Origin of the sequence: Caballeronia sp. LZ001, from assembly GCF_031450875.1 — a bacterium.
Classification (GTDB): domain Bacteria; phylum Pseudomonadota; class Gammaproteobacteria; order Burkholderiales; family Burkholderiaceae; genus Caballeronia.
The window spans coordinates 1-230,686 of record NZ_JARTVX010000005.1 but is presented as its reverse complement, the minus strand read 5'-3'; the positions used below and the strand labels follow the sequence as shown (position 1 = coordinate 230,686).

Annotated in this window: 198 protein-coding genes, 5 pseudogenes and 1 riboswitch; of the genes and pseudogenes, 85 read left to right on the top strand and 118 right to left on the bottom strand. The window is 61.6% G+C overall.

Translation table 11 applies throughout. The features are described from left to right. Positions 1-127: 127 nt before the first annotated feature. Positions 128-874 carry a glucose 1-dehydrogenase gene (locus P9292_RS37570; RefSeq protein WP_244831103.1) on the top strand — a complete coding sequence of 249 codons (747 nt, stop codon included), beginning with the start codon at positions 128-130 and terminating at the stop codon, positions 872-874. 48 nt (positions 875-922) lie between these two features. On the opposite strand, the gene P9292_RS37565 is transcribed toward P9292_RS37570, so the two are convergent. Next, the gene (locus tag P9292_RS37565) at positions 923-2,494 is read right to left on the bottom strand and encodes an amino acid carrier protein (RefSeq protein WP_309964592.1); all 1,572 of its coding nucleotides are present in this window, start codon (positions 2,492-2,494) and stop codon (positions 923-925) included. Positions 2,495-2,784: 290 nt separating this feature from the next. On the opposite strand from P9292_RS37565, the gene P9292_RS37560 reads away from it, so the two are divergent. From P9292_RS37560 to P9292_RS37540, 5 genes are read left to right on the top strand one after another with little or no spacing between them, the layout of a single operon-like run. Further along, positions 2,785-3,594, top strand: a complete 810-nt coding sequence (locus P9292_RS37560; protein WP_309964590.1) for a class II aldolase/adducin family protein — start codon at positions 2,785-2,787, stop codon at positions 3,592-3,594. Between the two features lie 31 nt (positions 3,595-3,625). Continuing rightward, positions 3,626-4,630, top strand: coding sequence for an aliphatic sulfonate ABC transporter substrate-binding protein (locus tag P9292_RS37555; RefSeq protein ID WP_309964588.1), 1,005 nt, complete (start codon positions 3,626-3,628; stop codon positions 4,628-4,630). Between the two features lie 23 nt (positions 4,631-4,653). Beyond that, complete coding sequence (locus P9292_RS37550; protein ID WP_309964586.1) at positions 4,654-5,469, top strand: ABC transporter permease; 816 nt, start codon at positions 4,654-4,656, stop codon at positions 5,467-5,469. 3 nt (positions 5,470-5,472) lie between these two features. Next, positions 5,473-6,189 carry an ABC transporter ATP-binding protein gene (locus P9292_RS37545; RefSeq protein WP_309964584.1) on the top strand — a complete coding sequence of 239 codons (717 nt, stop codon included), beginning with the start codon at positions 5,473-5,475 and terminating at the stop codon, positions 6,187-6,189. A gap of 39 nt (positions 6,190-6,228) precedes the next feature. Further along, entirely contained in the window at positions 6,229-7,425 is a 1,197-nt protein-coding gene (locus P9292_RS37540) for an acyl-CoA dehydrogenase (protein WP_309964583.1), read from the top strand. 23 nt (positions 7,426-7,448) lie between these two features. Here P9292_RS37540 and P9292_RS37535 read toward each other — a convergent pair whose 3' ends face one another. Genes P9292_RS37535 through P9292_RS37505 form a run of 7 tightly spaced genes read right to left on the bottom strand, consistent with a single transcriptional unit; the run spans position 7,449 to position 15,311 of the window. Further along, positions 7,449-8,747, bottom strand: coding sequence for an NtaA/DmoA family FMN-dependent monooxygenase (locus P9292_RS37535; protein WP_309964581.1), 1,299 nt, complete (start codon positions 8,745-8,747; stop codon positions 7,449-7,451). A 15-nt stretch (positions 8,748-8,762) separates the two neighbouring features. After that, positions 8,763-9,992: an acyl-CoA dehydrogenase family protein gene (locus tag P9292_RS37530; protein WP_244831095.1), complete on the bottom strand. Its 1,230-nt coding sequence runs from the start codon at positions 9,990-9,992 to the stop codon at positions 8,763-8,765. After that, a complete protein-coding gene (locus tag P9292_RS37525; protein WP_309964579.1) occupies positions 9,989-11,371 on the bottom strand; it encodes an LLM class flavin-dependent oxidoreductase in 1,383 nt (460 codons plus the stop codon). Before P9292_RS37525 ends, P9292_RS37530 begins: the two co-directional genes overlap by 4 nt. Next, a complete protein-coding gene (locus P9292_RS37520; protein WP_244831093.1) occupies positions 11,368-12,447 on the bottom strand; it encodes an ABC transporter substrate-binding protein in 1,080 nt (359 codons plus the stop codon). Before P9292_RS37520 ends, P9292_RS37525 begins: the two co-directional genes overlap by 4 nt. A 31-nt stretch (positions 12,448-12,478) precedes the next feature. Continuing rightward, entirely contained in the window at positions 12,479-13,333 is an 855-nt protein-coding gene (locus P9292_RS37515; protein ID WP_309964577.1) for an ABC transporter permease, read from the bottom strand. Then, positions 13,330-14,235, bottom strand: coding sequence for an ABC transporter permease (locus P9292_RS37510; RefSeq protein WP_309964576.1), 906 nt, complete (start codon positions 14,233-14,235; stop codon positions 13,330-13,332). The genes P9292_RS37515 and P9292_RS37510 overlap by 4 nt, the downstream gene beginning before the upstream one ends. Beyond that, the gene (locus P9292_RS37505; protein WP_309964574.1) at positions 14,232-15,311 is read right to left on the bottom strand and encodes an ABC transporter ATP-binding protein; all 1,080 of its coding nucleotides are present in this window, start codon (positions 15,309-15,311) and stop codon (positions 14,232-14,234) included. The genes P9292_RS37510 and P9292_RS37505 overlap by 4 nt, the downstream gene beginning before the upstream one ends. A gap of 225 nt (positions 15,312-15,536) precedes the next feature. On the opposite strand from P9292_RS37505, the gene P9292_RS37500 reads away from it, so the two are divergent. Beyond that, positions 15,537-16,418: a prolyl oligopeptidase family serine peptidase gene (locus P9292_RS37500; protein ID WP_309964572.1), complete on the top strand. Its 882-nt coding sequence runs from the start codon at positions 15,537-15,539 to the stop codon at positions 16,416-16,418. A 1-nt stretch (position 16,419) separates the two neighbouring features. On the opposite strand, the pseudogene P9292_RS37495 reads toward P9292_RS37500, so the two are convergent. Continuing rightward, a pseudogene (locus P9292_RS37495) lies at positions 16,420-17,109 on the bottom strand (GNAT family N-acetyltransferase); the annotation flags it as partial. A gap of 149 nt (positions 17,110-17,258) precedes the next feature. On the opposite strand from P9292_RS37495, the gene P9292_RS37490 reads away from it, so the two are divergent. The 3 genes from P9292_RS37490 (at position 17,259) to P9292_RS37480 (ending at position 18,574) form a co-directional block, all read left to right on the top strand. Beyond that, complete coding sequence (locus P9292_RS37490; protein ID WP_244831087.1) at positions 17,259-17,438, top strand: CsbD family protein; 180 nt, start codon at positions 17,259-17,261, stop codon at positions 17,436-17,438. 155 nt (positions 17,439-17,593) lie between these two features. Further along, on the top strand, positions 17,594-18,061 hold the full coding sequence (locus tag P9292_RS37485; RefSeq protein ID WP_309964570.1) for a zinc-finger-containing protein: 468 nt from the start codon (positions 17,594-17,596) through the stop codon (positions 18,059-18,061). A 42-nt stretch (positions 18,062-18,103) separates the two neighbouring features. Then, the gene (locus tag P9292_RS37480) at positions 18,104-18,574 is read left to right on the top strand and encodes a hypothetical protein (protein WP_244831085.1); all 471 of its coding nucleotides are present in this window, start codon (positions 18,104-18,106) and stop codon (positions 18,572-18,574) included. A 2-nt stretch (positions 18,575-18,576) separates the two neighbouring features. Here P9292_RS37480 and P9292_RS37475 read toward each other — a convergent pair whose 3' ends face one another. From P9292_RS37475 to P9292_RS37455, 5 genes are all read right to left on the bottom strand, one after another. Continuing rightward, positions 18,577-19,824 (bottom strand): enolase C-terminal domain-like protein, encoded by a 1,248-nt coding sequence (locus tag P9292_RS37475; protein ID WP_250467795.1) that lies wholly within the window; start codon positions 19,822-19,824, stop codon positions 18,577-18,579. Positions 19,825-19,828: 4 nt separating this feature from the next. After that, a complete protein-coding gene (locus P9292_RS37470) occupies positions 19,829-21,136 on the bottom strand; it encodes an MFS transporter (protein ID WP_244831083.1) in 1,308 nt (435 codons plus the stop codon). A gap of 27 nt (positions 21,137-21,163) precedes the next feature. Then, positions 21,164-21,931: an SDR family oxidoreductase gene (locus P9292_RS37465; protein ID WP_250527122.1), complete on the bottom strand. Its 768-nt coding sequence runs from the start codon at positions 21,929-21,931 to the stop codon at positions 21,164-21,166. A 37-nt stretch (positions 21,932-21,968) separates the two neighbouring features. Continuing rightward, on the bottom strand, positions 21,969-22,688 hold the full coding sequence (locus P9292_RS37460) for a FadR/GntR family transcriptional regulator (protein ID WP_244831081.1): 720 nt from the start codon (positions 22,686-22,688) through the stop codon (positions 21,969-21,971). Between the two features lie 879 nt (positions 22,689-23,567). Further along, positions 23,568-24,077 (bottom strand): hypothetical protein, encoded by a 510-nt coding sequence (locus P9292_RS37455; RefSeq protein ID WP_309964568.1) that lies wholly within the window; start codon positions 24,075-24,077, stop codon positions 23,568-23,570. Positions 24,078-24,081: 4 nt separating this feature from the next. Here P9292_RS37455 and P9292_RS37450 point away from each other — a divergent pair, with 4 nt between their 5' ends. Then, a complete protein-coding gene (locus P9292_RS37450; protein WP_309964566.1) occupies positions 24,082-25,008 on the top strand; it encodes a lipopolysaccharide biosynthesis protein in 927 nt (308 codons plus the stop codon). A gap of 15 nt (positions 25,009-25,023) precedes the next feature. Here the strand turns inward: P9292_RS37450 and P9292_RS37445 are convergent, their stop codons facing one another. From P9292_RS37445 to P9292_RS37400, 10 genes are all read right to left on the bottom strand, one after another. Then, positions 25,024-25,788, bottom strand: a complete 765-nt coding sequence (locus P9292_RS37445; RefSeq protein ID WP_309964564.1) for an SDR family oxidoreductase — start codon at positions 25,786-25,788, stop codon at positions 25,024-25,026. A 17-nt stretch (positions 25,789-25,805) separates the two neighbouring features. After that, complete coding sequence (locus P9292_RS37440; RefSeq protein ID WP_244831078.1) at positions 25,806-26,447, bottom strand: ANTAR domain-containing response regulator; 642 nt, start codon at positions 26,445-26,447, stop codon at positions 25,806-25,808. Position 26,448: 1 nt separating this feature from the next. After that, positions 26,449-27,603 (bottom strand): transporter substrate-binding domain-containing protein, encoded by a 1,155-nt coding sequence (locus tag P9292_RS37435; RefSeq protein WP_250527119.1) that lies wholly within the window; start codon positions 27,601-27,603, stop codon positions 26,449-26,451. 74 nt (positions 27,604-27,677) lie between these two features. After that, positions 27,678-28,664, bottom strand: coding sequence for an acetamidase/formamidase family protein (locus tag P9292_RS37430; protein ID WP_309964562.1), 987 nt, complete (start codon positions 28,662-28,664; stop codon positions 27,678-27,680). A 13-nt stretch (positions 28,665-28,677) separates the two neighbouring features. Then, positions 28,678-29,385, bottom strand: coding sequence for an ABC transporter ATP-binding protein (locus P9292_RS37425; RefSeq protein WP_244831075.1), 708 nt, complete (start codon positions 29,383-29,385; stop codon positions 28,678-28,680). Beyond that, the gene (locus P9292_RS37420; RefSeq protein ID WP_250493837.1) at positions 29,382-30,092 is read right to left on the bottom strand and encodes an ABC transporter ATP-binding protein; all 711 of its coding nucleotides are present in this window, start codon (positions 30,090-30,092) and stop codon (positions 29,382-29,384) included. The genes P9292_RS37425 and P9292_RS37420 overlap by 4 nt, the downstream gene beginning before the upstream one ends. Beyond that, entirely contained in the window at positions 30,089-31,069 is a 981-nt protein-coding gene (locus P9292_RS37415) for a branched-chain amino acid ABC transporter permease (RefSeq protein WP_309965394.1), read from the bottom strand. The genes P9292_RS37420 and P9292_RS37415 overlap by 4 nt, the downstream gene beginning before the upstream one ends. 66 nt (positions 31,070-31,135) lie before the next feature. Next, positions 31,136-32,005: an ABC transporter permease subunit gene (locus P9292_RS37410; protein ID WP_309964559.1), complete on the bottom strand. Its 870-nt coding sequence runs from the start codon at positions 32,003-32,005 to the stop codon at positions 31,136-31,138. Positions 32,006-32,068: 63 nt separating this feature from the next. Further along, positions 32,069-33,301, bottom strand: coding sequence for an urea ABC transporter substrate-binding protein (locus P9292_RS37405; RefSeq protein ID WP_309964557.1), 1,233 nt, complete (start codon positions 33,299-33,301; stop codon positions 32,069-32,071). A gap of 182 nt (positions 33,302-33,483) precedes the next feature. Next, positions 33,484-35,226 (bottom strand): IlvD/Edd family dehydratase, encoded by a 1,743-nt coding sequence (locus P9292_RS37400; RefSeq protein WP_309964555.1) that lies wholly within the window; start codon positions 35,224-35,226, stop codon positions 33,484-33,486. A 320-nt stretch (positions 35,227-35,546) separates the two neighbouring features. Between P9292_RS37400 and P9292_RS37395 the strand changes: the two genes are divergently transcribed. The 4 genes and pseudogenes from P9292_RS37395 (at position 35,547) to P9292_RS37380 (ending at position 39,247) form a co-directional block, all read left to right on the top strand. After that, positions 35,547-36,653: a sugar ABC transporter substrate-binding protein gene (locus P9292_RS37395; protein WP_244831070.1), complete on the top strand. Its 1,107-nt coding sequence runs from the start codon at positions 35,547-35,549 to the stop codon at positions 36,651-36,653. Then, positions 36,653-37,666 (top strand): ABC transporter permease, encoded by a 1,014-nt coding sequence (locus tag P9292_RS37390; RefSeq protein ID WP_244831930.1) that lies wholly within the window; start codon positions 36,653-36,655, stop codon positions 37,664-37,666. The genes P9292_RS37395 and P9292_RS37390 overlap by 1 nt, the downstream gene beginning before the upstream one ends. Then, a complete protein-coding gene (locus P9292_RS37385) occupies positions 37,663-38,451 on the top strand; it encodes an ATP-binding cassette domain-containing protein (protein ID WP_244831069.1) in 789 nt (262 codons plus the stop codon). Before P9292_RS37390 ends, P9292_RS37385 begins: the two co-directional genes overlap by 4 nt. A 51-nt stretch (positions 38,452-38,502) precedes the next feature. Beyond that, positions 38,503-39,247 (top strand): annotated as a pseudogene (locus tag P9292_RS37380) (FadR/GntR family transcriptional regulator). On the opposite strand, the gene P9292_RS37375 reads toward P9292_RS37380, so the two are convergent. From P9292_RS37375 to P9292_RS37350, 6 genes and pseudogenes are all read right to left on the bottom strand, one after another. After that, positions 39,244-39,564, bottom strand: a complete 321-nt coding sequence (locus tag P9292_RS37375) for a DUF1330 domain-containing protein (RefSeq protein ID WP_244831067.1) — start codon at positions 39,562-39,564, stop codon at positions 39,244-39,246. The pseudogene P9292_RS37380 and the gene P9292_RS37375 sit on opposite strands and share 4 nt — an antisense overlap. 90 nt (positions 39,565-39,654) lie before the next feature. Further along, positions 39,655-40,457 (bottom strand): annotated as a pseudogene (locus P9292_RS37370) (family 1 encapsulin nanocompartment shell protein). A 1-nt stretch (position 40,458) separates the two neighbouring features. Further along, entirely contained in the window at positions 40,459-41,508 is a 1,050-nt protein-coding gene (locus P9292_RS37365) for a Dyp-type peroxidase (protein ID WP_309964553.1), read from the bottom strand. Positions 41,509-41,556: 48 nt separating this feature from the next. Beyond that, positions 41,557-41,880, bottom strand: a complete 324-nt coding sequence (locus tag P9292_RS37360) for a DUF6566 family protein (protein WP_250467782.1) — start codon at positions 41,878-41,880, stop codon at positions 41,557-41,559. Positions 41,881-42,452: 572 nt separating this feature from the next. Continuing rightward, positions 42,453-44,084: an NYN domain-containing protein gene (locus P9292_RS37355; protein WP_309964551.1), complete on the bottom strand. Its 1,632-nt coding sequence runs from the start codon at positions 44,082-44,084 to the stop codon at positions 42,453-42,455. Between the two features lie 45 nt (positions 44,085-44,129). Beyond that, entirely contained in the window at positions 44,130-45,539 is a 1,410-nt protein-coding gene (locus P9292_RS37350) for a replication initiation protein (RefSeq protein WP_250467778.1), read from the bottom strand. A gap of 635 nt (positions 45,540-46,174) precedes the next feature. Here P9292_RS37350 and P9292_RS37345 point away from each other — a divergent pair. Next, complete coding sequence (locus P9292_RS37345) at positions 46,175-47,386, top strand: ParA family protein (protein ID WP_244831060.1); 1,212 nt, start codon at positions 46,175-46,177, stop codon at positions 47,384-47,386. Further along, a complete protein-coding gene (locus P9292_RS37340) occupies positions 47,383-48,360 on the top strand; it encodes a ParB/RepB/Spo0J family partition protein (protein WP_309964550.1) in 978 nt (325 codons plus the stop codon). Before P9292_RS37345 ends, P9292_RS37340 begins: the two co-directional genes overlap by 4 nt. Positions 48,361-51,712: 3,352 nt before the next feature. Here P9292_RS37340 and P9292_RS37335 read toward each other — a convergent pair. The 3 genes from P9292_RS37335 to P9292_RS37325 form a co-directional block, all read right to left on the bottom strand. Next, the gene (locus tag P9292_RS37335) at positions 51,713-52,435 is read right to left on the bottom strand and encodes an OmpW/AlkL family protein (RefSeq protein ID WP_409014804.1); all 723 of its coding nucleotides are present in this window, start codon (positions 52,433-52,435) and stop codon (positions 51,713-51,715) included. Between the two features lie 102 nt (positions 52,436-52,537). Next, positions 52,538-53,272 carry a TenA family transcriptional regulator gene (locus P9292_RS37330; protein WP_250493829.1) on the bottom strand — a complete coding sequence of 245 codons (735 nt, stop codon included), beginning with the start codon at positions 53,270-53,272 and terminating at the stop codon, positions 52,538-52,540. 8 nt (positions 53,273-53,280) lie between these two features. Further along, positions 53,281-55,635: an EAL domain-containing protein gene (locus P9292_RS37325; RefSeq protein WP_309964546.1), complete on the bottom strand. Its 2,355-nt coding sequence runs from the start codon at positions 55,633-55,635 to the stop codon at positions 53,281-53,283. 524 nt (positions 55,636-56,159) lie between these two features. Between P9292_RS37325 and P9292_RS37320 the strand changes: the two genes are divergently transcribed. The 4 genes from P9292_RS37320 to P9292_RS37305 all read left to right on the top strand — a co-directional run bounded on the left by P9292_RS37320 (position 56,160) and on the right by P9292_RS37305 (position 63,417). Then, positions 56,160-56,996: an H-NS family nucleoid-associated regulatory protein gene (locus tag P9292_RS37320; RefSeq protein ID WP_309964543.1), complete on the top strand. Its 837-nt coding sequence runs from the start codon at positions 56,160-56,162 to the stop codon at positions 56,994-56,996. A gap of 169 nt (positions 56,997-57,165) precedes the next feature. Beyond that, positions 57,166-58,440 carry an extracellular solute-binding protein gene (locus tag P9292_RS37315; RefSeq protein WP_309964541.1) on the top strand — a complete coding sequence of 425 codons (1,275 nt, stop codon included), beginning with the start codon at positions 57,166-57,168 and terminating at the stop codon, positions 58,438-58,440. Beyond that, positions 58,437-61,355, top strand: a complete 2,919-nt coding sequence (locus tag P9292_RS37310) for an EAL domain-containing protein (RefSeq protein ID WP_309964540.1) — start codon at positions 58,437-58,439, stop codon at positions 61,353-61,355. The genes P9292_RS37315 and P9292_RS37310 overlap by 4 nt, the downstream gene beginning before the upstream one ends. A 226-nt stretch (positions 61,356-61,581) precedes the next feature. After that, a complete protein-coding gene (locus P9292_RS37305; protein ID WP_244831925.1) occupies positions 61,582-63,417 on the top strand; it encodes a diguanylate cyclase domain-containing protein in 1,836 nt (611 codons plus the stop codon). 4 nt (positions 63,418-63,421) lie between these two features. On the opposite strand, the gene P9292_RS37300 is transcribed toward P9292_RS37305, so the two are convergent. The 11 genes from P9292_RS37300 to P9292_RS37250 form a co-directional block, all read right to left on the bottom strand. Further along, positions 63,422-64,171, bottom strand: coding sequence for a lipopolysaccharide assembly protein LapB (locus P9292_RS37300; protein ID WP_244831924.1), 750 nt, complete (start codon positions 64,169-64,171; stop codon positions 63,422-63,424). 29 nt (positions 64,172-64,200) lie between these two features. After that, a complete protein-coding gene (locus P9292_RS37295) occupies positions 64,201-65,175 on the bottom strand; it encodes a type II secretion system F family protein (protein ID WP_244831923.1) in 975 nt (324 codons plus the stop codon). Positions 65,176-65,183: 8 nt separating this feature from the next. Next, positions 65,184-66,170 carry a type II secretion system F family protein gene (locus P9292_RS37290; RefSeq protein WP_250511400.1) on the bottom strand — a complete coding sequence of 329 codons (987 nt, stop codon included), beginning with the start codon at positions 66,168-66,170 and terminating at the stop codon, positions 65,184-65,186. After that, complete coding sequence (locus P9292_RS37285) at positions 66,163-67,545, bottom strand: CpaF family protein (protein ID WP_309964536.1); 1,383 nt, start codon at positions 67,543-67,545, stop codon at positions 66,163-66,165. Before P9292_RS37285 ends, P9292_RS37290 begins: the two co-directional genes overlap by 8 nt. A gap of 3 nt (positions 67,546-67,548) precedes the next feature. Beyond that, positions 67,549-68,841 carry a fimbrial protein gene (locus tag P9292_RS37280; protein WP_309964534.1) on the bottom strand — a complete coding sequence of 431 codons (1,293 nt, stop codon included), beginning with the start codon at positions 68,839-68,841 and terminating at the stop codon, positions 67,549-67,551. Next, positions 68,838-70,250 (bottom strand): type II and III secretion system protein family protein, encoded by a 1,413-nt coding sequence (locus P9292_RS37275; RefSeq protein WP_309964532.1) that lies wholly within the window; start codon positions 70,248-70,250, stop codon positions 68,838-68,840. Before P9292_RS37275 ends, P9292_RS37280 begins: the two co-directional genes overlap by 4 nt. Before the next feature lie 15 nt (positions 70,251-70,265). Further along, positions 70,266-71,228 (bottom strand): Flp pilus assembly protein CpaB, encoded by a 963-nt coding sequence (gene cpaB / locus P9292_RS37270; RefSeq protein WP_309964530.1) that lies wholly within the window; start codon positions 71,226-71,228, stop codon positions 70,266-70,268. Positions 71,229-71,257: 29 nt separating this feature from the next. Beyond that, positions 71,258-71,764: a pilus assembly protein gene (locus tag P9292_RS37265; RefSeq protein WP_309846418.1), complete on the bottom strand. Its 507-nt coding sequence runs from the start codon at positions 71,762-71,764 to the stop codon at positions 71,258-71,260. A gap of 109 nt (positions 71,765-71,873) precedes the next feature. Continuing rightward, on the bottom strand, positions 71,874-73,589 hold the full coding sequence (locus P9292_RS37260) for a ShlB/FhaC/HecB family hemolysin secretion/activation protein (RefSeq protein ID WP_409015561.1): 1,716 nt from the start codon (positions 73,587-73,589) through the stop codon (positions 71,874-71,876). Positions 73,590-73,700: 111 nt separating this feature from the next. Continuing rightward, complete coding sequence (locus P9292_RS37255; protein ID WP_309964525.1) at positions 73,701-75,182, bottom strand: collagen-like triple helix repeat-containing protein; 1,482 nt, start codon at positions 75,180-75,182, stop codon at positions 73,701-73,703. Positions 75,183-75,437: 255 nt separating this feature from the next. Further along, the gene (locus tag P9292_RS37250; protein ID WP_244831914.1) at positions 75,438-75,611 is read right to left on the bottom strand and encodes a Flp family type IVb pilin; all 174 of its coding nucleotides are present in this window, start codon (positions 75,609-75,611) and stop codon (positions 75,438-75,440) included. A 457-nt stretch (positions 75,612-76,068) separates the two neighbouring features. On the opposite strand from P9292_RS37250, the gene P9292_RS37245 reads away from it, so the two are divergent. Further along, the gene (locus tag P9292_RS37245; protein WP_309964524.1) at positions 76,069-76,341 is read left to right on the top strand and encodes a DUF3613 domain-containing protein; all 273 of its coding nucleotides are present in this window, start codon (positions 76,069-76,071) and stop codon (positions 76,339-76,341) included. Positions 76,342-76,344: 3 nt separating this feature from the next. Here P9292_RS37245 and P9292_RS37240 read toward each other — a convergent pair whose 3' ends face one another. After that, positions 76,345-76,794 carry a response regulator gene (locus P9292_RS37240; protein ID WP_250494053.1) on the bottom strand — a complete coding sequence of 150 codons (450 nt, stop codon included), beginning with the start codon at positions 76,792-76,794 and terminating at the stop codon, positions 76,345-76,347. Between the two features lie 293 nt (positions 76,795-77,087). Between P9292_RS37240 and P9292_RS37235 the strand changes: the two genes are divergently transcribed. Beyond that, on the top strand, positions 77,088-77,522 hold the full coding sequence (locus P9292_RS37235; protein WP_250493819.1) for an NUDIX domain-containing protein: 435 nt from the start codon (positions 77,088-77,090) through the stop codon (positions 77,520-77,522). A 28-nt stretch (positions 77,523-77,550) separates the two neighbouring features. Here P9292_RS37235 and P9292_RS37230 read toward each other — a convergent pair whose 3' ends face one another. Beyond that, positions 77,551-78,642 carry a lipopolysaccharide biosynthesis protein gene (locus tag P9292_RS37230; RefSeq protein WP_244831910.1) on the bottom strand — a complete coding sequence of 364 codons (1,092 nt, stop codon included), beginning with the start codon at positions 78,640-78,642 and terminating at the stop codon, positions 77,551-77,553. Between the two features lie 744 nt (positions 78,643-79,386). Between P9292_RS37230 and P9292_RS37225 the strand changes: the two genes are divergently transcribed. The 4 genes from P9292_RS37225 (at position 79,387) to P9292_RS37210 (ending at position 83,190) form a co-directional block, all read left to right on the top strand. Next, positions 79,387-79,671: a hypothetical protein gene (locus P9292_RS37225; protein WP_250467763.1), complete on the top strand. Its 285-nt coding sequence runs from the start codon at positions 79,387-79,389 to the stop codon at positions 79,669-79,671. Between the two features lie 27 nt (positions 79,672-79,698). Continuing rightward, a complete protein-coding gene (locus tag P9292_RS37220; protein ID WP_309964522.1) occupies positions 79,699-81,810 on the top strand; it encodes a phosphocholine-specific phospholipase C in 2,112 nt (703 codons plus the stop codon). Between the two features lie 88 nt (positions 81,811-81,898). After that, a complete protein-coding gene (locus tag P9292_RS37215) occupies positions 81,899-82,711 on the top strand; it encodes an AraC family transcriptional regulator (RefSeq protein WP_309964520.1) in 813 nt (270 codons plus the stop codon). 77 nt (positions 82,712-82,788) lie between these two features. After that, positions 82,789-83,190, top strand: a complete 402-nt coding sequence (locus P9292_RS37210; protein ID WP_244831906.1) for a cupin domain-containing protein — start codon at positions 82,789-82,791, stop codon at positions 83,188-83,190. A 12-nt stretch (positions 83,191-83,202) separates the two neighbouring features. Here the strand turns inward: P9292_RS37210 and P9292_RS37205 are convergent, their stop codons facing one another. After that, positions 83,203-83,856: a hypothetical protein gene (locus P9292_RS37205; protein ID WP_244831905.1), complete on the bottom strand. Its 654-nt coding sequence runs from the start codon at positions 83,854-83,856 to the stop codon at positions 83,203-83,205. 155 nt (positions 83,857-84,011) lie between these two features. Next, a complete protein-coding gene (locus tag P9292_RS37200) occupies positions 84,012-86,336 on the bottom strand; it encodes a transglycosylase domain-containing protein (protein ID WP_309964518.1) in 2,325 nt (774 codons plus the stop codon). Positions 86,337-86,437: 101 nt separating this feature from the next. On the opposite strand from P9292_RS37200, the gene P9292_RS37195 reads away from it, so the two are divergent. The 3 genes from P9292_RS37195 (at position 86,438) to P9292_RS37185 (ending at position 88,817) form a co-directional block, all read left to right on the top strand. Then, positions 86,438-86,896, top strand: coding sequence for a cupin domain-containing protein (locus tag P9292_RS37195; RefSeq protein WP_244831903.1), 459 nt, complete (start codon positions 86,438-86,440; stop codon positions 86,894-86,896). Positions 86,897-86,979: 83 nt separating this feature from the next. Then, positions 86,980-88,095, top strand: a complete 1,116-nt coding sequence (locus tag P9292_RS37190) for a nucleoside hydrolase (RefSeq protein WP_250527096.1) — start codon at positions 86,980-86,982, stop codon at positions 88,093-88,095. Positions 88,096-88,271: 176 nt separating this feature from the next. Then, positions 88,272-88,817, top strand: coding sequence for a DUF2628 domain-containing protein (locus tag P9292_RS37185; protein WP_309964513.1), 546 nt, complete (start codon positions 88,272-88,274; stop codon positions 88,815-88,817). Between the two features lie 68 nt (positions 88,818-88,885). On the opposite strand, the gene P9292_RS37180 is transcribed toward P9292_RS37185, so the two are convergent. The 5 genes from P9292_RS37180 to P9292_RS37160 all read right to left on the bottom strand — a co-directional run bounded on the left by P9292_RS37180 (position 88,886) and on the right by P9292_RS37160 (position 92,217). Then, positions 88,886-89,206 carry a pyrimidine/purine nucleoside phosphorylase gene (locus P9292_RS37180; RefSeq protein WP_250467757.1) on the bottom strand — a complete coding sequence of 107 codons (321 nt, stop codon included), beginning with the start codon at positions 89,204-89,206 and terminating at the stop codon, positions 88,886-88,888. 61 nt (positions 89,207-89,267) lie between these two features. Then, positions 89,268-89,807, bottom strand: coding sequence for a cytochrome b (locus P9292_RS37175; protein WP_309846388.1), 540 nt, complete (start codon positions 89,805-89,807; stop codon positions 89,268-89,270). After that, positions 89,804-90,856, bottom strand: a complete 1,053-nt coding sequence (locus tag P9292_RS37170) for a catalase family peroxidase (RefSeq protein ID WP_250467756.1) — start codon at positions 90,854-90,856, stop codon at positions 89,804-89,806. Before P9292_RS37170 ends, P9292_RS37175 begins: the two co-directional genes overlap by 4 nt. A 158-nt stretch (positions 90,857-91,014) precedes the next feature. Next, complete coding sequence (locus P9292_RS37165; RefSeq protein ID WP_309964511.1) at positions 91,015-91,794, bottom strand: alpha/beta hydrolase; 780 nt, start codon at positions 91,792-91,794, stop codon at positions 91,015-91,017. A 75-nt stretch (positions 91,795-91,869) separates the two neighbouring features. Beyond that, complete coding sequence (locus P9292_RS37160; RefSeq protein ID WP_244831897.1) at positions 91,870-92,217, bottom strand: DUF4148 domain-containing protein; 348 nt, start codon at positions 92,215-92,217, stop codon at positions 91,870-91,872. Between the two features lie 465 nt (positions 92,218-92,682). On the opposite strand from P9292_RS37160, the gene P9292_RS37155 reads away from it, so the two are divergent. From P9292_RS37155 to P9292_RS37130, 6 genes are all read left to right on the top strand, one after another. Further along, positions 92,683-93,069: a response regulator transcription factor gene (locus tag P9292_RS37155; protein WP_244831896.1), complete on the top strand. Its 387-nt coding sequence runs from the start codon at positions 92,683-92,685 to the stop codon at positions 93,067-93,069. Positions 93,070-93,194: 125 nt separating this feature from the next. After that, positions 93,195-95,024: a PAS domain S-box protein gene (locus tag P9292_RS37150; protein ID WP_309964509.1), complete on the top strand. Its 1,830-nt coding sequence runs from the start codon at positions 93,195-93,197 to the stop codon at positions 95,022-95,024. Beyond that, the gene (locus P9292_RS37145) at positions 95,008-95,682 is read left to right on the top strand and encodes a response regulator (protein ID WP_309964508.1); all 675 of its coding nucleotides are present in this window, start codon (positions 95,008-95,010) and stop codon (positions 95,680-95,682) included. The genes P9292_RS37150 and P9292_RS37145 overlap by 17 nt, the downstream gene beginning before the upstream one ends. Before the next feature lie 163 nt (positions 95,683-95,845). Next, positions 95,846-96,064, top strand: a complete 219-nt coding sequence (locus tag P9292_RS37140) for a hypothetical protein (RefSeq protein ID WP_309964506.1) — start codon at positions 95,846-95,848, stop codon at positions 96,062-96,064. An 84-nt stretch (positions 96,065-96,148) separates the two neighbouring features. Further along, entirely contained in the window at positions 96,149-96,541 is a 393-nt protein-coding gene (locus P9292_RS37135) for a DUF3331 domain-containing protein (protein ID WP_250493806.1), read from the top strand. Positions 96,542-97,286: 745 nt separating this feature from the next. Beyond that, positions 97,287-98,027, top strand: a complete 741-nt coding sequence (locus P9292_RS37130) for a Crp/Fnr family transcriptional regulator (protein ID WP_309846373.1) — start codon at positions 97,287-97,289, stop codon at positions 98,025-98,027. An 18-nt stretch (positions 98,028-98,045) separates the two neighbouring features. Here the strand turns inward: P9292_RS37130 and P9292_RS37125 are convergent, their stop codons facing one another. Further along, entirely contained in the window at positions 98,046-99,107 is a 1,062-nt protein-coding gene (locus P9292_RS37125) for an Ldh family oxidoreductase (RefSeq protein WP_309846371.1), read from the bottom strand. Between the two features lie 363 nt (positions 99,108-99,470). On the opposite strand from P9292_RS37125, the gene P9292_RS37120 reads away from it, so the two are divergent. The 10 genes from P9292_RS37120 (at position 99,471) to P9292_RS37075 (ending at position 110,766) form a co-directional block, all read left to right on the top strand. Continuing rightward, positions 99,471-100,565 carry a sugar ABC transporter substrate-binding protein gene (locus P9292_RS37120; RefSeq protein WP_244831890.1) on the top strand — a complete coding sequence of 365 codons (1,095 nt, stop codon included), beginning with the start codon at positions 99,471-99,473 and terminating at the stop codon, positions 100,563-100,565. A 72-nt stretch (positions 100,566-100,637) separates the two neighbouring features. Next, positions 100,638-102,212 (top strand): sugar ABC transporter ATP-binding protein, encoded by a 1,575-nt coding sequence (locus P9292_RS37115; RefSeq protein ID WP_244831889.1) that lies wholly within the window; start codon positions 100,638-100,640, stop codon positions 102,210-102,212. An 11-nt stretch (positions 102,213-102,223) separates the two neighbouring features. After that, positions 102,224-103,243: an ABC transporter permease gene (locus tag P9292_RS37110; RefSeq protein WP_250468124.1), complete on the top strand. Its 1,020-nt coding sequence runs from the start codon at positions 102,224-102,226 to the stop codon at positions 103,241-103,243. A 22-nt stretch (positions 103,244-103,265) separates the two neighbouring features. Then, on the top strand, positions 103,266-104,717 hold the full coding sequence (locus P9292_RS37105; protein ID WP_309964503.1) for an aldehyde dehydrogenase family protein: 1,452 nt from the start codon (positions 103,266-103,268) through the stop codon (positions 104,715-104,717). Positions 104,718-104,730: 13 nt separating this feature from the next. Further along, a complete protein-coding gene (gene xylB / locus P9292_RS37100; RefSeq protein WP_250468126.1) occupies positions 104,731-106,260 on the top strand; it encodes a xylulokinase in 1,530 nt (509 codons plus the stop codon). Beyond that, positions 106,257-106,958: an HAD-IA family hydrolase gene (locus P9292_RS37095; RefSeq protein WP_250468127.1), complete on the top strand. Its 702-nt coding sequence runs from the start codon at positions 106,257-106,259 to the stop codon at positions 106,956-106,958. Before xylB ends, P9292_RS37095 begins: the two co-directional genes overlap by 4 nt. After that, positions 106,958-107,803, top strand: a complete 846-nt coding sequence (locus P9292_RS37090; protein ID WP_244831884.1) for a MurR/RpiR family transcriptional regulator — start codon at positions 106,958-106,960, stop codon at positions 107,801-107,803. The genes P9292_RS37095 and P9292_RS37090 overlap by 1 nt, the downstream gene beginning before the upstream one ends. Positions 107,804-107,823: 20 nt before the next feature. Continuing rightward, on the top strand, positions 107,824-108,588 hold the full coding sequence (gene rpiA, locus P9292_RS37085) for a ribose-5-phosphate isomerase RpiA (RefSeq protein WP_244831883.1): 765 nt from the start codon (positions 107,824-107,826) through the stop codon (positions 108,586-108,588). Further along, positions 108,585-109,346, top strand: a complete 762-nt coding sequence (locus P9292_RS37080; RefSeq protein WP_250468129.1) for an SDR family NAD(P)-dependent oxidoreductase — start codon at positions 108,585-108,587, stop codon at positions 109,344-109,346. The genes rpiA and P9292_RS37080 overlap by 4 nt, the downstream gene beginning before the upstream one ends. A 31-nt stretch (positions 109,347-109,377) precedes the next feature. Then, positions 109,378-110,766 (top strand): FAD-binding oxidoreductase, encoded by a 1,389-nt coding sequence (locus tag P9292_RS37075; protein ID WP_250468130.1) that lies wholly within the window; start codon positions 109,378-109,380, stop codon positions 110,764-110,766. A gap of 404 nt (positions 110,767-111,170) precedes the next feature. Here the strand turns inward: P9292_RS37075 and P9292_RS37070 are convergent, their stop codons facing one another. Continuing rightward, entirely contained in the window at positions 111,171-111,431 is a 261-nt protein-coding gene (locus P9292_RS37070; protein WP_309964500.1) for a PAAR domain-containing protein, read from the bottom strand. A gap of 7 nt (positions 111,432-111,438) precedes the next feature. Beyond that, positions 111,439-111,708, bottom strand: coding sequence for a hypothetical protein (locus P9292_RS37065; protein ID WP_309964498.1), 270 nt, complete (start codon positions 111,706-111,708; stop codon positions 111,439-111,441). Between P9292_RS37065 and P9292_RS43385 the strand changes: the two genes are divergently transcribed. Then, a complete protein-coding gene (locus P9292_RS43385) occupies positions 111,655-111,771 on the top strand; it encodes a SymE family type I addiction module toxin (RefSeq protein WP_409015560.1) in 117 nt (38 codons plus the stop codon). The genes P9292_RS37065 and P9292_RS43385 overlap by 54 nt on opposite strands. A gap of 190 nt (positions 111,772-111,961) precedes the next feature. On the opposite strand, the gene P9292_RS37060 is transcribed toward P9292_RS43385, so the two are convergent. Continuing rightward, a complete protein-coding gene (locus P9292_RS37060) occupies positions 111,962-114,271 on the bottom strand; it encodes a type VI secretion system tip protein VgrG (RefSeq protein ID WP_309964496.1) in 2,310 nt (769 codons plus the stop codon). Positions 114,272-114,846: 575 nt separating this feature from the next. Between P9292_RS37060 and P9292_RS37055 the strand changes: the two genes are divergently transcribed. Further along, entirely contained in the window at positions 114,847-116,838 is a 1,992-nt protein-coding gene (locus P9292_RS37055; RefSeq protein WP_409015558.1) for a hypothetical protein, read from the top strand. 50 nt (positions 116,839-116,888) lie between these two features. Here the strand turns inward: P9292_RS37055 and P9292_RS37050 are convergent, their stop codons facing one another. The 17 genes from P9292_RS37050 to P9292_RS36970 form a co-directional block, all read right to left on the bottom strand. Further along, positions 116,889-118,001: a serine hydrolase gene (locus tag P9292_RS37050; protein WP_309846353.1), complete on the bottom strand. Its 1,113-nt coding sequence runs from the start codon at positions 117,999-118,001 to the stop codon at positions 116,889-116,891. Positions 118,002-118,042: 41 nt separating this feature from the next. Further along, complete coding sequence (locus tag P9292_RS37045; RefSeq protein WP_250511750.1) at positions 118,043-118,435, bottom strand: DUF4150 domain-containing protein; 393 nt, start codon at positions 118,433-118,435, stop codon at positions 118,043-118,045. A gap of 56 nt (positions 118,436-118,491) precedes the next feature. Next, positions 118,492-119,193 (bottom strand): DUF3540 domain-containing protein, encoded by a 702-nt coding sequence (locus P9292_RS37040; protein ID WP_250469931.1) that lies wholly within the window; start codon positions 119,191-119,193, stop codon positions 118,492-118,494. A gap of 23 nt (positions 119,194-119,216) precedes the next feature. Beyond that, positions 119,217-120,257 (bottom strand): pentapeptide repeat-containing protein, encoded by a 1,041-nt coding sequence (locus P9292_RS37035; protein ID WP_250469932.1) that lies wholly within the window; start codon positions 120,255-120,257, stop codon positions 119,217-119,219. Further along, positions 120,254-122,971, bottom strand: a complete 2,718-nt coding sequence (locus P9292_RS37030; RefSeq protein WP_309964490.1) for a DUF2169 domain-containing protein — start codon at positions 122,969-122,971, stop codon at positions 120,254-120,256. Before P9292_RS37030 ends, P9292_RS37035 begins: the two co-directional genes overlap by 4 nt. Beyond that, positions 122,968-124,026, bottom strand: coding sequence for a hypothetical protein (locus P9292_RS37025; protein WP_309964488.1), 1,059 nt, complete (start codon positions 124,024-124,026; stop codon positions 122,968-122,970). The genes P9292_RS37030 and P9292_RS37025 overlap by 4 nt, the downstream gene beginning before the upstream one ends. A gap of 78 nt (positions 124,027-124,104) precedes the next feature. Then, positions 124,105-125,682, bottom strand: coding sequence for a type VI secretion system Vgr family protein (locus P9292_RS37020; RefSeq protein WP_250511754.1), 1,578 nt, complete (start codon positions 125,680-125,682; stop codon positions 124,105-124,107). A 64-nt stretch (positions 125,683-125,746) separates the two neighbouring features. Further along, positions 125,747-126,235, bottom strand: coding sequence for an Hcp family type VI secretion system effector (locus P9292_RS37015; protein WP_244831870.1), 489 nt, complete (start codon positions 126,233-126,235; stop codon positions 125,747-125,749). Positions 126,236-126,394: 159 nt separating this feature from the next. Further along, complete coding sequence (locus tag P9292_RS37010; protein WP_250470199.1) at positions 126,395-127,174, bottom strand: toll/interleukin-1 receptor domain-containing protein; 780 nt, start codon at positions 127,172-127,174, stop codon at positions 126,395-126,397. Next, entirely contained in the window at positions 127,171-129,855 is a 2,685-nt protein-coding gene (tssH, locus tag P9292_RS37005; protein WP_309964486.1) for a type VI secretion system ATPase TssH, read from the bottom strand. Before tssH ends, P9292_RS37010 begins: the two co-directional genes overlap by 4 nt. A 37-nt stretch (positions 129,856-129,892) precedes the next feature. Continuing rightward, positions 129,893-130,918: a type VI secretion system baseplate subunit TssG gene (tssG, locus tag P9292_RS37000; protein WP_309964484.1), complete on the bottom strand. Its 1,026-nt coding sequence runs from the start codon at positions 130,916-130,918 to the stop codon at positions 129,893-129,895. Beyond that, a complete protein-coding gene (gene tssF, locus P9292_RS36995; RefSeq protein WP_244831866.1) occupies positions 130,882-132,627 on the bottom strand; it encodes a type VI secretion system baseplate subunit TssF in 1,746 nt (581 codons plus the stop codon). The genes tssG and tssF overlap by 37 nt, the downstream gene beginning before the upstream one ends. Before the next feature lie 30 nt (positions 132,628-132,657). Then, positions 132,658-133,071 (bottom strand): type VI secretion system baseplate subunit TssE, encoded by a 414-nt coding sequence (gene tssE, locus P9292_RS36990; protein ID WP_244831865.1) that lies wholly within the window; start codon positions 133,069-133,071, stop codon positions 132,658-132,660. Between the two features lie 63 nt (positions 133,072-133,134). Beyond that, positions 133,135-133,623 carry an Hcp family type VI secretion system effector gene (locus tag P9292_RS36985; protein WP_244831864.1) on the bottom strand — a complete coding sequence of 163 codons (489 nt, stop codon included), beginning with the start codon at positions 133,621-133,623 and terminating at the stop codon, positions 133,135-133,137. A gap of 217 nt (positions 133,624-133,840) precedes the next feature. Further along, positions 133,841-135,346, bottom strand: coding sequence for a type VI secretion system contractile sheath large subunit (gene tssC / locus P9292_RS36980; RefSeq protein ID WP_370652288.1), 1,506 nt, complete (start codon positions 135,344-135,346; stop codon positions 133,841-133,843). A gap of 21 nt (positions 135,347-135,367) precedes the next feature. Then, positions 135,368-135,862: a type VI secretion system contractile sheath small subunit gene (gene tssB, locus P9292_RS36975; RefSeq protein WP_244831862.1), complete on the bottom strand. Its 495-nt coding sequence runs from the start codon at positions 135,860-135,862 to the stop codon at positions 135,368-135,370. Between the two features lie 470 nt (positions 135,863-136,332). Further along, entirely contained in the window at positions 136,333-136,821 is a 489-nt protein-coding gene (locus P9292_RS36970) for an Hcp family type VI secretion system effector (RefSeq protein WP_244831861.1), read from the bottom strand. 294 nt (positions 136,822-137,115) lie between these two features. On the opposite strand from P9292_RS36970, the gene P9292_RS36965 reads away from it, so the two are divergent. Genes P9292_RS36965 through tssA form a run of 3 tightly spaced genes read left to right on the top strand, consistent with a single transcriptional unit; the run spans position 137,116 to position 141,773 of the window. After that, positions 137,116-139,407 (top strand): ATP-binding protein, encoded by a 2,292-nt coding sequence (locus P9292_RS36965; RefSeq protein ID WP_309964481.1) that lies wholly within the window; start codon positions 137,116-137,118, stop codon positions 139,405-139,407. A gap of 4 nt (positions 139,408-139,411) precedes the next feature. After that, on the top strand, positions 139,412-140,152 hold the full coding sequence (locus P9292_RS36960; protein WP_244831859.1) for a response regulator transcription factor: 741 nt from the start codon (positions 139,412-139,414) through the stop codon (positions 140,150-140,152). A gap of 43 nt (positions 140,153-140,195) precedes the next feature. Continuing rightward, positions 140,196-141,773 carry a type VI secretion system protein TssA gene (gene tssA / locus P9292_RS36955; RefSeq protein ID WP_309964479.1) on the top strand — a complete coding sequence of 526 codons (1,578 nt, stop codon included), beginning with the start codon at positions 140,196-140,198 and terminating at the stop codon, positions 141,771-141,773. A gap of 355 nt (positions 141,774-142,128) precedes the next feature. Here the strand turns inward: tssA and P9292_RS36950 are convergent, their stop codons facing one another. The 6 genes from P9292_RS36950 to P9292_RS36925 all read right to left on the bottom strand — a co-directional run bounded on the left by P9292_RS36950 (position 142,129) and on the right by P9292_RS36925 (position 150,186). Then, positions 142,129-142,299, bottom strand: a complete 171-nt coding sequence (locus P9292_RS36950) for a hypothetical protein (protein ID WP_309964477.1) — start codon at positions 142,297-142,299, stop codon at positions 142,129-142,131. Between the two features lie 681 nt (positions 142,300-142,980). Continuing rightward, entirely contained in the window at positions 142,981-144,873 is a 1,893-nt protein-coding gene (locus P9292_RS36945; protein WP_309964475.1) for a hypothetical protein, read from the bottom strand. Next, the gene (locus P9292_RS36940; protein ID WP_309964473.1) at positions 144,852-147,038 is read right to left on the bottom strand and encodes a type VI secretion protein IcmF/TssM N-terminal domain-containing protein; all 2,187 of its coding nucleotides are present in this window, start codon (positions 147,036-147,038) and stop codon (positions 144,852-144,854) included. Before P9292_RS36940 ends, P9292_RS36945 begins: the two co-directional genes overlap by 22 nt. After that, the gene (locus P9292_RS36935) at positions 147,035-148,003 is read right to left on the bottom strand and encodes a DotU family type IV/VI secretion system protein (RefSeq protein ID WP_309964471.1); all 969 of its coding nucleotides are present in this window, start codon (positions 148,001-148,003) and stop codon (positions 147,035-147,037) included. The genes P9292_RS36940 and P9292_RS36935 overlap by 4 nt, the downstream gene beginning before the upstream one ends. Before the next feature lies 1 nt (position 148,004). After that, positions 148,005-149,390, bottom strand: coding sequence for a type VI secretion system baseplate subunit TssK (gene tssK / locus P9292_RS36930; RefSeq protein ID WP_309964468.1), 1,386 nt, complete (start codon positions 149,388-149,390; stop codon positions 148,005-148,007). 10 nt (positions 149,391-149,400) lie between these two features. Beyond that, positions 149,401-150,186 carry a type VI secretion lipoprotein TssJ gene (locus tag P9292_RS36925; protein ID WP_250511763.1) on the bottom strand — a complete coding sequence of 262 codons (786 nt, stop codon included), beginning with the start codon at positions 150,184-150,186 and terminating at the stop codon, positions 149,401-149,403. Positions 150,187-150,346: 160 nt separating this feature from the next. Here P9292_RS36925 and P9292_RS36920 point away from each other — a divergent pair, with 160 nt between their 5' ends. Beyond that, positions 150,347-151,057 carry a hypothetical protein gene (locus P9292_RS36920; protein ID WP_244831853.1) on the top strand — a complete coding sequence of 237 codons (711 nt, stop codon included), beginning with the start codon at positions 150,347-150,349 and terminating at the stop codon, positions 151,055-151,057. Positions 151,058-151,335: 278 nt separating this feature from the next. Then, positions 151,336-151,518 carry a hypothetical protein gene (locus P9292_RS36915; RefSeq protein ID WP_244831852.1) on the top strand — a complete coding sequence of 61 codons (183 nt, stop codon included), beginning with the start codon at positions 151,336-151,338 and terminating at the stop codon, positions 151,516-151,518. Positions 151,519-151,748: 230 nt separating this feature from the next. Here the strand turns inward: P9292_RS36915 and P9292_RS36910 are convergent, their stop codons facing one another. From P9292_RS36910 to P9292_RS36865, 10 genes are all read right to left on the bottom strand, one after another. Beyond that, positions 151,749-152,252 (bottom strand): 6,7-dimethyl-8-ribityllumazine synthase, encoded by a 504-nt coding sequence (locus tag P9292_RS36910; RefSeq protein WP_250468067.1) that lies wholly within the window; start codon positions 152,250-152,252, stop codon positions 151,749-151,751. A 100-nt stretch (positions 152,253-152,352) separates the two neighbouring features. Continuing rightward, positions 152,353-152,521, bottom strand: a riboswitch (FMN riboswitch). Positions 152,522-152,631: 110 nt separating this feature from the next. Continuing rightward, on the bottom strand, positions 152,632-152,985 hold the full coding sequence (locus tag P9292_RS36905; RefSeq protein ID WP_250468066.1) for a RidA family protein: 354 nt from the start codon (positions 152,983-152,985) through the stop codon (positions 152,632-152,634). A 59-nt stretch (positions 152,986-153,044) separates the two neighbouring features. Next, on the bottom strand, positions 153,045-154,220 hold the full coding sequence (locus P9292_RS36900) for an FAD-binding oxidoreductase (RefSeq protein WP_250495319.1): 1,176 nt from the start codon (positions 154,218-154,220) through the stop codon (positions 153,045-153,047). Then, positions 154,213-155,619, bottom strand: coding sequence for an FAD-dependent oxidoreductase (locus P9292_RS36895; protein ID WP_309964464.1), 1,407 nt, complete (start codon positions 155,617-155,619; stop codon positions 154,213-154,215). Before P9292_RS36895 ends, P9292_RS36900 begins: the two co-directional genes overlap by 8 nt. Further along, positions 155,609-155,971, bottom strand: coding sequence for a (2Fe-2S)-binding protein (locus P9292_RS36890; RefSeq protein WP_309964462.1), 363 nt, complete (start codon positions 155,969-155,971; stop codon positions 155,609-155,611). The genes P9292_RS36895 and P9292_RS36890 overlap by 11 nt, the downstream gene beginning before the upstream one ends. A gap of 7 nt (positions 155,972-155,978) precedes the next feature. Beyond that, positions 155,979-157,121 carry an FAD-binding oxidoreductase gene (locus P9292_RS36885; RefSeq protein WP_244831845.1) on the bottom strand — a complete coding sequence of 381 codons (1,143 nt, stop codon included), beginning with the start codon at positions 157,119-157,121 and terminating at the stop codon, positions 155,979-155,981. Continuing rightward, on the bottom strand, positions 157,118-157,915 hold the full coding sequence (locus P9292_RS36880; protein ID WP_250468062.1) for an ABC transporter permease: 798 nt from the start codon (positions 157,913-157,915) through the stop codon (positions 157,118-157,120). Before P9292_RS36880 ends, P9292_RS36885 begins: the two co-directional genes overlap by 4 nt. Positions 157,916-157,929: 14 nt before the next feature. Continuing rightward, positions 157,930-158,802: an ABC transporter permease gene (locus tag P9292_RS36875; protein ID WP_244831844.1), complete on the bottom strand. Its 873-nt coding sequence runs from the start codon at positions 158,800-158,802 to the stop codon at positions 157,930-157,932. After that, complete coding sequence (locus P9292_RS36870; protein ID WP_244831843.1) at positions 158,789-159,868, bottom strand: ABC transporter ATP-binding protein; 1,080 nt, start codon at positions 159,866-159,868, stop codon at positions 158,789-158,791. The genes P9292_RS36875 and P9292_RS36870 overlap by 14 nt, the downstream gene beginning before the upstream one ends. Positions 159,869-159,898: 30 nt before the next feature. Beyond that, positions 159,899-160,954, bottom strand: a complete 1,056-nt coding sequence (locus P9292_RS36865; RefSeq protein WP_244831842.1) for an ABC transporter substrate-binding protein — start codon at positions 160,952-160,954, stop codon at positions 159,899-159,901. Positions 160,955-161,111: 157 nt separating this feature from the next. Here P9292_RS36865 and P9292_RS36860 point away from each other — a divergent pair, with 157 nt between their 5' ends. Beyond that, positions 161,112-162,029 carry a LysR substrate-binding domain-containing protein gene (locus P9292_RS36860; RefSeq protein WP_309964459.1) on the top strand — a complete coding sequence of 306 codons (918 nt, stop codon included), beginning with the start codon at positions 161,112-161,114 and terminating at the stop codon, positions 162,027-162,029. 103 nt (positions 162,030-162,132) lie between these two features. Here the strand turns inward: P9292_RS36860 and P9292_RS36855 are convergent, their stop codons facing one another. The 6 genes from P9292_RS36855 to P9292_RS36830 all read right to left on the bottom strand — a co-directional run bounded on the left by P9292_RS36855 (position 162,133) and on the right by P9292_RS36830 (position 169,385). Further along, positions 162,133-162,540 (bottom strand): hypothetical protein, encoded by a 408-nt coding sequence (locus P9292_RS36855; RefSeq protein WP_309964458.1) that lies wholly within the window; start codon positions 162,538-162,540, stop codon positions 162,133-162,135. After that, complete coding sequence (locus tag P9292_RS36850) at positions 162,540-164,504, bottom strand: RICIN domain-containing protein (RefSeq protein WP_309964456.1); 1,965 nt, start codon at positions 164,502-164,504, stop codon at positions 162,540-162,542. Before P9292_RS36850 ends, P9292_RS36855 begins: the two co-directional genes overlap by 1 nt. 30 nt (positions 164,505-164,534) lie before the next feature. Then, entirely contained in the window at positions 164,535-165,164 is a 630-nt protein-coding gene (locus P9292_RS36845; protein ID WP_250511770.1) for an SCO family protein, read from the bottom strand. Between the two features lie 438 nt (positions 165,165-165,602). Continuing rightward, complete coding sequence (locus P9292_RS36840; RefSeq protein WP_309964452.1) at positions 165,603-166,658, bottom strand: serine hydrolase; 1,056 nt, start codon at positions 166,656-166,658, stop codon at positions 165,603-165,605. A gap of 23 nt (positions 166,659-166,681) precedes the next feature. Next, positions 166,682-167,974 carry an MFS transporter gene (locus tag P9292_RS36835; protein ID WP_309964450.1) on the bottom strand — a complete coding sequence of 431 codons (1,293 nt, stop codon included), beginning with the start codon at positions 167,972-167,974 and terminating at the stop codon, positions 166,682-166,684. Continuing rightward, the gene (locus tag P9292_RS36830; protein WP_309964448.1) at positions 167,964-169,385 is read right to left on the bottom strand and encodes a M20 family metallopeptidase; all 1,422 of its coding nucleotides are present in this window, start codon (positions 169,383-169,385) and stop codon (positions 167,964-167,966) included. The genes P9292_RS36835 and P9292_RS36830 overlap by 11 nt, the downstream gene beginning before the upstream one ends. Before the next feature lie 128 nt (positions 169,386-169,513). Between P9292_RS36830 and P9292_RS36825 the strand changes: the two genes are divergently transcribed. Further along, a complete protein-coding gene (locus tag P9292_RS36825; protein WP_250468054.1) occupies positions 169,514-170,419 on the top strand; it encodes a LysR family transcriptional regulator in 906 nt (301 codons plus the stop codon). Positions 170,420-170,442: 23 nt separating this feature from the next. Here P9292_RS36825 and P9292_RS36820 read toward each other — a convergent pair whose 3' ends face one another. Then, a complete protein-coding gene (locus tag P9292_RS36820) occupies positions 170,443-172,803 on the bottom strand; it encodes an acetamidase/formamidase family protein (protein ID WP_309964445.1) in 2,361 nt (786 codons plus the stop codon). Positions 172,804-173,104: 301 nt separating this feature from the next. Here P9292_RS36820 and P9292_RS36815 point away from each other — a divergent pair, with 301 nt between their 5' ends. The 13 genes and pseudogenes from P9292_RS36815 (at position 173,105) to P9292_RS36755 (ending at position 186,211) form a co-directional block, all read left to right on the top strand. Then, complete coding sequence (locus P9292_RS36815) at positions 173,105-173,986, top strand: ABC transporter substrate-binding protein (RefSeq protein WP_244831832.1); 882 nt, start codon at positions 173,105-173,107, stop codon at positions 173,984-173,986. 19 nt (positions 173,987-174,005) lie between these two features. Then, positions 174,006-175,581 (top strand): annotated as a pseudogene (locus P9292_RS36810) (amino acid ABC transporter permease/ATP-binding protein). Positions 175,582-175,605: 24 nt separating this feature from the next. Continuing rightward, on the top strand, positions 175,606-176,856 hold the full coding sequence (locus tag P9292_RS36805) for an acetamidase/formamidase family protein (protein ID WP_309964440.1): 1,251 nt from the start codon (positions 175,606-175,608) through the stop codon (positions 176,854-176,856). Between the two features lie 152 nt (positions 176,857-177,008). Beyond that, a complete protein-coding gene (locus tag P9292_RS36800; protein ID WP_309964438.1) occupies positions 177,009-178,040 on the top strand; it encodes an alpha/beta hydrolase in 1,032 nt (343 codons plus the stop codon). Positions 178,041-178,479: 439 nt separating this feature from the next. Continuing rightward, positions 178,480-179,046 (top strand): hypothetical protein, encoded by a 567-nt coding sequence (locus tag P9292_RS36795; protein WP_309964436.1) that lies wholly within the window; start codon positions 178,480-178,482, stop codon positions 179,044-179,046. Positions 179,047-179,137: 91 nt separating this feature from the next. Continuing rightward, complete coding sequence (locus P9292_RS36790) at positions 179,138-179,974, top strand: DUF3304 domain-containing protein (protein WP_309964434.1); 837 nt, start codon at positions 179,138-179,140, stop codon at positions 179,972-179,974. A 109-nt stretch (positions 179,975-180,083) separates the two neighbouring features. After that, the gene (locus P9292_RS36785; protein ID WP_309964431.1) at positions 180,084-180,905 is read left to right on the top strand and encodes a DUF3304 domain-containing protein; all 822 of its coding nucleotides are present in this window, start codon (positions 180,084-180,086) and stop codon (positions 180,903-180,905) included. Between the two features lie 109 nt (positions 180,906-181,014). After that, positions 181,015-181,821: a DUF3304 domain-containing protein gene (locus P9292_RS36780; protein ID WP_309964429.1), complete on the top strand. Its 807-nt coding sequence runs from the start codon at positions 181,015-181,017 to the stop codon at positions 181,819-181,821. After that, on the top strand, positions 181,814-183,736 hold the full coding sequence (locus tag P9292_RS36775; protein ID WP_309964427.1) for a hypothetical protein: 1,923 nt from the start codon (positions 181,814-181,816) through the stop codon (positions 183,734-183,736). The genes P9292_RS36780 and P9292_RS36775 overlap by 8 nt, the downstream gene beginning before the upstream one ends. Next, the gene (locus tag P9292_RS36770) at positions 183,648-184,091 is read left to right on the top strand and encodes a hypothetical protein (protein ID WP_309964425.1); all 444 of its coding nucleotides are present in this window, start codon (positions 183,648-183,650) and stop codon (positions 184,089-184,091) included. The genes P9292_RS36775 and P9292_RS36770 overlap by 89 nt, the downstream gene beginning before the upstream one ends. A gap of 44 nt (positions 184,092-184,135) precedes the next feature. Next, positions 184,136-184,366: a hypothetical protein gene (locus tag P9292_RS36765; RefSeq protein WP_309964423.1), complete on the top strand. Its 231-nt coding sequence runs from the start codon at positions 184,136-184,138 to the stop codon at positions 184,364-184,366. A gap of 108 nt (positions 184,367-184,474) precedes the next feature. Further along, positions 184,475-185,296, top strand: coding sequence for a DUF3304 domain-containing protein (locus P9292_RS36760; RefSeq protein ID WP_309964421.1), 822 nt, complete (start codon positions 184,475-184,477; stop codon positions 185,294-185,296). 126 nt (positions 185,297-185,422) lie between these two features. Beyond that, positions 185,423-186,211 carry a DUF3304 domain-containing protein gene (locus tag P9292_RS36755; RefSeq protein ID WP_309964419.1) on the top strand — a complete coding sequence of 263 codons (789 nt, stop codon included), beginning with the start codon at positions 185,423-185,425 and terminating at the stop codon, positions 186,209-186,211. Here the strand turns inward: P9292_RS36755 and P9292_RS36750 are convergent. Beyond that, positions 186,177-186,572: a hypothetical protein gene (locus tag P9292_RS36750; RefSeq protein WP_309964417.1), complete on the bottom strand. Its 396-nt coding sequence runs from the start codon at positions 186,570-186,572 to the stop codon at positions 186,177-186,179. The two genes, P9292_RS36755 and P9292_RS36750, sit on opposite strands and share 35 nt — an antisense overlap. Here P9292_RS36750 and P9292_RS36745 point away from each other — a divergent pair. From P9292_RS36745 to P9292_RS36730, 4 genes are all read left to right on the top strand, one after another. Further along, the gene (locus P9292_RS36745) at positions 186,558-188,483 is read left to right on the top strand and encodes a hypothetical protein (protein WP_309964414.1); all 1,926 of its coding nucleotides are present in this window, start codon (positions 186,558-186,560) and stop codon (positions 188,481-188,483) included. The two genes, P9292_RS36750 and P9292_RS36745, sit on opposite strands and share 15 nt — an antisense overlap. A gap of 67 nt (positions 188,484-188,550) precedes the next feature. After that, positions 188,551-188,808: a PAAR domain-containing protein gene (locus P9292_RS36740; RefSeq protein WP_284503508.1), complete on the top strand. Its 258-nt coding sequence runs from the start codon at positions 188,551-188,553 to the stop codon at positions 188,806-188,808. Between the two features lie 2 nt (positions 188,809-188,810). After that, complete coding sequence (locus tag P9292_RS36735; RefSeq protein ID WP_309964413.1) at positions 188,811-190,082, top strand: hypothetical protein; 1,272 nt, start codon at positions 188,811-188,813, stop codon at positions 190,080-190,082. Then, complete coding sequence (locus P9292_RS36730; protein WP_309964411.1) at positions 190,079-193,558, top strand: ImcF-related family protein; 3,480 nt, start codon at positions 190,079-190,081, stop codon at positions 193,556-193,558. The genes P9292_RS36735 and P9292_RS36730 overlap by 4 nt, the downstream gene beginning before the upstream one ends. A gap of 64 nt (positions 193,559-193,622) precedes the next feature. On the opposite strand, the gene P9292_RS36725 is transcribed toward P9292_RS36730, so the two are convergent. The 3 genes from P9292_RS36725 to P9292_RS36715 form a co-directional block, all read right to left on the bottom strand. Continuing rightward, on the bottom strand, positions 193,623-194,075 hold the full coding sequence (locus P9292_RS36725; protein ID WP_309846269.1) for a DUF4174 domain-containing protein: 453 nt from the start codon (positions 194,073-194,075) through the stop codon (positions 193,623-193,625). Positions 194,076-194,169: 94 nt separating this feature from the next. Beyond that, positions 194,170-195,042 carry a glutathione-dependent disulfide-bond oxidoreductase gene (gene yghU / locus P9292_RS36720; RefSeq protein ID WP_309964409.1) on the bottom strand — a complete coding sequence of 291 codons (873 nt, stop codon included), beginning with the start codon at positions 195,040-195,042 and terminating at the stop codon, positions 194,170-194,172. A 90-nt stretch (positions 195,043-195,132) separates the two neighbouring features. Beyond that, positions 195,133-195,642, bottom strand: coding sequence for a DUF6622 family protein (locus tag P9292_RS36715; protein ID WP_250527465.1), 510 nt, complete (start codon positions 195,640-195,642; stop codon positions 195,133-195,135). A gap of 150 nt (positions 195,643-195,792) precedes the next feature. Here P9292_RS36715 and P9292_RS36710 point away from each other — a divergent pair, with 150 nt between their 5' ends. The 4 genes from P9292_RS36710 (at position 195,793) to P9292_RS36695 (ending at position 200,442) form a co-directional block, all read left to right on the top strand. Beyond that, entirely contained in the window at positions 195,793-197,502 is a 1,710-nt protein-coding gene (locus P9292_RS36710) for a dihydroxyacetone kinase family protein (RefSeq protein WP_309964407.1), read from the top strand. Between the two features lie 220 nt (positions 197,503-197,722). Beyond that, positions 197,723-198,481 carry a flagellar brake protein gene (locus P9292_RS36705; protein WP_309964405.1) on the top strand — a complete coding sequence of 253 codons (759 nt, stop codon included), beginning with the start codon at positions 197,723-197,725 and terminating at the stop codon, positions 198,479-198,481. Between the two features lie 202 nt (positions 198,482-198,683). Beyond that, positions 198,684-199,127 (top strand): DUF2231 domain-containing protein, encoded by a 444-nt coding sequence (locus tag P9292_RS36700; protein WP_244831820.1) that lies wholly within the window; start codon positions 198,684-198,686, stop codon positions 199,125-199,127. Next, the gene (locus tag P9292_RS36695) at positions 199,123-200,442 is read left to right on the top strand and encodes a sorbosone dehydrogenase family protein (RefSeq protein ID WP_250469890.1); all 1,320 of its coding nucleotides are present in this window, start codon (positions 199,123-199,125) and stop codon (positions 200,440-200,442) included. The genes P9292_RS36700 and P9292_RS36695 overlap by 5 nt, the downstream gene beginning before the upstream one ends. Here the strand turns inward: P9292_RS36695 and P9292_RS36690 are convergent. Both P9292_RS36690 and P9292_RS43380 read right to left on the bottom strand, forming a co-directional pair. Further along, entirely contained in the window at positions 200,439-201,767 is a 1,329-nt protein-coding gene (locus P9292_RS36690) for a type II toxin-antitoxin system HipA family toxin (RefSeq protein ID WP_309964403.1), read from the bottom strand. The genes P9292_RS36695 and P9292_RS36690 overlap by 4 nt on opposite strands. Positions 201,768-201,888: 121 nt before the next feature. Next, a pseudogene (locus P9292_RS43380) lies at positions 201,889-202,078 on the bottom strand (helix-turn-helix transcriptional regulator); the annotation flags it as partial. 232 nt (positions 202,079-202,310) lie between these two features. On the opposite strand from P9292_RS43380, the gene P9292_RS36680 reads away from it, so the two are divergent. Further along, complete coding sequence (locus P9292_RS36680) at positions 202,311-203,273, top strand: bile acid:sodium symporter family protein (protein WP_309964400.1); 963 nt, start codon at positions 202,311-202,313, stop codon at positions 203,271-203,273. Positions 203,274-203,305: 32 nt separating this feature from the next. Here the strand turns inward: P9292_RS36680 and P9292_RS36675 are convergent, their stop codons facing one another. Continuing rightward, positions 203,306-204,238, bottom strand: a complete 933-nt coding sequence (locus P9292_RS36675; protein ID WP_309964398.1) for a DMT family transporter — start codon at positions 204,236-204,238, stop codon at positions 203,306-203,308. 253 nt (positions 204,239-204,491) lie between these two features. On the opposite strand from P9292_RS36675, the gene P9292_RS36670 reads away from it, so the two are divergent. Then, positions 204,492-205,646, top strand: coding sequence for an alpha/beta hydrolase (locus tag P9292_RS36670; RefSeq protein WP_309964396.1), 1,155 nt, complete (start codon positions 204,492-204,494; stop codon positions 205,644-205,646). Between the two features lie 75 nt (positions 205,647-205,721). Here the strand turns inward: P9292_RS36670 and P9292_RS36665 are convergent, their stop codons facing one another. Then, positions 205,722-206,963 carry an MFS transporter gene (locus P9292_RS36665; protein WP_250469873.1) on the bottom strand — a complete coding sequence of 414 codons (1,242 nt, stop codon included), beginning with the start codon at positions 206,961-206,963 and terminating at the stop codon, positions 205,722-205,724. Between the two features lie 214 nt (positions 206,964-207,177). Between P9292_RS36665 and P9292_RS36660 the strand changes: the two genes are divergently transcribed. Continuing rightward, positions 207,178-208,890, top strand: coding sequence for an ABC transporter ATP-binding protein (locus P9292_RS36660; RefSeq protein WP_309965391.1), 1,713 nt, complete (start codon positions 207,178-207,180; stop codon positions 208,888-208,890). A gap of 12 nt (positions 208,891-208,902) precedes the next feature. On the opposite strand, the gene P9292_RS36655 is transcribed toward P9292_RS36660, so the two are convergent. From P9292_RS36655 to P9292_RS36645, 3 genes are read right to left on the bottom strand one after another with little or no spacing between them, the layout of a single operon-like run. Then, positions 208,903-209,766, bottom strand: coding sequence for an ABC transporter permease (locus P9292_RS36655; protein WP_309964394.1), 864 nt, complete (start codon positions 209,764-209,766; stop codon positions 208,903-208,905). Between the two features lie 10 nt (positions 209,767-209,776). Further along, positions 209,777-210,781: an ABC transporter permease gene (locus P9292_RS36650; RefSeq protein ID WP_309964392.1), complete on the bottom strand. Its 1,005-nt coding sequence runs from the start codon at positions 210,779-210,781 to the stop codon at positions 209,777-209,779. Further along, entirely contained in the window at positions 210,774-212,396 is a 1,623-nt protein-coding gene (locus P9292_RS36645; protein ID WP_244831810.1) for an ABC transporter substrate-binding protein, read from the bottom strand. The genes P9292_RS36650 and P9292_RS36645 overlap by 8 nt, the downstream gene beginning before the upstream one ends. Positions 212,397-212,658: 262 nt before the next feature. On the opposite strand from P9292_RS36645, the gene P9292_RS36640 reads away from it, so the two are divergent. Both P9292_RS36640 and P9292_RS36635 read left to right on the top strand, forming a co-directional pair. Continuing rightward, on the top strand, positions 212,659-213,255 hold the full coding sequence (locus P9292_RS36640; protein ID WP_250469869.1) for a carboxymuconolactone decarboxylase family protein: 597 nt from the start codon (positions 212,659-212,661) through the stop codon (positions 213,253-213,255). A 183-nt stretch (positions 213,256-213,438) separates the two neighbouring features. After that, a complete protein-coding gene (locus tag P9292_RS36635; RefSeq protein WP_309964390.1) occupies positions 213,439-214,758 on the top strand; it encodes a chloride channel protein in 1,320 nt (439 codons plus the stop codon). 57 nt (positions 214,759-214,815) lie between these two features. Here the strand turns inward: P9292_RS36635 and ilvD are convergent, their stop codons facing one another. The 4 genes from ilvD to P9292_RS36615 form a co-directional block, all read right to left on the bottom strand. After that, positions 214,816-216,675: a dihydroxy-acid dehydratase gene (ilvD, locus tag P9292_RS36630; protein ID WP_309964388.1), complete on the bottom strand. Its 1,860-nt coding sequence runs from the start codon at positions 216,673-216,675 to the stop codon at positions 214,816-214,818. 152 nt (positions 216,676-216,827) lie between these two features. Beyond that, positions 216,828-217,241 carry a hypothetical protein gene (locus P9292_RS36625; RefSeq protein WP_309964386.1) on the bottom strand — a complete coding sequence of 138 codons (414 nt, stop codon included), beginning with the start codon at positions 217,239-217,241 and terminating at the stop codon, positions 216,828-216,830. Positions 217,242-217,252: 11 nt separating this feature from the next. Continuing rightward, positions 217,253-217,525, bottom strand: coding sequence for an RNA chaperone Hfq (gene hfq / locus P9292_RS36620; protein ID WP_244831805.1), 273 nt, complete (start codon positions 217,523-217,525; stop codon positions 217,253-217,255). 84 nt (positions 217,526-217,609) lie between these two features. After that, a complete protein-coding gene (locus P9292_RS36615; RefSeq protein WP_309964384.1) occupies positions 217,610-219,787 on the bottom strand; it encodes a response regulator in 2,178 nt (725 codons plus the stop codon). A 286-nt stretch (positions 219,788-220,073) separates the two neighbouring features. On the opposite strand from P9292_RS36615, the gene P9292_RS36610 reads away from it, so the two are divergent. After that, a complete protein-coding gene (locus P9292_RS36610) occupies positions 220,074-220,715 on the top strand; it encodes a DUF429 domain-containing protein (RefSeq protein WP_309964382.1) in 642 nt (213 codons plus the stop codon). On the opposite strand, the gene P9292_RS36605 is transcribed toward P9292_RS36610, so the two are convergent. Together P9292_RS36605 and P9292_RS36600 are read right to left on the bottom strand one after the other, a co-directional pair. Next, positions 220,712-221,863, bottom strand: a complete 1,152-nt coding sequence (locus P9292_RS36605) for a Gfo/Idh/MocA family protein (protein ID WP_250469863.1) — start codon at positions 221,861-221,863, stop codon at positions 220,712-220,714. The two genes, P9292_RS36610 and P9292_RS36605, sit on opposite strands and share 4 nt — an antisense overlap. 20 nt (positions 221,864-221,883) lie before the next feature. Next, positions 221,884-223,062 (bottom strand): phytanoyl-CoA dioxygenase family protein, encoded by a 1,179-nt coding sequence (locus P9292_RS36600; RefSeq protein WP_309964380.1) that lies wholly within the window; start codon positions 223,060-223,062, stop codon positions 221,884-221,886. A 99-nt stretch (positions 223,063-223,161) separates the two neighbouring features. On the opposite strand from P9292_RS36600, the gene P9292_RS36595 reads away from it, so the two are divergent. Continuing rightward, positions 223,162-224,229 carry a LacI family DNA-binding transcriptional regulator gene (locus tag P9292_RS36595; protein ID WP_250494911.1) on the top strand — a complete coding sequence of 356 codons (1,068 nt, stop codon included), beginning with the start codon at positions 223,162-223,164 and terminating at the stop codon, positions 224,227-224,229. On the opposite strand, the gene P9292_RS36590 is transcribed toward P9292_RS36595, so the two are convergent. After that, positions 224,219-225,091: a cytochrome c oxidase assembly protein gene (locus P9292_RS36590; protein ID WP_309964377.1), complete on the bottom strand. Its 873-nt coding sequence runs from the start codon at positions 225,089-225,091 to the stop codon at positions 224,219-224,221. The two genes, P9292_RS36595 and P9292_RS36590, sit on opposite strands and share 11 nt — an antisense overlap. A 314-nt stretch (positions 225,092-225,405) precedes the next feature. On the opposite strand from P9292_RS36590, the gene P9292_RS36585 reads away from it, so the two are divergent. Further along, a complete protein-coding gene (locus P9292_RS36585) occupies positions 225,406-227,376 on the top strand; it encodes a PAS domain-containing protein (protein ID WP_309964374.1) in 1,971 nt (656 codons plus the stop codon). Between the two features lie 25 nt (positions 227,377-227,401). Here P9292_RS36585 and P9292_RS36580 read toward each other — a convergent pair whose 3' ends face one another. Together P9292_RS36580 and P9292_RS36575 are read right to left on the bottom strand one after the other, a co-directional pair. Next, the gene (locus P9292_RS36580; RefSeq protein ID WP_309964372.1) at positions 227,402-227,527 is read right to left on the bottom strand and encodes a hypothetical protein; all 126 of its coding nucleotides are present in this window, start codon (positions 227,525-227,527) and stop codon (positions 227,402-227,404) included. A gap of 89 nt (positions 227,528-227,616) precedes the next feature. Beyond that, positions 227,617-228,591: a ferritin-like domain-containing protein gene (locus P9292_RS36575; RefSeq protein ID WP_244831796.1), complete on the bottom strand. Its 975-nt coding sequence runs from the start codon at positions 228,589-228,591 to the stop codon at positions 227,617-227,619. Between the two features lie 442 nt (positions 228,592-229,033). On the opposite strand from P9292_RS36575, the gene P9292_RS36570 reads away from it, so the two are divergent. Further along, complete coding sequence (locus P9292_RS36570) at positions 229,034-229,855, top strand: alpha/beta hydrolase (RefSeq protein WP_309964370.1); 822 nt, start codon at positions 229,034-229,036, stop codon at positions 229,853-229,855. Positions 229,856-229,869: 14 nt separating this feature from the next. Here P9292_RS36570 and P9292_RS36565 read toward each other — a convergent pair. Beyond that, the coding region (locus tag P9292_RS36565) for a PepSY domain-containing protein (protein ID WP_309964368.1) at positions 229,870-230,686 on the bottom strand (817 nt) is incomplete at its 5' end.

Here is a 230,686-nt window from a genome sequence, read left to right as displayed (position 1 = left end):
TCAATTCGTCATATCGGGCTATTTCAAGATGCCGCTCACGGATACATTGCTTCTCAACGCAAGCCGGCCTGAACCTGATTCAACGCCGACTTAACTTTCAGCGAATCATCGATAAAGGAAGACAGACATGGGCAAGCTCACCGGCAAGGTTGCAGTCGTAACGGGTGCATCGAAGGGAATTGGCGCGGCAATCGCAAAGGCGCTCGCGGCAGAAGGCGCTTCCGTGGTCGTGAATTACGCAAGCAGCAAGGCGGGCGCGGATGAAGTGGTCGCGGCCATCACCGCGGCAAACGGCAAGGCGACCGCAGTGGGCGGCGATGTGTCGAAGTCGGCGGATGCGCAAGGAATCGTCAATGCCGCCGTCGAAACCTACGGACGGCTGGATATTCTCGTGAACAACTCGGGCGTGTACGAGTTCGCACCGGTCGAGGAAATCACCGAGGAGCATTACCATAAGCAGTTCAACGTGAACGTGCTCGGTGTGCTGCTGACGACCAAGTTCGCTGCGGCGCACCTCGGCGAAGGTGGAAGCATCATCAACGTGAGTTCGGTCGTGTCGCGGATCACGCCGCCGCAAAGCGCGGTTTATAGCGGCACGAAAGGCGCGGTCGATGCCATCACCGGTTCCCTCGCCCGTGAACTCGGCCCGAAGAAGATCCGCGTGAACTCCATCAACCCCGGCATGATCGTGACAGAAGGCACGCAGAGCAACGGCATCATCGGCTCCGACTTCGAGACTCAGATCGTCGCTCAAACGCCGCTTGGCCGCGTTGGCCGCCCGGACGATATCGCGACGATCGCGGTATTCCTGGCCTCGGATGATTCGAAGTGGATCACCGGCGAGCAACTGATCGCCAGCGGCGGTATGCGCTAAGTTGAGCGGTAACGGGTCCTCGCGAGAGGACCTTCGATCACGCCGCCGTTAGCGGGTTGTCTGCCGCGGCGGCGTGGCGCTTTTCCGATCGTCCAGCCAATATTCTGTCTTCACGCCGATGTTCGCCGAGACGAACCTTCCGCCGCTTCCCTTCCGATAATCCGCCAGCGCGCGATACACGAGCCTTTGCCCGGCCAGCACGATCGGAACGTTGAGCAGCACCATGACGATATTCATCAGGTCCGACAACGCCCACAGGTTTGGCAATTCGAGACCCGCGAGCACCGTCAACGCGCCGAACGGCACGAACACGAGCGAGCCGACGACTCTTATCCCCACGATGAACGCGCGCCCACGCGAGATGAAATTCGCGGAAATCTCCGCGAACGAGATCATGCCGAGCAACGTGGTGAACGCGAAAAGGCCGTAGCACAGACACATCACGATGCGGATCACGTGGCCCACCGACTCAGGCACCAGCGCCTGCACGGAAGCCAGATAAACCGTGATCTTCGATGCCCTCACCGATTCCCACGCCTGACCATCGACCGTGCCGGTCCACACGTGCGCCATCACGACGATGAAGCCCGTCATCGTGCAGATGACCATGGTGTCGAAGAACACGCCCAGGCTTTGCACGAAACCCTGTTCGCACGGGTGATCGTTATCGGCAATGGCGGCCGCCATCGTAATGGTGCCCTGTCCTGCTTCGTTCGACATCAGCCCGCGCTTCACGCCCTGCGCGAGCGCCGTGCCAATAGCGCCGCCGAACAATGCATGCGGCGCGAACGCCCCGACCACCACTTCGCGAAAGAAGTACGGAATGAGCGGCAGATTAATGAGGATGATGACGAGCGACATCAGGCAGAAGAGCGCGGCCTTGATCGGCACGAGTACATCGGTATAAGCCGTGACTCGCCGAATGCCGCCCATGATGATGAACGAACACGCGACAATCAATCCGCCCGCAATGAAGTAATACACCGCCGATTGCCGCGCGAGATGCGTGCCGGCGACGGTATCGGCAATGGTGCCTATCGCGGTGAACACGTTGAACGTTTGCGGCGGCACGTTGAAAAGCGCATAGACGATAAACACGAGCGACAGAAACGTGCCGACAATTCGCCGGTCGCCGAGAATGCGGCGTCCATAAAACGGCAAGCCGCCGACGAACTCGTTCTGCTTTCTCTCCTTGAAGAGTTGCGCCAGTGTGGATTCCATGAAAGCGGTCGCCATGCCGAAGAACGCCGCGACCCACATCCAGAATAATGCGCCAGGTCCGCCGACGGAAATCGCGCCCGTGATGCCGACAATATTTCCCGGTCCCGCACGCATCGCGAGTCCCAGCATGAACGATGCAAGCGCGCTTACGCCCGTGCTCGATGTCTGCCGGCGCAACATGATACGCACGATCTTGCGCATGTTCATGGTCTGGACAAAGCGCGTGCGAATGGAGAAGTAAATGCCGACGCCAACCAGCAGCAGTATTGCGAAGGGGAACTGTCCGAGAACCGGAATCTGTGAATAAGCTTTGAAGTTGGTGGGAAAGTCCCAGAGAAAATCGGAAATGGGCGCGATGAATGCGAAGAACGCATTCACGGATTGGAAAAGATTTTCCACGCAGGCTTATCCTTTGTTGCTGCGACCTGTCCTTTAGGACGGTCGAATTGCAAAAATCTGGCTGATTGCGAGAGCATTGATGCGACCGGCTACGGGCGCGGGCGCTCATTATACTGTCACGCCGCGTCTCAAATAGTCCTGCATTCACGCGCGATTATTTACAAAGCTGTCCCCATCGCATAACTAATCAAGCCGCGCGCTCAATAGCGAATCACCTTTCGATGTTTGTTCGCGCACCTGCATGCCAGCAGAATGCCCTTCTCCATCGAATGCAAGGAAAGGTGACTGCAATGGCCGAAGCGGACAGCGCGACGCTCGTGGATATCGCGGAAATCGCGGAAATCGAACGATTCGAACAGACAGGACGCATCGATCTTGCGGCCGCGCATCGCGCAGCGGTCATGCACGATCTGCACGAAGGCATCGCCAATCACTTTTCGCTGTCGCTGCCCGATCCGCGCGGGCGCTTTCTCGTCGCGCCATTCGGTTTGCATTGGTCCGAAGTCAAGGCCAGCGATTTCCTCACGCTCGATTACGACGCCAACCGCATTGCCGGAGAAGGCGTGGTGGAGCAATCGGCGCTATGCATTCACCTGCCGATCCATCAGGCAGATCCAGTTCGTCATGCCGCCGTGCTGCATACGCATATGCCCTACACGACCGCGCTCACGCGTCTTGCGGATCAGCGGCTGTTGCCTATCGGCCAGGCGGAATTGCTGCTGCTCAAGCACATTGCCTACGACGACGAATACACCGGGCTAGCCTACGACATCGAGGAAGGGCGGCGTCTTGCCGACCGTCTCGGCGACAAGAGCATCTTGTTCCTGGCGAATCATGGCGTGATCGTCACGGGGCGCAGCGTGTCGCAGGCGTATGACCGTCTTTATCTGCTCGAACGCGCGGCGCGCTTTCAGGTGCTCGCGTATTCAACCGGCAAACCGCTGCGGCTTTTATCGCAAGAGCAGCAGGACAAGGTGCATCGCCAATACACGGAAGCGGCAAAGGAAGGCGCGGCTTGGTCCGGCAAGCCCTACCACGTGCTGCATTTCGAAGCGCTCAAGCGTCTGCTCGATCAGCGCAATCCCGGTTACGCCCTCTGACTTCCCGCCACTCTTCTGCCGACATACCCACGTGACCGACCAATCGACCAACACCGTTCTATCCGACGACACTCCCGGCTCTTCGACTCGCCGCAAGCTGATTCTCGGCGGCCTCGCCACGGCGGCGGGCTTCATGATAGGCACGTCCGCGCGCGCGGCTCCGGTGCTGCGCGTGGGCGACATGAATTCCATCGGCTGGAAAGCCTTCCTCGAAGCCTCCGGCGAAGCGAAGAATCTGCCGTACGAAATCGAGTGGAGCAAGTTTCCCGCAGGCCAGCCGGAATTGCAGGCCTTCAACGCCGAAGCACTCGATGTCGGTCAGACCGGCGACAGCGTGTTCCTCTTTGCATATGCGGCGGGTTGCCCAGCGCGCGCGGTCAGCGCGATTACCTTCGCGCCGAGCTTCATTCCGCTGCTCGCGCAACGCGACTCGGGCATCCGCAAGGTCGCGGACCTGAAGGGCAAGAAACTCGCGGTCAATGCAGGCGGCGGGCCGCAACTGATGGCTTACGGTCTTATCGAAAAGGCGGGGTTGAAGCGGGAAGACGTGAACCTCGTGTTCCTCGATCCCGGTGCCGCGAAGCCCGCATTTGCCGCCGGCGCTGTCGATGCGTGGCTCACCTGGGCGCCATATTCGACGCTTGCGATCCAGCAGAACGGCGCGTATCCCATCGCCGATCTGCGCGACGTCGACTATCTCTATAGCGGCAACAACTTTCTGCTCGTGCATGAGAAAGCGGCGCGCGACAAGCGCGATGCGATCCGCGATTTCCTCGCTCGCAGCGAGCGCGCGCAACGTTGGGCGCTCGCCAATGTCGATGCGGCCGCCGCCGCGCTCGTGAAGGACACGCACCTCGATCCCGCCACCGCGAAGTCCTTGCTCGCCGAGTACAAGCCGACGCCCGCGCCGCTCGATTCCAACGTGCGCAACGCGCTTCAGCACGCCGCTGACGGTTTCTATCGCTACGGCATGATCAAGCAGTCGATCGGCAACGTGAGCACGGCCTTCGACGGCCAGCTCGCGACGCGGGCATGAACACTTTCCGGAGGAGTCGTCTCATGTCGCATCCAACACTTGCCGTCGAAGGCCAAGCCGCGCCCGCGCCGCGACGCGCCGCCGTATTGCGCTGGCGGCGGCTAGTCGTGCCGGTGGCGTTGTTGTCGGCATGGCAACTGGCGTCGTCAACCGGGTTCGTCAACGAACGGCGCTTCTCGTCGCCCGCGCAGATTGCCACGACGCTCTGGGAACTCGCAGCCAGCGGCGAACTCGGCACGCATCTACTTGCGTCGCTGGCGCGTGCGGGAAGCGGGCTTGCCATCGGCCTCACGCTCGGTGTCGCGCTTGCGCTCGTTAGCGGTCTCTCGCGCCGTGGCGAGGATTCCGTCGATGCCCTTTTGCAAATGACGCGCACCTTGCCGCATCTGGCGCTCGTGCCGCTGTTCATCCTGTGGTTCGGTATCGGCGAGACACCGAAGATCGCGCTCGTCGCGCTGGGCTGTCTGATACCGGTCTACCTCAATCTGTTCGCGGGTATCCGCAGCGTCGATGCCAAGATCGTCGAGATGGCGAGCACGCTCGGCCTCACACGTGCCGAGCAGATTCGCCATATCGTGCTGCCGGGCGCATTGCCTTCGTTTCTCGTCGGCTCGCGCTATTCGCTGAGCATTGCGTGGCTCTCGCTCGTGGTGGGCGAGCAGATCAACGCGTCGAGCGGGATCGGCTATCTCGCGATCACGGCGCAGAACTACATGCGCACCGACATCATCATGGCGTGTCTCCTGATCTATGCACTGCTCGGACTCGTCACCGATGCCCTCGTGCGCGGCGCCGAAAAACGTCTGCTTGCATGGCGGCCATCCACGATCAAGGACTGAGCGATGACCACACGCGATCCCATCATCCGTATCCGGCAACTGACGCGGCGCTTCGGCGCGCACACCGTACTCGATCGGCTCGATCTCGACATCGAACGCGGCTCTTTCGTGGCGTTGCTCGGCCGTTCGGGTTCGGGGAAGTCCACCTTGTTGCGCACGCTGTCGGGCCTCGATGAAGCACCCGCCGGCACGGTCGACGTGCCGGACAAGCGCGCGGTCGCGTTTCAGGAGCCGCGTCTCGTACCGTGGAAAACCGTCGAGGAAAATCTTGCGCTCGGTTTGCGCAAGCCCGACGCGCGCGCCGTGATCGCCGCGGCACTCAACGAAGTGGGCGTCGGGCATCGGCTGCATGCATGGCCGCTGACGCTGTCGGGCGGCGAAGCGCAACGCGTGGCGCTCGCGCGTGCGTTGGTCCGCGATCCGAAAGTCTGGCTACTCGACGAACCGTTCGCCGCGCTCGATGCCCTCACGCGCATCCAGATGCAGCGGCTCATTGCGCACGTGTGGAAAGCGCATGAGGCGACGGTGCTGCTCGTCACGCATGACGTCGATGAAGCGCTGCTGCTCGCCGACCGCGTGCTCGTTCTGGAGCATGGCCGCATTGGCAGCGATATCGACATCGCGTTGCCGCGCCCGCGCGTGTCCACCGATCCCGCGTTTGCGGCGCTACGCGACCGCTTGCTCGCGACGCTCGGCGTGCCCGCCGAAGCGCACGCGTAATCCGACATCTTTCCCTCTCATCGTTCAAGGAAGATCAACGTGACCAACACCGCACCATCTGCACTCGATGTCCGCGACTTGCGCGCGCTTTTGCCCTGGGTCGCCGATCAGGAAGCGCAACCCGGCCGCGACACGGCCGCCTTCAAGGCCACGATGCAGCGCCTTAAAAACGCGCGCATCGGCGCATTGCGTTTGCCGCGCGAACGTGGCGGCGCCGCGTTGACGCTCACGCAGTTATTCGACTTCGTGATCGATCTTGCAGCAGCCGATCCGAATGTCGCGCACGCGTTCCGCAACCATCTGAATCTGGTGGAGAGCCTGCTGATCGACCATAAACGCCTCCCCGCATTCGATACCTATCTCGACCGCGTCGCGCGTGGCGAGACTTATGGCGCATCGGCGACGGAACTCGGCAAGCGCAACGTAGGCAACTTCGATTACGACACAGCGGTCACGTCCGGCCCTGACGGCCTGCGTCTGAACGGCAAGAAGTTCTACAGCACGGGCAACCTGTATGCGGACCACATCTACGTCTTTGCAGTCGATGAGGCCGGCAAGCAGATCAAGGTCGTCGTGCCCGCCACGCGCGAAGGCGTGGATATAGCGGACGATTGGGACGGCTTCGGTCAGCAGTTCACGGCAAGCGGCTCGACCAACTACACGAACGTGAAGGTGTTGCCCGACGAGATCGTCGATAACAGCCGCGTCACCGCGCTGCCGTATGTCGCGACCTTCGCGCAGTTGTATCTCTCGGCGGTGGTGGCGGGCATTTTGCAGCGCGTTGTTTCCGATGCCGCGCACTTGCTGAAGTCGCGCGAACGCAATTTCTATCACGGCGTCGATGAAGTACCCGCCAACGACCCGCTTCTGCAAGCAGTGCTCGGCCGCATCGAAAGCGTGGCGCATCTGGCGCGTGTGAGTGTGCTTGAAGCGGCGCAATGGCTCGAACGCGGCTTCGACAGCGCCGCATCGGGCGATGTCTCCTCGCATGCGTTCGAGCGCGCCGCCAACAGCACGGCGAAGTCGAAAGTGGTGATCGACGAACTCGCCTTGCGCGCAGCGGGAGAACTGTTCGAACTCGGTGGCGCTTCGAGCACGCGCGTGAGCCAGCGGCTCGACCGGCATTGGCGCGCGTTGCGTACGGTGACGGCGCACAATCCGCTCATCTTCAAGGCGCTTGCAATCGGCAGGCAGGCGGCGCATGGCACGCCGCTGCCCAATCTCTCCTACTTCTGAATCATGCTCGCGTGCCGTGCAAGTCAACCCGCCTTCACGCGTTCGCGCAACGTCGCATGTTCATACGACGCGGGCCGCAAGCCGCGTCGCCGCAATTCGGGGACCACGAGATCGACGAACTCGTCCATGCAGGCAGGCAACGCGTGCGTGATGCAGATAAAGCCATCGCCGCCGCCTTCATCGAGCAAGGTCTGCAACTGATCCGCGACTTCCGACGCCGTACCCACGACATGCGGTCCCTGTCCCGCAGCGAAATGACGCGCGATCTCGCCGAGCGGCGTATGCGGCGCGAAGTCTTCGGTGATGGTGGAAAGATGCCCGCGAATGCCGCTCGTTTCGCCGATATCGGGAAACGGCGCGTTGGCGTCGAAGCGCGAGAGGTCGGTGTTGAGAAACGCGGACAACATGGTGAGGCCCGCTTCGACCGTCACGTTGTCGCGAATGGCCTTCTGCTTCTGCAAGGCTTCTTCGCGAGTCTGCCCGACGATAGGCACAATACCCCACAGAATGCGCACATCGCCCGCGCTACGTCCGGCTTTCGAGGCTTCGCCCTGCACCTTGTCGACGAACTCGCGCATGCCGCGCGCCGAATGCCGCAAGCCGAACACGAGTTCCGCATGCCGTCCCGCGAATGCCGCGCCCGCGCTCGATGAACCCGCCTGCGCAATCAACGGCCTGCCCTGCGGCGAGCGCGGCACCGTGAAGCGCCCCTGGCTCGCGAAGAAGTCGCCGTGAAAGTCGATCTTCGCGACTTTCGATGGATCGGCGAACACGCCCGAAGCGCGGTCCGCGACGATCGCATCCGGCTCCCAGCTATCCCATAGCGTCTGGCACAGCTTGAGATACTCCTCCGCGCGCCGATACCGCGTGTCGTGTTCATCGAGCTTCTGCCCGAACTGACGTGCCTCCGGTTCGCCCGCCGTGGTCACGAGATTCCAGCCCACGCGCCCTTCGGTCAGATGATCGAGCGTTGCGAACTGCCGCGCGACCCAGTACGGCGGCAGAAACGCGGTACTCAGCGTCGTGATGATGCCAATCGACTGCGTCACACGCGCCATGATCGGAATGAGCGGCAGCGGGTCATGTCGCGGACATTGCACGGCCCAGCGCAAGGTGTCGTCACTGTCGCCGCGATACGTCTCGTAGATCGAATACGAATCCGACAAGAAGATGGTGTCGATGCCGCCGCGCTCCGCCGTGCGCGCAACGTGCTCCCAATACGCCGGACGGTCGTAGCGCAAGCCCTGGAACGAGCGCGGCAGACGCCATTGCCCGACCGTGTGCGGCGAAGCCGAATGCGACAGAAAGAATGCAAGCAGCACGATACGTGTCCTTGTTTAGCGCGTGGAAACGTTCGGACGCTCGACGCCGAGCACGTGTCGCGCAACCACGCCTTTTTGCTTGTCGACCGAATCGTGCAGCGTCAGCGTGCGCGCGTTGCGCCAATGCCTGTCCGCCGCGACGCGCCTCGTAGCCGAACGCGCGCCGCCGATCTGAAAGAGCCGCGAACCCGCTTCAATGGAACTGCCGCTCGCATGCACCTTCGCCTGATAAACGGCGACCAGCACCTCGGCAATATCCGCTTCGCCGCGCGTGAAGGCGTCCATCGAACGGGCTGCTTCGTTGATCAGCGCGCGGCTCGCACTCAGCGCGATGCGGATATCGGCGACATGCGCCTGAATTGCGGGCTCCTCGGCGGCGCGTGCGTAACCGTTGGTCGGCTTCTGCACGTGATTCACGAAGTGCAGGGTATCGTCGAGCGCCGCTTCGCCGATGCCCGCGAGAATCGCCGCAAAGCCGAGTTGATAGAGCGGCGCGAAGATAGCCGCAGCAGGCACGCTGGCCGGATTGCCCGCAACCCAGCGGCCATCGATCACGCTTTCGTTCACGACGAGCCGACCGCTCGATGTCGCCCGCTGACCGATGCCGTCCCACGTATCGAGCACGTTCACCGCTTCGTGACTGCGCGGCAGCAGCACGAGAACGGACTCGGGCGGACGGCCTTCGTCATCGGTCACGGTCGCGCACTGGAAGAGCGCATAAGTGCAGCCGACCGAGCCTGTCGCGAAGGCTTTTTCCGCCTTGACGCGCCAGCGGCCGTCGTCGAGACGCTCGGCATACGACTTGAGGTTCGTGCGCTTGTTGTCGTACGTGAAGCGCTCGTCAGGTTCGGCGGCGGTGAAGCAGAAGGTCGCGCCATCGTCGCGCACGGCGGCGGCGAGTTCATCCACAAGTGCGGAATCGGCCAGCAATTCCAGCGTGAAAAGCGCGCCTGTCTGCACCGTATAGAGCTGCGCGGTGTTGCTGCAGGCGCGCGCGATCGATGTCACCGCATCGAAGAAATGCGTGAAGCTTGTGCCGCGTCCGAAGCCCGCTCCGCCGCGTTCCAGCGACAGACCGGCTGCGAGCAGACCCGCATCGTGCAAGGTGCGGATGTTGTCGTAGGGAAACGTCGCGGCTTCGTCGGTTTGCGCACTGCGTTGCTTGAGCACCGGCGTGGCTTCGGCAAGTCCACGATGCAGGCGCGCGATGGCATCGGAGAAAATGGTTCGATCGATCTGGTTCATGTCGGCTGTCTCAAAAGGTCGCGATATTGCGCGCCCGGATGCGTCGCTCGCAGATGAGGTCCGCGCCCGGCAAAGAGCTTCTCGCGCAGCGTGCCCTCGGCATACTCGGTGCGATAACGCCCGCGATTCTGCAGTTCCGGCACGACGAGATCCACGAACGCATGCAGGCTTTCGGGCATCACGAGACGCCGCAGATTGAAGCCATCGACGCCGGTTTCATCAATCCATGCAATCAACTGATCCGCCACCTCGCGCGGATCGCCGACGATGAACGGCCCGCGTCCGCCGATCTGATCGAAGCGGCTCATGTCGCGCGGCGTGATGGGCCGGCCTGCACGCTTCGTGAGATTCTCGACGGTCGACTGCAGCGCGTTGCTCTTCACATAGCGAATCGGTTCGTCCAGATCCAGTTCCGCGAAGTCGATGCCGGTCCAGCCCGACACCAGCGCAAGTTGTCCCAACGTATCGACGTATTTGGCATACTCGGCCTGCAATTCGCGCGCTTCCTTCGACGTGCGCGCAACCACGACGGTCGCGCCGAGATAGAGCAGCACATCGTCGGCAGCGCGGCCTGCATCGACTGCATGCTGGCGGATGTCGCGCGCCGCCGCCGCGACGATGGCAGGCGTCTGTCCTTCGAGAAACACGCATTCCGCATGCTTGCCCGCGAACGCCTTGCCGCGTCCCGACGCACCGGCCTGATACAACACCGGCGTGCGCTGCGGCGAAGGCTCGGTGAGATTGAAGCCATCGACACGGTAATACGGGCCTTCATGCTTCACGCGCCGCACGCGCGACGGGTCGGTATAAGGATGTCCCGCACGCTTGTCGCGCACCGCCGCGCCTTCGGCCCAGCTTCCTTCCCACAGCTTGTAGACGGCTTCGAGGAAGTCCTCGCCGGCCGCGTATCGCTCGTCGTGCTCGCGCGCTTTCGCGAGACCCATGCCACGCGCCGCGCTTTCCAGATAACCCGTCACGACGTTCCAGCCCGCACGGCCGCTCGTCAGATGATCGAGCGTGGAAAAGCGCCGCGCGAACTGATACGGATGCTCGTAGGTAAGGTTCGCCGTCACGCCGAAGCCGATGTGCTTCGTCGCATAAGCCATGGCGGGCACGGTCAGCAACGGATCGTGCGAAGGCGCTTGCGCAGCCGCGAAGAGCGTGGCGTCGGTGCCGCCGCCGTAGACATCGTAGATGCCGAAGACATCGGCGAGAAACACGCCGTCGAAGAGACCGCGCTCGGCCGTCTGCGCGAGTTCGACCCAGTAGCCGAGCGTGTTGTGTTCGAGCGAGCGGTCGCGAGGATGCCGCCAGAAGCCCGCCCACGAGTGCGCGGGTGCGTTCATGTGGAACGCGTTGAAGTGGATGTGCTGGGTCATTTTCTGGAGACGATGGTCCGGTTCCACGAGTCCTGCGCGCGATCGAACGCGCCCCAGAACTTGTTCCAGTCCGGGTGATAGAGCGCCTGGGCTTGCTCCGGCTTGTAGATGAGCTTGGCCGCGAGTTGCGGGTCGGCTTCGATCACGGGCGCAAGCAGGCGGTTGGTCGGGCCGTAGTAGAAGTCCGTTGCGTTGCCGAGCTGATAAAGCGCGCCGTAGATCTCGTTCAGGAACTGCGCCGCGAGTTCGGGATGCGGCGTGCCCTTGACGATATCCGCCGTCGATGCGAACGCAATGGAGCCTTCCTTCGGACGCACCGCGCGCGCGGGCTTGTAGGCATCCTGAAGCGCGTAGGCACGGCCATCGGCGATGACGGTAAGCCAGATATCGCCGGACTTGATGAGTTGCTCCGCCTGTTGCGAGGTCTGCCAGAACGTGCGCGCATTGACCTTCGCAATCTCCGCAACGGCCTTGTCGAGATTGCCTTCATCGCCGCCATTCAGACGCGACGTTTCGATCAGCAGCGCGCGGCCCGCGCCATTGGCGAGATCGGGCAACGCAACGTGACCCGCGAGCTTCGGGTTCCACAAGTCCTTCCACGATGACGGCGCGGGAATGCCTGCTTGCTGAAACTTGTCCGCGTTGTAGACGAAGATCGCCGAGACGAAATCGAAGTCAGGCGCATAGCCCTGCGCGTTCTTCGCGAGATCTAGCGCGAAATTCACGTTCGGCACTTTCGCCGGATCGAGCTTTTGCAGCACGCCTGCCTTGATGGCTTGCGCGCGCACGTCGCCGTCGAGCAGCACGACGTCATAGGGCACGTTGCGCCCGTTCGCGGCGACGAGCTTGGCGACGTGATCGATCGACGCGCCATCGATGAATTGCACCTTTACGCCCGTTTTATTGGTGAAGATGTCGCCCGCGTATTTGATCTGCGTCTGCGTGGATTTGCCGCCCCACGACGACACGCGCAGCACGATGTCTTTGGGGTCTGCGCTCTGCGCATGCGCGAGCCCGGCAACGAGGGATGCGGTCAGTGCGAAGAGCCCGAGCGCGAGCCTGGCGATAACTTTCAAGAATGGCCTCGTGAGGAAAGAAGGAGAAAGCTCAACGCCGCGAAAAGAGACGTTCGAGACGGAAGAAACGATTGAGCAGCAACGCGAGCGCGGCCCAGAACGCAACGATCAGCGTCGACATCGCGGTGACCGCGTTATCGAACTCCACTTCCATCGCGTTGAAGAGCTTGACGGGCAAGGTCGGACGGCTCGGGTCGCCCATGAACCATGCGACCACCACGTCGTCGAACGAAAGCACGAAGGCGAACAGCATTCCCGCGATCACGCCGGGCAAAACGAGTGGCACGGTCACGCGCCAAAACACTTGCCAAGGCGTGGCGCCAAGGTTCTGCGCGGCTTCGTCGAGCGCGTTGTCGTAGTGCGCGAAGCTCGCGACCACCGAGCGCACGACGAGCGGCAAGGTGAACACGGCCTGCATCAGCACGATGGCCGCGCTCGTTCCGTTGAGTCCGATGTCGTGCCAGTCGGCGGCGAGCATGAAGAACTTGAAGCCCGCCACCGCAATGACGATAGTCGGCACGCCCAGCGGCGCAACGCATAGCGCATTCACGATGCCGCGCCCCGCATAACGTCCGCGCACGATCGACAACGAAAGCGGCACACCGACGAGCGTGGCGAGCGCGGTCGTCGCCGTGCCCAGCGCGACGCTGTAGCGAAGCGCGGCGTAATAGTCCGGCGAGATCGAGCGATACCAGTGGAGCGTCCAGTCGCTCGGCGGAAACGCGAGCGCGCCGCTCTTCGAAAACGAAGCACTGACGATGCCGATAAACGGCAGCAGCAAAAACACGGGCACCGCGAAGGTCGCGATACGCAGCAGCCATTTCAACGCGCTCGATGCGGCATCGCGATGCCACACGACGGCCGACGTACTCGCTTGGGTACTCATGTCCGCGCTCCGCTCATGCGCACGGCAAGCAGCATCGATGCGAGCGCGGCGATCATCGTCAGGATGGCCGCGGTCGAGCCGACCGTGTAGTTCAGCACGCCGTGCATCTGCTGATCGATGTAGAGCGCCATGAACATCACCCGATGCCCGCCGAGAATGCCCGGCGTGACGAGCGCGCTGATCGCGGCCATGAAGACCATCGACGCGCCCGCCGCCAGTCCCGGCCGGCACAGCGGCAAGACCACGCGCACGAACGCCAGAAAAGGCGTCGCGCCGAGATTGATGGCGGCTTCCTCGAGCGCGGGATCGATCTTGCGGATGGCGCTCGTCAGCATCAGCACCATGAAGGGAAACTCCACGTGCACCATGCCGATGAGCGCGCCGGTGTAGTTGAAGATCCACTGCACGGGTTCCTTCACCACACCGGAACCCAGCAAGAGCGTATTGAGCATGCCGTGTTCGGTAAGCACCGGAATCCAGCCGAGATTGCGGATCACGGCGCTGATGAGCAACGGCAACACCGTCACGAACAAAAGCGGCGTGCGCCAGCGCGAACGCGTGCGCGCAAGGTAATAGCTGAACGGAAAGCCAAACACCGCGCAGATGATCGCCGTCAATGCGCCGAAGACGAGCGTGTCGAGCAGGATCTGGAGGTAGTACGCATCGGAGAGAAAGCGCGCGTAGTTGGAAAGCGTCCATGTGTCGTCGACACGGCCCATCGAGCCGCCGCCGTGCAGCGACAAGATCAGCAGATAGCCAATAGGCGCGACGAAGAACACGCCAAGAAACGCCAGTCCCGGCAAGGCGAGCGCGCCGTAGGCGGCGCCCCTGCGCTTCGCCGCCGAAAGCGGCGCAGGCGTCGCGGCGAGATCGCCACCTGTCAGCAAGGCATCGTTACTCATGTGGCGGCCTCGTCGCGCAAGAGGACGGCATCGCCGTGGTCCCAGCCGAGCGTGACGGTATCGCCAGCGGCGGGTGCCGCGCGGCCCGACGTGCGCACGATGAGCGGCTCGCTTGCCTGCGTGCGGACTTCGAGATACCAGCCGTCGCCTGCATACGTGGCGAGTTCCACGCGGCCCTGCACGCGGTTCGGCAAACCCGTGCCGATTTGAATGCGCTCCGGCCGCAACGCGAGCAACAGCGGTTCGCCGGGCGCGGGCGCTGCGTCGCCGGCGAGATCGACATCGAATGGTTCGGCCGTCTGGCGGCTTTGCACGCGCAAGCGGCCGTCGGTGCCGAGCGCTCCCGCCGTCACCGTGACGAGATTGATCTTGCCGATGAAACTCGCGACGTATCGATCCACCGGCCGGTCGTACAGTTCCTGCGGCGAGCCGATCTGACTGATACCGCCCTGCCGCATCACGACGATGCGATCCGAAAGACTCAGCGCCTCGCTCTGATCGTGCGTGACGAAGATGGTCGTGATGCCCACTTCGCGCTGAATGCGCTTGATCTCCGCCTGCAATTCCTCGCGCAGTTTCTGATCGAGCGCGCCGAGCGGTTCGTCGAGCAACAGCACGCGCGGATTGATGACGAGCGCTCGTGCCAGCGCGACACGCTGCTTCTGCCCGCCCGATAGCTGGTCCGGGTAACGATCCGCATAACCTGAAAGGCGCACGCGGTCGAGCGCTTCGGTGGCGCGCCGTTTGATCTCCTTGCCCGGCAGCTTGCGCACGCGTAGACCGAAGGCGAGATTCTGCGCGACCGTCAGATGCGGAAACAGCGCGTACTGTTGAAACACCATGCCCGTATTGCGCCGATGAGCCGGAACCTGCGTCACATCCTCGCCGCCGATATGGACCGAGCCCGCATCCGGCGTGACGAAGCCCGCGACCATGCGGAGACACGTCGTCTTGCCGCATCCGCTCGGGCCGAGCAAGGTGAGGAATTCGCCGTCGCGCACGGAAAGCGAGACCGCATCGACGACCGGTGCGCCGTCGTAGCGCTTGATGACGCTATGCAATTGAACCGTTGCCATGGACGCTCTGAGATGCAGCGCGTGGCCGCGCCGGTTGAATGGAACGAGCACTGGAGAGACGCGTCGTCGCAGAACAAAAAGAATAAGAGCCCGCATGCCGAGGCCAAACCAATTTTCCTGGCTTAGAAAAGTGGCGGCGCGGTGATAAACGAATGCACCGATGGGTGATTAACTAAGGAGACGATCTGATACATTGCGCATCACCCAGACGCTCGAACTCCGCTCATGCGCCTTTCAGCCCTTGTGTTTGCCGCGCTTGCCGCCGTCTCTGTCGCGCGCGCGGACGAACCCGAAAGCCTCGCCGCCGATTTGCATGAAACCGTCGTGCAGGTTCCGATGATCGAGAAAGGCTTGTTCGGCGACTCGCGCCGTGAGCTGGTCGCGACGCTCTATCAGCCGGATGGCGCGGGGCCGTTTCCGCTCATCGTGCTGAGTCACGGCAGTCCGCCCGATCCGCTCAATCGCGTGAAGACCGGGCGTTATCGGCTGATTCCGCAGATTCGTACTTTCGTGGAAATGGGTTTCGCCGTGATCGTGCCGATTCGCCGAGGCTATGGCGCGACGGGCGGCACGTATGCCGAGAGCACCGGCAAGTGCGCCACTGCCGACTACGAAGCATCCGGCAATGCAGCCGCACAGGACATTCTCGCGACCATCGCGTATGCGAAGACCCAGCCGCAAGTGGACGGCAACCGGATCGTGCTGGCGGGGCAATCTGCGGGCGGGTTTTCTTCGCTGGCGGCGGCGAGCTTCGATCCGCCCGGCGTGATAGCGGTGCTCAACTTCTCGGGCGGACGCGGCGGCGATCCGGCAAGGCATCCAACCGTGCCGTGCGCCCCGGACAACATGCTGAGAGCGATCACGCACTTCGCGGGCACCGTGCGCGTGCCGGTGCTTTGGCACTATGTCGAGAACGATCAGTACTTCGGCCCGGACTACACGCGAAGCTGGTTCAACGCATTCCAGCAAGCAGGCGGCAAAGGTCAGTTCGTGATGGAGCCGCCCTACGGTGAAAACGGTCACGGAATGTTCGCGTCCCGCGCGGCCATTCCGATCTGGCTGCCTTACGTGCGCAATTTTCTCGCGCCTGTCATTCAGATGCGTTGACTCTCAAGCCCGCAAGCGATGCGCGTTGCTTGCCGTCGGCGTCGAAGTTGTCGTCGGCGAGCCAGCGTTCGTATGCGGCGCGCACCGTGGGCCAGTCTTTATCGATGATCGAATACCACGCGGTATCGCGGTTACGCCCCTTGTACACGATAGCTTGCCTGAAGATGCCTTCGAACTCGAAGCCTAATCGCAGCGCCGTCTTGCGCGATGGCGCGTTCAGGCTGTCGCATTTCCATTCGTAGCGCCGGTATTGCAGGGCTTCGAACACGTAGCGCATCAGCAGATACTGCGCTTCGGTCGAGATGCGCGTTTGCTTGAGCAGCGGCGAAAACGTCACGCTGCCCACTTCGATCACGCCATGAACCGGCTCGATGCGCATCAGCGCGAACGTCCCGACTGCCTTGCCGCTGGATTTATCGATGACGGCGTAGTGCATCGGATCGGCCGATGCCGCCGCTTGTGTCAAATACGTGCGGAACGCCGCAAACTCCTTGAACGGACCGGTGAACAGATAGGTCCAGTCGCTCGGCTCGCTGTACGCGTGGAAAAGATCCTGCGCATGTGCGTCGACATCGAGCGGCACGATCTTGCAGTGCGTGCCTTCGATGACGATTCGCGCGGGGCGCTCGCGCGTTTTCCAGTCGGTCACGGCATCGCCGATAGCTTGTTGGTACTCGTTGGTTCTTGCCATACGCCGGAAGTCTCCTCTTTCAGTTGAATTTGCAATGTAGTTTGGCACGAACGAAAAACGACCGATCGTTCGCAGGGCAGGCCCGTGTTTTGCGATAAGGATATTCGTGGAGGCAAACCGTCCCACGCAACCATTCAAGGAGGTTCACCATGAACAAGGATCAAGTTAAGGGTACCGCCGAAAAGGTGAAGGGCAAGGCGAATGAGGCGGTCGGCAAGATGACTGGCGACACCGCCCAGCAAGTGAAGGGTCAGGTCCAGCAAGGCGCCGGCGAAGCTCGCAAGCAATACGGCGACGTCAAGGAAGAAGTGAAGAAGGACCAGCGCTAAGTCGCTAAATGCCTCCAGGAGTGAGCCTTGAGCCGCTCCCTGCAAGTCGAGGTTTGATGCCGGCACGAGAGCTTCGCGCTCACTTGCCGGCATCGTTTCATTTCGCAGTTTGCGTTTGCTATATTGGCCGCTTCCGTCCCTCGACTTATTCAACAATGCGAGTCGGCCGCCCGGTCAAACCTCTGCCTCATCCCAATTGCGACTATTGCGGCGCGCCCGCGACGCTTGTTCGCTCGGACGATGAAATCTACCCGTATCGCGACGATCACGGCCCGCTCTGGGTCTGTGCGCCTTGTCAGGCGTGGATCGGTGTTTTCCCGCGCAGCACGCGCCAGGTTCCGCTCGGGCGTCTGGCCGATACCGCTTTACGCGATCTGAAGACAAAACTACACGCTGCCCTCGAACCGCTCGCCCAGGCAAAAGTGCGCCGCGACGCGTGCAATATTTTCGAAGCCCGCGCAAAGGGCCTGAAGTGGCTCGCGCAGCAAATCGGCGCCGATACGGTAAAACCGTCCATCCACTCGCTGGACGCGGCGCAGTGCGAGCGCGCCATTGCGATCCTCGAAGAATTTGCACGCACACGCCAAAACAACCCTTCAGAAAACGCGTGGGACGAACGTTAACGAGAGAAGTCAACCACGACGGCGCTTCTTTCGCTTATACGCATGTCACGCACCCTTCCTTTTCAGCGTTCGCCGCAGGCTTCGCGCGCGCGGCTGTCCAAAGCGCAACTGCTGCCGATTCCTCGCGCGGTAGCCAACGAACTCGCGTTGCAAGTCCATCTGTCATTGCAAGCGCTGCGTGCCGGCGCCACCGACATCGCACCCGCCCAGCAGATCACCGAAGCGATGCTGCTCGCGCGCTTCCTGTCCGAAGCGGGTCACGGCGACTTCTCCCACGACGCGCTGATGGCCGCGGACCGCATCATGGCCGAAGTATTCGATGGCGGCCGCGAATCCGGCACGTGGACCCTTGCGCCGGAAGCATTCGAGCAGATCGCGGCAATCGTCTCCTTGTACGATCATCAGTTGCAGCGCGCCACGCTCGCCGCCCTGACGACGGCAAGCGAGCGCCTCGACCGCTTCAAGGCCGGCGAAGCGTATCAACCGATGCAGCAACGCCGCGCCTTGAGTTAGCTTCAAGGCGTTTGCAGGCCGCCGTCCATGAGGCGCGTTTGCGTCCATACGGTAACGTCGGCCTCGCAGGGATATTTCGCGGCTTCCTTCTCGTCGATATCGACGCCCAAGCCTGGCTTGTCGTTCGCATGAACGTAGCCGTCGCGAAACTCCGGCAGGCCGGGGAACACATCGAGCAAGGCGGCACGCGGCCCTTTCAGATTCTGGATCACGAAGTTGGGCGGCTCCGTGCCCGACCATTCCTGCACGCCAAAATTACGCGACGCCAGATCGATATGAATATTCGCCGCATGCGCGAGCGGCGACATATCGCCTGGACCGTGCCATGCCGTGCGCACGCCGAACTGCTCCGCGAAAATCTGCAGCTTGCGTCCCGCCGTGATGCCGCCTATCTGACTCAGATGCACGCGCACGAAATCGATCAACCGTTCAGTGATCAGAAAACGCCATTCATAAGGGTTGTTGAACAACTCGCCTTGCGCGAGCGGCGTCGTGGTCTTCGCGCGTAGTTGGCGCATCCATTCGCCTTCTTCCAGCGCGATCGCATCTTCGAGAAAGAAAAGTTCATACGGTTCCAGCTCGCGTGCGAAGCGAATTGCTTCCACTGGCTTCAGGCGCTCGTGCACGTCGTGGCACAGCGCGACATCGAAACCGATCTTGCTGCGAATTCCATCGAAAAGCTTCAGCGTATCGCGAATATATTTGCGGCTGTCGAGATAGATGCCATCGGGCGCGCCGCGCGGTGCGCTCTGCGGTGCCTTGCCAAAACCACCACCGCCATAACCACCGCTTTGACAGCGAATATGCGTGATGCCCTGCTCGCGATATCGCTGAATGTTCTCGCAGAGTTCGTTGAGATCGCGACCATCCGCATGACGATAGATCGGCACGCCTTCGCGCACCTTGCCACCGAAAAGCTGATAGAGCGGCATGTTCGCGAGCTTGCCCTTGATGTCCCACAAGGCCATGTCGATGCCGGAGATCGCGTTGTTCTCTATCGGCCCGTTACGCCAGTAAGCGTTTTGATGCATGAGCTGCCATTGCTCTTCGATAGCTTGCGCATCGCGCCCGATGAGCAGCGGCCGCAAGTATTCTTCGATCAGACATTTGACCGCGAGATGCCGGTAGGCGAAGGTCGCGCAGCCGAGCCCATGGAGACCGTCCTGATTCGTCTCGACCTTCACGACGAGCAGATTGATGCCTTCCGGCGCGGTCAGTATGACTTTGACATCGGTGATGAGGATGGCCATGACGTTACTTCGCAAGAACGGAAGGCGTGGACTTGCCCGCGCCTCCCTTGGGCGTGGAACGTTCACCGGTGGTGGCGGGCACGAGCATCATCAGCACGACCGAAGCGAAGAGCGCCGCAGCCATGAACACATACGATGCGGACGGACTGCCCGTCGCGCCATTCAGATAGCCGACGACCCACGAACCGCAGAACGCGCCGAGTGCGCCGCATGCATTGATGAGTCCGATCGCCCCGCCAAGCACGTTGCTCGGAATGAGTTCCGGCACGAGCGCGAAGAACGGTCCGTAGGGCGCGTACATGGTGCCGCCCGCGATCACGAGCAAGCCGAACGAGAGCCAGAAGTTGGAGCTGCCGACGAGATAGGAGCCGACGAACGCGATCGTTCCGATAAGCAGCAGCGGCCACACGAAGAGCTTGCGATTACGCGTCTTGTCGGAGAGCCACGATGCCAGCAGCATCAGGATGATGGCCGCGAGATAAGGCACCGCCGCGAGCCAGCCGACCGACACGATGTCGATGGTCGAAGCCGCCTTCAGAATGGACGGCAGCCACATGATGAAGCCGTACACGCCGATACTCCACAGCGCATGGATGGCGCAGCACTTGAGCACGATGGACGACCGAAACGCCGACTTGTAATCGCGCACGGGTGCGATGTGCGCCTGTTCCGAGACGAGACGCGCTTGCAGTTCGGCTTTCTCGGCGTCGCTCATCCAGGTGACTTCGGAGGGACGGTCCTTCACCGTGAACCACCACACCACGGCCCATGCAATAGCCGGCACGCCTTCGATGATGAACATCTCGCGCCAGCCGAAGCTCTTCACGAGATAGCCCGAAACCACCGACATCCACAGCACCGTCACGGGGTTGCCGAGAATGAGGAACGTGTTTGCGCGCGAGCGTTCGGTGCGCGTGAACCAGCGGCTGATGTACATGAGCATGGAAGGCATCACCGCCGCCTCGACGATGCCGAGCACGAAGCGCAGCACCATCAGCATCGGGATATTGCTCACCATGCCCGTCAACGCGGCGCACACGCCCCAGAGCACGAGGCTGATGAAGATGAGTTTCTTGACGCTGTTCTTTTGCGCGTAGATCGCGCCGGGCACTTGAAACAAGCAGTATCCAAGAAAGAACAGCGAGCCGATGAGCGACGACGTCGCATGCGTGATGCCGAGATCGCGGTCGATGCCCGCCGCAGCCGCGAAGCCGTAATTCGCACGATCCAAATACGCAAGACTGTATGTGATGAAGATGATGGGCATGAGATACCACCATCTTTGCGGTGCCACCGTTTTGACGCTATCCATGTTGTCTCCAAGATTCATGGTGATACTTCAAAGCACGGCGAGCCAACCGCCATCGACATAAATGATCTGGCCGTTCACATAGCTCGATGCAGGCGACGCGAGATATACCGCCGTGCCGACGAGTTCCTCGGGCTTGCCCCAGCGTTGCGACGGATTGCTCGCCTTGACCCATGCGTCGAACTGCACGTTATCGACGAGCGCCTGATTCATGTCGGTGAGGATGTAGCCAGGGCCGATGGCGTTCGCCTGAATATCGAACGCGGCCCATTCGGCGCTCATGGCGCGCGTGAGCATCTTCACCCCGCCCTTGGCCGCCGTATAAGGCGCGACGGTGGCGCGCGCGCCTTCGCTCGTCAGCGACCCGATGTTGATGACCTTGCCACCCTTGCCGCGCGCGATCATGCGCCGCGCCGCTTCCTTCGCGACGATGAACGCGCTCGTGAGATTGGTGTCGATCACGCGTTGCCAGTCCGCGAGCGCGAGTTCGACGAGCGGCTTGCGAAACTGGATGCCCGCGTTATTCACGAGGATATCGACCTCGACGCCTTCGGCGTCCCACGCCTCGAAGGCGGCGGCGACCGCGGTTTCGTCGGTGACATCGAATGCACGGCCTTGCGCCGTGGCGCCCCGTTCGCGCAGACGGCGCACGGCTTCATCGACGGTATCGGCCTGCGTGCCGTTCACGATGATGCCCGCGCCCGCTTGCGCCAGGCCTTCCGCCAGCGCAAAGCCGATGCCGCGCGCCGATCCCGTTACGAGCGCGGTGCGGCCGCTCAAGTCGAACAACTGTGTCATGCGTAAGTCCTCGGTTGAATCGTTTCGCGTTGCAGGTTCAAAGCGGCTTGTCGTTGAGCGTGCGCGTCATCGCGGCGCGATCGTCGAAGTCCTTCTCCGCCCGCTCGATGAGCGTAAGCACCGCGCGCTCGGCGGCGGCGGTATCGCCCTGTTCGATTGCGACGCAGAGCGCTTCGTGCATCGGCAACGAACGCGCGGGACCGCCCGCGATCTCCGAGCTCAGTTCGAAACTCGTGCGCAGGATGGCCGACAGCGCGTTCTGCATCTGCTGGATGAACTGGTTATGGCAAGCGGTGAGAATCGCGCCGTGAAAAGCAAGGTCGGCGGGAACGTATTCGCCCTGGCCCGCGACAGCCCGCTCCATTGCCTTGAATGCGCGTCGAATGTCCTTGCGGTCCTGCGCGGTCGCCCGTTTCGCGGCGAGCTTCGCGGCATTCGGTTCAATGATGAGCCGCAACTCCATCAGGTCCTGAATGAGCGCGTCGTCGATTGCGCCTGCGCGTGCGCGCCACGTGATGACGTCGGGATCGAAAAGCTGCCACTGCGCGCGCGGCAGCACGATGGTGCCGTGGCGGCGGCGCACCTGAAGCATGCCCTTCGCCGACAACGACTTCATCGTCTCGCGGATAGTGATGCGGCTCACCTGCATCTGCTCCGCGAGTTCGGTCTCGGCAGGCAGGATGTCGCCGGGCGCGAATTTGCCGGAGCAAATCTGTTCGCCCATCTCGTTGAGCACTTGACTATGCAAAGTCGGCATTTTTATGTCTCTAGATCATACGTATGATTTGGAAGGTATCAATCAAATGGCCGTCAGAACAATGCGGGTTGTCCCTAGGATGGCGCCAGCGAAGGCCGGGGCGCCAGGATTCGGCGGTTAGTTGCGCGGCGTCGATCAGACGGCCGTATCTCGCTGGACTTGAGTGCCGCATATGCGCCGAACAGAAAGTCGAAAAGGCATCACCTTCACCGATTGAAAAGTGAGCACGCGCATTAAACTTTGTTCCGTGGTGCTGATCAACGCACCGCACGAAAGCGGACCCAGCGAGTGCTGAACACACGGCCTCACCTACCTACCTTGACCGAAGCGCAGCTAAGCCAAGGTTCGCTTGAAGCAGTTGCAAACAGAAGTTGTCTGAAACCAACGCGTCATCTTTATCGCAACAAAGCGCAGCACGTTTTCCCGCTGTAGCCGTAATGCAGGCCTGAGCGCAATGGTCAGGAAGTGAGCAATGAGCAAGTGCAACGACGAAACCCCGTTCGGCCGATGGCCCAGCGGGGTTTGGTTTTTTTGGACTTTGAAACCGGCGTGATGGACTTCGTTGTCATCGTTCCCTGAATGCCTAAAGTTCGCCACTGCCGCGCCGATAACGTACTTGTTGCAGCAATGCTTATAGGACGATCGGTCGTTCTTGCAACATCGGTTCAAGCGACTTTTAAAGCTTTTCTCAAACGCGAGCTTCGAGGCAAACGATTGTCCGACGCTCGCCGCCCAGGGCCGCGCGTCGTTGAAGACGCAGGCTGACGTGATACCGCTTTAGTGGTCCAGCACCGATCTTCGTGTCGGACGGCTTCGCTCGTCCTCGATTTGCGTTTATACGGATGACTAACTTCCGTTGCGTCTGGTCCGTGCGGATGATCACGCCTTCTTTAAGGGATTCTGTATCGTTATGACGACCGCGCCTCTTTTCTCTGCAACCCGTTTTACCGCGCCAAGCGCGATCAAGCTTGCAGCAGCGCTCGCCGCGAGCCTCGTTCTCGCGGCATGTGGCGGCGGCGGTGGCGGAGGCGATGCAAAGGAAGCGTCGAGCACCTCGGCGGCAGGCACTAACTCGTCCGGCTCCGCAGCGACGACTACAACCACGACCACGACCCAAAGCGGCGCTGCATCGGCTTCGGCCGCGACCACCACGACGACGACGGCATCCACGAGCGACACGACGTCGTCCGCGCATACGGTCAGCGGCAGCAACTCGACCAGCAGCAACGACACGACCGTCATCGCGCCCACGGCGCCCGCAGCGCCCGTAACGCCTATAACGCCTATAACGCCTATAACGCCCGTAACGCCCATTGTCCCGCCCGCTGCAAACAACCCTCCGGCGTCATCAGGCTCCCCCGCTTCCGGCACGATCGTCACGCCCGTCACACCCGTGACCGTGCACTCGATCTTCTATGGCGCGAACGGCCACAACAACGAAGGCGGCGCCTACGACATATCGAGCCCCGCGCTGCAACTCTCGCAGTTGCAGGATCTAGGCGTGAAGATGTATCGCAACGAAGTGTTCAGCGCGTATGGTGCGACCAAGCTCGCCGGCATCGCAACGACGATGGCCGCAGGCGGCGTGACCGTTTACCCCGTCATGCTGATGGACCTGAACTACAGCAGCGAAGCCGATGCCTATAACGCGGCCTTCACGCTCGGTCAGCAGACGGCGACCGCATATCGCTATCCGTACTATGAAGTCAGCAACGAGCTCGAAGCGCTATGCCTCACCGGGAACGTGGACGGCATCTATCCGCAGCACTACGACAACGCGAAGTTTCAGATTGCACGCGGCGTGATCCGCGGCATGATCGCGGGCGTGAAGTCCGTCGATACGGCGGGCAAGATCGTCATGGGCGGCGGCGCGTGGATGCACTACGGCTTCGATCAGATGCTCGCCAACGGCACGCAACCCGACGGCACCACGAATCACCCCATCGTGAGCTGGGACATTACCGCATGGCACTGGTATTCGGATCAGGGCGACATCGTGAACGCTTGCGGCGGCACCGGATGCCACAACGTGCTCGCGGCGCTCGCGCAGTTCAATAAGCCCATCTGGATCAACGAATTCGGTGTGCGCCCGAGCTATGGCACGGACACGCAAACCGCGAACTATCTGGTCGGCAACCTGATGATGGCGGAGTTCGTGCTGCTCGCGAGGCAATACAACATCCAGTCCATCCAGACTTACGAGCTGTATGACGACCCGGTGGGCGGCGAAGGTCCCTACGGCCTGATGCAGAACGACGGCAGGACCATCAAGCCGAAGTACACGGCGTTCAAGAACTTCGTCGCCGCGAACCCAATGTAAGGGCCGCTGTGCCGCTCAAAGCTGCACGCCGCGAGTGAGCGCGCCATCGACGACGAAGTTGGCGCCGCTCACGAAACTCGCCGCCGGACTCGCGATGAATGCAACGGCGTTCGCGATCTCCTGCGGCTTTGCCATACGTCCTGTCGGGTTCAACGCGAGCGCCTTGGCGAAGAGCTCGGGATCGTTATGCTCGATCCAGTCCCACACGCCGCCTTCGAAGTACACATTGCCGGGCGACACCGTGTTCGCGCGAATGCCCTTCGCGGCAAGCTGATTCGCAAGCCCCTGCATGTAGTGAACGAGCGCCGCCTTGAAAACACCATACGGTCCCGCCGCGAAATCGATCTCGCGTCCCGACACGCTGGAAATGGCCACGATAGACGCAGCCGCGCTCTTTTCGAGGTAGGGCATGGCGGAATCGACGAGATGAACCGTCCCGAGCAAGTCGGTCTCGAACTCCTTGCGCCACGATTCGATGTCGTTGCCGATGGCGAGCGCGCTCACATTGGCGACGATGATATCGATACCGCCCCAGTCCTCTCCAACGCTTTGCACCCAGGTCTCGAGCGCCGCGCCGTCGGCGACATCGACGGCTGCGCCCAGCGAACGCGCGCCGCTCAGTTCCGCGAGCGCATCCGCCGTGCTTGCCACGCTTGCCGCATCGCGCGCACAGATGGCGACATCCGCGCCCTCCTTCGCCAGCGTCTGTGCAATGGCCAGGCCAATGCCCTTGGTCCCGCCCGTGACGATCGCTTTCAATCCCTTGAGTTGCAAGTCCATGTCCGTGGCTCCTGTGCCTAACTTTCCTCTCCGGGCGCGGCGCAGCGTTTGAGCTGCAGCACTTCGCCCGCTTGAATGACCGAGTGACAGATATCGTCGATAGTCACGCGCTTTTCCATCGCCTGCGCCCTGAGCATGTCGTAAGCCTGACTCTCGCTGATCTGATGCATGAGCATGAGGATGCTCTTCGCCTCGCTTAAATGCCGACTGTCGAGCAGCTTCTGTTCGAGCTTCGCAATACGCTGCGTATGTTGACGCGCGCGTCGTGCGTGATAGAGCGCCATGACGATGGCCGACAACAAGCCTGACGCGCGTATGGGCGTGGTGATGATGCCGTCCGATCCCATCTTGATGGCCTGATCGATAAACGTCGGGTTCTCGTAGCCGATGACGCAGATGAGCGGCGGCGCGTCGGGACCGAGCCATTCGTCCTGCGGCGCGCGTTCGTCGGGTCGCAACGCGCGAAACACGAGATCCACGTGATCGGGCAGCACATCCGTGGGCGGCCATACGCGTTCGACCTCGAAGCCAATGCGTCGCAAATGGCTCGTCAACGTGAGGCCGTCGTCATCGTCCGGATGCACGACGATCACGCGCGGACTGCGCTCCAGAATGGAGCCAGTCAAACTGCGCTGTCCTCTGTCGCCTCGCGTGCTCACGTCAGTAGTCCCGCAAGCTCAGCTTGGTCACCCAATCGCCAAGCGTCTGATGCGTCATATAAGGATCGGGCGCGACCGCGATCTTCGACTCGCGCAACACGCTGAAGTGACCGTCTTCATTCGCGCGGCCAATACGCGGATACAACGCCATATGATGATTCACCGGGTCGATACGCACGCGTCCCTGCGGTGCCGCATACTCCGCGCCGAGCAGATGCGGCATGATCGTGCCGATCTCGTCCGAGCCCGCGCGCGCGCAGGCTTCGGCGAACATGTGCATTTGATAGTACGCAGCCTCCCAGTTCATGTCGGTGGGTGTATCGGCGCCAAAGCGCGTCTGATGATGACGCACGGCGGCGTGATTCTCCGGCGTATCGATGCTTTGAAAATAAGGCGCGGCCGTGTAGTGTCCTTGTGCGATTCCTCGTTCCATTGCATGAATCTCGGTCTCGGACGTGTTGAGGCTGGCAATGGGCATCACCGCGGGATCGAGGCCGGCGCGCGCATAGGCTTCGTAGAGATACGGCACCGTGGCGCCGATCAGCGTGCAAAAAATCCAGTCGGGCGATTTGCGTTTGATGTCCGCGATGACTTCGGCGAACGGCTCGCGCGATACATCGAGCGGAAGATAACGTTCACCGAGAATCGCGCCTTCCGGATGCTGCAACAGCAACTCCTGCATCGTGCGGTTGCACTCATACGGATAGACATAGCGCGAGCCGACCATATACACACGCGCACCGAACGTCTCCGTCATGAAGTCGGCCAACTGCACGCCATTTTGATTCGGCGATGCCCCGCTATAAATGATGTTGTCCGAATACTCGAAGCCTTCATACTGCTGCGAATAAATGAGCAGACGATTGTGCTTCTCGACCACCGGCAACATGGCCTTGCGGCTCGTGGACGTATAACCGCCGAAGATCACGTTCACGCCGTCTTTCATGATGAGCCGTTCCGCCCGCTCTCTGAATGCCGCCGGGTCGGACGCGGGATCGTAATGAACCGCCACGAGTTCGCGCCCGCCAATGCCACCGCACGCGTTGATCTCGGCCATTGCAAGCGCGGCCCCGCGCCATTGCGAACGTTCGAGCAGTGCAGTCGCGCCGCTCGTGGAAGAAAGCAGGCCCACTTTGATGGGATCGGACAAAGCCATAGCGTGACACGCTCACCGGAAATGTACGGACGCGCAACGCGTGAACTCGAGCGTCGCACGCCTTTATTTGAGTGTTATTTCAGGTAGCGCTTCGCGACCATGGCGCCCACCGTGTATTTCGGATCGACGAAGTTGCCGAGCCGAACCTTGCCTACCTGACTCAGCATCATATATGCATCCCACTTGTCGAAACCATATTCGGCGGCCATCCACAACACGAGCTCACGGTACGCAATGCGTGTGGCGTCTTCCAACGGACGCGCACTACCGATACTCATCAGCGCGTCTTCGTTTTCGAGTCGCGGCCAATCGATCTTCCAGCCCTTAATGAGATCGACGCGCACCGTCGTCGTGCTTTGATACTCCACCGCCGTGCCGCACACTTCGCCATCGCCCTGGCAGGCGTGTGCATCGCCGATAAAAAGCCGTCCGCCTGGCGAGCGCACCGGCAAGTAGGTGATGCTGCCTGGCCCCATGTCGGGCACATCCATGTTGCCGCCGTGCGAATCCGGCGTGAGCGAGTTGATGGAGTCGATCTCCGGCGAAAGACTCAAGGTGCCGATATGCGGCTTGTACGGCAACGTATTGCGCTTGCTCCAATAGACGTTCTCTTCGTCGATCTTGATCTTGCGCACGATCTCGGGCAGCGGCTCGTTGAGAAGCGCCGTGTAGTCCGTGCCCGTGAGGCCGCCGAAGTTGGGGATCATGCAGCAGAAGCCGTGCGGGTCGTCACCGCGCGGCGACATCTTTTCGATGTACACGGCCACCACGTCGCCCTTCTCCGCGCCTTCTATCATGACGGGTCCGTTCTGCGGATTGAGAAACGGCACAGTCAGCAGTTCGGATGGCTTGTCGGTCTCTTCCTTGATCTTGCCTTCGAAGGCATCGCGCGTTTCAACCACGATACGGTCGCCCGGTTTCACATGCAGCACCGGTTGCGAATAAGGACCGATGGTGTAGTGGAACGTCTGCTGCAACTCTTCCGTGAGATGGTGCTCAACCGGCTCGCGGCTCGCGCCGACGCCACGTTTCATCATGATCGAATCTTCAAGCCATTTCATGTCCGATGCTCCTTCACAGTGCCAGATACTGGCGAATCAGTTGTTCGTCTCCGAGTTGCGCCGGGCTCAGGGTATCGACTATGCGGCCCTTGTCCATCACGCAGCAGCGCGACGCAATGCGCTCTACCATGCCCATGTCCTGCTCGACCAGCAATACGCCGATACGCGCCTCCCGCGCAATCCGTTGAATGGTGTCGCCGATGAGCGTGACGATCGACGGTTGAATGCCCTCGGACGGCTCATCGAGCAACAACACCTTGGGCGCGCTGATCAACGCGCGCGCAATCGCCAGTTGCTGTTGTTCGCCGCCGCTCATGGTGCCCGCCTTTTGCCGGTAACGCGCCTTGAGAATCGGAAAGTACTCGACGACTTTCGCCTTCATCTCGGCAGCCTGCGCGCGATTGGCCTGTGCACCGACCTGCAGATTCTCGGCCACGGTCAACATGCCGAATATCTCGCGCCCTTGCGGCACATAACCGATGCCTTGCTGCGCTCGCACGTAAGGCTTCGCATGCCCGAGCTCGACGCCATCGAGCGCAATGCTTCCCGCGCTCAACGGCACGAGTCCGATCAACGCGCGCATCAACGTGGTCTTGCCCACGCCGTTGCGGCCGATCATTGCGAGCACTTCGCCGCGTTCTATGCCGAAGGACACGCTATTCAACACGCGTCCGCCGCCATAGCCGCCTTCCACGCCCGATACCTCGAAGAAGGCGCTCATTGCTTCTTCCCCAGATAAACCTCGGCAACATCGTCGCGCGCGAGGATTTCATCGAGCGGACCATCGGCGAGAAGGCGTCCGCCGTGCAGCACGCTCACGCGCGTTGCGATCTGCTTCACGAAGGTCATGTCGTGTTCGACGACCATCATCGTGAGACCATCGTCGCGTAGTTGCTTGATGAGTTCGCCCGTCGCGTGCGTCTCTTCCACCGACATGCCGGCCACGGGTTCATCGAGAAAGAGTAGCTTCGGGCGCAGCGATACGGCCATCGCTATTTCAAGCCATTGCTTCTTGCCGTGCGAAAGATTGCGCGCCGGTACATGCTCTTCCTGCGCGAGCAAGAAGCGCTGCAAGAGTTCGTCGATGCTCTCGGGCCTGTCATCTTTCGCGCGATGCAGCGACAGTTGCAGATGCTGGCGCACGGTGAGGTCCGGGAACACGCCGGGTATCTGAAACTTGATGCTCATGCCCATGCGTATGCGCTCATGCGGCAACACATGGTTCATGTCGCGGCCGAGAAAATACACGCTGCCGTCCGATGGTTTATGTTCACCGGTAATGAGCTTGAAGAACGTGCTCTTGCCCGCGCCATTGGGACCGATCACGCAACGTATCTCGCCCGCGTCGATCTGAAAGTCGATACCGTTGATCACATGCGCGCCGCCGAAGTGCTTCTTGAGCGCGCGCGTTTCGAGTAAGGCCGTCAAGATTTGCTCTCCTTGTGGGCATTGATTGCGCCATGCGAATGCGTCCGGTCGCGTTCGAAGAGTCGTCGCAGCAACTTCGCCGACGATGGCAGCAAGCCCTCGGGCGCCGCGAGCACGACGATCAGCAGGATCGCACCCATCAGAATGAGCGCGTACTGGCTGCCGTACACCGCGAGGTTCTGCGAGAGCCACACGAGGAATGCAGTGCCGATGATCGCGCCGCCGATGCTCTGCCTGCCCGCGGTTGCCACCCAGATGACGGGCATCGCGGCTGCGGTGAGTCCCATCGTCGATGGCGTGATATAGGACCCCCAGATCGTATAGAGCGCACCGGACAGGCCGCCGAGCGTGGAGCCGAATACGAAGATCATCCACTGATGCCGGCGGATATCCACGCCCAGCATTTCCGCGCGCTGCGGGTTCTCGCGGATCGCGACGAGCGTGAGTCCGAAGGTGCCGTCGAGCAGGCGTTTAGCGATCGCATACACGATCAGCAGCAATACCAGCACGAGGTAATAGAAGCTCGCGTTCTCCAGCGTGAGCGTGCCGCCGGGCCACGGAATGGTGAGCTGCGGCATGCCGCCCATGCCGTTGTAGCCGTTGAGCGGCGCCTGTCCGATGGTCCATTGCGGCCCCGCCGTCTGCGCCATGAACGTTTCGAGCACGAGCGTGACCGACAAGGTCACGATGCCGATGAACACACCCTTGATGCGCCCGTAGAAGATCATGTAGCCGATCAACGCGGCCACCACGACGCTCACCAGCAAGCCGACGATCACGCCGAGCCACGACTGATACCAGTAGTCGCCGAAGTTGAGCGTAAAAACGCCATACGTATAGCCCGAAAGCCCGAAGAACGCGGTCTGTCCGAACGAGAGAATGCCGCCGTGGCCCCACATCGCCGCAAGTCCGACCGCGCTGAAAGCCCACACGAGACAGTAGGCGAGATTACCGCTTGCGGTGGCGTCGATCACCATCGGCAAGCAAAATGCGACGAGCCACGGCAGACACTTCAATGCGATTGATTTGTTCACACGAGGCTCCTAACGCAAGCGGGTGAACAGATTGCCGAGGCCTTGCGGCATCAGCCGAATGACGACGATCACCGTCACCAGCAAGCCGATCTGCCCGAACAACTGACCATACGATGCAGTGAGCGCCGTCTGTATCACCGCGAGCACGGCAGCGGCAGGCGTGGTGCCCGCAATGACGTTGGCGCCGCCGACCACCACCGAGACGAACGCTTGCACGATGAAGTTGCTGCCCATCGTGGGCACGGCGGTCATGGTCGGTGCATAGAGCGCGCCAGTCAGCCCCGCGAGCCCCGCGCCGAGCGCGAAGGTCAGCGTGTAGAGCCGGTCCGTGCGCAAGCCGAGACATTGCGCGATGTTCGCGTTCTGTATGGTGGCCCGTGCGCAGACGCCATAGTTGGTCTTGAAGAACAGGAGGTACAACGCGAACAGAATCACGAGCGCGATCACCGGCAGGACGGCGCGATACACCGAGAACGAGTATTCGCCGACATAGAACGATCCGAATGGCGTGCCGATGCCTTCTATCGACGGCCCGGCGACCAGCAGCATGGTCTGTTGCACGATAAGGCTGACGGCCCACGTCGCGACCACCGAATCGAAGAGACGGTCGTAGAGATGACGTATCACCAGACGTTCTATGACGACGCCCGCTATCGCAGCGGCGATCGCGCCGAGCAGCATCGCGAGCGGTAAGGGCACGCCGCGCTTCGCCGCGATGATCGTCACATACGCGCCGCACATGATGAATTCGCCATGCGCAAGGTTGATCACGCCCATCATGCCGAAGATCACGGCAAGACCGAGCGCTGCGAGCACGAGATAAGCGAAGCTGTCGCCGAATTGATAAACGAGCGAATAAAGTACGGACACCGTGGCCATGAATGCGTCACCCAGGTTGCTGGCGCGTTTCGCTCGTGACGAGCGGCGCGCCGTTTCCTCAACTTACGACTTCTTCGGCAGATTCGTCGGCGTGTACTGACGATGGTCCGGCTTGTTCGGCAGATCGCAGCCGACTTTGCCGAGCCAGTAAGGCTGCACGTCGTCCCATACTTTCGGAATATCGACCGAGTGATCGTCCTTCACATGCACGAGGTAGATCGTGTGGCTCACGTGGTGGCTCTTCGGATCGATACACACCTTGCCCTGCGCGCCTTCCGTGCAGATGCCGCTTTCCAGCGCCTTTTGCACCGCCGCCTGATCAGTGGTCTTGGCCTTTTCAGCCGCCGCCTTGTACAGATAGATGGCGTCGTAAGCGTTGGCCGCTTCCTGGTTGATATACGGCTCGTTCGGGAACTTGGCGTGGAAGCGCTTCTTGAAGTCGTTGCTCGCGGGGGTATCGACTTCCTCGACATAATTCGCCGTCACGTACATGTCCTTGAGCGCGGGCGGTTTGAAGCGCTTGTGCTCATAGGCCTGGCCCACGTTGACCGAACTCGCCATCGGCAAGTTCAGATGCGCGGACGCTTGCTGCTCGTAATAAGAAGCCTGATTGGCGCCCACCAGCAAGGTCACGACGAAGTCGGGCTTGGCCTTCTGAATGTTCTGAATGGTCTGGCCGAACTGCGAAACAGAAAGCGGAATGAATTCCTCGCCGACCATCGTGCCGCCATTTTCCTTGACGATATTGCGCACCCATTCCGCCGAGATCTGGCCGAAGTTATAGTCGGCCGCGATGGTGTACACCTTCTTGCCGAACTTCTGCATCATCCACGGCAGCAAGGTCGAGAACTGCTGTTCGGGCACGGCGCCCGTGACGAATGTGGTGCTGTCGCAGACGCCGCCTTCGTACTGGTTATCGTAGAAATAAAGTTGCTTGGCGCGGTCCATGATCGGACGAATGGCCTCGCGCGACGCGCTGGAGAACGCGCCGAAAATCACGTCGGGTTTGTCGGTCTGAACGAGCCGCCGGGCAAGCTCCTGGAACTTCGTATTGTCGGACTGCGTGTCATACTCGATCAACGTGATGGGGCGCCCGAGAATGCCGCCCTTTGCGTTGATTTCATCGACGGCGAGTTGCGTCGCGTGGATCTTCGGGATGGTCGCAAGCGCGAAGTTGCCCGAAGCATCTTCGAGCAAGCCGATTTTCACGGGGTCCGCCGCGCTGGCAGCAAGCGACGAGAGACTAAGTCCTGCAAGCAGGGCCAGACGCATCCAGCCAGACGGCTTTGGCAACATTGAGGTTCTCCAGGAAAACAGACAAAAAAAAGCCCCCTGACGAACGCACGGTTCGTCAGGGGGCTTCTACGCCGGGTCCTCAGGCGGACATCGTTGTCGGGCCGTAAGGAATGGAGTCGATACTAGTGCGCCGAAATTCGCGTTGTCAACGAGAAATCAAAATAGTTCGGTGCGCTTCGTGTCTAGTGCGAGTGACGCGGCACCTCCGCGCCCCGGCAGCCCACGAGAAAGTCGAAGTCACAGCCTTCGTCGGCTTGCAGCACATGATCGACATAGAGCTTGCGATAACCGCTCTGGTCCGCGGGCGTCTCGGTCTTCGCCGCCTTCCATGCTGCGAGCCGAGTGTTGATCTCCGCTTCGTCGATATCGATACGCAGCACGCCCTGCATGGCATCGAGCTCGATCCAGTCCCCGTTGCGCACGATAGCCAGCGGACCGCCCGCGCGCGCTTCCGGCGCAACGTGCAGCACGACGGTGCCATAAGCGGTGCCGCTCATGCGAGCATCGGATACGCGCACCATGTCGGTCACGCCTTGCGCGAGAATCTTGGGCGGCAAACCCATGTTGCCGACTTCAGCCATGCCCGGATAACCCTTCGGTCCACAGTTCTTCATCACGAGCACGGAGTCTTTCGTGACCTCGAGTTCGGGATCGGCAATTCTCTGCTTGTAGTCGTCGAAGTTTTCGAACACGACCGCGCGCCCGCGATGCTTGAGTAACGACGCCGTCGCCGCCGACGGCTTCAGCACCGCGCCATTCGGCGCGAGATTGCCGCGCAGCACGCACAGGCCGCCGTCTACCACGAGCGGTTTGTCGAGCGGCCGGATGACTTCGTCGTTATAGAGCGGCGCTTCCTTGCAGTTCTCCCAGATCGTGTGGCCATTCGCGGTGAGCGCGTTTGGATGCGGCAGCAAATTCGCTTCGCCAAGGCGCCGCAGCACCGCAGGCAAGCCGCCCGCGTAATAAAACTCCTCCATCAGAAAGCGGCCCGATGGCTGAAGGTCGACGAGCGTGGGCGTGCCGCGTCCGACGCGCGTCCAGTCGTCGAGTTGTAGATCGACGCCAATGCGTCCCGCAATCGCCTTCAAGTGAATGGCCGCATTGGTCGAACCGCCAATGGCCGCGTTCGCGCGGATGGCGTTCTCGAATGCTTCACGCGTGAGGAGCTTCGACAGTCGCAAGTCTTCGAGCGCCATGGTGACGATACGCATGCCGGACAAATGCGCGAGCACATAGCGGCGTGCATCGACGGCAGGAATCGCGGCGTTGTGCGGCAAGGTCACGCCGAGCGCTTCGGCCATGCACGCCATGGTCGATGCGGTGCCCATGGTGTTGCAGGTGCCCGCCGAACGCGACATGCCCGCTTCCGCCGACATGAATTCGTGAATCGATATCTTGCCCGCCTTCACTTGCTCGCTCAGTTGCCACACGACCGTGCCCGAGCCGATGTCGCGCCCGTGATGCTTGCCGTTCAACATCGGCCCGCCCGACACGACGATGGCCGGCACGTCGCAACTCGCCGCGCCCATCAGAAGCGCGGGCGTGGTCTTGTCGCAACCGACGAGCAGCACGACCGCATCGACCGGATTGCCGCGAATGGCTTCCTCGACATCCATGCTCGCGAGATTGCGTGTGAACATGGCCGTGGGACGCAGGTTCGATTCGCCATTCGAAAACACCGGAAACTCGACGGGAAAACCGCCCGCCTCGAATACGCCGCGCTTCACGTGCTCGGCGAGCTTCCGGAAGTGCGCATTGCACGGCGTTAGTTCGGACCACGTATTACATATGCCGATGATCGGCTTGCCTTCGAACTCGTGATCCGGAATGCCCTGGTTCTTCATCCAGCTTCGATACATGAAGCCGTTCTTGTCCGCGGTGCCGAACCAGGCGGCCGATCGAAGCTTACGTTTTGGCTCATCCATGTCTTTTACCCACTCTTTGAGAGATGCTGAAATAGCATGACTATTGCGCTTCATCTTACCGGGAAAACGCTAATCGAAACGTGCGTGAACGCTGCATATAGTTTGGCTAATTCGGCGAGAGGCAATGCTGCAGCGAAGCAAACCGAGTGCTTCGAGCTTCACCACGCCGAACCTGAGAGCGCGATGAATCGAAGAAATAGAACAACGTCGGAGCTGCACGAGCATCCCATCATTTGACGCAAACCCGCACCACTCACTATCTGAACATGATCGACGATCAGTCGACCCATCGACCAACGAGAAAGGGCTAGGAGGAAGACATGGCGCATGATTCAAAAGACGCGGAAGACAACAAGAGCACGATCAACAACGGCCGTCGCGGCCTCATGCAGGGTGCGGGTCTGGGAGCAGCGCTGTCGCTTCTCGGCGCGGCCGGCGGCGCGGGCGGATTGATCTCGTCGGCGCAGGCCGCGGAAACCGCATTTCCGCAGCACAAGAAATGGAAGATCGTGTTCGTCAATCACGTGACCACGAATCCTTTCTTCGTGCCAACGCAATACGGCATTCAGGACGCCTGTTCGCTGCTCGGCATGGATTATCAGTGGACGGGCTCCGCCACTTCGGATGCGGGCGAAATGGTGCGCGCGGTGAATTCCGCCATCGCGGCCAAGGCGGATGCCATCGCCGTTCCTATCGTCGATCCGACCGCCTTCGACAAGCCCATCCAGGCCGCGCTCGATGCGGGCATCGCCGTGTTCGCCTATAACGCCGATGCGCCGCGCGGCAAGACGAGCCCGCGCCTCGCGTACATCGGGCAGGACTTGTATCTCTCTGGCTATCAGATGGGCGAGCGTATTGCGAGTCTCGTCGACAGCGGCCTGGTGGCGCTTTTCATCGCGACGCCGGGACAGTTGAACATCCAGCCGCGCCTCGATGGCGCGAGCGACGCGATCAAGAAGTCCGGCAAGAAAATCGACGTTCAGACGGTCGCCACGGGCGCCACGGTCAACGAAGAGCTTTCGAAGATCAAGGCGTTCTATCTCGGCCATCAGGATCTGAAAGGCATGTTCGCGGTCGATGCAGGCAGCACGCAAGGCGTGGCGCAAGTGATGAAGGAGTCCAACCTGCCGTCGAAGGGCGTGCATGGCGGCGGCTTCGATCTGTTGCCCCAGACCGTCCAGTTGATTCACGAAGGCTTCCTCGATTTCACCATCGACCAGCAGCCTTATGTGCAGGGCTTTTATACGGTCGTGGAAGCGTTCACGTTCCTGGCTTCCGGTGGACTCGTCGGGCCTGCCAACATCAACACGGGCCTGAAGTTCGTCACCAAGGGCACGGTCGAGCCGTATCTCAACACGTCGACGCGCTATGAAGGCAAGTCGACCAAGCCGCAGATCGTGCCGATGAACGGCGCGATCAAATCATGATGAACGCGGTCAACGAACCGCAGAAGACACAAGCTCCCGCGCGCGTTCCACGGCCGCGCGGGGCCTTGTTGTCGAACTGGGCGGCGGAGTTGCGCATCCTGCTCGTGGCCGTGCTGTTGTGCGCGTACTTTCAGGTCATCAATCACGACTTCCTTTTGAGCAACGCGAGTCTCGTCAACCTCTCGCAGTTCATCGCGCCGGTGGCGATCATCGCGTTCGGCGAAGTGATGCTGATGATCGGCGGCGACATCGATCTGTCGGCGGGCATGGTGTTCGCCTTCGCGCCGTTCATGATGGTGTTCGCCAACGACGCGGGCGCGCCCATGTGGCTCGCGGTGATCGCGGGACTCGTCGCGGCGGCGATCATCGGCTTCGTGAATGGCGCGGTGACGGTATGGCTGCGCCTGCCTTCATTCGTCACCACGCTCGGCACGCTGTTTCTCATCAACGGAATCACCTTGACGCTTTCACGCGGCACGCCGGTGGCCACGCCGGGCGAACCGGGCTTCGCTGCCGTGATGGGCGGATGGGGCTATAGCGAGATCATCTGGACGGTGGCGATAGGCTTCGTCATGCACGTGCTGTTACGTCATACGCGATGGGGACTGCATACGCAGGCGGCCGGCGCGAACGCCATTGGCGCGAGCGAGGCCGGAATTCAGGTGAACCGCTTGCGGCTCGGAAACTTCGTTCTCGCCGCAGTGCTCGCGGGCTTCACGGGCATTCTCGAGGGCTACCGCATTACGTCCATCGACCCGCAAGCAGGCGGCAACCAGATCATGTTTCTGGCCGTCGCGGCGGCCGTGATCGGCGGCACGCCATTGACCGGCGGCTCGGGCACCATCGTGGGCGGGCTCATCGGCGCGGCCGTGCTGGGCATTCTGAACGATGGCTTTACGCTCATCGGCATAAACGCGTTCACGTTCAACATCATTCTGGGCGCCGCCATTCTCGCCGCGATGATCTTCAACATCCATATCGGCCGCGTTCGCCGCAAGGGAGGCCGGGTATGAGCGATGTTTTGCAAACCGCCCCGGCGAGCTATGCGCTGCGTGGCGACAACCTCGTCAAGCGCTTCGGCGCGGTGACGGCGCTCGATGGCGTGTCGTTCTCGCTCGGCTCCGGCGAAATTCTTGGCGTGCTGGGCGACAACGGCGCGGGCAAGTCCACGCTCGTCAAGATACTCACGGGCTACCATCAGCAGACCGATGGCAAGCTCGAGATACACGGTGAAGAAACCTTGCTGCGCTCGGTCGATCATGCGCGTTCGCTCGGTATCGAATGTGTGTATCAGGATCTCGCGCTCGCGAATTCGCTGAGCATCTATCACAACATGTTCCTGAATCGCGAGATCGTGAAGCCGGGCCCGTTTCGTCTGCTCGATCACAAGCAGATGCGCGAGCGCGCCGCGCAATGTCTCGACGATATCGGCGTGCATGTGCCTTCCGTCGATCTGCCCGTGGAGCGTCTTTCGGGCGGCCAACGTCAGGCTATCGCGGTGGCGCGCGCCGTCAATTCGAACGCGAAGATTCTGTTGCTCGACGAACCGCTCGCCGCCATGGGCGCACGCGAGGCTGCGCTCATCATCGATCTCGTCTTGCGTCTGAAGGAGAAAGGCGGCCTGTCGATCATCATGATCATGCACAACTACGCGCAGACGCTCGATATCGCCGATCGCATCATCCTGATGCAACGCGGACGCGTGACGTATGAGCAGCGCAGCGCGAATACGTCGGTGGCGGAGCTGATGGAAATCGTGCGGCGGGAATATCGCGCGATGCGGGCGACCACCGCGTAGCGGACGCAACGGGCGCAACGGGCGCGACTTCAGGACATCGGCCGGATCGATATGGACTACCGGAACCCGGCGAAACGCAAGAGCATGCACGGACGGATCGTGCAGGAACTCGGCATGCAGATCGTGAGCGGCGTGTTCGCGCCGGGACAACGTCTGCCTGCCGAGCCCGCGCTCTGCGAAACCTATGGCGTGAGCCGTCCCGTGCTGCGTGAGGCAACTCGCGTGCTGGTGGCGAAGGGACTCGTCGTCTCCAAGCCGCGCGTGGGCAGCGTGGTGCGTGCGCGCGACGAATGGCACATGCTCGATCCCGATGTGCTCGTCTGGACCGTCGGCAATCTCCGTGAAGGCGAGTTCTTTCGTTCGCTGATGACGGTGCGGCAGATCATCGAGCCTGCCGCTGCCGCGCTCGCCGCCATCTCTGCAACGAACGAGGATATCGAGCGTATCGGCGCGGCATATAAGAGCATGGAAGCTGCGCAGACCGCCGAAGAACTGCTCGAACCGGATCTGTATTTTCATCGCGCGATCATGTCCGCGACGCACAACGACATGCTCGCGTATATCGGCAATATGCTGTCGCTCGCGCTGTCGGAATCGATCAAGCTGACGAGCCGGGCATCCGAACACGCATGCGCTGTCGCTGCCGCGGCACAAAGCCATTCTCACGGCAATAGCGCATCGCGATGCGCTCGCCGCGCGTCAGGCGAGCCTCGTGCAACTCAACCACGCGCGCGCCGATGCAACGTCCATTCTGGGCGGCGCAGCCCTGGAACCCGAGCGGCCGCTGTCGGGTTAAGTCAGGATGTCGGTCGCTTTGTGATCCCTATCCACGCCATCGATGAAGAACACCGCGCTGCTCGCGTGCTTCGTGCGTAGCGGCAGGATACGTTGATAAGCGTCGGATTCGTACCAGGCGCGCACTTGCGCGAGATCGGGAAAGGCGATCACGATGAGATCGCCCTTCCACTCTCCCTCGCGCATTTCCGGGCGTTCACCGTGAATGATGAAGTGACCGTCGAAGGGCGCGAGCGTCGCATCGATCGCTTCCAGGTATTGAACGATATCCGCGCACATCTCGACTTCGTGCAGTTGGCCCACGGCGTATGCGGTCATTCGAATGTCTCCCGTTTGATGAGGTGAAGACATCTTCGCGTGCGCCGTGCCGTGCGTCGATTACCTGAGAGGTAAGGCGTGGCCCGCGCTTTAAGCCGATGCAGCGACCACTGCCACCGACGCCTCGCTCGTCAGCATCAGGAAGGTTAGCGTTTCGCGCAGATAAAGTTGCACGGTCGTGTCCGTATGGCTGGTATAGCCTATGGAGAGGTCCTGCCCGAGATGCAGTTCGTAGTCGCCACCGCGCGTGGAAAGCACGCAGCCGCCTTTGATGGCCGGCGCCCAAATGAGATCGCCATCCACTATGCGCTTGATATGCTGGATCACCGGATAGCCCTGATCGCTGGCTTCGGCGAGCGCCGTGTAGGCATCCGCGCCTAGCAGCACCGTGTACGGACCGTCCACGCCCGCAAGCCGCAATTTTTCGAGCGACTCGCTAATGGCACGCGGATAGTCGCTTACGTCGGCAGGGAGTGTCGTCGCGTCGTTGGACGATCCTTCGCGGATGCCCGTGATGTCCGCCGCGCGGAAACCATCGAAAACGGCGCTGTCTTCGGCGGTAGCCAGTTCGCTCGCCGCCGTCTTCGCGGGCTGCCAGTCGCCGTCGTTCGAACCGCGCTCGACGCTGTCGATCGATTCGCGCTGCAACGTGAAAGGCACCGTCAGTTCGATGAGCGTCCTCACGTCGTAACGCTTCGCGCTCACGCCCTTGGCAGGCGATGCAATCGCCGTCTGATGTCCCGTTCCCACGCCCGAAAGATCGACACCGCCGGGACCTTTCACATCCACCACGCGCCGGCAAGCGAGCGCTTGAAGGTGCGCGCCACTTCCGCTTCGATTTGCGACCATGCCGCGCTCGAAATGGGCGCGAGCTCGCGATGCAGGTTGTTCATGTCAGGACTGTCCTTTGAGTGAACCGATGTTCAGTGAGCCGTCCGCACGGCTCGGCGTTGCATCGGATGAAGACGACGATGACGATGCGGGCGCGGGTTGTGCGGCGGGATCGCGGTCGGCGAGTGCTTCGAGCAAGTCGGCCGACGGTACGAAGAACAAGCCGCCCGTGACGGCCTGACTGAAGTCGAGCAGCCGGTCGTAGTTGCCGGGCGGCCTGCCGACGAACATGTTCTCCATCATCTGCTCGGTGGGCGCGGGCGAACGCGCATAGCCGATGAAATACGTGCCGAACTCGCCCGCGCCGGGCCGTCCGAAGGCCATGTTGTGACGCAGGATTTTCACTTCCTGGCCGTTTTCATCGAGCGTGGTGAGCGAACTGTGCGAGCACGAGGGTTTCACCGCTGCGTCGAGTTCGATATCGGACAGCTTCTTGCGGCCGATGATCTTCTCCTGCTGCTCTACCGTCAGCGCGTTCCAAGCGGCCATCTTGTGCAGATACTTTTGCACGATCACATAGCTGCCGCCCGCAAATTCCGCATCTTCCTCACCGATGATCGCGAAGTACTGCGCCGCGCGGCCCGATGGATTTTCGGTGCCATCCACGAAGCCGACCATATCGCGCAGATCGAAGTAACGGAAGCCGTGCACTTCATCGACGACAGTAACGGCATCGCCGAGTGCCTCGAGCATTTGCGCAGCAAGCTCGAAGCACAGGTCCATGTGGTCCGCGCGGATATGCAGCAGAATGTCGCCGGGCGTGGAAATGGCGCGCCGCTCGCCCGAACCGAACTCGCGGAACGGATGCAGCGCGGCCGGGCGTGGCGAGCCGAACAGCGAGTCCCAAATGTCGGAGCCGAAGCCGCACACGCAAGAGAGATTCGCGGTTGGAGCCCGCGTGCCGACTGCGCGGACCAGCGCGGCGATATCGCCGCACCAGGAGCGCACGGTGTCGCCGTGCTCGCGTCCGTGCGCCACCGTGGCGACGATAAAGATCGCGCTGCGCGAAATGGGGTTACAGACAGCTTGCGATTCCGGAATCTCGTTGGGCATCTGTTCTATTCGATTGCAAGGAATGATGTTGTCGTAGGCGAAGCGGCTTCAACCGACGCGCACCACGACCGCTCCGGGCCGATGCTCGAGTTCGTCGTTGAACCAGGTTTGCGCGCGCTCGCGCTCGGCTACGTCGGAGTGGGAAGGATCGTTGAGAAAGCGATGCCGGATGGTGCGACGCGCCCACTCTATGCCGTCGCGTAGCGCTTCTTCGACGGTGCGCCATTCCGGCTGCGTGGTCTGCGGCCATTCGTCGATGACGGACGCGCCATCGCGACGAACGTCGATATCCGCGACCCACGCTTCGCGCTCGTTGCGCTTGGCGCGCACGGAAATCTCGAACCCTGCATAAACGTCAACGGCTGACTCCATGGCTTCCTCCACTCGGCATACATGGACATAGTTTCGAAGTGCGTCGTGCCGCCGTCTTTTTCCTGTTGATGACGAAGCGGTGAACGAAATTCTAGATTACAACAAGTTCGTGAAAATGACGTTGAAACGTGCACTCGGTTTGTTGCCGCAGCCCTATGGAAAATCATTGTACGGATGGACGCATGATTTATTATTTCGTCATCCGAATCAATTTGGCAGGGAGGAAGCCGCCTTCGATTCACGCTTTCATTGCGCGACCGGAATCCATCGCGCGTCACTTCGCGCTTGAAAGAGCCCTTCGTGTATCTCGACGATGAATGCGAACGTCAGTCTATTCGTCGTGTTCGTTGGCGGTGCGCGTCTCGTTGCGCAAGTGCCGCCCGAATGAAATTGGGGCGACAAAACGATGAAGCGTTTTGTCATTCCCTCATCGTGCTCGCGGTGTTGATTGCGTTGCTTTCGGTGAACTCGCGGCGCTTGCCGTCAGCGCTCATCCACTGGGCTTCGAGAGCGATTGAAGTGGTCATCGACGAAGTCGTGTACTGAAACGACTCCGTCTCGACTGAGGTTGCTTACTGCTCGTCGGTTGGCGTGGTGGCTTTGCGCGACCGGCTCGTGCGTGACGTCGTTTTGCGCGCTTTTTTTACGGGCTTCGGAATGTCGGTTGCATCGCCAGGCTGCACGAAAACGCCTGTATCCGAGGACGCGGCAGCGCTTTCGGCAGCGGCCTTCTTTGCAGCGGTCTTTCGCCCGCCGCGTCGGCTCGCTGAGGGCTTCTTCTCGGTGTGAGATGCAGCGGTGGGTTCCTGGTTGATCGGCGCGGCGGGTTCGTCGGTGACTTCAGACGCGTCGTTATCACTCGATGCGCGACGCTGCGCGTCTCTTCGGCCATTTCGCTTGCCCCGCCCGCGTGGATAGCCCGTGGGTTCGTCGGCCAGTGTGGACGCGTCGTTGTCAGGCGACGCTTGCACGCGCTCCGACGCGTCTTCGCGACTATCGTGATCGCCGGGTACGACTGCGTGGCCCGCGACTTCTAACGTGTCGTCGTCAGCCGAAGCGCGTGCGAATCCGGGCGCAGGACGCTGCGACCCTCGGCGATCATTCCGCCTGCCACGTCCACGCAAATGGTGGCCCGAGGGTTCGTCGGCAATTGCGAGCGCGTCGTTGTCGGCCGACTCTTGCGCGGGATATTGCACGTCTTCGCGGGTATGCTCCGTGAATTCATCCACGATTTCGAATGTGTCGTCATCGGCCGAAGTTTGCACGGCCTCTGCAACGGCATGCTGCTTGTCCTTACGGCCGCCACGCTTATCGCGTCGGCGCTGATTGCCCTGAGGCTCCGCCACCGATGCCACCACCGCTTCTCCCTGCCCCGCATCCGCGCTCACCGTCTGGGCCGCACGAAAGACAAAAGAGCCGGACTTGTCATCGCGACCGACTTCCAGCAGACCGCGCGAACGCGCCTCGTCGAGCAGATTCCCAAACGCGCGAAAGCCATAGTGCGATTCGCTGAACCCCGGCTTGCGACGCTTGATCGCGCTCTTGAGCACCGACGACCAAATTTTTTCGCCCTCGCCTCGCTCAGACACCAGCGCCTCGAACGTCTCCACGGCGATCGCGACCGCCTGCGACTTGCGCGCGTCGGGCTCTTGCCTCGGCTGCCGGTCGGCATCGGCGGGACGCTTGGTTGCGACGTTCGCCTCGCGTTTGGCGAGTGCGCGCTGCTGTTCGCGCACGAGGTCGTCGTAGAAAATGAATTCGTCGCAATTGGCGACGAGCAAGTCGGAGGTCGAGTTTTTCACCCCCACGCCGATCACCTTCTTCGCGTTCTCGCGCAACTTCGAGACGAGGGGCGAGAAGTCCGAGTCGCCGCTGATGATGACGAACGTATCGACGTGCGACTTTGTGTAGCAAAGGTCGAGCGCATCGACGACGAGCCGGATATCGGCTGAATTCTTGCCCGACTGCCGCACGTGCGGAATCTCGATCAGCTCGAAACTTGCCTCGTGCATCGCGGACTTGAAGCCCTTGTAGCGATCCCAGTCGCAGTAAGCCTTCTTCACGACGATGCTGCCTTTGAGGAGCAATCGTTCGAGCACGGGCTTGATGTCGAACTTTTCGTACTTCGCGTCCCGCACGCCGAGCGCGACGTTTTCGAAGTCGCAAAAGAGCGCCATGCTGACGCTATCCTGATTCGCGGGCATACAGCTTCCTGTTGAGACGCGGGAGCGTTGTCCCGCTGGCATCGGTCACGCTGGCTTCAAGCCCGCTCTGACCTTCTTCATCTTGTTGAAAACGTGCGAGCAGAATGCATCCGCGACCACGCGATTGACGGTGAGGATATTGTCGGCGCTCAGGGTTTCACGCGAGACGCCCTGCTTCTCGATGAGACGCTGCGGAATCAGTTGACTCACGAACGACTGACACAGTTCGCGCCGCAGCGGCGCATCGGCGGCTTCGAAAAACTCGCGGCCCGCCTTCGTCTCTTCGCCCATCTTCGCGCGGGCCGTGTCGTTCTGAGCCTGGATGCTGGCTTCGAGCTGCGCTTGCGCGTCGGTGTGATCGCGGCGCGTCTTCTTGTCGTCTTCGAGTTGCTTCGCCTTGATCGACGCCATCTTGCGATCCGCCTCGCCGATCCGGTAATTGCCCTCGAGCGCCTTGAACAGATAGCCGCGCGGACTGACCGTGACCTTCCCTTCGTTCAGCTTGAAACGCGTGTATTCGATAGCCTGCTGTAGACGCTCGTCTGTCCAGAGGTCGCGGCGGCTCGCGAGGCGCTCGAAGTCGGGGGTGTCGAAGGCGAATTCGTTGTGGAGCACGAGATACATCGAGTCCTGAATGCCGGCTCGGGCTGCATCGGCGCCCTGCTTCTTCGTGAAGCGAAAGCGAATCTTCAGCTTGTCGCCCGATACGCGTTCCGCATTGGGCTCCCAGCTGACATCGAAATCAGATACTTCATTGAGCTGATCGATGGCGGGTTCGAGAAAGCGCTTCTTAAACTCCTTTACCTCTTTTCGCGATTCGCCGACCTTGCCGGGCCACTCGATCACTTCCGAGAACGGAAACCATTCGGTCACGCCGTGCCCTTCGCAGGGAATCAGACGGTCGTAGATGGCGCGCGCAAGCGACAATGAAAATGCCGTCGATGCGCGCAAGCTCAGCCAATGCGCTTTGTACGGGCTGATCAGGTACTTGATGACGCGCCCCGCCAGCAGAATGCAAACGACGTTGCGCTCGATATAGCAGTCGCCGAGCAGACTGATGGTGCCCCACGAATCCTTCTCGGTGAGTTCTTCGATAGACGGCGCCGTCATGATTTCGACCCGCGCCCGTGCCGCCGAGCGCATTTGCGCGATCAGGTGGCTATGGTTGCGGCTGTCGTAGCGCATCAGCCACTTGAAGTAGTTGATGTCGGCTGTGAAGGTGTAGACCTTGTCGTCGATCAGTTCATCGGGCGCCTTGGTGGCCACGATGAAGTAGGCGGCGTCCAGCACGCGGCGTGCGGCGATGCCGAGGCCACCGACCCGCGTGAAAATGTTGTTGCGCAGAAAGCCGATGTCCCTCGTGGACTCGCAAATAGCCGAGCCTTGCGAGGACATGTCTTCGTAGATGTCCAAGGCGAGTTGCTGCGGCGTAGCGGTGAGGTCCTGAGCTTGCATGCGTTTGGTTCGGTTCGATTCCCCGGCACTCTATCAGGCAACAAAGGCGTGTCAACACAAAAACCACCCCGGTTGCGAGCGAAGCGACCCGCACAAAAAGCACCCCGGCAGTCGGACGGCTTGCCCAATTTCCGACCCCCAGGCCACAATTTCCGCCCTGTCGTTCACATTTTCCGGCCTATCGCGCACAAAAACCGCCCTGCACAGCACAAAAAGCGTCCCTATCCACAGGGGTGATCTATGATTCGAAACGGTTTTTCGGTCTCTGTTTGTAGGTTTGCGGGTTAAAGTTTACAAAAGAACATAACAAACCGGACTTCGAGGAAAATAGGAATCTTCGAATTTTGGTATATAAGTCCTTGAAATTATTGATTAAGTCGTGTCGCACAAAAAGCGACCCCGGGGTGGTTTTTGTGCAGCCGTTCTAAAGTGGACGATGTGTGCAGGCTTCATTGGTCAAGATTAGGCATTGGCGACAAAGTTTGACGCGTCTTCGGCCGCAATAAGTCGCTAATAAACAAGGAGTTAGTCCGTGCGTGTGTCTGTGTGCGACAGGCTCCGATCTTCGCTACAACCTTGTTTACGCGTTATCGTGTATTCTGCGCTTCGACATCAAAACAAGGAGGAAGCGCAGAATGGCCAACGTAGGCACCCTACCGATGGAAGACCGCAGGGTCACGCTTCGCGAAGTCGCGGAGTTCGCCGATAACCTCGAACCCTTCTCGGACAATCTTCGCGAACAGATCCTAGCGCCTCGTCCGCGTAAACTTGCGCCGTATTACACGATCGGCGAGCTTGCGGAGATGTGCAATCTAACGCGGCAGCAGATTCAGTATCTTGTGACCAAGGGCGAAGGTGGCTTGCCGCAAGGCACGCTCAATGGCAACGGCCGCAGCCGTACGTTCACGCTGCCCGAGGTTCGTCTGTGGGTGAAGATGGCGTCCGATATCTATCAGACTCGTCTCGCGGATGGCGAAAGCGATTTCCGAGGGAAAGTGCTGACGACTGCACAGCTCAAAGGCGGCTCTGCTAAGACGACGACGACTGTATGTCTTGCGCAGGCATTGACGCTGTTGGGACGTAAGGTACTGCTGGTTGACTTGGATCCGCAAGCATCGGCGTCCGAGCTTTGCGGACTCTACGCCGAGAAGGAAATCTCCGGAGACGACACCGTGCTCCCCTACATATATGACCAGAATGTCGAAGGCGGTCTGGGCGCGAGCGTTCAGTCGACCTATTGGGATGGACTCGACATCATTCCAGGTCACACGTTTCTCTATGGCGCGGAGTTCTTGCTTCCTGCACGTCAGAAGACGATCCAGGGATATCGCTTCTGGGCGGTTCTCCGTGAAGGTCTTGAGCCTTTGAAGGCGCAGTATGACTACATACTGATCGATACGTCGCCGTCGCTCTCGTATATGAATCTGAACGCGTTGCTCGCAGCGGATGCGCTTGTCATGCCGATGATTCCCGAGAACCTCGACTTCATCAGTTCGCTCGCATTTTGGCGTCTGTTCTCGGATGTCGCGGAAGACTTTCTGCCCTATGAGGAAGACAAGGTCTATGACTTCATTTCGATCTTGTTGTCCAAGGTCGATTACGGGAAGACGTCTTCAGCTCCGGTCGTTCGTCAGTGGGCACAGAGTGCGTATGGACGGTGGCTCGATCCGTTCGAGATCCCGGCAAGTTCTGTCATGAGTGGAGGAGCTTTGTCCTTTTCGACTGCGCTCGATGTAGTGAGCACGCACTCGATCGCCAAGTCGCTTCAGCGTGTTCGTCAGCCGATGATGCAGTATGCCAAGTGGCTAGATGACATGTTCGTCAAATCCTGGAAGGAGTCGGCATGAGCAATAACATCAGAGAACAACTCATGGCCAAGACGGCCGACTTGCCGAAGCCGGCAGACTTCAAAGGCGAGACGAAGAAGGACAAGTCGGCGCGCGGTCCGCAAACCATGCCGGGAATTACGAGTGCCTTGGCCGCGGCCCAACTTCGGATTCAGGAGTTGGAGGGGAAGGGCGTCGAGACTGAGATTCCGGTGAGTGAGATCGTACCGAATCCCTGGCAGCCTCGACGGCAGTTCAACGAAGCCAAGCTCTCGGAGCTAGCACGTTCGATTGATGAGGTCGGCTTGCTGCAGGCTGTTACCGTCCGTCGTTTGGGTGATGGGTTTCAGTTGGTTGCGGGCGAGCGGCGGCTTCGCGCCCATAAGCTGATCAATCGCGAGAACATCAGGGCGGTGGTGATCGAGTGTTCGGATCAAGACATGGCGGCGCTTGCGCTGATGGAAAATGTCACGCGAGATGATCTTTCCGATTATGAGATTGCAATTTCGATTCGACGGGCTGAAGCAGAGTTTCCTAATCGAACCCGACTCGCGCAAGCGATGGGTATCTCGCGTAGCGACCTATATCGTTTTTTGGCCTATGACGATCTGCCGGATTTTGTGAAGCGTGACCTTGATTTGAATCCGGCGGTGTTGGGTGCTTCATCGGCACAAGATACGGTTAATGCGCTCAAGAAGACCGGTGAATCTGGAGTGCGGGCCCTCGAAGAGTTGTGGCCGCAGGTTGTGTCGGGTGATCTAGTTCAAACAAAGCTCGCGGCTAGTTTGAGCGCGCAGGCGGGACAGCGTGGTTCTTCTACGGATGCCGGCGGAAGAAGTATTTTAAAGATTTTCGCGGGGAAGGTTCAGGCTGGAAGCATTACCAAAGACGTGAAGGGACTTACGTTTAAGTTCAAGTCTGGTGTGATGACCGAGGAACAGGAAAGTCAGCTTAGAGAACATATTGGGAAAATGTTTTCGATTCGGTCGGAGTGATGTTTGAAGACTCTTAACCCGCCGCTGGCGGGTTTTTTTGCGCGAGCCATCCCGAAGTCGCATCGAAGTGTCCGAATTCGGACAGTGTTCGGAATACGCGTGCGCACTTCAGCGTACGAAGACATTTTTTGCAAGCGGGTCACACTCGGTCGGGTGCGGCGACTTTCGCTTCGCATCTCATGTGCTTCTTGCGCATTGTCGACGCGTTAGAGTCCAGAGGTTCTAACAATTTCTCGCGTTGAGTGCGGAAAGGTTACTCGACGTTGTGCGATGAATGTACAAGCGAGATAGATCTCTCTGTTTCCGCGCGACAGAATATTTCGACAGATGCTACCGGCTTTGCGAGTATTAGCGTGGCGCCTGCCCGTGGTCCCCTTCGCTACCCTGCCGGCGTCGATGCGGACACTCGCAAACACTCTGCTATCCAACAATACTTAAGTAAATTCGAGTTAAAGAGACCTTCGCACCACCGGTACAACGCTCCGTTTCGGTGGTACGAAGCAATAACTAATGAGCCACTCTAGCGAGCGCTTTAGTTAACATACAACGCACGCCTCCCACCTTGCCCGCGCTTCTTATGGCTGTCCGAATTCGGACAGTCTCGTCCGCGAACGAATTTTGCAGATCGAGACACACGTGCGAGTCCACGATCACGCGCCTTTGCGAAGACACATTTACGGTGCAGGACGGATGACGCCTCGCTCGCATTCTCGCAGCATTTGACATTGCGTGTCTGCATAGCTTTAGGCGATAGCGCTCGGAACGTTATGGAGTGCAGTTGTACGCCGAAAAACCCGCACTAGACGCCAGGATCGAGTGTAGCGGTCTCAAGGCGCCGGACGCTGGGTGTCCGAATTCGGACAAGTAGCAAGAGAAGTTGATACGCCTGACTTTGAGGCATCTGCAACGCATGAACGGACGCAGCAAAATGGCGCGATGCCGACCTATTCGGGGGACTCAGCGTCCGAATTCGGACACGCGAACATGGGCTTGTAGGGTTCTTTCGTCCAAGAGGCATGCATGGTCATCTTCTTGCGCGACTTTGACGATGGCTTTCCTGATGCTCGCACATTCTTCCCGAGTTTCGACGGCTATTAATCACCGGATCGCGCACGCGAAACAACAGGTGACTCACGCAATCCAGTGCATGTCACGGCATATGAAATCACGGCGCTGCTCAGGGTTCGTTCAGTGAGGCTGATGGGCATACGTCGGCCTGGCTTTCATCTCGCGCTAGCGTCGCGGCTATCGCCGGCCGATAAACAGTAAGGCAGCAAAACTTTCTATGGTCAGATTGTTGCTCATTCGCGCGGCGGTAATTCCCCATCCGCGTTTATCGCGTTCCTTGATCGCCGCTGCTTTTTTCGAGTACATGAGGCAGTGCGGTTGGATATATGTCGCTGACAAATGCTGCATAAGTGCTTTGGACCCCCCAGTGCCGTCTGAGTGCTCCCATCTCCCGAAAGCAGTTGGTCGTCCTGGCCGCAGAAACTTAACCATCGATCAAAACCGTGCCGTTATTGCCGTGGACCCAGTGATCTGCTGAAACGAGATGCAGTGCTCCAACTCAATAAAAAACGATTACGGCCCTTTGGGGGCAGGCGTCCGCGATGGCGTTTGCGAGTCCCGTCTGATCGATATGTGATACAGAAGAGCGCATCTAAAGTCGATGATGTATGTGTCGCAACACGTGGGACGACTGCTCCTCCAAAGGGGAGTACGGATATTCAAGCGAGTGGAATGCTCGGACTTACTTCGGCGATGTGTAAGTGACTGGACATTTAACTCAAGCGCTGCGTTGGAGACCAATTTCCCCGGCGCTGAATACGTCGAACCGTGTTCGAACGCAAGCTCCAGGCGCGCTCTCTGTCCCCTCCAGCTGGCCAAAAGCGAAAGAAGTCCGGACGTGCAATCGCAACTATGTGCATAACCGCAATATCGACGTTATCTGCGTAAATCTAAGTCAACGACGCAATTCGCCGCCCGATTTGAGTAGCGCTCGAGAAGAGGGGAGGGGCGGCAAAGAGCAGGCGCATCTGGTTGGCTGGGTTTGAGTGTCTTTAACCTCCACGCCCCTCGCCGAATAAGGCAGGTAAGAAACACTAGGAATGGACTCACCTGCATGCACACCAGCATTGACATGCACGCCTACTTCCATGGCGCTAGCCTAGACGGCACCTCAGGTATGCCGCAACATGGCGGCGGGGGCCATGAATGCTTCAGCGCATCAGAGAGACGAAATACCGCTGCACCTTCGTGGAACAGCAAGGCGGAAAGCGACTGGCGGATTCAGCATTCGATGACAGATGGCAGTCGGCGGCTTTGCGCCGAGTCGCCGGCTACGTTTGCACAGCTTCGCATACCGTTGTAACGCTGCTGGGGAAGCGCGCGACGCATGCCACATTTGCTGAGTCTGTAATGGCCAATCGATGGTGGGAAAAAACGGAGCCAGACGTTGTTTAGTTGGCGACCAAGGCACGGTCCTGCAAAGGAAGAAAGACCTTTAATTAAGGCCTGGTTCAATTGATCGACCGAGCGATGCCAGATGGTGGCTCATATCGCGGAGTGCCGTTGAAAGCGTAGTCGCGTTATACAACGATAATTAAAACGCAGGCGTTATGAACTCCACGCAGCGGAGACTGCCGAAGAGCGTCGAGGCCGATTCAGCTCTCGACGATTGAACAGCATTGCAGCTCAAGAATCGCATGAAGAAATGTTGCGTTATCGTGCATCTCCAAGAGCGAATACGATCGCCGGCGTGAAACAATCTCCTTGCATCATAAATTCAATTTATTCGTTTTAAATCAATACTTTAAATCGATGAATGCAAGTTGTTTCACGCAATCACGCGGCCTTGGCCGGTCAGAACTAGCCGAGTTAGCAGAACCTAAACGGAAAACAACATTCTAGCGCATGATTTCAGTTCGACGTATCAAACAATACGCTTTTCGTATTTAAGTTTGAGAATGCGCAAGACGCCTCATATAAGCTCCGACGCAAATTAGCAACCGCTGATCGGCGAACCAACACATCTGCGGTTCAGCAAAAACAATCAAAACTCTCGCCGACTCGCGCCTCGGTCCTTCGGAAAGTTGGACACCAACAGCGACACACGCATCGGGTTTATTCAAAGAGTTCGTCGCAATACAAAGCCCTCGCGCGACGCTGATAAACCGCCGCTCATACCCAAGCACCCGCCGAACCCAATCTGACCAACGAAGAATCAAAAGTCCCTAACCAAAGCGACCACCATAACCACGAACAGCAACAACGCACTCACCCCGTCGCCAAATCGCCACCCGCGCATACGCCATCAACCAACACGACATCAAACACGACTAACAACAACCCATCAAAACCGATACCCCACCGAGAGAAACGTCACGATTGGATCGAGCTTGATCTTCGATTCACTCCGCACCGTCCCCACCGCTGAATTCGTCGTCAACGTCGCTCGTGCCGACAGCCACATATAAGACACCGAAAACGCCGCCGACCAATGCTGCGTGAAGTTATAGGCAAAGCCCGCATTCACCACCGGCGCAAACGAACTGCTGATATGCGCAGTCGTCGGTCCAGTCAGCGCGGTTCCAAACTGCGGCGAGTAAAGAAACGCGCCATTTGACATCGCCGAACTGAGCTTTACATCCGAGAACCACACATAAGACGCGCCCGCGCCGACATAAGGCCGGAATTTGCTCTGCGCGCTCATGAAGTAGTACTTCAGCAAGAGGGTAGGACTCCACTCGCGCGCCGTGCCGAGTTCGCCCAGGCGTCCGAGGGTGCCCTTGCCATCGAGATGAAATTTCGGCGCCACGCCGGCGACTCCCTCGACCGCAATGTGATCGGTGAAGAAGTAAGCCGCCGTGAGTCCGAGCGTGTCCGAGTTACTGACGGAAGCGCCCGCGCCCGGCGATGTCATCGATTGTCCGAGCGCCGAGATGTTGAACGGATCGCTCGAATCCTGCGGCGCGAAATGCATCCAGCCGGCGTTGAGCTGAATATCCCCGGCGGCCTGTGCGTGTGCACCTGTCGCGCAAAGCGCCGCCATTGCCGCACATGCCATCAATTTGATCTTCATTCTGCTGTTCCAGATTCGGTTCGGATTACGGCCGAGCGCATCCGAACCGCTCAGGCAGCGCCTGCGGAACCGGAGCACCACAAAGGAAAGCAAGCCTCAAAAACAGCAGTCGAGGCTCACCTTGAAATACTCGTAACTCATCTCGATGCTGCGCTTGACCGCATGCACTTCATCGACGCCCGGTGCATTGCCGAGCAACGTCGCCACGATCTCCAGCGCTTCCCACGGATGCGCATCGTCGTAATGGGCGTGCAGGGTGAGCCAGCGCATCGCCTTGCGACGCATCGAAGGCGCAAAGCTCATTGCGTAGGTATCGGTGCTGCAAACCAGCGTGGACCATTCGCCCGTGACGCCTTCGATAGCGAAATTCGTCGCGGCGATGCTCGCAGCCAGCGCATCCGTGCTACTGCTTTTCCAGCACCAGTGGCTGAGCGCATAAGCGAGCGACGGGCCATTGCCCTTCATCAACGCGCGCTTGCTGACATCGTGAGCCGCGGCCCAATCGACCCAATAATCCGCATGGTTTTGCTCGACGCGAATGTTGCGCGTCAGATAGCGACGCGCCAGATCTTCGCCGCGCGAATGTCCATAGCGCACCTTCTGCAGATTCATCGCCATGTATTGCGGAAACTGCTCGACGACCGGCCAGCCGTTCACGAGGAACGCTTCGGCCTGACGCGGTTCAAGACGCGCTTCACGCATCGCCGCGAAAATGGGATGGTCGACGACCCGTTGCTTGGCCGCATGTGTTTCAGCCAGGACATCCGCGAGCCATGCCGGATAGCTGGCAATGTCCTTGAGGTCACCAACCCGCTGAAAAGTGGGATCCAAAACTCCTCCTAGTTGATCGCAAGGAACTCGACGTTCTGCGCCCAGAGAGCCGGGCGGCCGACGTGAAAGCCCTGAACGAAATCGACGCCCATCGCGGCGAGTGCGCGCAAGATCGCTTCGCTCTCGACGTATTCCGCAATGGTCAAGCGTCCCATCGAATGGCCGATATCGTTGATTGCCGCCACCATGTCTCGGTTAACGGCATCCTTCAACATGTCCTTAATGAATCCTCCGTCGATCTTGATGTAGTCGACCGGAAGATGCTTCAAATAACCGAACGAGGACATGCCCGCGCCGAAGTCGTCGAGCGAGAACTTGCAGCCGCGGCTCTTGAGTTCGCGGATAAAACGCGCGGCCGTCGCGAGGTTGGCCACGGCCGTCGTTTCCGTCACTTCGAAGCAGATCGACGAAGGCGCGATATGGCTGACCGCGAACTGATCGTTCAAGAACTGCAGGAAGCGCTCGTCGCCAATGGAGGCGCCCGAAAGATTGATCGCGTACTGCACGCCCTCGTGATTTCCGGTCTTCGCGAGCACCGCGAACACGGCGCGCACGACCCATCGATCGATGGCGGACATGAGGCCATAACGCTCGGCGGCCGGCATGAAGAAGTTCGGCGGAATGATCTTGCCGCCTTCGCCCACCATGCGCAGCAGCACTTCCACATGCCGTGGATGCGACTCGCAGTGCTCGGGCGCAATCGCCCGAATCTCTTGCGCGTAGAGGCAAAAGCGATTGTTGGCGAGCGCGTCCTTGATGCGCCCGCACCACGACATCGCGCTTGCATGGCGCGTGAGTTCCGCGTCGCCGCGCAGCGCGAGATGAACGCGATCGCGTCCGCGTTCCTTCGCGAGATAGCAGGCAATATCGCCGAATCGCATGGCGGTTTCGACATCGAGTCCCTTGAGATCGACGAGGCCGATGCTCACGCTCGTCGATAACGTGTGCGTCTCGCACGACCACTCGAAAGCGGCTATTTCGCTGCGCAGACGTTCGGCGATCTGCAAGGCGTGGTTTTCGTGGCAGTCGAACATGAGCGCGGCGAATTCGTCGCCGCCCAGACGCGCGAGCGAATCTTCGTCGCGCAGACATTTTTTGATGAGCGCGGCCACTTCGCGCAGCATGGTGTCGCCGGCTGCGTGACCGTAGGTGTCGTTGACGACTTTGAACTGATCGAGATCGAGCATCATCAGCATGCAGGCGCGTTCGGTTGCGCTGTCCGCTTGCGGATCGAGCGATGCCGCGAGACGCCGTTCGAATTCCGTGCGGTTGAGCAGCCCCGTCAAGCCATCGTGCGATGCCTGCCACGAAAGGCTCGACACGTACTCGCGCTCGCGCGTCATGTTGCGCAAGAGCAGCACGACGCCGGTGATCGTTTCGGACGTATCGTGCACGAGCGACGTAATGGCCTGCACGACGGTTTCGACGCCATGCACGTTAGTCAGAATGAGATCGCCGCCCGGTTCTTCGCGATCCGCGCCGCGCAGCGCCTTCTCGATGAGATCGACAGGCCGTCTGTCCCATTCCCTGACGATGGTTACGAGATCCGTGAGCGGGCGCTTCACGCAAGCGGCGGCCTCGCGGCAAAGCAGGCGTTCGGCGGCGGGATTGATGAACTCGACCAGTCCCATCGGGCCGACTGAAATGACCGCTTCGCCAATCGACCCGAGTGTCGCTTTTGCGCGCGCCTCGCTTCGACGCAAGGCGTTTTCGGTGGCGATGCGTCCGGTGATGAAGCGCCGCGCGTACCACACCGACAGCGACACGAGAATGACGGCGACGAGCAAATTCAAGACGAACAAAAGCAGCGCGGTTTGCCGAAACGCGGCGCCGAGAACATCGGCGAAAGCGCGCGAGATTGGCGCGATGGACGCGTTGATGTTCCACACTTCGCCCGTCAGATAGTCCACTTCAATGCGCGCCGAAACGCCCGCCGCCTTCGCCGTGCGCAACTCGCGCGCGGCGACGGTCAACCGTTCGACGTAAAGATCGCCGCTCGTCCAGTAGCCGACGGCCTGCTCGAAGTAACTCGCGCGGCGAAACGTGCGAAAGACCCAGATCACCGAACCGACATCCGCGGGATAGACGCCGCTTTCGAGCAGCGCGGCGCGCGCCGTTTCGACATCGGGATGAGCACGGTCGAGCGCGAGCCGCGCGCGCTTCAAATTGAGCGGGATCGCAATCGAGCTTTCATATTGCCGATACGCCTCTTCGTCGCCCGTTTGCGCGTAGCGGATGAGATAGAACACGGCGTCTTTCTGGCCTTTCGACCAAGTGCTTTCGCCGCCGATATACGCGCGCACCGACGACATGATCGAAAGGCTCGTCGCCACGAGCGTGAGCAACGAGACCACCACGGCCACGAAGGGCCATGTCGTTCTGAACAGCTGTCGATTGGTTCGGGAGGCCGCAGGCATATCGAGCCTTTCTTTTTTCCGTTTTATTCCGGGGTGGGGCGATGCAGGTCGTGCCGCATGGCAGCCTTCTTGACCTCCGGCTAAGACTTTCTGCGCAGGAAAAGTCCTGTCGCTTCGAGTACTAACGGCACTTTCGGCGCAGAGTTGAGGCTCTATTTCGCAAGAAGCATGAATGGGAATAACAGCCGCGAAGCTAGCGGTTTTTTAATTCGTCAGAAGAAATAGTGGCAACCGTTTTATCAGGCGGTAAGCCTTGCAAGGCGCGTCGTCCACGAGTGCGCGCTAAAAATGCTTCGTCCTCTTTAGCGAAAACACGCTTTGGTTCGCGCAACGTTCACGTAAGCGAATCTTTATATGCGTGACGGGCAAGCTTAAAGTCCGGCGCCGCGTCATGGACTTTATGAAGCAAGCTTTTATGCGTCCCGATTTGATGGCATAGTTCAGCACAAACATTCCAAAGGAACTGCGCCATGACGACCATCAAGCAGATTCAATCGAGAATACAAAAGCTGCAAAAGCAGGCCGATGCCATCATCGCAAAGCAGGCGCAGAAGGTGGTCGACCAGATTCGCAATCTCATGCTCGAGCATGGGCTCACAACATCCGACATTGAAAACGCCGCGCGCAAACGCAGACAGGGCACGGCGCTCGCATCGAAGGACACGGGCGATCAAACCGGGTCGGCTGGCAATAGCAAAGTCGCGGTCAAATATCGCAATCCGAAAACCGGTGAAACATGGAGCGGCCGCGCAAGACCGCCGAAATGGATTGCGAGCGTGAAGAATCGCAGCAAATTTCTGATCGATAAAAGCGAGGCTTTAGCGAGCAGTGTCGTCAAGACGGGCGCCAAAAAGCGCGCTTCCAGCAAAAACGCAGGCGTCGCGCAATATAGAGATCCCGAAAGCGGCGCGACCTGGACCGGACATGGCCGCGCACCTGGCTGGATCGCAAGCGCAAGCGATCGTTCTGTTTATCTAATCGGCAAAGCGGCTAAGACTGCTAAAAAAGCCGTGGAAAAGAAAGCGGCCGTCAAGAAAACCGCAGCAAAGAAAGCGGCTGTTAAAAAAACCGCCGTAAAGAAAACAGCGGCAAAGAAAACAGCGGCAAAGAAAACCAAAGCCAACGCGGCAAGCAAGACGGCACGCAAGGCGCCGACCGCGACAAAGCGCGTCGCGGTACCGCGAAAGAAATCGGCCGCGAGCAAACCGACTGGCGCGCTCGATCCGCAAAACGGCGCCGCATCGTCCACGCCCGAGCAACCAGGCGTCCGCGGCCTGAAGTCAACGAGCATCGCTGTCGCGCAATAGCGGCGCGTAATCACTAAAGAACTGAAATTGTTTGCCGATAAGCAGTGCTGGTGCTGCATCGGCAAATTGCGTCGCAACACCGCAGCCGATCCGGTCCAACAACAACACAAACACAACGAGCGAAGCGCAAGTGCGACGAATCGGGCTTGCTTCCCTGCTGGCGGGTTTCTTGAGCCTGATACTGCTGTCCTTCGCGGGCTGCCGTCAGGACGACCGCGCCACGTCCGCTGATTCCGCGAATAACGCGGCGGCCGCGCACGAGGTCACGACGATCTCCGCGCTCGTCTGGGCGCCCGACTGGACGGAAGAAATGCTCCAGATTGCGGCGCAATTCAACAAGTTGAATCCCGATATCCGCGTGAACGTGCAGTTCATGATCGGCAATTCGGTTGAAGAAAATATCAAGCCGCGCGTGGCATCGGGCAATCTGCCGGATTTCGTGAGCGTCAATCCAAACGCTTACGCCGCCGAATTGGCCGATCAAGGCATTCTCGCGGATGTCGGGAATACGGCGGCTTGGAAAGCCATGCTCACGCCGCTCAAGAGCGATTGGACGAGCCGTCAAGGCCGGCACTTCGGCATATCCGGCGGCGTGGCGACGACGCTCATCTATTACAACGAGGCGATGTTCGCACTCGCCGGCATAAAACAGCCGCCGACAAATTTCCGCGAGTTTCTCGCCGCCTGCGCGCAACTCAAGCGCGCGGGATTCACACCGATCATGTGGAACGGCGGTTTTCCGAACATGCTCGGTAATGGTCCTTTCGGCTCCGGCTTCGCGGATAACGTCGTAGCCCGCGATCCGGCATGGAAAGCGAGAATCGCGGACGGTACGCTCGATCTAAATACGCCCGAAGTCGCCGATATCTTCTCGAAGATTCTTTTATTGCCCGCGCGTCACTACGTGCAGGACGGTTATATGGCAACCGATTACGACGAAGGCATCCGTCTATTCAAGGACGGCGAAGTCGCGATGGCGTTTCATGGAAGCTGGGCCGCCGGTCTTTTGCTGCACGGCAATCCCTTCGAAGTCGGCGTATTCGTGCCGCCGTGGAATGCGCCGGGCAAGGAAGCGGTGCCGGTCGTCGGCAGCGAGACGGGCTTCGCGGTTTGCGAAACGGCGAATAAAGCGGCTGCCATGCGTTTCCTGGATTTCATCGCGGGCAGGGGCTTTTCGGTGATGCAGAGAAAACGCCGCAATATCGCGCCATTCACGCAGGCGTCGGACGCCAGTCTGAGCGATCCGAAAATCGCCGAGTACACCGTCATGGTCAGTCATTACCCCGTGACATCCAGCCCGTATTATTCGGTGCTGCCGTCCAATTCGATCGAGCGGCTGCATCGTCTGATGCAGGATGTGCTGCTCGGAAAGATCACGCCCCGGCAAGCCGCGCGCCTCCTGGATGAGTCCGTCAAGAACGAAGCTAAGATGCATTACAAATGAGCTCAATCCTTGGTTCGCTACGACGCGCGTTCGAATTGCTGTCTCTAGATCTTCTGAGACGCGTCGAGATTCGCTATCGCCTGATCGCGGCATTCATTCTGGTTGCGCTGCTGCCCATTCTGATTTCGGGCTATATCTCCTACGTGGAATCGACGGCCGCGATCAAACAGAATGCGGAGATGTTTTCGAAGGAAGTGGTGAAGCAGGTATCGCGCAATATCGCGCTGCGCATGGAGCAACTGGAAACGGAAAGTGCATTGCTCGTGTTGTCGGATCGCGTGCAGGGTGCATTGACCAAGGCTGCGAATGGCAGCGCAAAGGAACGCAGCGAAGCGCGGCAGGACATGACGCGCCTCTTGCTGGATCACTATGGTTCGCTCGGTTATATCAACCAGAAGTATTTGCTGGATCAGCATAACCGCATTTTGGATACACAGGCGTTCGCGCAATTGTCGCGCGGCGTCACGCGTCTCGTCGCTCAGGTGCCCGATCGTAACGGACGCCCTTATTGGGGCAGTTATGACGACGGCGTCGGCCAGCAAAATCTCGGCATGGTGCGCGCGATCTTTGGCAAGAACAATAATCGGCAAATCGGGAATCTCGTGCTGGTGATTCGCCCCGAGCATTTCTCGACGATCTTCTCCGACGTCGCGCTCGGCAACAAGACCGAAATCTATGTACTCGATGCCGGCAACAACAAGGTGATCGTCCGCGCGGAAGGCGGCGCGAGCACCGATGCATCCGCCGCAAAAGACCTCGTCGAGAAAATCGCGCACACGCGGGATGGCGCGCAGCCGAACGGCTTCGTGCCCTTCGAAGGCACGCGGCAGGACCGCTATTTCGCGGCTTACACGCGCATTCCCGGCACCAACTGGTTCGTGGTCAGCACCATTCCCGAGGAGAAACTGACCGCGCAAGTGCAGTCCGTGCGCAACCAGATCATGCTGGTCGGTATCTCGGGCTTTCTGCTTTCGATCATCCTCGCGTACTTCATCTCTTACAGCATCTCGGCGCCGCTCAAGGACCTCGTGCGCAAGATGAACGATGCCGGCACCGACGCAGGCGCGCCTTCGCAAGACCATACGGACGACGCGAAAGACGAACTCGGCCGGCTCGCGCAACGCTTCGAGAAAATGCGCGAAGCGATCAAGCAGAAGATCCAGAAGATCAACGAGATCAACACGACGCTCGAACAGGCTGTCATCGAACGCACGGCGGAACTGGTGACGCGCGAACAGGAATCGCGCACGCTCATCACGAACTCGCCCGACACGATCACGCGATACGACCGCAATTTGAGGCGTATCTATGCCAATCCGGCGTTCTGTGCGTGGACCGGGCGCAACCCTGGCGAACTGCTCGGCAGGCGGCCTTCCGAGATTCCGGGCGGTCCGAACGCGCAACTCTACGAGGAACGCGTACGCGAAGTGATTGCGAGCGCGCGAAGCGCGCAATTCGAACTGCGCGCGGTGACGAGCGACGGCGAGGAGCAGTGCACGCACTTTCGCCTGACGCCGGAAATCGACTGGTCGGGCAAGGTAATCTCCGTGCTCGTGGTGGGCCGCGATATCTCCGAACGCGTGGCTTTCGAAGCGACCATCTGGAAGCAGGCCAACTTCGATGCGCTCACGCATCTTCCAAACCGGCAGATGTTCCTGAGCCGGCTGGAATACGAAGCGCGCATGTCGCGTCTGTCGGGACGGCGCATGGCGCTGATGTTGATCGACCTCGACCGCTTCAAGGAAGTGAACGACTCGCTTGGTCACGACACGGGCGATGTCCTGCTGATCGAAGCCGCGCGCCGCATCACGTCCTGCGTGCGCGGCACCGATACGGTCGCCCGTCTGGGCGGCGACGAATTCACGGTGATCGTGCCGAACGTGGATGACGACAGCGAAAGCATCGAAGAGATGGCGCGCACGATCATCGACACCTTGGCGGAGCCGTTCACGCTCGGTCCCGACGAGGCGTTCATTTCCGCAAGCGTGGGCGTGACGTTTTATCCGGACGATGCGGGCGAACTCGACGTGCTCTTCAAGAATGCCGATCAGGCGATGTACGCGGCCAAGAACGCCGGGCGCAATCGCTTCAGCTACTTCACGCCCGACCTGCAAGTGGCAGCGGAAAAGCGCCTGCGGCTTACGAGCGATCTGCGCACCGCCTTGGCCGAAGAGCAATTCCGCGTCTACTATCAACCGATCGTCGATCTCGCGACCGGGGAAATTCATAAGGCCGAGGCGCTGATTCGCTGGCTGCATCCGGAACGCGGCACCATCAGCCCGCTGGAGTTCATTCCGCTTGCCGAGGATACGGGGCTGATCGTGCCCATCGGCGACTGGGTGTTCAGGCAGGCGGCGCATCAGGCGCGCGACTGGCGCGAGCGCTTTCATCAAGACTTCCAGATCAGTATCAACATGTCGCCGGTGCAGATTCGGCACGACAGCCAGATTTGCACGGAGTGGTCCGACTATCTCGCCCGCCACGGCATGTCCGCGCAAAGCGTCGCGGTGGAGATCACCGAAGGTCTGTTGCTGCATGCCGAAGCAAACATCGACGAAAAGCTGCTGGCTTTCCGCGATGCGGGCATCCGCATTTCCATCGACGACTTCGGCACCGGCTATTCATCGCTGGCTTATCTGACGCGCTTCGATATCGATTATCTAAAGATCGACCGCTCGTTCGTGCACAACCTCGATTCCGACCGCGACAACCAGGCGCTTTGCGAAGCGATGGTCGGACTCGCGCACAAGCTCGGCCTGAAGGTGATTGCCGAAGGCGTGGAGACGATCGAGCAACGCGATTTCCTCGCGGCCGTGGGCTGCGATTTCGCGCAAGGTTTCCTGTATTCGGAGCCCGTGCCGCCCGCGCAATTCGAGCTGCTGATGTGGCCCGACGCGGTGATCGTCGACGTTTGAACTCCACGAAGCGCCGGATAAACGGCGTGAAAAAGCCCCTAATCGGCGAATTGGTTTTCATTCGAGAACGTTAGAGTGCGATGCAAGAAACCCCCGTTGCGTCGCCAGACAGCGCAACGGTTCATCGCAACCGTAACGAGCATTCGACCGATCGTGAATACATGGCATGTAGCGCCGCTGCCCGCGAACGAAAAAAAAGAGGCTGCGATTATTGCGGAGTATCGACGTGCTCGATACGCCGCCAGAAGAAGTATTCGACCGCATTACGCGCGTCGTCGCGGAGCTGTTGCAGGTGCCTATCGTGCTGGTGTCGCTCGTCGATGAACACCGGCAGTGGTTCAAGTCGCGAGTAGGGCTCGACGTGTGCGAAACCGCGCGCGACGTATCGTTCTGTTCGCATGCGGTGCATTCCGAGGCGCTTCTCGTCGTCGATGACGCCCTCGCGGATGAACGCTTCGCGAGCAATCCGCTCGTCACGGGCGAGCCCTTCGTGCGCTTTTATGCGGGCGTGCCGCTGCGTTCGGCCGAAGGTCTCGTGCTCGGCACACTCTGCGCTATCGATACGAAGCCGCGCACGTTGTCCGCCAATCTGCGTGCCGCGCTGTGCGATCTGGCGGCGACAGTCGAGCGCGAACTCGTGCAACGCGAAGCGGCCCGCGATACGCGCGAAGTCCAGGAGAACGATCGCCGCCGTTTGCGGCTTTCGGAAACGCGCTTCCATACGATCTTCCAGCAGACGCCGACGGGCAAGGCTATCGTCGATCTCGACGGGCGCTTCATCGAAGTGAATCCGAAGCTGTGCGAGATCACCGGCTACAGCGCGAGCGAACTCGTGCACATGACCTTCCAGGAGATCACGGAAGAAGCGGACCTTGCCGCCGACTTGCAACTCGTCGCGGAACTGCTGAGTGGTGCGCGTCAAACGTATTCGCTTGAAAAACGCTATCGCAAACGAGATGGCGGCACCGTGTGGATTCACCTGAGCGTCGCGCTATTGCGCGATCACGACGGCACGCCGAGCCACTTCGTGAGTGTCATGCAGGACATCACGAGCCGCAAACATAGTGAGCAGCTTTTGCGCGACTATCAGCAGGAACTCGAACGCCGCGTACTCGAACGCACCTGCGAACTGACGAGCAGCCGCATGGCGTTGCAGACGATCACGGACAACCTGCCGATTCTGATCGCTCACGTCGATGCGAATCTCTGCTACCGCTTCAACAACGAGGTGTATCGCGATGTATTCGGCTTCGATCCCATGGCGCTGCGCGGCAAGTCTGTTCGCGAGACCGTGGGCGATGAAGTTTTCGAGCGCAGTTATCCGCTGTTCCAGCGCGTGCTGGCAGGCGAGCGCGTGACGCATGAGGATATCGTCTACAACGTGGAATCCGGACGTGTGTGGAGCGCGACTTATATTCCCGACATGGAGCGCGGCAAGGTGGTCGGCTTCTATGTGATGTCGCAGGACATCACGGAGCGCAAGCAGCGCGAGAATCAAATGCATTCGGAAATCATGCTCGATGCATTGACCGGCCTGCCGAACCGCCGCGCGTTACAAGAGCAGCTGTCGCTGGCGGTGCACTCCGCGCGCGATGAGGAAATTCCGTTTGCGCTCTTCTTCATGGACCTCGACGGTTTTAAAGCCATCAACGACCAGTACGGTCACGACGCGGGCGATGCCTTGCTGAGACAAGTCGCGCACCGCCTGAAGAAAGCGACGCGCGCGACCGATCTGGTCTGCCGCCTGGCGGGCGACGAGTTTGTTTTGCTGGCGCGCGACATTGCATCGGCGAGTGCTTGCAGCCGTATCGCGCAGGATATCTGCCGCGCTATCGGCAAGACGTTCGATCTGGGTCAGCGCGAGGCGCAGCTCGGCACGAGCGTGGGTATCGCGATGTGCGCGGCGGGTTATGCGACATCCACGGAAACGATGCTCGCGGAAGCCGACCGTGCCATGTACGAAGCGAAGCGCAAGGGCCGCAACGGCTTTCGCTTCGCGCCCATATCGGCCGAAGCCGAACTCGCGGCGCGGCGCATGGCGGCCGTCAGCGCCGCGGCGTAGTTCCTCACAGCGCTGCGCTCGCCATGCTTGCCGGGCGATGCGAGCGCGCCGCGTCCGCGACGCGTTTTGCATCGTCGGCAATAGCCTGCTGCGCGTTCGGCGAAAATTTCTGCTGCGTCATCAGGCTCTGCGCATTCGCGGCCTGACCGCTCGCGAGCAGATACAACGCCACATTGCTCATGGTCTTCGTGCTGTTCGGCGCGAGTTCGGACGCCTTCATCAGCGGCACGCGCGCGCCCTCCACATCGCCTGCACGCAGCAGTGCATAACCGAGATCGGAAAGAATCGGCGCATCGGTCGGGGCGAGATCGGAGGCGTGCGCGAATTGCGCGGCGGCCGCGTCGAAATCGCCTGACTGACCCGACAGCAAGCCCAGTCCACGATAGCCACGCGCGGCGAGCGGCGTCGACAAAAGCGCTTCGTACGCGGTGCGGCTCGCGGCCGCTTGTCCCGTCTGCCGCAATGCATCGGCGCGGCGCAAGGTGGAATCGGCGGAGCGGTTGAAGCGCTTCTCGTAAGCGTCGATATGCGCGAGCGATGCATAGAACATCCCTTCGCTCTGCATCTTGTCGATCAACGCCAGATACATACCAGGCGTGTCGGGCAACGCGCTCTCACGGTTCGTGCGTTCGAGCGTTGCTTCGTGCTCGGCCTGCGCGCCGAGACCATAGCCGCGATCCTGCTTCGAGGCGCATGCGCCAAGCAAGGCACAGAGAAGAATGGCGCCGATGCGCGCGTGGGTCGTGAAGTTCATGTCTGATCTCGTTGAAAAGGTTGGCCGCGTTACCTGTGCAAGCCGGCCAGCGAATGGAATACGGCGATGAAGCCCGGCCCCGCCGTCATGATGAGAAGCGCGGGCAAGAGCGTCAGCACCATCACGCCCGTCATCTTCACGGTCAATTTGCCGATGCGTTCGCGCAGGCCCGTGCGGCGCATTTCGCGCAGCCGGTCGCCGAATTGCCGCAGCGGTTCCTGCACCGCGCCGCCATGCTGTTCGATTTGAATCATGAGGCGCAGCACGGCGGCGAGATCGTCGCTTTCGTAGCTCGTGGCAAGGCGTTTCATGGCCTGCTCACGCGTGCGGCCCGTCGCGTATTGCCGTTGCGCGAGCGCGAGTTCCTGCGTGAGAATCGGCATCACCTTGGCAAAGTCGCTGACGATGACCGAGATGCTCTGATCGAGCGAAAGTCCCACGCCCTGAAGGATGCGCAACAGGTCGACGAACATTGGCAATTCACCGATGATCGACCGTTGCCGCTTCGTTGCCTTGCGCTTCACATACCACTTCGGCGCCATGAAGCCTACGAGGAGCGCGGCGAAGCACGTCAGCATGAAGCGCGAGCCGTGCACATTGCCGTGCGATGCGAACACGACGAAGGCCGGTAGCACGATCGATGCAACGAGCCGCGCGGCGAGAAAGCGGGCGCGGGAGCTTGCATCGGTATGGCCGCAGCGGTCGAGCAGGCGGCGGTCTTCGTCGGCGACGATCATCCGTCCGAGCCGCGATTCGAGCCACTTCGAGCCGACGACATGAGCCATTCCCGTGAGCGAGAAAAAGCGCGGAAATGGTCGCCGATTTGCGTCGTCTTTTTGCACGGGCGCACTCTGACGGTCGAGCGCGCGTTCGAGCACGCCGGACGCGCGGCGCGAGCGTAAGGTCCGCGAGAACGCGTTCACGCCGATAAGCACGCAACCGAGTGCGGCGGCGACGGCGGCAAGCGCGATAACGAATTGAGCGGGCACGATGCTGTTGTCCATGTGTTGTTTCAATCGCGCAGACGCGCGAGGCGATACAGCAGGAACGCGCCGAGCGTCTGCAGAGCGAACGCGCCGTAGACGAGCTTCTTGCCGAGCACGTCCGTCCACATTGCATCGAAATAGGCGGGGTTCAGCAGGATGATCGCGGCGCCGAGTCCGACCGGCAGCGAGCCGAGTACCCACGACGAAAGCCGCGTCTCGGTGGATAGCGCGACGAGTTCACGATCCGCCTGTTCAAGATCGCGCATGAACGCGGCCATGCGTTCGAGCATTACGTCCGAGCGGCCACCGAATTTGACCGAGATGCGCAACACCGAGCCGATCAGTTCAAACTGCTCCACGCGATACATGCGCGCGACGGCTGTCAACGCCTGATCGATATCCGCGCCGCCCTTCAGACGCGGCATGACCTGGTCGAGGCACTCACGCAATGGATCGTCGGCGGATGCGGCCGCGCCCTGAAAAGCCGCCGGAACGCTATTGCCGATGGTCACGAGCCGCACGATGCCTTCGAGAAACGAAGGCAACTGGCGCACGATGCGTTGATTGCGTTTCTGCGCGCGCCACGTGAGGATCGCGTAGAAGCCGACCGCCGACATCGCGATGGCAACGAGCGCCATCACCATGCCGATACGCGTCCAGCATACGAGCGCCGCCACGCCAGTGAACGCCGCCCACATGGTGAGCGCCGCGCGCGGCTTGCGCACGCTTGCGCGGTGAAAGAGCGCGCCGAGTTCGCCCATGACGCGCTCTATCGCGCGATGAACGTCGCTGCGCGGCGCGACGGCTTCACCCGCTTGCCGATGCTGCGCTTGCGCCACGCGCGCGGAAAGCGGCGGCAACGGTGTCTGCGTACCTGCCGTTTGCATCTGACGCGTGAAGAAATGCTGCGCGAGGCGTGCGTCGCGTTTTTGCAAGCCGCGCATCCACAGCAGCATGCCGCTTGCGGCGCACAGCACGGCGATCATGCAGACGAGTGCGATTCCGCTAGACACCGAAGCCTCCGCTGAAATTGAAGCGGCCTTCTTGCGGCGGGAAGTCTTCGGCGCGCGTCAAGGCGGCAAGCGACTGACGGAACTTCGCGAGCTTCGGTGAATGCGGTTGCAGTCCGAGGGAGGCCCAGTTGTCCGTATCGGCGCCATCCGCCGACGTGACCGCTTCATAGCGATAAAGCTCTTGCGTCGCGATGATGTCGTCGGACAGGCCGGTCACTTCCGTCACCGAGAGAATGCGTCGCTTGCCGTTCGAGAGCCGCCCGATTTGCACGATGAAGTCGATGGCATTGGCGATCTGCCGGCGCAAGCTGGCTTCGGTGCCCTGAAAGCCGGCAAAACCCGCAAGCATCTCCAGTCGATAAAGACACTCGCGCGGCGAACTCGCGTGCACGGTTCCCATCGAGCCATCGTGGCCGGTGTTCATCGCCTGAAGCATTTCGAGCACTTCGCCGCCGCGCACTTCGCCCACGATGATGCGGTCCGGCCGCATCCGCAACGTATTGCGCAAGAGATCGCGGATAGCGACGACGCCCGCGCCATCGAAGCCGCCCGGACGGCTTTCGAGCCGCACCACATGCGGATGATTGAGCGATAACTCGGCCGTGTCCTCGATAGTCACGACGCGTTCGTGCTTCGGAATGAAGAACGCGAGCGCGTTGAGCAGCGATGTTTTGCCCGAACTCGTGCCGCCCGAGACCAAAATATTGCAGCGCGCTTCGACGGCAGCCTTCAGCACCGCCGAGATGTTTTCATCGAACGTGCCGTTGGCTAGCAGATCGTCGGGACGCAAAGGGTCGCGGCGAAACTTGCGGATGGAGATCACTGGTCCGTCTATCGACAACGGTTCGATGATCACGTTCAGGCGGCCGCCATCGGGCAGACGCGCGTCGACCATCGGGTTCGACTCGTCGAGCCGTCTGCCGATAGGCGCGAGAATGCGCCGCACGATACGCAGCAAATGCGCATTGTCCGCGAAACGCACGGGCACTTTTTCGAGCATGCCGTGACGCGAAACGTACACGTCGCTATAGCCGTTGATGAGGATGTCTTCCACGGCGGCATCGGCGAGCAAGTCTTCTATCGGGCCGAAACCTGCGAGCTCTTTAGTCAACGCGGCGGCGACCAGGCGCACTTCGCTTTCGTTGAGCGGTATGCGCCGTTGCCGCACGAAGCTGTCCATTTCCGTATCGACGAACTGTTGAATCGTCTGACGTGACCAGCGGCCGAACTCGGCGCCCAATTCCTCGATGCGCGTAAGCAGATGCTCGTGCGCGGCGCTCGCCACATCCTGGAACTGTTGCGAGTGAGCGAAGGCCACGGTTTCGGGGCCTGCTTCGCTCGCGAAGGCAACATCCTGATCGAAGGAAGAGATCATCGCTTAGGCTCGCTTGAAAAGTCTGGCCGACAAACGCGCGAGGCTTGCGGGCGCGACATCGTTCGACGCGCGCACGGGCTCTCCCGCGAGTTGCGCGGCGAGGGCATCGACGGCGCGGACGTAGGGATCGGCGGGCGCGGTATCGCCGAGCAATTGACCTTGATTCACCGCGCGCACGAGTGCTTGCGCACGCGCGGGCAACGTCGCCACGAGCGGCAGCCCAAGACGCGCGGCGAGCGCCTCGGGTCCGAGATTGCAGGCCGGATCGTGCTTGTTGACGATGAGTTCCGGCTTGCGATGACTCGTGCTTTCGGCATCGCGCGCGCTTTCGAGCGCCGTGCAAAGACTCGCCGCCGATACCGCCGACGCGATGTTGGCATCGCAGACGAGCCAGAGGGTGTCGGCCGCTTCGATCAGATGGCTCACGAATTCGAGATTCGAAAAGCCACCGAGATCGACGACCTGATGATCGAAAAACGCGCGCAAGCGTTCGAGCGTTTTGACCGCGGCCGCATAAGAGACGGTGCGCATCTCGGCGAGATCGGCGGGCAGCGTCATCAACGCAAGGCCGCTCGCGTGACGCGCGAATGCGGTATGCACGAAGGTTTCATCGAAGCGGCGCAGGTTGTGCACCGCGTCGTGAAAATGCAGTTCGCTGCGTGTGTCGAGCAGCAGCGTGCTGTCGGCGGCAGGCAGGCCGAGGTCGAGCAGCGCCGCGCCCTGGTTGCGTTTGCCAAGGCGTTTTTGCAGCAGCACCGAAAGGTTCGCCGCAAGCGTGCTGACGCCCGCGCCCGTGCGTGCGCCGAGCAGTACCGTGAGCTTGCCGCGCCTTGCAGGCGCGCTCATTGCCGATGCTTGCGCCATGATGCGGCTCACCATGTCGAGCGCGCGCAAGGCGGCGATCTGCATGGCTTCGGGCGTCGCGTGGCGCGGTTCGATGTCGAGCAGATCGCGTGCGCCCGCGCGCATTGCGGCAAGCGCGATTTCACCGACGGCTTCCGAACCGAGCGCGATCACGGGCAGCAATGGAAACGCGCGATGAACCTCGGCGGCGAGCATCGTGGCTTCCACGGGCGTATCGAAGTCGATGAACACGAGCGCGGGCGCGGCCGATGCAATCTCTTGCACGAGTTGCGCGGCAACGGTCGAGGCGAGCATGACTTCGCCTACCGTGGCGAGCGCGGCGGCGAGACGCGCGATGCGTCCGGGTTGCGCGCTTGCACACAGAAGTCGAGGGCGTGCGCGCTCATCCGCCGATACGGCTTCAGGCGCGAAGCTTTGCGTGGCTGCGGTCATTTGGAGAATCCCGGTGCTTCGTCATCGGATGCCGCGCCTGCCGCGAAGCTGCGCCACACGTTGCCGTCGCGTTGCTCGGACGCGCCCGGCAACGGCGGCACGGCTGCGCCCTTCGCGATAGGCGTGACGAGATGCGGCGTGACGAGAATCACGAGTTCGCGATCCGTCTGCGAGTACTGCAAAGTCTTGAAAAACGTGCCGATGATCGGCAGATCGCCGAGCAGCGGCACCTTGCTCACGTTCGATGCGGTCTCGCGATCCACGAGTCCGCCGATCACGAAGCTCTCGCCATCGCCGAGTTCGACGGTGGTTTCGGCGCGGCGCGTGGTGAGCGCCGGCACCGAGACGCCATCCAGCATGATGGCGTGTGCGAAGTCGAGCTGGCTTGCTTCGGGCGCGACCTTGAGCGCAATGCGATGCGGTCCGAGCACGGTCGGTGTCAACGTGAGACCCACGCCATACGGCTTGTATGTGATGGTCGTGGTGCCGAGCGACTGCGGCACCGGCACGGGAATTTCACCGCCTGCGAGGAAGTTGGCGCTTTGTCCGGAGAGCGCGACGAGCGTCGGTTGCGCGAGCACGCGCGCGAGATTATTGCTTTCCAGAAGGCTCAGATTGGCGAACAGACCACGCGAACTCGAATTGAGCAGCAGGTTGAACGCGGCGCCGATGGGCGAGGCGGACGTGACATCGAGCGTGCCGCCCGCATTGCGCGACGCGCTGCCGAGTGAACTCGGCGCGAACGTACCGAACGCGAAGCCGGCGTTGTTCTGCGAGAACAGGTTGAAGCCCGCTTCCTTCAACACCGACTTGCTGAACTCGACCACTTTGACATCAACCTGAACGACGCTCTTGGTGGCAACGATGGAGGTATCGACGACCGCGCCGTCCTTGCCCACCGATGCCTTCGCCGCCGCGACCGCGCGTTCATGCGTTTCCATCGTCGCGGCCGAGCCTTGCACGAGCGCCGTGTTGCCGAGCACGTTGACGGTGGGCGTCGCGCCATCGACGAGTGCCGCGCTTGCTTGAGACTCGACTTGCACATGCCAGGTGAGCGGCGTCTTGCGGCCTTGTTCCCACAGCATGACGTCGGTGTTGCCGGGCGCTTTGCCGACCAGCATCACGCCGTCGTTGCCCTTCAGCACGAGCACGTCCGCGACGGCTGGATCGCCCACGGCGACGCGTTGCAACGCGCGTCCCAGCATGAGCGGCTTCTGTGCGCCGCTGGTCAGTTTGATGGCTTCGGCTTGCGCGGGCGACTGGTTTGGCGTCGTCTGCGGCTTCTGTGCGTTCGGCTTCTTCGAGGACGCGTGCGAATGACGCGCTTCTGCGGGCATTGCCGCAAGCATCGAGAGTGCGCAGGCGAATGCGATACGACGCGCGGCGCGGGAAAGAGGAAGTTGATACATGATCTCGATGGCCAATCAGGGGTTCGACACGGTTTCGCTACGCGAGCCGCGAATGACTTCGATGCCGCTCGCCGACGCGACCTTGCGCGACGCAACTGCACCGCCGGTTGCGAGCGCGGCGGGAAGCGGCGGGAGCATCGGCGCGCCGGCGAGCATTGCGGAAGCTGGTGGCGCAGGGCGCGATGTGCCGCCCGAAAGTGTCGCGAGCGAGACGCCCGCCGCGGCGCGCGCTATCGGCGACTGAGCGGATGCATTGCGTGCCTGCGAGTCCGTGCTGGCCGTATCGGCGGGGTTACGCAGCGCGAGCAAGAGACGGCCGCTGTTTTCTGCAAGCGTGAGCGTGTCGATGTCGTCGACGCGCACGCCGAGCACGGCGGTACGCGCGGCCGTTGCATGGTTCGTTGCGTTGGTGGCGTTAGCGGCATTAGTGGCCGCATCGCCCGCGATGACGCTGTCGCCAAAGCCGAGCACGCGCACGTTCGAAAGCAGCAAGCGTGCGTGGCTCGCGGGGATTTCTCCGTCCGTCACGGAATCGCGCTTGAGCACGACGAAGACATCGACGGCATCGCCCGGCTTCACGAGATTGTTCACCGCGTTCGATTCGTCGACGCGAATCGCGATTGCGCGCTCGCCCGGTTCGATAGCCGCCGTGAGTCCGCCCGCGAGCACACCATCGGTCAACGCGCTGCCAGCCGGAACGCGTACAACCGGCACACGGCCGAGCAATATGGATGCCGAACTAAACGCGCCCGTGGGCAGAACGGCTTGCGTCTGCATGGTGAGATCGTCGGCGGTGAGCGCCTTGCCGGGCAAGAGATCGTGCGCCGCGACGATCACCGTCACGGCGGGCGAACCAGCCGGCATGACGAGTGGCGCGCGTGGCGCGGGCGCGGCGCGCGTCAACGTGACGGCATAGAGGCCGAGCAGTGCAGCCAGCGCGAACAGCGCGATTGCAATGATGCGGGAAACGTTGGCCATGACATCGGTTCTTCAAAAAAAGTCAGCGTTCAAAGCACGCTGTCGGGATTGAGTTGCACGCTCGCGTTCGCCGTGAGTTTCGCCGGCAACGCTAGCGATAAAAGGGGCAGCGTCGGTACGAGCGGATTCGATGCGTAGTCGTAAGACAGCGCGACGGCGACGCATTGCATCGTCGTATCGTAGGTACACGGCGCGCGGCTCGCCGTACACGTCGATGCAGAGCCAAGCCAGTTTTTCAGGCCGTTAGCCGTGGTGCAGGTTGCAGCTGTGCGTAGATCGAGCGCTTGCGCCGCGTTGGTCGCGCCACGCTGATAACGCAACGCGGCGCGCGCACCTTCTTCCGCCGAGAGCGTGAGCGACTGCTGCGCGACGAAGATGAGGCTATACGTGACGATCGCGTAGAAGATGAGAAAGAAGAGCGGAAACACGATCGCGAATTCGAGAGCCGTGGCGCCTTCTTCATCACGCGCGAAACGCGGCACGAAGCGACTTGCGGTCGATTCGTCGTGCGTGTTTCGGATCGTGGTGTCGTTCATGGTTCTCTGCTCGCCAATGCTCTGTTATGTTCGACTGCTAATAACTACTTAACGGTACTGAGTACCTGTCCTTGAGCGCGATAAACGCCGTAGAAACAGGCCTTATCGCTCAATTCAACTGGTACGAGAATGTCGCGTTGACACGCGGACTACGCGATGAACTTTCGATGGGCGCATCGCCTATGGCACGCGCCACCGAGAGGTCGATGTTGTAGTGCTTCGCATCCGAAATGCGGAAGCCGATGCCCACTGAAGACAAGCGACGCGGCGTCGGCGTACCGCCATGCAGGAAGATGCGCGCCATGTCGACGGATGCATACGGCGTGAGCGATTTCAAATACGCCCATTCGAGCGGCAGCGGCCGGTTCACTTCGAAGGACGCGCCCCAGCCCGAATCGCCCGACACTTCGCCCGGTTGATAGCCCAGCGCGAAGCGCTGTGCACCGAACGAAATCTGTTCGGAGGTCGGCAAGGTATCCGGCGAGAACTGCCCCGTCATGGCGACCACCGTGCCGATCTTGAACGGCCAGTCGTTGGTCTGCGTGTAGGTGGCGCCCGTGCGCAGGAAGGTCAGCGAAACCGGGTTCTGCAGTTGCAGGCCGACGATGTTGCTTTCCGCCGTCTTCGATGCGCCGAGCACATCGAATGCCTTCGCTATCTGAACATTCACACGACGCGTGACGCCTGTCTGAATGCCGGTGTAGTCGAGCGACAACTGCGCGACGCGAATTTGCGAACGTTGCGTAAGTTGCGGATTGCCCGCGACAATCATGTTCTTCAAGCGGTCTTCGTCATGCGTGGCATACACGGTCGCCGTGCCGAGCAGACTCTTCGAGTTGCTCAAAATGAACGGATAGATCGCCGACAGCGCGAGCTTGTCGTTCACCACGGTGCGCTCGATATACGAAGGCAGGCCGGGGTTATCGACTGGATGGCCGTAGTAATGCGAGGCATCGACTTTCATTGCGAAGCCGTCGGAACCGACGGGCGCCATCGCATTGATGCCGTAGTAAGTCGAATCGTTGCGGCCCTTCGGTGCGAGCGCGGATGCCGTGATCGATTCGCCGAGTCCCAGCAGCCCGTTCTCCGTCGCACTGAAAATGCCCTGCAGCCCCGGATGATTCACGTCGATACCCGTGCTCACGTTGAAGCGCTTGCGCGTGACGTTGAGCTCCATCGTCGTGGCGCCGTTGGTGTTCTGCGGCGGCGCGACGGTGGCATCGATCTTCGCGCCGGGAATCATGCCGAGCACGTTGATATAGCGCTCGAAAGTGGCTTGACGCAAGGGACGGTCGGCGGCAATGCGCTCTGCGATCGCACGAATGCGCTTCTTGAGATTGCCGGGCTCGCCCTTGATCTTGATGTCCGATACGTAGCCCTCGACGATCGTCACGCGCACGACGCCTTTCTCGAACGTCTGCGCCGGCACGAACGCGAACGAGAGTGCGTAGCCGCGTTCCTTGTAGAGCGCGGTCACGCCGTTCGCGGTTTCCACCAGTTGCCCGATGGTGATGTCGGTGCCCACGAACGACGTGAAACGTTTGGCGACTTCATCGAAGGGAATCGACTTCACACCTTCGATCTGAATCGACGATGGCGTGATGTGCCGCGCGAGCAGCTCCTGAAGCTGTTGTTGCGGCGCCTTGACTTCGACTTCGACCGAGGGCGGTCGCGCCGGAGCGTTCACTTGCGGTAAAGCGTCGAGCGGGTTGCTGCCGACGCTCGAGCGCGGCGCGGCGGCCGGTGTCTGGGCGTGCGCAATCTGCGTCATTGCGAGTGCGGCCACGAGTGCGGTCGTTTTCCAGGTACCCATTTCAGTTCCGATTCTCTTCGTATGTCGTCTGACTGTTGATCGCGCGACGCACGCCTCGCGAAGTTGCGGTGATTTGCAGGATCGCGAGGCTGCGTGTCTTGCTTCGTGCTTCGTTGCTTCGACTTAGCGACGCAGGCCGCCGAGCGCGCCGCCGAGCGTCGTGGTGACGCCCGTCAGCAGGCCGCCCACGACGCCGCCGTTGGTCGAACCCGTGCTCGCCGTTGCGCCCACGCCAGCAGTGACAGTTGCCGTCGTGGTCGTGGCGGCGGCTGCGGGCGCGGTCGTCGTCGCGGGCGCGGTTCTTACGCCGCTTGTGACCGGCGCGAGCACCGTGCTGACCACGGTCGTGACCGGAGCCAGCAGCGAGGTCGTCGCAGGCGATGACGTCACGGTGTTGACGGTGCCCGCCACGGTGGATACGACACCGCTCACGACGCCCGCGACCGGTGTGGTGCCGGTTGCAGTCGTCACGCCGGTGACGGTGTTGCCAAGCGAAGTGCCGAGCGTCGTTGCCGGTTTGCCGCCGACGAGCGTGCCCGTGGTCGCGACCGTCGTGCCGACAGCCGAAACCAGCGTGCCCGTGCCGGACGTGACCGGATTCGAGCTCGCGGTCAGCTTCTGGCCGCCCGCGGCGAGGTTCGAACCGAGCGCAGTCAAAAGACCAGCGGCAGGTGCGCCGACACCGGTTGCCGTGCCGACGGTCTGCGTCGCGGTGCCGATCATCGAGGTGATCGGAGCGATGGCGGTCGTCGCTTGCGTCGTCAGTTGCTGGACAGGTGCGCTGGACAACGCGGCCGTCAGATTGCCGCCGGTTTGCGAGACCACGCCGCCGACACCGCTCGTGAGCGCGCCAACGGGTGTCGTGAAGGCGGCGAGCGGAGCAAGCGGGCCGCTGCCGAGGCTCGTGACGGCGTTTCCGCCGCTCGTGACGGCATCGCCGAGTTTTTGCACCACGCCGCCGACGCTCGTCACGGTCGTGCCGACTGCGTTCGGGTTGGAGCCGAGCGAGCCGATGCCATTGCCCACGCCGTCGCCGAGCGTCGAGACCGCCGCGCCCACGTTTTGCACGACGCCGCCAAGGTTCTTGGTGGTGCCGTCGGAGAGGCCGGGCACTTTTGCACCGCCAACAGCCGTGCCGAGACCGGTGACGGTTTCGCCTGCGGCGGTCACGATGTTGCTAGCCTTGTCGACCACTTGCGCGACCGGCTGCGGCGTGACGGTGGGCGTGCCGCCGTTGCCACCATTGCCGCCGCCACCGCCTCCGCCGCCGTTACCACCACCGCCGTTACCGTTACCGCCGCCGCCGTTACCGCCGCCCGTACCGGTCTTGACCGTCGCGCCGACAGTACCGCCTGCGCTGGCTTCGATTGTCGTGGCGTTTGCGTCGGTGTTCGACGCGGTGCTGGTATCGCGTGCGCCGGTGGTGGGATGCTCCTGCTGCGTGCCGTCGGTCGAAGCGGTGGCAGCCGGATGGCTGGCTGCTCCGCCCGTCGATTTGTTGACCGAGCCCGAGCCCCCGCAGGCGCTCAACGCCAGAAGCAGGGCCACGGCCGCGGCTGCCCCGGTCATGCGAATGGTTTCGCCTTTGAGACTGGATGTCTTCATTTTTCTCTCAGATATATATTTTTGATTCGACGGCTATCCGTGGTAATTGCATCGAGCAAATACCGGTTTGAATGCCGCTTTTTAAAAGCACGTCATTTGCGCGCGGATGAAATCGGAGATTCGATTGCGCGTAAATAAACGCGCGCCGGCCTGCGGAATGGCTACAGGCGTGCACGGACCACCGCGACTTGTGATCGCGGTTCATCGACGGCAAGGCGCTTCCCGACGGAAATGGCGGGAGTACGACGTCCGGACTTAATGGACGGTCGCTAGCTTGGCCGTGATGCTGTTGAAAGTGGTCTCGAGTTGACCGGCAAGGCCGCCGACAGCGGTCATGATGCCAAGCGCAAGTACGCCGGCGATCAAGCCGTATTCGATGGCGGTAATGCCGCGCGTATCCTTGAGATAGCGCTTGAAGAAGTGCGTCATGATGATCCTCGGGTTCTACGTTTTGCTGTCTTCTGCCCGGTGCACGGGAGTCTTCGTCTGCATCGGTAGCCGCCTCTCTCAGTTGACGGATCCGAAGTTTGTGTGTGCGCAGACGCTTCGTCTAATGCCCAGGCCTCTCTAAGGCTCTGGTATTACTCTCGCCCGCTATGTCGGACGACTAGAAGTAACGGTTATCGAGTTCGGCATGCTGCTGGCGGAACCGCAACCTGACTTCATATTTTTGATTACGGCCGTCAACTTGAGGACATTAGGTTTTTTGTGGAAATTTTTGGACCGCATGGTTAACGCTTACTTCGTTTTTACCGATTAGCCGTTTTTAAAGACTTGTCTTGTTGTAAATCCTGTCTTTTGGCTTGAATCAGCCGATAAAACATATGTCGGCGCGCGTGGATTTGGCACGTGCGTCCGGATTTATGTTTAACGCGGATATTCAAAAATGAAACGGCTTATATTCAGCTTGATGGGCGCTGCGCTGGTAACGAACGCGGGCGCTGTCTTTTCGGAAGAGCAAGAAGCGAGAATCGGCGATGCCGCCGGCGCGTGGTTTGCCATGCAGGCGCAGGGAAGCGCGTCGGCACCATATGAACCGATGCTCGGTGTTGAGGCGAGCGCCGCCCGTGCGCGCTACCTCAAAACCTTCGAAAAAGAGATTCCGGATCGGTTCGGATCGACGGTGAAAGACAGCAGCGCGTCGAACGGCGGAGGTTGAGCTTTATGGTTCGCGGCGGGGAGAACCGGGCGGCGTCTCGTTGAGCACGGCCCAGAACATCCCCAGATCGCTGATCGCGCGGAAGAACTCGGCAAGCTCGACCGGCTTCACGACGTAGGCGTTCACGCCGAGTTCATAGCTGCGGATGAGATCGCGTTCTTCGCGCGACGAAGTCAGCATGACGACGGGAATGGTTTTCAGCGACGCGTTCGCGCGGATCAGCTGCAGCAATTCGAGTCCGTCGATTTTCGGCAGCTTCAGATCGAGCAGGATGACGGCGGGATTGCCCGGCACGCGTTCGCGCCACTCGCCATCGCCAAGAAGATAGTCGAGGCCTTCCTGGCCGTCACGCGCCACCACGATGTCGTTGGCGAGATGGGTCTTTGCAAGCGCAAGCAGCGTGAGTTCGAGATCATTCGGGTTGTCCTCGACGAGCAGGATCGGCTTGAACATCATGGTCTCTGCGGTGGCGGCTCGTGAGGGTGCGCGCATTATGGCGCAAGTGGCGTGTGCTTCAAACTGTTGTGCAACGTTCCGTCCGCCGTGTTTGCATAACAAGCGGCAAGACCCGGCAAATACGCCTCATATCAAGTTACTTTCGGTCAATATGACGGCCATAGCGGCGTCACGGATTGCATCGCATGCACGTTCTGCGTTAAAAGAAACGATGCCCGCCGAATCTGGAATCATTCTCAGACGAGCGCGGCCAAAGCAAGCATGCAAATCACGACTGGGAGACGGGGACAATGAGGGTTCGCGCAACTGTGCTGGTGGTTCGCCATGACGCGGTGTTGCTCGTCAGGCAACGCGGTGGCCCGTGGTATCTGCCGGGCGGTGAAGTAAGGCATAACGAGTTGGTGATGGCCGCGGCGATCCGCGAACTGCACGAGGGAACCGGCGCCGAGGCGAGCGCGGCGGCCTTTATGTGGCAGCACGTATCCGCGCAGCATCTGCACCACGTTTTTCGCGTCGCCATTCCAGCGGATGCTCGGCTGTTCACGAATCCGGGGCAGGGCGTCGACGAGGTGCGCTGGGTCAACATTCCCCTGCTGCACACCATGCCGGTTACGCCCGGCACCAAGGCGATCCTTGCACGCGCCGCCGGTATCAACGGCAGCGTGGGCCGTGCACCGCCGTGGGCGAACAAGGGTTTCGGCGCGGGCAGACCGGCCGACTTCTGAAGCCGGCGCGGTCCGCCCGCTCTCTGCATCACCTCGGGTTGCTCTGCACGAAGCTCCGGTAGGCCCAGTACGCGTCCTTCTGCGTCTTGCCGTCCGCTTGCAGCATGCCGTAGTTGCCTTCGCTGTCGTCGTATAGCTCGTACGCCTGGATCGACTGGATGTTGTACTTCGACGCCACGCTCACGAACTGCGCCATCATGTCGTTGCCCGTCAGATACGACGCGATCTGCTGATCCGAGCCATAGTTCGGACGCACGCCAAACTCGTTGATCCAGATCGGTTTGCCCATGTTGTGAAGCACGGCGAGCACATCGTGACAGCCCGTGCCGCCGCATGCGTTCGTGATGTCGCCTTCATTCGAATACCAGTGCCATGCGGTGATGTCCCAGCTAACCGTTGGATGGCCCCATGTGCCGTCAGGTTGCGAGCCGTCCGCGAGCATCTGGTAGAACGAGTAGTGCAGCCACGTTCCGCCAAGCACGATCTGTCCGCCGCTATCCACCGAGCGCACGCCCGCAATCAGGCCGCGAATGACACCGCGTGCAACCTGATACTGGTGGTTGTTGTACTGCTGCCAGAAAACGCCGTCGACGTTGCCATTCAGCGTATTGGCTTCGAGTTCGTTGGAGATCTCGTAGTACGGGTAGTGATACGCGTTGGCCGTTTGCTGGCCGAGCGTGAACGCGGCGTTGTAGGCGTCGTCTTCGCTGTTGAAGTCGATTCCCATCATCATCACGGGATACACCGTCACGCCGCCGTCGGCCATCGTCTTTGCAATGCCGGCGAGCTTCGTCGCGGATGCCTGGTTGTACACCTCGTTGCGATAAATCTTCGCGCCCAAATCCTGCAATTGCGACAACTGTTGCTGCGGGCTGGATGCGTCGTAGGCGCCGCCGCCGTTGTTGTGGCCGTTCATGCCGTAGAAAATCGAACCATTGTTCGCGGCTTTCGACGTGGCTTTGAGCTCGGACGCGCTCTTGCCCGTGGCGGCATCCACCGCGCTGTCGCTGCTGCCGCCGCATGCCGCGAGCAACAAGCTCGTCGCGACGGCTGCAGCGATTACCGTGGCCTTAGGCGTGGCGAAGTAAGGAAAAACCGGAAGCGATGTAAGTTTCTTCATAAGATTTCGGCGTACTAATGAAAGTATGGACGTCCATGCGCGAAAAGGCGCTTGCCGATGCTGCATGCGGCAGTATGGATGCCTCGACGACCGCCAACCACATGTCCCATTACTACGGGATGCGAACGGTCGTTAGCAAAACGAACGATTCGTTTCTGCAGCTGAAAAGGGGCTGACCTGCGCCAGACGGATAAACGTTGGCGGGCAACCGCGGCGGCAATACGTATGTGCTGATGCGGCTCATGCCTGCCGCTGCCCGACGGATGACAGCCTGTGAAGCGCATGTCTTCAAAGGCTCGTCGAAGGTCGTGCAAGACGGTCGAGGAGATACGCGCGAAGTCCGCCAGTCATGGCAGCCCGCCCGTGTACCGCACTGCAAACAGCAATGTTGCTGTTGAAGATTTACCGATTTTTCCGCTGCTTCGGCAAGGCTTGCCGAAACTCCTGCAGCGGTCGAAAGAGTACTGCCTCCAGAACTCGATGTAAACCGATGTCACATTTTTTACGCATTATTCCGTCACCGACCAGCCATTTTTGCTTGGTCATATCATCAGTTGGAAACTGTTAAATCCGGTAATTAATAAATCGGAAAACTAATCAATTTACCAAATGGCCGAGATGTATCGACGTGGTTACATTTGAGAAACTGAATGATGCGGGAAAGAATCGTCATATTGCTTACATAAGCGACCGATAAGCTTCCCGGCGCTGTGAGACCTTCACGCGCTTTGCGGGAGCCAGATCATGTCGACTTCATCACGTCGCTACTTCAGCGTGGCGCGCTTTGCTATTTGCGCCTGCGCAATCGTTGGCCTGAGTGCCTGCGGCGATTCGAACTCGACCGACATCAAGCCGCCGGCATCCGTCTCAGCAGCCAGCAGCGAAGCGCCCACGACAAACGCAACGAGCGATCTCGAGGACTGGGCGAAACAAGCCACGTCCGGTGCTCCGGTGCAAGCCGAGCAAAGAGGTATTGCGCGGGCTTCATCGGAAGTGCTCGCAACCCCGGTGATCCATACGGTCGACTAGCATCCCTTCTACTTCCCCACTACTCAAATGACGAAGAACCGACGTGAATTTCTGCGCACGGCGATGGAGGCCGCAGGCGCAGCGGCAGCGCTCAACGTAATGCCGCTCGGCATTCGCCAGGCGCTTGCCATTCCAGCGAATCAGCGACATGGCTCGATCGAGGATATCGAGCATATCGTCGTGTTGATGCAGGAGAACCGCTCGTTCGATCATTACTTCGGAACCTTGCGCGGCGTGCGCGGATTCGGCGATAAAGCCGCCGTCACACTGCCGAATGGCAAGCCGGTTTATCACCAGCCTATCGCGGCGGGTGCGGGCGAAGTACTGCCGTTTCATCCGGGCGCATCGAATCTCGGCTTGCAGTTTCTGCAGGACTTGCCGCATGACTGGGTAAGCGGACAGGGCGCGTTCCATAACGGTCTTTACGATCAGTGGGTGCCATACAAAGGCACGACGACGATGGCGCATCTGCGTCGCGACGACATCCCGTTCCACTATCAACTCGCCGACGCCTTCACGATCTGCGACGCGTATCACTGCTCGACGAATACATCCACCGATCCGAATCGCTACTACATGTGGACCGGTTATGTGGGCAACGACGGCACGGGCGGCGGGCCGGTGGTCGATAACGCAGAAGCGGGCTACGGCTGGTCCACGTTTCCCGAAGTGTTGGAACGTGCGGGCATCTCGTGGAAGGTCTATCAGGATCAGGGCACGGGACTGGATTCGAAAGGTTCGTGGGGCTGGACCGACGACGCCTATATCGGCAACTACGGCGACAACTCGCTTCTCTACTTCACGCAATATCAGAACGCGCAGCCCGGCAATCCGCTCTATGAAAAGGCGCGGCGCGGCACGAATGCCGCCGCGGGCGACGACTATTTCGCCATTCTGAAAAACGACGTGCAGAGCGGCTCGCTGCCGCAAGTCTCGTGGATCGTCGCGCCCGAAGCCTTCTCCGAGCATCCGAACTGGCCCGCAAACTATGGTGCGTGGTACATCGATCAAGTGCTGCAAGTGCTGACGTCGAATCCGGAGGTGTGGAGCAAGACGGCGCTGCTCATCAACTACGACGAGAACGATGGTTTCTTCGACCATATCGTGCCGCCGTTCCCGCCTTCATCGAACGCGAACGGTCTTTCCACTGTCGATACGAGTCTCGAGATTTTCCCCGGCAGCGCGAAGTATGCGAGCGGCCCGTATGGCCTCGGCGCACGCGTGCCGATGCTCGTCGTCTCGCCGTGGTCCAGAGGCGGCTGGGTGTGTTCGGAGACGTTCGACCACACGTCGGTGATCCGCTTCATTCAGAAGCGCTTCGGCCGCGCGCATGGACTGGCCGAGCCGAATATCTCGCCGTGGCGTCGCGCGATTTGCGGCGATCTGACCTCCGCGTTCGACTTCCGCAATCCCAACAGCAAGCTGCCGACGCTGCCTGCCACGACCTCTTACGTTCCGCCCGACAAGGCGCGTCATCCGGATTACGTGCCGCTGCCGCCCGTCGATCAGAAATTGCCCGTGCAAGAGCCCGGCGTGCGTCCGTCGCGTGCATTGCCTTACGAATTGTTCGTGCGCTCGAAGCCGGATGCATCGAAGGGCGCGGTGTCGTTCGACTTCATCAACACGGGCGATGCAGGCGCGGTCTTTTTGCTGTATCGCAATGCCAGTACTGCTGTTCCGCACACTTACACGGTCGAAGCGCACAAGCGCCTGTCGGATCGTATCGATGCAAACGCGGACGGCAGCTTCGACTTCGTCGTGCATGGGCCGAACGGTTTCTTGCGCCGTGTCGCGGGCAAGGCGAAGGCGCAACATGGCGGCTGGTGGTCGCACGATGACGCCGCGCCGGAAGTCGCGGAAGGCTACGACGTCGCTAACGGCAACCTGCAATTGAGGCTGGAAAACAAGGGCTCGAGCGCGTGCACCTTCAGTATCGTGAATGCCTACGATGCCGCGAAGACCATCACCAAGCGTGTGCGAGGCGGCGACACCGCGCAGCTGTATCTCGACTTGCGCAGCGCGCACGGCTGGTACGACATCGAGGTCAAGGTGGACACGGACAGCGCCTTTCTGCGCCGCTTTGCGGGCCACGTCGAAACGGGCAAGGACAGCCTGAGCGATCCGGCACTGGGCGGCTGATCGCGCCGACGCGCCGCGCGAACAGTCTCGCGCGGCGTTTTTCACGTTCGGGCATATCATTGCGTATCGTCTCCGCGATGCCGCAACCATGAACCGACGCACCGCTCCACAGAATTCCGACTGGGTCCGCCATGCCGAATCATCGTCGGGCATCGAACGGATCGAAGCCTTTTTCGGCGGCAAGGCATACGGCTGGCATCGGCACGACACCTATGCCATCGGCCGCACCATGACGGGCGTGCAGAGCTTCAATTACCGGCGCGAATTGCGTCACAGCTTGCCCGGCCAGACGATGGTGCTTCATCCCGACGAAGCACATGACGGCCACGCGGGCACCGGCGATGGCTTTCGGTATCGCATGCTCTATGTGGAACCCGCGATGATCCAGGCCGCGCTCGGCGGTCGCGCGTTGCCGTTCATCTCCGGTGGAACGACGATGGATGCGCGCGTCAGCGCCGCCACCGAAGCGCTGCTCGCACAGACGCTGCGCGAACCGCTCGCACAAAACGATGCACTTGCCGAACTCGCATTCGCGCTGGCGCAAGCAGCGGGCGTGACCACCTCGCGCGACACGGGCGACTACGCAAGCGCCGTGCTGGCGAAAGACTTTCTGCTCGCCAATTGCGATCGTATCGTCACGATGGAGGAACTCGAACGCGCGACGGGACGCGACCGCTACAGCTTGTCGCGCGATTTCAGGCTCTTTTTCGGCACGAGCCCTTACCGCTATCTGACAATGCGCCGTCTCGATGTCGCGCGCCGTCTCGTGCTCACGGGCGCATCGTTGGCGGATGTCGCCGCGAGCGCCGGTTTCGCCGATCAAAGCCATATGACGCGGCAATTCACACGCACCTTCGGCATGCCGCCCGCGCGTTGGCGGGCCTGTGTTAGTACGCGTTAGAGCTTGCACGATCGTTCAAGACCCTTTAGGTGTGACAGCGGTAGCCTTGAACGAATTCATCGTCAGGGAGCCGCATCATGCAAACACACGCAGCGACAGCCGAAGCTACACGTGGCCAGCGCGCCGCCATCGATCCATTAAAAAAAGCGCGTTTGATCGACGGCTTCTGGCAGCAACGCGTGATCGCTGAGATGAACGACTATCAGTTCAAGGTCGCGCGTCTGGAAGGCGAGTTTCTGTGGCACGCGCACGCCGATACCGACGAGACGTTCATCGTGCTGGAAGGCGAATTGCGCATCGACTTTCGCGATGGCGAGATGGTGCTGAGAGCAGGGGAGATGGGAATCGTGCCGAAGGGCGTCGAGCACAAACCCCATGCCGCGCGCGAAGTGAAGATCATGCTGATCGAGCCGCGCGGCGTCGTCAACACCGGCGACTCGCGAAACGAGCGCACGGTGCCGAACGACTTGTGGATCTGAAGCGAAAGCCGCTTAGAAGCGATACGTCACGCCGACCTTGACGATCGGATAAAAGCGCAACTTGTCGGCCTTGTCCTGCAAGTCCTGCTTTTCCTGATCGACGAAAGCCTGACCAGTGATCGCGACGACTTCGGCGGGCACGTCGTAATCGACATGCGGACGGCCAAAAGCCACGCCTGCATCGAAGAACGCGGAGAAGCCTTTCTGCGCCACCGGCGTGTGACCGAAACCGATGCCGACATACGGGCGCACCGTCGGGAATCGCGCCTTCGCGTGGATCTGCTCGCCGGCCACGTTGTAGGTTGTGCCGTGATACGTGTAGGTGTCGGTCGGGCTTGTCGCGACGGCGTCCACGTTGTCGCCGCCTATCAGCGCGCCAGCCGTCAGACGGAAGGCCACCGTGTTCGGTGCGGGAAAGAAGTCGAGATAAAGACCGCCGTGATAGATGTGCGCGGTGCCGTCGTAATGCAGCCCGCCCGCATTGAAGTTGTGCGAGAAGGCGATGCCGTTGAATTCGGCGCGCACGTTATCGCGCGTGCCAAGCGGTTCCGAATAGCCGATACCCACGCCTTCGGTGCCGACTTGTCCATAGATTTCGCGTGCGTGCGCGAGAGGGGCGGAAAGCGCGGCGATACCCGCCGCAAGCGCGACCAACGTTTTCATCATTGCAAGAATTCCTTGAGGATAAGACCCGAGCGCGTCTGTGCGATATGGCAAGAATTGCCGCCGGAGAGGCGGACGCCATGATTCACGCGGTCATGTCAGGAGACATCCGAGTTAACGGAGCGGTACAAGGAAACTTTAGAGAACGTTTGCTAACCTTATTCCTGACGTGTCGGCGAGGCCGGTTCCGCAGGCGCGGGAAGTATCGGCGGCAATGTGTCGAAGACGGGCGGCTGCGCTTTTTCTTCCGTGACTTCAGCAGCGGGCGCGGTACGCGTGGCGGGTGAACGACGCGCGCGCGGTGCGTGCTGAGGCGTCTGCGCGGGTTTCGGCGCTTTCGAAAACGTCTCGGCAAACCACGTCTTCACACGCGTCGCCATGATGTCCCACATGCCCGGCACTTCCTGCGTATCGAAGCGTGCACGGGCATCGATCAGATGCGAACGCATCGCCCGTTGCGTGAAGTCGCCGATCATCGGCAATGCGCTGTGTGCGCCTTGTCCCCAGTAATCGCTACGCAAGGTCACGCGGCTGTCGTTGAAGCCGACCCAAGCGCCCGCCACGAGTTGCGGCTGCATCAGGATGAACCAGCCGTCCGCGTTGTCTTGCGTCGTGCCGGTCTTTCCCGCGACGTCGCCGCGAATGCCAAAGCGCGTGCGGATCAGCGTGCCCGTGCCGCGATTGACGACATCGCGCATGACGTCGACGAGCTTGCGCGTGGCATCGACCGACAGCGCGCGTTCCGGCTTGCTTTCGAATTGCGCGAGCACCTCGCCATCCTTGTTCTCGATGCGCGTCACGAGCAGCGGCTCCATGTAGTTGCCGTCGTTGGCAATGGTGCCGTAAGCCGCCACCATCTCCTTGAGCGTTACCGGGCTCGTGCCGAGCGCAAGCGAAGGCACCACGTCGAGATGACTTTCGCGCACGCCCATGTCGCGCGCGAGTCGCGCCACGCGCGCCGGACCCACTTGCTGCATCAGTTGCGCGGTGATGCGGTTCTTCGAATACGCGATGCCGTCGCGCAGACTCACCGGCCGGCCGCTTGGCGGCGAATCGTCGGTGGGACGCCAGGTTTCCTCGCCCTTGATGGGAATCTCCACCGCCTGATCGATGATCGTATCCGTGGGCTTCGAGCCGCGCGCGAAGGCCGCGCCATACACGAACGGCTTGAATGTCGAGCCCGGCTGACGGCGCGCCTGTTGCACATGATCGAACGGGTCTTGCGTGAAGTCGCGGCTGCCGACCCACGCCTTGATCTGCCCGTTGCGCGGATCTAGCGCTAAAAAGCCGGCCTGCACGCGCGTCTTGTTCTCGCATAACGCCTGCATGAACGTGCGATTCGCGCTAAGGCTCTTGATGACGTCGGCGTCGTTCGCTCCGCCATCGCGCGCCACGCGATACTCGCTCGTCTCGCGGATGAACGCATGTGCAAGGTCCGCGTTCGCATTCGCGCAGCCACCGCGCCCGCCCCAAGCCGCATTGGCGATGGACTGCAACTGATTGCCTTGCCACGTAAGCGATTGCGTGGCCATCGTCTGCAAACGCGAGTCGAGCGTCGTGCGCACGACGAGACCATCGGAATAGATGTTGAAGTCGTTGTCGTCGGCCCACGCGATCAGCCACTTGCGTAACTGTTGCGCGAAATGCGGCGCCCGTCCCGGCTCCTCGGTCTGACGTTCGAAGTCGATGCGCAACGGCTTCTTCTGCAACGCTTCGAGCTTCGCAGGCGCGAGATGGCCGAAGCGCACCATCTGCCCGAGCACGATATTGCGTCTGTCGAGCGCGCGTTCGGGGTTGATCACCGGGTTGTAGTAGCTGTTGCCCTTCAGCATGCCAATGAGCGTCGCGCTTTCGAGCACGTCGAGTTCGCTCGCGGATTTATCGAAGTAAGTGCGTGCGGCCATCTCGATGCCATACGCGTTATACAAGAACGGCACCGTGTTCAGATACGTTTCGAGAATCTCTTCCTTCGAATAGACCGCTTCGATCTTGAACGCGGTGATGGCCTCCTTCACTTTGCGCGTGAGCGTCTGCGAGCGGCCGATGTCATCGGGATAAAGATTGCGCGCGAGCTGCTGCGTAAGCGTGGAACCGCCCTGTTTCTGGCCTTTGAACGTATGCAGCGCGGCCGATGCCGTGCGTCGCCAGTCAATACCATGATGCTCATGAAATCGCCTGTCTTCAGTTGCGATGAGCGCGTCGATCACTTGCGGCGAGACGTCTTTGAGGCTCACCCATTCGCGATGCGTTGGCTTGAATTCGGCGAGCAGCTTGCCATCGGCGGAATAGATTTGCGCGGGTTGATCCACCTTCGCGCGGCGCAGGTCGCGAATGCCGGGCGTGAAGGGAATCAGCACCAGCACATAGAGCACGAAAAGCGCGGGCAATAGCAGCAGCGTGCGCACACGCGCATGCGGGCGAAGCTTGACGGCAAGGCGAACGAGGAATGCGCGCGCCAGGGCTTTGAATTCAGAAGCGGTCACGAAGATACGGCGGGCTTGCGAAGAAAACGTGCATCGTAGCGTATTCTTTCTACACCCTTGCACAAGCGCTTTTTCCGCGACTTTCCAAAACGAGCCGCATCATGCCGAAAATCGATCTTGCCAATGTGCCCGAGCACCAAGGCTCCGGCTATCCACCGCCTTACGATCAACCATGCGCCGCGCGCATCCGTCGGCGTCTTGGCGATGCTGGCGGCTTGACGGACTTCGGCGTGAATTTGATGCACTTGCCGCCGGGAAGCTGGTCGAGTCAGCGTCACTGGCATTCGCACGAGGACGAGTTCGTATATGTGCTGCAGGGCGAACTCGTGCTGATCGAAGACGAAGGCGAAACCATGTTGCGTGCGGGCGATTGCGCCGCGTTCGCTAAAGGCACGGGCAACGGGCATCACATGATCAACCGGTCGCGGGAAATGGCGGTGTATCTCGAAGTCGGCTCGCGCGCGTGGCCCGATCTCACCACGTGTTCCGACATCGACATGATGAGTGCCAACGCCGATGGCCGGTTCGTGCGCAAGGACGGCTCGCCGATCGAAGCGTAGTCGTATCTGCTCAAACGGTCGTAGAATGAATCACCGTCCGCGATGACGTGATCACTCGAATATAACGATCCGGAGACAGCATCATGCGACGTTGCACTGCAGCAGGCTTGACTCTTTCCCTTTGTGTCGTCGCGGTGCTTGCCGCTTGCGGCGGCTCATCCGACGACCACAACGCATACACGAACGCGCCGAAGATCGTGATCGACTCCGACTTCAACACCATGGGCGACGACGGCCAGCTCTTCGCCATGACCACGCAGTTGATGGGACAGGGCAAGGTGAATCTGCTCGGCCTGTGCGTGGTGACGGGCAACGACTGGTTGCTGCAAGAAGAAGCCGATGCGTTGAAGGCCGTCGAACGCATGGGCGTGCAGAACAAGGTCGGCGTGTACGGTGGCGCGGATTATCCGCTGCAATACGATGTGACGAGCATCCGCGAGCAGCAGGCCGCGAATCCGAACGGATACTTCGGCGCGTGGTCGCGTCCCGAGCCGACTTCGCAAGCGCAGCTCACCGCGCCGCCGGACGGCTTCGCAACCTCGACCAAGTTACAGACGCAAGCCGCCGCCGACTTTCTCATCGACACGATCAAACGTTATCCGCATGAAGTGACGATTCTCGAAGTCGGGCCGCCCACCAATCTCGCGACGGCGGTGCAGAAGGCGCCGGAGATCGTGCCGCTCATCAAGCAGATCGTCTACATGGGCGGCGCGATGAACGTGCCGGGCAACGCCAATGCAGTCGGCGAGCTCAACTGGTGGTTCGATCCGCTCGCGGTGCGCACGCTCTTGCAGACGTCGATTCCGCAAACCGTCATTCCGCTCGATGTGACCAACACCGTGCCGTTGACCGAGAGCATCTACAACCAGATCGTCAACCCGCCGACCGGGCAGACGGCCGTGACGAAGGCGTATGCAACCGTGAATGCGGGTGCGTTCGCATCGAGCACGGATCTCTACGACACGCTGACCATCGCTTACTTCAGCGATCCAACTTACGCGACGCAAACGCAGAGCGCGTACCTGGATATCGACACGACGCCCGGCGAGGACCAGGGCCATGTGCGGGTGTATCCGGACACGCCTGCTGCGGGGGCATCGCCGCAAAAGATCACGTATGTCACGAAGTTCGATAATGATCGATTCTTCAAGCTGTACGTGGACTTGCTGACGAGGCCGGTGCCCGTGGTGTTTCAGTGAGCGGTCTGGCTTCGAAGCTCGCCTGAACACGGCGACAAGCAAGCGCAAATTTTTGTAAGGCTCGCGCGTCCTGACTTTTCAAGTGCGGGTCGCGCGTGTATTGTCTGCTGCCCGAATTAAACGCGTTCTAAACGTCGTTCGCATTCGGTAATTCGAGTCCGCTTCCATGCGGACAGATGCAACAGCAACTAAAGCAAGACATGGAATTCGATAACAACGAAGGCATCAAGGGAACGGTTACGACTGCGGCAGCGGCTGGCTTGGATAAGGATATGGCCGCTTTTGTCGGAAAGAACGTGGAGTATTACGCGGGCAAGTGGTCAGCCAAGGACAAAAATGGAAACATTAAGCCGACGTGGAATGTCGCGGCGTTCTTTGGCGGTCCCGTATGGTTCGCGTATCGCAAGATGTACTGGCAGGCGGTCGCGGTCTTCGTTGGCGGCACGTTGCTGAACCTGCTGCTCGGCTTGATGAGCGATTCGCTTGGCGAGGTGTCGAGTTATGCATTGATGTTCGCGTGGGCTTTTTCAGGCAACTTGATTTATCGCGCGCATGTCGAGAAAGCAGTCGAACGGATCAAGGCTGAGGTGTTGCTGCCGGGCGAGCGCGCAGAGCAACTGAAGCTGCGCGGCGGAACGAGCGCGATGGCCGGCTGGATAGCGTCGGCAGTCTCTCTCGCGATTCTCATCTTCAGCGTCTGGTCGATGATCGGTGCTATCTGACCGCAGGCGCCGAGAAAAACGGCCAATCACGCCGGATCAGCCGCTTCGCCCCTAGCCTCTGAACCAGGTCAAAGATAACTGCAAACATAATCCAGCGTCTCGACCACTTCTATATCGAAGCGGCTCTTCCCCGGCACCGAGAAAGACTCGCCGGCGCCGTAGGTCTTCCATTCATCGCTACCTTGAAGACGGATACGGCATTGGCCCGCCTGCACTTCCATCAGTTCCGGCGCATCGGTGCCGAAGTCGAGCGTGCCGGGCAGAATCACGCCAAGCGTCTTCTTCGAGCCGTCGGCGAAAAGCACCGTATGCGAGACGCACTTGCCATCGAAATAAACGTTCGCGCGCTTGATGACGGAAACCTGATCGAATTGCGATGCTGCGCTCATGGCGATGAATCCTCGAATGATGGTGGCCCGCCATCATACAGAAGCGCCGCCTGTGTACGCGTCAGCGATCGCTCCACGGCGCCATTGCCTGAAACACGCCGTCGCGCCGCACGAGCGCATGAAACAGCGCCGCCGCGAGATGCACGACGATCAGCGCGAAGAAGCAAAGCGCCAGGTACTTGTGCGCGTCCCAAAGCAGCGAATGCAGCGAGTTGCTATGCGGAAGAATGGAGGGCAATCGCACGCCGAACACCACGACCGGATAATCCGCCGCCGACAACATGCCATAGCCGATGAGCGGCAAGCCGATCATCAGCGCATAAAACGCGAGATGCGAGAGGTGGGCGGCGAGCTTCATCGGCTCCGGCATATTGGCGGGCAACGGTGGCGCGCCGCGCAAGAGCCGCACGACCAGCCGGATCAGTGCGAGCACGAGAATCGTCACGCCGAGCGGCTTGTGGATCGACACCAGCGTGAGATAGTCGGGCCGCACGGTGGACACCATGCCGACGCCGATGAACAGCATTGCCAGAATGCAAATCGCCATGAGCCAGTGCAGCGCGCGTTGCAGGGGCGAGAAGCGTGTGTGGATCGTGCTCATTGATTCGCTCCTTGCGCCGGTTGATGCGGATAGTCCTTGTCCTCCGCGGTTCTCCGGTTGAACGACACCGAGTAGGCAGCCGAACGCGCGGCAGGGAACGGATCGTCGGAAACGTGCATGCCGGGCGGAAGCACCACCGGATCGAAATTCAAATCGCGGCATGGGCCATCCGGTTCGGCCTCGATCGCGGTAACGACCAGCGTGCCCGCTTCGACCTTCTGGCGATCGTCCGGCCACGCCTTGCTCGGGTCCGCCGTGGGGTCGCCGGGATTGGCCACCGTCACGACCATGGTCCAGCGTTGCGGCCCGCTCTGCACGCGCTGCGTGATGTCGGCATCGAGAAAGTTCGCGCCTTTCTGCTTCAGCTGATCGCCCGTCAAGGTCTCGGGCTTGGCCACCGGCACGAACGACCAGCGCACGACGCGGTCTTGCCCGGAGGCGTCCGTGAAGACGAAGCTATTGAGGCTGTTGTACTGATCGTCCGCGAAGGAGCCGGTGAACGGCGCGCTCGACGCCCATTTGCCGAATGCGCCGATCTCCGGATGCGCGGCGGCGAACTGCTTCATCGCGTCAGGATCGTCCTTTCGGGCGGATGCGCGCTGCAGTTCATAGAACGCTTCCGGCGTGGCGACGGGGAAGAAGGGCGCGTCGATCATCGCGGAGCGCCACTCGCTGTGGTCCGGCATGACGATTCGCAAGCTCAGTCCGCGCACGCGCGCCGATGAATCGGCGGTCTTCGGGTCGGGCGTCGCAAGGTTGAATCGGCCGGTCACGGGGTAATTGCCAGGCGCGAAAAGCTGCGCCTTGGATAGTGAAGCCGCGCCGCCATTCGACTCGAAGTTGCCAGTGAAGCAGACGCCCTTCGCATGGTTGCGTCTGAAGCCGAGCGCGGGTCCGCCCGGTGGCGCGAGGCTATTGACGATCTTCGCAGGCGTGAGTCGCGTAGGCGACAGCCAGCCGGCGGTGTACGCGAACGCGGCGACCACGACGGCCACGACGATAGCGATAAGAATGAGCGGGCGTATTGGGGATGCGGGTTGTTCAGCCATCGGATTCTCTCGATCGGTGGTTTGGCTGGCCCCTAATTTAACAGCAGAAGAAAAACCGCGCCTGAATCCTGCACAGTCGCGGCTCGTACGCCATGCAAAAGACATCGGCACCTTTGAAGTGTCGATGTCTCGTCTATCCAAGGTCGCGTTATTGCAGGTTATTGCGCGTGCTTCGCGGCGTCCTCGATCACTGCGGCCACCTTAACCGGCTGCGATTCGTACACCGAGTGGCTCGCGCCCGGAATCACGGTCATGTGGCTATGCGCGCGCTCGTAGTACCAGCGCTCCAGATCCGGATTGATGATCTTGTCCGCGCCCGCGACGATGCCCCAGCTCGGCTTCGTGGTCCACGCAGCGGACGTGAGCGGCTCCGAGAAGACTTTCGCTGCGGTCAGCATTTGCGAATGCGCTTCGAAGGTCGCTTCCTTTGAAGAAAGATCGGCGGCAAAGTCCTTGGGAAACGCGGAAGGATTCAGGAACGTATAACCGTCGCTTGTCTTCTGGATCGCGCCGGCCTGCTTCGAGGTGAAGCTCGGCTTGCCCTTGCCGAGCGTGCTTTCGTCCTCGCCGACATTGGGCGCATGCGCGGCCACGTACACGAGTCCGACCACATCCGGATGCTCGCCTGCCTCGGTGATCACCGAACCGCCATAACTGTGTCCGACGAGGATCGTCGGTCCGTGCTGCAAGTCGAGCACGCGCTTGGTGGCGGCGACGTCGTCATCGAGCGAAGTCAGCGGCTCCTGCACGATACTGACGTGGTAGCCGTCCTTCTTCAGAATGTCGTAGACCGGCTGCCAGCCGGAACCGTCGACCCAGGCGCCGTGCACGAGCACGATGTTCTTCACGGGCTTTTCGCCTTGCGCCATGACGGGCGCCGAGGTGAGAAAAGCGGCGGATACCGCGAACATCGCGGCAGAGAGCAACAGGTTTTTCATGTGGAACTCCGAGTGGCATTCAGTACGCGTGTGCGGTCCGGCATGCCGCAGTGACCGGCGCCGTACCGCTTGGCTTTAGCTGCCGAAATACGGCACGCAGTAGTCCGCGGGGCCGACGCAGTTTCTGGAAGCGGCGGACACCTTCGAGCCGCTGGCGGACGCACCGGTCAATGCCACGCCGCCTACATCGCTCGTGCCGTGCGTGGCCGCGTAGCTCGCCGCGACCTTGGCTTCGGCTGCCTGGATGTCTGCGGGGTAGGTTGCGTCGTCGTTCACTGCGGGCTTGTACCCGGCCTTCTCCAGGCGCACGAGATCGGCGCGCACTTCGGCGCGCGTCACCGGCTGATTCGACTGCGCATACGACATGGCGGGAGCGGCAACGGCGCTGACTGCGAAAGCGAGACTGACGAGAAACTTGTTCATGGTGATACTCCTTTAAAGGCTCGGCGTTTCCGTGTGGAGCCGAATGACGTAATGGACAGATGGCATTACTTAGGAAGCCGATTCACTGGCTTCGCATACGATGAGGTCGTCTGCTTGAGCGGTGAGGCTTTCGTTGCTGCGACCTTGGAGTAACTTTATGTCCGGATGCGCGGTGAGCCTATCCCTACGTGCGTTCGCTCATGCGGCCGTTAGAGATGACGCGCCTAAACCTTTGCATGAGTAGTCGGCACGGCGTCGTTGCCTGCGCCGAATGGTTAGGCCGCGCGTATGAAGCGGTATGAGACGCAAGGTTAAGCGGCTCATACGAAGGTATTAGACCGGCTTCGTCTCATACATAAATATGATTTTCACGTCCGATGCTTTTACTTAACATGGCATCACGGTCGACGGCCCGCCGCCTGGTTTATCGCCGCCACCGCACACTAGGCCCGAGGACTTTGTTGCGTGTTCAATAACCCAGTCGTTTCGATCATCGACGATGACGAATCCGTCCGCATCGCGACCTCAAGCCTGGTTCGCTCGCTTGGCTGGGAGGTTCGGCTCTACGACTCCGGCGAAGCGTTCCTGAATTCGGGTTCGATCGCGGATGTCGCGTGTATCATTTCGGATGTCCAGATGCCAGGCATCTCGGGCGTGGAGATGTACCGCAGACTCGTCGATCGCGGCGTCGCGCCACCTATCATCTTCATCTCCGCGTTCGCTTCGGACGCCATGCGCAAACAGGCGCTGGACGTCGGCGCGCTGTGCGTGCTCGGCAAGCCTGTCGACGGCGCACAGGTAATGCACTGTCTCGACGACATCCGGGCCAGCGGCGCTGGCGCTCATCCTTGAAGTGGCCCGCTTTCCGGGCTCAGGCTCTCTCGTCCTATGAAAGATCCGCGCAATGTGAATCTGGGCAGTCCGTTACTCGGGCCATCGGGCATGAATGAGCGGCCGCTTTCCGCAATGAGGCCGCGATGAAGCTCGACCAAGCAGCCGAGCAGTCTTTCCTCGGCAATCCCACCACCCTCAAGGCGATGGCCACGGTAGTCGGCCTCGCGGTGTTTCTCATCGACGCATTCACGCCGCTCGATATCGCCATTGCCGTGCTGTATGTCGTGGTGGTGCTGCTCGTGGCTTCGGTCGCATCGCGGCCTGTCACGATTGCAGTCGCGTGGGCCTGCGTCGCGGCGACGGTGCTCGGCTTCATGCTCTCGCACAACGCGCAGGACCCTGGCAGTTCCATCGCGCGTTGCGGTGTGAGTCTCATCGCCATTCTGACCGTGTCGTTTCTCGCGCTGCGCAATCAGACGAGCACCGCCACCTTGCGCAAGCAGGTCGAACTGCTCAATCTCACGCACGACGCGGTGGTCGTGTACGACATGGACGACCGCATCACGTTCTGGAATCAGGGCGCGGAACGGCTGTACGGATGGACTTCCGAGCAGGCTATCGGTCAGCCCATTCACGGACTCACGCAGACGGATGCGGCCATGCCCGTCGACGACATTCGCCGCGAAACGCTTTCGCGTGGGAGCTGGCAAGGTGAACTCAAGCGCGTGAAGAAGAGCGGCGAGACGGTGGTCGTGTCGAGCCGCTGGACGCTTTCGCGCGACAAATGGGGCAAGCCGCTCGCCATTCTCGCGACGAACAACGACATCACCGACGCCAAGCGCATGGAAGGCGAGCTGTTGCGCCAGAAGAACGAACTGCGCGCGACCATCGACGCCATTCCCGGCATGGTGTGGAGTTCATCGAACGATGGCCGCCTCATTTATCTCAACCGCCGCTGGAACGAGTACGGCGTGAAGCTCGCGGACGACGGCCACGACATCTGGCAGGAGATCGTGCATGCGGAAGACTTCGCCGCGTTGCAGGCCGCGTGGCGCGAAGCGCTCGCCACCAGCAGCGGCTTCGAAGTGACGGCGCGCATCCGGCGCGGCGACGGCGTGTTTCGCTGGATGCACATCGGTGCCGCGCCGCTGCGCGATTCCGAAGGCAATCTCGTGCGCTGGTATGGCGTGAACACCGACATCGAGGAACGCAAGCGCGCGGAACAGGCGCTCGACCGCTCGCGCTCGGAACTCGCGCATGTCACGCGCGTGACGACGCTCGGTGAGATGGCCGCGTCGATTGCGCACGAAGTCACGCAGCCGCTCGCCGCCATCGTAACCGCGGGCGACGCCGCGTTTCGCTGGCTCAACCGTCAGCCGCCGAATGTACACGAGGCGGTGCAGTCGATCAGTCAGATGACGAGCGACGCCAAGCGCGCGACGGACATCATTCGCCAGATTCGTTCCATGGCGCAAAAGCGCGATCCGCAACCCGCGCTGGTCGATCTGAATATGATCGTGAGAGAATCGGTCGAACTCGTGCGGCGCGAATTGCAAAGCCAGCGCGTCGAGCTTTCCGCTACTTTTGCCGAGCCCGCGCCAGTGGTTTGCGGCGACCGCGTGCAGCTTCAGCAAGTCGTCATCAATCTGCTGATGAACGGCGTGCAGGCCATGTCCGGCGTGAGCGGACGCAAGCGCGTCATGCGCGTCGCCACCCGGCTCGCGGACGAGCGTCACGCGCAGCTTTCGGTCGAAGATTCGGGCATTGGCATCAGCGAGAAAGATGCGGGCTCGCTCTTCAACCCGTTCTTCAGCACCAAGAAAGATGGCATGGGCATGGGGCTGTCGATCTGCCGATCCATCGTCGAGGCACACGGCGGCCGCATCTGGGCCGAATCGCAGGAAGGTCAGGGCGCGTCGATGCAGTTCGTCTTGCCGCTCGAAGAGGAGACATGCAGTGAGCCACGAAACTGAGGAAGGCGCGAGCCAGTCGATCGCCTACGTGGTCGACGACGACGACTCCATGCGCACCGCGCTCACCATGCTGCTGCGCTCGGTCGGCCTGCAGGTGCAGGCGTTCGCGTCCGCGCAGGAGTTCATGGCCTTCGACATGCCGGACGTTCCGAGCTGCCTCATTCTCGATGTGCGCCTCAAAGGGCAGAGCGGGCTTGCCGTGCAGGAGCAGATTGCGGCGGGCGACCTTTCCGTGCCGATCATCTTCATCACGGCGCACGGCGATATCGCCATGTCGGTGAAGGCGATGAAAGGCGGCGCCATCGACTTTCTCGCCAAGCCGTTCCGCGATCAGGACATGCTCGACGCCGTGGCGAACGCGCTCGCGAAAGACGAAGTGCGGCGCAACGAAGACCGCTCCGTGGCGGACTTGCGCCGCTGCTACGCTCGCCTTACGCCGCGTGAGCGCGAGGTGATGGCATTCGTCGCGAGTGGTCTGATGAACAAGCAGATCGCCGCCGAGATGAACCTGAGCGAGATCACGGTGAAGATTCATCGCGGTGCGGCGATGAAGAAGATGGAATCGCGCTCGCTCGCCGACTTCGTGCTCAAGGCCAAAGCGCTCGGCGTGAAGCCATCCGCGTCCGCGACCACGCCGTCGCGCGTGCAGCGCACCTGAGCATCAACCACACTAAACCTTGATATAGGTTGTCCAAACCTTTCAGCGACGCCGGCAACCCAAGGTACGGCTAGTCGCAGCGGGTCCGTTTGATTAACTTTGATGCATGGGTTCCGGTCTTCCGACCGAGCCGGCAAGCCTCAAGGAAACGAACGGATTCGCCATGATTCTCTTCCAGCAAACTTCAGGCAGCGGCGATGCGCGTCACCGCATCGCGAAGCGCGCACGTCATTCGGTGCGGTGCATCGAACAGGCGCGAGAACTGCTCTTCTTATCGCAGCACATCATCGATATCGCGCTTTCGTGCGGTATTCGTTTTCAGCCTCGTCACACCTCGGCATTCAAGCGAACGGTCAGCGCCACGTTATCAGCGGGCGCGTGAAGACGCGCGCTCTGGTCTGACGTTTCATGCGCCATTTGCAAATTCTTAAACGAGCAGGTTCATCCATTTTTGAGGAGTCAGACCATGCAGGCAAGCGCGAAGATCATGGACCCGTGGGCACGGACCATTTTCATGCTGGGCGTGAAAACAGAAGACGCGAGTTTGAGCGGCATCTTGAAGAAGCCGCCCGAGCGTCTGACCAAAAGCGATCTGCTGGAAAAGCGCGGGTTGTCGATCAGCCTGATCGAACGTCCTTCGTCGACGACGGCGATCATCGCGTGGCGCGATTCCACGCACTGCTGTTATGGCGATCAGATGTGGCGCGTCTCGCATGCACGCACCACCGGCGTCTGCGCAATGAGCGGCCAGCCGGTATTGATCGGCGACGCGGTGTATCGGCCGAGTCGGCGCACCGCGCCACGCAACGCCCACGCGATGATTCTGGCATCGGTTCTCGAAGGCGAACTGGTGGAGTGAGCAACATGGACGCGCGATGCCGATTGGACCTTCGCGCTTCGACAAAACCTTGCTCTCCTCAAAGTGGTTCAGTCTTGAACACTTTTTGCCGATATTGCGGAAGAGCCGCAGCGCTCTTGTGCGCGATGCAACACTTTCAGCAATTTCGCTTGCGGGCCGCCTGGCATCGTTCACAACCCGCCAGGCAAACGGTCGAAGTCGCGCCGAGCGCGCCTCACCGGGCTATTGGCCGCATTCTTGCTCGTGCTCCGCGACTCGCGCCTTCGCGGAGTGAACAGGTTTGCAACATTTTTGGCCGTTCCCGCTGACGCGTGCTTCCAGGCACGTTTGCATCGCGCGCAATCTACGTTTGATAAGGTGAAACGCGCCGGAAACCTAAGCCCGGCAAGGCATCCCACAGACGAAAGCCGTTTCGGCCGGTGGTGCCCCGCCATTTGCGCCCCTTCAGCAAATGTTCAGAATTGAATCAAAAATGCATCGCGCGCTTGGCCGCCGGCCGCGCATCTTCCGTGCATCGCCGTCTATGCCTTATCGGACATAGATCGGACACTTCCTGGCACGTCTCTCGCTTATGTACGACAAAGCACGAACATCACTGTAGCCGGTGACGGCACGAAGCGGCGATGCAAGGCTCACGGGGCTGGCCCCACATGTTTCGATGTACGCCACCAGATGCGCTCACGAAACCTGCGAGCGGACCAGATAAAAGTACGGCGCGAAAGCGCTCTTATAAAGCGAATAAAAAATGTTGACCCTTCAATCCGATCTGCATGGCAACCATCTGCTGGCCGCACTTCCGACTCAGGAATGGCAGGCTCTCGCTCCCCATCTGGAACTCGTCCAGTTGCGCACGGAGCAGTTGCTTTGCGATTCCGGACAACGCATTCACCACGTGTACTTCCCGACCACGGCTATCGTCTCGCTTCTGCATACGATGGAAGACGGCGGCTCGGTGGAAGTCGCGGCAGTGGGCCGTGAAGGCATGACGGGTGTTCCGGTGCTGACGGGCGGCGACACCATGCCGACGCGCGTTCAAGTGCAGTGCGCGGGTTTTGCGTATCGCATGAGCGCGGGCGCATTGCGTGAACACTTCGGCAAGTCGGACTTTCTGCGTCGTGTGATGCTGCTGTATATGCAAGCCCTGCTGACGCAAGTCGCGCAAACGGCCGCTTGCAATCGTCACCATTCGCTCTCGAAGCAACTGTGCCGCTGGCTGCTGATTCAAACGGACCGCACCCCGTCGGCTCAGTTGCGCGTGACGCAGCAAATGATCGCGGACATGCTCGGCGTGCGTCGCGAAGGCGTGACGGAAGCCGCAGGCAAGCTGCACGACGCGGGTCTGATCCACCACAGCCGTGGCTGTATCAAGGTGCTCGACCGCGCCGGTCTGGAAGAGCGTGCGTGCGAATGCTACGGCATCGTCAAGCGTGAATTCGACCGGATGCTGCCGCGCGCCGCCCGCCAGAACGAAGCGACGTTTGCCTGAACGACGCGTCTCACGCGGTCAGTCGCGCGCCACGATCTTCACGTTGGCTTCGGCGGCGACCGCATCCAGCCCGGCGATGGTATCGGCGGGCAGCCACAATCCTTCTTCGAGTTGAGTCTGCTGGGCGCGCGTTTCTTTCTCGCCCGGATAGAACACTTCGTCGACACCCTCGGCGGGCGGCGCGGCCTTGAGCGCTTCCACATAGCGCTCCATGCGCGCGTTGAACTCGTCGAGCGGCTGAAATGCGGCGACATTCAGCGCGATCATCAGATGCCCCGCGCGGCTGCGATTCACCGGATCGTACGGACCGTGCACGTCCGTCAGACACCCGCTGCCCGAGAGGACGCCGGAAAGCACGTCGACCATCGTGCCGATGGCATACCCTTTGTGCTCTGCCATCGGCAGGATGAAACCTTTGAGGCCTTCCACAGGGTCGGTCGTCGGGCGGCCGCGTGAATCCACGGCCCAGCCGAGTGGAATCGGTTCGTGACGCATCTGCGCGAGAAAGATCTTGCCGCGCGCGACGCCCGAGTTCGCCACGTCCATCACCATCGGTTCATAACGTCCGGCGGGCGCGGCCACGGACCACGGATTGGTGCCGATCATCTTCTTGAGCCCGCCCCACGGCGCCATGTTCGGGCCGCCGTTGGTCATGCACAGCATGATGCAGCCGTCTTTCGCCGCCATCCGCGTGAAATACATGCACGTGCCGAAATGATTAGAGTTGCGCACCGATACCGCACCGATGCCATGCGCCTTCGCGCGGCGGATTGCGTCGAGCGTCGCCGCGCGTCCCACCACCGGACCTATGCTGTCGCCGCCGTCCATGACCGCGACGGCGCCTGCATCGACGGGAAAACTCAGGCTGGTCGACGCCTTCATGGCGCCCGAACGCAACCGCGCGTAGTACCAGCCGAGCCGCAACACCCCATGCGACTGATGACCCCAGAGGTCGGCCTGCACCATTGCATCGGCGGCGACGTGCGCGTCCTCGGTGTTCGCGCCCACGCTTCTATAAACCTCGGCGACGAACGCGCGCAAGGCGTCCGGATTCACGCGATAACGCGTGGCGTCGTTCATGTGGTGTCTCCTTGAGTGAGCAAGCGTGCTGGTCTTATCTCTACCAGCTTCAGCTTTCGCGCGCCCTGATGCCTTCGTCGGCGAAATGAAGGGTTGCCGTAGTCCGTTCGCTCGACATCATGTCAAAAAATAGTAACGCTACGTTTGCAACGGACACTTTATTTGCGCTGAAAATTCGCCGAAAGGCTTGCTGCACATAGTATTGCAGCGCGTCAGCTAGTAAACCCTATCTTGTCGCCCGCCCACAGCGTTTTGTATATTTTGTTCGTATTACTACGGTCAAAAAGAAATTTACTACCTGACCCAAGGCGCAAGTCCCGTGGCGAATGTCGCTGCCATATCGGTGTTGAGGAGACAACAACTATGGAAGAAGCACTGGAAGTCGCATCGCGTAGAAAGTTCCTGGCGGGACTTGCCGCCACGGCCGGTTCGGTCGCGCTTTCGTCGGTCTCGGGCAAGGCTTTCGCCCAGCAGAAAGTGTTCGTTCCTTATAGCAACAAGAGTCTGGATTACTACTTCTTCGCCACGCAGCAGGAAGCGGTGAAGCGCGCCGTCGAAGCGAAGGGCTGGACGTTTCAGGCCGTCAACGCCAACTTCAGCAACACGACGCAGCTCGAACAGTGGAACAGCCTGATGTTGAAGAACCCGTCGGCGATCATCGCGGACCCGATCGACAGCCAGGCTATCGTCAGCGTCATCAAGAAGTACAACATGAAGAAGATCCCCGTCGGCATTATCGATACCCCCGCGCTCGGCGGCGATGTCGCGGTGACGGTGGACTTCGACAATCATCAGGGCGGCATCATGGCGGCGGAAGCCATTGTCGGTCTGCTCAAGAAGAAGCACGGGTCGGCGAAAGGCTCGGTGCTCAACTGCTACGGCGCGCTGCAATCGGTGGCGTGGCGGCTGCGCAAGGAAGGCTTCGAGGAGACGATGAAGAAGTATCCGGACGTCAAGCTCATCAGCCGTCCGACCGAAGGGCTTCTGAAAAACATGTTGTCCGTCACGCTCTCGACACTCTCCGAGTATCCCGATCTCGATGCCGTCCACGCGCCGAGCGATTCGCCCGCGCGCGGCATCGTCACGGCCTTGCAGCAAAAGGGCAAGTGGAAGAAGGTCGGCGAGCAGGGACACGTGATCTTCGTGAATATCGACGGCGAGCCGGCCGCGCTGCAATGGATCGCGGACGGCTACATGGATGCGGTGGTTTCGCAAGACCCGATCGCCTACGCGCAGATCACCGTCGACATGCTCGACAAGTATTCGCTGAAGGGCCAGCCGGTGCCGCTCGGGCCGTATCAGAACAGCCAGTACTTTTGGGAGAAAGCGCAGATCACCAAATCGGAGACCGGCCCGAGTCTCGTGATCCAGCCGTTTATCGTCGATGCCTCCTCGGTGAAGGACAAACGCCAGTGGGGCAACATCGCCTATAACGAATGGGGACTGCGTTACTCCTGATGCACCGGTGATTCACGTTGAGCAGGGCGGCGCGCGAGCTTCGCGCGCCATCGCCAAACGGAGGTTCGCTTCATGGCGGATATGAGCAGCAACGAGTACATCCTGAGAACGCACGATGTCGTCAAGCGCTACAAGGCGGTAGTCGCGCTGGATCGCGTGTCGGTCAACATCCGGCGCGGCACCATTCACGGTCTGCTCGGCGAAAACGGCGCGGGCAAATCGACGCTCGTGCGGCTCATTTCCGGCCAGACGGCGCCGACCGAAGGCAGCATCACCTTCGACGGCGAGGACATGCAAGGCTCGGACGTCAAGCAGATGGAAGCGCGCGGCGTGTTCCTCGTGACGCAGGAACCGATGATCGTCGACTCCATGTCGGTCGCCGACAATCTCATGCTGGGCCGCTGGCCCGTCAAGCGCGGCCTCTTGAAACAGGTGGACCAGCGCGCGCAGATGCAAAGCGTCGAGATCGCGCTCGAAGGAACGGGTTTCGATCCACGCATGCCCGCGCGTTTGCTGTCGGCGGTCGCCAAGCGCAAGCTCAACATCCTGCGTGCGCTGCATAGCGGCGGCAAGCTGCTGATTCTCGACGAACCCACGACCGCGCTGACGCTCGCCGACCGCGAGCATCTGTTCGACTTCATGCGCAGCCTGAAGGCGCGCGGCGTGACCTTCGTCTTCATCTCGCATTACAACGAAGAGATTCTCGATATCTGCGACGGCGTCTCCGTGCTGCGCAACGGCAAACTCGCGGGCGAGCACGACGACCTCTCGCAGATCGACTCCGACGGCCTGTCCGAACTCGTGATCGGCCGCGACGTGCCGCTTTTCTATCGCGACCGCGAAGCCACCCGTGCACGCGGCGCAGGCGACGCGGCGGGCGCCGCGTGGCTCGTCGAAGACCTGGTCGCACCGGGCGTGGACGTGGAGCGCTTCTCGATTGCGCCGGGGGAGATCGTCGGCTTCGCGGGCTTGCCGGGATCGGGCGCGAAGGAGTTCGCGCTGGCGCTCTTCGGCCTGAATCGCGCAAAAAGCGGTCGCGTCTCGCACGACGGCCGCACAAGCGTCATGCCGAATCATCCGGGTCCGGCGTTCGAGCGCGGCATCGCGTATTTGTCGGACGACCGGCATCGCGATGGCCTCGTCGGTCTGCAGAGCATCGCGCACAACATCACGCTGTCGAGTCTCGCGGATGTCTCGCACGGCGGCGTGATCGACGCGGGCGCGGAACGTCACGTCGTCAAACGCTATTTCGAACACTTTCGCGTGAAGGCGGCCACGCCCGAAGTGCTGCTCGGCACGCTCTCGGGCGGCAATCAGCAGAAGGTGTGTCTCGGCCGCGTGCTCGCCACGTCGCCGCGCCTTCTGATTCTCGATGAACCCACGCGCGGCATCGACGTCGGCGTGAAGGAAGAAGTCCACCGAATCATCGATACGCTGACGCGCGAAGGCCTCTCGGTGATCGTCATCACGAGCGATCTCGACGAGATGGTGCGCATGGTGGACCGCGTCTGCGTGTTCGTGGGCGGGCGCATCGAGCGTGAATACACGGGCGCGCAGATAGAGAAGGACGCGATCCTGCAATCGGCGTTCAACGTCGAAACCGCGTCGGTACAAACCGAGCCGGAACCGCTCGCGAGCCAAACATGAGGAGAGAGTCCATGCAATCAGGTAGCGATATCACGCCGGCGCCGGCCACGTTGTCGAAGGCGGGCGCGGCGCCGGGCACGAAGCGCAGCAGAGCGGGCGTGCAGTGGGTCTTTCAGAACGTCGTGTGGCTCTGGCTCGCGGCGCTCGTGATCGTGTTCGGCGTACTCAATCCGTTCTTCTTCACGCTCTCGAATCTGCAGAACGTGCTCGTGCAGGCAACCGTGCTTGGCTTGCTCGCGCTCGCGGTTTCGTTGCCGCTGATGGTCGCGGAAATCGACCTCTCGATCGCCAGCAACATGGGCTTTTCGGCGGCCATCGGCGCGATCGTTTCGACGCGGCTCGGCTTGTCGCCCGCTGTCGGCGTGCCGGTGGGCATCGCGGCGGCGACGGCTATCGGTTTTTTCAACGGCATGTGCGTGACGCGCCTCAAGATGGTCTCGCTGATCCAGACGCTCGCCGTGATGATCGTGCTGCAAGGCTCGCTGCTTGCGGTCACGCAGGGCAACACCATCTCCGATATGTCCGCCGGCTATATCTGGATCGGGCAGTACACCATCAACAACTGGCCGGTCATGCCTATCGTGTTTCTCGTCGTGCTGCTAGGCATGGGCTTTTTGCTGCGCAAGACCGTGCTCGGACGTTATCTGTATGCGACCGGCGGCAACGCGCTCGCGGCCAACTCGGCGGGCATTCGCGTGAATCGCGTGAAGGTGATCGCCTTTACGTTGTCGGGCTTTCTTTCGGGCGTCGCGGGTTATCTGCTTGCCGCGTGGCAAATGGCCATTACCTCGGATCAGGGCGAAGGCTTCCTGCTGTATGCGATTGCCGCGCCGATCATCGGTGGCGTGAGCGTGTTCGGCGGACGCGGCGGCGCGCTCGGCATTCTCGGCGGCGTGCTGCTGCTCACGGTGATCCACGTTGGTCTCGCGATCACCGAAGTGCCGTCGTTCTACGTGCAGATGATCGGCGGCATTCTGATTTTCGTCGCGGTGGCCGTCGACGCGATCCGCGTCAACTTCGTCTCGCAATAAACGCATTCACCACTTTTTCGCCATGACAGAACCACGACACTGCGAGATGTATATCGATGGACGCTTCACGAAAGAAGGCGTGAGCGAATGGATCGACGTAACGAATCCGAGCACGGAGCAAGTCGTTTCCCGCGCGCCGGATGCGAGCCAGGACGTGATCGATTCCGCAATCGAAGCCGCCTCGCGCGCGTTCAAAACATGGCGGCGCGTGAATCCGTTCGAACGCTCGCGCCTGCTGCACGCTATCGCCGATGAAATCGCGAAGGACGAACGCGCGATCGCCATGTCGATCACGGTGGAAATGGGCAAGCCATTGGCCGAAGCACAAGGCGAAGCGCGCAAACTCGCGAAGGCGTTTCACTATTACGCGGAAGAGGCGGTGCGTATTTATGGCGAAACCATTCCGAACGAAGAGGATGGCTTCGTCAGTTTCGTGGAGAAGGAACCGGTCGGCGTGGTCGCGGCCATTGCGCCGTGGAATTATCCGGTCGAACTGATCGGCTGGAAGCTCGCGGCTTCGCTGGCGGCGGGTTGCACGGTCGTCGTGAAGCCTTCCGAGTACACGCCTTCGAGCGCGGAAGCCGTGTTTCGCTGCGTGGATCGCGCGGGCTTGCCAGCGGGCGTCGCCAATCTGGTAATGGGCGCGCGCGAGGCGGGCAAGCGGCTCGTCGGGCATCCGCGTATCGATAAGGTGGCGTTCACGGGTTCGGGCACGGCGGGCGAGGACATCTATCGCACGGTGCGCGGCATCACAGGTCTGTCGCTGGAACTCGGCGGCAGTTGTCCGCTCATCGTGACCGCGCATGCCGATATCGATCTCGCCGTCGCGGGCACGTTGCGGCGCGCGTTTCGCAATGCCGGGCAAATCTGCATCTCGATCAATCGCGCGTATGTGCAAGAGTCGGTCTACGACGCGTTTCTCGCGCGGCTAACCGAAGGCGCGAACAAACTCGTCGTCGCCGATGGCGTGGCCAACGAACGCGCGGATATCGGACCAATGGCCACGCGCGCGGGCGTCGTCAAGGTAGAGCGGCATCTGGACGATGCACGCGAGCGCGGCGCGCGCATTCTCTGCGGCGGCGGGCGTCCTTCCGCGCTCGGTTCCGGCGCGGGCCTGTTTCTCGCGCCGACCGTCATCGCCGATGGCACGCCCGAGATGCTCGTCATGCACGAGGAAACCTTCGGCCCGGTGATCGGCGTTGCGCCCTACAAGACGCTCGACGAAGCCATCGATGCAGCCAACGGCACGCCCGCCGGACTCGCGGCCTATGCGTACACGGAGCACGTCAAGGAGAGCTTCACGCTTTCGCGCGAACTCGACTTCGGCAACGTCGCCATCAATCACGTCGATGCGGGCATCATGAACGCGCCCTACGGCGGCCGCAAACAGAGCGGCACGGGCTACGAGCACGGCCGCGAAGGCATGGAAGGGTATCTGCATCTGAAGCACGTGCGTTTGCGACACGGCGCCTGAGCGGAGAGCGACGATGGAACGCTATCTTCTCGGCATCGACGTGGGGACGTCCGCGTGCAAGGTCATCGCGGTGGATGGCAACGGGCGCGTGGCGGCGAAGGCGCTCGCGTCTTATCCGCTCGTCTCGCCGCGTCCGGGCTGGGCGGAACAAGACCCGGAGCACTGGTGGCAGGCCACGCAAAGCGCGCTGGCCGAAGTGCTCGCCGCGCTGCCGGATCGCCGTGCGGTGGCGGGTATCGGCCTGTCGGGTCAGATGCATGGTCTTGCCGCGCTCGACGAAGCCGACAACGTGCTGCGCCCCGCGATTCTCTGGTGCGACCAACGCGCGGCGCCCCATTGCGATGAGATCACCGCGCGCGCGGGCGGTCTCGACGGCTTGCTTGCGATGGTTCAGAACCGCATGCTGCCGGGTTTCACTGCGGGCAAGCTCCTGTGGATGCGCGAGCACGAGCCCGAACTCTTCGCGCGCATGAGGCGCATGCTGAACCCGAAGGATTATCTGCGCCTGCGTCTGACGGGCGAACATATCACCGATGTTTCCGATGCATCCGGTACCGGCCTCTTCGATGTAAAGCGCCGCGCCTGGTCGCAAGCGCTGCTCTCGCTGCTCGACCTGCCCGCGAGCCTCGTGCCGGAGGTCGTGGAATCGACCGAACGCGCGGGCGTCTTGCGGCTTGAGCTTGCGCAAGCGTGGGGCCTGTCCGCCGATACACCCGTCTTCGGCGGCGGCGGCGATTCGGTAATCCAGACCACGTCGATGGGCGCGATCGATACCGGACCGCTCGGCGTGACCATCGGCACGGCGGGTATCGTCGCGGGCGGCATGCGGGAGTGTCCGGTGGCGACAGGCCAGTTGCAGATTTCGTGCGGCAACGCGCCGGGCCGCTGGCATGTGATGGGCGTGACGCTGTCGGCGGGCGGCGCGTTCGAATGGCTGCGCGGTGCGCTAAGACGCATGACGTCCGCGCTGTCGTTCTCGGAGATGACCGATCTCGCCAAAGCCGCCGCGCCCGGATCGGACGGCTTGCTGTTCCTGCCTTATCTGCTTGGCGAACGCTGCCCGCACGTTGCCGCCGACGGCCGTGCCGCGTGGATCGGCCTCACCTCGATGCACGACGCCTCGCACCTCGTGCGCAGCGTCATGGAAGGCGTGTTGTTGAACATTCGCGCCATCGCGGCGCTGGGGTCAAGCGCAGGCCTCGCCTGCGACGAAGTGCGGGTGTCCGGTGGCGCGACCGCCGAACCCTTCTGGCTGCGCCTGCTTGCCGACGTGCTGCAACGCGAAGTCACCACCGTCACGGGCGCGTCGGAAGGCGGCGCATACGGCGCGGTGCTCGCGGCCGGCGTGGGCGCGGGCTGGTGGACCACGCTCGACGAAGCCGTCAGCACCTTGCGCGTGACGGAGCGCATCAGTCCCGACGCGCGGCTCGGGCCGCTCTACGACGCACGTTTCGAAACCTTCCGCACGCTGTACGACACGTTGCGCCCGGTCTATGAGCGTATCGCAGCCGAACCCGCCTACCCGGAGAGCACCAACCGATGACCGTCAATCTCGCGGAAGTTCCTGTCGATGCCATCGTGTTCGACCTCGATGGCACGCTCGTCGACACGGCGCCCGATATCGCCAACGCGGTGAATCGTCTGCTCGCGACGCATGGCCTGCCGCCGCAGACGGTGAGCTTCGTGGCGCAGTACATCGGCGAAGGGTCGTTCGGGCTGATCGACAAGTTGTACAAGGGCTTGGGTCTCACGCTCGATCATGATCGCGTAAGCGCCGACGTCGAAGCGTATTTGTCCATTTACAAGCAGCACCCGGTTGGCGAAGCGACCGTGTACGCCGACGCGCTCACCGCAGTTCCCGCGCTGCATGCGGCGGGCATCAAGCTCGGCGTATGCACGAACAAGGCACAGCATCTGGCGCAGGCGGTGCTCGCGCATTTCGGCATCGAGCAGTACTTCAGCTCGGTGATCGGAGGCGATATGCTTGCACAGAGAAAGCCGCATCCCCGGCATCTGCTCGCGACGCTCGAAGCGCTCGACGTCGCGCCCGAGCATGCGCTCTATATCGGCGATACGCGCATCGACGCCGAATGCGCCGAACGTGCGCAGGTGCGTTGCCTGATCGTCAACTGGGGCACGGGACCCGACGTTCCCGTCGCCGAGGATGCCCGGCTCGACTCGTTCGCCGATCTAGTAACAAGGTGCGCCGCGCTCAATGCGTCGCGCCTGCCGGGAGCCTGATGAGAAACGACCTGTTGCGGCGCATTGCGCTCGAACACCCTGCGCTGACGGGCGCGACCTTGCGTATCGCCGATGTCTTGCTGGGCGCGCCCGAAGCCGCGCTCAAGATGAGCATGGCCGAGTTGTCCGAAGCGGCGCAGACGAGCGACCCGACCGTGGTGCGCTTTTTCCGGCGCTTCGAGTGCGCGGACTATCAGGACTTCAAGGTGCGTCTGGGCCAGGGTCTCATTCCGCAAGCGCCCTTCGATTACGAAGCGATCACCAACGCCGACGCGCCCGAGAACGTCTGCAACAAGATCATCAACAACTCGTTGCACGCCATTCAGCGCTTCGCCAAGGATGTCGATGCGAGCGCCATCGAGCGCGCGGCCAAGTATCTGATCGAAGCGAAGGGCATCTTTCTGTTCGGCCTCGGCATCTCCGAAACCATTGCCTTCGATGCCGAACACAAGTTCTTTCGCTTGGGGCTGCATTGCCGCGTAGTGCTCGAAAGCCAGCGTCAGTTGCTGCTCGCGCCAACCTTGCGCAACGACGAAGTGGCCGTGTTCTTCTCGCATTCCGGCTCGACCAAGTCGCTCGTGATGGCCGCCGCCATGGCCAAGGGCAAGGGTGCAATCACCATCGCCATTTGCGCGCCCGGCTCGCGGCTCGCGCAGACGTGCGATCTGACCATTGCCGTGCCCGCCTATGAGAACACCGAGCTGTACACGCCGCTCACGGCGCGGATCAACCATCTGCTCGTGGTGAACATGCTCGTGGCGATGCTCGGCCTCGCTCAAGGCCGCGAGTTGCCCGACAATCTCGCCGCGCTCGACCCGTGGTTCACCGACAAATTCATGGACTAAGCAAGTCAACGGAGACGCAATTGGCTACGTATATCGAACCGGGCTATGCCCAGCTCAAACCCGCATCGAAACAGGACGAAGCGAAACTCGTGTCTGGCAACAAGGCGGTCGATCACTATCTGAAGCCGGGCATGAAGGTGGGTCTCGGTTCGGGCACGACCTCGCACTGGTTCGTGCGTGCGCTCGCGCCGCGCGTGAAGGACGGGCTGGATATCGTCGGCGTGCCGACGTCGAACGCCACGCGTGAGCTTGCGCTCGAACTCGGTGTGCCGTTGACCGATCTAGGGCAGATCGACCGGCTCGACGTGACTATCGACGGCGCGGACGAGATCGATCATCAGGGCAGCATGATCAAGGGCGGCGGCGCGTGTCTTCTGTGGGAAAAGATCGTGGCGGCGGCATCGCGCAAGATGGTCGCTGTCGTCGACGATAAGAAAGTCTTCGATACGCTGGGGCGCTTTCCCTTGCCTATCGAAATCATCCAGTTCGGCTGGCAGAGCACGGAGCGTTTGCTGCGCGATCTATTCGTCTCGGCGGGCTTCGACGAAAGCGTGCGTATCGAGCGGCGCGTGAAGAATGGCGAACTCGTCGTCACCGACAGCGGCAACTGGATTCTCGACTGTCATCTCGAAGCCATTCCCGAGCCGCTCGCGCTGTCGCCGCGCTTCAACGCCATTCCGGGCGTGGTCGAACACGGCCTCTTCACCGGCATTGCAAGCGAGATGATCGTCGGTCACGCGGATGGCACGGCGGATATCGTCGTCTTCGAAGGAGCGCGCACATGAGTTCGACACTGGATGCCTTCCGTCTGGATGGCGATGTCTGCGTGGTGACGGGCGCGGCGCAAGGCATCGGCTTCGCGATTGCGACAGGCTTGAAGAGCGCGGGCGCGACGGTCGTCGTCGCGGATCGCGATGAAGCGCTCGGACAGAAGGCCGCGCAGGAAATCGGCGGCACGTTCGTCGCACTGGACGTGACGGATTCATCGTCTGTCGATCAAGCCTTCGATACCGTCGTCGCGCGTCACGGCAAGCTCGACGTGCTCGTGAACAACGCGGGCATCGTAAAGAATGCCTCCGCGCTCGAAACCGACGATGCCGCCTGGCGCGCGGTGCTCGCGGTCAACCTCGACGGCGTGTTCTATTGCTGCCGAAGCGCCGCGCGGCACATGACGCGGCAGAAGTCCGGGCGCATTGTGAACATCGCGAGCATGAGCGGGTCGATCGCCAACAAGCCGCAGCCGCAGGCGTCGTACAACGCATCGAAGGCGGGCGTGATTCATTTGACGCGCTCGCTCGCGGCGGAATGGGCCGCGGATGGCGTGCGCGTCAATTCGATATCGCCGGGATATGTCGGCACCGAACTCACCAAACGCGGCTTCGAAAACGAAACGTGGCGCAAGGTGTGGATCGACGGCACGCCGCTCGCCCGCATGGCGACGCCCGATGAAATCGCGCCCGGCGTGGTGTTCCTCGCTTCGCGCGCGAGCGCCTTCGTGACCGGTTCGGACCTCGTCATGGACGGTGGCTACACTGTCTGGTGATCCGCAAATACAGCATGGAGACGAGCATCAAATGACCGCACGCGAAGCAGTGAGCGCCTTGCGCGAAACCCTTGGCGCGGAAGTCGTCGCGTTGCCCGAAGAGTTCGGCGACCGGCGCGTCGTGGACTGGAGCGGGTTGCCGGGCGCGACGCCTTCGGCCATCGTCCGGCCGCGCAACACGGAGGAAGCCGCCAAGGCGCTCGCTCTCTGCACGAAATACAAGCAGGCGGTCGTCACGCAAGGCGGGCTCACCGGGCTCGTGGGCGGCGCGAACGTGCTGACGGACGAAGTCGTGCTCAGTCTCGACCGCATGAACCGCATCCTCGAGATCGATGAAGTCTCCGCGACCATGACGGTGGAAGCGGGCACGCCGTTGCAAGTGGTGCAGGAAGCGGCGAGCGCGGCGGGCTTTTACTTTCCGCTGGATCTCGGCGCGCGCGGCAGTTGTTCCATTGGCGGCAATCTTGCCACCAACGCGGGCGGCAACCGCGTCATCAAGTACGGGATGATGCGCGATCAGGTACTCGGCGTCGAAGCGGTGCTGGCGAGCGGCAAGGTCATCGGCGACTTGAACAAGATGATCAAGAACAACAGCGGCTATGACTTGCGGCATTTGTTGATCGGCAGCGAAGGCACGCTCGCGATCATCACGCGTGTCGTGCTGCGATTGCGGCCGAAGCCAACGGCGACCGCCACCGCGTGGTGCGGCTTGCCGGACTTTCGCGCGGTGACCACGCTGCTGACGCGTGCGCAGGCGGGGCTGGCTGCGGGGGTATCCGCGTTCGAAGTGATGTGGGCGGGTTATCACGATGCCGTTATCGGCAACCTCAAGAACCTGCGCGCGCCGCTCGCGGATGCGCATCCGTTCTACGTGCTGCTGGAGAGCGTCGGCACCGATCCGGTCCGTCACGGCGATGCCTTCGAAGAGTTTCTCGGCGCGATGCTGGAAGACGGCGTGGTGACGGACGCCGCGATTGCGTCGTCGGAAGCGCACGCGCGCGACTTCTGGTCGATTCGCGATGCGCCCGGCGAGTATCAGCGCTTCATTCCGAATCACGCGGCGTACGACGTGAGCTTTTCGATCGCGCAGGTGGGCGATGCCGCGCAAAAGTGCGAGGCGCGTCTGCGCGAACGCTGGCCGCAAGCGCTCGTCCTGACGTATGGGCATCTTGGCGATGGCAACATTCATATCGTCGTGGACGTGCCGGGCATGGGCAAGCACGATCACGACGAGATCGACAGTGTGATCTACGACGTGACGCGCGAGTTTGCGGGATCGATTTCGGCCGAGCATGGAATCGGCGTGAAGAAGCGGCACTTCTTGCCGCAGAGCCGTCGCGAGACCGATCTCGAAGCCATGCGCGCGATCAAGGCGGCGCTCGATCCGGATGGGATTCTCAATCCGGGGAAGGTGATTTAGGGCTTTGTTTGGCAGTTCAGACGGTGGTTTGGGCAGATCCGGGGAATCGGTTATCTTGCCCGATCGCAATTAATACGTTCGACGTGATTCCGCCGTTTAGCATGAACGTGACAACGGCTACTTGGTGCCATGAAGTCGCTCGGGTCTATCGGTCGTGGATGCAGACTTATCGGCTTCCATAAGTTTTGGCGGCCGCGCGTCGTAGTGGCAATCTTCTGGGGCCTGCTTGCCGACCTTGCGAGCACTGAGCGTTCCTTTGGGTCGCGCTCGTAGCGTGTCTCGACACCGGCTTCCGTTGATGCCGCCAGCCGGCGGCATCGTCCCGCAGAAATAGTTGATGTCGCGCACGTAAAACCCGGTCTGCTCGTACCTGCCCGAGCGCGTGATCTCACGATCAGAGCTAGTCAATCAATCGAGCCATGATCGCCCAAGGCAATTATTCGACTACCGCACGCTGTCAGATGGTCATCCAGCGCAACGTGTTTGCCGTTGGTGTCGGTGAGCATGTCCGAGCCTTGAATGATCGGATTGACGCCGTGTTCGGGACATGACACGAGATCGCCCACTCGTGCGCCTTTGCGTCCGTCGATGTCCATCGTGTCTGATCCGGTGATGATGCGGCCGCCGTGGGTGGTGCTGTCGCCTATGCAAGCAATTGATGTCATTTTGTCTCTAACTTAGATCAAGAAAATCGTCATGGTCGGCATAGTGATTGAGGCATTGAATCACTTCCTCCGTGGTCGCCTTTGGCTTTTGCTTATGGGCTAAATCAACAACCGCCTGAAAATTCTCGCCAAGGTAAAGAAAGGCGAGGCTGCGGTCGTTCACTTGGTCTGGCAACTTCCCGAGCCGCCGCTTTATCCGTGGCTCAAACTCGACGGGCGATGGATCGAGCACGCCGGATTCAGAGCGGGGCAGCGCGTCAAGATCAATGTTGAACACGGGCGGCTGACTATAACAGCCGATGAACGAAGGGCCGCAATGCGGCCCTTCTTATCAGCTTAACCGGAACACCTGCGCCAAGGAGAGTTCGTCTTCGTCCTCTATTTCGGTGATCAAGTAATTTGGAGGTAAAGCTGATCGAACCGACTCGTAGAGGTCAATGGTTGTATTTGTAACCTCTAGAAGCAGTGCATTCTCGCTCACCCTGAACATTCTCAAATTGTACGCCCAAGTATTGCAAGAATTCGGGTCTTTAGGCGTGCCATAACTGCATGCCGACCGGCTCCTGCTTGGGCATCAACGGCAACGCGTTCTGTTTGGTTGCCGACTTGCCGATACGCATCGGCCCCTTCAGCAGGATGTCGTGGGGGCTGCCTATCTCCACGCCCGTATTGGTCAGCTTGACGTATGAGCCACCGCAGTAGAGCGTCAGTGCGGTCTTGGCGGTGAGCGTGATGGCGTCCTCGGTGCTTGCGATCGTCACGCCCTTGAGCGCGGCGAGATTGAGTGCATCGCCTTGCGCCTGCACGTCCACCTTGCCTTCCGCGGCGGTGACTTTGACGCCCTGCGTGTTCGCGAAGAGCGACACCGCATTGCCCGCCGCGACCGTGTAATTGCCGCCGATCGCCGCGTCGGCATTGCCGCCCGTGGTGGTGAATAGATGCCCGGCCGCCGAGAACTGCATGTGCTCGCCGCTCGTGAGCGCCACACCATGCGGAGCCGACGCCAGCAGGACCGCCTGCTGCAAGTCCTTGAGTTGCGTTTCAAGAAGCGTCTTCTGTGCCTCGCAGTCGGCGACCACGGCTTGTGCCTTCTTGACCGCTTCGGAAAGACTTTGCATGCGCGCTTGTGCTGACTGCAATTGCGCGAGCGCGGCCGACATATCGAGCGCCTGAGCGCCTGCACGCGGCTGTTTGTCAGCGCTCAGGAACAGACCCTTGCCGCCGCGCAACGAACCCCAATCGTCCGAGCGCAGTTCGAATCCCTCGCCGCGCTTCTTTCTCTCGGAATCGACCAGATAGCCCATGTTCAACTGGGTCTTGCCGCCGTACTCGGTGGAGAGCTTGATGCCTTCCTTGCCGCGTTCGTCTTCCAGCCTGAGCTTGTTATTGCTGCTTGTGCGCATGACGTTGCGCGTGTCCCAGCCGTCGCGCCCGATCACGAGGTCGGTTGCCTGACTGTGATGATGGACATGGGCGATGTAGGGGAACCGGGGGTCGCCTCCGATAAACGCGACACCGGCCTCCGTCTCGCGCAACAGCGGAAAGTGAAAGCCCGTCTGGTTCGCCCCGGCGAACGGCTTGGCCAAGCGTAGCGGTACGCTTTCGCCACCTTGCGGCCAGTCATCGAAGTCGAAGTCAAAGCGCACCGTGTAATGGCCTTGCGCATTGGGCTGGGCGTACTCTGTTTCACTGCGCGTGGTAATGCGCGCCGAGAGCGTGCCCGCGATCTTGGGCCAGTTCGCTTCGTCAAGCGGTAGACGATAAGGCCGGTCGCACGGAATCGCCTTGAACGAGTTGAAGTACTCCCGCTCGCGGCTTGCTTCGTGAATGACCTCGGTCATCAGCAAGCCATGCGGCGCGTCCGGCAACGTCTCGTCAACCCGCACCACGAGCCCGGCATGCAGGTCGTGGTTGGTGCTTTTGCCGTCGAACCTGATTTGCTGCGAGAGCGCCGCCTCATGGCGCAAACGCGCTTCCCACTGTGCGCTTGCCGCATCGAGGTGGTGAGTGCCGTAGGTATAGGTTTCGCCGTAAGTGGTCTGATCGCCGAGCGCGAGGTTGATATCGGCGGCGAGCCGTTCCCACGCGAGCGCGGGGTTGTAATTCGCGACCCGTACCGATGCCGGTATCTGCTGGCTATGCGCCTCGAGCTGATAGATCGCCTCTTGAGCCGACAGAAGCCCCGAGATCTCACGATAAGGGACAGTGACGTCTGGGCGATAAACGTAGCCATCCACGTCATCGGCAAACTGCACCACCTCGCCAAACTTGCTGGTGCGCGTGTAGCAGAACAGTCCGGCCTGCTGCATGACCAGATGCAAAAATGCCCAGTCGGACATCTGATACTGCATGTGAAACGCGAGCTTGGGGAACGACTTGCGCAGCTTGAGCGAGTATTGGTGCGGCAGAAACTGGTGACGCTCGAGTATTGCAATGACGATCTCGGGCGCGGACATGTCTTGATAGATGCGCGTCGCCTGGGTGAGATTCAGACGCGCCAGCGTCGATTCGACAATGAGGCGGTACGCAGTGAAATCGCGAGTCTTGCGGGTCCGCGTAAAGCGCGTCACGCAGCCGTCGAAGATGCGCGGCTCGCCGCTATCGGCGGGCGGCTCGATCGTGAACTTGGCGCGCTTGCCGAGATAGTCCGCGCGCGCGAGTTCGGTCTTGGCGGTGAGTTCGAGCGTAATGCGGTAGGGCTCGCCGAGCCGCTCGACGGCATGGACTGAGAAAATGGATAAGTTATCCGTCTCGGGCGCGCCGCCGACTTTGAGAAAGTACGATTGACGCCCGGTGATCCAGCGCGCGAGTGCGCCGGTGGGCTTGGCTTGTGCTTCCATTCAAGTCTTCCGTGCGACGCAGGACGATGACTGGCCGTAACGCCTGACGATCTCCTACGCCATGAGGGTTGAAGAGACGAACAGGCTACGACACGCGCAGTTGTTCTGAAAGCACGACAACAGAATGTGACAATCGATTAGATGAGCCGATCATTAGGAATTTAGAAGCGTCGATTGCTCACACACAACTGATGCGAGTACGTATCTTCTTGGGGCTTCGTGAATGCGTCGTCGCCAGCAGCTTCTGCAAGAGACACCGTTCAAACCCCTTCGCCCAGGCGTTCGCCCATTGACGAACGCCCTTTGCACCGCTTTCACTTAACCGCTTCAATCTTCGGAAATGGACGTGGTTTGTAAGGCTTATCGGCGATTTGCCGTTGACGGCCTTCACCTACGCTAGTGACATGCCGTAAAGGCATCAGTCACGCGCCAGTCTTCGTGGTGCCCAGTTCCCTTTCTGCAAGGTTATCGTGAAGCCCGTTCTTCTTACTGTCGCGGCAAGCGCCGCGCTCTCGCTCGCTCTCGCCGCATGCGGCGGCGGCAGCTCGTCGCCGTCCACTTCAGGTGGCGTGTACATGGGTCCCGTTGCGAACGCAGCGGTGGCGGTGTATCAACTCGCCGCCGACGGCACCGTCTCCGACAAGCCGCTCGCCACTGCCACAACCAACAACGACGGCACCTTCGCGCTCAAGGGCAGCCTGCACTATCCGCTCTTCGTGCGCGTAACGGGCGGCAGCTACCAGGAAGAAGCGACCGGCACCGATACGAGCCTTTCCACTGAAATCGACGCCGTGTATCTCAACGCGCCTTCGCAGATGGTCGTCTCGGCGTATTCGAACGCAATCGTCGCCGATGCACGCGCGGCCGGCGGCCTCAGCGCCGACAACATCAACGCCGCAGTCGCGCGCGTGAACGCGTTCGCGGGTGACATCGACGTCCAGCAGACCACGCCGACGCTCGTCACCGCAGGCACGACCGGAACGGTCACGGATGGCGCCAAGATGAGTCTCGCGCTCGGCGCCGAATCGCAAAGCCGCACGACGGATGGCTCTTCCATCGATACCAGCACTCAGAACATCGTCGCACAGGCAGCCAATGGCGATACGCTCGCGTCCTGTCACGCAGGCTCGGGCGATATCGCCGATGACGGCACCGTCGCCGCGCCCTCGGGCGGCAACTGCACGATCACGCAAGGCGCCGCGACCTATGCGGGCAGCGCGGGCAACCGCTCGGGCATTACGTCGATGGCGCAGTTCGCGCCGGTCGTGCCCGGCGCGGCGCAAACGGCTATTGGCAGCGCGGCCACTTGCGGCGACCGCATCGCCTTGCTCAGGGACAACGCCGCGATCTTCGCGGGCCGTCAGAACGACGTTCAGGCAAAGCTCACCGGCGGTCTTACCAAGACCAATTGGGCGACCTATCTGACCGCCAGCAGCTGGGGGCCGCTCGCCGCTCAGTACGGCGCGATCAAGGCGCCTGCAGGATGCACCGATACCGACACGTTTTATCGCGAACTCGTGATGGCGGTGGAAAACTTCTGGGTCGATCAGGACATCAACTATTGCCATCATCATGTGCCGGGCTGGCTGCCGCCGGACGATTCGGGCGGAACCGATCCGAAGTACCGCAATTCGTCGGCGGGCAGCACGTCGGGTGCGGCCGCGAGCGCGAGCGGCGCCAAGACGCCAAAGTACGGCATGACCTGCACCGGTCAACGCAGCGCGACCGGTTCGCAGCAGATCCAGGCGAGCGGTGTCACCGCGACGAACACGCCGGCTTACACGCCTGCCGATGTCATGTGGCATGGCGTGGATTGCTCGGACTTCACGTCTTGGGTCTACAACTTCGCGGGGCTCACGGGCAGTACGGAAGTCGAAACCGGCGTGACCACGCAGGCGTGCATGACGCCCGCGGGCGCAACCAGCACGCCTGATTGGGCGGGACCGAAGCAAGCGGGCGTTCTGCTCGATATCAACAGCGGCAACTTCGACACCACGTCGCAGTATCTGCTGCCGGGCGACTTGCTCTATATCACCGCGTCGCCGATCGTCAAAGGCAAGATGGTTCCCTTTACGCCGACGAGCACCATTGGCCTCACGCACGTCGTGACCTGGACCGGCAAGAAGTGGTCCGATTTGCGCAATGGACCGGATGCCTGGCGCTACGATCCGGCGCATATCGGCGAGCCGGGATCGCGTCTTGGCGGCGATCTCGCGTCCATCCTCCAGAACGACAACGTGCTGGAGGCGCTCGACAAACTCGATCCGTGGATGATCATCGACAGCCACTATGCGGGGCCTTCGTATCGCCCGTTCATTGGCTGGTATCGGTCGAGCGTGTCGGATGTCCGGCGGATCATCGGTCAGGACGCGGCGCGCGCGAATCCCGATCTCAAGAATCTGATCATCGAACAGCAGCCGACTAAGGCCACGCTGGCCTCGAAGACTCAGTTGGGACAGATCGTGCTCGCCTCGAAGCAAGGGCTCGCGAACGGCTACATCATGCACTACACCCAGGTGCCGAAAAACGGCTTGCCGACGTGCGAGCGCGTGGGTATTCCGAAGTAAAAGCGCCGAAAAGAAACGCGTGATGCGATGCGCCACTCCGGCGCTTCGCATCAAGGCAGATGCCGCCCGATGGCAATGGCCACTGGCGCGGGCGGCGTCTCGCCCTGATTGACCGCGATAAAAATCGCCGCATCCTTGTGCGGATTCACGAGAATCACCGAGCTGAATCCCGCCGTTCCACCGTTCTTCAGAATTTCCGGATGCAAGCCGGGCGAGCCGTTGCCGTTGTTCGTGACCCACGCCATGCCTTGCTGCGCGATGCCGTTTGGCAACGTGTAGCGCGGCGCTTGAGCCGCGTGCATCGCCGAGATCAGTTCGGCGGGCACCGGACGTCCGTCTATTTCACCGTGTCCGAGATTGGCCTCGCCGAAGCGCAACATGTCGGCGGCGGTGGAGCGCATGGCACCTGCCGCGTACCACGCGTAGAGCGGCCATTGCGGCGCGCGCTGCCCGTCTCGAAGATGCCCTTCGGCCGTGCGCCCTGGCACGTCGACTGGTCCCGAGAACGAACTCGTCATGCCAAGCGGTTGCAGGATATCCGTCGATAGCTGATCGGCCCACGCGCGCCCCGTTGCCTGCACGAGCGTCACGCCGAGCACGCCGACGCCTGCGTTCGAATACATGTAGGGACGTGGCAGGGGACCGTCCGGCGACCACGACGATACCCAGCGAAAGAAGTCCGCCGACGTGTAGTGGTCGATACCGCGATAACGCAGATTGCGCGGTGCGTCGGGCGGATTGTCGGGCATGCCGGAAGTGAAGTCGGCGAGCTGCATCGGCGTGACGTTCTGCGCGGCGCTTTGCAGCGTGACGCCGTTGGGCATGTAGCGCTGTATCGACGAATCCGGCGCGATCTGATGCCGGCCGATGGCGAGCGCGAAGAGCGTGGTCGTGAAGACTTTCGTGCACGAGCCGATCTCGACGATGCTATCGGCCGTGAAGGGCGCGCCGTTGTCGTTGGCCGAGCCGTATGCGTAGTAGTAACGCTTGCCGTGCAGCGACACGCCGACGATCGCCCCCGCCGCCTGATGCGACGAGAGCAGCGGCTGCAGGTAGGTATCGACGACTTGCCGGATGGCGGCGCTGTCGTCGGCGGGTTGCTGGGCCGCGGCGGGAAGCGTGGCGCAGGCGGTGAGGAGAAGGGCGAGGGCGGTGTGGCGCATGGTCGTTGTTGTGGCTGCTTGAGGCGGTTTGGCTCGTGGGGTCAGCTCATGATCATCACGGTAGGCTGGCTCGGCACCAGTACGACGCCGATGGCGTTACTTTGATTTTGCGTCGTCGGCGAAGTAAGCCGAACGGCGGGATTGCCGGCCACCATTACCTTCATGCTGCCCTCGGTGAAGCGCGCCGGGCCCATGATCGTGCCCGAGGCCACGCCGCCTGCCACGCCGGCCTGATCGCCATTGGTCAACGGAATCTCTGAGCCGAGATTGAGTGCGGGCGCTCCGCAGATCAGCACGGTCTCGGCCGTCGGCGTGCCCATCATGGGCATGGCGATATTCGGAAACGGCGTCGGTACCGGTCCAGCGGGCGTCGGCACTTGGCAGACATCGGGTTCGGCGATCATCTCGCCAGCAGCTATGGTCACTGCAAACACGGCATACCTCCGTTTGTGCGATTGTCTCGTCGCGTCTTGTCGACTGGGGCCGGGCCTCAGCCCAGTTCTATCTTCGAGCCGTCGATGCGCGTCATCTCGTCGGAGACGAGGGTCGTGTGGCGAGTGTGCAAGTGCGCGTCGCCGCTTACGCGCCAGCGAGCCGTGCCCGCACGCAATTCGTCGTTACCCTCAATCCATCGCGAACTGTCGTTTGCACGGAAGATGGCACGTCCGACGGTCGAGAGAAAATGGCGCGCGACTAGCGTAAGACGTTCGATACCCGCGTCGAGCGACGCTATGCGCGCGCTGGCCTGGTGGCTCGTGACCGCTGTCGAAACCGCGTCGAGCGAGAACGCGCGCGTGCTGGCATCGACGGCCTCCTCGCCGTTCAGCGCGATACGCGTGGCACAAAGCCGCAAGTCGCCGTCGGCGGATTCGATCCTTGCGCCGCCCGGCAGCATCATGGTGCCGGCGTCGGGTTGGGCACGGGTCAGCACCGCGAGGAGATACGGCACCGTGGTCGTTGCTGTCACGCCGTCGGCTGCAGCCTGTGCGGGCAACGCGCCGCAGACCAGGACGAGATCGCCCGCTTGCGGTTCGAGCAGACAGCTTTGAGCCTGCAAGGCACGCTCGGCGTGACTGTCGAGCAAAAACCATGGTCCTGCGCGGCCGGTCACCGTGGCGGCACGCAGGGTCGTGCTGACTGCTGGCGCGCAGCCGGCGGGAACGTCGTTAGGGGTAAGTGGCAGCGTATCCATGTCGTGCTCCAAGACAGTAGAAGTCAAACACCCCAGGTTTCGGCGCGCAGCCGAACCGGATCGGTGGGACGTGTGTGGTTGCGCGACGCGCCCGCCCAATGCGTACGCGAGTCGATCAGCGCATGGAAGTCGGCATTGCCGAAATCCGCGCGTGCGCAATCGGATTCCGTCAGATCGACGTGTGACAGATCGCAGTCCGTGAAGCGTGCCGCCGTCAACGTCGAACGTTGCCAGATGGCGCGCGTGAAGACCGCCTGCGTCCAACTCGCGCCGTCGCAGCGCGACCCGGTCAGCGTCGCGCCGCTGAAATCGGCCACGACGAATTCGGCATCGGTCAGATCGGCACCGGACAAGTCGGCTTGCGCAAAGCGCGCGTATCGGCCGGATGCGCCCGCAAAGCGCGCCGCGTTGAGCTTCGCGCGATCAAAACGCGTCTGCACGAGCTCTGCACCGGTGAAATCGGAGCCGGAAAGGTTCGCATTCGTGAACTGGCACTGATGGAGGTTGCATTGGTCGAAGCGCTGGCCGGCAAGATCGCCGTTCAGAAAGAAAGCTTGTACGAGTTCAGTGCGCAAGAACGTTACCCGCGCGAGCGCGGCGTCGCGGGCCGTAAAGCGCGTGAGATCGGCGTCGGTGAAGTCGGCGCCGTCGAACTTGCAGGCAAGCGCATCGCTGCGATAGACGCGAGCGCCGGCGAAGGTCGCGGCGCTCAAATCGCAGCCGTCGAACATCGCGCGCTCGATCTGCGCGCTCGTAAAGTCGGTGCGTCCGAAGCCGACACGCGTAAAGAACACCCGTGTGGCTTGCGTCTCACGCAGACTCGCACCGGCAACTTGCGTGTTGTGCCATTGGGAACCATCGAGAACGCTGGCATTCAGATTCGCACCCGAAAGATCGCATTGGCGGATGCGCGCCCCATTCAGCTTCGTGCGCGAAAGGTCGGCGCCGCGCAAATCGACGCCCTCCAGAAGACAGCCGCTTAGGTCGCGCCCGGCGAGGTCCGCGCCCGCCAGGCTGGTTCTGGACAGCGCCGCGCCCGGCACGAGTTCGGGAAGCGCGCTCATAAGCGCACCTCACCTTCCACGCGGCCGGGAATCTGCAGCAGCGTGCGATCGACGTTGGCGCCGTCGAGCACGCTGTTGCCGACCGTTGATCCGTAGCATTGCGCACCGTAAAGATTGCTCGAGACGAAGCGCACGCCGTCGAGGCGGGCGCGTCGCAAGTTGGCGTTCATCAGGTTGGCGCGGCTGAAATCGGCACCGCTCAAATCGGCCTTGGACAGACGGATAGACACCGCGCGCGCGTTGACGAAGCGCGCGCCACGGGCTATGACGCCGCTGAAATTCACGTGATCGAGCGCGCTTTGGTCGAAGTTTGCCTGAGATATGTCAATGTCAAGCCATACGGCCGCGTTCAGCCGCGCGCCCACGAAACTCGCGCCGCTGAGGTTTGCGGCGAGGCCCGCGCGCGATTGCGAGAGGTTGGCGTTGTCGAAACGCGCGCCCGCGCCCTGGGTGCCGAACAGACGGAGAACGGAGCAGTCCGCATCGACGAAACTGGCGCCCGCGATTGACGCATGATCGAATACCGCGTTCGCGAGATTTGCCCCGGTGAAGTCGGCGCCCGCAAGGACCGCGCGCGAAAAACTAGCTTTCGCCGCGCCGCATCTGGACGCCTTCACGCCCATCATCTTCGCGTTGCTGAAGATGGCGCGGGCGAGTTGCGCGCCCTCCAGATTCGCCGCCGAAAAGTCCGCGTCCGCGAAGTCACTCGCACTTAGAGACGCGCGTTGCAACTGCGCACCGCCGAAGTTGGCGTTGCGGGCGCTGACGTTGTCGAGCTTCGCGTCGTGCAGTTGCGCCCCGACGAGATCGGCGCCAGCGAGCATCGCGCCCGACAGATCGGTGCCGGAGAGCCGCGCGCCAGTGAGACGGACGTCGTTGAGCACGGCGAGGCGCAAGTCGGCGCGCTCGAGCATCGCGCCTGACAAATCGAGGCCGCTTAGATTCAGGCTGGCGAGCGAATGACCAGCCGCGGCGCGCGCTATCACATCGTCGCGATTCAGCCGTAGCGGTAGAGACGGCTGCGGCGCTCCGAGCACGGCGCTCGCAGGCGGTTGCGTCGCGGGCGCAGCAGCGGTCGGAGATGCGCCAAGGGTCGAAAGCGCGCCCACGATGCTCTCGAAGTCGATGCTCGCCGCTTCGTTCAGTGCGGCGACCGTCTCAGGGTCGGTGACCTGTGCGGCAAGACCGGTGATCGAACTGCCGCGCGCCGCGAGCGCCTGTTGAGTCTGTGCGAACGCTGCGCGCAACTGCCCGGCGAGCGTCGCCGCGTCGGCGGGAGCGCTGGCGCCGTTCGCGCCGAGCACGGGCGCGGTTAGTTTCTCGACATCGGCTGGCGTGAGTTCGTAGCGCTTCATCAGATCAGCGGCGCTGCTTTCTAGCGTTTGCGTCAGCGATTGAAGGTCACGCTGCATGGATGCCGCATCGCCACCCGACTTGATGTCGAACGGCGGCGTGCCCGCTTGCGGTAAGTGTGCTTCGAGCTCGCTTGCTTGCATGCCGTGCTTCGACAACAGATTCTGAGTCGTCGATTCGATCTGCGCGGTGAGCGATTCGAGTTCGGCGAACGCAGCCGGATCGCTCGGTCCCGCTACGGCGGGTGCATCAGGTGCATCGGGTGCTTTCAGGGCAGGCGGGGTGGCGACGGCCGCCGCAGGGGCGGGCGACGCACTTGCGGCGGCTGGCACGGGAGGCGTCAGACTGAGCCGCGCTTGCAGGCGATCTCGATAGTATTTGGCGGGTAACGGCGCGCTTGTCATGCTCTCGAAGTCGACCATCAACTGCGCGATGTCGTCCGCGTCTTCATCGCCGAGCGCTGCAACCGCGCGATATAACACGATGCCCTGTCCGATCTCCGGCAGGATCCAGACGGTTTCCGGGCGCGCGGCGCACTCCTCGAAGCGCATATCGCCAGCAATACGACGGGTCACGAAGCAGCGCGCCCTGAGTGCCGGAAGGCGCGCCGCCAGATGCGGCTGATCGGGATGCATGTAATCGACAACAATGCGCTCGTCGCCTTGCCAGAATCCCGCGATACGCTGGTCGTGCGGCGCCGTGCAAAAGTAATCGGTCCGGGTGTCAGCCGGAAGATGCGGCCATTGCTTTGCGAGCCAGTCGTCATCGAAGGCGCCGAGCAACGCGGTCCGTTGCGGCGACGTGACGGGCAATGCCCAATATCCGGCGGGTTCGCGGACATCGCTGGGCGAGGCGATCAGCGCGTCCGGCGTCTCGACGTTAGGTAACACGCGGTCCGAGTCGCCGGCGAACACCGCGCCGCGCCCGGCGGGATTGGCGGCGTGTTCAGGACCGCCGAACGCGCGCGTGGCATCGAGCGGCATGCGGTGGAAAGGCTCGGGGGCCGAGATCGTTCCGAGCGGGCCGAAGCGGCGATCGCCATAGACAAAGAGCGATTTTCGCGAAGCGCCTACTTGCACGGTCGTTTCGACGAGTGTCGCGGTCGTGCCTGCCGGCGCGTGGGCTGCGCCATAAGCGAGCCATTCGCCGCATGGCTTCGGGAAGCCGGCATCGAGCGGGCCGTCTCCCGTCGCGCCGGCGCCTGCCTTCCACAAGTCCGGTTCGGAGGCGAGACGTGGCGGTCCATCGTGCGGCGCATCGAGAGCGAACATCACGAGCACCCCCATGGAAAGTAGATCGCGCTCGTTGAAACGCAACGTGCGATAGACGAGTCCGGCGGTATCTGGTTTGAGGATTTTCATGATCGTTCGTCGCCTAGCCGAGCTTGATGAATGCGGAATCGGCCTCGATCGCCTCGGGGCTGATTAGCATCATGGCGCCGGGCGCGGACGCGACGAACACTTCCTGAGCCATGTTGAGTGTGCAACCCGACGACTCGACGAGAAAATCTTCGGGTGTCATGTTCAGAGCGCTCGCGCCGACCTGCGCCGTCAACGTAGCGGGCGTAACGAGCACGCTGCTGTCGCCGCCGCGCAGGGTTGCCTGGTCCGGGCCCATCAGCAACGAAGATGCGCCTGCTGGTCCGGTGAAGTCGAGCGACGAAGCGCCGTCGCTGAAATTCAGCGAGCCTGTGTCGATGCCTACGCGCTTGAACCCCGCAGTGGCATTCGTCAATGAGATGGAACTCTGGCCGCGGCGTGATTCGTGTCAGCGTGGTTTCTGCAAGCGACATTCCGAGCGTGCTCTGGGAAGCTGGCAGAAAGTCCGTTCCGAGCGACACGCCGGTCTGTCCCAAGGTCAGGGTCGATGTCTGGCGCAGCGCCTCGCACAGTGTCGAGAGTCGCTTGACGACGACGACCAGGAGCGCGGTGAGCAGCGCATTGCTCACGCCTATGGACGCGGCCTCGGCCGCTTGCTGTTTCACCTTGTCCTTGCTGACGTCGGTGGCGTCGAGCACACCGAGCGCGGTGCCGTACACGAGATTAATCGCGACAGTCACGCCGATCAGCGCCTTGGTCGCCGTCATCGCGGCCTTGAGGATGGCGAGTGCGGACATGCCGAGAGGATGAATGCCGCCCTTGAGGGCTACGGTTCCTTGTGCCTGCGTGGAGGTGGAGTCGCTAAAATCGACCGTTGCACCGTCCTGCATGCCCAGCGTGGTCCCATAAGTCCATGTGACGTTGTTGCCGAGCACTGCAGCCAGATATGTGCCGAGCGTCACCGAATTGTTGGTCGTTGCTGTGAGTGCGGTTTGGCCGGTACAAAACGCGGAGTTGACTTCCCCGACCGCGAGGTTGTTGGTGGTTCCGACCGTCATCGTGTTGACGTCTTCCAGTGTGAACTGAGTGAAGCTCATGACTGTTATCTCCTGAAAGCGCAGATGCGTGGCTGTCGATGCAATGAAAGGAACATGGAAACGCGTGCCTATCGCGCCTTAGTCGCGCGCGCCGATAAAAATATGTGTCGCGCCGTTCGGCGAAAAAAGATGGATCGTCTGGCCACCATCCTTATCGGACATCTCCAGGATGTTTCCACCCTTCGTCACCATTCGATTCATCGCCGGGTTCCCCTGATTCACCACACTCGAATTCACCGAATTCGGCACCGTCCCGACAATCACCGGCTGATCCGGATCGCCGTCGCTGAATGCAAGCAACACCTCCGCGCCCTTCAGCAGCGGAAAATGCATGCCGTGTCCATCGCCGGAATAAGGCGTCGCCATGCGAACGCGCGCCGAGCCTTTCGCCGCCGCTTTGTCCGTGCGGTCGAACGGCAACTGCACCGTGTACTGTCCGTATTCGTCGAGCTCGGCATATTCGCCGCTGCCCTCCGCATCGACGGTCGCGTTCAGCGTGCCCGCGATAGTCGGCCGCGCCGTGTCGCGCGGCGCGCGATACTGAACGTCCGCCTTGATCGCCGAAAACGTGTTGCGGTAGATGATCTCTTCACGCGCCGCGCCGTTTTCGCTAAACGGCGTCTTGATGCCCGCGAGCAGCGCGCCCGCCTGCGATCCTTCATGCGTGATCTCGGTCACGAGATAGCGGCCGTTGAAGTCGTCGCGATAGTGATGCGACATCTGCATGAAATAGCCGCTGCGCAAGCCCACCGCCGTGGCCTGACCATGAAAACGAACGCCGCCGCAAAGAATCCCCTCTGCGCGCAGCTTCGCGTAACGCGTGCCTTCGTCGGCGTCGCGGAAGTTGTCGCCGTAGAACATCGCTTCGCCGAAACCTTGCGCGGATACATCCGCCTGCGCGACGAGCGGCAACGACGCCTTGCGATAGTTGTAGTCCTGCAGCACCACCTTCGCGGGCAGCGGCTTCGTGCGGCACACGAAGCTCTGCACCGAGTCCGGCGCGACGCCCGTATCCAGCTCGTCGGCGGGGCGGTAGTTGACCGGCAGCGCATCGGCGGCGTGCATGGCGCGGTCATCGACGATGGTCAACGTGTCCGCCTCGCCGCTCTGCGCGAAGTAGTAGTACATGCCTTCCTTTTCCATCCAGCGCGACACGAAGTCGAAGTGGCTTTCCTGGAACTGGCACACATAGCTGCGCGGACGATACTCGCCCGTCAGCTTCAGATCGACGGCGTTGCCCGTGAGTTGCGCGTCGCGCAACACGCCGCCCAGAATCTGCGGGATGGTCTGCTCGTTCAAATAGACCTCGCAGGTGCGCGTAAGCGTAAGCCGCCACGCACGCGGCACGAGCACCGCGCGATAAAACGTGTAGCCGCCCGCATGATGCAACTGGTCGAATTCGGCGAGCATGCCGGAATATGGCGTGGTGCGCGAACTGTCATCGGGTGCGCCGATGCTGAAGGTCGCGTTGTTCTGCAACATCTTCGTCAGATCGATGGCGGCGTCGTCGGCGACGAGCGTCACTTCGAATCGAAAGAGTTGCGAGATTGCCTCGCGCCCGTGCATGCGCACCACCGAGAACGTGTCGGCCGCGTAAGCATCGGAGACGAAGCTGAAGCGCTGATTGTTGGCGAGTCGTGCGGAGAGCGAAGTCATGGCGTTTTATCTGCCGTTCAAGCGAGGAGCGCGCCGCGGTCAGGCCGCGGCGCGACGCGTTATATCAAGCCTTGGGAGCAAGCCAAGAATCTTCGGCTTCGATGCCGTCCGGCTCGTACGTCCACGTGATTTTTTCGTAGGTGAACGCGAGGTCTTCCATGTGGCCCATCTGACGGTTGTTCGGGTCCAGGCAATTGGGCGTCCACGACTGCATGTGCGTAAGGATCGCGTTTTCGAGCTTGGCCGTGTAGTACTTTTCTTCCGTGCCCTTGGGCGAAATGCGGTAGAACTCGAGCGTCACCGACTTCAACTGTTCGCCCGACGTCAGCGCCTGATACAGCTTCGGGCTCGACTTGTCGATTTCCTTCGTCACCGTCATTGCGCCATGCACGCGCTTGCCGGTCGGCAGACCAGTTTGCGGGCTCTTCGGAATTTCGATGGTGTGATCCACGGCTTGCACGAGGATCTTGCCTTCGTGGCCTTGAACCTTGGTGGAGCCTTCGATCTTTCCTTGGTTCTGGCCTTCGAGGGTGAGGTAGCAGGGCATCGGCATGATTAATCTCCAGTTAGTTTGGGTTGGCGGCGCGCTGTTTGTTTGCCTGGCCGCTTGCGCCTTCGATCTCGTTCAGCGCATGAGTACAGATTAAGGTCGCCGCGTTGCGGCTTCGTTTCGAGTGGGGCGCGGGTTTGTTACATCCGAAACATGGCGGTGTTATCCGAGCCGAACGATCGTCGCTTCGACGTCGTCGCCTTCGGGATAAGGCATGAGCAGCAGCGTGGCCGGGCAGCCGCGCACGCGCACGAAGTACGAATCGTCCGGGCCGATCGCATTCCTCACCGCCCAGCTCACGTAATCCGTGCCGCCAATCTGCATGCCCAAACCCTCCTGTGCGTATTCGAGCGTGGTCTTTGCCGGCAGCGCGCCGCGTGCACCGACCGCCTGAAAGTCGATCGATACTTCGTCGCTGCGCGGCACGCCGAACGCGAAGCCCGCAAGCGGCCCTTCGAGCGAGCCGATCTCGAACCACTGACCGATGTTCTCGTCGCCCCACAGCGTCAGGCGATAGCCGCCGAGCGCCGCCAACGGCGCCTGCTTCGGCGCACGTGCGAGCGCGGCGACGAGCTTCGCGGGCCACGCGGCGTTCCGATCGGCGAAGGTGAGCGCACCGGCGAACAACGGTGGCGGCACGGTATCGCCCGAAGCGGTGAGGAACAGCACCGGCGGCGCCGCGCCGCGCGATGCCTGCAGGCTCGCGTACAAAAGCGACAAGCCATAGCGCACGGATGGTTTGGCGAGCGTCGCTTCATCGACGAGGACGATCCACGCGTCGGCCGCCTGCATCGCGTCGAGCACGACACGCGCGACGGCCTTGTCCGGTTCGTCGAGCCATACGTGGCCTTGCGCCGCGATCCCGTAGCGCTTGAGCGTCGCCGCCACTTGCGCGATGCGCGCTTCGTCTTTGGCGAGCGCCGTGACCCATACCTGCTTCATTGCGCTTCTTCCTCGATGACAGCGGCTTTCGCCTCGGCAGGCTCGAAACCGAACGACACGACGAACACGCCTTCGTCGTTCACATCGAGCTCGGCGTGCGTCGGCTGCTCGGCTTCGCTCATGCGGATAAGGATCTCGTGCGAGAGCATCGGCATGACGGTGCCGCGCAGAATGAAGTCGATGTTGCGCGCGCCCGTTTCCACTTCCGTGCAGCGCGCGGCGATGGTGTCCACGACCTTGTCCGTGTACGCGAGACGAATCTTGTTGGCGCCCAGAAGACGCTTCACGATCTTGTCGAGCTTCAGGCGCACGATGCCCGCGAGCGCATCCGTCGGCAGCGTGTAGTACGGAATCACGGTCATGCGCGCGAGCAGCGCGGGCTTGAAGTGCGCGGAGAGGATCGGCCGCACGGCGGCGAGAATGGTCTCGTCGTCGGGACGCTCGCCGTTCGCCGTGAGTTCGGTGATGACATCGGTGGCGAGGTTCGAAGTCAGGAACACGACCGTGTTGGAGAAGTCGATTTCCTTGCCTTCGCCGTCCGAGAGCATGCCCTTGTCGAACACCTGGTAAAACAGGTTCATCACGTCGAGATGCGCCTTCTCGGTTTCGTCGAGCAACACGACCGAGTAAGGACGCTGACGCACGGCTTCGGTCAGAAGACCGCCTTCGCCATAGCCGACATAACCCGGCGGCGAGCCGATCAGACGGCTCACGTTATGGCGCTCCTGGAACTCGCTCATGTTGACGGTGACGGTGGACTTCTCGTCGCCGAAGAGAATGTCGGCGACAGTCAGCGCCGTTTCCGTCTTGCCGACGCCCGACGGTCCCGCGAGCAGGAACACGCCCATCGGTTGCTCGGGGTCCTTCAACCCCGCCGCCGACGACTTCAGCACTTCGGCGATCTGATGCATCGCGTGATCCTGACCGCGCACGCGTCTGGCGAGCGTCGTTTCCATGTTCAGGATGGTCTGCGCCTGATCGCGCTGCACCTTGCCGAGCGGAATGCCGGTCCAGTCGCTGACGACCTTCGCGACCACGTCGGGATCGACGTCCACGCGCACCATCGGCTGATCGCCCTGGGCCTCGCGCAAATCGGCTTCGGCGCGCTTGGCGGCGTCGCGCAGGGCGTCGATCTGCGCTTCGGGTTGCGCGGCGGCGCGTGCGGCGGCCACGGCTCCCCGTGCCGCGACGAGCGCCTCGCCCGCTTCCTTCTGCGCGAGCCAGCGCACGCGCAAATCCGCCGCGCGGGCTTCGAGCGAAGGCAGGGCATCGGCGATGGCGGCGAGGCGTTCGTCGTCCACCGGCTGCATGTTGTCGCGATCGCGTTCGAGTCCGCGCCGTTCGCGCTCCAACGCCTGAATGCGGCGCTCGGTGTCTTCGAACACATCGGGTTTCGCGCTTTGCAGCACCTTGACGCGGGCGCACGCGGTATCGAGCAGATCGACGGCCTTGTCCGGCAACTGGCGCCCGGTGATATAGCGGCTCGACAATTCGGCGGCGGCCACGATGGCGTCGTCGCGCATCACGACCTTGTGCACGTCTTCGTAACGTTCCTTCAGGCCGCGCAGGATCAGCACCGCGGTCGGCAAGTCGGGTTCGTCGAGCTTCACGAGCTGGAAGCGCCGCGCGAGCGCCGCGTCTTTTTCGAAGTACTTCTTGTACTCAGCCCAGGTGGTCGCCGCGATGGTGCGCAACTCGCCGCGCGCGAGCGCCGGCTTGAAGAGGTTCGCGGCGTCCGACGTGCCCGCCTGACCGCCCGCGCCGATCAGCGTATGCGCCTCGTCGATGAACAGGATCACCGGCTTCACCGATGCCTTGATCTCGTTGATGATGCCCTTCAGCCGGTTTTCGAATTCGCCCTTGACGCTCGCGCCCGCCTGCAACATGCCCATGTCCAGACCGAGGATGATCACGTCGCGCAACGACTCGGGCACGTCGCCATCGACGATACGCAGCGCCAGTCCTTCGACCACCGCCGTCTTGCCGACGCCCGGATCGCCCACGCAGATCGGGTTGTTCTTGCGCCGCCGCGCGAGGATATCGACCATTTGGCGGATTTCGGCGTCGCGTCCGAAAACAGGATCGATCTTGCCCTCGCGCGCCTTCTCGGTGAAGTTCTCGCAGTACTTGGCGATTGCGCTGCCGTCCGAACCGGCCGCCGCGCTCGCGCCGCCTTCCGATGCCGACGAAGTGCCCACCGCCGTCTGCTCTATCGACGCCGCCGACGCCGCGCCGAATCGCGCGAGCAAGCTCTCGCGGTTGATCGGCCGCAGCATGTCGGCATAGCCGCCGGTTGCATAGAAAGTGGCGCGTGCGAGGAACGCGAGCAGGATCGCGCCGGAACGCACGCGCGTTTCGAGCAAGTCCACCGAGGCGATCAGCCACGCATCCTGAAGCAGTTCGAGCAGCACCGGCGAGAACACCGGCCGGCCCGTATTGCCGCCGCGCAAATCTTCTATCGACTGATCGAGCGCGCGGCGAAAGAGCGCGGCATCGATGTTCTGTTCGCGCAGCAAAAGCGGGATATCGCTTTGCGGATCGTCGAGCAGCTTGACGAGCATGTGCTCGACGGAAATCTCGTATTGGCCGCGCGAGATGCACAGACCGGCGCTGTTTTCGAGCGCTTGCCGGCAGTAGCCGTTGAGCCGGCTCACCAGCGGTTTCAGATCGACCAGCAACATGGCTTGCGCTCCTCTCGTGTCTCTTGATATCGGTGGTTCAGATCGCGAAGCTGACCGGACGCGGCACGGCATTCGCGCGCGGCGCGAGCCACGTGTCGCGGCCCAGCGCGTTCCATTGCATGCCGCCCGTGCGGGCGTTCTCGGCGAGACCCGCGCGCAGTTCGAGAAGCACGGTCACGTCGAACGGTTCGGTCAGGTAATAGCGCGTGAAAAAACGCAGACGCTCGTACTCGCGCCGGCCTGGCTGCAACGCTTCGAACAGAGCCAGCGGCAGGCCGCGCAACTCGATTCGCACATGATTGGTGGCATCGCGGCTCTCTTGTCCGAGATAGCATTCGACGCCGAGCGCATGACGGCCATCGCCGAGCGTGAGACGCTGATCGTCGGGAATCGGCAGCCAGCTTTCCACGCAATTGACGATATGCACATCGGCGGGCGCGAAGGCATCGGCGAGCAGCGTTTTCAGGCCAAGCGCCGAATGCGGGCGCTGCGAGAAGAGGCCCGCGTAGCGCAGCATGTCGGAGACGCCGGGCGTGTCGTCGCGGCGCATGGAGCGCTCGTGCAGGCCGACGAACGCATACAGGCGTTCGAGCATCGCCGTGTCGCCTTCCTCGACCACGCGCACGTGCGGCCGGTACTTGACCCAGCTTTCGAACAACAGCGGATACAGCGTGTAATGCAGGATGTCGAGAAACTCGCGCATCCCGCTGCGGCCTTCGCGTTCTTCCTCGATCAGGTCTTCGGTATAGAAGCTCGGCAGCGGCGAGGACACACCGTATAGCCCGAAGAAGTTCGCGGTAATTCGCGGCGTCGGCGCGGGCTCGGGCGCGTCGTCGTCGAGATCGGCATGACGGCGCGGCAGATCGCGCTCGATCTGGTCGATATCGCTTTCGGGAAAGCCGAGCGCAAGACGCGGACGCACGCGCAGGCGTTCCGGATCGTCGCCCGCAAGACGCGCGCGGCGGCGCAGCAGGCGCACCGCCTGAAAATACGCAAAGCGTTCGCCTTGCTCAAATAGCGCGTCGTCTAGAGCAGAGCTTGTTGACCGAGCCGCGGCGTCCATCTGAATACCTCTCCGGAGAAAATGTCTTCCAGCTCGAATCGCGTATACGTGTTCATGCTTGCGTAGGCGCCGAGAAAACGGTCGAGCACGCTGCCGAACACGTAGAGATCGCCCGCGCCCGCGAAGTGATCCATCTCGCACCGCACGCGGATCAGCTGACCGCGCAGCATGTTGCGCCCGAAGAGCCGCACTTCGGGCGTGACGCTCATCTCCTTCAGGCCCGCGATGCGTCTGCGGTTCGCCGCCTCGTGGCCTTGCTCCTGACGCTCAGAGAACACGTAGAGCGAGAGGAGGGCGCGCAGGTTGGCGGCATCCGCGAGCGAGAGGAAGTTGAGCGCGGCGTGACCGAGCAGCCGCCAACGCAACGCCTCGCCGACGGGCGGATTGACCACCGGTGTCATCGGCCGGATATTGCGGAACTTGAGGCGCTCGGGCGAACTGCTGGTTGGCTCGCTGAGATCGCCGTAACGCAGGCTCTCGGGCAGATAGCGGTTGGTGCAGGTCAGCTCGATGGAAAGCGTTTCGGTCTGCGGCGTGGCCTCGGGCGGATACGCCACCGAGAGATACAGCTCAGTCTCGTTGCCGACGGCGGCGGGGCGCAACGACGTGTGATAGACGAGATCGCCCGGCGCGCGCTGGTCTTCGCTCGCCGTCGCGGCGGATGCCGCGTGCCCGAGCACGCCGAATGGCCGGTACACGCGCTGCTGCGCCACGCCTTGCCGATACGACGTGACCTTGTCGACCGAATGAATCTGGTAATGCTGACGGTTCGCGCCTTCCGGGCTCACGCGATAGTCCATTTGCCGATGATCCAGCGTGATCGGATTGGCGTGATGCTCGAACAGATTGATGACGGGCGTCACGTTGAGCATGAAGGCGTCGGCGCTCAATTCGGTGAGCCATACAGGCAAACGTTTGAGGCACAGCGTGACCGAGAACGTCGTGCCGGTGGCGCCGCGCAGCTTGTCGATCCCGTTCAGGTCGAGGAACAGGAATTTCTCCGGCTGCACGAAGAACTCTTGCAGACTGCGATACCCTGGAAACGCGTGGCTCGGATACGGCACGAGCTCGCTGTCGAAGCCCGACGGGACGAGCGAACGCGCGCCCAGTTCCGTCGATACCCCGCTAGCCGTCAGCCGCACCGACGTCACTTCGGTCATGAGCAGCATCAGGAGTTTGGACGCATCGCTGTAGCCGCCCGCCAGAAAGAGCCGCAGCGACTTCGTCTGCCAGCGCGCGAGATCGAGCCCGCGCAAGCTGAAGTCGAGATCGATGGAAGGCGTGCGTCCTTCGCCCGCTGAAAGCCGCGCGGCGAGCGTGAGCGGATGCACGTCCACGGCCTGGGTCGTGCGGAAACGGCAGGGCGTGCCGTCCACCGGCGCCGATGCCAGCTCCACGCCCGCCGCCACGCTCGCGGTTTCCGTGAGCGCGCCGCGCGGCTCGAACAGCACCATCGTCGTCGCGGGAACCGGACGCAGATAGTGCGGAAACAGCAGCGTGGAGAGTTCCTGGATGAACTCCGGGAACTCGTCGTCGAGCTTCTGGCGCGCAAGACCCGTGAGGAAGGCCACGCCTTCGAGCAGGCGTTCGACGTCCGGGTCGGTCGAGCGGCCTGCGAGCATCGGCGCGAGCGCCGGATTGGCCTCGGCAAACTCGACGGCAAGCGTCTTCAGCTTGGTGAGTTCGTTTTCGTAATAGCGATTGAGCATCGTCGGGATCGGTCGCGGGCCGTCAAGGCGTCAAAGCACGGTGACGCGGCCATCGGAATTCACGGTGGTGGACAGGCGCAGTGGAATCTCGCGATCGTTCACGGCGAGCGTGCCATCGAGACTGAAGCGGATCGACATTACGTCGCTGCGGTCGCTCAAAAGATGCACTTTCGGGTTGAGCACGCGCGGTTCGTAACGCGACACCATGCGTTGAATCTCTTCCTCGATTTCGCCCGTCGATCCGCCTTCCAGACCGCCCGCGATATTCGTGAAATCGGGCACGCCGAATTGCGGATCGAGCTGCACGCTGCCCTGTCTCGTATTGAGGATGCGCGACAGATGCTCCATCACGGATCTCACGAGCACCTCGGTGCTGGTCTCGTTGGTGCGCACCGCGCCCTGTTCCCAGCCGGATATGCGTTCCAGCAGCCTGCGCTCTCTCATCGACGGTCCCGATCGACGCAGCGGCGCAAGTCCTCCGCCGCGTCATGCGTGATTTGGAATGCGTCAGGCCTTCGGCGCGAGCCACGAGTCTTCGGCTTCGATGCCGTCCGGCTCGTAGGTCCACGTGATCTTTTCGTAGGTGAACGCGAGATCTTCCATGTGACCCATCTGTTTGTTGTTCGGGTCGAGGCAGTTCGGCGTCCAGGACTGCATGTGCGTGAGGATCGCGTTCTCGAGTTTGGCGGTGTAGTACTTCTCTTCCGTGCCCTTTGGCGAAATGCGATAGAACTCCAGCGTCACGGTCTTCATTTGCTCGCCGGAGGTGAGCGCCTGATAGAGCTTCGGGCTGGACTTGTCGATTTCCTTGGTCACCGACATCGCGCCATGCACGCGCTTGCCCGTGGGCAGACCCGTTTGCGGGCTCTTCGGGATCTCGATGGTGTGATCCACGGCTTGCACGAGGATCTTGCCTTCGTGGCCCTGAACCTTCGTGGAACCTTCGATCTTTCCTTGATTCTGACCTTCGAGGGTCAGGTAGCATGGCATCGGCATGGTGGCCTCCAGTTGCCGTTATGGTTTGTCCGCGTGTCGCTTCTTGACTTGATGCATCGACTCGATGCGCCCATTTACGTGTAGGTGTCGGAGCGCATGAACACAGTGTGAGCGCGGGCGGTTACCGCCTCGTTGCAGGTGACCGCCCGCGTGTTACGGATGAAACCTGGCCGAAGCGCCGCTTATGTTCGCGGCTGCCTCGAACCCGATGCGCGCATCAGGCAGTTTCCAGCTTGCCGACGAGCGACAGCGTGAACGACGCGCCCATGTACTTGAAGTGCGGACGCACCTTCATGTCGACCTTGTACCAGCCCGGTTCGCCTTCCACGTCGAGCACGTTGATTTCGGCCTGACGCAACGGGCGGCGGCTGCGCACGCCCGGACTCGGGTTGTCCATGTCGGCGACGTACTGGCGAATCCAGTTGTTGAGTTCCTTCTCCAGATCGCCGCGCTCCTTCCACGTGCCGATGTTCTCGCGCTGCATCACCTTGATGTAGTGCGCCATGCGGCTCATGACGAACATGTACGGCAATTGCGTGCTGAGCTTGTAATTGAGCTCGGCTTCCTTGCCTTCTTTCGACTGGCCGAAGAACTTCGGTTTCTGCGCCGAGTTGGCGGAGAAGAACGCGGCGTTGTCGCTGTCCTTGCGCATGGTGAGCGCCATGAAACCTTGCTCGGCCAGCTCGAACTCGCGTCGTTCGGAAATCAGGATTTCGGTCGGAATCTTGTTCTGGATCTCGCCCATGGATTCGAACGAATACACCGGCAAGTCCTGCACCGTGCCGCCGCCTTGCGGGCCGATCACGTTGGCGCACCAGCGGTAGTCCGCGAAGCTTTCGGTGAGACGCGTGGCAAACGCGAAGGCCGCGTTGCCCCACAGGAACTGGTCGTTACCGCTCGAGACGTCTTCCTTGTAGTTGAATTTCTTCGAAGGCGCCGTTTCCGGGCCGTACGGCACGCGCAGGAGGAAATGCGGCGCGGTCAGGCCGACGTAGCGCGCATCTTCGCTTTCGCGGAAGGCGTTCCACTTGACGTACTTCGGACCTTCGAAGATGGACGACAGATCTTTCAGGTTCGGCAACTGATCGAACGAGTCGATGCCGAAGAAATCCGCGCCGGCGGCGGCGACGAAAGGCGTGTGACCCATCGCGGCGACGCTTGCCGAATATTGCAGCAGCTTGACATCCGGCGCGCTTGCATTGAACTCGTAGTTAGCGATAATCGCGCCGAACGGCTGGCCGCCGAACTGGCCGTATTCGGCCGTATAGACGTTCTTGTACAGCCCTGACTTGGTGATCTCGGGCGCGTCCTGGAAGTCGTCGAGCAGCTTCTGCTTGCTCACGCTCATCAACTGAATCTTGATGTTCTCGCGGAAGTTGGTGCGGTCCACCAGAAACTTGAGCGAGCGCCACGACGACTCCAGCTTCTGGAAGTCATCGTGATGCAGGATGGCATCGACCTGCGCGCACAGCTTGCGGTCGAGGCTCGCGATCATGTCGTCGACGGTCGCGGCGGTGACACGCTCCACCGAACGCTGCGGTTCGAGCAGTTGCGCGACGAACGCCTGAATACCCTGGCGCGTGATCGAGTACGCTTCGTCGCCCGGCTTGATGCGGGCCGACTCCACCAGTTGATCGAGCAGCGAGACTTCGCCCGCCGCGGCCTCTGCCGGCGCCGCTGCGCCGGATTGCTGTTGTTCGTCGCTCAATTCAATCTCCTTCATCTACGAAGTGCTGGTTCCGCGTTACTTGTCTTGTGCGCCGAGTTCGCCGAGCAGCCGCGCGCGCACGCCTTCGTCCTGGATCAGCTCTTGCAGACGCTTGCGGAAGTCGGGCAGATTGCCGATCGGGCTTTTCAGCGCCTTCAGGGCGTCGCGCAGTTCGAGCATCTGACGCAGCTCGGGAATGCGTTCCGCGAGCGCATCGGGCGTGAAGTCGTTGATCGAGTCGAACTTCAGGTCGAGCGAGAGCACGTCGTCGGGACCGGCTTTCTCGTCGAGCTTGTTCGGCACCGAGAGTTGCAGGCCGAGCTTTTGGCCTTTCAGCACTTCGTTGAAGTTGTCCTTGTCGACGTTGATCGGCTTCATGTCTTCGATCGGTACGTCGTCCTGACGCAACGTGAAGTCGCCGAGCACGAGCAACTTGAGCGGCAGTTCCACTTCTGCCTGCGCGTCTCCCGTGGCCGGGCGATAGACGATATTGACGCGTTCCTTCGGAGCAACCGAACCATCATTTGCCATTTCCATCTCCAGATTCACGGCGCCGCGCTGGCAGTGCGGACATCGATGAAAACGCGTCTCGCGCACCGTGCGACTGACGCGGGCCGCCGCCACTGCATACGCTCGGGCGGGCAGCCATCGCCTGAGCACGGGATAACTAACGAAATTGCGTGATACGGAATGCGGGGTGCGGCGCGGGGCGGATGTGAGCCGCTTCAGACTGTCGGATGCTCTGCCCGCGATTGAGCGAAAGGATCGGCGAGTCCGGATGGGAAACGGTCCTTGAGGCTTGAGTGCCTGTCCCGGAATTGAGTGCGAGCCATTATAAACAGACGTATCTCAAAAACCCAACGCATTTTTATCAGTTCATATGCTCTAAAGATCGTCCTCGACAAGCCGTATACGGCGGCCTCCGAAGACGCGGCTTCAGCGCTCGAAAACCCTTGTGCGACAAGGCTTTCGAGCGTATGTCCAGCGGCTGTCCAGGTGGCTCAGGCCTTCGGCGCGAGCCATGAATCCTCGGCTTCGATACCGTCCGGCTCGTAGGTCCAGGTAATCTTTTCGTAGGTGAACGCGAGGTCCTCCATGTGTCCGATCTGCCGGTTGTTCGGATCGAGGCAGTTCGGTGTCCATGACTTCATGTTGGTCAGGATCGCGTTCTCGAGCTTGGCGGTGTAGTACTTTTCCTCCGTGCCTTTCGGCGAGATGCGATAGAACTCGAGCGTGACGGTCTTCAACTGTTCGCCGGACGTCAACGCCTGATAAAGCTTCGGGCTCGACTTGTCGATCTCCTTGCTCACCGTCATCGCGCCATGCACGCGCTTGCCGGTGGGCAGTCCGGTCTGCGGGCTTTTCGGAATTTCGATGGTGTGATCCACGGCTTGCACGAGGATCTTGCCTTCGTGACCTTGCACCTTCGTGGCGCCTTCGATTTTTCCCTGGTTTTGACCTTCGACGGTCAGATAGCACGGCATCGGCATGATTCACCTCTTCTAGGTTGTTCGGGTTGGAGCGCCGTTCTCTTCAGGTCCGGCGCATGTTTGTAGTGTCGGCGGGCGCCGTTGCAGCCGTGTTGCGCCAAGGGCGCCGCGTGTTTCATCCGTAACGAACGCGCAACTGCCTGGGTTCGCGAACGTTCGGTCGCCTGTTGCGCGATTTGTGCGCTGCGTTGTGCGTTGCTTTAGCCCGCATTACACTTGCGACCATTTCTAAGATAAATCTCAGGTCGTATCGGAATGCTTATCGCCGATGCGCTCGCTCAACCGGGGGCCACTGTGACCAATGACGTTCGTGCGGCCGCCGCCGCGCCGCACGGTCTGCCCGCTACCGGCGCGCGTCACCATGTGGTGGGCTTGCGGCGCGCCCTGTCTTTGGGCGTGGTTTACGGCGTCCTTTCGACACCGCTCGACACGCTCGGCACCGGTTCGGCGTTGGCGGCGGTGGTGTGGCCCGCCCCGGCGATGGCGGTGGCCTATCTCTGGCGTCGGCCGCTCGGCGAATGGCCGGCCGCGCTCGTCGCGATCTTCATCGCGATGGTCATCGTCGGTCAGTTCGACGTGTTCCCGCTTTGGGTCGATGCGTCCTTCGCGCTCGTCAACGTGCTCGGCGTGGGCGTGGGCGTCGGGCTTGCTTGGCGCTTTGTGAGCCGCCGCGCGCGTCTCGATACCACCGCGCGCTTCACACGCTTCTTGCTATTGCTGCCGTTTGGCACCGTTTTCGCGATGGCGCTCGCGGGTAGCGCGCTATCGCATGCGATCGGCGGTCGCGATCTCATCGATGTCTGGCGCACCATCATGGGCAGCAACGGTCTGGCGATGCTCGTCCTCGTGCCCGGTCTGCTCGCGTGGACTACGCCGCCCGATCCGGATGCGCGGCCGGTGCGCGCGTGGGTCGTCGTCGTGCCGGCGCTGTGCGGCGCGGCGCTGATGATCGAGGCGTTCCGCATCCAGCTTCCTGACGAGACCGAGCATTTGCTGCTGATTCTGCTGCTCGTCTGGGCGGCGGTCGCCGGGTCGATCCGCGCGGCGACGCTCGCGGCTTTCGTCATCGTGACGACAGGCGTGGCGCTCACGGTGACGGGCAATGGTTCGTACCATCAAAACGGCATCGTCGGCGTGCGGCAGTTGCAGATCGACCTCGCCGTGCTGTGCACGCTGGTGTTTTACGTGGCGGTCGCGCTGCTCGAACGGCGTGGTTACGAGGCGCGTCTGCAACGCGTGCAGAAGCTCGAATCGCTCGGCCTTTTGGTGAGCGGCATTGCACACGATTTCAACAATGTGCTGGGCGCCGTGCGCGGCCACGCCGAATACGCCGATGAACTTCTTCCCGCCGATGCCGATGCGCGCCGTCCGCTGCAACACGTGCTGGCGGCAGTCAGAAGCGGCACCGCGATGACCGAGCAGATGCTGCTCGCGGTCGGGCGCGGCAGTCCGCGACGTAGCGAACCGGTGTCGATGCGCGTGGTCATCGACGAGGCGGTGGGTTTGGCGACGGCGGATCATCGCGGGCCGGTGACGATTGCCGTGGAATACGACGACGTTCGCCTGGGCACCAGCGGTATCGATGCGTGGCCTGTCGCGGGCGATCATGCGCAGCTCGTGCGGGTGCTTTTGAACCTGCTGCGCAACGCGGCGCAGGCGGCGCGCAGCTGGGTGATCCTGCGCGTGTCGGCGGGCGTGCCGCGCGAGGAAATCGCGGATGTCGGGCGCGTGCCGGAGCGCACCGCGGTGATTCTGGAAGTGCACGACGATGGGCCCGGGATTGCGCCGGATATCGCATCGCGGATTTTCGACCCGTTCTTTTCGACCAAGCGCAAGCAGAGCGGGCATGGGTTGGGGTTGTCGATCGCGGCGGGAATCGTCGCGGATCACGACGGCGGGATTACGGTCGGAAACGGGCCGCTGGGTGGGGCGATGTTTCGGGTGTTGTTGCCGGCGAAGCGCGTGAAGGGTGTGGCGACGGGGCCGCGCGGTGGCCTGGGCGACGGGGGAATGCATGAGGCTAGTGATGCGGATGCGGCTTATGTGACGCCGCCGCGGTCGACTATCGGAACCGATGCGTTGCCGTCGGATGGAGAAAAGGCTAACGCGGATTATTTGGCGACAGCGCCGAGCATTGCGTCCATGTCGCGAGCGATGGATGCGGTTCACGCGCCGGGCACGCCCTGCACCGAGCCCAACGCTCCCATCGGCCAAGGCGAGCCCGTCCTCCTTGTCGAAGACGACGACACCCTCCGCGCGCTCCTCGAAGACTGGCTCGCCGAATCCGGCTTCGAGCCTGCGAGCTACGCGTCGCCCGCCACCGCGCTCGACGCATTGCAAGCCGATCCGCACGGCTTCGCGTTCCTCGTCAGCGACATCGAAATGGATGATCTGCGCGGCGACGAACTCATCGTCGCCGCGCGCGAACGCAGTCCCGCGCTGCCCGCGCTCTTGATCAGCGGGGCGCGGCAGGGCGCGCATATCGCCGCGGGCGTGAGCGTGCCGTTTCTCGCCAAACCGTTTGGCCGCGCCGATTTTTCGCGCGCGGTGCAGGCGCTTTATCACTCACACGAAGCCACGCGCTAACGCCATGCCGAGTTCACCCCGCATATTGATCGTCGACGATGACCATTCCTTGCGTGTTCTGCTCGTCGAATATCTAGCCGGACACGGCATGACGACCGAAGGCGCGGCATCCGCCGCCGAAGCGCGCGAATGCCTCGCCGCCGATACCTTCGATCTCGTGTTGCTCGACCTCGGCCTGCCCGACGGCGACGGCCTCGAACTCGCGCGCGAATGGCGCGCGGGCGGCGAGGGCGGCGCCATGCCGATCATCTGCCTCACGGGCCGCACCGAGGAAGCCGACCGCGTGATGGGCCTCGAACTCGGTGCGGACGATTACGTCACCAAGCCGTTTTCGCCGCGCGAAGTGCTCGCCCGCGTGCGCGCCGTGTTGCGGCGCACGGGCGCGGGCGCGGCGCAGGGCGCGCCGATCACGCGCGGAAAGCTGCCGCGCGCATATCGCTTCGGCGGCTGGACGCTGAATCTGAACACGCGCCGCCTCAAGTCGCAGGACGACGAGACCGTTACCCTCACCAACGCCGAGTTCAATTTGCTGGTCGTGCTGCTCGGCGCGCCTAATCGCGTGGTGTCGCGCGAACACATGATCGAGCGCACCCGCGCGTTCGACGATGTCTATGATCGCGCCATCGACGTCCAGATTTTGCGGCTGCGTCGCAAGATCGAGGAAGATGCGCGCGCGCCCAAGCTGCTGTGCACGGAACGCGGCGCGGGCTACTACCTGAATGCGGAAATCGAGGAAGTGTGGTGATCTACCTTTACGTGTTTCCCGATTTATCCTCGACGAATAAGCCATGAGTCCTCCTTTCGATACGCTCGGTTCCGCGCCCATTACGCCGGACAACCCCGCTGGCGACGATGTCCGCGACGATCCCGACTTCGATCGCCTGCAGACTGAGATCGACAAACTCAACAGCCCGAGCGCGGCGGCCGGCACGGACTGGGACGTGGTGCAGCGCGCTGCCACCGTGCTGCTCGCCGAACGCGGCAAGGACTTGCTCGTCGCGTGTTATCTCGCGGGCGCACTCATGCGCCGTTCCGGCCTCGAAGGCCTTGCGAGCGGCTTGACGGTCATCGACGATCTGCTCGCGAATTACTGGGAAACGCTGCATCCGGGCCTCTCGCGCTTGCGGGCGCGGCGCAACGCGTTGTCGTGGATTTTCGAGCGGGCGGTTCAGTTCGTCGTGGACAAGGTGGACCGCGATACGCAGCAGGAGCGCGCATTGATCGATGCGTTGCAGACGCGCCTCGAAGCCATCGATACGCGTCTTGCCGAGAAAGACCCGGACGCGCCGAGCGTGCGGCCGTTGCTCAATCAGATTCGCACGTTGCCGGTTCGGGAAGCTGTGCCCGAGCCCGTGCCTGCTGTAGACGCGCCTGTCGCGTCGGCGGAGACACGACCAGCACAAATCTCGCGTCCTTCTGCGCCGGCCGCTGCCGCATCGCTTGCCGTCGCGCCGCTTTCGAACGCGGCCATTGTGTCCGATGCCGATGCCGACCGCGCCTTCGAGCAGATCGCCGAGCGGCTGGTGACGCTGGCGGGCTTCCGGCGTGGCAATCGGGTGAGCGATGCGCAGGCGTATCGGCTGAATCGGCTTGCGGCGTGGGGCGCGATCGAAACCGCGCCGCTTGCCGAGCGTGGCCAGACGCGCATTCCGGGGCCGATCGCGGAACTGGCGATTGCGCTGGACCGCCTGCAATCCGGCGATGCGCCCGAGGACACGCTCACGTTCGCAGAGGCGAACTTGCCGGCGTTTCCGTTCTGGATGGATTTGAATCGCGCGAGCGCGCAGGCGCTTGTGAATCTTGGCGAGCCGTTCGCGGACGCGCTCGCCGAAGTGAACGCGGCGACGCTGCAACTGTTGCGCCGCGCCCCGGAGTTGCCGAATCTGACTTTCGCGGATGGCAAGCCTTTCGCGGATGGCGCGACGCTCGAATGGATCACGAGCCTGCAACGCAATGCGGCGACGGGTTCGGGCGGCGGCGCGGCGCCGGATGCGCTCGCGGTGGCGCTCGGCACGGCGCGCTCGCTCGCCGCGGCGGGCGACCTCGAAGCGGCGGCAGTGGCGCTCCAGGGCGCGACGTTGGGCACGAATCCGGAACAACGCCTGCGCGCGACCATCCACTTGAGCGAATTGATGCTGGCGCATCGGCCGAACGCGCCGCTGCGGCCGTTCGCGCAGATGATCGTCGGCGAAGTGGATCGGCATGAGCTCGACCGCTGGACGCCGCAACTCGCGCTGGAGGCGTTGAGCGCGGCGCACGCGCTGTATCAGCAAAACGATGCGCATGCCGAAGCGATTGCACTGGTGGCGCGCATTGCGAAGATCGATGCGGCTGCGGCGGTGAAGTTGGCGTTGGGGGGCGTGTAGGGGAAGGCGGTCGTGCGCGACGCGTGACGACGGCGGCCTGATAACGGCTCGTTCGCTTGCTCAACGCGCGCCACCCACGGTTCCAGTAGCCCCCCTATTCAAGCCATCGTCCAGTGAGGCGAATCCGGGGGACATAGGTTGAAGACTTGGGCGCAGGCCGCCGTTCGAAGCTGCTGTGATACTGCTTGTGCCAGTTGGTTGTGCTCGCAGGAGAACTGCTGCACTGTCAGCACCCGTTCCGCGACAGGCGAACGTGCTTTAGGATCGGCGTTAGCCACATTCAGGCCGTCAAGTGAACTGGTCAGCGGGCCGCGAGTGTTAACTCCCAGCCGCGCTCCATTTACCGCTGTGGTCCCTACCCCTTCTTACTGTCTTTACGCGCTTTACGCGCGAGCTGCTTCTCACTCTCGGTCACGCGCGTCATTGCGCGCGCCTGATTCTTGAAGATCAACGCATCGAGCACGCCGCGCACGAGTTGCTGATCCTGCTCGGGCGTGCACGCAATGGTTTCGAACTGACAACGCACGACATCATCGGGGCCGCGCTCGCCTTCATCAGAAATTAGCGCATCTAAATTAACGCCGAGCCCGATAGCGAGGCATGGCACTTCATGGCGATACCGCCGCTTCGCTCTTAGCGACGAAGAATGCCGAAGCGGACAAGGACGCGCATTAAAAATATTCAGAAAATACTGGCATTGAAAAAATCAGCGGACAGCCTGATGTCTATGCGGCAGTAAGAACTTAGTTTCCGTTAATTTAGTCGAGGAATTTATTGTGAAAAAGCACGCTTATGTTGCGCATAGGCCGTTATCAAATGAAAAGGGTAAGGGCACGACGCATCACGTGGTAATCGTTGACCGAAAAGAGGTAAAGGAAACTAAAACGCAGAAAGAGGCAGCGGATTGGGCACTGTCAATGAACTACTCAGTACACGTTGCACGAGAGCGGCATTTGCAGGATCAGGATAAGCCCGCGCATTGGCGGCAGTACCCTTAAGAAGATGTAGCAAAGCGGAAATAGCTAGGTATGGCGGCACGGAAGTTTACTCCGTGCTGCTTGAATGGCGAGAGCGCGAGACGATGCGCGACCAAGAAAGGGAAGAACTAAGAACCAGCGTCGTTGCCGGTGTCATAGTGTATTCAGCAATAAAGAATAGCCGGCCCGTTGCCGCATCCCAAGCCCCGCCCAGATACCAAACACCGAACTCAAGACCCCGCCCCCGACAACCCCGGCACTGTCGGCAAGATCGGCAACGGCGGCACGTCCGGCGCCGTCATCGGTCCTGACTGAATCGGTGCAAACGAAGGCGCCGCCGCCGTCACCAGCGGGCCGCGCGCTTCCAGCAGACTATCGAAACGCGCCTGCAGCGTCTGCGTTCCCGCCGGAGAAGCCGGCGCATTCCAGCACATCCCGATCTGCTGCGGCAACGACACGCGTAGCGGCTGCGGCGTCGTCCCGCCACCATTACCCGCCAGCTTGATCAGCAACAACTGCTGCGTCTGCGCCGCAAGCGTATCGATCGCTTGCTGGCGCAGCTGCGTCTCTTTCTGCTGCGCGTCCTGCAATTGCGCCAGCTGCGTCGCGCCATCGATGATCGCGTCCTCGCCACGGAACTCGTAACGCACCGTGATCTGGTCGATGCCGCGCTGCGCGAGCGCCGCCGCCGACGACGGAAAATCCTGCGGCGTGAACAATCGGTGCCCATCGCGGAAGTCGCGCAGGAAACTGACCACGCCCGCATCGCCGCGATAACGCTTGGAGAGCGTCAGGCCATCGAAACGAATCAGCAAACTCACCTCGCCACACTGGCCGAGTGTCCAGTTGAAAGTGTCGCTCACCGGGAAGTTGAAGTTGGTCAACGTGCGCGCGCCCGCCGCACACTGCACCGTCAGCACAGTCGCGAATGGCCGCATGCGCGCTGAAGGATTCACGTCGATAGGCTGCGCCGTAATCGTCAACGGAAACGCCTTCGCCTGCGCCGCCGCAATCTGCTGCTTCACACTCGCAATGGCCTGCTCCGCATTGGCCTGCTGCTGCTTCGCCTGCTCTTGCGCCGCCTGCGCCTGCGCTGCGTCGGCTTCGGCGCGGGACTTGGCGCGCTGTGCTTCCATCAGCTGCGCGGTGCGCTTGCCGACCGCCGAATTGAGCGTCGGCAGGAACGCGGCGGTGAAGGGCACGCTGTAATCGGCCGTCTGCACTTCCGAAATCGCGCTCGCCGAATGCGTCAGGAACGGCTTGGCCGGCCCATCCACAAAACTCCACACCGAACCCTGCGGACCGTACAACTGATCGACGACCTGCGTCATGCTGGTCGCCGCCTGCAACGGCCAATACACCTTGCTGTCCCAATCCGATTGCAACGCGCACGAAGTCTCTTCTTCCGTATAAGCCAGCACGAAATGCAGCGGCCCGCCGATCAGATGCCAGATGGCCTGATCAGCCGCGCCGTTGGAATCGACTTCGTCACGCAGGCGCAGAAGGGCGCGCGCGGCATCGTGTACAGGCGATGTCTTCACCGCCGGATCGACGCCAAAGCCATGAAACGCAGCCGATACGCCATATGCCTTCGCGGTGCCATCGGTGACGGTGGCCGCGATCTGATCGATGTCCTGAAAATAGTCGCGCATGGCGGATGCCGCCCGCGCATTGACGCGCACCGCCGCCGCGCCCGCCAGCGGACTGCTCGCGATGCTGTCGCGGATCGCCTGGCCGCCGAACGAGTTGATGCTTTGCACGATGCCACCCGCACGGCTCGCGATCAGCGCGCCGGTGGCATCGCGCCGCAGGCGGCCCATGCGTCGAGCGGTCTGCAGCCAGTCGGGCAACTGGGCGTCGGCCACGCCTTCGAACTCGTCGTTGACGCGATCGAGCGCGCGCAGATAAGGGCTCGCGTTCTGCGTGATGGTCGCGAGCCGTCCGCGCCAGGCATCGCGGCCCGGTAGCATGCGTTCGCCCTGCGGCACGGTTTGCACGAAGCTCTGCCACGCCTGAAAGCGCTCGATCTGATAGTCGTGGTCGAAGAACGCCTGTTGCTGCATGAGTTGCGCATCGTCGACGACCGCCTGGTGAATCTCCTTCAGATAGCCGTCGATATCCACCCGTCCCGCGCGCGTGTACGCGGCCGGACCTTGATCCCCGCGAGCCGGTTCGCTTCGGCGAGTTGCGCGTCGGTGCGCGCGGCTTCCACGGCCTTCGAATCGGGCGCCGTTGCACGGCTCGACGCCGCCGTGATGCGCCCGCCCGCGACATTGCCCGCAACCGGAGCATCCACGTTTGCCAGACGCAGGGATTGCGCGCGCGCCGAGTTCGCGTCGAGCCAGAAGTCGGCGAGCGAGACATCGTGCAGATGCGGGTCGATCGGCGCAAGCTGCGTGAGCCAGTGCATGCGGTTCTGGTACAGCGCCTGGGCAAGCGTCGCCTGCTGTTGCGCCACGCGCGTCACGATGTCGCGCGCATTCGTCGCCGACCACGCGATATAGGAAATGCGCAAGTCGTTGATCTGGTCGAAGAGTTGCGACGACCACGGCGCCATGTCGCTATAAAGCGGCTGAGGCATCGCGGCAAGTTCCGGACGATCCGCGCCCGCCACTTTCGCGCGCAGCAGATTCGTCACGCGCACTTCGTTGAGGATGCTAAGCGGCAGCGTTCCATCGGTATCGTTGACGAGATCGCGCCGCAAATCCAGATCGAAATCGCGTTCGACGGCTGGTCGGATGTACTGCAGATATTGCTGCGTGTATTGCTGGCGCAGCCGTTCCTGCAAGCGGTCGATATGGCCGGAGATCATCCAGCGCGAACGCCAGTTGCGGTTGCGGCGATCGATCTCGCGCAGCGCGGTGTTGCTGCGCGTGAGGGTAGCGGCGTCATCGACGAGCAAGCCGTCGAAGCGCTGATGAAACGGATAGCTGCGCTCGATCTGCGTCAGCGTGTTGACGTTGCGGATGAACGACATCGTGATCAGCAAGCCGAACGCAACGGCCAACATCACCCACGCGAGCATGCCTAGATGTTGGGTCGCGGCGAACCAGCGATTGACAAGCGCGGCAGGTTTGCCGACGTTGCGGTCTTGCGGCAGGATGCGGCCGAAGAGATCGTGCAGGAACACGCCGGTCGTCGAGGGTTCGTGCGGCGGCATCGGGCGCAGCGTCTCCGGCAGCACCGCCGAGCGCGCGCCGCCGGCCTGCAGGCCGCTCGAAAAGAACAGTCCGCGCAAGAACGGCGATTCCAGATACGGGCTGTTACCAAGGCACGCCTTCACGAAGAGTTCGGTGCCCGCGCGCAGGCGGTCGAGTTCGTTCGGAAACAGCAGCAGTTCCACCGCCGATTGCGGATGCCGCGCAACCAGCGCAACCCGCATCGCGCGTAGTCGTTCGACGATGGCATCGAAGGCCAGTGAGAGGAAGCGCTCGGTCGGCGGATCGTCGGCGGTGGCGGGCGCGAGATGACCCATCGCCTGATTCAACGCGGTCTCGGGCAAGAGCGTGCTCCAGCTTTCGAAGCCATAGAGCTGATCGCACTTGGTGACGAGCACGTACACCGGAAAGCGCCGCCCGAAAAGGCGGATCAACTGTTCTATGCGCGCACGGATCACGCGCGCTTCCTGATCGATCGCCTCGCGGTCCGGCGTGACGAGCCGGTCGGCGGAGATGGCGAGCACGAGTCCGTTGATGCCTTCGCGTCCGCGATAGCGCGACAGCAGGTCCAGCACCAGATTCCACTCGCGGCGGTCGGCGTCTTCGTTGTCGGCATCGACATAACGGCCCGCGCAGTCGAGCACGATGGAGCGGTCGAAGTACCACCAGTCGCAATTTTCGGTTTGCGGGACCGGCGCGCCTTGTTGCGTGTGATCCTGCAGCGAAGTGGACAGCCGCGAGCGCGCGAGCGCCGTGGTCTTGCCCGCGCCCGGTCTGCCGATCACCATGTACCAGGGCAGCACGTAGAGCGGATTGCCGAGACGCTTCAGGCTCGAACCGCGCAGGAGCGCCGCGGCATCGCGGAACTTGCGGCGCAAGGCGCCCGTGCGCGACCCGCGCTGCGCGGCTTCCTGTTCGGCACGCCGCTGCCGCGCGATGATGCTGCGGGAACGATACGCAAGCGTCAGGCGCCGCAGGAAGATCAACATGAAGAACATGCCGAGCGCGCCGAAGAAAATCGCGGCGGACGCCCACAACGGCCATTCGAGATACAGCGTCAGCCCCCAGCTGACGAGCGCCAGCACGACGAGCGCAAGGAGCCACAGCAGAACGGTGCGCAGGACTTTCATTGGATGAGCGGAAGAACAGCGTTCACCATCTGCACGATGATCAGGTGATAGGTGCCGTAGAGCACGGCGAGCACGACCACGGGCAAGCCGAAGCCGATGAGCGTCTGCCGGCGAAGCCGCCAGCGCACCCGGCGCGCCGCCGGTTCGACGCCGGTTTGCGCCGCGCGCGCCGATTCCTCGCTGACATACGCTTGCGGAAAGAGCACCGCGCCGGTGGCGGCCGGAACGCCGCCTTCGTCGAGCACTTTCTGAAGCGTGACGCGGCGGCGTTCGTCGAGCTGACGCGAGCTGCGCTCCTGCGCATAGCGACCCTTGAAGCCGAGCGCGAGACACAGCGCAAAGACTTCGCGCACATCGGCCTGATCGTCGCGCAGATCGTCGAGACGCGCGTAGAACGAGACGCCGGCGGTCGTAGTGTTGAAGTGGCGGCGCTGCATCAGATGACGCTGCCAGTGCGGCGCGCCAGCCCATTCGGATGAGATCAGCACTTCGTCGGCCCAGGCGAGCACGGCGAAAAGCGCGTTGTCGAAATCCGATGGTACGAAATTGTGGATGCGCGCTTCGTGCCGTGCCTGGTCGATGGCTTCGTCGATCGCTTCGGCGAGTGCGCGTGCGCGCGCGGCGTCCTCGGCGGGCGTGCCGCTCGATGCGTTCGATACACTCGCCCGTGGCGCGAGCGAAGGAAGCGGCGCGGGCGCCGGCGGGGCATCGGCGATGGCGACGGCGTTGGCGTTAGCGTTAGCGCTTGCATTGCCATTGGCGGCCATCTCGCCGATAGGCTGCGGCGCAAACGGCGAACCGCCAGCGGAAGCAGGCTGCGATGCAACCGGACGCGGCGCGGCGGGCAAGGGCCTTGGAACGGCAGGCGCCGCCGTCGACGGCCGCAAGAAGGCCGGGGCGGCGGCCGTATCGATCGTCTGCCGCACCAGCGCGATGACGGGGATCAAAGTGTCGGTCAGATGCACGTCATCTCCGCAGGATCACGATCTCGGCGCGCAGATCGGCGGGGGCATCGAGCCAGTGAAGAGCGATATCGCCTTCGCGCTCGACGAGTTCCCACTGCTCGCTCACCTGTTCGATACGGAAGTAGAACGAATGCGCGCGACGCGGCAAACCCTGCGGCGCGTGCGGCATATGAATCAGTTCGAGGCCGGGCAGGGCGTGGCGCACGAGCGTCGGAATCTCGCCGAGCGCGGACAAACGCGCGCCGTTGACGATGCCATCCACCACCCATTGCGGATCTTCCTGCGTCCGCACGACGAGATAAAAGCGGTTGCGGTTGCCGAACACGCTGCGCGGCACTTGTCCGTGATAGACGCCGTCGCGTGGCTCCAGCACGACCAGAAACTCCGGCCCGACCGTGATCTCGTTGAGCAGATGCCCGATGGTCACGCGCGCGCGCCCGAAGCAGCCGTCGAGGTCGAGGTGATCGTAAGCGGGCAGACCGGCGCCGCCGTCCATCTCGCCGAGCATGGTGAAGCGCTCCGAGAACGAGCTCAGTTCGCCGACGAGTTGCCGCAACACGCCATATGCGAGCCACGGATGCACCTGTTCGCTCTCGATCAGATGGAACAGGCTCGGCGAAAAGCGATTGAGCGATCGCAACGCGAGCAGGAACAGCATGTACGACGCGTCGAACTCGGCCTTCTGCATCTCGCGCGGATTCTTGTACTCCTGCAACTGGCGGGCGCGTCCTGCAAGCTCGTCGCGGATCTCGCGCAGCATCGTGCGCAGCGCATCGGAACCGGCGAGCGCGTAACTCGGCGGGATGAAGCGGTCGGCGAGCACGACGGTGTCGCCATCGCGCACCAGCCGCGCAATGGGAATCAGCTCGTACTGATCCAGATGATCCAGCTCCGATTCGAAGAACACCTTCAGCACATAGCGCAGCGTTTGCAGCGGCGCGTCGGGGCCTTCGGAATAGAGGTCGGGCGTCTCGGGAACGGACATCACCGTGGCGAAGCGTGTGGCGACGTTCGCGGCGTCGGCGAGCGTGCCGACTTCGGTGACGTTCTTTTCCTGCTCGCTCGCGCGGCGCACGCCGAGATAGACGTTGAGCGGACGGTCCCCCTGCACCCAGCTTGCCTCGAAGGTGCGCGGCGCGATCACCGCGTTCTCGGGATACTCGACATAGTGATGATCGCGGAACAGAAGACGCGCGCGCTGCACGTCGATGGTGCGATTCGCGATGGCGCTTCTCGACAGTTCGAGCGCGCCGACGCCCCAGAAATGCGGCACGCCGGCTTCGTAAAGCGGCGTCTGCGTGAAACGGCTGTGCTGATCCGCGAGCTGAAAATGCTGCGGCTGCAGAAACATTCCCTGATGCCAGTAGACGGCTTGCTTGTCTTCCACGTCGGGCTCGTCAGTTGGGGAGTTTGATGGTGGCGGTATCGGCTGCGCCGTTCGATGGCGTGAGCGGCACTTCCTTGCCGCCGCCGTCGAGCGGCACGATCTGCTGCTTCGCCTGTGCGCGTTTTTGCGCGGCGACGATCTGCGGCGGTTCCGGATTCAGACGCGCGGCGTCGCTGATCGCATCACGTCCGAGCGACAGGCGCAACGCAAGCGTTTGCGGTTGCGCCGCATAATCGTGGCCGACGAACGCCTGATTCGATATGGCGAGCGGAATCTCGAAGAGACGCGCGCTGGACGCCGGGTCCATCGTGTAGAAGCCCGCGATCAGCCCGACCATCTTCGCTTTCGCGGCGCGATCGATCGAGAGGATCGTGTGACCGCCCGGCTGCACGACGTAGCGCGTGAGCTGAAGGATCGCGGGATTCGGCGCCGCTTCGCCGAGCGTCGAGGCGAGCGTGCCGGCATCGGCCGACAGTTTGCGAAACGAATCGGCGTCGGCGGTCTGCACCACGCCGAGCAGGAGCGTATGCGGCTCGTTGTTGTATTCGTTGAGTAGATCGTCGGCGTCGAGCTGCACGAGGATGGCGTCGCCCGCCGCGCTCCAGTCGACGGCCGCGACGGCCTGCTTCGCGCTCGTGCCGCTGAACATGGAGCAGCCCGCGAGGACCAATCCGAAGGCGAGCGCGCAGACGGTGAGTACGCGTTGCGCCGTGCGTCGCAACGTGGGGGCGACGCGGATCGTCTGCTCTGCTACGCTTGCGGCAAATTCGGCTTGCCTGAGAGTCGGTCTACTCATGTCCCTCGATCTTTCCCGTCGTAATCGTAGTCGTAGTCATGGTCTGGCCAAGCGATCCTTGCCGCCGAAGCCGGGCTTGCGCCGTCTTGCCGTCGCGGGCGCATGCTTGATGACTTTCGCGATGCTTTCGGCCACCGCGCCCGGATGCAGGGCCGCCGATATGGCTAACACGGTTAACGGCAGCGACACCGCTCAACCTGAGGTGCAATCGACCGAAGTTGCGCACACGGGCCTGCCCGTCACCGTGCCGGTCGTTTCCGTCAGCACGCTCACCACGACCACGCTCGCCAGTCAGCACGAGTGCCGCCCGACGCTCACCACCGTGCGCGAGTTCGAGGTGGCGCAGGCGAATGCGCGCCCGTGGTTCGTGCGGCATATCGAAGGTCTGACTGGCGCTCCGCTCGGGGCGGCGGGCGCGGCGTGGCTCGCGGCGCATTTTCTGGCGGAGCGCATTTGGATTTTGCCGGCCGCGCTCGCGGGCGGCGCCGTGGGCTGGGTGGTCGGACCGTTCGGCATCCTGCTGGGTGCGGGCGGCGGCGTGCTTGGGCACGCGCTGACGCACAAGATATCGGTGACGGTCGCCGGCGGCGTGGCGGGCGGCCTGATCGGCATGGCGCTCTGGCATTTCCTGATTCCCCCGCCGAAGCCGGCCACGCCCGATTCGCCCGTCGACGTGCCGGTGGAGCACTTCGTGACGAACGACCAATGCGGCGATGTCCAGCACGCCCGCTTTCGCGGCGGCGATCTCTACAAGGTTGATTTCATGCTCGACGGCAAGCCGATGTCCGCCGATCTGCCATACGACCCGGGCAACACGCTCGCGGTGTATCCCGATGGCCAGCCGGTCGTGCGCAACTTGCCGATTCCTTGATTCCCTGATTCCGTGACCGGATGCCAGTACTCCCTAAAGACGATTTGGCGGATCGGGCAAGAGGAATTGTCTTAAAAAAGCGAACCGAGTGTAACACGCGTTTCGCTTGATTTTTGGCGGAAATCGGCGTGACGTTGCGGCGTTGCAGCCTTGATGGGCGTGTAACGGAGCTATGTTTCAGATGAAACCCCGTGCTTCTTTTTGCTAACGCTCGTGTAACTCTGTTGGCGCAAAGTGCGCTTCATGGAGTCATTCGGGAAGCATGAGCGGGGAACATCATGAAAAAGCGTCTGGGATGGGTGGCGGGTGTAGTGCTGGCGGCGTTGCTAATAGCGGGCTTCGCGACGGTCGGCAATGACGATTTACCGTCGGCGGGGTTCTGCGTGGTGTCGTCGGATGGAGAGGTGTTGCAGGCGCTGGATTCCATGCGCGCGGTGAAGCCGGGGGATTCGGCAAGTTGAGTGGATCGCGGCGTAACGCAAAGTCCGCCGTGTTGCTGGTTCCGTCCGTGATTGCGCGCGGAGCTCAATGCCGTCGCGAAATCCGCTCATCCCGATGCCGCGCGGATCGTGGTTCCGGAACCGATATCGTGGTGTGGGATCGACGGCTGTTCGCGGTCGGCGATTGAAGAACGTCGCTTTGCGATTAAAGCGGGCCTTCGTCAAAAAGCCCGCTCATCTGCTTCGAATGCTCAACCCGCCACCGGCAACGCACTCAACTTGGCGATCGTATCCGCGCAAGCATGCGCCGCTTCCGCACCCTTCACGAGAAAGTGCTCCTTGAAGAAGCCGATATGCTCTTCGCCATGATGAAAATGATGCGGCGTAAGCACGGCCGAAAAAACCGGCGTGCCGGTTTCGAGTTGCACCTGCATCAAGCCGTTGATGACAGCCGTCGCGACGAACTCGTGCCGATAAATTCCGCCATCGACCACCAGTCCCGCCGCGACAATGCCCGCGTATTGGCCGCTTAGCGCAAGACGTTTGGCGTGCAGCGGAATCTCGAATGCGCCAGCGACTTCGTAGAGATCGATATCGTCCGCTGTGTAACCGCGCTTCTGCATGGCTTCGATGAACGAGGTCTTGCATTGATCGACGATATCGCGATGCCAGCAAGCCTGCACGAAAGCGACGCGCGCACGAGTGGAGCCTGCAGCCGATACTGCCTGGGTTTCGTTCGAATTGGAAAAGTTCATGGACATCAGCCTGTTTGGTGTGAACAGGGCGAAGGACGGCCAATGGCCTTCGCACGCGACAAAATAAGCGCGAACGAAGCGTGACGAAGCACACTGACTGTCCTGTTCTCTTTCATCCGGACTATACCGTCGGCCCCGGAATCAAACCGGGTCTGCTGACCTCTCCGACCGTGAAAGCCGGAGAGCGCTCGCGGGCTACGTCCCTTTCGTGAAAACATCGGGAAACGATTACCGCCGGTGGGGAATCTCACCCCGCCCCGAGAACTCGCTCATCGCAACCGTGCGATGAACAGGCTGGAAGTTACCATGAAACGTGGCTTTTTGTGCGGTGCGTTTCGCACATTCAAATCACGAAAAGCGATAAGCGGCAGCAGCCCGTTCACGCCAACGCCACCACCGCGATCTCCACCAGCAACTCGGGCGTTGCCAATTGCGCTTGCACCGTCGCGCGGGTCGGCGCATGCCCTTGCGGCACCCACGCATCCCACACTTCGTTCATGCCGCTGAAATCGCGGGAGATATCCGCAAGCCACACTTGTGCCGACACGAGACGCGTCTTGTCGATGCCCGCTTTCTCCAGAAAGCCGTCGATCTTTTCGAGCACCTTGGCGGTTTGCAGTTTGATATCCGGCGAATGATCGGCGGAAGTCTGGCCGCCGATAAACACGAGACCCGCTGCCTTGACGACGCGGCTCATCCGCTGATTGGTGTCGATGCGAACGATATCGCCCATAATGTTTTTCCTTGAACGTTGAGATTGAAACGAAGTCGCCGCGCGAAAACGCGCGGCATTCAATGCGCGACGAGACGTGCGGTATTCGCATCCGAAGAAGACGCGGCCGCGCGCCCGAAGCGATCGATGGCGAATGCATCGAGTGAAATGGACGGCGCGCCATCGAGCATGAGTTCGGAGACGAGCTTGCCGCAGCCGGGTCCGAGCTGAAAACCGCTGCCGCAATAGCCAAACGAGTAATAGAGATTCGATGCCTTGCGGCTTGCCGAGATCACTGGAAGCTCATCCTCGGTGAATGCCTCGACACCGGCCCACGCGCGATTGACGCCCAGATGGCGCAGATGCGGGAACAGATCGGTGACGGTTTTAGCGCTGCGCACGAGGCGCACGAAATCCACTTCGCCATGACGCGCAAGCAGGTCCGCAATGCCGATCAGCTTGCCGCCGATCACCACCGTGCCGTTATCGAACTGCTTGAAGGACAGCGGCCGTCCCGTTGCGCCGAGTGTCGCGCGACAGAAGGGCGCGACGCGATGCGTGACCATCAGCATCAGACCTTCGGGATGCACCGGCACCGGCTCGCCCACCTGTTTCGCGAGTTCGCCGGACCACGCGCCCGCCGTGACGAGCAGCTTTTCCGCGCTGAACGTGCCGTGCGGCGTGTAGGCGAACCAGCGCGCGCCGCGTTGCTCGATACGACGCACCGGCGTGCCTTCCAGAAAGCGCGCGCCGAGTTTTTGCGCGGCGAGCCGGAAGGCCGTGGTCGTGCGATACGGCAGCGCGAAGCCATCGCGCTCGACCCAGATGCCGCCCGTGACATGCCGAGCCAGAGCGGGTTCGAGTTCGAGCACGGCCTCTCGGTCGATCACTTTCTCGTGCGTGAAGCCATGCGATTCGAGCAGGGCGACGCGCTCGCGGCATGCTTCGAGTTCATCGTCCGTCTCGGCTATCTTGAGCTGGCCCGATGGCACGAAGCCGCCATCCTCGCCAATCAGATCGCGCATGCCGTGCCAGATTTCACGCGACATCAGCGCGAGCGGAATCTCGGGCAGCGCGCGTCCGAGCGTGCGTACGCCGCCCGCATTCACGCCGGACGAATGACGCGCAACGTAATCGGCTTCGAGCACGATCACCTTCGCGCCGCGCCGCGTCATGTGGAACGCGCTGCTCGTGCCGTGCAGTCCGCCGCCAACCACGAGCACATCGGCTTCCTGAACGTCGGTTGCGTCATTCACCGGCGAGTTCTCCGAGCGTGAGCGGCTTGATCGGCGGACGAATGCGGTAGTAGCCGACTTCGGCGGGCGAGACACGCCGCGCATCCGCGATGACTTCGGTCACCGTGAGACCGCACATGCGGCCCTGACACGGACCCATGCCGCAACGTCCGAACGACTTCGCCTGATTCGGTCCGACGCAACCCATCTCGACGAATTTGCGCAATTCGCCCGCCGTGACTTCCTCGCAGCGGCACACGATAGTCTCGTTGCGCGGAATGCGGTTGATATCGCGCGGACGATAAAGGCTGTCGAGAAATGGCCGGATGCGCAGCACGCCCGCCAGCGCGCGGCGCTGCCCGGCCGCTTCGGCGTCGCGCGTGGCGGCGTTCAGCGCGCCGAGTTGCGCCGCGACCGCGAGGCCCGCGAGCGAGCCCTGCAAGGCCGCCGCCTGCGCGCCGCCGATACCCGCGCCGTCGCCCGCGACGAAGATGCCGGGCACATCCAGCTCACCCCACGCATCGACTTTGGGCGTGAAGCAAAGCTGCGCGTCGTCCCAGCGATGCGACGCCCGCAAAGCCTGCGTGAACTGCGTATTCGGCACGACGCCCTGATGCAGCAGGATCACGTCCGCTTCAAGGCGGTGCGCCGCGCCTTGCGTCGTGAAGTGAAGCGCGGCCGCATGCTCGACGTTATCCGCGCCGATGCGCCCTTCCACGCGCAGATCGTCGGCCGCTTCGAAGATTGGCACGCCGGCGTCGCGCAAGGTGCGGATCAGTTGCAGGCCCTTGCTCAGGAACGGCCACGCGCGCAACGCGGACAGCATGTGACGCTTCGCGCGCCAGCGGTCTTCGTGACGCGTGGTGTCGACGAGCGCGCGAATCGGCACGCCGGCGCGCACATATTGCCAGCCAAGCAGATACAGCAACGGCCCGCAGCCCGCGAGAACCGGTGGCGCGGCAGGCACTTCGCCCGCGCTCTTCAGGAGAATCTGCGCGGCACCCGCCGTCAGCACGCCGGGCAGCGTCCAGCCGGGAATCGGGAAGGGCCGCTCCAGCGCGCCGCTTGCGAGAATCACGCGTTGCGCGTCGAAGCTGCCGATCTTGCCGTCCTTCAGATAGTTGATGCCGCGCTCGCGCGTGACTTGCCAGACGCTCGCATTGGTCACGTGACGCGCGCCCGATGCCGCGAACGCGCGGGCGATCTCCGCGCCCGCCGCGTAGTCGGGGCCAAGTATCTCCTTGCGACGCGCATCGGCGTGAGCGATGCCACGATAAATCTGGCCGCCCACGGCGTCCTGTTCATCGATCAAGACGGTTTTGAGGCCCGCGCGGGCGGCGCGCGTGGCCGCGCTCATGCCGGCCGGACCAGCGCCGATCACGACCACATCGACGGCTTCGGAGGCGAAATCAGCGGCCATGCGCGTTCTCCAGCGGGGTATCGGCGAGTGTCATGGGCGGCAGATCGCGCGCGCCTTCCTGCCAGCAGATACGCATGCCCGCCTGCACTTCGACCATGCAACTCTGACGGCTCGGAATGCCGTCGATTTCGACGAGGCATTCGAAGCACGCGCCCATCATGCAATACGGCGCGCGCGGCGCACCCGACACCGGCGTCGCACGAAAGCGCGAGACGCCCGCCGCGAGCAGCGCGGCCGCGACGGAACGGCCGCCTGGCACGGACAAAGGCTGGTCGTTGAAGAAGATCTCGATGGCCGCGGCGGATTCCCCCGGCAGCGGCTTGAACAGCGTGTGAGTCGATTGGAAAGTCATGTCGAATTCAGTGTGCGGGAATCGGTTCTTGAGCGTTCTCGAAGCGGCGTGCGGAGAAGGTCGGCAATTCCTCGGGCACGGGTGCACCGGTGATCCACGGCGCCACGCGCATGGCATGCGCGGCGGCGAGCGTCACGCCGCTATGGCAAGTGACGACGAACGCGCCAGGATGCGCTTCCGACCGGTCGTAGATCGGAAAGCCGTCCGCGCTGTAGACGCGCAGCGCGGCCCACATCCGCACGAGCCGCACGTGCTGCAACATCGGGAACGCGCGCACGCCGCGCCGCGCGATATCGGCGAGCACATGCGTGGTCGTGAAATCGTTGAAGCCGACTTCTTCCATCGAATCGCCGAACTGCACGCTGCCTTCGTCGGTCTGGCGCACGTTGAGCGTCGGATAGTCGAGAAACGGCGCGACGCGTTCGCTCACCAGCACCTGTCCGCGATTCGGCGCGACCGGCGCGTTCAATCCGACGAATGGCGCGAGCATGCGGTTTCCGAGGCCAGCCGCAAGCACGACACGCCCCGCGCGATACGTTCCGCGCTTGCCATGCACGACGAAGCCTTGGCCGTTCGCGTCCGGTTCGATGCGTTCCGCGCGTTCGCCCGAGACGAGCTTCACGCCGCGCGCCTGCATCGCCGAATGAAGCGCGCGCAAGAGCTTGAGCGGGTTCACATGGCCGTCCATCGGCGTGTAGCTCGCGCCGATCACTTGCGGGCCGATCTGCGGAATGCGCTCGCGAATCTCGGCGGCATCGAGCATCTGATACGGGTAGTCGCCGATCTCGGCCTTGAGCGTCGAGAGACGCTTCTCGCGGTCGGCGAGTTCGTCGTCGTTGAAGCAAAAGTGGAAGCCGCCCGGCTGGCGCAAGGCCACGTCGATGCCCGTTTCGTTCAAGAGGCTCTCGGCGAGTCCGGGCCAGCGCGTGGCCGAACTGCGCGACCAGCGTGCGTAAGGCGAGAGGCCATAGCCCTTGCCTTGAATCCATACGAGGCCGAAGTTGCCGCGCGAGGCGCGAAAGCCGCCGTCGTCTTCGTCGAGCACGGTCACGCGCGCGCCTTCGCGGGCAAGACCGTAAGCCACGGCGGAACCGACCAGGCCGCCGCCGAGCACGAGCACGTCGGGGCTGGCGGAGGTTGAAAGTGTCATCGCGCTTCTCCGATCAGAATGCGGTCCAGTCCGACCATGCGGTCGAGCAGGATCATCAGCAACACCGTGCCGACGATCAGCACCGCCGAGACCGAGGCGACCAGCGGATCGATCGTCTGCGCGATCTGGTTGTACATGGCGACGGGCAGCGTGGTCGTGCCGGGCGTCGCGACGAAAATGGTCATCGTGAGTTCGTCGAAACTCTGGATGAACGAGAGCACCCAGCCGCCTGCCACGCCGGTGCGGATCATCGGCAGGACCACGCGGCGAAATGCGGTGAAGCGGCTCGCGCCACATGAAAGCGCGGCGCGTTCGGCATCGCGATCCAGGCCGACGGCGGACGAAAGCGCAAGCCGCAATGCATACGGCAAGACGATGATGACGTGCGCGCATACCAGCGACCAAAACGATCCCGACAGATGTAGCAGCGACAGAAAGCGCAGGAACGCGATGCCGAGCACGACGGCGGGGATCATCATCGGCGAGAGGAAAAAGCTCGTGAGCGCGGCGCGGCCGGGAAAGCGATAGCGCGCGATGGCCAGCGCCGCGGGCACCGCGAGCAGCACGCCGATGGTCGCCGCCGCGAACGCGAGGCGGATCGACAGCCAGAACGCCGAAACGATGTCGCCGTTCTCGACGATTGCGCGGAACCAGCGCAGCGACGCGCCATCGAAAGGCATCGAGATGAAGCCTTTGTCGGTGAAGGCGACGAGCATCACGACCACGAGCGGCGCCATGATGAAGGTCAGGAAAAACGCGTTGTAGACGAGCCCGAGAATGCCGTTCTGTTTCATGATCGTCGTCCGCGTTAGTCGAAGATATGCCGGAACCGGCGTTCGGCGAGGCGGCTGCAACCCATGACGATTGCCACGTTCGCGATCAGCAACAACACGGCGATACTCGCGCCGAGCGGCCAGTTGAGCGTGCCGAGAAACTCGTCGTAGGCAGCGGTGGCGACGACCTTCAGACGCCGTCCGCCGATCAGCGCGGGCGTGGCGAACGCGGATGCCGACAGCGCGAACACGATGATCGATCCCGACAGCACGCCCGGCATGATCTGCGGCAGCACCACGCGGCGGAACACCGCGAACGACGAGCCGCCGAGCGAGCGTCCGGCCCATTCCACTTGCGGGTCGAGCTTTTGCATGGTGGCCCACACGGACATCACCATGAAGGGCACCAGAACGTGCGTGAGCGCGATGATCATGCCGGTCATCGTGAAGACGAGGCGGATGGGTTCATCGGTGATTTTCAGCGCTTGCAGCACGTTGTTGAGCACGCCGTTGTTGCCGAGCAGAATCTGCCAGCCAAGCGTGCGCACCACGACCGAGATCAGGAGCGGGCCAAGCACGACGAGAAGACACAGCGACTGCCACGGCTTCTTCATGCGCGCGAGCACGATGGTCTCCGGCACGCCAAGCACGATGGAGAGCAGCGTGACCGCGAAGGCGAGGCCGGCAGTGCGCAGAAAGATGGTGTGGTAGTACGGGTCGCTCACTACTTCCCAGTAGTTCGTGAGCGTGTAGGCGGCGGTGACGCCGGCCGTGTCGCTGAAAACGCGAAACGACAGCACGAGCGTGAGCGCGAGCGGCGCCAGCAGCAAGCCGACAAAAAGCAGCAGCGCGGGGCCGGACAGGAGCCACGGCGCGGCGCCGGGACGGTCGTCGTCAAGCGTGGCCATGAGCACCCTCCGGAGCATCTTGCGTGAGCACGCGCAGATCGTCGTCGGTCCAGGCGAGGCCGACTTCGTGACCTTCTTCGGGCGGCGGCGCACCGTGATTCGGCTGCGCGACACGCAGCTTGCCGAGTTCCGTTTCCACTTCGAGCAGCCACTGATTGCCGACGAACACGCGCGTTGCAATACGTCCGCGCACGCGCGCTGCGCCATTGGCGATATGCACCTTCTCCGGGCGGATATAAACGTTGACCGCGCCGTTCACATGACGGCCTTCGTGCGGCACGTGCAGCGTGGTGCCGAGTACATCGACTTCGGCGCAACGCGGATTGCGCCGCAGGACTTCGCCGGAAAACGTATTGGTGCGCCCGAGAAAGGTCGATGCGAACGGCGTGGCGGGACGCTCGTAGGCGTCGTATGGCGTGCTCAATTGAGCGATGGTTCCGCGATGCATCACCGCAATGCGATCGCTCATGGTCATGGCTTCGACCTGGTCGTGCGTGACGAGGATCGTCGTGATGCCGAGGCGCTTTTGAATCGCCCGCAATTCGATATGCATTTCCTCGCGCAACTTGGCGTCGAGATTGGACATCGGTTCGTCGAGCAAGAGCAGTTCGGGCTGCATGGCGATGGCGCGTGCAATGGCCACGCGCTGCCGCTGGCCGCCCGACAATTCCTTCGGATAGCGATGCCCGAGTCCCTTTAGACGCACGAGCGCGAGTGCTTCTTCCACGCGCTCTTCGCGTTCGCGGCGCTTGACCTTGCGCATTTCCAGACCGAAGCCGACGTTGCCCGCCACCGTCATGTGCGGAAAGAGCGCATAGCTTTGAAACACCACGCCGATGCCGCGTTTCTCCGGACGTTCGTGCGTGATGTCGCGGCCATCGAGCAGAATGCGGCCCGTGGTCGGCGTGACGAACCCCGCCACCATTTGCAGCGTGGTCGTCTTGCCGCAACCCGAAGGTCCGAGCAGCGCGAGAAGTTCGCCGCGTTCGACATCGAGATCGAGTTGTTCGATCGCCGTGAAATCGCCGTAGCGTTTCGAGATACCTTGCAGAGTCAGGAAGGCCATGCGCCTCGCTCCTTCATGCCGGTGTGGGGTTCAACGCTCGACCGAACGGTTCCAGCGCTCCGTCCACTCGGTGCGATGCTGGTTGATCGTGGTCCAGTCCATCGCGGTCAGTTTCGCGATCTGGTCGGGACCGTAAGGCACGCGCGCGGCGATTTCCGGCGTCAGCTTGACCGTCTTGTTGACCGGACCGAGACCGATGCCTTGCGCCTGCAACGCCTGCACTTCCGGGCTCAACAGATACTGGACGAACTGCTGCGACAACTGCGGCTGTGCGTTCTCGGCGATGGCGCATGCCGCCACCTGCAACGCGACCGCGCCTTCCTTCGGGTAGACGAACTTGAGCGGAAAGCCCGTGTTCTGCAGCGCAACCGCGCGACCGCTGCCGTAGGGCGCAAGCACCACGTCGCCGGATTGCATCTGACCGTCCATTTCGCCGGGCGTGGGCGCCCAGGACAGCACGTTCGGCGCGACATCCTTGGTCATCGCCGCGAAGCCCGGCTCGATATTCTTCTCGCCGCCGCCGTTCAGACGCGCGAGCATGACGAGCGTATGCAGACCATACGTGTTGGTGATCGGCGGCACGCCGAGCTTGCCCTTGATGCGCTTGTCGGTGAGCACCTTCCACGAATCGGGCGGCGGCAGACCGGCCTTCTTGAACGCTTCCTCGTTGTAGCCGATGCCTGTCGCCACCATGCCGACGCCGATCGACGTCGCGCCGAGACGCGCGAGCGGATAGACGTCCTTCATCACGGGCGCTTCGTCGAGCTTGGCGCAGAGATTGAGCTGCATTGCCTGATACATCGGGCCGTCGTCCATCACGGCGACGTTGATCTGCTGATGGCCTTTTTGCGCTTGCAACTTGGCGAGGGTATCGCTGGAATTGCCCGCGACGTAGACGATCTTGACGTCATGCGCTTTTTCGAACGGCGGGATGATTTTCTGGCGATACAACTGCTCGTTCGAGCCACCCACATTGGCGACATAGAGCGTGGTTTCGGCGTGAGCGAGAAGCGGAGCGGCGAAAGAAAGAGCCGCGAAGGCGGTACAAGCGGGGACGGACAGACGGCGATGCAACGCTCTTTTCATGACGACGATCTCCAGATCCGGGGTGTGGGGGCGGGCTTCATGACCCGTCGTTGAAATGCAGTTTCGCGCCGCCGGACCATATCGTCCAATACGAATAAAATACCTATCTATGCATGGATGATATGGATCGGGGTTCACCCGAAGAGGGAGATCACGCATGAATCTGAAGCACATCGAGGCGTTTCGGGCGGTCATGGTCTCGGGGTCGATGACCGCGGCGGCCAAGGCGCTCTTTACCTCGCAGCCGAACGTTAGCCGGCTGATTTCGCAGCTCGAACGCGAAACCGGCTTGCAGCTTTTTCAGCGCAGCGGCGTGCGGTTGATACCCACGAGCGAGGGCACCGCGTTCTTCCGCGAGGTCGAACGTGCGTTCGTCGGCTTGCAGGGCCTGGCGAACGCGGCGGCGCAGATACGCAATCTAGGCAGCGGACGTTTGCGCATAGCGGCGATGCCATCGGCGGGCATGACTCTCGTGCCGCATGCGATCAAGCGCTTCGTCGAGTTATATCCGACGGTGACCGTGTCGTTGCACGTGAACACATCGGGTACGGTCAATCACTGGACGGCGTCGCAGTTCTGCGATCTCGGCGTGGCCGTGTATGTGAGCGAGGCGTCGGATTGCGAGGTCGAGCAGTTGTCGAACGTGGCGGCGGTGTGTGTTATGCCGGAGGGGCATCGGCTGGCGTCGAAACGCAGTATCAAGCCGCAGGATCTCGAAGGCGAGTCGTTCATCTCGCTGTGTCACGGCGACGGCACGCGCACGCTGATGGACGAGGTGTTTCAGCGTGCGGGCGTGGAGCGCGTGCTTGCGATCGAGGCGCAGTACACGGCAATGTGCTGCGAGATGGTGCGTCATGGGATGGGCGTGACGCTTGCGCATCCGATCGTCGCGCGGGATTTCGCGGGTCCTGGAATTGTCATCAAGCCATTTTTGCCGGCTACGTTGTTTCCGACTTACTTGCTGTTTCCGCCGCATCGGCCGAGGGAGAGATTGGCATCGGAGTTCGTGAAGGTGCTGAAGGGGCTGCATGCGGAGTTGCTGGGGGAGGTGGTGAAGGGGACGAAGGTGGCTTGAGTCTTTCAACCAACGATCAACCGATTCACTCATGCCGCCGTACCGTGCTCGTGACCGCTCGAAGCGGCTGCGTCGTTCAAGACGCATCGACGAATGCGCGCGCTCATCGGCTCATAACGAATTGCCAGAGCGCGGCGCACTGTGCGTCAGCAATCTTGTAACGCGGCATCGCCCGACGAAGCACGATGTCCGCTGGATCGACGCCATCCTTGATCGCGCGGCAAAAAGCGATGGGATCGTAATGGCTCATCGGCCCTCCGCGACGACGCGTTTCGCCAAGCAAGGACTCGCGAGTCAGCGGCGGCGCAAAGGCCGCCGCTTTCGATGTGCCCACATGGCAATTGACGCAACGAGTCGTCCACGCAGGCAACGTGCGATCGTCATCACGCAAATGCGCCGACATCAGATGCTCTCCGTCGAAAATCGCGCAGCCCAGGTCGCGCGGTTCACATGCGGCATGGGCAACCGTTACCATCGCAACGAGCGCGAGGCCGACCCAGCGATGCGCCATCAATGCACGCGCATGGTACGCGAGAGGCTCGGCACGCCCTTCGCGTTCAGCGCGAAAAGCATGTAATAGCCGGGCACGACGATGCCCGGGTCGGACGGAATCTTCAACTTGTACTCGCCAGCGGTGCCCACCGTAAACGTCAGCGGTACGCGTCGCTGTTCGTTGTTCACCGAATGCGTGGCCGACGATGAGCGCATCAGCGCAAATGCTGTCATGCCCTTGGTCGCCGATACGACGATGGTCGTGCCGAGCAACGCATCGGTCGGCGCGGAACTCATGGTCGGTCTGGTTGCGGCGGACCCGTCCGCGTTGAGAAGATAAGGCGGCGCCAATATCTCGACATTCGTGTGATTCGTGGCGCACGAGCCGCACAATCCGCCGCCGCCGCTGAGCACGCGTCCATCGTTCAGCAGCAGCGCCATGCTGTGATAAGTGCGCGGTACGGCTTGTGGCGCGAGCCGCGAAAACGCATTCGTGGTCGGGTCCCACAACTCGGGCGTGAGGATCGCGTTGTCGTCCGAAAACGGCACGGCAAAGGTCTGACCGCCGATCACGACGACCTGCCCATTCGGCAACACGACGCTGTTGTTGAACGCGCGCTGATAGCTCATCGGTGCGATGGTGCGCGTGATCGCCGTTCCGCTGCTGATGTCGATCAGCGTCGCATTGGAGGTGGCCGTCGATTGGTCGTAGCTCGGCGCGCCGCCCACGGCAAGTATCTTGCCGACGTCGTACATGACCGCGTTGCCGTTCATCGCGTCATTGTCGCTGCCCCGGTTGCCGGCTGCGGTGACGCTGCCGTTGCCCGCCGTGTCGAACCAGTGCATGGCGCGGCTCGGGCCCGCATGAAACACGCGTCCGTTGGCGACCGCGAAGAGCCACGCGTGGTTGTCGGCGCGGAACACGCCCGCAGCGTCGTTCGTCAGGATGTAGTCGTCGAGAATGGCGCCGTTGACTTGCCAGCCCGAGCCCGAGGTCCACGTCTCGCCCGTCTTTCCACCGAGCCCGCCATTCCACGAGCCGCCCACGAGAAACACGTTACCGTTGCTCAAGGTCACGCTGCCCTGATAGCCGCGCGAAATGTTCATCTGATTGCTCGACGTCCATGTGCCGGTCGTAGGCGAATAGATGCTGGTCTTTTTCGTGCTCGATCCGCCCGTCACGAAGATGCGGCCATCGGGAAGATTGGCGATACCCGGACAGAACATGTCGTGCCCGGTGTTGGTCACGATCATTTGTTTGCTGGTGCCGGTCGATGGATTGAAGATCGCCGTGTACGTCTTGCCCGGCGTGACTTCGCCAGAGGTGAAGTTGAGGGCGCTGTCGGCCGACCAGACCAGCACGGTTCCATCGGGAAGATTCGCGGCTTGGAGCGGCACGAGCGGCAACGTGATGGGCGCCGTCCATTTCGAAGGCAATGCAGCTTGCGGCGCGGGCAAGCCGCTGACTTTCCATGTCTGCGTGGCGCTTGCGTTACACACCTGCTGCGTCAGTTGCACGCCTTGTGAGGTCGTACTCGACGCGGTCACGCACAAGCCGCTGTGTCCCGCGACGATCGCGTAACCTCCGCCTTGCGGGATCAACGAAAACGCCTGATTCGTGCCGCCACTACAGGTCCATTGAATGATAGGACCGCCGGGATCGGGACTTTGACCCGACACGTCCATGCATAGACCGCTATTGAGATTGATGAGGTTGTAGCGCGTGCCTGTAGCAACCGGCTTCCATTGCTGATTCGCGCCGCCGGTGCAGGGCCATGTAATGACTGGCGCGTTCGGTGTTTTGGATTCGCCGCTCACGTCGGCGCACATGCTGGTGCCGCTTAGCGTGATGGGCGCCGATGTCTGCGCGCGGACTTGGTGCGACACACTCGCTAACGTTAGCGCCAACGCCAGCAGCAAGACGACGCGCGCATGGCGGGCAACGTCAAGCAACACGCTCCCGGCCGAAAGGATTCGTGGCATGGTCCTGCTCCCCGTGGATAAGTCGAATAGCTATGTCAGTGCAAGCGCGCCGAGCACATCGCAGACATCGTTCACGCGTGGAAGATCGGCGCTTCTCCAGCGCAACATCGCATTGGCATCGAAGCAATAGACCTGCGTCGAATGGTCTGCGATGTCACTTGCCGATGCCTTGCTGCCCGACAGCGCCACGCGCATCTTGTCGACATCCGCAAGCGTCGGAGTCGCTGCGATCCACGAAGGACCCGCCTCGAACTGGGCGAGCCATGCGTGCAATGCCTGAGGTGAATCGGAAAGCGGATTGATTCCAATCGATAGCAACTGCACCGCATGACGAGTACGGATGCTCGTCATGCGTTTCTGTACCGCGCTGAATAGCGCGCCCTGCAAAGGACATACCGTGCCGCAACCGGTGTAGACCGTCTGCAACGCAGTCACGCCGTGACGCAACACTTCGTTCAAGCGACGCGTCTTGCCGGTCTGATCGACGAGCACGATATCGTCAAGGCGAAGCGGCGGCGTGACGAGTCCCACCGCATCATGTTGAGCGAAGGCGAAGGGGGACGCTGCACCGAGAGCGAGCGCCGCGATGTCACCGAGCAGGGCGCGACGAGTCAACGACGGGGTGCATGCACGAATGCCGGAACGCACACGATCGGGCATCGTTTTGTGACCTGCCGAACTTGACCTTGTCCACACTTTGATGATCCCCGTATCGAGCTCTATGGCTCTGACCCGCCGTTCGAATGGCCAATGACGTACGTGCCGGGAAGCGTGATCGAGCCGCTTCGCGTTCGCGTATTGGTCATGCCATTGAAACAAAGCTTAGCAGGTCAAATCAGCGTCGAACGTTCATCGCACGAATGGAAATACTCGCGTATGTGTACTCGGACACATTGCGTTTGAGCGCTTAAATAAAGGGTCGAAATTGCGGGAAGTTCTACTCGGTCGGAATTGCTGATGTTGCGATGTGGGGCATTTAGCAGAGGCGATTCAGGGGCCTTTTTAGTGCACGCTAGGTACGCGCTTGGGAGATTTATCGAAAGCCCGAAATGAGAGGACGGCCAACTTGTCGTGTCGGCCGGAAAGAAGCTCAAGCTTTCAACGCGTCATCCCCTTGACGCCATCGAACACCAACCCAAAAAACTCCCCGGCAAACGCCGAATCCAGCCACCTCACGATAACCGCCAGCCGCGTGGAAGGTTCGATCCACATGAACGAACTTCCCGCGCCCACGCCAAAATAGCTCGACTCCGGCACCGAGGGAAACATCTTCCGCCCCGTATTGAGCCAGACAAGAAACCCATAAAACGGCGCGATATCACAAGGCGTGCGCATTTTCTCGATCCACTCGCGGGACAGCACCCGCCGCCCGGAAACCAGACCTTCGTCCAGCAACATCCGCGCGATCTTCAACTGGTCGTTCGCACTAACCGACATACCGCCGCCCCAATGCGTCCCACCGGGAACGGACTGCATGCGCCGCCCATCGATCTCGGTCCAGGCATGGTCGTAACCCACCCATTGCCAGCCATCGCTCATGCCGCAAGGCTCGGCAATCGCTTCACGAAACACTTCGGGCAGCGGCCGACGAAACAGATGCATCAACGCAAGCGATAACTGGTTGATCCGCACGTCGTTGTATTCCCAGAAGGTGCCAGGCGTCTGCAACGGCCGCAAGTCGCCTTTCTTGCCCGCGGGCGGCTCGCCAAATGTCACCGCGCGATAATGATCCGCCTGATCCGAAAGCCCGAAGCACTCGCCTTGCCATTCGCTCGTCTGCTGCAGCAATTGCGCCCACGTAACCGGGGCGTTATGCGCGTCGTCGAAGCCGATACCGGGCACGCGCTCGCGCACGGGTTCATCGACATCGGGCAGCAAGCCGCGGTCGTGCGCCACGCCCGCAAGCAAGGCGAGGTACGTCTTCGCAATGCTGAAGGTAAGGTCCGCGCGATCCGGCTCGCCCCACGTGGTGATCACGTGGCCATCGAGCGCAATCGCGCCCGACACCGGACCGCGATCGTGTACGGGTCCAAGCAGCTTGTTCCACGGCGCGGGATCGTTGATATGCACGCCCCAGTTGCCATCGACGTTCCGGTCCCACTTCGATTCATGATCGATGGAAAACTGAATCGCACGTTTCAATGTCTCGTTCATTTTCAAAGTTCCTGGCAAAGGCTTTAGCGCAACTTGATCCGCATGCGCGCCCACACGAGCGTAAAGAGGCTCACGACCGCAGCGATCATCAGATACAGTCCCGGCGCAAGGTTGCTGCCCGTGACCGCGATCAACGAAGCCACCGCGAGCGGCGTGAAGCCGCCGAAAATGGTCGTGCCGATGTTGTAGCCGAAGGCCATGCCCGTGGTGCGCGTGGCGGTCGGAAAGAGTTCGGCCATCAATGCCGGAATCGGCGCGAAGTAGGTGGCCTTGAGTAACGCGACCCAGATCACTGCGGCGAGCAAGGTCGGCAACGAAGGATGCGCATTCATGAGCATGAACGCCGGATAAACGGTCAGAAAGAACACGACGCCCGTCACCTGCATGATGCGAATGCGCCCGAATTTGTCCGACAGGTGTCCCACCACCGGCACGAGCACCATCATGATGAAGCCCGCCGTCAACGTGGCGATGAAGCCCGACGACGGCGACAAGCCCAACTGCCGCGTCGCGTACGTCGGCATATAAAGCAGCATGTAGTTGGCCGTGGTCGTGAGCACGAGCGAGCCGATGCAGATGAGCAAGCGTTCCTTCTGCGTCTTGAGCAACTCGCGCACGGGCGACGCCACTTTCTCGGCCTGCTCGAACTCCGGCGTTTCGTCCATGCGTCGGCGAATATACAGCCCGATCGGTCCGATCAACACGCCGAAGAGAAACGGAATGCGCCATCCCCAGCCTTCGAGCTGCGCAGGCGTGAGCGTGCTCGTCAGCACGGCACCAAAGAGCGACGCGAGCAGCGTGCTCGCGCCTTGACTCGAAAACTGCCAGCTCGACATGAAGCCGCTGCGCTCGGGCGCATGTTCGACGAGAAATGCCGTCGAACTGCCGAACTCGCCGCCCGCCGAAAAGCCCTGCAACAAACGCGACAAGAAGATCAGAATGGGCGCCGCAATGCCGATGCTTGCATACGAAGGCATGAGCGCGACCATGGCCGTGCCGACGGTCATCATCGCGATGGACAGCGTAAGCGACGCCTTGCGGCCATGCCGGTCGCTATACGAGCCGAGCACGAGCGCACCGACGGGCCGCGCGAGATACGACAGCGCGAAGGTGCCGAGGGTGAGTAGCAGCGAGACGGTGTGATCCTGCGTGGGAAAAAACAGCTTCGACAATACGCCTGCGAAGTAGCCATAGACGACGAGATCGTAAAACTCGAGCGCATTGCCGATAGACGTGGCGACGATCAGACGCGCCACGTTGCGATGCTTCGCCGGCTCATCGCGCGCGGGGGATATCGTGACGGAATCAGTGCTCATGGCGTGCTTCTCCGTTCGATCGAGGCGCTACGTTGCCATCGCGCGCGCCGAGGTCCCAGTAAAGACCCGCCATGATGCGCAAGCCTTCGCGCACCACCGGCGCGAGCATGTGTTCGTCCGGCGCATGCTGCGAGCATCCGGGATACGAATGCGGCACCCAGATGGTCGGCATGCCGAGCACATCGGCGAATACATCGTTGGGGAGCGTGCCGCCGAGGTTCGGCAAGAGCACGGGCGCGCTGCCAGTCGTCTGCGTCAGCGAACGGATCGACCACTGCACCCACGCGTTGTCAGGATCGACGCGCGTGGCGGGCATGCCGCGTTCCACTTCGATATCGACCATGGTGAAACCGTGCGCATCGAGATGGTCACGCACGATCCTGGCAAGCTCGCGCCAGTTCGTGCCGACGACGAAGCGAATCTGCATGTGCGCGAACGCATGCGGCGGAATGGCGTTGACGGGCTTCTCGGGATTGCCCGCGCGAAACGCCAGCACTTCGATATTGTTCCAGCCGAACACGCGCTCGGCGGGCGTGAGACCCGGCTCGCCATAGTCGGCATCGACTTCCGGTTCGCCGGGATTGCCGCCCACGACGATCCCCTCCAGCGCGCGCCGCACCGATTCCGGCACCGGCGGCGGCCGCAATCCTTCGATGACGATCTTGCCGTTCTCATCGACCATGGATGCAATGGCGTTCGCCAGCACCACGGCCGGATTGCGCAAGAGGCCGCCCCAGTTGCCCGAATGATGCGCGCCATCGCGCAGCTTCACATCGAGACGGAAATTGATGACGCCGCGCGATCCGAGAAAGAGCGTCGGGCGGTTGGCGGCGAGGCGCGGTCCGTCGGATGCAATCAACACGTCTGCCGCCAGTTCATCGCGCAACTTGAGACACACGGCATGCAGGCCGGGTGAACCGACTTCCTCGCCGGTCTCGAACAGCAGCTTCAGATTGAAGCCGAGCTTGCCCTCGCGCGCGTCGAGCACGGCCTTCAGCGCCGCGAGATTGATGCTGTGCTGGCCTTTGTTGTCGGCGGTGCCGCGACCGTACCAGCGTTCGCCTTCCACCGTCACGCGCCACGGCGACCGGCCTTCGGACCATTGCGCGTCGTAGCCGCGTACGACATCGCCGTGACCGTAGCCGAGCACCGTCGGCAAGTCCGCGGCTTCATGGCGATGCGCGATGAGGAACGGCCCCGCGCCCGCCACCGGATTCTCGACGATGCGGCACTCGAAGCCCCATTCCTCGAGCGTGGGCGAAAGTTCTTCTTCGAGGTAAGCGAAGAGGCGCGCGCCGCTGTCGGCTTCCTGACTATCGGTGCGCAGACCGACGCGTCGCTGCAGGTCTTCGAGGAACGCGCCGGACTCATAACGCTGAGTGGCAAGCTGGACGGCGGTATCGCGGGTCACGTCGTTCTCCCTTTAATCGTGACTCATGCTGCGGCCGCCGATATTTCTGGACAATTACAATATTTCTCAAGAACCCTTGCTTAAAAGGCAAATCGAGGGTTATCCCGAAGCGGAACGAGAAGGCGGAAATGGACGAGACGGCGCTGCGTTACTTCCTCGAAATCGCGCGAAGCGGCTCGCTTAGCAAGGCATCGGAGCGGCTGTTCGTGGCGGTGTCGGCATTGAGCAGGCAGATGGCGAAGCTCGAAGAGCAGATGGGCACACCGCTATTCGAACGGCGTCCGCGCGGCATGGTCTTGACCGATGCCGGGCGCTTGCTTGCCAATCATGCGCGCCGCAGTCATCTGGAAAACGAGCGCGTGATCGATGAAATACGCGATTTGAGCGCGGGCGGCCGCGTGACGATACGCGTCGCCGCGTCCGAAGGCGTGGCGCCGGATTTCTTGCCGCAAGCCTTTGCGCGGTTTCTGGAGACGCATCCGCGTGCGCAGTTCCAACTCGATGTCTCGCCGCCATCGGTCGCCACACAGCGCGTGCGCGAAGGCACGCACGATGTCGCGGTGTGCTTCAGCGTCGCGCCCGAGAAGGACGTGCACGTGCATTATGCGCAGCGCGCGCCGGTGTTCGCATTGATGCGCGGTGGTCATCCGCTGGCGACACGCGAGTCGGTTTCGCTCGCCGATCTCCACGAATGGCCGATGGCCATGCATAACCAGGGCGTGACGCTGCGTCAGTTATTCGATATCTCGTGCAGTCTCGAAGGGCTCGTCTTCGAGCCGGTGTTCATCGCGAACTATCACATGGCCTTGCAGAGTTTCGTGCAACGCACCGACGCCATCACGCTGACCGGCTACCTCACCGTGCGCAGCCGTTTGCAGCGTGACGATATGGCGGCCGTGCCCATCAGCAATCCCGAACTGCATCAGCGCACCTTGCAGATTCAGACGATGGCGGGACGCACCTTGCCGCAAGCGGTGGTGGCGTTCGTCGAATTGTTGACGCGGGCGATCGAGGAGCCCGAGGCGGTTCAGTAACGATGGCGCTCCATATATAAGCGCTAATCCGTGAAAAGCGCCTTGCGGATGATCGCGTGCACGCCCCAGTTGCCATCGACCACTTGCGTCACGCCGAAGTCCACGGCCACCGACATCAACGAGATGGCTTCGTCTTCGCTCAATCCCTTGGTCGACATGAGAAAGCGGCGCGTCTTGATGAAGGCGTCGCGCATGGCCTGATCGAGCGTGGACTTCTGATAGACCTCGCTCTGCGCGCTGGTGCCGAATTCCGCGAGATAGTCGGCGTGGCTGAAGCCGTGCAGCACCCATTCGTCGGCGGTTTCGACAAGCGGATACGTGAGGTCCGCAAAGGGCTGTGAGCCGAGCGTGTGCTTCTTGTGCAGGATCAGTTCGAAGTCGCCGGTAAGCGAGCATTCGATAGCCGTGCCGCACAACTCGGAGTCTCCTTGCGACGCATGCGGGTCGCCGATGGAAAGCAGCGCGCCCGCCACGCCCACTGGCAGAAACACGCTTGCACCCGGTCCCACGCGCCAGTTGTCGAGATTGCCGCCGAAGGCCGAAGGCGGGATCGAATCGATCAGACCGTTTTGTTGAGGCGCGACGCCGATCACGCCGAAATGCGGCCGCACCGGAATGGTGACGTTCTTCAGCACGTTGTGATTTTCGACGACGGTCGAATGATCGACAGGCACGCCGGGATAATCGATGATCGGATGCATCACGCCGAACGGATCGCGTTGCGGCGTCCAGCGATAGTTGTAGACGGCGCGCGCATAGGCGCTCTCGTCGACGCGTTCGGTATCCGTATGAAGCTCGTAGATGGTCACGACTTCGCGAGGCTTGGGCTCGGTCAAGAGCTCGCGATAGTGAAAGCCCCACCACGCGGCGGCGTTGCTGCCAAATGCGCGGCCATGATATTTCGGGTTCGCGCAGCGGCGCGGATGAATATCGACGATCCGCACTTCGAGCACGTCGCCCGGCTCCGCGCCCGTGACGGCAATCGGTCCCGTGCAGATATGCACGCCGAAGCCTTCGCCCGCGCCGCGTCCGTAGATCGATGCGTTCATCGGTCCCGCGCCGCGCCGGTCCACGTTCTTGCGCTCGGCGGTCCAGTGGAACACGCTCTCGGCGCCGGGATCGCCCGCGATCATACGATCCCAGTCATCCGCGGCATGTTGCGTGAGCGCTTCCACGGTCACGGTGTCGCCGCTCTGTACTTCGAGCACGGGCTTCAGATCGTGGCTGAAATAGCCCCAATGCACGGTATTTGCCGTTGCGCGCAGCAGATGATGGCGCGGCTTGTCGCGTCCGAGCCGAGGTTCGATATGCACGGCATCGAGTTCTTCACGCACGGCGACGAGCGTATCGCCCGCATGATCCTGACGCGCCTGCGCGATCAGGCTCGCCGCATTGACCGGCAAGCCGCGCGAGAGACTTCGCACCAGATGACGCGCTATTTCAAGGCTCGCCTCGTGCCTGAAGGTGCGCGGCGACGCGCCGTAACGTTCGCGAAACACGCGGCTGAAATGCGCGGGGTCGTTGAAGCCCCAGCGAAAGCAGATGTCCGAGATCGATACTTTCTCGGAGAGCGGATCGGCCAGTTCCGCGCGGCATCGCTCAAGACGGCGTGAGCGCACATAGGTCGAAAAGCTCTGTCCGGCGAGTTCGAAAAGCTTCTGCACATAGCGTGGCGACACGCGCTCGTCCTTTGCAAGCGTGGCGACGCTCAAGGTCGATTCGGCGAGATTTGCTTCGATGAAGCGGCATAGCCGCGAGAATAGCGCCGCCTGCGACGGCGTGAGTCCGTTGAACGAGCCCTTGCGTTCCTGTCCCGCAAGACACGCGACGAGCATTTCCGCGAGCGCGAGTTCGGTGGGACGCAATTCATCGGCGCTCAAGGTCTCGAGGCTCTCGACCACCGAGCGCAAGAAGCCCGAAAAGATATGGCCCATGCCCGTTGCGCCCGGCAGCAGCGCCACGCGCAACGAAAGCGGCGAGAGCAAGCGCGCGTTGATCGCGCTCTTCGGCGCACGCACGATAAAGGCGCGAAAGCGCCCCGCGAAGATCAGCGACGCGCTTTGTCCCGATGCCGCATACACGATGTCATGCGGGCTAACGCGTTCGCGCAGGCCGTCGGCGACGAGCGTGGCGTCGCCATCGATCAGCAATACGAGCATGAGACTGCCGCTTTGATCGGCGCTCAGTTCGAGCGTCTGCGCGGCCGAGGCGATCGTCGTGAACTCGATGCCGCCCGCCGATACACGCGATGTCAGCGTGCCTTGAAGACCGCGTTCGCCGCCTTCTATCTTGCCGTGCCACCCCAGGCGCGCGAGCGCCGCTTTCCATTCATGTCGACGTTCGAACTCGGGATACGACTCGGTGGTGAAGCGCGACAGGTTCAAGCGAAAACTCCACGAATAGCAGGCAAGACGCGCTTTGGAAAAGCAACTCCCGCGCCATCGCGGCCATGCGGCGACGCCATGCAAGGCGTGCCGAACCACAGTGCATGCATGCGCCATCGCGGCGCATGCATGCACTCGCGCGCGACACGGCGGTACCGGCGAAAGCGGTTCTTGGACGAGCGTGCACGTGAGGACCAGCAGTTGTGCGCAGCCAGACAAGTTAGCGGGATTTCGGTCGCCTACGCTCGGGGCATCGCAAGTCAATCGTCATCAGCGGTCAAGAGCCGCCAGGAGCGTATCGATGCAAAGGAATCTCATGGGCCGTTTAGCTCGCGTGTGGCTCGGCGCTTTGTGCGCGTCGCTGTTCGCGTTCGCGGGGCAAGCACACGCCGCTTCGCCCGCCGAATGCAGCGCGTTGCAGGCGAAGTATCCACAGTTCAAGGGCAAGACGCTCACCAACGCGATCAATCCGCACACGCCGGGCTATGAAGCGCTCGATCCGAACGATCCGAGCAAGTACGTCGGCTTCGATATCGACTTGGGCGAGATGATCGCGCAGTGTCTCGGCTTCACGATGGCGTACAAGCCCGTCACCTTCGCCGCGTTGCTCACGACGCTGCAGAGCGGTCAGGCCGACATCGTCATCTCCGACATCTACGCAACCGAGGAACGCGCCAAAGCCGCCGATTTCATCACGTATTCGAAGGTGTTCGACGGCGTGCTCGTCGCGAAGGGCAACCCCAAGAAAATTACCGGCATCAACACGTCGATGTGCGGCACGACCGCCGCTGAAAACACCGGCTACGTGGAAGTGCCGCTGGTTCAGGCGCTCGCGCCGCAATGCAAGGCGGCAGGCAAGCCGGAAGCCACCGTGCAGCTTTACGACAACAACGCCAACTGCATCCAGGCCATTCTCGCCGGCCGCGCAGATACGTATATCAACGACGTGAACACGGTCGATCAGGCCGTCAAGGCGTATCCGGACAAGCTCGAAAAAGCGACGGCGGTGACCTTGCCGTATTTCGTGGGTATCGGCGTGCCGAAAGACAAGCCTGATTTCCGCGATGCCGTGATGGCCGCGCTCGTCGCCATTCAGAAGAGCGGCGCACAGTCGGACTTGCTCAAGAAGTGGGGCCTCGGCGTGGAGAACCTAGCCGCGCCGCAATTGATCGTCGCGAAGTAAGCACGGGAAGCATCGGCTCATGGACCTGTTCCTTCACTATCTCGGCCTGCCGTATCCTTCTGGACGGCATCCGCTTCACGATCGCCGTGACCTTGCTGGGACTCGCGGGCGGCCTCGTGCTGGGACTCGTGCTCGCGGCCATGCAACTGAGCCGTATCGGGCCGCTCGCGGCGATCGCGCGCGGCTACACGGTGATCTTTCGCGGCACGCCGCTGATTCTGCAACTGGTGTTCGCCTACGACGCCTTGCCGCATATCGGCATCAAACTGAGCGCGATCGGCGCGGCGGGCCTCGCGCTCGCCGCGAACGAAGCGCCGTTCATCGCCGAGATATTCCGCTCGGGCGTGCTCGGCGTGGATCGCGGACAAACACTCGCGGGGCAGGCGCTCGGCATGACGCCGGGCGTGTTGATGCGCAGAATCATCGCGCCACAGGCGATTCGTTCGATGATCCCCGCGCTTGGCAACGAAACGGTCAGCGCACTGAAGAACTCGTCGCTGGCGTCGGTGATCTCGGTCGGCGAACTGACCTTGCGTAGCACGCAGCTTGCATCGTCCACGTTCGACTTCTTTTCGATCTTCTTCGCGTCGGGGCTTTTGTATCTGTGTCTCACGGGCGCCATCGCAGCGATTCAGTTGATGATCGAACGAGCGCTCGATCTGGACCGCGCGAGCACGGGCGGCGGTTTCTGGGGACGACGCAAACCCGCGCCCGCACCGAAACCCGCGAGTCCCGGCGACTTGCCGCCCGTCTTCGCGCCGATCACGGCTGCCGAACGCGCGCGCCGCTACGACACGCTGGCTCGCAACGGCGTGGCCGTGCAGATCAGTGGCGTTCACAAGCGTTACGGCGAACAGGCCGTGCTGAATGGCTTCGACCTCGACATCCGCTCCGGCGAAGTCGTCGCGTTGCTCGGGCCGAGCGGTTCGGGCAAGAGCACGCTGCTTCGCTGCATCAACCATCTGGAGCAATGGAGCGAAGGCGAGATACGCGTGGGCGGCCGGCGTCTCGGCTTTCGCGATGACGGGCGGCGAATGAATCCGCGCGAGCTGGCGCGAGAACGTGCGAGTCTCGGCGTCGCCATGGTGTTTCAGCAATTCAATCTGTTCAGTCATCTGACGGCGCGCGAGAACATTGCCTTGCCGCTCGTATGGGTACACGGCGCAACGCTCGCCGATGCCAACCGTCGCGCCGATGCCTTGCTCGAACGCGTGGGCCTCGTGCATCGCGCGGATGCCTTGCCGCGTCATCTGTCGGGTGGCCAGCAACAGCGTGTGGCCATAGCGCGTGCGCTTGCGCCGAACCCGCGCGTGCTGCTGCTCGACGAGCCGACATCCGCGCTCGATCCCGAACTGGTCGGCGAAGTGCTCGAAGTGATCCGCCGTCTCGCGCTCGACGACGGCCTCACCATGATCATCTCGACGCATCAGTTGCGCTTCGCCGATGAAGTGGCCGACCGCGTGGTGTTCTTGAGCGGCGGAACGGTGGTCGAGGAAGGGCAGGCGCATCAGGTGTTGACGCATCCGCATCATCCGCTGACTGCGCGCTTTCTCAACGTGATGGGCGCGGGCAGCACGCTCGAAACGGTGCATTAAAACCCTAAAGCCGAGGACGATTCAATGAAGCATTACACGCTGCCCGTTTCATCATCCACCGTGCATTGGGGATACTTCAGCAAACGGGTAGAGCCGCGTCTCACGCTGAAGTCGGGCGACCGCGCCACCATCGAAACGCTGACGCATCATGCCAACGACGACCACGAGCGCATGGTCGCGGGCGACCCCGGCGCGCAGAGCGTGTTCGAATGGACGCGCGAGCACAAGGGCGTATCGCGGCGCGGTGCTGGCCCTACAGAAGGTCCGTTCAAACTGGGCGATGGCGAAGGCGTCGGCGTGCATCTGCTGACCGGGCCTGTCGAGATAGAAGGCGCCGAACCCGGCGATGTACTCGAAGTGCGCATCCTCGATGTACGGCCGCGCCCGAGTTGCAACGCGTGTCATGCGGGCAAATGCTTCGGCTCGAACGTGGCGGCGTCGTGGGGCTTTCAGTATCACGATCTGATCGAGGAGCCGAAGCCGCGCGAAGTCGTGACGATCTTCGAACTTGATACTTCCGGCGAGCCGTATGCGCGCGCCGTCTACAACTATGTGTGGACGCCGCAGACCGACCCGGACGGCATCGTGCATGCGACCATCGATTATCCTGGCGTGCAGGTGGATCATCGGCTGGTGAAGAAGCGCGAGAACATCCTGCCCGACATACGCGTGCCGGCGCGGCTGCATTTCGGCACCATGGGCGTGGCGCCCGCCGAAGCGGACTATGTCAGCTCGATTCCTCCGAGCTATACCGGCGGCAATATCGACGACTGGCGTATCGGCAAGGGTTCGAAGATGTATTACCCGGTGGCCGTTGCGGGCGCGCTGTTTTCAGTCGGCGATCCGCACGCGGCGCAAGGCGACAGCGAACTCGGCGGCACGGCCATTGAAACGTCGCTCACGGGTGACTTCGAATTCATCCTGCACAAGCAGGCGGATCTCGAAGGCACGTTGCTCGAAGGACTGACGCATCCGCTGCTCGAAACGGATCAGCAATGGTCCGTGTATGGCTTTACGTTTCCGAACTATCTCGGCGAACTCGGCGCCAACGCGCAACTCGAAGTCGCGCAACACGCGAGCCTCGACCGTGCCATGCGCGATGCCTTTCGCAAACTGCGGCGCTTCCTGATGACGGTTCATGGACTGAGCGAAGACGAGGCCATCGCACTCATGTCCGTGGCGGCGGATTTCGGCGTGACGCAGGTTGTCGATGCGAACTGGGGCGTGCATGGCTCCATCCGCAAAGAGGTGTTTGCAAACTACAAAAAGCGCTGAGTATTCCGCGCTTTTGAATCGCGATGTGTAGATTGAATGGACGGATACACTGAGATACATCGCTCCTGATCGGCTGGGATATAAAACCGTCGAGGCCACTCTTCAAGTGGACCCACGAAAATTCCCGAACCAATCGATAAGGAGGTCTGGTCATGTCAGAACCCGTCAATCAACGGCGTCGTCTTATGCTTGGGACGACGCTTGCAAGCGTCGCCCTTGCGGACTTTAGCTTCAGCACGTTCGCGAAGGCGCAATCGTCCACTGTTAAAGCGACGAGCGCGGGCGCGTCGTTTGGCCCGATCAGGCAGATCGATGCGGGCAAGCTCAACGTCGGCTATGCGGAACTCGGGCCCGCCAATGGCACGGTCGTGTTTCTGCTGCATGGCTGGCCTTACGACATCCACAGCTATGCCGAGGTTGCGCCTATTCTGGCCGCGGCCGGTTATCGCGTGATCGTGCCGTATCTGCGTGGCTATGGCTCCACGCGCTTCCTTTCCGCCGATACCGTGCGCAACGGTCAACAGGTCGTGACAGCGGTGGATATCGTCGCGCTCATGGATGCGCTCAAGATCGAGCAGGCCATCTTCGGTGGTTACGACTGGGGTGCGCGCACGGCAGATTGCATCGCTGCATTGTGGCCGGAGCGCGTGAAGGCGCTGGTGTCGGTGAGCGGGTATCTCATCGGCAGTCAGGAGGCGAACAAAAAGCCGCTGCCGCCCAAGGCGGAGTTCCAGTGGTGGTATCAGTACTATTTCTCGACGGAGCGTGGCGCGCTGGGTTATGCGGCCAATCGCGATGCCTTCAACAAGCTGATCTGGCAGCTTGCGTCACCGAAGTGGAATTTCGACGATGCCACGTACGAACGCTCGGCCGCATCGTTCCAGAACCCGGACCATGTCGCGGTGGTCATTCATAACTATCGCTGGCGGCTCGGGCTTGTACAGGGAGAAGCGCAATACGACGCGCTCGAACAGCGTCTTGCGGCAGGACCGACCATCTCCGTGCCCACCATCACGCTGGAAGGCGATGCCAACGGCGCGCCGCATCCCGAACCTGCTGCGTATGCGAAGAAGTTCACGGGCAAGTATATGCATCGCACGCTGGGCGGGGGTGTCGGACACAACTTTCCGCAGGAAGCGCCGAGGGAGTTTGCTGATGCGATGTTGCAGGTGACGAAGTTGTGAGGCGAGTGTTGCCTGTTATGGCGCGCGTGCGAGGATCGCGTTAGGAAGTCACGTGACCGCCGTCGGTGGAAGCTTTGACGGCGGCCTTCTTTCGGCGCGTGACTGACTGCAGCCTCGGTAAAGATGTGGCCGATGTATCAGCGAGAAAGCCCTTTGGGTCATCAGAAAACTCCTAAAAATAGAATACTGCATCGATATCCGAATGGCTTGTTAAGTCGATGAATCTGCAGAAATTCTTATAGTCGAGCATCGCATTGCGGAGAGATTGGCTGCGCACGAGCAGCGATTTTTTCGGCAACAATTCCTTACTGGCCTGAATTGAGTTCGACTAGCAATTCGTCGATCTCATGGCAAAGAACTACGCAGTGCGATCAGGATGCCGAAACGCTGGATCGAAATTTCGCGCGCATCAAAAGAGATTCATAGGAGATGTATTTAGATGTCGATGGTATTGCCAAGTCAGGCCTATACGCTACAACTCAAGCCGCAGTCCTTTCCCGTCTCCGTGCTTAGATTTTCCGGCAAAGCGAGCGTCAGTGAACTCTATGAATATCAGATAGATTTCACGAGCCCGGTCGCCGATATTCCAATGGACCAAGTCGTCGGCCGACCAGCGACATTTACCATCGATCCTGTTGATCCCGATCAAGGGTATCTGCAAAGAATGTTCGGTGAGCGCTGGAAGGACTTTAGCAAGATGCCGAAGTCGTACGTCACGCACGGGATGATCTGCCGCTTTGAGCAACTCGGAATGTCCGCCGACGAGAGCGATTTCGCGCTGTACCTGCTTGTCACCGAGCAACTCGAACGAGCCAGCCGCTATCGTCTAAGAGAGAAAGACGACTTCCTGAATTACGTCTCGAAGGGCATCGTGCTTTCGCCTCGTTTCGACGAGCATCCGGTGATTCAGGAGCGTCTGCAACGAGCGCGAAACGCCGAGATATCGCATCGGGAGGCTTTGAGCGGACTTACTCGTGACGTGATTAAACAGGCGGCGGAGAGTTGAGCGGTTACGGGTTTGCCGTATGGATTCCTCGACTAGTGTTCTTGATACGTGCTTGCCATCGCGACGCACACTGAATTGATGAGATAAGCCAATGGGCTACAAACGAATGAACCTATCAAGGTTGTTCTGGCATTTCCTTTTTTCGGCCCTGGCAACCGTCTTTCTTGCGGGCTGCGACTTTTTGTCTTCTGAGCCAGTGTATGGCGGGTTGAGCGCGGAGGGTATGAACTACACGCCGTACAACCTGACGGAGTTTGTGGTCCGTGACAAATATGGGAATCGAGCCAGTGGAGGCGGCGATCTGCCGCCAGGGTCAGGCGAAGGAAGAATAAGCTGCTGCTACAAGCTCAAAGGCACGGAGTTCACGGTCGAGTGGCAAGTCTATGACATGGAAGAATTCGCTAAAGACATCTATGCACCGATAAAAGAGATCAAAAAAGTAACCACGGTTCATCTTGATCCTGTGAAGAGGTCTGACCGAGCCGGCAACGACGTCTTTGCTGTGCACTTCTATCCAGACGACCATGTCGAATTCGAGTTTCGCAATGACTTTAGCGGCTCTCGAATCGAATATGGAAAGGTCGATGAGTGGTTTCAGACGAAATACGGCAAGGCTGCAAACCCAGACGATCTTGACTGGGCTGCCGCCTACCGTCGAACCACACGTGTGGCTGTTCAAGGCTGGCTGAAATACCGCTTCACCGACTCCGTCGATCTTGAGCAGTACGTGTACTACACGTTGCTTGTCAATCCGAAGTTTGACGAACACCCGGCGGTGCAGCGCATCGTCATGGAGTCGAAGGGCAAGCCCGGAGCGTTTGGTCTTGCAATGCAGAAGCTGCCTGCAGATGTTGTGCGCGAGATTAAGAGCAACAAGTTCGATCATGTGGCAAACGGAAGCAAAGTTGGCCAAGCCGATTCAATTTGATCTTGCTAACCGCGTGCGGCGTCGCTGGTTGAACGCGGTTGTTGCAAGCAAAAGTGCTTGCCCTATCTGTCTGGTGGAATGGTGAACTAACGCAATCATGCGCATACGAATGAACCTTTCAAGTTTGATGAAACACATCTTTGTTTTGCTTGTGGCAACCGTCTTTCTTGCGGGCTGCGACTTTTTTTCTTCTGAGCCAGTGTATGGCGGGTTGAGTGCGGAGGGTATGAACTACACGCCGTACAACCTGACGGAGTTTGTGGTCCGTGACAAATATGGGAATCGAGCCAGTGGAGGAGGGGATCTGCCGCCAGGGTCAGGCGAAGGAAGAATAAGCTGCTGCTACAAGCTCAAAGGCACGGAGTTCACGGTCGAGTGGGAAGTCTATGACATGGAAGAATTCTCTAAAGACATCTATGCACCGATAAAAGAGATCAAAAAAGTAACCACGGTTCATCTTGATCCTGAGAAGAGGTCTGACCGAGCTGGCAACGATGTCCTGGCTGTGCACTTCTATCCAGACGATCATGTCGAATTCGAGTTTCGCAATGACTTTAGCGGCTCTCGATTTGACTATGCTGAAGTACATCATTGGTTTAAAACGAAGTACGGCAAGGCTGCAAACCCAGACGATCTTGACTGGGCTGCCGCCTACCGTCGAACCACGCGTGTGGCTGTTCAAGGCTGGCTGAAATACCGCTTCACCGACTCCGTCGATCTTGAGCAGTACGTGTACTACACGTTGCTCGTCAATCCGAAATTTGACGAACACCCGGCGGTGCAGCGCATCGTCATGGAGTCGAAGGGCAAGCCCGGAGCGTTTGGTCTTGCAATGCAGAAGCTGCCTGTAGATGTTGTGCGCGAGATTAAGAGCAACAAATTCGATCATGTGGCAAACGGAAGCAAAGTTGGCCAAGCCGATTCAATTTGATCCTGCTAACCGCGTGCGGCGTCGCTGGTTGAACGCGGTTGTTGCAAGCAAGAGTGCTTGCCCTATCTATCTGGTGGAATGTTGAACTAACGCAATCACGCACCTACGAATGAACCTTTCAAGTTTGATGAAACACATCTTTGTTTTGCTTGTGGCAACCGTCTTTCTTGCGGGCTGCGACTTCTTTTCTTCTGAGCCAGTGTATGGCGGGTTGAGCGCGGAGGGTATGAATTACACGCCGTACAACCTGACGGAGTTTGTGGTCCGTGACAAATATGGGAATCGAGCCAGTGGAGGCGGCGACCTGCCGCCAGGGTCAGGCGAAGGAAGTTTGAGTTGTTGTTACAAGCTAAAGGGAACGGAGTTCACGGTCGAGTGGGAAGTCTATGACATGGAAGAATTCTCTAAAGACATCTATGCGCCCATAAAAAAGATCAAAAAAGTGACCACGGTTCATCTTGATCCTGTGAAGAGGTCTGACCGAGCCGGCAACGACGTCTTGGCTGTGCACTTCTATCCAGACGACCATGTTGAATTCGAGTTTCGCAATGACTTTAGCGGCTCTCGATTTGACTATGGAGAGGTCGATGAGTGGTTTCAGACGAAATACGGCAAGGCTGCAAATCCAGACGATCTTGACTGGGCTGCCGCCTACCGTCGAACCACGCGTGTGGCTGTTCAAGGCTGGATGAAATACCGCTTCACCGACTCCGTCGATCTTGAGCAGTACGTGTACTACACGTTGCTCGTCAATCCGAAATTTGACGAACACCCGGCGGTGCAGCGCATCGTCACGGAGTCGAAGGGCAAGCCCGGAGCGTTTGGTCTTGCCATGCAGAAGCTGCCTGCAGATGTTGTACGCGAGATTAAGAGCAACAAGTTTATCCATGCCGCAGGTGGAAGTAAGAATGGCTAATACGAACGAAATCGATGCTGCAGATCGCACGCCTCTTGAAGTGCTGGACGCGATTGGCGCCAACACGAAGGCTTATCCTTCCGATGACTGCATCCCATGCGGTGCGGTAATTCACATCGGATTCTTTTTTGATGGATTTGGCCGACACCGTGATCATGATGACCCATCGACGTCCCGATATTCCAATATCTGCCGGCTCTGGGAAGCACACCGAGAAAACAAGGATCGACGCCGTGGGAAGACCCCCAATCAGTTTTGGTACCGACTCTACTACTCCGGCCTGGGCACGGACCTCAACAAAGAAGCCAAAGACGGCGAAATCGTATCCGCGCTGACGAGCAAGGTCGTGAGTGCGGCTCAAGGTCAGGTATCGAACGCAAAGAAGATTGGCGAAAAAATCACCGGTGTCGACCGTCTCCAGCTCGATCCGCAGAGCGCCATTACCAACGGATTCAAAAAGGGTTTGGAGGAGCATTCCTATCGCCCTGTCGTGGATGCATACGATGGACTCGTCAAAGAGGCGAAGGCGTTGCGTACCAATGCCGGACGCGTCTTGCGCTTCTTCAGGACCGGCGCCGTGCTCGACCGTGGCCGCGCGGCCGGGCGCATCCTCGCCAAGGACGCGGTAAAAAGTGGCCGTCAAATCCTTTTCGATCTCAGGAAGAATCCGTTGAAGGTTGGCTGGGCAGTGGCGGGCGAGCTGTTCAAATGTTCGTTCGACGTGGTTCCTGTTCTCAGGGACAACTCAGTGGTCGCGCGGCTTTTGGGCACCGGGGTCGAGCCGCGCCTTCAGGCGGCGAAGACCCAGTTTGAGAAAGCGATTGAGGACGCGAGGGCAAGGATGCCCAAGGTCCAGCACGTCAAGGTGTCTGTGTTCGGCGCGGATCGCGGTTGCGTCCTTGCGAGGGCCTTGCTGAATGACCTGAGCGCGACATACAAACATCCGAGCGAAGCCATACTGGAATACAAGATTCCAAAGGACCCGAACGGCGCCACCATTCCTATCGAGATCGTGTTCGTCGGTTTGCTCGACGCGGTGTCGTCGTTGGTCCAGGAGAATGCGCTGATCAGCATGGTGCCCTTGGTCGGGGCAATCAAGCAGAATTACGGCGACCAAATGCTTGGCGTGCCGCAGGCAGTTCAGCGCTGCGTTCACTTTGCCGCCGCGCACGAACTGCGCTTCTATCAACGGCTCGACAGCCTGGAAAATACACGCGGCCTGCAATATCTTTATCCCGGCACCAGCGAAGACATTACTGGCGGCGCACCGCCAGGATCGCTCGGCGCGCGCGCGGAGCTTCAGCGCGTTGTCCTGCGCGACATGCTGAACGAAGCGCTTATAAATGGCGCAGCGATGGACACGATGGAAAATCTCCAGCACTTCAAGGGGGATACATTCCAAAAATTCACCTTGGCAAACCCCATCACTGATGGCCAGAACACGTACAAGATCTGGGAACTGATGAAGGCCTACCGTGAGATGGTGCCCTACGTCGCGCGTCTGAATTTCGTCGATCACATGCAGATCTTTTTACGCTGGATGGCGGTTCGCTATACGTCGTCCGAATTTCGTGCCACCGTCACCAACCAGTTCGACGCGCTGGCTGCAAAGCATGAAGCCATTCTGAAGGAACGCAACGACGCGACTGCTGCCTATCTCGCCTTGCGCAAGCAATTTCCGGTGCCGGATTCGATCACCTTAGGCAAGGCGCAGAACCGCATGGAGGCGGCAAGGAGCGCTGAAATGGAGGCGTTGCGCGACGCCAGCGCCGAGAAAGCGAGACCGTCGGTCGGCGTGTGGGAGTATCCAGGCGGAGTCGACGGACATGATCCAACGCGACACCGCTTTGGCCGGCATGCGCCGCGCGGTGAATCAAGCGCGCGCCGGTGTACAGATCGGCGAACAGCCTTATGACGCGGACCCGGAGTTTGGCGCATCGATCATCGAGGAACACATGGACGCGATGATCAGCGCCGAGCAGCAAAGCCTGGTTCAGGCGTGGAAGATGGGACTGTCAGGCAAGAACCCGCTTCCGCCCAAGGTCATGGCGCTGTTCGATCTTCTCGTGCACGACACCATGCTCACGAGCTGGCAGGACCATGTGCTGTCTTCCTCGCTTTATTTCCGGTTGCGCGGAGTCGATACGTTCGGCTCGACCGACTACGAGGCCGAGGAGAAAGCGCGCAAGCGTACGGAAGAGAACGCAAGCCGCGCGTCGCAGATCAACCGTGGCATGAACCCCGCGCCGCGACCTCCCGCCCGTGTTTGAACGTGGCGGCCATGGCCATGTGTTGCGTAAGCCATGACCACACCGTGCGTACACCATCGTATGGCGGGTCTCTCGCAGACGGACTCAACTACCGCCGTACAACCTTTGACGAACACCCGGCGGTGCAGCGCATCGTCATGGAGTCGAAGGGCAAGCCCGGAGCGTTTGGTCTTGCAATGCAGAAGCTGCCTGTAGATGTTGTGCGCGAGATTAAGAGCAACAAATTCGATCATGTGGCAAACGGAAGCAAAGTTGGCCAAGCCGATTCAATTTGATCTTGCTAACCGCGTGCGGCGTCGCTGGTTGAACGCGGTTGTTGCAAGCAAGAGTATTGCCCTATCTGTCTGGTGGAATGGTGAACTAACGCAATCATGCGCATACGAATGAACATTTCAAGTTTGATGAAACACATCTTTATTTTGCTTGTGGCAACCGTCTTTCTCGCGGGCTGCGACTTTTTTTCTTCTGAGCCAGTGTATGGCGGGTTGAGTGCGGAGGGTATGAACTACACGCCGTACAACCTGACGGAGTTTGTGGTCCGTGACAAATATGGGAATCGAGCCAGTGGAGGTGGGGATCTGCCGCCAGGTTCAGGGGCAGGAAGTTTGAGTTGCTGCTACAAGCTCAAAGGAACGGAGTTCACGGTCGAGTGGCAAGTCTATGATGCGGACGAGGCCGTAAAGGACCTGTACGCACCCATAAAAGAGATCAAAAAAGTAACCACGGTTCATCTTGATCCTGTGAAGAGGTCTGACCGAGCCGGCAACGACGTCTTGGCTGTGCACTTCTATCCAGACGACCATGTTGAATTCGAGTTTCGCAATGACTTTAGCGGCTCTCGATTCGAATATGGAAAGGTCGATGAGTGGTTTCAAACGAAATACGGCAAGGCTGCAAACCCAGACGTTCTTGACTGGGCTGCCGCCTACCGTCGAACCACGCGTGTGGCTGTTCAAGGCTGGATGAAGTACCGCTTCACCGACACTGTCGATCTTGAGCAGTACGTGTACTACACGTTGCTCGTCAATCCGAGGTTTGACGAACACCCGGCGGTGCAGCGCATCGTCATGGAGTCGAAGGGCAAGCCCGGAGCGTTTGGTCTTGCAATGCAGAAGCTGCCCGTAGATGTTGTGCGCGAGATTAAGAGCAACAAATTCGATCATGTGGCAAACGGAAGCAAAGTTGGCCAAGCCGATTCAATTTGATCTTGCTAATCGCGTGCGGCGTCGCTGGTCAAACGCGGTTGTTGCAAGCAAAAGTATTGCCCTATCTATCTGGTGGAATGGTGAACTAACGCAATCATGCGCATACGAACGAATATTTTAAGTTTGATGAAACACATCTTTGTTTTGCTTGTGGCAACCGTCTCTCTCGCTGGCTGCGATTTTTTTTCGTCTGAGCCAGTGTATGGCGGGTTGAGCGCGGAGGGTATGAACTACACGCCGTACAACCTGACGGAGTTTGTGGTCCGTGACAAATATGGGAATCGAGCCAGTGGAGGCGGGGATCTGCCGCCAGGGTCAGGCGAAGGAAGTTTGAGTTGTTGTTACAAGCTAAAGGGAACGGAGTTCACGGTCGAGTGGCAAGTCTATGACGCAGATGAAGCGCGAAAGGACCTTTATGCACCTATAAAGAAGATACATAAGTCAACGACAGTTCAGCTTCCTCCGGTAAAGAGATCGAACAGGGCAGGCGACGATGTCTTGGCTGTGCACTTCTATCCAGACGACCATGTCGAATTCGAGTTTCGCAATGACTTTAGCGGCTCTCGAATCGACTATGGAGAGGTCGATCAGTGGTTTCAGACGAAATATGGCAAGGCCGCAAATCCAGACAATCTGAACTGGGCTGCCGCCTACCGTCGAACCACACGTGTGGCTGTTCAAGGCTGGATGAAATACCGCTTCACCGACTCCGTCGATCTTGAGCAGTACGTGTACTACACGTTGCTCGTCAATCCGAAATTTGACGAACACCCGGCGGTGCAGCGCATCGTCATGGAGTCGAAGGGCAAGCCCGGAGCGTTTGGTCTTGCAATGCAGAAGCTGCCTGCAGATGTTGTACGCGAGATTAAGAGCAACAAGTTTATTCATGCCGCAAGTGGAAGTAAGAATGGCTAATACGAACGAAATCGATGCTGCAGATCGCACGCCTCTTGATGTGCTGGACGCGATTGGCGCCAACACGAAGGCTTATCCTTCCGATGACTGCATCCCATGCGGTGCGGTAATTCACATCGGCTTCTTTTTTGATGGATTTGGCCGACACCGTGATCATGATGACCCATCGACGTCCCGATATTCCAATATCTGCCGGCTCTGGGAAGCACACCGAGAAAACAAGGATCGACGCCGTGGGAAGACCCCCAATCAGTTTTGGTACCGACTCTACTACTCCGGCCTGGGCACGGACCTCAACAAAGAAGCCAAAGACGGCGAAATCGTATCCGCGCTGACGAGCAAGGTCGTGAGTGCGGCTCAAGGTCAGGTATCGAACGCAAAGAAGATTGGCGAAAAAATCACCGGCATCGACCGTCTCCAGCTCGATCCGAAGAGCGCCATTACCGACGGATTCAAAAAAGGTTTGGAGGAGCATTCCTATCGCCCTGTCGTGGATGCATACGATGGACTCGTCAAAGAGGCGAAGGCGTTGCGTACCAATGCCGGACGCGTCTTGCGCTTCTTCAGGACCGGCGCCGTGCTCGACCGTGGCCGCGCGGCCGGGCGCATCCTCGCCAAGGACGCGATGAAAAGCGGCCGTCAGATCCTTTTCGATCTCAGGAAGAATCCGTTGAAGGTTGGCTGGGCAGTGGCGGGCGAGCTGTTCAAATGTTCGTTCGACGTGGTTCCTATTCTCAGGGACAACTCAGTGGTCGCGCGGCTTTTGGGCACCGGGGTCGAGCCGCGCCTTCAGGCGGCCAAGACCCAGTTTGAGAAAGCGATTGAGGACGCGAGGGCAAGGATGCCCAAGGTCCAGCACGTCAAGGTGTCTGTGTTCGGCGCGGATCGCGGTTGCGTCCTTGCGAGGGCCTTGCTGAATGACCTGAGTGCGACATACAAACATCCGAGCGAAGCCATACTGGAATACAAGGTTCCAAAGGACCCGAACGGCGCCACCATTCCTATCGAAATCGTGTTCGTCGGTTTGCTCGACGCGGTGTCGTCGTTGGTCCAGGAGAATGCGCTGATCAGCATGGTGCCTTTGGTCGGGGCAATCAAGCAGAATTACGGCGACCAAATGCTTGGCGTGCCGCAGGCAGTTCAGCGCTGCGTTCACTTTGCCGCCGCGCACGAACTGCGCTTCTATCAACGGCTCGACAGCCTGGAAAATACACGCGGCCTGCAATATCTTTATCCCGGCACGAGCGAAGACATTACTGGCGGCGCACCGCCGGGATCGCTCGGCGCGCGCGCGGAGCTTCAGCGCGTCGTCTTGCGCGACATGCTGAATGAGGCGCTCATACATGGCACAGCGATGGACATGATGGAAAGTCTTGCAGATTTGAAGCCAGATACTTATCAAAAATTCACCTTGGCAAACCCCATCACTGACGGCCAGAACACGTACAAGATCTGGGAATTGATGAAGGCCTACCGTGAGATGGTGCCCTACGTCGCGCGTCTGAATTTTGTCGATCATATGCAGGTCTTTTTACGCTGGATGGCGGTTCGCTATACATCGTCTGAATTTCGTGCCACGGTCACCAACCAGTTCGACGCGCTGGCTGCAAAGCATGAAGCCATTCTGAAAGAGCGCAACGACGCGACTGCTGCTTATCTCGCCTTGCGCAAGCAATTTCCGGTGCCGGATTCGATCACCTTAGGCAAGGCGCAGAACCGCATGGAGGAGGCAAGGAGCGCTGAAATGGAGGCGTTGCGCGACGCCAGCGCCGAGAAAGCGAGACCGTCGGTCGGCGTGTGGGAGCGTATCCAGGCGGAGTCGACGGACATGATCCAACGCGACACCGCTTTGGCCGGCATGCGCCGCGCGGTGAATCAAGCGCGCGCCGGTGTACAGATCGGCGAACAGCCTTATGACGCGGACCCGGAGTTTGGCGCATCGATCATCGAGGAACACATGGACGCGATGATCAGCGCCGAGCAGCAAAGCCTGGTTCAGGCGTGGAAGATGGGACTGTCGGGCAAGAACCCGCTTCCGCCCAAGGTCATGGCGCTGTTCGATCTTCTCGTGCACGACACCATGCTCACGAGCTGGCAGGACCATGTGCTGTCTTCCTCGCTTTATTTCCGGTTGCGGGGAGTCGATGCGTTCGGCTCGACCGACTACGAGGCCGAGGAGAAAGCGCGCAAGCGTACGGAAGAGAACGCAAGCCGCGCGTCGCAGATCAACCGTGGCATGAACCCCGCGCCGCGACCTCCCGCCCGTGTTTGAACGTGGCGGCCATGGCCATGTGTTGCGTAAGCCATGACCGCTTGATTATTTCCTCCTCGGACCAGACATGCCAGGAATTATTCGCATAGGCGACCGCCATACCGGCGACGGCGCCGTCACGCAAGGTTCAGCAACCTGCGTTTTCATGGGACGCGCGGTTGCGCGCCTGCACGATCGTGTCACGTGTCCCCGCCACGGTGACAACCGTATTGCTTCGGCAACCTCAGGGGCTTTCGATAACGGTTTGGAGATCGCGCAACACAACGACCGCTGCGAATGCGGTTGTCGTCTGATCTCGTCACTTCCAAATAGCGGCAAAAGCTAAGCATGGCGCTGGACCTGGATAACCTTCCACCGGAACGCGCCGAACCTGACGAGCCGCCATCGAGGTTAGTCTGGACGGTGGTCTTCTTCGTCCTGGCTATCGCCGGAATCTTTGGCGTGATGGCGTTGTGGCCGCGCGCAGAACCAATGCAGACGCCCTTGTTCTGGACTTGCCTTGTGCTGTATCCAACGGGCCTCGCCGCGTTTGTCGTTTCACGTCGGTTCAGCATTCACGAGAGGCAGTGTCTCGATGCGCGGGACTGGAATGAGGCACGAAAGCGGTACAACGAGAAGTTGTTCGCACGCGAAAGCATTCCGATGGCCGTGCTCGCCACGGCCATCCGCGTAACGGATGACGAGACAGCGAAACTCGTGACAAAGATAGAAGAAAACGCGTTGACACTCGAGGCTCAGGCATCGGAGCTCATGGAGGACGCATCGGTAACGGCGCGGTGGCTCCAACCAGACGACGCGCTCTTTGCCGTCGACGACAAGGAGCGCCACGGCCTGCTGCTGTCCTGGCTCTTCGACCAACTTATCGGCGAACTTGCGGACCGTCTCGGGTCGCTTCCGGATGATTTTCCGCTGCGCGTCTTTCTCGATATCGGGGGCTATATCGGGGAGGCAGACGCAAAAACGACCTGGGAAGGCATATGGGCGCGTCATGAGTTGCGTCAGGCGGAAACGACGTACACGCCAGTGCCCGTTGATCTGATGACGGTCGATCAATGGCTCGACGATACGAGTGGCGCCTTGCATCTCTACGCGGTCCTGCTGATTTCGGTATCGCTTCAAACCATGTTGGATGGAGCGCCCAACGCAGGCGAGGCCGAGGCGGGCGTCGCGCTTCTCGTGGCCTCGCATGGATTAGCGGCCGAGCATCGACTCATGCCCGTCGCGCACATGCATCGCCCGTTGAATTCGGCGCGGACCCATCTCGACAGCGCGCTCACACATGCGCTGCAATGGGCAAAAGCCGACGCGCCGTCGTTGGAGTCGGTCTGGATGACCGGATTCGACGGCGAATCGGTCGGGCCTTTGCACTCATCCCTGAGCCACGTTGGCGTGCGTGAGGCAGGCGAAGATCCGCTGACGGAATTCAATCTCGACGGCACGGTGGGACGAGCGGGGAGATCGGCCGACTGGCTCGCCCTAGCGTGCGGGGCGAACAGAGCGGACCGGTTGAGCGCGCCGCAACTCGTCGCCCGTAGCGCCGGCGAACACTTTCACATGGCTGTGGTGCAAAACAGCCGTAATAAGCAGAAAGACGAATGACTCGTAAATTCAAGCTAGACTTTTTAGCCACGCTATCCCTCGTGATCTTGCCCGGCATGCTGGTCTGGGTACGGCCTCAGTGGGTCGGGATCTCAGCTGACAGTCGTGGAGCTGTCATAGCAGCACTGTGCGCTATTTTCATCGTGCTATGGCTCGTGCTCAGTTATAGCGAAGCGTCGCGTGCGGCCGTGGCTTATCGCGCGGTGAAAGACTGGATGCTCAAACACGGCGGTGCGTCCGATGACGCCGCGCAGGGGGCCACGAAGCCAGACGTTGGTGATTTCAGCGATCTCAGGCAATGGCTAGTCGAGCAGCACGGCTGGCGCTGGCGTTGGCGCGAGCGTTGGATCCTGGTTGTCGGCGACGGGGAAGTAGTTCGGCGCGTGGCGCCTACGCTCTTCAAGTTCGGGTATGCCAGCGCGGGAGGCGCGGTTCTTCTTTACGCAAAGCAGACAGACAGTGCCCCAGATGTGCAGCATCTCGCCGCGTTGCGCCGATTGCGCCGCCGCCGTCCAGTGGACGCGGTCGTTGCACTGACCGTCGCCCGTGCGACGGGCCACGATATGTTCGATGTTCAAAGCGTCTCGCAAGCGCTGGCACGTGTCGCGCGCGTGCTTCGCTGGTCTGCTCCGGTGTATTTGCTGAATGCGGAGCCATTGCAGGCGAGTCCGTCTCATACAGATGAGCCGCCGGTCGGGCTTACCTGGTCGCACTCGCGTATGGTTTCCGATTTCGTCGGCTCGGCACTACATGACCTCACCGGCGAATTGGCAAACGCCGGGGTGATGCGTCTGTCGAAGAACCCTGCAGATCGATATCTGGCGGAATTGTCGCAGCACATAAGCACAGCACGGGAATCGCTGAAGCATCTCGTGACAGGCGCTTCACGGTCGCACGATGCTATTCGCGGGCTTTTCTTCACACCGCTGGACATACCCGCGGGACCGACAGAGTATCCGCGCGAGGCCGCGCGCCACCACGCCGGTGTGCCCGAAGCGTCGAATCGAACGCTATGGCAAACCATCGCGAACCACAGTCGCAAAGCTTACGGCAGGCGCGTGGGCCTCTCGTCGTCGAGTGTGGCCGCATATCTCGTCAGCGCTGTCGCCGTACTATGGTTTATCGGCTCGATAATTTCCGGCATGTCGAACCGCGCAACCATGCGGGACGTTGCGTCGACGTTGAGCAAGGTTTCTTCGCCGCGCGACCAGACGCAAGCCTTGCTCGCCCTGGATGCTCTTGACAAACAACTCGACACGCTTGAAATACACCGCCAGCTCGGCGCTCCGTGGCTCGCTCGTTTCGGCCTGAACCGTGACGCCGCTCTTTATGAAGCGCTTTCCCCGGTTTATCAAAGCGTCGCCTCGCGCGTACTGATCGATCCGATCAAGGCAAGACTCGAATCTCGCCTTCAGCAACTCGCTTCCCTGTCCGATGCCGAAATCGCCAGCGGTGGCAACACACAGGTCCAGGCCGCGTACGACACGCTCAAGGCGTATTTGATGCTCGCCCATCCCGAGCATGCCGACGCGTCGTTTATCGCCACACAGTTGCTGACGACGAATGCGCCAGCGCGTCCGCAGAATGCGTCAGTGACGGCGGGCACTTGGGAAGACTTGCGCCAACAGGCCGTCTGGTTTTACGCGAGGCACCTTAAGCGCGGATCGGCGTCAGCCATCGCGCCTGACATCACGCTTGTCGCGGCGACGCGGCAGACGATCATCGGCGTGCGCGGCATCCAGAATTCGACAGACGCGATCTATCAGCAGATCATCGACGAGACGAAACCGAAATATCCGCCGATGACGTTGGCAACCTTGCTCGGCGATCACCCAAGCCGAGGCTTGTTCAACACGAGCGCGACTGTTCCGGGCGTTTTTACGCGTGCCGCGTGGGACGAACGCATCCCAAAGGCGATCGATGAGGCGAGCGAACAGCGCGCGGTGACGGGCGACTGGGTGCTGTCTGACGCGAAGCTTGATAACACCGCGCCGTCAACGCTCAAAACCGAGCTCCGTCAACGTTACTTCGATGACTACGCGCGCGCGTGGCAGCAGTTTTTGAACAGCATTCGCTGGCAAAACGCTTCGTCGTTATCTGGCACGGTCGATCAATTGACGCTGCTCGGCGACCCGCAACGCTCGCCGCTGGTCGCACTAATGAACGCTCTCGTTTTTCAGGCAAGTGCGGACGCATCGACGCAATCAATATCGGACGCTCTGATTTCGAAGGCGCAACATCTTGTAGGCAAGGACGAAAAGGACCCGTCCAAGCAGATGCAGCCATCACTTTTGCCGCTGGCAAGCGCGTTCGGTCCTATTCTGCGTCTGACTGGCAGCGAGTTCGCAAGCAACGCACCCGCCAATGCCAGAACCACGCTGCAACTCGTGAGCGATCTGAGCTTGGCTCGCTATCTTGAGCGTGTCACCGCAATGCGTTTGAAGACGCAACAAATGATGGCCAGTCCCGACCCCGACGGCATGTCGCGCGTCGCCGCTCAAGCCGTGCTACAGGGTAGAACGTCCGATATCGCCGATAGTCGCGATTACGCGAGCCGTCTCTCTGCGAGCTTGGGCGAACAATGGTCGGGTTTCGGCCGGCTTTTCGAAGCCCCGCTTGACCAGACGTGGCAAGTGGTCGTGCAACCGGCATCGTCCAGTCTGAACGAAGTCTGGCGCACATCCATCCTTGCTGACTGGAATCACAGCTTCGGCGGCCGCTATCCGTTTGCGGACTCCGACAACGATGCATCGCTGCCCGATATGGCGCACTTCATGCGCATGGACAACGGCGTGATAGCGCAGTTCGTCACGACGCAGCTTGCGGGCGTGATCGAACGTCAGGGCGACCACTGGGTCGCCACGCAAGGCGTGAATCAAGGCACGCTCATGCTTGATCCGGCGTTTCTCGTCGCGCTCAACAAGCTCTCGCGCGTAGCAAGGGTCGTGTTTCCCTCTGGCGATGCGCGGGCGCGGTATGAACTACGCGGCGTGCCGACGCCGGGCATCACTGATTTGACGCTGGTGACATCGGGTCAACAGTTGCACTACTTCAATCAGATGGAGCAATGGGAGCCGTTCGAATGGCCGGGGCAAGCCCTGGACAACACCGCACAACTTCAATGGCAAACGGAGGCAGGCGGTTTGCGCTCGACCATGTACGCACAAGGGCGTTTCGCGCTGATTCGTCTGCTCGAACGTGCGAAGGTCTCGCAACAAGATAACGCGCGTTATCTGCTCTCGTGGACGCCGGATCAGAGTCTTACGCCGCCGCTGTCGGTTCAACTTCGCGCGGAGACGGGCGCTGGACCGCTGGATGTGCTTGTGCTACGGCACTTCGCCCTGCCTGAGCGCATCTTCATGTCAGGCGCGGCGAAGCAAGCATCTGTATCGCCGGGGCGGACGCCACCACCGTTGCCGCCCGGCGCGCTTGCCGCCGCGCAGAAGATCGGCGTCGCGTTGCCGGACAAAGAATGACGACTTCGCTGGGGTCAGGTCACGAAGCGTAAGAAGACTTCAGCATGCATGGATCACACGGCGATCACGACTTCGGCGCGTTACCCGCTGCCTCTTGCTTACGCATCGGCATGCCGTCGATGGTCGTGAACAATTCGCGCGATGCAATCGGCTCGCGCGATTCGAGCTTCACGCCGCCGTCCTTGCCAACGAGCACCGCGCGAAACGCGCCGGGTTTGACGCCGTATCGTCGACGCAATGCATCGGCGGAATCGCTTGCGCCTTGCACGTCGTTGCCAATTACTTCGATCACTTGCAGGTCGCGTTGCGTGTAGCCATCGCTCGCATCCTGAACCGATGCGCGTTGCTTCGCGAGTGCGGCGGAACTGACATCATCGGCGAAAACGACGAGCAGACGCTTATGCCATGTGTACTGTTCGATGGAAGATATTGCAGCGCTTCCGGCTGCTTGCGAGGTATTGATCACGCCCAAGAGCAGGCTTGCAGCTACGGTTGCGGGAATGAGATAGCGGTTCATTAGCGGCTTCCTGTGCGGTTTATTTCCGTGCACGCAGGAAGCGCGCCAACGACGTTACAGCGTTTCAAGCGTGCGCAAGCACTTGACCAGAAATCTACTTAACCGCGAGCTTGTCCTGCGTCTTCGTTTCAAAGTCGCCAGCATCATGCCGCTCATGCAACTGGCTCGAAAGCTCGCCGAAGGTCCGGTTCACCATGCGGCCGCGTTGCACGGCGGGACGCGCGCCGATCGCATCGGCCCAACGTCGCACATGCTCGTATTCATGCACGGCGAGAAACTCGGCGGCACTGTAGATCCAGCCATTCACGAGACCGCCGTACCACGGAAAGATGGCGATATCGGCGATGGTGTATTCGTCGCCCGCAATGTACCGGCTCTCCGCAAGCCTCCGGTCGAGCACGTCGAGCTGACGCTTCACCTCCATGGCGAAGCGGTTGATCGGATACTCCATCTTGCTCGGCGCATAAGCATAGAAGTGACCGAAGCCGCCGCCAAGATACGGCGCGCTGCCCATCTGCCAGAAAAGCCACGAGAGACACTCGGCGCGTTCCGCCGCGCTGGTCGGCACGAATGCGCCAAACTTGTCCGCGAGATACAGGAGGATGGCGCCGGATTCGAACACGCGCACGGGCTTGGGGCCGCTGTGGTCGATCAGCGCGGGTATCTTCGAATTGGGATTGGCTTGGACGAAGCCGCTGCCGAACTGGTCGCCGTCGCCGATCTTGATGAGCCAGGCATCGTATTCCGCGCCACTGTGACCCGCGGCGAGCAGTTCCTCCAGCATCGCCGTGACCTTGACGCCGTTGGGCGTGGCAAGCGAATAAAGCTGCAGCGGATGCTTGCCGACCGGTAGATCCTTGTCATGCGTCGGCCCCGCGATTGGACGGTTGATGCTTGCAAACTGGCCGCCGCTTTCCTTGTTCCAGGTCCAGACCTTGGGCGGTACGTATTCGGGTGAATCGCTCATGCTGCAGCCTCCTTCGCGTCAGGTTTTCAATGTCGCCCGAGGTTAGCAGGTCGGGTAAAAACCTGCTCGACACGAAGGAGGCTCGGCCGTTCAAGCGTGCAAGAAGCGGTGCGCCTGCAGCGCTTTCCAGTACGTGATGAAGCGTCCCGCGAACATCCCGGCGACGACGCCAGACACGAGTGCGTCGATGGACGCATAGGTTCCGAGGAGCGCCGCATCCGTCACCGTTGCCATCTCGAAGCCGAGCCAGAACTTGGCGGCGAAGATGGCGAGGATCAGCAAGAGCGGCACGACCGAACCCGGCAGCGTGACGGTGCGCGCCACCATATCGACGGAAAAGCGCGTGCGCGTCGCGTTGAACACGCCCGCCGCGATGCCCGCAAAAATCCCGACGATCCACGCGCTCACCGCAAAGAGGCTCGCGTGCGGATTGTGAGCCAAATGCACGAGGCCGAAGCCCGCAAAGATCAGCGGGATGATCGCCAGCTTGGACAGCGGCGTGGTACCGCCTTTCATTGCCTTCACGCCGCGCGAAACCAGATAAGCCAGCAGCAGCCAGACCCAGACCGGCGTGCCATGAACGATCATTTGCAGTGTCATTTTCGTTTCTCCTTCAGTCGGATGATTCGTTGTCGAGCAGATGAAGGCATCGTAAAGCGGCTGAATTAGAGAAGAATGAGAGCGCGCGAGCGTTCGCGGCGCGGTCGTTTAACATGATCGCCATCGCTCGAACGCGTCAAGGAGACCGCCATGAAGAGGCTCATTAACAATCCCGCCGATGTCGTGCGCGAGATGCTCGAAGGCGTCGCGCGGCAGTCGCCGCACTTAGCCATCCTCGGCAATGAAAACGTGCTCGTACAGCGCGCGCAGCACGAGGCGAAGGACCGGCAGGTCGCCGTCATCTCGGGCGGCGGCAGCGGTCACGAACCCGCGCACGGCGGCTATGTCGGCGCGGGCATGCTGAGCGCGGCGGTATGCGGTGAAGTCTTCACCTCGCCACCCACGGATGCCGTGCTCGCCGCGATCCGCGCTTGTGCCGGTCCGCGCGGCGCGGTGCTGATCGTGAAGAACTACACGGGCGACCGCCTCAACTTCGGTCTCGCGGCGGAACTGGCGCGCGCGGAAGGCATTCCGGTCGAAATGGTCATCGTGGCCGACGACGTCTCGCTGCGCAAACAGGCCGCGCGCAATCAGCGGCGCGGTATCGCGGGAACCGTGCTCGTCCACAAGGTCACGGGCGCGGCCGCCTCGCGCGGATCGTCGCTCGAAGAGGTCGCGGCGATCGCGCGCCATGCGGCGGCCAATCTCGGCACCATGGGCGTCGCGCTCGATGGCTGCACGCTGCCGGGTGTCGAAAAGTCCAGCTTCACGCTCGCCGACGACGAGATAGAGCTCGGTCTCGGCATCCACGGAGAAAAGGGCGTGGAGCGCACCGCGCCGCTTCCCGCCGACCAACTGACCGACGTTCTGCTCACGAATATCATCGACGATCTCGCGCTCGAAAGCGGCGAGCGCGTCGCACTGCTCGTGAACGGCCTTGGCGCAACGCCGCAAATGGAACTGGATGTCGTGTTGCGCGCCGCCTTCGACAATCTGTCGCGGCGCGAGATTCACGTCGAGCGCGCATGGTCGGGCACGCTGCTGTCGGCGCTCAATATGCCGGGCTGCTCCGTTTCGCTGTTGTGTGTCGATGACGCGACGCTCGGTCTGCTCGATGCCGCGACCGAAGCGCGCGCGTGGCCGGGCGGCGGCGCGGTCGGACGGGAAATCCGTATTGCTATGGCGGCGGATACCGTCGCGGAGCGGCCCGGAATCGCGCGGGAAAGCGACGGCGGCTGGGCGCGGGTCATCGAGCCGGCGCTTCAGTCGGTGGCGCGTGCGCTGATCGACAACGAACCGCGCCTGACCGAACTCGATTCCCTCGCCGGCGACGGCGATCTCGGTGCGAGCATGAAACGCGCGGCGGACGCGATCCTCGGCGTGCCGGGATCGGCGCTCGGCACGCCGGACGGCGCGCTTGCCGCGCTCGGCGCGTCCTTGCGCCGGGCGATAGCGGGAAGCTCCGGCCCGTTCTACGCGACGGCGCTCTTGCGCGCGTCGCGCCATCTCGCGGGAGTCGCGCAACCGAAGCCGGCCGATTGGGCCGCCGCGTTCAGGGAAGCGGTGCAGGCCATCAGCGACCTGGGCGGCGCGAAGGCAGGCGACCGCACCATGCTCGACGCGCTGTTCCCCGCATCGGCGACATTCGAAGCGGTATTGAACGAAGGAAAGTCCGCGCGAGACGCCTGGGAAGCGGCTTTATCGGCCGCTGAAGAGGGCGCGCAGGCCACGGCGAGCATGACGCCTCGGGCGGGTCGCGCAAGCTATCTGGGCGAGCGCGCCGTGGGTTCGGCCGATGGCGGCGCGGTCGCGGTGACGTACTGGCTCCGCGCGCTCGCGCCGCATATCGGCGTGCGGTGATCCGCCGCGCGCGGCCGTAACGCGAGGTCCGCGTAACGTAGCAAGCGCCCATCGCTTTGGTTTCCTCGTGCCGCCCGAGCCTTGCCCGGCGCGGCTTGCAGGCAATCGGCGGCCCGTGCGCCGCAATTGGCATGGTCTCTGCATTGTCTGGTGTGCACCGTAGCGCTAGCAACCTGAGAGGCTTGGCGCTAATAAAACCAGACAACGCACGGATAACAAGATGATTGCCGCCACCCTCCCGAGCCTCGACGCCGACCGTACCGCGACCCTTATCGACGAATGCTATGCGCAGCGCCATCCGTTGCAGATTGCGCTTTGCCTGCGCAGCCTTCTGTCGCGCGGCGACTTTCTCACCGTGGAATTCGAAGGCGGGCAGATCGTGACGCAGGTCCTGGACGTCGATTCGCGCAGCGCGCGCTTTGTCTTCGATCTCGGCTGCTCGGATTCCAGCAATGCCGCGCTTGCCCGCGCGGACGCCCTGAAGTTGCGCAGCCAGCCATCGGGCATCCAGACGGAATTCACGACCGGGCCGGCCGTAAAAGTGCTTTTCGATGGCCGTCCCGCGTTCGAAGCGCCGATGCCCACGCTGCTGTATTACGTGCAGCGGCGGCAGTATTCCCGGGTCGAGACGCCGCTCGTTAATCCGTTCGTCGCGCACGGGCGTGACGAAGCCGGCAATGCCTTCCACTTCGACGTAAAGAACCTTTCGCTTGGCGGCGTGGCCTTGCGTGTCTCCGATGACCGCATCGAAACCGCCGAACGTGGCGGAGTCTGGCGAGGCGTCACCCTGCGGATGGGCGCATTCGGCGAAGTGAGCGTCGACCTCGAGATCGCCGCGCCGCGTTACGAACTCATGCAGACCGGCGAGCGCCGCGCGATTCTCGGTTGCCGCTTCATCGACCTGAGCGGCTGCGCTGAGCGCGCCTTGCAGCGAACCATTACGCAGCTCGAACTGAAGCATCTCGGGCGCGGCGTCTGAACCCGTGACACACCGATAGCCGACTGTCACCTGACGGCACGCTTGCAAAGTGGCGAGCGTGCTCGTTGTCTCATCGATCATGTAAGCGTTCCCCAAAATCGGGCATGTGATGTGCTGTTCATACGGAGTCAGAAGGCAATGCACGCCGCCTTCCGCAACCGATGCACGGCCCACTGCCTAATCTTTTTTGGGGTACTCACTCATGAGCACGACCAGCCTGAGATATCGATCGCGGACGGCGACAGCCCTCTTCGATCTACTCAATCCCATTCCCTACGGACTCTTCGTCGGGACGCTGATTTTCGACATCATCTTCGTCATCACCGCCAACGTGTTCTGGGCGAAGGGCGCCGCGTGGCTCGTCACGACGGGGTTGATCCTCGCGATCATTCCGCGCTTCATCAATCTCGGGCATGTGTGGTTCGGCTCACGCCACGTCGTCACGCGCACCGAGAAGCTCGACTTCTGGCTCAACCTGCTCGGCATCATCGCGGCGGTCGTCAACGCGTTCGTGCATAGCCGCGACGGTTATGGAATCGTGCCGCTCGGCGTGATTCTTTCGGTTATCACCGTGGTGCTGTTGAGCGTTGGACATATCGCGCTTGCCTTCGATAAATTCGGCTTCCAGGAGGCGGCTCGTGATTAAGCAAACCACTTTGACGAGCGTGATCGCGCTCTCTATTGCAGCACTCCTCGCAGGATGCAACGAGCACGCCGAATACGACAGCGCGCATCAGGCTGGCGCGAATCCGCCACTGCCTACCGCCAAGAGCTTCTTTACTCCGCCGATGCAAGTCCCGAAGTTCGCGGGCTGGAAAGACAACGAAACGCCCAAGGTCGCGGACGGACTGAAGATCGAGAAGATCGCGTCCGGCCTCGAGCATCCGCGGCAGGTGTATGCGCTTCCGAATGGCGACATTCTCGTGGCCGAATCGGGCAGCCCGAACGCGGAGCCGGTCACCACGCCGAAGCAGTTGATCGCGGGCATGGTCCAGAGCCGCTCAGGCAAGGAATCGAAGGGCGCGAACCGCATCACGTTGCTCAGAAAGCGCGGCGATGGCAGCGGGGAATGGGAAAAGCACGTGTTCATCGACCATCTGCATTCGCCCTTCGGCATGCAGCTGATAGGCGACACGCTCTATGTCGCCGATACGGACGCGCTGCTCAAGTTCCCGTACAAGACGGGCGAAACGAGCATCTCGGCAGAAGGCGTCGAGCTCGCCGATCTGCCTGATCGCGTGAACCATCACTGGACCAAGGCGCTGCTCGCGAGCCGCGATGGCAAGAAACTTTATGTGGGCGTCGGGTCGAACAGCAACGTCGGCGAGAACGGACTCGACGTGGAGTATCGGCGCGCGAACGTGCTCGAAGTGGATGTCGCGACCGGCGCGAGCCGTATCTTTGCGGCAGGCATTCGCAACCCGACCGGCTTGCAATGGGAACCGAAGACGGGGCAACTCTGGACCGTGGCCAACGAACGCGATGAGATTGGCGCGGACCTCGTGCCGGACTATCTGACTTCGGTAAAGGATGGCGCTTTCTATGGCTGGCCTTATAGCTACTACGGCCAGCATGTCGATACGCGCGTCAAGGAGCAGCGTCCCGATCTCGTCGCAAAGGCTATTCCGCCGGATTACGCAATCGGTTCGCACGTCGCGCCGCTCGGGCTGATGTTCTATACGGGCAGCAATTTGCCGGCGCAGTATCGCGGTGGCGTGTTTATCGGCGAGCATGGCAGCTGGGATCGCTCGCCGCTGTCGGGGTATGCGGTGACGTATATCGCGTTCGAGAACGGCAAGCCTGTAGGCACGCCCAAGCCCGTAGTAACAGGCTTCGTTTCCGATGATGAGAAGGAACTGCGCGGCGCGCCTGTCGGCCTGACTCAGGACAAGGACGGCGGACTCGTCTTTGCGGACGATGCCGGCAATACCGTGTGGCGCGTGACGGGCGCGGGCGGCTAGCCTGCGAGCTTGTTGCAGAGACGCCGCATGCCGTTGAAAATCGCTTCGGCAATGTCCATCGGAAAGTCGCGGGGCAGCACGCTCGCGACTTCATCGACGACTTGTTCGGTGCGCGCCGTGACTTCGGCGATCAGCGCTTCGACTTCCGGCGCGGCGAGTCCGACTGTGCGCCCTTGCGCGATCCAGTGACGCGGCAAAATCTCGGCGATGACGTAATGAATGTTCTTGCCATGCACGGCCATGGCGAGTTTCGCGCGCTGCGCGGCAAGCTGATTGCGTCCCCGTCCGATGATCGGATGCGCGGACAGCACGTCATAAAGCGGCGTCGATTCATAACGATTGCCGGGCAGATGCGCGATGCTGAAGTTCTTCGCGTGACCATCGGTGGCTGCGAGCAGCCAGAAAACCAACTGCGCCATGAAGAAGTCGCGCCGGTCGTCGGCCGCGCGTCCCGAGCCCGACAGCACTTCCATGACATGGCCGATTCCCGGTCCGCCATCCGCTTCGTACTTTTGTAGCGCGGGCGTGCCGGTGGCCTGACACATATCCTCTTGCGGGAGCCGCAAAATCCAGCGCTTGTCGCTCGACAGACGGCGATCGAACCGTTCGACGACGAGCACTTTCTGTTCTTCGAAGACTTCGATCTCGCACCGCGCGATAGCCAGCCCGAATGCCGCGACGATCTTCGAGCAAAGCCATTCGTTCTCCACCGATGTCCGCATGTCCGCTCGCATGTTGCCGACGAGCCCAAGCGGCAATTTGAAAATGTGCGTGGTCGGCGTGCTGCCCTCGGGCAATAGCCACTGCTTGCCGCGCCGAAGCAGGGCGGTCTTTTCTTGCGCGCCTGCTATCGAGAGACGCAGGTCGTCGAGCGGTTCGTGTTGTCCGAGTTGCGGCGTGGCGGTCGTTTCGCGCAGCAGCCGGGCGATCCGCGATTCGCTCATCGCGCGTCCCGTTATGCTTTCGAGATCGACCGGCGTCTCTCCGGGCGGCAGCATTTGAAGGGCGCCGACGCAGTCGCGACCCAACTGTGCGAGCAGCTGAAACGGCGCCGTGCCGCCCGTTCGATAACGCGTGGCAATGCGACGGCGGATTGGCTCGCTGTCGGGCAGAAGGTTGTCGAAAAAGTTCGCGACCACTTGCCCGCGATACGGCTGGTTGCCCGGCGTGAACGGCAGCGACAGCGAGAGCGGACGGCCTTGCGGGTCGGCAATCCACTCATCGCGATAGACGAGGCGCTCGCCACCAGTGCTGGATTCCCAGTGGCCTACGGGCAGTCCGTTCATCCAAAGGTCGAGCCGGTTCGGGTCGGTGCGGCGCGCCATGCTTACCAGTTCTCCCGCTTTTTCGCGGCTCTGGCCCGCGCCGACGTTGCCTTCGCCGCGATTTTCTTCGTGATGGGCGGGGCTTCGTCCGCTATGACGCCATCCGTCAGCATCATCTCGACGCCCAGCACGCGCAAGACTTTGAACATGCGCTCCATGCTTGCCGCAGCGGGATTGGCTTCCAGTTGCGCATAGGTCTGCTGCGTCACGCCCAATTGCGCGGCCATGCTTGCCTGAGTCAGCCCGGCGGCTTTGCGAAAGCCTTTGAGGATGGGCCGCAATTGGCTGAGCGTCTTTACCGGATAGTCCACGAAGATCCCTACAGTCTTAAGACTGTTAAGCGTTTATACAGTTTATGACCTGTTAACGCAAAAAACAAGTTTTAGACTGTAAATAGTAAAAACAGCCTAAAACCTGTTTTTCGAAAAAGTCTGGCCCAATTAAGCATTTTCAGAAGACCTTAGCCCGTGCCGGTTAAAATTCGACGTTTTTCGCCCGCATCGACAGACCACGACACGCCACGACATTCAAGGACCGCCCTTCATGCTTGCCCGCATCACCCGCCTGTTTCCGCTCTGGGCCGTTCTGGTCTCCGTTGCCGCCTACTATTCGCCTTCGTCCGTCACGGGCATTGCGCCGCATGTCACCACGCTCCTGACCATCATCATGCTGTCGATGGGCGTAACGCTCTCCGTCGACGACTTCCGGCGCGTCTTCACGCGCCCCGCGCCGGTAATCGCGGGCATCGTGCTGCATTACCTCGTCATGCCGCTTGCCGCGTGGGTTATCGCGAAGGCGTTGCACATGCCGCCCGATCTGACGGCGGGCATGGTCCTGGTTGGCAGCGTGGCGAGCGGCACGGCGTCCAACGTCATGATTTATCTGGCGCGCGGCGACGTCGCCTTGTCGGTGACCATCAGCGCGCTCTCGACACTCGTCGGCGTGTTCGCGACGCCGCTGCTCACGCGCCTTTATGTCGATGCGTCGATCTCGGTCGATGTCCACGGCATGTTGATGAGCATCCTGCAGATCGTCGCGCTGCCTATCGTGGTCGGACTTATCGTGAATCATCTGTTCGAGAACTTCGTGCGCAAGATCGAATGGCTGCTGCCGCTCGTGTCGATGGTGTCTATTTTGCTCATCATTGCCGCCGTGGTCGGCGGGACGCAGAAGAGTATTGCGTCGGTCGGGCTCGTGGTCGCGTTCGGCGTGGTGATGCATAACGGCATCGGGCTCCTGAGCGGCTATTGGGGCGGCCGCTTGCTCGGCTTCGACGAGGCCGTGTGCCGCACGCTCGCTATCGAAGTGGGCATGCAGAATTCGGGGCTCGCGGCTACGCTCGGCAAACTCTATTTCACACCGATAGCGGCCTTGCCCGGCGCCCTGTTCTCCGTGTGGCACAACCTCTCGGGCTCGATGCTCGCGGGTTATTGGGCTGGCCGTCCGGCGAAGGGTTCGACACGCGATACGGATACGGCCGCGGTCGTCGCTGCAAAACGAAACTGACTTGCACGTTGCGTGGTGCGCTTCGAGGCGCGCTAGTTTTTGGCGCCCCGACCTTTCCACGTCGCGATGGCCACACCGAGAACGGCGACGCCCATCGCCCACCAGGCCATTGTCGGCAACACTTCGCCGAGAATGAAGTACGACATGATTGCCGCGCCGGGCGGCACGAAGAAGAACAGCGCCGCTACTTGCGACACCTTTCCGGCGCGTGTCAATGCGAGCAGCAGCGTGATCGCGATCAGCGAGTTGCCGATCACGAGATAAGCGAGCGTGACGGCGAGCGTCGGGTTCCACTGCACTTCCGTGCGCTCGAAGAAGAATGCCATCGGCGCACAGCACGCGAAGCCCACTGCATATTGAACGAGGTTCGACGTGAGCGGGTCCTGTGCCGTGCCCGCGCGTTTCTCGTACAACATCGCGGCCGTGATGCCGATTAGCGCGCCCACCGCGAGCAATACCGGCCCGAGTGCCGATGCGTGCAGCGTGCCGCGCGACAGGATCACGCCGGCCGAGCCGCCAAGCGCGAGTATCAAGCCCAGCCATTGCCGCACGCCGATACGCTCACCGGTCAGCGATGGCGCAAGCACGCTCACGAGTATCGGCTGCAACGAAACGATCAGCGCAAGCCATGACGTTGCAATGCCCGCTGTCATCGACAGATAGCTGAGGCCGAAGTACATCACCTGCACGAGCAGGCCCATGACGATCAGGTAACGCCAGCTTCGCATGTCGCTTGGCCAGAGCGGCCGTCTGAACACGCATACGCCGATGAGCACCGCGATGCTGAGCGCAAAGCGTATCGAGAGAAACGTGAGCGGCGAGGCGTAGTGCAGGCCGGTCTTGGCGACGGGAAAGCCCGCGGACCACAAAAGCAAAAAGACAATCGGACCGCCGATGGCAAGCCAGCGTCCGCCATCTTGTGCTGCTTCCTGCGTGACGCGATGCGCGTTCGGCCCCTGTGCCATGTCTCGCTTCCCTTTAGGTTTTGATCGTCTTGCGACCGGAGCAAACGCGCGTTCGACAAGACGTGGACGGTTCAATGCCTTCCACGTATGGCTTTGCCGGGAACAACGTCTGCTCTTGCTTACGAGCTAAGGCACTGTTGAAAGCCTTCGCATGACGAGCACTTTCTCTCACAAAAATAGCATTAGCCGCGTCTTGCACATTCGCGAAGACATTCTCGCGAACCCACGCGCGGACTGCCTACGGAGCCCACCTATGCGTGACCTCGACCTCGATCATAACGTCCGACCCGCCCTTCGAACGCCCGCGCCGAAACTCATGCGTCGTGCCGCATTCGGTCTGGCTGCTTGCTTGTCGTTCTCTCTTGCAGCATGCAACAGCGCACCGGACAAGCCGTCACCCGTGGCGAACGCGGTCGCCAATGCAACCGCGGCCGTGCGCGCGGACGACGACATGAAGACCGTGCTCGACGCTTATGCGGCACTCGATCCGAAGGCCATCGAGAAGGTCGATGTGCCGACGGCGCGCGCTCAACCTACTATCGCCGATGCCGTCAACTCCGTGCTGAAGACGCAGGGTCGCAGCACTTCGCCGCAAGCGTTGGTGCCGGGCGTCACGAGCCGCGACATTACCGTGCAGGGCGCGGCCGGCAGCTTGCCCGCGACGGTGTACAAGCCCGCAGGCAATGGCCCGTTTCCCGTCGTGACGTATTTTCATGGGGGCGGCTGGGTAATCGCGGACCGCAAGGTTTATGACGGCGGCGCGCGTGGGCTTGCGAGGGCGGCCAATGCAATCGTCGTATCGGTCGATTACCGGCGTGCGCCCGAGGCGCGCTTTCCCGCCGCGTGGGATGACGCCTTCGCGTCGTACAAGTGGGTGGCAAGCCACGCCGCTTCGCTTGGCGGCGACCCGAAGAAGCTAGCGCTCGCGGGCGAAAGCGCGGGTGGCAATCTCGCGGTCGCGACGGCCATCGCCGCACGCGATGCGAATGCGCCGAAGCCGCTTGCCGTGATCGCCGTGTATCCGGTGGCGCAAACGGGCAGCATGAACACGGAGTCGTATATCGAGAACGCAGTGGCCAAGCCGCTCAACAAGCCGATGATCGCGTGGTTCCTCGACAAGCTCTTGCGCACGCCGGCCGACAAGCAGGACACGCGTCTCGACCTGGTTCACGCCAATCTCGCGGGCTTGCCGCCGGTCACCATCATCAACGCGCGTATCGATCCTTTGCGTGACGATGGCGCGCAGTTGCAGAAGGCGATTGCAGCGGTGAACGGGCCGGTCGATCGTCGCGTCTATGACGGCGTGACGCACGAGTTTTTCGGCACGGCGGCTGTGGTGCAGAAGGCGAAAGATGCGCAGCAGTATGCGGGGACGCGCTTGCAGCAGTCTTTTGGCACAGGTCAGTAAGCGCGGGTGATGTGATTCGCACGCGGGACGGCTTCGATGTTCCCCGCGTGCGCCTCGTGGCTCATGGGTTGAATGTCATTCCTCGCACGGCACGTTGCAAGCCGCGGCAACAGGCCGTGCCTCCGCGCCGATGCCCGCAAGCGTCGCAAGTCCCAGCAACGCCAGCGCACCGCCCACCATGAAGTCCGTCGGAATGCTCGCGCGATCGACGACCGCGCCGCCGACGAACGAGCCCATCGCAATCGCCACTTGGATGATGCTCACGAAAAGCGCCGATCCCGCCTCCGGATGCTCGGGCGTCGCGCGCTGAATCCACATGCTGAAGCACAGCGGCAGCGCGCCAAATGCGATACCCCACGCCAGCACAACCGCGCTGACCGCGAGCGACGAATGCCGCAGGATCGGCATCAGCAGCAGCGCGAACATGAGGAGCGACACCATCGTGAGAAGCGTGCCCTTGAGATTGCGCTGCACGGCGGACGACGCCGCGAAATTCGAAAAGAACCCGATGATGCCGAAGCCGAGCAGAAGCCACGTGACCGTCGCCATGTCGAGGTGTGCATCGCCGAGCAAGAAGGGCGTTACGTACGTGTAGGAAGAAAAGTGCGCGCCGAAGACGAGCGCCACCATTAAAAGACTTCTGCGCGGATGCGAGTGCTTGAGAAGCGCCGTGAGATCGCCGAAGCGCAAAGCCGCAGCCGATGGCAACGAAGGCACGAGCAACCACTGCGCGACGAGCGCGACGGCAACAAGCCCTCCCGTCGCCAGAAACGACACGCGCCAAGACGCCACGCTCGCGATGAACGTACCGAGCGGCACGCCAATGACCGTCGCGCACGTCACACCGGTGAGAATGGCGGCCATTGCGCGTGCACTGTCTTTCGCCTCGACGAGCCTTCCCGCCGCCGATGTCGCGAGCGTCCAGAAGCCGCCGAGCGCGGCGCCCAGAAGCGCGCGGCCAAGCAGCATGACAACGAGATTCGGTGCGAACGCCGACAGCAGGTTCGAGCACAAGAGCAACGCGGTGAGCAACAGGAACACATGCCGCCGGTCCATGCGTCCCGCGCCGAGCATCAAAGCGGGTGCGGAAATGGCCGCGACGATGCCGGGAATGGTCACCATCAATCCCGCCACGCCGGGGAGAATGTTCAAGTCGTGCGCGACGTGAGGAAGCAATCCAACGGGTAGAAATTCGGTGGTGACGAACGCGAACGCGCCAATCGTCACGGCGGCGACCGCGAGCCACTGACGCAGCGACGAGTTTTTGTCGTCGGTCAGGGGCGTGGCGCGTTCGAGCGTCGAGTCTTCCATCAGCATGGCGTTTTTCGATCCGGGTAAGGAGTGAGTGCGGGCTTATCTTCGAGCATCTTTGCCGGCAACATAACACTGCCTTTCATCTTCTGCACAAGTGACCCAACCGCGGCTTATGGGGCCGGGTTAGCAATGCCATGCATGTTCTTAGCAGAAGTGCTTGGTTCTATTTTTGGCGGCGCTGCGCTACTTTCGAGGCTTTGGCTTTTATCCGCGTCTCATGCCCAGCAACTCCACTTCTCCGCTTCTTCAAGTGCGTCACCTCGATGTCGACTACGGCGCGCATCGCGCGGTGCGCAAGCTGTCGTTCGACATCGCGGCGGGGCAGGCGGTGGCGCTCGTCGGCGAATCGGGCTGCGGCAAGTCCACTACGGCGATGTCGCTCATGCGCCTTCTGCCGAAGCATGCGAAGACCGGCGGCGCGGCGCTCTTCGATGGCATCGATCTTTTGTCGGCGCCGGAACGCAAGCTCGCGGACCTGCGTGGCCGCCGCATGTCGATGATCTTTCAAGAGCCGATGACTTCGCTCAATCCCGTGCTGACTATTGGTGCACAAGTCGCCGAGGCGCTGATTCTTCATACATCGATGTCGCGTGCCGCTGCGCGCAAGCGTGCCGTCGAACTGCTCGATCTCGTGCGCATTCCCGAACCCGCGCGCCGGGCGGACGACTATCCGCATCATCTTTCCGGCGGACAACGCCAGCGCGCGATGATCGCCGCAGCCATCGCTTGCGAGCCCGCGCTTCTTATCGCCGATGAACCCACCACCGCGCTCGATGTCACCGTGCAGGCCGGCATCCTGCGTCTGCTCGATAACTTGCGGCGCGATCTTTCGATGGCATTGCTGCTCATCACGCACGATCTGGGCATCGTGTCCGACTGGGCGGATCGCGTAGTCGTGATGCATGGCGGCGAGGCGCTCGAACAGGGTTCGGCGCGCGACGTGCTCGATCATCCGCGTCATGCCTATTCACGTGGACTGCGCGGGGCGGCGCTGCATCTCTCGGCCGACAAGCATTATCGCGAGGCGCGCTTGCCGGAGATTCGCGCGCTCGCTTCGGCCACGGGCACGACGGATTTCACGCTACATGTACCGACGCGCGCGGCGCATTCGACACGGCCCATCGACCACGATGCAAGACCGCTGCTCTCGCTCGACAAGGTCGACACGGCTTACGCGACAGCGCGTGGCACGCGTCATGTGCTGCACGATATTTCCTTCGATATCGCGCGTGGCGAGACGGTGGGTCTGGTCGGCGAATCGGGTTGCGGCAAGTCCACGCTCTCGCGCACCATCATGCGGCTTTTGACGCCGGATGCCGGACGCATCGTGCTCGATGGCGTCGATATCGCGCGGCTGACGCGGCGTGAGCTGGCGCCGCATCGGCACAAGATGCAGATGGTGTTTCAGGACCCTTATGCATCGTTGAACCCGCGCAAGACGGTAGGGCAGATTCTGCATTTCGCGCTCGATGTTCAGGGCACCGTTCCTACCCGCGATCGCGACGCAAGGATCGTGAAGATGCTCGATGCAGTCGGTTTGCCTTCGGGCGCGGCGCGTCGTTATGCGCACGAGTTTTCGGGCGGGCAGCGGCAACGCATTGGCATTGCGCGGGCGTTGATACTCGAACCGGCGCTTCTGATTTGCGACGAGCCGGTATCCGCGCTCGATGTTTCCATTCAGGCGCAGATACTGAATTTGCTCAGCGATCTGAAGGATGAATTCGGTCTGTCGATGCTCTTCATCTCGCACGATCTCGCTGTCGTTCGCTACATGGCGGATCGCGTGCTGGTGATGAAAGATGGACGCATCGTCGAAAGCGGCGGGCACGACGAGATCTGGGACGCACCCAGGCACGCTTACACGCGCACGCTCATTGCATCGGTGGCGGGGCAGCGGCAGCGTGCGGGCAGCGATTCCATCGCCGCATAAACAGTTGAGCGCTCAACGCTCCGCATGCAAGCCGAACAAGGAAGCAAGACCATCGCCGAGCAGATTGAGCGCAAGCACCGTGACGACGATAGCAAGACCCGGCAAGGTCGCGATATACCAGTCCGTGCGCAGCACTTCGCGGCCCGCGCCGACCATGTTGCCCCAGCTCGCCACGTTTGGGTCGCCAAGCCCGAGAAACGCAAGCGCGGACTCCGTGAGAATGGCGGTGGCAACCAGCAATGTCGATGACACGAGCACGGGCGTCATCGCATTGGGCAAGACATCCGACACGATGATGCGCAAGTCGCTCGCCCCAAGCGCGATGCTTGCCTGCACCATCTCGCCGTGCCGCAGCTTTTGCGTTTCCGCGCGCACCAGCCGCGCGAGGTTCGGCCACGAAGTCACGCCGATAGCGAGCGCAATCGTCATCACCGAAGGCTGCACGATGGCGACGATGGCGAGCGCGAACAGAAACGGCGGCACCGTCTGAAAGAACACGGTGACGCGATTGATTTCACGATCGAGCCAGCCGCCGAAGTATCCGGCGAAAAGGCCCGCCACCACGCCGATGACGACGCTGATGAACGTCGAAGCCGCAGCGATCACGAGCGAGGCGCGTGCGCCATACAACAATCCCGAGAGGATATCGCGGCCCAGCATGTCGGTGCCGAGCGGAAACGCCGCATCTTGCCCCGGACGCAGAAATGGTTCGGCGACGAGTTCTAGTGGATCTCCGGGACGCAGCCACTGCGCACAGAGCGCGACCGCGATGATCGCCACGAGCAGCACGCCGCCGATCAACGCGGAAGGCGCGCGCAGAAAGCGCAGAGCGGCATGCCAGCGGCGAGGCTTTTGCAGCGCGGAGAGTTGGGACATGGTGCGGTTCTCAGGAGATGCGCGGGTCGAGCCAGCGGTTGATGGCGTCGGTGGCCCAGTTGACGAGGACGACGAGAATCGAGCTGCACAGCAGCACGCCGAGCAGCACGCTGAGATCGCGCCGCACGAGCGCATCGAAAGCGAGCCGCCCGAGCCCCGGCCACGAAAACACCGTTTCGACTACCACCGCGCCGCCGATCACCGAGCCGATCTGCATGCCGAGCATCGTCACGAACGGAATGAGCGCATTGCGCAGCACGTGCACGCGAAAGAGCCGCAACGGCCGCACGCCGCGCGCAATAGCGGTGCGCACATAATCTTCGCGACGTACTTCGATGACGGTCGCGCGAATCAAACGCGCATACGTGGCGACGTAGAAAAGCGCGAGCGTGACAGCGGGAAGAATAAGATGATGTGCGACATCCAGCACATGCGCCCAGCCTGTGAGCCCGGAGGAAATGGTCTGCATGCCCCCGACCGGCAGCCAGTCGAGCCACACCGAAAACACGACCACCAGCATGAGCCCGGTCCAGAAAAGCGGCGTGGCGAAACAAAGCAGCGAAAGCGTGGAGATGACGACATCGACGAAACGTCCCGCGTACCATGCAGCGAGCGCGCCGAGCAGCAGTCCGACGATGGCCGCGATCAGCACCGCGCTTCCCATCAGCAAAAGCGTGGCGGGCACGCGGTTCCAGATGAGCTGCGCGACGGGCATGCCTTCGCGGAACGAGTAGCCGAGATCGAAGCGCGCGAGATGTCCGAGGTACTTTGCAAACTGCACCCAGAGCGGTTGATCGAGCCCGAACTGCTGACGCAACGCGGCGACGTATTGCGCCGACGCGCCGCCGGATTCGCCCGCGATGACCTGCACGGCATCGCCGGGGGCGAGCCGAAGCAGGAAGAAGTTGACGACCGCAATGCCGAGCACGACGCCCACGAGTTGCCCGAGCCGACGCAACGCGATGGAGAGCCATCGCGCGGTGCGCTTCGTATCGGTCGCGATGAGCTCACTCATGCTTCGAAGGGTCGGTGTACCACACGTTCTTGAACGAGCCATAGACCTGATCGACGCCGCTTACCGTATCGTTGAGGTCGGCCGATTGCACCGTGAAGAAGTGCAGTTCGAGCAGCGGCAGCGACGGCAGATCGGTCTGCACCTGACGCTGGAACGCTTTGAAAAGCGTTACGCGTTCGGCTTGATCGCCGGAGGCTTGCGCATCGCGAATCAGTTGATCGACCTTGACGTTGCGATAGCCCGAACCATTCGTGAAGGGAATGTTCTTGCCGATACTGTCCGACTGATACTCGCGCGTCACGCCCACTTGCGGGTCCGAGAAGCCTGCGTACCACTGGATCGTCACGTCGAAATCGCGGTCGCCGTAGATGCGGCGCGTGTAGGTCGGCGTGTCCTGATTGCGGATATCCGCGTCGATACCGATTTTCTTGAAAGCTTGCTTGATGAATTCCGCGCTGCGAAGAAACTCGTCACCGTACGGCAGATAATCGATAGTCAGCTTGAAGCGTGTACCGTTGGGGCCTGCCTTGTAACCGGCCGTATCGAGCAGCGCGTTGGCCTTCGCAATGTCGTAGGGATACTGCGGCACGTCGGGCTCGAAGAACTCCTTGAGCGTCGATACGACAGGGCTCACCGCGGGTTTGCCGAAGCCTGACCACACCACGCGGTTATATGCATTGCGATCGATGGCCAGATAAAGCGCCTGCCGCACGCGCGCATCCTTCAACTGAGGACGATCGTTGTTGATGTCGAGAAAGAGCCACGGCGAGAGCCATTCATAACCCTTCGTTTCCACCTTGAGGTTCGGCAGTTTCGCGAGACGTTGCGCGTCGCGAGCGGGTACGGGGCTCAGCGGCGCGTATTGCACTTCGCCCTTTTCGAGCGCGGCGGTGCGTGCGCCGCCATCGGGAATCACACGATAGATCACCTTGTCGAGATACGGCTTGCCCTTGTCCCAGTAGTCCGGATTGCGTTCGAGCAGAATGTAGTCGCCTTTCACCCATTTGCGGAAAATGAACGGACCCGTGCCCACTGGCTTGTTGTTGTACGGATTGTTGAGGACGTCCGTGCCTTCATACAGATGCTTCGGCAACACTTGCGCGCCGTTGCTGTTGAGCGAACTCAGCACGGCAAGCGATGGCTTCGAAAAATGGATGATGACGGTGTAATCGTCCGGCGTATCCACGCGGTCCGCGTTGGCGAACAGAGCCTGATTGCGCGGATGATATTTCTTCCACACGTTTTCGAGCGTCCACTTCACGTCGGCGGAAGTGAAGGGTTTGCCGTCGTGCCACTTCACGCCCTGACGCAGATTCAACGTGAGCGTCTTGCCGTCGGTCGAAAGCGCCCACTTGACCGCGAGTCCCGGCTTGAGATGAAAGTCGTTGTCGTATTCGATGAGGCCGTCGAAGACATTGGTGCTGAAGGTTCCCGTCGGCGACGACGTGCTCAGTGCTGCCGTCAGAATGACAGGCTCGGGCTGCGAGATGACGGTGAGCGTGCCGCCGCGTTTGGGCGTCTCTGCGTGAGCCAGGCTCGATCCCGCGATGAGCGCCACGAATGCGAGCGGGCGCGCCCAACGCTGCCAGAGCCTGAGTGTTGTGCTGGTCGACACGTGCGATTCCTCTTGTTGTGATGTTGCGCGATATTTGCGTAGTGTTGATTCGATGTTGCGGTAGATGGCCGCTGCAAGACAGGGCGAGCACCTTGCGGGATCGCGAACGATAGCAACGACTCGCCACGTGAGGAACCAATAAAAAGTGCTGTGCATATGACGTAGCATGCTTCGCATCGGTGCGGCGGATGAGCGCTGCGCGGCCACGAAGAATGGTGTACGTTTCGTGTCTCGCCTGGCTTTCATATCGAACGGATCGCACATGACTCATCAAGCCGATGTCCGCGCGCTCGCCGCGCTCGAATCACGTAACGCGCATGCTGGGGCGTTTCGCCGTCTTTCGCAGGCGCATTGGAGCGACGGTCGTCTGTCGAGCCGCGACAAACATTTGGTCGCTGTGGCGGTGGGACAGGTGACGCGCTGCGAGTACTGTATCGAGCATCACGCGGAGATCGCGAAGCGCCTGGGTGCGTCGCTCGATGAGTTGCTTGCCGCTTCGTATATCGCTGCGGCGCTAGAGACTTTCGGGCGCGGGGAAGTAAAGATCGATGCCGCCTTCACGTTCGAACAACGCGAGTCGGTGATCAACGGCACGGCTATCGGCGCGGGCCGCGATACGTTCGCAAGCACCGTCTTTCGCGACGATACCTTGCCGCGTGAATTGCGCCTCGTGACCGCCGCCGCTGTCGCGCAAACGCAAAATCACGAGCCGTTGCGGCGGTCGCTGCACGCGCTTGCCATCGAAGCAGGCGTCACATCCGAGGCGCTCGAAGAAGCCTACGCGGTCGCGATCATTCTGCGTGCGGGCGCGGTCTACGCGCATACCTTGCCTATCGCGAGATTGTTCGAAGCGAAGTGATGCAAGCCGGGTCCATTCATCGTGGCCCGGCTTTTCTTTATCTCAAAATAGCTACTAACGGTCTCTCGCCAACACGTCAGTGAATCGCGCAAAGCCGTGCGAATAGAAAAACAACGCGCTTGGTTCGGAGAGCCTGCAAGTCAGGCGCGATACTCTGTGGTTTTTGCGCTCAACGTGACTGAGATGACACCGACTTCGCCTGGCAACGGCTTGGCTTCGGCCAGCAGGTTTATCGTCGTGACCGCGCTCGTGGGTGTGGGCGCGGGCATCGGCGGCATGTTGCTCGCGTTGTTGCTGCACGCCATCCAGCACATCGCGTTCGGCTATAGCCTCGATGCGGTCATCAGCCGGGAGAGCTTTCTCGAAGGCGTGACGGCCGCGCCACTCGAGCGCCGGCTCGTCGTGCTTACGGTGTGCGGTCTCGTTGCGGGAATCGGCTGGTGGTGCGTGTATCGCTTCGGCAAGCCGCTCGTGAGTATCCGCAAGGCCGTCAAATCGGACGATCCGCGTATGCCGGTGATCAGCACGCTCGCGCATACGGTGTTGCAGATCGTCACGGTAGCCATGGGTTCGCCGCTCGGCCGTGAAGTCGCGCCGCGCGAGATCGGTTCGCTATGGGCGGGATGGCTCGCGCATTACGCGGGACTCACGCCCGCGCAGTCGCGCATCATGGTGGCGTGCGGCGCGGGTGCGGGGCTCGCGGCGGTCTATAACGTGCCGCTCGGCGGCGCGGTGTTCGTGCTCGAAGTGCTGCTCGGCACCTTCGAATGGTCCATCGTCGCGGCGGCGTTCGCGACCTCGGCAATCGGCGCGCTGGTAGCGTGGGTCGGTCTCGGCGATGAACATCAGTATCGGTTGCCCGCGCTCGCCTTCAATGCGCAGATCGTCGTGTGGGCCGTGGTCACGGGGCCGCTTTTCGGCGTCGCTGCCTGGGTGTTCGTGCGGCTGACATCGGCGGCGCGCAATGCCGCACCGCGCGGCAATGCATTGCCGGTGCTTGCACTCATCAACTTCGCGATGATCGGTGCGCTCGCCATGTATTTCCCGCAACTCGTCGGCAACGGCAAGGGGCCGGCGGGCCTGTCGTTCGACAATCAGATGACGCTCGGGCTCGCCGCCGTGCTGCTCGTGCTCAAGGTGATGGTCGAAGTGAGTACGTTGCGCGCGGGCGCGGAGGGCGGTCTGCTCACGCCGGGGCTCACGAATGGCGCGCTGCTGGCCGTGATTCTCGGTAGCGTGTGGAATGCGCTCTGGCCGGGAACGTCGCTTGGCGCGTTCGCTGTGGTGGGGGCGGCGGCGTTCCTGGGGGCATCGATGCAGATGCCGTTGACGGCCATCGTGCTGATGATCGAATTCACGCGTTTCAGCCAGGACTTTTTGATTCCGGCTGCGCTCGGCATTGCGGGTTCGACGGTGGCGTACCGGGCGGTCGAATCCTACGCGGCCCGCGCGGTCGCACGGCCGGAGCAACCGGCCGATGGCGTCGACGGGATCACGCCTTGATACATCGCGGGCTTCGCGCGGCAGCACCGCACGCCGCCGCCGAAGCCCGCGACGACCTCAAACGTCCAGCAGCGAAGCGTCCCGCACCGCGCCCTTATCCGCCGACATCACGAGCTTGGCGTAAGCCTTGAGCGCGGTCGATACCTTGCGCGGACGCGGCGCGGCCGGCTTCCAGCCTCGGGCGTTCTGCTCTTCGCGGCGGCGCGCGAGCTCGTCGTCCGACAGCAGCACGTCGATAGTGCGATTCGGAATGTCGATGCGAATCTTGTCGCCATTGCGCACGAGGCCGATAGCACCGCCCGCCGCCGCTTCGGGCGAGCAATGACCGATTGACAGCCCCGACGTGCCGCCCGAAAAACGCCCGTCCGTGAGAAGCGCGCACGACTTGCCGAGCCCCTTGGACTTGATGTAGCTCGTCGGATAAAGCATCTCCTGCATGCCGGGTCCGCCCTTCGGACCTTCGTAGCGCACGATCACCACGTCGCCCGCCTTGACCTTGTCGTTCAGAATGTTTTCGACCGCCTCGTCCTGCGATTCGGTGACATGAGCCGTGCCTTCGAACACCAGAATGCTCTCGTCCACGCCAGCCGTTTTCACCACGCAGCCGTCCAGCGCGATATTGCCCGTGAGCACCGCCAGTCCGCCTTCGCGCGAGAACGCGTGTTCATACGAGCGGATGCAGCCTTCGGCGCGATCCGTATCGAGACTCGGCCAACGCGTGTTCTGGCTGAACGCCACTTGCGTCGGCACGCCTGCGGGACCGGCCATGTAGAAGGTTTTCACGGCATCGTCGGGATTGCGCTTGATGTCCCACTCGTCGAGCGCGTCCTTGAGCGTGTGCGCGTGGACCGTCGGCACGTCGGTATGCAGCTTGCCCGCTCGATCCAGTTCGCCGAGGATAGCCATGATGCCGCCCGCGCGATGCACGTCCTCGATGTGATACTTGTTCGTGTTCGGCGCGACCTTGCACAGTTGCGGCACGACGCGTGAAAGGCGGTCGATGTCCGTCATGGTGAAGTCGATTTCCGCCTCGCGTGCAATGGCCAGCAAGTGCAGGATCGTGTTGGTCGAGCCGCCCATGGCGATGTCGAGCGTCATCGCGTTTTCGAACGCCTTGAAGCCGACCGAGCGTGGCAGCACGCGGTCTTCCTCGTGCTCGTAATACTGCCGCGCCAGACCGACGATACGGCGCCCCGCGCGCTTGAAAAGCTGCTCGCGATCCGCGTGCGTGGCGACCACCGTGCCGTTGCCCGGCAGCGACAGACCGAGCGCTTCGGTCAGGCAGTTCATCGAGTTGGCCGTGAACATGCCCGAGCACGAACCGCACGTCGGGCACGCGGAGCGTTCGACCTCGGCGACATCGGCGTCGGAGTAGGAGGCGTCGGCGGCGATCACCATGGCATCGACCAGATCGAGCTTCTTGAACTCGATTGCCTTGGTCTTCGGATTGGCAAGATGCGTCTTGCCGGCTTCCATCGGTCCGCCGGACACGAAGACAACCGGAATGTTGAGGCGCATGGCGGCCATCAACATGCCCGGCGTGATCTTGTCGCAATTGGAAATGCAGACCATGGCGTCGGCGCAGTGCGCGTTGACCATGTACTCGACCGAATCCGCGATGATCTCGCGGCTCGGCAGCGAATACAGCATGCCGTCGTGACCCATGGCGATGCCGTCATCGACCGCAATGGTGTTGAATTCCTTGGCGACGCCGCCCGCCGCCTCGATCTCGCGCGCGACGAGCTGACCGAGATCTTTCAGGTGGACATGTCCGGGAACGAACTGCGTGAACGAATTGACGACGGCGATGATCGGCTTCGAAAAGTCTTCGTCTTTCATGCCGGTGGCGCGCCACAGCGAGCGCGCTCCCGCCATGTTGCGGCCGGCGGTGGAGGTTTTGGAACGGTATGCGGGCATTGTGATTTCGAGGAGTCGCGGGGAAGAATGCGGGCCAGGGGATGAGCGGCCGGACATGCGCCCGTGCGAACGACCTTTTGAGCTTCGCCGCGGGCAATCCCAATATTATCCCACAGGCCCTGAAACGACCGCTGGATGCGGCTTTGGCGGTTTTACCGCGATACGGGCGGCTGGGGTGGCTGGGGTGGCCGGGGTGGCGTTACCCACATGGCGCTCGGCACGATGAAATACTGCGGCGCATTGCGCGTGGAGAGCGTGCCAGTAACGGCGATAGGGACCCGCACCGGAGGCGGCGGCACGCCAATGAGCTGTATGCGCGGGACCATGAGCCGTCCCAGCGCGTCCTGCGAAAACCGCCTGTCCACGACGCACAGGGGCGGGTCCATTGCGAGCATCCAGGCGGTCCTGACGGAGCCATCGCTCGATTCCACGTCTTCACGCACGGCGGTGCCGAAAAGCGTGATTGCCGTGCCGACGGGATAGCACGCCACGTCGGCCCGGACCGCGCCGGCCCACAACCACAGTGCAACAAACAGGGAGCCGGTCTTTACGGATAAAGTGCGCAACGGGTTGTTCGTTACGCGCGTCGCGGACGCTGCACGCGCGCCATCGGCGTACGTTCGTCCGTCCTTCTCGGCGGCAGCGTATGCGGCTCGCACACAGTGGAGATCGCGTTCTTGTAGATGGCCTGCGAGCCTACCGGCGACTGCACGGCAATGACGTACTGATCGAAAGACTCGATGACGCCGGTGAGTTTTATACCGTTCACGAGAAAAACCCAGACGGTTTTTCGTTCGGCTATCAGGGCATCCAGGAATGCGGATTGAATTTCATGTTCGACTTGTGACATAGCGGCCATCCTCGACTTGCGTTATTCGCCTAAAAATTGTTATCACAGGGGCGTATCTGTGTAGTAAAGCATATGTGCCGGCGCTCATTCCGGGTAAGTCATCGGTACTCCGGTAAGGAGCGCCCTGAGGTCGTCGGTATTAAACGGTTTCGCCAGAACGGTTACACCCAGGCGACGCGCCTCGGCGAGATGATCAGCGTAACCTGTCATAAGCACGACCGCTTGCCGGGGCAAATGTTTTCTTATCCATTCGGCCAGGCAAATTCCGTCGCAGCCCGGCATCTGAATGTCGGACAGTACCAGAGTGAATCGGTTTCCCTCCTTTAATACGCGCATGGCCGCGTCTCCGTCCGACTCGTGGCGCGCTTGCCAGCCGAGCACGTCCAGCACCGCGACGAGTCCCGCCGCCACTTCCTCGTTGTCCTCGACCAGCAGCACGGACGTCTCATTGTCGATCAAAGGCACGCTGACCGGTTCCGCTTCGTCTGCTTCGAGCGGCGCGGCGCCCGTCCAGCGTGGAAGGTAGATGAAAACGGTCGTGCCTTTTCCCCATGTCGTCTCCAGTCGCGCCGTGCCTCCGGCTTGCTCGGCCATGGCCAGTACCTGAGCGAGTCCGAGGCCCGTGCCAGCGCCCGCTGCCTTCGTGGTGAAGAGCGGCTCGAAAGCCTGGTGCGCCACTTCGTCGCTCATGCCGGTTCCGGTGTCGCGGCTTTCGATCACCACGTAATCGCCGGGCGGAACGCTGTAGCGCCGGCTGCTGAACGAGGTATTGCGCGCGGTGACGATGAAATGGCCGCCGCCACGCATCGCGTCTTTCGCATTGACGGCAAGATTGACGAGCGCGGACGTGAGCTCGACAGGATCGACCTTGACCATCCAGAGCGCGTCCGGCGCATTGATTTGCACCGTGATCTTGCTGCTCATGGCCGAATGGAGCAGCGGCTCCGCCTGTTCGAGCCAGCGGTTCAGATTGAGCACGCGCTGTTGCAACGGCTGCTTGCGTGCGACGCTCATCAGCCGGCGAGCCAAGACTCGCGCATTGATGGACGCGCGCTCGACCGCGTTCACCTCGTTCCTGACGCCGATATAGTTCTTGCGCCGCACGAGCTCCATGTTGGCCGTGACGACCATCAGCAGGTTGTTGAAGTCGTGTGCCACGCTCGCCACGAGATTACCGAGCGCGCCCATGCGTTGCAGATGCCGCGTCGCGTCTTCGGCGCGCTGGCGCATCGCCAGTTCGCGGCGCCAGTTGAGCCAAGCCGCTTCTTCCGCCTTGAGGCGGCGCAGCGAAAATACGACGAGAAACCACAGGCAGACGCATGGCACGAGCGCAAGTCCGGCCACCAGCATGTCGTCGTGCCACCAGTCGTGTATCACGTCGCTCATCGCATAACTCGCCGATACATAGACCGGGTAATTCGATGCCTCGCGAAACGCCATCATGCTCTGGCCGCCATCGAGCGGTGAATCGCCTCGCAGGGAGCCGATGGACACCTTGCGCGCGAACGCGTTGGCGAGCGGCACATGATGCGTCGGCGCATTCATGAGCTTCGGCGCCGGCAGACGCACGAGAATGCCGCCGTCCTGTCGATACAGACCGAGCGTAAGTCGAGGATTGTCCACGAGCAGCTGGCGATAGAAGTCGAGCAGATAATTCCGGTCGAGCGAAACGACCACCGCGCCGATAAAGCGCCCGTCGCTCGCGGTCCGCGCAACGAGTTCGTTCACGATATCAAGGCCTGCCATCCGGCCGCGCACTGGCATCGACACATACAGCGGTGCGTGCGCGGCGCGCGTGGCCAGAAAGTCGTCCCGGTCGCCTATCGATACGGCAGGCGCGGGCGTCTGCTTACTTGTCGCGAGTATCTGGCCGGTTCGTCCAACCACGGAAAGCGCCGCCACGTGCGGCAGCTTGGTGACGAGCGCACTCAGCGTGTCGTGCAACTGCACCTGTTGGGTGCGCAGCGTGGCCTCGTCGGTCGGGCCGATTGCCTCTCCGACACGTGCAAAAAGTTCGCGATTCAGATCGAGAAGGTTGACGAGCTTGCACTCGGCGATCCACGCAAGACGGTCGAGCGCAATCTGCTTTTCGTGAATGGCGCGATCGTACGTAACGTAGCCGTACAATGCCGCGCACAGCAGGGGAACCGTAACGGAGGTGACGAGCGCGGCCATGAGTCGCCGGCGCGCGGTCTGGAAGTCGGGGGTATGTCTCGAAACTTCGTCGGATGCGTCTTTGGAGGACGTGGCGGCGCCGGTCATTGAAGACCTCCGGACGAGCGCACCCGATTAGCCATGTCGGATGGCGGGCCGATATTGGTACGCATGTCACTGTCCTCGGAATAGGCGAAAACTTCGCATTTCAATGCGGCTTTCGCTCTTTGTCTGACATCCCGAGCCGGTCTCTCAGGTCGGCTCTTGAGCTTCGCCTTTATTTCGCGGCGACGCTTATTCGCAATCCGTAGCAATCGTCATACCGCGCAAACAGGCACCAGCAGGTCGCATTTGCGCACGCGGCAGTACTTCCTGATAAGAGTAGAGGAACAAGTTGAGCGTTGTCGATCAAAAATTCGTGGCCGGTATCGATGTCGGCGGGACGAAGAAGGGGTTTCATCTGGTCATCGTGAGGGGCCGCGGCATCGAATGCGTTTTGACCAGCACGCATCCGCTCGAATTACACGAGCAGTGCCTGCGCTTCGGCGTCGCTGTCGTCGCCATCGATGCCCCTTGTCGTTGGGGAGCGGAAGGCGTTGGGCGCACGGCCGAGCGGCAACTGGCGCGCGAACGCATCTCCTGTTTCTCGACGCCAACGCTCGAACGCGCGGAATCGAATCCGAGCGGGTTCTTCGACTGGATGATCAACGGCGCGCGTGTGTACGATGCATTCGCGAACACTCATCCCATTCTCGAAACGAATCGATACTCGGGCAAGGCAGTCGCCATCGAGACGTTTCCGCACGCGACGACATGTGCGCTCCTTGGGCGCGAAGTCGCGTCGGCGAAGCTGAAGCGCGTGCAGCGCCGACGCCTTCTCGAAGACCTGGGCTTTGAAACGACGCGGCTGAAATCGATCGACTTCGTGGATGCAGCGCTCTGCGCGGTCACGGCGCAGCGCTTTGTCGAAGGCAACACGCGCGCCTTCGGCGACGAGGCCGGAGGCTTTATCGTCGTGCCGGATAAGACGCTCTAGATGGCCACATCCGTCCAGCGTCCGGCGTTCGCGCTTTGCACCGCCGCCGCGACAAAAGCGAGGCCCTTCACGCCGTCGATGACACCCGGGTAGAGCGTCGCTTCGCCGGAGACATCGCGCCCGGCCAATCGGTTGGCGACGCGCTTCGCGAACTCGGTGTACAGATTCGCAAACGCCTCGAAGTAACCTTCGGGATGCCCTATCGCAATGCGTGTCGATTGCTGCGCGCCTTGGCTCGTGGCGGGCCCGAGTCTGCGCGTGATGATCTGTTCGAAGCCATCCTTGCGCCGATGGATCAACCGGTTCGGCTCTTCCTGATGCCATTCCAGGCCGCCCGCGTCGCCATGAATTCGAAAGCTCAGGCCATGCTCGGAACCCGCGGCCGCATTGGTCACGTATAACGAGCCACGCGCGCCGTTGCCGTAGTGCGTCAACGCGCCGACATAGTCGTCCACCTGGCGGCCGGGAATGGCCGAGCCGAGGTCCGCGCAGATTTGCGTGACGTCGAGTCCCGTGACGAAGCCGCCAAGATGAAACGCGTGCGTGCCGATATCCATGAGGACGAGCGACTCGCCACCGCGTTTGCCCTCGGTGCGCCATCCCGAGGGCAAGTCGTGGTCCGCGAAATAGCCCTGGATGTATTGCAGATGCACTTGCCTGATCTCGCCCAGTTCACCCGCCGCGACCATGTCGCGCGCTTGTCGCACCATCGGGTAACCGGTGTAGCAGTAGGTCACGCAGAATTCGGCGTGTGTCTCGGCGACCTTGCGCGCAATGTCCCGCGCGGCGGCGAGCCCGTGCGCGAGCGGCTTGTCGCAGATGATATGAAATCCGCGATCCAGCGCCTGCATGCAGATGTCGTAGTGCGAGTCGTTGGGCGTCATGACGGCGACCACGTCCATCCGGTCGGGACGTTGAGCTTCGGCTTGCAGCATCTCCTGCCACGAGCCATACGCGCGTTCTGCAACAATGCCAAGCGCAATGCCCGCCTCGCGCGAGCGCACGGCGTCCGAAGTCAGCGCGCACGCGACGATCTCGTATTGACCATCGAGCCGCGCCGCGATCCTATGCGTCTCGCCGATTATCGAGCCCGGTCCGCCGCCTACGAGTCCAAGACGGATGCGCCGTCCGATGATGTCGATCGTCATTGTCGAGTCCCGTTGGAAGGTCAAGCGGTGCGCCCGAGCGACGCGTAGTGGGTGAGCGCGTCATCGAACCGTTGCGCGGACCAGGCTTCTTCGATTGCCTGGTTGAACAGATCCTGCTGTGTGGCTGGCGCAAGACCGTTGAGCGGCGGATTGATGTCGAGGTTCGTCGGGAACGCGTAGCCTTCCGCGCAGGAAGCGATGATCGTCCGCGTTTCCGTATTCGTGATGCGTCCTTCGGCACGCATCTCGCGCAGCACGGAATAAAGCGCGGCGCACATGCGGTTGCGGTCGAGCGACTCCATCGCACGTCCATACGCCGACGACACCTGTAGCAGATTCGCCATGCGCTGAACGTCCGTGGTCCGGTTCGAGCCGGCCGCATGAAATAGCGCGGGGCTGAAGAAGATTGCATCGCCCTTTTTCAGCGGCAACTGCACGAAGTTCGCTTCGAAGTAGTCGCGGAAGTCTTGCCGCCGCCACGCGACGTAGCCTTCGGCATAGCGCTGCGAACAGGGCAGCAGCTTGGTGGGACCGCTTTCAACCGGCATGTCGCCATGCGCGACCGCGCCTTGCAAAGTGAGAAACGGCGACATTGCGTGAACGTGCGCGGGAACGCGCTGCGCCTCGTCGACCGTGAGGAAACCGAGGTGGAAGTCGCGATGCGCTTGCTGCGCCGCACCGCCCGGCCGCACGACATTCACTTGCGATGTCATCTGATAACCCGGCCCCAGCCACGCTTCCGATGCAGCCGCGATGACGGGGTTGGCGAAGTATCGAGCGAAGACGGCTGGCGCTTTCAGGCAGAGCTTTTCCTGCGCGTTCCAGATGCGGTCGTTCGCTCCGGCCTTGGCGAAGTGGTCCGCCTTGCCGCCGCCCGCAGCGCGTTCCTCGCGAATGATTGCCTCGAAGACTTCGGTAGCTTCGTCGATGGGCGCGGTATCCGCATACGCTTCCCGAAGCACGAAAACACCGGCGCCCTTCGACAGCACGTGCGCCCATTCCGCGAGCAAGGACTGGCGACGCGCGGCATCGCCGAGCACGTTCTCGAGTTCGGGGCACGCATAAACAGGGATGCGCTCGCGCACTTCGGCGCAGTACTCGAGCGCTTCAATGTCATCCGCGGCTTCGACCTGCGCCACGAAGTCGCTCACCGAACAATCCTCTTCCCGATACCAGCCCGACCGCTGCGCCGACGTCATGGTGTCTCCTCCACTCTGGCGACAAGCTTAGTCTTATCGACGCGGGCTGCGTTATCATCGAAACATCAAAAACACATCAAAACGCCGGGACGCGAAGCCATGTCTCACCCGTTTCTGATCAAGGAAATCGCGCTTCAGGCGGGTGTCGGCACCGCCACCGTGGACCGCGCGCTGAACGGGCGGGCGCACGTGCGCGAACATACGCGGCGGCGTATCGAACAGGCGATCAGGGAACTGGAACAGCAGCAATTCCAGTTGGCGACGACGGGCCGCAAGATAGTCGTCGATGTCGTCGTGGAAGCGCCGCGCCGATTCGCCGACGAGATTCGCGAGGCGCTGGAAGCCGAAGTGCCGGGCCTGCATCCCGCCGTGTTCCGTATGCGCTATCTCATGCGCGAAAGCATGGTTGCGTCCGAGGTGGTTCAGGCGCTGCGCGACATCGCGCGCCGGGGCAGTCACGGCGTCTTCCTGAAAGCGCGCGATGTGCCGGAGATTGCGAGCGCGATTGCCGAGCTTCAGTCGTGTGGCATTCCGGTGGTGACGGTTTTCACCGACATCCCGTCGTCCGGCCGAATCACCTACGCGGGCCTCGATAACCGCGCGGCAGGCGCCACGGCGGCGTATCTCATCGGACAGTGGCTGGGTCGGCGGCCGGGCAATGTGCTCGTCACGTTGAGCCACGAACGTTTTCGCGGCGAAGAGGAACGCGAACTGAGCTTCCGGCAGGCACTACGCGCGCGCAACCCGCGGCTCGCCTTGATCGATGCCAGCGGTGGCCACGGTCTCGACGCGGCGACGGAAGAACGCGTGAGGCAGGCTGTCGGCGGTGGCCAAAAAATCGCGGCGGTCTATTCGATCGGCGGCGGCAATGTCGCGATACTCCGAGCGCTCGAAGCATTGGGGCTTCGGCCGAAGTGTTTCGTCGCGCACGATCTGGACCGGGAGAACACGCATCTGCTGCGCGAGGGCGCGATCTCCGCTGTGCTGCACCACGATCTTCGGCAAGACATGCGTTCGGCCTGCCAGCACGTGATGCAGTTTCACAAGCTGCTTCCTGCTTCGGGCGTGGCGCTGTCGTCGTCGGTCGTGGTGGTCACGCCCGAAAACATCCCGGCCTTCGTGGCGTCGCGCTTTTCTGCAAACACGGGCACGCGGCCTAGCGTGTGACCGGGTGAACGCGGTCCTGTCGTGCCGACCTTCTCCTCGATGCCTGACGCGCCTTTTCGCGCGGCGAGTTCGACAGACGCATCGTCAAGCGCAGCGCCATCATCGCGCCGACGGTTTCCAGCACGGCGGCTGGCACCCACATGATGAGTCCGCCGAGGCTCTGATCGAGCGCGGGCGGAACGGACGTGAACGCGCGACCGCAAACTTCGAACACTGGGTAGAGATCGCGCGAGCTGAAGGTGATCAACGCACCCGCCAGAATTTGCGGCGTCATGGTGATGACGGGCGACAGCACGCGCAAGCCAGGCCGCGCGCGGCTCGGCGGGCTCGGGCGATGATCGAGGATCATCCACCAGTACATGAGTCCGCTGATCGCGACGGACCAGTTCATGAAGCGATAGATGCGCCAGTCGAGCATCGACACGAATTGGATTGAAGGCAGCAGCCACACGAGCACCGACACGATGAACGCCATGCCGATGACCGTAGGATTCAGCAGTACCGCTCCGAGCAGACGCGCGCCGCGACTGCGTTGCCAGTTCCGTAGCAGGGGCCGCCAGGCGAACGGCAGGCCCGCACGCAGCGCGGTGCCCGGATACGAAGCCATGAGAACGAGCGGCGCCAGATGATGCAGCACGAGATGCTGCAACCGATGCACGAAGAACTGATGCTCGGCGTAGTAGTCCACTTTCGTGTGCAGCGCGATGTAGAAGAGGACGAGTCCGGTCCAGAACGCGATGCGCCGCGCCACGCTCATGCGCGCCTTTCGCGCGCCGCGCGCAAACAGCCCGGCCACGACGATAAACACGGCAACCAGCGCGTACGACGGCTCCCACGGTTCGAGCAAACTGATGAGCGACATAAGAAGACAGGCGAGAGTGCGAGTGTGCAATGGCGTGCATGGTATCAACCGCGCCTTGAATTCTGCTGACCGCCGCCGCGTATTCGACGCGAACGCGCCGTATGACATCGATTGCATGCGACGGTAAGTCGCGCCACGCGCCGGCCGAATCCCGCGCGAAAACCCATATCCGCTTAAACTCGTCGGTTGCCGCGACGCACGCCTTCACGTTGCCGACAAAACGGTATTATCGTCGGCGAATCGCTTGCATTCGGCACGCAGAGTTTCTTTTGAAAGCCTTTAGCCTTTAGCCTTTAGCCTTTAGTCTTTAGTCGATGACAGACGAATCTTCCTCGCATCAGGACGTTGCGGCGCTTCAGGCCGAAATCGAGTCCTTGCGTGCGCAACTGAATTCACGCGACGACGCGCACGAACAAGTGCTGTGGCAACTCAGTCGCGATCTATTGGCCGTCGCCGACGAACAAGGCTCGCTCGCGAACGTCAATCCCGCGTGGACGCGCAATCTCGGCTGGTCGCTCGACGAAATCATCGGCCAGAATCTCGGCGAGTTCGTGCATGAGGAAGACCGCGAGGAAACGCTGCACGCACTGCAAAAGCTCGATCGCGACGGTTCCACCGCTGAATTCAAAAGTCGCATGCGCACGGCTTCGGGCAGTTATCGTCTGCTGGACGGTCGAGTGGATCGCATGCGCGGACGCATTTTCATCGTGGCGCGCGACATCACGGAACTGCGCGAGCGCGAGATCGCACTGAACGATTCTCGAGACTTCGCGCGGCTTGCGCTGTCGGCGGTCAGCGGCGTGGGCGCGTGGACGTATGAGGTCGCAAGCGACTGCTTTTTCTGCGATGCAGCCGTGTCGGAGCTCTACGGCATCGACGCCAACGAAGCCGCGCGCGGCATCAGGCGCGAGGGATTTCTCGCGAATGTCCATCCGGACGACCGCGCCGCGTTGCAGTCCACGATGTCGGGCGGCCTCGTGCGCAGCGGCGATCTCGAACTCGAATATCGCATTCGTCATCCCGACGGTTCTACCCGTTGGGTCTTGTCGCGCGGCAATACGCATTTCAACGATGCAGGCGTGCCGGTGCGGCGCACGGGCGTCGGCATAGACATGACTTCGCAGCGGGACCTCGAACAGCAGCTGCGCCAGAGTCAGAAAATGGAAGCGGTCGGGCATCTGACCGGCGGCATCGCGCACGACTTCAACAACATGCTGCAAGGCGTGATCGGACCGCTCGAACTCATCCGGCATCTCGTCACGAAAGGCAATACCGCTGGCCTCGATCGCTTCATCGAGATGGCGATCTCTTCGGCCAAGCGCGCGGCGGGGCTCACGCATCGTCTGCTGGCGTTTTCGCGCAGGCAGCCGCTCGCGCCGAAGTCGGTGGATATTCGCGAGCTCGTCGTATCGCTAGAAGACCTGATTCAGCAGATGGCGAAGGAGACCATCGCGCTTTCCGTCGTCGCGGATGCCGAGCCGTGCTTCGTGCTCTGCGATACGAACCAGCTCGAAAGCGCCTTGCTCAATCTCGCGATCAACGCGTGCGACGCCATGCCCGACGGCGGGTCGTTGTCCATCGAGACATCGCGCAAGACGATCAGCGAGAAAGAGGCACGCATGCACAAGGATGCGCGCCCCGGACAGTACGTTTGCATCGCGGTCAAGGACACCGGCTCCGGCATGCCGCAATACGTCGTCAATCAGGCGTTCGAGCCGTTCTTTACGACCAAGCCGCTAGGGCAGGGCACGGGCCTCGGATTGTCGATGGTCTATGGCTTCGTCGGCCAGTCCGGCGGCTTCGTGACCATCGATAGCAGCGTCGGCGTCGGCACCGTGGTGCGACTGTTTCTTCCTGAAGAGATGGAACAGGCGAACGCGGCACCGGACGCGTCGGTCCACCGCAAGGAAATCGGCACGGGCGCGGGCGAAACCATCCTCATCGTCGATGACGACGAAACCGTTCGCCAGGTGCTCCAGGATTTATTCGAGCGCCTGGGCTACAAGACGATGACCGCGCACGACGGTCCCTCGGGGCTCGCTGTTTTGCAAAGCATGACGCCGGTCGACTTGCTGATTACGGACGTGGGCCTGCCTGGCCTAAACGGCAGACAGATGGCCGATGCCGCCCGTATGCATCATCCCGCGTTGCCGGTGTTGTTCATCACGGGCTATGCGCAAGCGGCGACCGCGAACAACTCGCTGGATACAGGCATGCAGATGCTCACCAAGCCGTTTTCGACGGAGGCGCTGCTTGATCGCGTACGCGCCATGCTCGGCACCTGAACCTACGAGAAGGCGCGCGAATCTGCTAAAAGCCGCCTCGCAACAAGTGCAGCGACGCCATGCATTGCAACAGCGCACCGCCAGCGAGAAAACACCCGACGACGCTGAGCCGCACGCGCATTCTCCAGTCTCCGACCGATGTGTCACCCATGATTCGACGCTCCTTTGAGCGGTAAAAGCAATTCCGCGCGACTCCCATGCAAGCGAGCCGCGCGATGAACCTACCCGTGATGCGAAGACTTACACGAAGGCACTGCTCATATTCAGACTGCCGTTGACGCCTGCCGGGAAAAAGCCGCCTTTGTTCACTGCCGCCTTGCTCAGATAAACGATGTTGAGCACATCGTCATACGAGCGGCTGAACGCGATGCCGTTGCTATCGAGCGGGACGATGTTCGAGATTTGCGACGACGCGCCCGCAATACCCTGATCGACATCGCTGGACGAATCGAGCGAATCGCGCGCATCGGAAATGGCTTGCGTCGCGGTCACGAGGCTAGGTGTCTGAATACCCTTCGTATAGAGCACCGTGCGAACGAGACCCGCGTGATAGGCCTCGGCCGCGAGAATGCCCGCTGCCGCTTCCAGATAGGTCTTGTTCGTGATGAGCGGCGACGCGCCCTTATAAGCGGTCACGCCCACGTCCTCGAATATATAGGCGCCGAGGAGGAAGTTGTTGTCGTTCAGATAAGGGTTGAACGCCGTGCCAGCCGGAGCCAGGCCCGCCGCTTGGGCCGCGAGCGAGAAGGCCCCGTTCGGATCGACACCGCCGACATCGAGCGCGGGCATCGCCACGGCGGATGCGCCTAACGCCGTGCGAAGGAACGCCACGTGCTCCAGTTCATCCTTGGCAATCTCGCGTGCATAAGCGGCGACGACGGGATCGGAGAACTGGACTTGTTGTCCGGCCACGACCTTGCCTGGCGTGCCCACGCCGCTCATGAGATTGGCGGGGAGTCCTGCGCCGGTCGTTGCGTAGGCATAGAACGTTGCTTCGAGATATTCGAGATTCAATGCGAAGTTGAGAATCTCGGCATCGGTTGGGCCGGTCGCGGCATTGGCGTTATCGCCCGAGCCGCCTCCGCAGGCGCCGAGAATCGTGCCGCCGACGAGCCCTAGTCCCAGGCCACCAGCACTCCGAAAGAACTGGCGCCGCTTTTCACGTCGTTCCACTCGACGGTCGAGCACCGATGTCACCGCAATATCTTCGAGCATGTCAGTCTCCTTTATCTCAGGTAGATGGGCGTACATGTTTTCCGCATGGACGAAGGGGCATGCGCCGCGCTTCTCCAACGGACTGTTTCGATGGTGAGCAGACTCGACCGATATGTCTGGCAGCCACGTCGACGGATACGTTGAAGATCGTGCGAAGAGATTCGCGCTGTAACACATGCTTGCATCTATTCGGTGGTTGACGAGTTCTTTACTCGATGCGGGACGAGCATCGGGAAACATGACGGTGCTCGAATAAAGATGTTTTTGCATCCGCAAGACACGCACTTGCGTATAGCGTAAGTGGCGTCAATCGCTCTCTTCAACTTCTTCATCCGACATGCCGTATCTACAGTCTCGCCGCTTATCGCTCAAGCTCGTTTCCTGCTTTGCCGTGTTGTCGGCGCTGACCGCATGCAGTCCCGTCAGGCTCCTGAATGCACTCGTGCCAAGCAATGATTTCGATGTACAACGCGCCGTTCCTTATGCAGAAGGCGACAGGCACGAAGCCGATATCTATGTGCCGCGCGCATCCACGGATAACCCACGCGGCCGGCCGATGGTCGTGTTCTTCTATGGCGGAAGCTGGCAATCGGGAAGCCGTCGTGACTACCTCTTCGTGGGCGAGGCGCTGGCGTCGCGCGGCATCGTTACGGTCATTCCCGATTACCGCTTATATCCGTCCACCCTTTTTCCAGGTTTCGTCGAGGACGCGGCTGCCGCCGTTGCATGGGCGAAGGCGCATGCGAAAGACTACGGCGCAGACCCTGAGCGCATCTTCCTGATGGGACACTCGGCGGGCGCGCATATCGTCATGCTGCTCGTCACGGACAAGCACTATCTAGCCGCCGATGGCGTGGAGACGAGTTCGCTTGCTGGCGCGATAGGATTGTCCGGTCCATATGACTTCCTGCCCTTGAAGGACGATGCGCTCAGGAGCATCTTTCCCGCGAGTCTCAGAGCGGCGAGCCAGCCGATCAATCATGTAACTGGCCACGAGCCGCCGCTCTTTCTGGGCGTCGGTTTGTCGGATGTAACGGTCGATCCCGGCAACGCGTTCCGGTTCGCGGCGCGTGCCAACGAAGCAGGCGACAGCGTCGAGGTGAAGCAGTACGCGGGCATCAATCACGCGATGATCGTCGGGAGCGTGGGGCGACCGGTGCGCGCGCTGTCGCCGCTCATCAAGGTTGCACCAGTGCTCGACGACGTCACCGCGTTCATCGATCAGACGTCACTCAACGCAAGCCGTGCAGCGTCGGCGAAGTGACGCGCGTCATGTCCTTATGATGCGATGCGGCGAAACGCGCGATCGAACATCAGCCGGTCCATCAGCCAGACGGCGAGCATGGTGAGTCCCATCAACGGGAATACGATGCCAAGCAGCGCGAGTCCGGTCTTCCATGCGCGCATGGGCGGCGCCAGTCGCTCACGCGCCGGTGCGCCGAGCGTGCGTTGCGGGCGACGCTTCCACCACATGACGAAGCCGGTGACGGCCATCCCCGCGAGGCCGAGCGAAATCGACGCGCACGCAAGTTGATTCCAAAAGCCGAAGTATCGGCCCATGTGCAGCGACGTGCCGTACGAAACCGCCTGCGCAACTGCGCCATAGTCCCGATAGCGGATGTCCTTGAGCACCGCGCCGCTGTATTGATCCACGTAGAGGGTGCGTTCGAGTTTCGGATCGGCGGGGAACCAGGAGACGGTGTAGACGCCCGTTGCTGTCGATGGCACCACGATGTCATAGCCGCTTCCCACGCCAAGCGATGCCGCGATATCCATCACGCGCTGCAACGGCAGGCGTGTGCCTTCCGCTGCGTGCGACTCGGGAACAGCGGCGTTCGTGACGGCCCACGGTGTTTGCGTCAAGGGTAGATCGCTCATCACCATGCCAGGCATGGAATCGCCGTTGCCGGCGTCGTGACGATGTTCGCCGGCATTGTTCGAAGCGGTCGCGACGCTGGCCTTGCCCGGCACGGATGATTGCAGGGGCAAGCCGCCCCAAGCGCCCGCCGGCGTACCGATATTCGCGCTCGTCGCAAGCGCATTGAAGTTTTTGCCCCAGGAGCCCGACCACGGCAAACCCGTGACCACGAAGAAC

Coding starts and splice junctions, on each gene's coding strand:
- P9292_RS36845 (WP_250511770.1), bottom strand. CDS start 165,164: ATGCCCGATCGTGTGCGTTCCGGCATTCGTGCATGCACCCCGTCGTTG.
- P9292_RS37060 (WP_309964496.1), bottom strand. CDS start 114,271: ATGGAAGCACAAGCCAAGCCCACCGGCGCACTCGCGCGCTGGATCACC.
- P9292_RS36775 (WP_309964427.1), top strand. CDS start 181,814: ATGGCTAATACGAACGAAATCGATGCTGCAGATCGCACGCCTCTTGAA.
- yghU (WP_309964409.1), bottom strand. CDS start 195,042: ATGAGCGATTCACCCGAATACGTACCGCCCAAGGTCTGGACCTGGAAC.
- P9292_RS36895 (WP_309964464.1), bottom strand. CDS start 155,619: ATGGCCGCTGATTTCGCCTCCGAAGCCGTCGATGTGGTCGTGATCGGC.
- P9292_RS37360 (WP_250467782.1), bottom strand. CDS start 41,880: ATGGAGTCAGCCGTTGACGTTTATGCAGGGTTCGAGATTTCCGTGCGC.
- P9292_RS37035 (WP_250469932.1), bottom strand. CDS start 120,257: ATGAGCGCGCTTCCCGAACTCGTGCCGGGCGCGGCGCTGTCCAGAACC.
- P9292_RS36605 (WP_250469863.1), bottom strand. CDS start 221,863: ATGACGATCGACATCATCGGACGGCGCATCCGTCTTGGACTCGTAGGC.
- P9292_RS37015 (WP_244831870.1), bottom strand. CDS start 126,235: ATGCCGATGCCCTGCTACCTCACCCTCGAAGGCCAGAACCAAGGAAAG.
- P9292_RS36615 (WP_309964384.1), bottom strand. CDS start 219,787: ATGACCGGCGCCGCCACGTCCTCCAAAGACGCATCCGACGAAGTTTCG.
- tssA (WP_309964479.1), top strand. CDS start 140,196: ATGAGTCCTCCTTTCGATACGCTCGGTTCCGCGCCCATTACGCCGGAC.
- P9292_RS37280 (WP_309964534.1), bottom strand. CDS start 68,841: ATGACCGCAGCCACGCAAAGCTTCGCGCCTGAAGCCGTATCGGCGGAT.
- P9292_RS36670 (WP_309964396.1), top strand. CDS start 204,492: ATGCGTGACCTCGACCTCGATCATAACGTCCGACCCGCCCTTCGAACG.
- P9292_RS37390 (WP_244831930.1), top strand. CDS start 36,653: ATGAACGCGGTCAACGAACCGCAGAAGACACAAGCTCCCGCGCGCGTT.
- P9292_RS36640 (WP_250469869.1), top strand. CDS start 212,659: ATGACTCATCAAGCCGATGTCCGCGCGCTCGCCGCGCTCGAATCACGT.
- P9292_RS36665 (WP_250469873.1), bottom strand. CDS start 206,963: ATGCTGATGGAAGACTCGACGCTCGAACGCGCCACGCCCCTGACCGAC.
- P9292_RS37515 (WP_309964577.1), bottom strand. CDS start 13,333: ATGAGTACCCAAGCGAGTACGTCGGCCGTCGTGTGGCATCGCGATGCC.
- P9292_RS37480 (WP_244831085.1), top strand. CDS start 18,104: ATGTCACGCACCCTTCCTTTTCAGCGTTCGCCGCAGGCTTCGCGCGCG.
- P9292_RS36780 (WP_309964429.1), top strand. CDS start 181,015: ATGAACCTTTCAAGTTTGATGAAACACATCTTTGTTTTGCTTGTGGCA.
- P9292_RS37475 (WP_250467795.1), bottom strand. CDS start 19,824: ATGGCCATCCTCATCACCGATGTCAAAGTCATACTGACCGCGCCGGAA.
- P9292_RS36860 (WP_309964459.1), top strand. CDS start 161,112: ATGAATCTGAAGCACATCGAGGCGTTTCGGGCGGTCATGGTCTCGGGG.
- P9292_RS36710 (WP_309964407.1), top strand. CDS start 195,793: ATGAAGAGGCTCATTAACAATCCCGCCGATGTCGTGCGCGAGATGCTC.
- P9292_RS36705 (WP_309964405.1), top strand. CDS start 197,723: ATGATTGCCGCCACCCTCCCGAGCCTCGACGCCGACCGTACCGCGACC.
- P9292_RS37010 (WP_250470199.1), bottom strand. CDS start 127,174: ATGAAGCAGGTATGGGTCACGGCGCTCGCCAAAGACGAAGCGCGCATC.
- P9292_RS36595 (WP_250494911.1), top strand. CDS start 223,162: ATGTCTCACCCGTTTCTGATCAAGGAAATCGCGCTTCAGGCGGGTGTC.
- ilvD (WP_309964388.1), bottom strand. CDS start 216,675: ATGCCCGCATACCGTTCCAAAACCTCCACCGCCGGCCGCAACATGGCG.
- P9292_RS37310 (WP_309964540.1), top strand. CDS start 58,437: ATGAGCTCAATCCTTGGTTCGCTACGACGCGCGTTCGAATTGCTGTCT.
- P9292_RS37400 (WP_309964555.1), bottom strand. CDS start 35,226: ATGGATGAGCCAAAACGTAAGCTTCGATCGGCCGCCTGGTTCGGCACC.
- P9292_RS37115 (WP_244831889.1), top strand. CDS start 100,638: ATGGCGGATATGAGCAGCAACGAGTACATCCTGAGAACGCACGATGTC.
- P9292_RS36740 (WP_284503508.1), top strand. CDS start 188,551: ATGCCAGGAATTATTCGCATAGGCGACCGCCATACCGGCGACGGCGCC.
- P9292_RS37285 (WP_309964536.1), bottom strand. CDS start 67,545: ATGATCTCTTCCTTCGATCAGGATGTTGCCTTCGCGAGCGAAGCAGGC.
- P9292_RS37365 (WP_309964553.1), bottom strand. CDS start 41,508: ATGCCCAACGAGATTCCGGAATCGCAAGCTGTCTGTAACCCCATTTCG.
- P9292_RS37345 (WP_244831060.1), top strand. CDS start 46,175: ATGGCCAACGTAGGCACCCTACCGATGGAAGACCGCAGGGTCACGCTT.
- P9292_RS37220 (WP_309964522.1), top strand. CDS start 79,699: ATGACGAAGAACCGACGTGAATTTCTGCGCACGGCGATGGAGGCCGCA.
- P9292_RS37350 (WP_250467778.1), bottom strand. CDS start 45,539: ATGCAAGCTCAGGACCTCACCGCTACGCCGCAGCAACTCGCCTTGGAC.
- P9292_RS36715 (WP_250527465.1), bottom strand. CDS start 195,642: ATGACACTGCAAATGATCGTTCATGGCACGCCGGTCTGGGTCTGGCTG.
- P9292_RS37225 (WP_250467763.1), top strand. CDS start 79,387: ATGTCGACTTCATCACGTCGCTACTTCAGCGTGGCGCGCTTTGCTATT.
- P9292_RS37040 (WP_250469931.1), bottom strand. CDS start 119,193: ATGGATACGCTGCCACTTACCCCTAACGACGTTCCCGCCGGCTGCGCG.
- P9292_RS36875 (WP_244831844.1), bottom strand. CDS start 158,802: ATGGCCACGCTTGACGACGACCGTCCCGGCGCCGCGCCGTGGCTCCTG.
- P9292_RS37150 (WP_309964509.1), top strand. CDS start 93,195: ATGAAGCTCGACCAAGCAGCCGAGCAGTCTTTCCTCGGCAATCCCACC.
- P9292_RS37230 (WP_244831910.1), bottom strand. CDS start 78,642: ATGAAGAAACTTACATCGCTTCCGGTTTTTCCTTACTTCGCCACGCCT.
- P9292_RS37250 (WP_244831914.1), bottom strand. CDS start 75,611: ATGACGCACTTCTTCAAGCGCTATCTCAAGGATACGCGCGGCATTACC.
- P9292_RS36700 (WP_244831820.1), top strand. CDS start 198,684: ATGAGCACGACCAGCCTGAGATATCGATCGCGGACGGCGACAGCCCTC.
- P9292_RS37255 (WP_309964525.1), bottom strand. CDS start 75,182: ATGAAGACATCCAGTCTCAAAGGCGAAACCATTCGCATGACCGGGGCA.
- P9292_RS36915 (WP_244831852.1), top strand. CDS start 151,336: ATGAAAAAGCGTCTGGGATGGGTGGCGGGTGTAGTGCTGGCGGCGTTG.
- P9292_RS36655 (WP_309964394.1), bottom strand. CDS start 209,766: ATGTCCCAACTCTCCGCGCTGCAAAAGCCTCGCCGCTGGCATGCCGCT.
- P9292_RS37355 (WP_309964551.1), bottom strand. CDS start 44,084: ATGCCCGCGAATCAGGATAGCGTCAGCATGGCGCTCTTTTGCGACTTC.
- P9292_RS36925 (WP_250511763.1), bottom strand. CDS start 150,186: ATGAGTAGACCGACTCTCAGGCAAGCCGAATTTGCCGCAAGCGTAGCA.
- P9292_RS37470 (WP_244831083.1), bottom strand. CDS start 21,136: ATGGATAGCGTCAAAACGGTGGCACCGCAAAGATGGTGGTATCTCATG.
- P9292_RS36660 (WP_309965391.1), top strand. CDS start 207,178: ATGCCCAGCAACTCCACTTCTCCGCTTCTTCAAGTGCGTCACCTCGAT.
- P9292_RS36785 (WP_309964431.1), top strand. CDS start 180,084: ATGAACCTTTCAAGTTTGATGAAACACATCTTTGTTTTGCTTGTGGCA.
- P9292_RS37090 (WP_244831884.1), top strand. CDS start 106,958: ATGAGAAACGACCTGTTGCGGCGCATTGCGCTCGAACACCCTGCGCTG.
- P9292_RS36890 (WP_309964462.1), bottom strand. CDS start 155,971: ATGACTTTCCAATCGACTCACACGCTGTTCAAGCCGCTGCCGGGGGAA.
- P9292_RS37170 (WP_250467756.1), bottom strand. CDS start 90,856: ATGGCTGAACAACCCGCATCCCCAATACGCCCGCTCATTCTTATCGCT.
- P9292_RS37120 (WP_244831890.1), top strand. CDS start 99,471: ATGGAAGAAGCACTGGAAGTCGCATCGCGTAGAAAGTTCCTGGCGGGA.
- P9292_RS36865 (WP_244831842.1), bottom strand. CDS start 160,954: ATGAAAAGAGCGTTGCATCGCCGTCTGTCCGTCCCCGCTTGTACCGCC.
- P9292_RS36760 (WP_309964421.1), top strand. CDS start 184,475: ATGAACATTTCAAGTTTGATGAAACACATCTTTATTTTGCTTGTGGCA.
- P9292_RS36580 (WP_309964372.1), bottom strand. CDS start 227,527: ATGGGTGACACATCGGTCGGAGACTGGAGAATGCGCGTGCGGCTCAGC.
- P9292_RS36850 (WP_309964456.1), bottom strand. CDS start 164,504: ATGCCACGAATCCTTTCGGCCGGGAGCGTGTTGCTTGACGTTGCCCGC.
- hfq (WP_244831805.1), bottom strand. CDS start 217,525: ATGTCACAAGTCGAACATGAAATTCAATCCGCATTCCTGGATGCCCTG.
- P9292_RS37205 (WP_244831905.1), bottom strand. CDS start 83,856: ATGATGAAAACGTTGGTCGCGCTTGCGGCGGGTATCGCCGCGCTTTCC.
- P9292_RS37130 (WP_309846373.1), top strand. CDS start 97,287: ATGTTGACCCTTCAATCCGATCTGCATGGCAACCATCTGCTGGCCGCA.
- P9292_RS36970 (WP_244831861.1), bottom strand. CDS start 136,821: ATGCCGATGCCGTGCTATCTGACCGTCGAAGGTCAAAACCAGGGAAAA.
- P9292_RS36690 (WP_309964403.1), bottom strand. CDS start 201,767: ATGGCGCGCCGCACCGACCCGAACCGGCTCGACCTTTGGATGAACGGA.
- tssB (WP_244831862.1), bottom strand. CDS start 135,862: ATGGCAAATGATGGTTCGGTTGCTCCGAAGGAACGCGTCAATATCGTC.
- P9292_RS37550 (WP_309964586.1), top strand. CDS start 4,654: ATGTCGCATCCAACACTTGCCGTCGAAGGCCAAGCCGCGCCCGCGCCG.
- P9292_RS37080 (WP_250468129.1), top strand. CDS start 108,585: ATGAGTTCGACACTGGATGCCTTCCGTCTGGATGGCGATGTCTGCGTG.
- P9292_RS37510 (WP_309964576.1), bottom strand. CDS start 14,235: ATGAGTAACGATGCCTTGCTGACAGGTGGCGATCTCGCCGCGACGCCT.
- P9292_RS37180 (WP_250467757.1), bottom strand. CDS start 89,206: ATGAGCGCAGCATCGCAATTCGATCAGGTTTCCGTCATCAAGCGCGCG.
- P9292_RS36910 (WP_250468067.1), bottom strand. CDS start 152,252: ATGAACTTTTCCAATTCGAACGAAACCCAGGCAGTATCGGCTGCAGGC.
- P9292_RS36600 (WP_309964380.1), bottom strand. CDS start 223,062: ATGACGTCGGCGCAGCGGTCGGGCTGGTATCGGGAAGAGGATTGTTCG.
- P9292_RS37465 (WP_250527122.1), bottom strand. CDS start 21,931: ATGACACAGTTGTTCGACTTGAGCGGCCGCACCGCGCTCGTAACGGGA.
- P9292_RS37165 (WP_309964511.1), bottom strand. CDS start 91,794: ATGAAAAACCTGTTGCTCTCTGCCGCGATGTTCGCGGTATCCGCCGCT.
- P9292_RS37415 (WP_309965394.1), bottom strand. CDS start 31,069: ATGGTGATCGACGCCACCGCAAGCGGTAATCTCGCCTACTGTCTCGTG.
- P9292_RS37525 (WP_309964579.1), bottom strand. CDS start 11,371: ATGACCCAGCACATCCACTTCAACGCGTTCCACATGAACGCACCCGCG.
- P9292_RS36835 (WP_309964450.1), bottom strand. CDS start 167,974: ATGAGCACTGATTCCGTCACGATATCCCCCGCGCGCGATGAGCCGGCG.
- P9292_RS36840 (WP_309964452.1), bottom strand. CDS start 166,658: ATGAACGAGACATTGAAACGTGCGATTCAGTTTTCCATCGATCATGAA.
- tssG (WP_309964484.1), bottom strand. CDS start 130,918: ATGGACGCCGCGGCTCGGTCAACAAGCTCTGCTCTAGACGACGCGCTA.
- P9292_RS37095 (WP_250468127.1), top strand. CDS start 106,257: ATGACCGTCAATCTCGCGGAAGTTCCTGTCGATGCCATCGTGTTCGAC.
- P9292_RS37265 (WP_309846418.1), bottom strand. CDS start 71,764: ATGAACGACACCACGATCCGAAACACGCACGACGAATCGACCGCAAGT.
- P9292_RS37030 (WP_309964490.1), bottom strand. CDS start 122,971: ATGAAAATCCTCAAACCAGATACCGCCGGACTCGTCTATCGCACGTTG.
- P9292_RS37485 (WP_309964570.1), top strand. CDS start 17,594: ATGCGAGTCGGCCGCCCGGTCAAACCTCTGCCTCATCCCAATTGCGAC.
- P9292_RS36870 (WP_244831843.1), bottom strand. CDS start 159,868: ATGGCCTTCCTGACTCTGCAAGGTATCTCGAAACGCTACGGCGATTTC.
- P9292_RS36650 (WP_309964392.1), bottom strand. CDS start 210,781: ATGAGTGAGCTCATCGCGACCGATACGAAGCGCACCGCGCGATGGCTC.
- P9292_RS37340 (WP_309964550.1), top strand. CDS start 47,383: ATGAGCAATAACATCAGAGAACAACTCATGGCCAAGACGGCCGACTTG.
- P9292_RS37175 (WP_309846388.1), bottom strand. CDS start 89,807: ATGAGCACGATCCACACACGCTTCTCGCCCCTGCAACGCGCGCTGCAC.
- P9292_RS36825 (WP_250468054.1), top strand. CDS start 169,514: ATGGACGAGACGGCGCTGCGTTACTTCCTCGAAATCGCGCGAAGCGGC.
- P9292_RS36985 (WP_244831864.1), bottom strand. CDS start 133,623: ATGCCGATGCCATGCTACCTGACCCTCGAAGGTCAGAATCAAGGAAAG.
- P9292_RS37055 (WP_409015558.1), top strand. CDS start 114,847: ATGGGTCCCGTTGCGAACGCAGCGGTGGCGGTGTATCAACTCGCCGCC.
- P9292_RS36680 (WP_309964400.1), top strand. CDS start 202,311: ATGCTTGCCCGCATCACCCGCCTGTTTCCGCTCTGGGCCGTTCTGGTC.
- P9292_RS37320 (WP_309964543.1), top strand. CDS start 56,160: ATGACGACCATCAAGCAGATTCAATCGAGAATACAAAAGCTGCAAAAG.
- P9292_RS37430 (WP_309964562.1), bottom strand. CDS start 28,664: ATGAAATGGCTTGAAGATTCGATCATGATGAAACGTGGCGTCGGCGCG.
- P9292_RS37560 (WP_309964590.1), top strand. CDS start 2,785: ATGGCCGAAGCGGACAGCGCGACGCTCGTGGATATCGCGGAAATCGCG.
- tssC (WP_370652288.1), bottom strand. CDS start 135,346: ATGAAGGAGATTGAATTGAGCGACGAACAACAGCAATCCGGCGCAGCG.
- P9292_RS37185 (WP_309964513.1), top strand. CDS start 88,272: ATGCAACAGCAACTAAAGCAAGACATGGAATTCGATAACAACGAAGGC.
- P9292_RS36805 (WP_309964440.1), top strand. CDS start 175,606: ATGAAGCATTACACGCTGCCCGTTTCATCATCCACCGTGCATTGGGGA.
- P9292_RS36790 (WP_309964434.1), top strand. CDS start 179,138: ATGGGCTACAAACGAATGAACCTATCAAGGTTGTTCTGGCATTTCCTT.
- P9292_RS37050 (WP_309846353.1), bottom strand. CDS start 118,001: ATGCGCCACACCGCCCTCGCCCTTCTCCTCACCGCCTGCGCCACGCTT.
- P9292_RS37530 (WP_244831095.1), bottom strand. CDS start 9,992: ATGAACCAGATCGATCGAACCATTTTCTCCGATGCCATCGCGCGCCTG.
- cpaB (WP_309964530.1), bottom strand. CDS start 71,228: ATGGCCAACGTTTCCCGCATCATTGCAATCGCGCTGTTCGCGCTGGCT.
- P9292_RS36735 (WP_309964413.1), top strand. CDS start 188,811: ATGGCGCTGGACCTGGATAACCTTCCACCGGAACGCGCCGAACCTGAC.
- P9292_RS36905 (WP_250468066.1), bottom strand. CDS start 152,985: ATGGGCGATATCGTTCGCATCGACACCAATCAGCGGATGAGCCGCGTC.
- P9292_RS36770 (WP_309964425.1), top strand. CDS start 183,648: ATGATCCAACGCGACACCGCTTTGGCCGGCATGCGCCGCGCGGTGAAT.
- P9292_RS37235 (WP_250493819.1), top strand. CDS start 77,088: ATGAGGGTTCGCGCAACTGTGCTGGTGGTTCGCCATGACGCGGTGTTG.
- P9292_RS37460 (WP_244831081.1), bottom strand. CDS start 22,688: ATGCCGACTTTGCATAGTCAAGTGCTCAACGAGATGGGCGAACAGATT.
- P9292_RS36815 (WP_244831832.1), top strand. CDS start 173,105: ATGCAAAGGAATCTCATGGGCCGTTTAGCTCGCGTGTGGCTCGGCGCT.
- P9292_RS37295 (WP_244831923.1), bottom strand. CDS start 65,175: ATGGACAACAGCATCGTGCCCGCTCAATTCGTTATCGCGCTTGCCGCC.
- P9292_RS36940 (WP_309964473.1), bottom strand. CDS start 147,038: ATGAAAGTCCTGCGCACCGTTCTGCTGTGGCTCCTTGCGCTCGTCGTG.
- P9292_RS37210 (WP_244831906.1), top strand. CDS start 82,789: ATGCAAACACACGCAGCGACAGCCGAAGCTACACGTGGCCAGCGCGCC.
- xylB (WP_250468126.1), top strand. CDS start 104,731: ATGGAACGCTATCTTCTCGGCATCGACGTGGGGACGTCCGCGTGCAAG.
- P9292_RS37240 (WP_250494053.1), bottom strand. CDS start 76,794: ATGTTCAAGCCGATCCTGCTCGTCGAGGACAACCCGAATGATCTCGAA.
- P9292_RS37405 (WP_309964557.1), bottom strand. CDS start 33,301: ATGTTGCCAAAGCCGTCTGGCTGGATGCGTCTGGCCCTGCTTGCAGGA.
- P9292_RS37195 (WP_244831903.1), top strand. CDS start 86,438: ATGCCGAAAATCGATCTTGCCAATGTGCCCGAGCACCAAGGCTCCGGC.
- P9292_RS37020 (WP_250511754.1), bottom strand. CDS start 125,682: ATGACTTCGCTCTCCGCACGACTCGCCAACAATCAGCGCTTCAGCTTC.
- P9292_RS37570 (WP_244831103.1), top strand. CDS start 128: ATGGGCAAGCTCACCGGCAAGGTTGCAGTCGTAACGGGTGCATCGAAG.
- P9292_RS37135 (WP_250493806.1), top strand. CDS start 96,149: ATGCAGGCAAGCGCGAAGATCATGGACCCGTGGGCACGGACCATTTTC.
- P9292_RS36755 (WP_309964419.1), top strand. CDS start 185,423: ATGAAACACATCTTTGTTTTGCTTGTGGCAACCGTCTCTCTCGCTGGC.
- P9292_RS37445 (WP_309964564.1), bottom strand. CDS start 25,788: ATGGACTTGCAACTCAAGGGATTGAAAGCGATCGTCACGGGCGGGACC.
- P9292_RS37385 (WP_244831069.1), top strand. CDS start 37,663: ATGAGCGATGTTTTGCAAACCGCCCCGGCGAGCTATGCGCTGCGTGGC.
- P9292_RS37425 (WP_244831075.1), bottom strand. CDS start 29,385: ATGAGCGCCTTCTTCGAGGTATCGGGCGTGGAAGGCGGCTATGGCGGC.
- P9292_RS37410 (WP_309964559.1), bottom strand. CDS start 32,005: ATGGCCACGGTGTCCGTACTTTATTCGCTCGTTTATCAATTCGGCGAC.
- P9292_RS37025 (WP_309964488.1), bottom strand. CDS start 124,026: ATGAGCTTCACTCAGTTCACACTGGAAGACGTCAACACGATGACGGTC.
- P9292_RS36585 (WP_309964374.1), top strand. CDS start 225,406: ATGACAGACGAATCTTCCTCGCATCAGGACGTTGCGGCGCTTCAGGCC.
- P9292_RS37435 (WP_250527119.1), bottom strand. CDS start 27,603: ATGGCTTTGTCCGATCCCATCAAAGTGGGCCTGCTTTCTTCCACGAGC.
- P9292_RS36635 (WP_309964390.1), top strand. CDS start 213,439: ATGACACCGACTTCGCCTGGCAACGGCTTGGCTTCGGCCAGCAGGTTT.
- P9292_RS37300 (WP_244831924.1), bottom strand. CDS start 64,171: ATGAACTTCACGACCCACGCGCGCATCGGCGCCATTCTTCTCTGTGCC.
- P9292_RS37375 (WP_244831067.1), bottom strand. CDS start 39,564: ATGACCGCATACGCCGTGGGCCAACTGCACGAAGTCGAGATGTGCGCG.
- P9292_RS37160 (WP_244831897.1), bottom strand. CDS start 92,217: ATGAACAAGTTTCTCGTCAGTCTCGCTTTCGCAGTCAGCGCCGTTGCC.
- P9292_RS37125 (WP_309846371.1), bottom strand. CDS start 99,107: ATGAACGACGCCACGCGTTATCGCGTGAATCCGGACGCCTTGCGCGCG.
- P9292_RS36795 (WP_309964436.1), top strand. CDS start 178,480: ATGTCGATGGTATTGCCAAGTCAGGCCTATACGCTACAACTCAAGCCG.
- P9292_RS36880 (WP_250468062.1), bottom strand. CDS start 157,915: ATGAAACAGAACGGCATTCTCGGGCTCGTCTACAACGCGTTTTTCCTG.
- P9292_RS37275 (WP_309964532.1), bottom strand. CDS start 70,250: ATGTATCAACTTCCTCTTTCCCGCGCCGCGCGTCGTATCGCATTCGCC.
- P9292_RS37545 (WP_309964584.1), top strand. CDS start 5,473: ATGACCACACGCGATCCCATCATCCGTATCCGGCAACTGACGCGGCGC.
- P9292_RS36590 (WP_309964377.1), bottom strand. CDS start 225,091: ATGTCGCTCATCAGTTTGCTCGAACCGTGGGAGCCGTCGTACGCGCTG.
- P9292_RS37075 (WP_250468130.1), top strand. CDS start 109,378: ATGACCGCACGCGAAGCAGTGAGCGCCTTGCGCGAAACCCTTGGCGCG.
- P9292_RS37500 (WP_309964572.1), top strand. CDS start 15,537: ATGCGCCTTTCAGCCCTTGTGTTTGCCGCGCTTGCCGCCGTCTCTGTC.
- P9292_RS36675 (WP_309964398.1), bottom strand. CDS start 204,238: ATGGCACAGGGGCCGAACGCGCATCGCGTCACGCAGGAAGCAGCACAA.
- P9292_RS36885 (WP_244831845.1), bottom strand. CDS start 157,121: ATGACACTTTCAACCTCCGCCAGCCCCGACGTGCTCGTGCTCGGCGGC.
- P9292_RS37395 (WP_244831070.1), top strand. CDS start 35,547: ATGGCGCATGATTCAAAAGACGCGGAAGACAACAAGAGCACGATCAAC.
- P9292_RS36730 (WP_309964411.1), top strand. CDS start 190,079: ATGACTCGTAAATTCAAGCTAGACTTTTTAGCCACGCTATCCCTCGTG.
- P9292_RS37140 (WP_309964506.1), top strand. CDS start 95,846: ATGATTCTCTTCCAGCAAACTTCAGGCAGCGGCGATGCGCGTCACCGC.
- P9292_RS36855 (WP_309964458.1), bottom strand. CDS start 162,540: ATGGCGCATCGCTGGGTCGGCCTCGCGCTCGTTGCGATGGTAACGGTT.
- P9292_RS37245 (WP_309964524.1), top strand. CDS start 76,069: ATGAAACGGCTTATATTCAGCTTGATGGGCGCTGCGCTGGTAACGAAC.
- P9292_RS37105 (WP_309964503.1), top strand. CDS start 103,266: ATGACAGAACCACGACACTGCGAGATGTATATCGATGGACGCTTCACG.
- P9292_RS36800 (WP_309964438.1), top strand. CDS start 177,009: ATGTCAGAACCCGTCAATCAACGGCGTCGTCTTATGCTTGGGACGACG.
- P9292_RS37070 (WP_309964500.1), bottom strand. CDS start 111,431: ATGACATCAATTGCTTGCATAGGCGACAGCACCACCCACGGCGGCCGC.
- P9292_RS37110 (WP_250468124.1), top strand. CDS start 102,224: ATGCAATCAGGTAGCGATATCACGCCGGCGCCGGCCACGTTGTCGAAG.
- P9292_RS36920 (WP_244831853.1), top strand. CDS start 150,347: ATGGCTAACACGGTTAACGGCAGCGACACCGCTCAACCTGAGGTGCAA.
- P9292_RS36575 (WP_244831796.1), bottom strand. CDS start 228,591: ATGCTCGAAGATATTGCGGTGACATCGGTGCTCGACCGTCGAGTGGAA.
- P9292_RS37505 (WP_309964574.1), bottom strand. CDS start 15,311: ATGGCAACGGTTCAATTGCATAGCGTCATCAAGCGCTACGACGGCGCA.
- tssF (WP_244831866.1), bottom strand. CDS start 132,627: ATGCTCAATCGCTATTACGAAAACGAACTCACCAAGCTGAAGACGCTT.
- tssE (WP_244831865.1), bottom strand. CDS start 133,071: ATGAGAGAGCGCAGGCTGCTGGAACGCATATCCGGCTGGGAACAGGGC.
- P9292_RS36725 (WP_309846269.1), bottom strand. CDS start 194,075: ATGAACCGCTATCTCATTCCCGCAACCGTAGCTGCAAGCCTGCTCTTG.
- P9292_RS37190 (WP_250527096.1), top strand. CDS start 86,980: ATGCGACGTTGCACTGCAGCAGGCTTGACTCTTTCCCTTTGTGTCGTC.
- P9292_RS37215 (WP_309964520.1), top strand. CDS start 81,899: ATGAACCGACGCACCGCTCCACAGAATTCCGACTGGGTCCGCCATGCC.
- P9292_RS36960 (WP_244831859.1), top strand. CDS start 139,412: ATGCCGAGTTCACCCCGCATATTGATCGTCGACGATGACCATTCCTTG.
- tssH (WP_309964486.1), bottom strand. CDS start 129,855: ATGTTGCTGGTCGATCTGAAACCGCTGGTGAGCCGGCTCAACGGCTAC.
- P9292_RS37490 (WP_244831087.1), top strand. CDS start 17,259: ATGAACAAGGATCAAGTTAAGGGTACCGCCGAAAAGGTGAAGGGCAAG.